At 37.6% G+C, this 230,686-nt stretch carries 194 protein-coding genes, 1 tRNA gene and 1 pseudogene (1 of these 196 cut by a window edge); 111 read left to right on the forward strand and 85 right to left on the reverse strand.

From position 1 onward, the window contains the following. Positions 1-214: 214 nt before the first annotated feature. From fmt to Q0983_RS07820, 3 genes are read right to left on the reverse strand one after another with little or no spacing between them, the layout of a single operon-like run. Positions 215-1,162 carry a methionyl-tRNA formyltransferase gene (gene fmt / locus Q0983_RS07810; protein ID WP_299551007.1) on the reverse strand — a complete coding sequence of 316 codons (948 nt, stop codon included), beginning with the start codon at positions 1,160-1,162 and terminating at the stop codon, positions 215-217. Next, positions 1,159-3,057 carry a RecQ family ATP-dependent DNA helicase gene (locus Q0983_RS07815; protein ID WP_299551008.1) on the reverse strand — a complete coding sequence of 633 codons (1,899 nt, stop codon included), beginning with the start codon at positions 3,055-3,057 and terminating at the stop codon, positions 1,159-1,161. The genes fmt and Q0983_RS07815 overlap by 4 nt, the downstream gene beginning before the upstream one ends. Before the next feature lie 8 nt (positions 3,058-3,065). Continuing rightward, the gene (locus Q0983_RS07820) at positions 3,066-3,599 is read right to left on the reverse strand and encodes an ATP-binding protein (RefSeq protein WP_299551011.1); all 534 of its coding nucleotides are present in this window, start codon (positions 3,597-3,599) and stop codon (positions 3,066-3,068) included. A gap of 214 nt (positions 3,600-3,813) precedes the next feature. On the opposite strand from Q0983_RS07820, the gene Q0983_RS07825 reads away from it, so the two are divergent. The 4 genes from Q0983_RS07825 to Q0983_RS07840 all read left to right on the forward strand — a co-directional run bounded on the left by Q0983_RS07825 (position 3,814) and on the right by Q0983_RS07840 (position 7,154). Then, positions 3,814-4,107, forward strand: a complete 294-nt coding sequence (locus Q0983_RS07825) for a DUF493 family protein (RefSeq protein ID WP_299551014.1) — start codon at positions 3,814-3,816, stop codon at positions 4,105-4,107. A gap of 69 nt (positions 4,108-4,176) precedes the next feature. After that, positions 4,177-4,809, forward strand: coding sequence for a DUF4290 domain-containing protein (locus tag Q0983_RS07830; protein ID WP_299551017.1), 633 nt, complete (start codon positions 4,177-4,179; stop codon positions 4,807-4,809). Positions 4,810-4,817: 8 nt separating this feature from the next. Beyond that, on the forward strand, positions 4,818-6,131 hold the full coding sequence (murA, locus tag Q0983_RS07835; protein ID WP_299551020.1) for a UDP-N-acetylglucosamine 1-carboxyvinyltransferase: 1,314 nt from the start codon (positions 4,818-4,820) through the stop codon (positions 6,129-6,131). Positions 6,132-6,257: 126 nt separating this feature from the next. Next, a complete protein-coding gene (locus tag Q0983_RS07840) occupies positions 6,258-7,154 on the forward strand; it encodes a hypothetical protein (protein ID WP_299551023.1) in 897 nt (298 codons plus the stop codon). A gap of 58 nt (positions 7,155-7,212) precedes the next feature. Here Q0983_RS07840 and Q0983_RS07845 read toward each other — a convergent pair whose 3' ends face one another. Both Q0983_RS07845 and Q0983_RS07850 read right to left on the reverse strand, forming a co-directional pair. After that, entirely contained in the window at positions 7,213-8,880 is a 1,668-nt protein-coding gene (locus Q0983_RS07845; RefSeq protein ID WP_299551026.1) for a formate--tetrahydrofolate ligase, read from the reverse strand. Between the two features lie 79 nt (positions 8,881-8,959). After that, positions 8,960-9,553, reverse strand: coding sequence for a TetR/AcrR family transcriptional regulator (locus Q0983_RS07850; protein WP_299551029.1), 594 nt, complete (start codon positions 9,551-9,553; stop codon positions 8,960-8,962). A 72-nt stretch (positions 9,554-9,625) separates the two neighbouring features. Here Q0983_RS07850 and Q0983_RS07855 point away from each other — a divergent pair, with 72 nt between their 5' ends. Continuing rightward, positions 9,626-10,060 carry a cupin domain-containing protein gene (locus tag Q0983_RS07855; RefSeq protein WP_299551031.1) on the forward strand — a complete coding sequence of 145 codons (435 nt, stop codon included), beginning with the start codon at positions 9,626-9,628 and terminating at the stop codon, positions 10,058-10,060. A gap of 24 nt (positions 10,061-10,084) precedes the next feature. On the opposite strand, the gene Q0983_RS07860 is transcribed toward Q0983_RS07855, so the two are convergent. From Q0983_RS07860 to Q0983_RS07870, 3 genes are all read right to left on the reverse strand, one after another. After that, on the reverse strand, positions 10,085-10,432 hold the full coding sequence (locus tag Q0983_RS07860) for a VOC family protein (RefSeq protein WP_299551032.1): 348 nt from the start codon (positions 10,430-10,432) through the stop codon (positions 10,085-10,087). A 13-nt stretch (positions 10,433-10,445) separates the two neighbouring features. Beyond that, a complete protein-coding gene (locus Q0983_RS07865) occupies positions 10,446-11,027 on the reverse strand; it encodes a TIGR00730 family Rossman fold protein (protein ID WP_299551033.1) in 582 nt (193 codons plus the stop codon). Between the two features lie 211 nt (positions 11,028-11,238). Continuing rightward, complete coding sequence (locus Q0983_RS07870; RefSeq protein ID WP_299551034.1) at positions 11,239-12,507, reverse strand: carboxypeptidase-like regulatory domain-containing protein; 1,269 nt, start codon at positions 12,505-12,507, stop codon at positions 11,239-11,241. 223 nt (positions 12,508-12,730) lie between these two features. Here Q0983_RS07870 and bshC point away from each other — a divergent pair, with 223 nt between their 5' ends. Together bshC and Q0983_RS07880 are read left to right on the forward strand one after the other, a co-directional pair. Further along, positions 12,731-14,341 carry a bacillithiol biosynthesis cysteine-adding enzyme BshC gene (bshC, locus tag Q0983_RS07875; protein WP_299551035.1) on the forward strand — a complete coding sequence of 537 codons (1,611 nt, stop codon included), beginning with the start codon at positions 12,731-12,733 and terminating at the stop codon, positions 14,339-14,341. 3 nt (positions 14,342-14,344) lie between these two features. Further along, the gene (locus Q0983_RS07880) at positions 14,345-15,715 is read left to right on the forward strand and encodes an aminotransferase class V-fold PLP-dependent enzyme (RefSeq protein ID WP_299551036.1); all 1,371 of its coding nucleotides are present in this window, start codon (positions 14,345-14,347) and stop codon (positions 15,713-15,715) included. Between the two features lie 170 nt (positions 15,716-15,885). Here the strand turns inward: Q0983_RS07880 and Q0983_RS07885 are convergent, their stop codons facing one another. Both Q0983_RS07885 and Q0983_RS07890 read right to left on the reverse strand, forming a co-directional pair. Beyond that, on the reverse strand, positions 15,886-18,123 hold the full coding sequence (locus Q0983_RS07885) for a hypothetical protein (protein WP_299551037.1): 2,238 nt from the start codon (positions 18,121-18,123) through the stop codon (positions 15,886-15,888). Between the two features lie 224 nt (positions 18,124-18,347). Continuing rightward, entirely contained in the window at positions 18,348-20,201 is a 1,854-nt protein-coding gene (locus Q0983_RS07890; protein WP_299551038.1) for a tetratricopeptide repeat protein, read from the reverse strand. Between the two features lie 171 nt (positions 20,202-20,372). Here Q0983_RS07890 and guaA point away from each other — a divergent pair, with 171 nt between their 5' ends. The 4 genes from guaA to Q0983_RS07910 all read left to right on the forward strand — a co-directional run bounded on the left by guaA (position 20,373) and on the right by Q0983_RS07910 (position 25,007). Next, a complete protein-coding gene (gene guaA, locus Q0983_RS07895) occupies positions 20,373-21,908 on the forward strand; it encodes a glutamine-hydrolyzing GMP synthase (RefSeq protein WP_299551039.1) in 1,536 nt (511 codons plus the stop codon). A 286-nt stretch (positions 21,909-22,194) separates the two neighbouring features. Then, positions 22,195-24,111, forward strand: coding sequence for a LysM peptidoglycan-binding domain-containing protein (locus Q0983_RS07900; RefSeq protein ID WP_299551040.1), 1,917 nt, complete (start codon positions 22,195-22,197; stop codon positions 24,109-24,111). A gap of 129 nt (positions 24,112-24,240) precedes the next feature. Next, positions 24,241-24,774, forward strand: coding sequence for a DUF922 domain-containing protein (locus Q0983_RS07905; RefSeq protein ID WP_299551041.1), 534 nt, complete (start codon positions 24,241-24,243; stop codon positions 24,772-24,774). Then, complete coding sequence (locus Q0983_RS07910; RefSeq protein WP_299551042.1) at positions 24,774-25,007, forward strand: DUF3820 family protein; 234 nt, start codon at positions 24,774-24,776, stop codon at positions 25,005-25,007. The genes Q0983_RS07905 and Q0983_RS07910 overlap by 1 nt, the downstream gene beginning before the upstream one ends. Before the next feature lie 44 nt (positions 25,008-25,051). Here Q0983_RS07910 and Q0983_RS07915 read toward each other — a convergent pair whose 3' ends face one another. From Q0983_RS07915 to Q0983_RS07990, 16 genes are all read right to left on the reverse strand, one after another. After that, positions 25,052-25,444: a hypothetical protein gene (locus Q0983_RS07915; protein WP_299551043.1), complete on the reverse strand. Its 393-nt coding sequence runs from the start codon at positions 25,442-25,444 to the stop codon at positions 25,052-25,054. A gap of 107 nt (positions 25,445-25,551) precedes the next feature. Then, positions 25,552-25,782 (reverse strand): hypothetical protein, encoded by a 231-nt coding sequence (locus Q0983_RS07920; protein ID WP_299551044.1) that lies wholly within the window; start codon positions 25,780-25,782, stop codon positions 25,552-25,554. A 160-nt stretch (positions 25,783-25,942) separates the two neighbouring features. Then, on the reverse strand, positions 25,943-27,247 hold the full coding sequence (locus Q0983_RS07925) for a deoxyribodipyrimidine photo-lyase (protein ID WP_299551045.1): 1,305 nt from the start codon (positions 27,245-27,247) through the stop codon (positions 25,943-25,945). Positions 27,248-27,259: 12 nt separating this feature from the next. Next, on the reverse strand, positions 27,260-27,724 hold the full coding sequence (locus Q0983_RS07930) for an SRPBCC family protein (RefSeq protein ID WP_299551046.1): 465 nt from the start codon (positions 27,722-27,724) through the stop codon (positions 27,260-27,262). 2 nt (positions 27,725-27,726) lie between these two features. Further along, on the reverse strand, positions 27,727-28,188 hold the full coding sequence (locus tag Q0983_RS07935) for a TspO/MBR family protein (protein WP_299551047.1): 462 nt from the start codon (positions 28,186-28,188) through the stop codon (positions 27,727-27,729). Next, a complete protein-coding gene (locus tag Q0983_RS07940) occupies positions 28,175-28,351 on the reverse strand; it encodes a Lacal_2735 family protein (protein WP_299551049.1) in 177 nt (58 codons plus the stop codon). Before Q0983_RS07940 ends, Q0983_RS07935 begins: the two co-directional genes overlap by 14 nt. Positions 28,352-28,356: 5 nt before the next feature. After that, the gene (locus tag Q0983_RS07945; RefSeq protein WP_299551051.1) at positions 28,357-28,893 is read right to left on the reverse strand and encodes a glutathione peroxidase; all 537 of its coding nucleotides are present in this window, start codon (positions 28,891-28,893) and stop codon (positions 28,357-28,359) included. A gap of 3 nt (positions 28,894-28,896) precedes the next feature. Continuing rightward, a complete protein-coding gene (locus tag Q0983_RS07950; protein ID WP_299551053.1) occupies positions 28,897-29,580 on the reverse strand; it encodes an SDR family oxidoreductase in 684 nt (227 codons plus the stop codon). A gap of 49 nt (positions 29,581-29,629) precedes the next feature. Next, positions 29,630-29,854, reverse strand: coding sequence for a hypothetical protein (locus tag Q0983_RS07955; RefSeq protein ID WP_299551055.1), 225 nt, complete (start codon positions 29,852-29,854; stop codon positions 29,630-29,632). 4 nt (positions 29,855-29,858) lie between these two features. Then, positions 29,859-30,548, reverse strand: coding sequence for a GTP cyclohydrolase I FolE (gene folE / locus Q0983_RS07960; protein ID WP_299551057.1), 690 nt, complete (start codon positions 30,546-30,548; stop codon positions 29,859-29,861). Between the two features lie 42 nt (positions 30,549-30,590). Then, positions 30,591-31,022: a hypothetical protein gene (locus Q0983_RS07965; RefSeq protein WP_299551059.1), complete on the reverse strand. Its 432-nt coding sequence runs from the start codon at positions 31,020-31,022 to the stop codon at positions 30,591-30,593. 168 nt (positions 31,023-31,190) lie between these two features. After that, positions 31,191-32,660 (reverse strand): SDR family oxidoreductase, encoded by a 1,470-nt coding sequence (locus Q0983_RS07970; RefSeq protein WP_299551061.1) that lies wholly within the window; start codon positions 32,658-32,660, stop codon positions 31,191-31,193. Further along, on the reverse strand, positions 32,660-33,289 hold the full coding sequence (locus Q0983_RS07975; protein ID WP_299551063.1) for a flavin reductase family protein: 630 nt from the start codon (positions 33,287-33,289) through the stop codon (positions 32,660-32,662). Before Q0983_RS07975 ends, Q0983_RS07970 begins: the two co-directional genes overlap by 1 nt. Next, positions 33,286-34,599 (reverse strand): AarF/UbiB family protein, encoded by a 1,314-nt coding sequence (locus Q0983_RS07980; RefSeq protein ID WP_299551064.1) that lies wholly within the window; start codon positions 34,597-34,599, stop codon positions 33,286-33,288. Before Q0983_RS07980 ends, Q0983_RS07975 begins: the two co-directional genes overlap by 4 nt. Before the next feature lie 3 nt (positions 34,600-34,602). Beyond that, on the reverse strand, positions 34,603-35,259 hold the full coding sequence (locus Q0983_RS07985; protein ID WP_299551066.1) for a TetR family transcriptional regulator C-terminal domain-containing protein: 657 nt from the start codon (positions 35,257-35,259) through the stop codon (positions 34,603-34,605). A gap of 91 nt (positions 35,260-35,350) precedes the next feature. Further along, positions 35,351-36,007 carry an MIP family channel protein gene (locus tag Q0983_RS07990; protein WP_299551068.1) on the reverse strand — a complete coding sequence of 219 codons (657 nt, stop codon included), beginning with the start codon at positions 36,005-36,007 and terminating at the stop codon, positions 35,351-35,353. Positions 36,008-36,129: 122 nt separating this feature from the next. On the opposite strand from Q0983_RS07990, the gene Q0983_RS07995 reads away from it, so the two are divergent. Further along, entirely contained in the window at positions 36,130-36,978 is an 849-nt protein-coding gene (locus Q0983_RS07995) for a DUF2911 domain-containing protein (RefSeq protein WP_299551070.1), read from the forward strand. A 252-nt stretch (positions 36,979-37,230) separates the two neighbouring features. Here Q0983_RS07995 and Q0983_RS08000 read toward each other — a convergent pair whose 3' ends face one another. From Q0983_RS08000 to Q0983_RS08065, 14 genes are all read right to left on the reverse strand, one after another. Then, positions 37,231-37,431, reverse strand: coding sequence for a helix-turn-helix transcriptional regulator (locus Q0983_RS08000; RefSeq protein WP_299551072.1), 201 nt, complete (start codon positions 37,429-37,431; stop codon positions 37,231-37,233). Continuing rightward, positions 37,421-37,891: a hypothetical protein gene (locus Q0983_RS08005; protein WP_299551073.1), complete on the reverse strand. Its 471-nt coding sequence runs from the start codon at positions 37,889-37,891 to the stop codon at positions 37,421-37,423. Before Q0983_RS08005 ends, Q0983_RS08000 begins: the two co-directional genes overlap by 11 nt. 99 nt (positions 37,892-37,990) lie before the next feature. Then, on the reverse strand, positions 37,991-38,965 hold the full coding sequence (locus tag Q0983_RS08010) for a Gfo/Idh/MocA family oxidoreductase (RefSeq protein ID WP_299551076.1): 975 nt from the start codon (positions 38,963-38,965) through the stop codon (positions 37,991-37,993). Continuing rightward, entirely contained in the window at positions 38,955-40,667 is a 1,713-nt protein-coding gene (locus tag Q0983_RS08015) for a sodium:solute symporter (protein ID WP_299551079.1), read from the reverse strand. The genes Q0983_RS08010 and Q0983_RS08015 overlap by 11 nt, the downstream gene beginning before the upstream one ends. Positions 40,668-40,781: 114 nt before the next feature. After that, a complete protein-coding gene (locus Q0983_RS08020) occupies positions 40,782-43,304 on the reverse strand; it encodes a PIG-L family deacetylase (RefSeq protein ID WP_299551082.1) in 2,523 nt (840 codons plus the stop codon). A gap of 90 nt (positions 43,305-43,394) precedes the next feature. Next, on the reverse strand, positions 43,395-43,916 hold the full coding sequence (locus tag Q0983_RS08025) for a mechanosensitive ion channel domain-containing protein (RefSeq protein ID WP_299551085.1): 522 nt from the start codon (positions 43,914-43,916) through the stop codon (positions 43,395-43,397). Positions 43,917-43,967: 51 nt separating this feature from the next. After that, positions 43,968-44,885: a septum formation inhibitor Maf gene (locus Q0983_RS08030; RefSeq protein WP_299551088.1), complete on the reverse strand. Its 918-nt coding sequence runs from the start codon at positions 44,883-44,885 to the stop codon at positions 43,968-43,970. 31 nt (positions 44,886-44,916) lie between these two features. Beyond that, a complete protein-coding gene (locus Q0983_RS08035; RefSeq protein ID WP_299551091.1) occupies positions 44,917-45,510 on the reverse strand; it encodes a Maf-like protein in 594 nt (197 codons plus the stop codon). Further along, complete coding sequence (locus tag Q0983_RS08040) at positions 45,503-46,369, reverse strand: geranylgeranylglycerol-phosphate geranylgeranyltransferase (protein WP_299551093.1); 867 nt, start codon at positions 46,367-46,369, stop codon at positions 45,503-45,505. The genes Q0983_RS08035 and Q0983_RS08040 overlap by 8 nt, the downstream gene beginning before the upstream one ends. Before the next feature lie 173 nt (positions 46,370-46,542). After that, positions 46,543-47,073 (reverse strand): HAD family hydrolase, encoded by a 531-nt coding sequence (locus tag Q0983_RS08045; RefSeq protein ID WP_299551096.1) that lies wholly within the window; start codon positions 47,071-47,073, stop codon positions 46,543-46,545. Next, the gene (locus Q0983_RS08050; RefSeq protein ID WP_299551098.1) at positions 47,063-47,821 is read right to left on the reverse strand and encodes a DUF2520 domain-containing protein; all 759 of its coding nucleotides are present in this window, start codon (positions 47,819-47,821) and stop codon (positions 47,063-47,065) included. The genes Q0983_RS08045 and Q0983_RS08050 overlap by 11 nt, the downstream gene beginning before the upstream one ends. Positions 47,822-48,061: 240 nt before the next feature. After that, on the reverse strand, positions 48,062-48,286 hold the full coding sequence (locus Q0983_RS08055; RefSeq protein ID WP_299551101.1) for a hypothetical protein: 225 nt from the start codon (positions 48,284-48,286) through the stop codon (positions 48,062-48,064). A 9-nt stretch (positions 48,287-48,295) separates the two neighbouring features. Then, positions 48,296-48,595, reverse strand: coding sequence for a helix-turn-helix transcriptional regulator (locus Q0983_RS08060; protein WP_299551103.1), 300 nt, complete (start codon positions 48,593-48,595; stop codon positions 48,296-48,298). A 121-nt stretch (positions 48,596-48,716) separates the two neighbouring features. Beyond that, positions 48,717-49,052 carry a type II toxin-antitoxin system RelE/ParE family toxin gene (locus tag Q0983_RS08065; RefSeq protein ID WP_299551106.1) on the reverse strand — a complete coding sequence of 112 codons (336 nt, stop codon included), beginning with the start codon at positions 49,050-49,052 and terminating at the stop codon, positions 48,717-48,719. A gap of 203 nt (positions 49,053-49,255) precedes the next feature. On the opposite strand from Q0983_RS08065, the gene Q0983_RS08070 reads away from it, so the two are divergent. The 6 genes from Q0983_RS08070 (at position 49,256) to Q0983_RS08095 (ending at position 55,941) form a co-directional block, all read left to right on the forward strand. Next, positions 49,256-49,648: a group III truncated hemoglobin gene (locus Q0983_RS08070; RefSeq protein WP_299551108.1), complete on the forward strand. Its 393-nt coding sequence runs from the start codon at positions 49,256-49,258 to the stop codon at positions 49,646-49,648. Between the two features lie 366 nt (positions 49,649-50,014). After that, the gene (ccsA, locus tag Q0983_RS08075) at positions 50,015-53,218 is read left to right on the forward strand and encodes a cytochrome c biogenesis protein CcsA (protein WP_299551111.1); all 3,204 of its coding nucleotides are present in this window, start codon (positions 50,015-50,017) and stop codon (positions 53,216-53,218) included. Positions 53,219-53,511: 293 nt separating this feature from the next. Next, entirely contained in the window at positions 53,512-54,081 is a 570-nt protein-coding gene (locus Q0983_RS08080) for an RNA polymerase sigma factor (protein ID WP_299551114.1), read from the forward strand. Further along, the gene (locus Q0983_RS08085) at positions 54,081-54,284 is read left to right on the forward strand and encodes a hypothetical protein (RefSeq protein WP_299551116.1); all 204 of its coding nucleotides are present in this window, start codon (positions 54,081-54,083) and stop codon (positions 54,282-54,284) included. Before Q0983_RS08080 ends, Q0983_RS08085 begins: the two co-directional genes overlap by 1 nt. 5 nt (positions 54,285-54,289) lie before the next feature. Further along, positions 54,290-55,123 carry a mechanosensitive ion channel domain-containing protein gene (locus Q0983_RS08090; RefSeq protein ID WP_299551119.1) on the forward strand — a complete coding sequence of 278 codons (834 nt, stop codon included), beginning with the start codon at positions 54,290-54,292 and terminating at the stop codon, positions 55,121-55,123. A gap of 116 nt (positions 55,124-55,239) precedes the next feature. Next, positions 55,240-55,941 carry a hypothetical protein gene (locus Q0983_RS08095; protein WP_299551121.1) on the forward strand — a complete coding sequence of 234 codons (702 nt, stop codon included), beginning with the start codon at positions 55,240-55,242 and terminating at the stop codon, positions 55,939-55,941. On the opposite strand, the gene Q0983_RS08100 is transcribed toward Q0983_RS08095, so the two are convergent. Then, positions 55,938-56,657 (reverse strand): LytTR family DNA-binding domain-containing protein, encoded by a 720-nt coding sequence (locus Q0983_RS08100; protein ID WP_299551124.1) that lies wholly within the window; start codon positions 56,655-56,657, stop codon positions 55,938-55,940. The genes Q0983_RS08095 and Q0983_RS08100 overlap by 4 nt on opposite strands. After that, the gene (locus Q0983_RS08105; protein ID WP_299551127.1) at positions 56,657-57,709 is read right to left on the reverse strand and encodes a histidine kinase; all 1,053 of its coding nucleotides are present in this window, start codon (positions 57,707-57,709) and stop codon (positions 56,657-56,659) included. The genes Q0983_RS08100 and Q0983_RS08105 overlap by 1 nt, the downstream gene beginning before the upstream one ends. A gap of 201 nt (positions 57,710-57,910) precedes the next feature. Here Q0983_RS08105 and Q0983_RS08110 point away from each other — a divergent pair, with 201 nt between their 5' ends. Continuing rightward, positions 57,911-58,306: a MotA/TolQ/ExbB proton channel family protein gene (locus Q0983_RS08110; RefSeq protein ID WP_299551130.1), complete on the forward strand. Its 396-nt coding sequence runs from the start codon at positions 57,911-57,913 to the stop codon at positions 58,304-58,306. A 301-nt stretch (positions 58,307-58,607) separates the two neighbouring features. On the opposite strand, the gene Q0983_RS08115 is transcribed toward Q0983_RS08110, so the two are convergent. Together Q0983_RS08115 and Q0983_RS08120 are read right to left on the reverse strand one after the other, a co-directional pair. Further along, the gene (locus Q0983_RS08115; protein WP_299551133.1) at positions 58,608-59,387 is read right to left on the reverse strand and encodes a S1/P1 nuclease; all 780 of its coding nucleotides are present in this window, start codon (positions 59,385-59,387) and stop codon (positions 58,608-58,610) included. Positions 59,388-59,416: 29 nt separating this feature from the next. After that, complete coding sequence (locus tag Q0983_RS08120; protein ID WP_299551136.1) at positions 59,417-60,772, reverse strand: DEAD/DEAH box helicase; 1,356 nt, start codon at positions 60,770-60,772, stop codon at positions 59,417-59,419. Between the two features lie 169 nt (positions 60,773-60,941). Between Q0983_RS08120 and pabB the strand changes: the two genes are divergently transcribed. The 7 genes from pabB (at position 60,942) to Q0983_RS08155 (ending at position 69,455) form a co-directional block, all read left to right on the forward strand. Continuing rightward, on the forward strand, positions 60,942-62,210 hold the full coding sequence (gene pabB, locus Q0983_RS08125) for an aminodeoxychorismate synthase component I (protein WP_299551139.1): 1,269 nt from the start codon (positions 60,942-60,944) through the stop codon (positions 62,208-62,210). Positions 62,211-62,275: 65 nt separating this feature from the next. Next, on the forward strand, positions 62,276-62,590 hold the full coding sequence (locus Q0983_RS08130; RefSeq protein WP_299551141.1) for a hypothetical protein: 315 nt from the start codon (positions 62,276-62,278) through the stop codon (positions 62,588-62,590). 6 nt (positions 62,591-62,596) lie between these two features. Beyond that, positions 62,597-63,907, forward strand: coding sequence for a tRNA lysidine(34) synthetase TilS (gene tilS / locus Q0983_RS08135; protein WP_299551144.1), 1,311 nt, complete (start codon positions 62,597-62,599; stop codon positions 63,905-63,907). Between the two features lie 69 nt (positions 63,908-63,976). Next, positions 63,977-65,596, forward strand: coding sequence for an adenine deaminase (gene ade, locus Q0983_RS08140; protein ID WP_299551147.1), 1,620 nt, complete (start codon positions 63,977-63,979; stop codon positions 65,594-65,596). A gap of 63 nt (positions 65,597-65,659) precedes the next feature. Further along, positions 65,660-66,619 (forward strand): alpha/beta fold hydrolase, encoded by a 960-nt coding sequence (locus Q0983_RS08145; protein ID WP_299551150.1) that lies wholly within the window; start codon positions 65,660-65,662, stop codon positions 66,617-66,619. A gap of 136 nt (positions 66,620-66,755) precedes the next feature. Beyond that, the gene (locus Q0983_RS08150) at positions 66,756-67,217 is read left to right on the forward strand and encodes a (2Fe-2S)-binding protein (protein WP_299551152.1); all 462 of its coding nucleotides are present in this window, start codon (positions 66,756-66,758) and stop codon (positions 67,215-67,217) included. A gap of 21 nt (positions 67,218-67,238) precedes the next feature. Beyond that, a complete protein-coding gene (locus Q0983_RS08155) occupies positions 67,239-69,455 on the forward strand; it encodes a molybdopterin cofactor-binding domain-containing protein (RefSeq protein WP_299551155.1) in 2,217 nt (738 codons plus the stop codon). A gap of 71 nt (positions 69,456-69,526) precedes the next feature. Here the strand turns inward: Q0983_RS08155 and Q0983_RS08160 are convergent, their stop codons facing one another. Together Q0983_RS08160 and Q0983_RS08165 are read right to left on the reverse strand one after the other, a co-directional pair. Continuing rightward, positions 69,527-70,396, reverse strand: a complete 870-nt coding sequence (locus Q0983_RS08160; RefSeq protein WP_299551158.1) for a hypothetical protein — start codon at positions 70,394-70,396, stop codon at positions 69,527-69,529. A gap of 17 nt (positions 70,397-70,413) precedes the next feature. Further along, a complete protein-coding gene (locus Q0983_RS08165; protein WP_299551160.1) occupies positions 70,414-71,115 on the reverse strand; it encodes a hypothetical protein in 702 nt (233 codons plus the stop codon). Between the two features lie 441 nt (positions 71,116-71,556). Between Q0983_RS08165 and Q0983_RS08170 the strand changes: the two genes are divergently transcribed. From Q0983_RS08170 to Q0983_RS08275, 22 genes are all read left to right on the forward strand, one after another. Continuing rightward, entirely contained in the window at positions 71,557-73,851 is a 2,295-nt protein-coding gene (locus Q0983_RS08170; RefSeq protein WP_299551163.1) for an FdhF/YdeP family oxidoreductase, read from the forward strand. 166 nt (positions 73,852-74,017) lie between these two features. Then, complete coding sequence (gene nirB, locus Q0983_RS08175) at positions 74,018-76,537, forward strand: nitrite reductase large subunit NirB (RefSeq protein ID WP_299551166.1); 2,520 nt, start codon at positions 74,018-74,020, stop codon at positions 76,535-76,537. 114 nt (positions 76,538-76,651) lie between these two features. Continuing rightward, positions 76,652-77,029, forward strand: a complete 378-nt coding sequence (gene nirD, locus Q0983_RS08180) for a nitrite reductase small subunit NirD (RefSeq protein ID WP_299551169.1) — start codon at positions 76,652-76,654, stop codon at positions 77,027-77,029. A gap of 11 nt (positions 77,030-77,040) precedes the next feature. After that, positions 77,041-77,628 carry a DUF4202 domain-containing protein gene (locus Q0983_RS08185; protein ID WP_299551172.1) on the forward strand — a complete coding sequence of 196 codons (588 nt, stop codon included), beginning with the start codon at positions 77,041-77,043 and terminating at the stop codon, positions 77,626-77,628. An 11-nt stretch (positions 77,629-77,639) separates the two neighbouring features. Continuing rightward, a complete protein-coding gene (locus tag Q0983_RS08190) occupies positions 77,640-79,460 on the forward strand; it encodes an ATP-binding protein (RefSeq protein ID WP_299551175.1) in 1,821 nt (606 codons plus the stop codon). A 114-nt stretch (positions 79,461-79,574) separates the two neighbouring features. Beyond that, positions 79,575-79,955 carry a RidA family protein gene (locus tag Q0983_RS08195; RefSeq protein WP_299551178.1) on the forward strand — a complete coding sequence of 127 codons (381 nt, stop codon included), beginning with the start codon at positions 79,575-79,577 and terminating at the stop codon, positions 79,953-79,955. 355 nt (positions 79,956-80,310) lie between these two features. Then, complete coding sequence (locus Q0983_RS08200; protein ID WP_299551181.1) at positions 80,311-80,973, forward strand: response regulator transcription factor; 663 nt, start codon at positions 80,311-80,313, stop codon at positions 80,971-80,973. 175 nt (positions 80,974-81,148) lie between these two features. Next, the gene (locus Q0983_RS08205) at positions 81,149-82,582 is read left to right on the forward strand and encodes an MFS transporter (RefSeq protein ID WP_299551184.1); all 1,434 of its coding nucleotides are present in this window, start codon (positions 81,149-81,151) and stop codon (positions 82,580-82,582) included. A gap of 253 nt (positions 82,583-82,835) precedes the next feature. Continuing rightward, positions 82,836-86,357: a nitrate reductase gene (locus tag Q0983_RS08210; RefSeq protein WP_299551186.1), complete on the forward strand. Its 3,522-nt coding sequence runs from the start codon at positions 82,836-82,838 to the stop codon at positions 86,355-86,357. Continuing rightward, a complete protein-coding gene (locus Q0983_RS08215) occupies positions 86,357-87,793 on the forward strand; it encodes a rubredoxin (RefSeq protein ID WP_299551188.1) in 1,437 nt (478 codons plus the stop codon). The genes Q0983_RS08210 and Q0983_RS08215 overlap by 1 nt, the downstream gene beginning before the upstream one ends. Before the next feature lie 473 nt (positions 87,794-88,266). Then, positions 88,267-88,650, forward strand: coding sequence for a hypothetical protein (locus Q0983_RS08220; RefSeq protein WP_299551190.1), 384 nt, complete (start codon positions 88,267-88,269; stop codon positions 88,648-88,650). A 181-nt stretch (positions 88,651-88,831) separates the two neighbouring features. Continuing rightward, entirely contained in the window at positions 88,832-89,242 is a 411-nt protein-coding gene (locus Q0983_RS08225; protein WP_299551194.1) for a response regulator, read from the forward strand. After that, positions 89,243-89,782 carry a heme NO-binding domain-containing protein gene (locus Q0983_RS08230; protein ID WP_299551196.1) on the forward strand — a complete coding sequence of 180 codons (540 nt, stop codon included), beginning with the start codon at positions 89,243-89,245 and terminating at the stop codon, positions 89,780-89,782. Next, positions 89,782-91,875, forward strand: coding sequence for a PAS domain S-box protein (locus tag Q0983_RS08235; RefSeq protein WP_299551199.1), 2,094 nt, complete (start codon positions 89,782-89,784; stop codon positions 91,873-91,875). The genes Q0983_RS08230 and Q0983_RS08235 overlap by 1 nt, the downstream gene beginning before the upstream one ends. Before the next feature lie 2 nt (positions 91,876-91,877). Further along, on the forward strand, positions 91,878-92,195 hold the full coding sequence (locus Q0983_RS08240; protein ID WP_299551202.1) for an Hpt domain-containing protein: 318 nt from the start codon (positions 91,878-91,880) through the stop codon (positions 92,193-92,195). A 9-nt stretch (positions 92,196-92,204) separates the two neighbouring features. Continuing rightward, positions 92,205-92,915, forward strand: coding sequence for a LytTR family DNA-binding domain-containing protein (locus tag Q0983_RS08245; protein ID WP_299551205.1), 711 nt, complete (start codon positions 92,205-92,207; stop codon positions 92,913-92,915). An 87-nt stretch (positions 92,916-93,002) separates the two neighbouring features. Continuing rightward, entirely contained in the window at positions 93,003-94,523 is a 1,521-nt protein-coding gene (locus Q0983_RS08250) for a hypothetical protein (RefSeq protein WP_299551208.1), read from the forward strand. An 88-nt stretch (positions 94,524-94,611) separates the two neighbouring features. Continuing rightward, positions 94,612-95,631 (forward strand): hypothetical protein, encoded by a 1,020-nt coding sequence (locus tag Q0983_RS08255; protein ID WP_299551211.1) that lies wholly within the window; start codon positions 94,612-94,614, stop codon positions 95,629-95,631. Positions 95,632-95,824: 193 nt separating this feature from the next. Further along, positions 95,825-97,192 (forward strand): nucleotide sugar dehydrogenase, encoded by a 1,368-nt coding sequence (locus tag Q0983_RS08260; protein WP_299551214.1) that lies wholly within the window; start codon positions 95,825-95,827, stop codon positions 97,190-97,192. Between the two features lie 20 nt (positions 97,193-97,212). Then, positions 97,213-98,583 (forward strand): hypothetical protein, encoded by a 1,371-nt coding sequence (locus Q0983_RS08265; protein ID WP_299551216.1) that lies wholly within the window; start codon positions 97,213-97,215, stop codon positions 98,581-98,583. After that, entirely contained in the window at positions 98,580-99,899 is a 1,320-nt protein-coding gene (locus Q0983_RS08270; protein WP_299551219.1) for a glycosyltransferase, read from the forward strand. Before Q0983_RS08265 ends, Q0983_RS08270 begins: the two co-directional genes overlap by 4 nt. Positions 99,900-100,007: 108 nt before the next feature. Beyond that, positions 100,008-101,993 (forward strand): DUF4114 domain-containing protein, encoded by a 1,986-nt coding sequence (locus Q0983_RS08275; protein WP_299551222.1) that lies wholly within the window; start codon positions 100,008-100,010, stop codon positions 101,991-101,993. 140 nt (positions 101,994-102,133) lie between these two features. Here the strand turns inward: Q0983_RS08275 and moaA are convergent, their stop codons facing one another. The 9 genes from moaA to glp all read right to left on the reverse strand — a co-directional run bounded on the left by moaA (position 102,134) and on the right by glp (position 109,048). After that, entirely contained in the window at positions 102,134-103,141 is a 1,008-nt protein-coding gene (gene moaA / locus Q0983_RS08280) for a GTP 3',8-cyclase MoaA (protein WP_299551225.1), read from the reverse strand. Between the two features lie 112 nt (positions 103,142-103,253). Then, complete coding sequence (moaCB, locus tag Q0983_RS08285) at positions 103,254-104,165, reverse strand: bifunctional molybdenum cofactor biosynthesis protein MoaC/MoaB (protein WP_299551228.1); 912 nt, start codon at positions 104,163-104,165, stop codon at positions 103,254-103,256. A 3-nt stretch (positions 104,166-104,168) separates the two neighbouring features. Next, on the reverse strand, positions 104,169-104,612 hold the full coding sequence (locus tag Q0983_RS08290) for a molybdenum cofactor biosynthesis protein MoaE (protein ID WP_299551231.1): 444 nt from the start codon (positions 104,610-104,612) through the stop codon (positions 104,169-104,171). Positions 104,613-104,628: 16 nt separating this feature from the next. Next, complete coding sequence (moeB, locus tag Q0983_RS08295) at positions 104,629-105,732, reverse strand: molybdopterin-synthase adenylyltransferase MoeB (protein ID WP_299551234.1); 1,104 nt, start codon at positions 105,730-105,732, stop codon at positions 104,629-104,631. Positions 105,733-105,830: 98 nt separating this feature from the next. After that, the gene (locus Q0983_RS08300) at positions 105,831-106,064 is read right to left on the reverse strand and encodes a MoaD/ThiS family protein (protein WP_299551236.1); all 234 of its coding nucleotides are present in this window, start codon (positions 106,062-106,064) and stop codon (positions 105,831-105,833) included. Continuing rightward, complete coding sequence (locus Q0983_RS08305) at positions 106,048-106,632, reverse strand: molybdenum cofactor guanylyltransferase (protein ID WP_299551239.1); 585 nt, start codon at positions 106,630-106,632, stop codon at positions 106,048-106,050. Before Q0983_RS08305 ends, Q0983_RS08300 begins: the two co-directional genes overlap by 17 nt. Before the next feature lie 2 nt (positions 106,633-106,634). Continuing rightward, positions 106,635-107,375 (reverse strand): sulfite exporter TauE/SafE family protein, encoded by a 741-nt coding sequence (locus tag Q0983_RS08310; RefSeq protein ID WP_299551242.1) that lies wholly within the window; start codon positions 107,373-107,375, stop codon positions 106,635-106,637. A gap of 142 nt (positions 107,376-107,517) precedes the next feature. Next, positions 107,518-107,856, reverse strand: a complete 339-nt coding sequence (locus tag Q0983_RS08315; protein WP_299551245.1) for a LysR family transcriptional regulator — start codon at positions 107,854-107,856, stop codon at positions 107,518-107,520. Between the two features lie 13 nt (positions 107,857-107,869). Further along, entirely contained in the window at positions 107,870-109,048 is a 1,179-nt protein-coding gene (gene glp, locus Q0983_RS08320) for a gephyrin-like molybdotransferase Glp (RefSeq protein WP_299551248.1), read from the reverse strand. Between the two features lie 180 nt (positions 109,049-109,228). Here glp and Q0983_RS08325 point away from each other — a divergent pair, with 180 nt between their 5' ends. The 18 genes from Q0983_RS08325 to Q0983_RS08410 all read left to right on the forward strand — a co-directional run bounded on the left by Q0983_RS08325 (position 109,229) and on the right by Q0983_RS08410 (position 130,330). Next, a complete protein-coding gene (locus tag Q0983_RS08325) occupies positions 109,229-109,468 on the forward strand; it encodes a hypothetical protein (RefSeq protein WP_299551250.1) in 240 nt (79 codons plus the stop codon). Positions 109,469-109,470: 2 nt separating this feature from the next. Further along, positions 109,471-111,798 (forward strand): molybdopterin-dependent oxidoreductase, encoded by a 2,328-nt coding sequence (locus Q0983_RS08330; RefSeq protein ID WP_299551253.1) that lies wholly within the window; start codon positions 109,471-109,473, stop codon positions 111,796-111,798. 3 nt (positions 111,799-111,801) lie between these two features. After that, positions 111,802-112,494 carry a multiheme c-type cytochrome gene (locus Q0983_RS08335; protein WP_299551256.1) on the forward strand — a complete coding sequence of 231 codons (693 nt, stop codon included), beginning with the start codon at positions 111,802-111,804 and terminating at the stop codon, positions 112,492-112,494. Next, a complete protein-coding gene (locus Q0983_RS08340; protein ID WP_299551259.1) occupies positions 112,487-113,107 on the forward strand; it encodes a cytochrome c3 family protein in 621 nt (206 codons plus the stop codon). Before Q0983_RS08335 ends, Q0983_RS08340 begins: the two co-directional genes overlap by 8 nt. 1 nt (position 113,108) lies before the next feature. Then, positions 113,109-114,176, forward strand: coding sequence for a 4Fe-4S dicluster domain-containing protein (locus Q0983_RS08345; RefSeq protein WP_299551262.1), 1,068 nt, complete (start codon positions 113,109-113,111; stop codon positions 114,174-114,176). A gap of 249 nt (positions 114,177-114,425) precedes the next feature. After that, complete coding sequence (gene dsrP / locus Q0983_RS08350; protein WP_299551265.1) at positions 114,426-115,643, forward strand: sulfate reduction electron transfer complex DsrMKJOP subunit DsrP; 1,218 nt, start codon at positions 114,426-114,428, stop codon at positions 115,641-115,643. A gap of 123 nt (positions 115,644-115,766) precedes the next feature. Further along, the gene (locus Q0983_RS08355; protein WP_299551268.1) at positions 115,767-116,540 is read left to right on the forward strand and encodes a Crp/Fnr family transcriptional regulator; all 774 of its coding nucleotides are present in this window, start codon (positions 115,767-115,769) and stop codon (positions 116,538-116,540) included. A 298-nt stretch (positions 116,541-116,838) separates the two neighbouring features. Continuing rightward, positions 116,839-117,252: a globin family protein gene (locus Q0983_RS08360; protein ID WP_299551271.1), complete on the forward strand. Its 414-nt coding sequence runs from the start codon at positions 116,839-116,841 to the stop codon at positions 117,250-117,252. 25 nt (positions 117,253-117,277) lie between these two features. Next, positions 117,278-118,093: a DUF3365 domain-containing protein gene (locus tag Q0983_RS08365; protein ID WP_299551274.1), complete on the forward strand. Its 816-nt coding sequence runs from the start codon at positions 117,278-117,280 to the stop codon at positions 118,091-118,093. Positions 118,094-118,191: 98 nt separating this feature from the next. After that, on the forward strand, positions 118,192-118,674 hold the full coding sequence (locus Q0983_RS08370) for a hypothetical protein (protein WP_299551277.1): 483 nt from the start codon (positions 118,192-118,194) through the stop codon (positions 118,672-118,674). 7 nt (positions 118,675-118,681) lie between these two features. Further along, positions 118,682-119,710, forward strand: coding sequence for a ferredoxin--NADP reductase (locus Q0983_RS08375; RefSeq protein WP_299551279.1), 1,029 nt, complete (start codon positions 118,682-118,684; stop codon positions 119,708-119,710). Between the two features lie 15 nt (positions 119,711-119,725). Then, entirely contained in the window at positions 119,726-120,436 is a 711-nt protein-coding gene (locus Q0983_RS08380; RefSeq protein ID WP_299551282.1) for a cytochrome c3 family protein, read from the forward strand. A gap of 246 nt (positions 120,437-120,682) precedes the next feature. Then, positions 120,683-122,077 (forward strand): CmpA/NrtA family ABC transporter substrate-binding protein, encoded by a 1,395-nt coding sequence (locus Q0983_RS08385; protein WP_299551285.1) that lies wholly within the window; start codon positions 120,683-120,685, stop codon positions 122,075-122,077. A gap of 26 nt (positions 122,078-122,103) precedes the next feature. Then, positions 122,104-123,207 (forward strand): ABC transporter permease, encoded by a 1,104-nt coding sequence (locus tag Q0983_RS08390; RefSeq protein ID WP_299551288.1) that lies wholly within the window; start codon positions 122,104-122,106, stop codon positions 123,205-123,207. Between the two features lie 74 nt (positions 123,208-123,281). Next, positions 123,282-124,130, forward strand: coding sequence for an ABC transporter ATP-binding protein (locus tag Q0983_RS08395; protein WP_299551291.1), 849 nt, complete (start codon positions 123,282-123,284; stop codon positions 124,128-124,130). A gap of 11 nt (positions 124,131-124,141) precedes the next feature. Continuing rightward, positions 124,142-124,975: an ABC transporter ATP-binding protein gene (locus tag Q0983_RS08400; protein ID WP_299551294.1), complete on the forward strand. Its 834-nt coding sequence runs from the start codon at positions 124,142-124,144 to the stop codon at positions 124,973-124,975. A 142-nt stretch (positions 124,976-125,117) separates the two neighbouring features. Then, on the forward strand, positions 125,118-126,353 hold the full coding sequence (locus Q0983_RS08405; RefSeq protein WP_299551297.1) for an alginate export family protein: 1,236 nt from the start codon (positions 125,118-125,120) through the stop codon (positions 126,351-126,353). A 143-nt stretch (positions 126,354-126,496) separates the two neighbouring features. Continuing rightward, complete coding sequence (locus Q0983_RS08410) at positions 126,497-130,330, forward strand: M48 family metallopeptidase (RefSeq protein ID WP_299551300.1); 3,834 nt, start codon at positions 126,497-126,499, stop codon at positions 130,328-130,330. 89 nt (positions 130,331-130,419) lie between these two features. On the opposite strand, the gene Q0983_RS08415 is transcribed toward Q0983_RS08410, so the two are convergent. After that, complete coding sequence (locus Q0983_RS08415) at positions 130,420-131,064, reverse strand: response regulator transcription factor (protein WP_299551303.1); 645 nt, start codon at positions 131,062-131,064, stop codon at positions 130,420-130,422. 464 nt (positions 131,065-131,528) lie between these two features. Between Q0983_RS08415 and Q0983_RS08420 the strand changes: the two genes are divergently transcribed. The 24 genes from Q0983_RS08420 (at position 131,529) to Q0983_RS08535 (ending at position 165,318) form a co-directional block, all read left to right on the forward strand. After that, complete coding sequence (locus Q0983_RS08420; RefSeq protein WP_299551305.1) at positions 131,529-132,104, forward strand: DUF4255 domain-containing protein; 576 nt, start codon at positions 131,529-131,531, stop codon at positions 132,102-132,104. A gap of 2 nt (positions 132,105-132,106) precedes the next feature. Further along, positions 132,107-133,099, forward strand: a complete 993-nt coding sequence (locus tag Q0983_RS08425) for a hypothetical protein (RefSeq protein ID WP_299551308.1) — start codon at positions 132,107-132,109, stop codon at positions 133,097-133,099. Positions 133,100-133,121: 22 nt separating this feature from the next. Next, on the forward strand, positions 133,122-135,026 hold the full coding sequence (locus Q0983_RS08430) for a phage tail sheath C-terminal domain-containing protein (RefSeq protein WP_299551311.1): 1,905 nt from the start codon (positions 133,122-133,124) through the stop codon (positions 135,024-135,026). A gap of 34 nt (positions 135,027-135,060) precedes the next feature. After that, on the forward strand, positions 135,061-135,504 hold the full coding sequence (locus Q0983_RS08435) for a phage tail protein (RefSeq protein WP_299551314.1): 444 nt from the start codon (positions 135,061-135,063) through the stop codon (positions 135,502-135,504). Further along, positions 135,504-135,956, forward strand: a complete 453-nt coding sequence (locus tag Q0983_RS08440; protein WP_299551317.1) for a phage tail protein — start codon at positions 135,504-135,506, stop codon at positions 135,954-135,956. Before Q0983_RS08435 ends, Q0983_RS08440 begins: the two co-directional genes overlap by 1 nt. Further along, complete coding sequence (locus tag Q0983_RS08445; protein ID WP_299551320.1) at positions 135,956-136,123, forward strand: DUF5908 family protein; 168 nt, start codon at positions 135,956-135,958, stop codon at positions 136,121-136,123. The genes Q0983_RS08440 and Q0983_RS08445 overlap by 1 nt, the downstream gene beginning before the upstream one ends. A gap of 12 nt (positions 136,124-136,135) precedes the next feature. Next, entirely contained in the window at positions 136,136-136,861 is a 726-nt protein-coding gene (locus Q0983_RS08450; RefSeq protein WP_299551323.1) for a LysM peptidoglycan-binding domain-containing protein, read from the forward strand. After that, positions 136,862-138,607, forward strand: coding sequence for a type VI secretion system tip protein VgrG (gene vgrG, locus Q0983_RS08455; protein WP_299551325.1), 1,746 nt, complete (start codon positions 136,862-136,864; stop codon positions 138,605-138,607). It begins immediately after the preceding gene. 3 nt (positions 138,608-138,610) lie between these two features. Beyond that, positions 138,611-138,898, forward strand: coding sequence for a PAAR domain-containing protein (locus Q0983_RS08460; RefSeq protein ID WP_299551328.1), 288 nt, complete (start codon positions 138,611-138,613; stop codon positions 138,896-138,898). Between the two features lies 1 nt (position 138,899). Beyond that, positions 138,900-139,316 carry a GPW/gp25 family protein gene (locus Q0983_RS08465; RefSeq protein WP_299551331.1) on the forward strand — a complete coding sequence of 139 codons (417 nt, stop codon included), beginning with the start codon at positions 138,900-138,902 and terminating at the stop codon, positions 139,314-139,316. 10 nt (positions 139,317-139,326) lie between these two features. Further along, positions 139,327-142,548 (forward strand): baseplate J/gp47 family protein, encoded by a 3,222-nt coding sequence (locus Q0983_RS08470; RefSeq protein ID WP_299551334.1) that lies wholly within the window; start codon positions 139,327-139,329, stop codon positions 142,546-142,548. Further along, entirely contained in the window at positions 142,536-145,223 is a 2,688-nt protein-coding gene (locus Q0983_RS08475; protein ID WP_299551337.1) for a hypothetical protein, read from the forward strand. The genes Q0983_RS08470 and Q0983_RS08475 overlap by 13 nt, the downstream gene beginning before the upstream one ends. 11 nt (positions 145,224-145,234) lie before the next feature. After that, positions 145,235-150,172 (forward strand): hypothetical protein, encoded by a 4,938-nt coding sequence (locus Q0983_RS08480; RefSeq protein ID WP_299551340.1) that lies wholly within the window; start codon positions 145,235-145,237, stop codon positions 150,170-150,172. After that, positions 150,172-151,854: a contractile injection system tape measure protein gene (locus Q0983_RS08485; protein WP_299551343.1), complete on the forward strand. Its 1,683-nt coding sequence runs from the start codon at positions 150,172-150,174 to the stop codon at positions 151,852-151,854. Before Q0983_RS08480 ends, Q0983_RS08485 begins: the two co-directional genes overlap by 1 nt. Positions 151,855-151,986: 132 nt before the next feature. Continuing rightward, a complete protein-coding gene (locus Q0983_RS08490) occupies positions 151,987-152,487 on the forward strand; it encodes a hypothetical protein (protein WP_299551346.1) in 501 nt (166 codons plus the stop codon). Next, positions 152,484-154,091, forward strand: a complete 1,608-nt coding sequence (locus tag Q0983_RS08495) for a DUF4157 domain-containing protein (RefSeq protein ID WP_299551349.1) — start codon at positions 152,484-152,486, stop codon at positions 154,089-154,091. The genes Q0983_RS08490 and Q0983_RS08495 overlap by 4 nt, the downstream gene beginning before the upstream one ends. Positions 154,092-154,134: 43 nt before the next feature. Next, positions 154,135-154,746, forward strand: coding sequence for a hypothetical protein (locus Q0983_RS08500; protein WP_299551351.1), 612 nt, complete (start codon positions 154,135-154,137; stop codon positions 154,744-154,746). Positions 154,747-154,773: 27 nt separating this feature from the next. After that, the gene (locus Q0983_RS08505; RefSeq protein ID WP_299551354.1) at positions 154,774-158,337 is read left to right on the forward strand and encodes a DUF4157 domain-containing protein; all 3,564 of its coding nucleotides are present in this window, start codon (positions 154,774-154,776) and stop codon (positions 158,335-158,337) included. A gap of 12 nt (positions 158,338-158,349) precedes the next feature. Next, positions 158,350-159,321 (forward strand): tetratricopeptide repeat protein, encoded by a 972-nt coding sequence (locus Q0983_RS08510; RefSeq protein ID WP_299551356.1) that lies wholly within the window; start codon positions 158,350-158,352, stop codon positions 159,319-159,321. A 74-nt stretch (positions 159,322-159,395) separates the two neighbouring features. Further along, positions 159,396-160,220 carry a peptidoglycan-binding domain-containing protein gene (locus Q0983_RS08515; RefSeq protein ID WP_299551359.1) on the forward strand — a complete coding sequence of 275 codons (825 nt, stop codon included), beginning with the start codon at positions 159,396-159,398 and terminating at the stop codon, positions 160,218-160,220. 10 nt (positions 160,221-160,230) lie between these two features. Further along, a complete protein-coding gene (locus tag Q0983_RS08520) occupies positions 160,231-161,580 on the forward strand; it encodes an ATP-binding protein (RefSeq protein ID WP_299551362.1) in 1,350 nt (449 codons plus the stop codon). 183 nt (positions 161,581-161,763) lie between these two features. Further along, positions 161,764-162,435: a carboxypeptidase-like regulatory domain-containing protein gene (locus tag Q0983_RS08525; RefSeq protein ID WP_299551365.1), complete on the forward strand. Its 672-nt coding sequence runs from the start codon at positions 161,764-161,766 to the stop codon at positions 162,433-162,435. Then, positions 162,435-163,457, forward strand: coding sequence for a transglutaminase domain-containing protein (locus Q0983_RS08530; protein WP_299551368.1), 1,023 nt, complete (start codon positions 162,435-162,437; stop codon positions 163,455-163,457). Before Q0983_RS08525 ends, Q0983_RS08530 begins: the two co-directional genes overlap by 1 nt. A gap of 322 nt (positions 163,458-163,779) precedes the next feature. Continuing rightward, entirely contained in the window at positions 163,780-165,318 is a 1,539-nt protein-coding gene (locus Q0983_RS08535; RefSeq protein ID WP_299551371.1) for a YifB family Mg chelatase-like AAA ATPase, read from the forward strand. Positions 165,319-165,529: 211 nt separating this feature from the next. Here the strand turns inward: Q0983_RS08535 and Q0983_RS08540 are convergent, their stop codons facing one another. Next, positions 165,530-166,330, reverse strand: coding sequence for a hypothetical protein (locus Q0983_RS08540; protein ID WP_299551374.1), 801 nt, complete (start codon positions 166,328-166,330; stop codon positions 165,530-165,532). Positions 166,331-166,653: 323 nt separating this feature from the next. On the opposite strand from Q0983_RS08540, the pseudogene Q0983_RS08545 reads away from it, so the two are divergent. Continuing rightward, positions 166,654-167,210: pseudogene (locus Q0983_RS08545) on the forward strand (transposase). Between the two features lie 105 nt (positions 167,211-167,315). Here the strand turns inward: Q0983_RS08545 and Q0983_RS08550 are convergent. Beyond that, positions 167,316-170,576: a glycoside hydrolase family 2 TIM barrel-domain containing protein gene (locus Q0983_RS08550; RefSeq protein WP_299551377.1), complete on the reverse strand. Its 3,261-nt coding sequence runs from the start codon at positions 170,574-170,576 to the stop codon at positions 167,316-167,318. A gap of 191 nt (positions 170,577-170,767) precedes the next feature. Here Q0983_RS08550 and Q0983_RS08555 point away from each other — a divergent pair, with 191 nt between their 5' ends. From Q0983_RS08555 to Q0983_RS08590, 8 genes are all read left to right on the forward strand, one after another. Continuing rightward, a complete protein-coding gene (locus Q0983_RS08555) occupies positions 170,768-171,889 on the forward strand; it encodes a DUF2891 domain-containing protein (protein WP_299551380.1) in 1,122 nt (373 codons plus the stop codon). Between the two features lie 104 nt (positions 171,890-171,993). After that, entirely contained in the window at positions 171,994-175,224 is a 3,231-nt protein-coding gene (locus Q0983_RS08560) for a S41 family peptidase (protein WP_299551383.1), read from the forward strand. A 16-nt stretch (positions 175,225-175,240) separates the two neighbouring features. Next, positions 175,241-176,473 (forward strand): Nramp family divalent metal transporter, encoded by a 1,233-nt coding sequence (locus Q0983_RS08565; protein WP_299551386.1) that lies wholly within the window; start codon positions 175,241-175,243, stop codon positions 176,471-176,473. Beyond that, entirely contained in the window at positions 176,470-177,210 is a 741-nt protein-coding gene (pxpA, locus tag Q0983_RS08570) for a 5-oxoprolinase subunit PxpA (protein ID WP_299551389.1), read from the forward strand. The genes Q0983_RS08565 and pxpA overlap by 4 nt, the downstream gene beginning before the upstream one ends. Positions 177,211-177,216: 6 nt before the next feature. Next, positions 177,217-177,948 (forward strand): 5-oxoprolinase subunit PxpB, encoded by a 732-nt coding sequence (pxpB, locus tag Q0983_RS08575; RefSeq protein ID WP_299551392.1) that lies wholly within the window; start codon positions 177,217-177,219, stop codon positions 177,946-177,948. Next, entirely contained in the window at positions 177,941-178,792 is an 852-nt protein-coding gene (locus tag Q0983_RS08580) for a biotin-dependent carboxyltransferase family protein (protein ID WP_299551395.1), read from the forward strand. The genes pxpB and Q0983_RS08580 overlap by 8 nt, the downstream gene beginning before the upstream one ends. A 60-nt stretch (positions 178,793-178,852) precedes the next feature. Beyond that, positions 178,853-180,277, forward strand: a complete 1,425-nt coding sequence (locus Q0983_RS08585) for an alkaline phosphatase D family protein (RefSeq protein ID WP_299551398.1) — start codon at positions 178,853-178,855, stop codon at positions 180,275-180,277. A 52-nt stretch (positions 180,278-180,329) separates the two neighbouring features. Next, on the forward strand, positions 180,330-181,079 hold the full coding sequence (locus Q0983_RS08590; RefSeq protein WP_299551399.1) for a DUF6503 family protein: 750 nt from the start codon (positions 180,330-180,332) through the stop codon (positions 181,077-181,079). On the opposite strand, the gene deoD is transcribed toward Q0983_RS08590, so the two are convergent. The 6 genes from deoD to clpB all read right to left on the reverse strand — a co-directional run bounded on the left by deoD (position 181,065) and on the right by clpB (position 187,420). Next, positions 181,065-181,763: a purine-nucleoside phosphorylase gene (deoD, locus tag Q0983_RS08595; RefSeq protein WP_299551401.1), complete on the reverse strand. Its 699-nt coding sequence runs from the start codon at positions 181,761-181,763 to the stop codon at positions 181,065-181,067. The genes Q0983_RS08590 and deoD overlap by 15 nt on opposite strands. Positions 181,764-181,768: 5 nt before the next feature. Then, on the reverse strand, positions 181,769-182,440 hold the full coding sequence (gene deoC, locus Q0983_RS08600) for a deoxyribose-phosphate aldolase (protein WP_299551404.1): 672 nt from the start codon (positions 182,438-182,440) through the stop codon (positions 181,769-181,771). Between the two features lie 166 nt (positions 182,441-182,606). Beyond that, positions 182,607-183,254 carry a deoxyribose-phosphate aldolase gene (deoC, locus tag Q0983_RS08605; RefSeq protein WP_299551407.1) on the reverse strand — a complete coding sequence of 216 codons (648 nt, stop codon included), beginning with the start codon at positions 183,252-183,254 and terminating at the stop codon, positions 182,607-182,609. 262 nt (positions 183,255-183,516) lie between these two features. After that, on the reverse strand, positions 183,517-184,011 hold the full coding sequence (locus tag Q0983_RS08610; protein ID WP_299551410.1) for an acyl-CoA thioesterase: 495 nt from the start codon (positions 184,009-184,011) through the stop codon (positions 183,517-183,519). 45 nt (positions 184,012-184,056) lie between these two features. Continuing rightward, positions 184,057-184,653 (reverse strand): TetR/AcrR family transcriptional regulator, encoded by a 597-nt coding sequence (locus tag Q0983_RS08615; protein ID WP_299551413.1) that lies wholly within the window; start codon positions 184,651-184,653, stop codon positions 184,057-184,059. 160 nt (positions 184,654-184,813) lie between these two features. After that, positions 184,814-187,420 (reverse strand): ATP-dependent chaperone ClpB, encoded by a 2,607-nt coding sequence (gene clpB, locus Q0983_RS08620; protein ID WP_299551416.1) that lies wholly within the window; start codon positions 187,418-187,420, stop codon positions 184,814-184,816. Between the two features lie 217 nt (positions 187,421-187,637). Between clpB and ytxJ the strand changes: the two genes are divergently transcribed. The 6 genes from ytxJ to Q0983_RS08650 all read left to right on the forward strand — a co-directional run bounded on the left by ytxJ (position 187,638) and on the right by Q0983_RS08650 (position 193,134). Then, positions 187,638-188,024: a bacillithiol system redox-active protein YtxJ gene (ytxJ, locus tag Q0983_RS08625; protein ID WP_299551579.1), complete on the forward strand. Its 387-nt coding sequence runs from the start codon at positions 187,638-187,640 to the stop codon at positions 188,022-188,024. Between the two features lie 269 nt (positions 188,025-188,293). Then, on the forward strand, positions 188,294-189,841 hold the full coding sequence (locus Q0983_RS08630; protein WP_299551419.1) for a PQQ-dependent sugar dehydrogenase: 1,548 nt from the start codon (positions 188,294-188,296) through the stop codon (positions 189,839-189,841). An 18-nt stretch (positions 189,842-189,859) separates the two neighbouring features. Beyond that, a complete protein-coding gene (locus Q0983_RS08635) occupies positions 189,860-190,255 on the forward strand; it encodes a gamma-glutamylcyclotransferase family protein (RefSeq protein ID WP_299551422.1) in 396 nt (131 codons plus the stop codon). Between the two features lie 92 nt (positions 190,256-190,347). Beyond that, positions 190,348-191,178, forward strand: a complete 831-nt coding sequence (locus tag Q0983_RS08640; RefSeq protein WP_299551425.1) for a glycoside hydrolase family 16 protein — start codon at positions 190,348-190,350, stop codon at positions 191,176-191,178. A 6-nt stretch (positions 191,179-191,184) separates the two neighbouring features. Further along, a complete protein-coding gene (locus Q0983_RS08645) occupies positions 191,185-192,630 on the forward strand; it encodes a transporter substrate-binding domain-containing protein (protein WP_299551428.1) in 1,446 nt (481 codons plus the stop codon). An 18-nt stretch (positions 192,631-192,648) separates the two neighbouring features. After that, entirely contained in the window at positions 192,649-193,134 is a 486-nt protein-coding gene (locus Q0983_RS08650; protein WP_299551431.1) for a nuclear transport factor 2 family protein, read from the forward strand. Positions 193,135-193,167: 33 nt separating this feature from the next. Here Q0983_RS08650 and Q0983_RS08655 read toward each other — a convergent pair whose 3' ends face one another. Both Q0983_RS08655 and fahA read right to left on the reverse strand, forming a co-directional pair. Further along, the gene (locus Q0983_RS08655) at positions 193,168-194,355 is read right to left on the reverse strand and encodes a hypothetical protein (RefSeq protein ID WP_299551434.1); all 1,188 of its coding nucleotides are present in this window, start codon (positions 194,353-194,355) and stop codon (positions 193,168-193,170) included. A 352-nt stretch (positions 194,356-194,707) separates the two neighbouring features. Next, entirely contained in the window at positions 194,708-195,991 is a 1,284-nt protein-coding gene (gene fahA, locus Q0983_RS08660; RefSeq protein WP_299551437.1) for a fumarylacetoacetase, read from the reverse strand. A gap of 214 nt (positions 195,992-196,205) precedes the next feature. Here fahA and glyA point away from each other — a divergent pair, with 214 nt between their 5' ends. Next, entirely contained in the window at positions 196,206-197,480 is a 1,275-nt protein-coding gene (gene glyA, locus Q0983_RS08665; RefSeq protein WP_299551440.1) for a serine hydroxymethyltransferase, read from the forward strand. A gap of 179 nt (positions 197,481-197,659) precedes the next feature. Here glyA and Q0983_RS08670 read toward each other — a convergent pair whose 3' ends face one another. Beyond that, on the reverse strand, positions 197,660-199,225 hold the full coding sequence (locus tag Q0983_RS08670) for a right-handed parallel beta-helix repeat-containing protein (protein WP_299551443.1): 1,566 nt from the start codon (positions 199,223-199,225) through the stop codon (positions 197,660-197,662). Positions 199,226-199,438: 213 nt separating this feature from the next. Here Q0983_RS08670 and Q0983_RS08675 point away from each other — a divergent pair, with 213 nt between their 5' ends. The 3 genes from Q0983_RS08675 (at position 199,439) to Q0983_RS08685 (ending at position 202,040) form a co-directional block, all read left to right on the forward strand. Beyond that, positions 199,439-200,362: a sugar phosphate nucleotidyltransferase gene (locus Q0983_RS08675; protein WP_299551446.1), complete on the forward strand. Its 924-nt coding sequence runs from the start codon at positions 199,439-199,441 to the stop codon at positions 200,360-200,362. Continuing rightward, positions 200,349-201,413: an aminoglycoside phosphotransferase family protein gene (locus tag Q0983_RS08680; protein WP_299551449.1), complete on the forward strand. Its 1,065-nt coding sequence runs from the start codon at positions 200,349-200,351 to the stop codon at positions 201,411-201,413. Before Q0983_RS08675 ends, Q0983_RS08680 begins: the two co-directional genes overlap by 14 nt. Before the next feature lie 96 nt (positions 201,414-201,509). After that, positions 201,510-202,040 carry an Hsp20/alpha crystallin family protein gene (locus Q0983_RS08685; protein ID WP_299551452.1) on the forward strand — a complete coding sequence of 177 codons (531 nt, stop codon included), beginning with the start codon at positions 201,510-201,512 and terminating at the stop codon, positions 202,038-202,040. 108 nt (positions 202,041-202,148) lie between these two features. Here the strand turns inward: Q0983_RS08685 and Q0983_RS08690 are convergent, their stop codons facing one another. The 4 genes from Q0983_RS08690 to Q0983_RS08705 are packed head-to-tail and all read right to left on the reverse strand — an operon-like array spanning position 202,149 to position 206,240. Further along, the gene (locus tag Q0983_RS08690) at positions 202,149-203,168 is read right to left on the reverse strand and encodes a UDP-glucose--hexose-1-phosphate uridylyltransferase (RefSeq protein ID WP_299551455.1); all 1,020 of its coding nucleotides are present in this window, start codon (positions 203,166-203,168) and stop codon (positions 202,149-202,151) included. A gap of 23 nt (positions 203,169-203,191) precedes the next feature. Beyond that, on the reverse strand, positions 203,192-204,340 hold the full coding sequence (gene galK, locus Q0983_RS08695; RefSeq protein WP_299551458.1) for a galactokinase: 1,149 nt from the start codon (positions 204,338-204,340) through the stop codon (positions 203,192-203,194). Positions 204,341-204,352: 12 nt separating this feature from the next. Beyond that, positions 204,353-205,243: an aldose 1-epimerase gene (locus Q0983_RS08700; RefSeq protein WP_299551461.1), complete on the reverse strand. Its 891-nt coding sequence runs from the start codon at positions 205,241-205,243 to the stop codon at positions 204,353-204,355. A 4-nt stretch (positions 205,244-205,247) separates the two neighbouring features. Continuing rightward, positions 205,248-206,240, reverse strand: a complete 993-nt coding sequence (locus Q0983_RS08705; RefSeq protein ID WP_299551464.1) for a GntR family transcriptional regulator — start codon at positions 206,238-206,240, stop codon at positions 205,248-205,250. A gap of 146 nt (positions 206,241-206,386) precedes the next feature. Here Q0983_RS08705 and Q0983_RS08710 point away from each other — a divergent pair, with 146 nt between their 5' ends. Both Q0983_RS08710 and Q0983_RS08715 read left to right on the forward strand, forming a co-directional pair. After that, positions 206,387-208,048, forward strand: coding sequence for a sodium/sugar symporter (locus tag Q0983_RS08710; RefSeq protein ID WP_299551467.1), 1,662 nt, complete (start codon positions 206,387-206,389; stop codon positions 208,046-208,048). A gap of 163 nt (positions 208,049-208,211) precedes the next feature. Then, positions 208,212-208,285 (forward strand) — tRNA-Arg (locus Q0983_RS08715). A gap of 378 nt (positions 208,286-208,663) precedes the next feature. Here Q0983_RS08715 and Q0983_RS08720 read toward each other — a convergent pair. The 14 genes from Q0983_RS08720 to Q0983_RS08785 form a co-directional block, all read right to left on the reverse strand. Then, a complete protein-coding gene (locus Q0983_RS08720) occupies positions 208,664-209,497 on the reverse strand; it encodes a sterol desaturase family protein (RefSeq protein WP_299551469.1) in 834 nt (277 codons plus the stop codon). A 132-nt stretch (positions 209,498-209,629) separates the two neighbouring features. Next, positions 209,630-210,490, reverse strand: coding sequence for an RNA polymerase sigma factor RpoD/SigA (locus Q0983_RS08725; protein WP_299551472.1), 861 nt, complete (start codon positions 210,488-210,490; stop codon positions 209,630-209,632). A gap of 16 nt (positions 210,491-210,506) precedes the next feature. Beyond that, positions 210,507-211,247, reverse strand: coding sequence for an NYN domain-containing protein (locus Q0983_RS08730; RefSeq protein ID WP_299551582.1), 741 nt, complete (start codon positions 211,245-211,247; stop codon positions 210,507-210,509). Between the two features lie 5 nt (positions 211,248-211,252). After that, positions 211,253-211,447, reverse strand: a complete 195-nt coding sequence (gene rpsU / locus Q0983_RS08735; RefSeq protein WP_299551474.1) for a 30S ribosomal protein S21 — start codon at positions 211,445-211,447, stop codon at positions 211,253-211,255. 59 nt (positions 211,448-211,506) lie between these two features. Beyond that, complete coding sequence (locus tag Q0983_RS08740) at positions 211,507-211,701, reverse strand: cold-shock protein (protein WP_299551477.1); 195 nt, start codon at positions 211,699-211,701, stop codon at positions 211,507-211,509. 859 nt (positions 211,702-212,560) lie between these two features. Continuing rightward, a complete protein-coding gene (locus Q0983_RS08745; RefSeq protein ID WP_299551480.1) occupies positions 212,561-216,700 on the reverse strand; it encodes a two-component regulator propeller domain-containing protein in 4,140 nt (1,379 codons plus the stop codon). A gap of 423 nt (positions 216,701-217,123) precedes the next feature. After that, complete coding sequence (locus tag Q0983_RS08750) at positions 217,124-217,360, reverse strand: hypothetical protein (RefSeq protein ID WP_299551482.1); 237 nt, start codon at positions 217,358-217,360, stop codon at positions 217,124-217,126. Positions 217,361-217,570: 210 nt separating this feature from the next. Next, positions 217,571-218,257 (reverse strand): DUF4998 domain-containing protein, encoded by a 687-nt coding sequence (locus Q0983_RS08755; RefSeq protein WP_299551485.1) that lies wholly within the window; start codon positions 218,255-218,257, stop codon positions 217,571-217,573. Between the two features lie 11 nt (positions 218,258-218,268). Continuing rightward, on the reverse strand, positions 218,269-219,549 hold the full coding sequence (locus Q0983_RS08760; protein WP_299551488.1) for a DUF5000 domain-containing lipoprotein: 1,281 nt from the start codon (positions 219,547-219,549) through the stop codon (positions 218,269-218,271). Positions 219,550-219,582: 33 nt separating this feature from the next. Then, positions 219,583-221,595 (reverse strand): RagB/SusD family nutrient uptake outer membrane protein, encoded by a 2,013-nt coding sequence (locus Q0983_RS08765; RefSeq protein ID WP_299551491.1) that lies wholly within the window; start codon positions 221,593-221,595, stop codon positions 219,583-219,585. 9 nt (positions 221,596-221,604) lie between these two features. Next, a complete protein-coding gene (locus tag Q0983_RS08770; RefSeq protein WP_299551494.1) occupies positions 221,605-224,808 on the reverse strand; it encodes a TonB-dependent receptor in 3,204 nt (1,067 codons plus the stop codon). Positions 224,809-225,016: 208 nt separating this feature from the next. After that, complete coding sequence (locus Q0983_RS08775) at positions 225,017-228,157, reverse strand: glycoside hydrolase family 2 TIM barrel-domain containing protein (RefSeq protein ID WP_299551497.1); 3,141 nt, start codon at positions 228,155-228,157, stop codon at positions 225,017-225,019. 50 nt (positions 228,158-228,207) lie between these two features. Beyond that, positions 228,208-230,523 (reverse strand): discoidin domain-containing protein, encoded by a 2,316-nt coding sequence (locus Q0983_RS08780; RefSeq protein ID WP_299551500.1) that lies wholly within the window; start codon positions 230,521-230,523, stop codon positions 228,208-228,210. A gap of 4 nt (positions 230,524-230,527) precedes the next feature. After that, positions 230,528-230,686 carry the 3' end of a glycosyl hydrolase gene (locus tag Q0983_RS08785; RefSeq protein ID WP_299551502.1) on the reverse strand. It continues 2,487 nt past the right edge of the window, so only the last 159 of its 2,646 coding nucleotides appear in the window; its start codon lies off the right edge, out of view — the gene reads right to left on this strand; it ends in the stop codon at positions 230,528-230,530.

Consider the following 230,686-nt stretch of genomic DNA (forward strand, 5'->3'; position numbering starts at 1 on the left):
GCATCGATTAAATCTGTTTTGTTCATAATATAAAGTTTAATTATTAATAAATTGGTTAAACATTTTTGTTAAATCCTCTACAAATTTATACGGATTATCGTACCACACAAGTAATAGCAAGGGAAAAACCTGCATTTGTTAATAACTTTGGGCTTTTGTTAATAAAGGATATGTATTTCATCGATATTTTTCTTATATCAGTGGTAACAAGGGTTTAGAGCATTTTTGCATTTACTTCAAAAGAATAGCCGTTTAGTAAAGCACTTACATCCATGGTGCGTTTTCCTGGAAGCTTAATGTCCTTTATAATGATGTATCCATTTGACACAGCGACCTTTAGTTCGTTTTTAGTTGAAATGACGGCCCCTGTTTCCCGGGAATGTGTATCAATTTCCTTTTCAACAGTGTAAATTTTGATGTCCAGTGTATCTGCTCCATTAATTAAAGTACACCAGGCTGCCGGATACGGACTTAAGCCTCTTATCAAATTGTAAATGTTATCAATAGAGTCGTTCCAGTTGATTTTACAGTTGTCTCTGTTTAATTTATAGGCGGTTTTAATATCTTTTGTGTCAACTTGTGGGGTTGTTTTAACATCACCATGCTCAATGAGCGATACGGTCCGTTGAACCAGTCGACTACCAATATGCATTAACTTATCATGAAGGCTACCGGCATTTTCTTCCGGTTCAATAGCTATTTCCTCCTGAAGGATCATTTCTCCGGTATCAATTTTTTCATCAATAAAAAAAGTAGACACCCCAGTTTTGGTTTCACCATTAATAAGGGCCCAATTAATGGGAGCGGCCCCTCTGTAGTTTGGTAGCAGGGAGGCGTGTAAATTAAAGGTACCGTATTCCGGCATTTGCCAAACCACTTTGGGCAACATTCTAAAAGCTACTACAATTTGTAAGTTGGCCTTAAGGGCTTTCAGTTCTTCTAAAAACGATTCGCTCTTTAAATTGGTAGGTTGTAGTATATTTAAGTTGTTTGCCTTGGCATATTTTTTTACGGCACTTTCATTGAGTTTTCGCCCTCTGCCGGCAGGTTTATCAGGAGCCGTAATAACACCAACAATATCATACCGGTTATCAACCAGAGCTTTTAAAGTGGCTACCGCAAAGTCTGGTGTACCCATAAAAACAATTCTTAAATCTCTCATACTAATTTATACGTGTTTGTAGGTGTCATACTAATAATATTGTGTTCCAATAAAAGCTTTAATACGGTTTTTAAATCGTTTTCAGAGCAATTTAAATTGGAGATGATGGCCCTTGATGACAAGTCGCCCTGTTCCAGGAGCCCAATAATACGGCTTTTTAGTGTAGTGATATCATTCGATTCAATCTTTTTTTTAGCGCCCATACAGACCGAACAAACACCACAAGGCGTTACGTCTTTTTCACCAAAGTAGGAGAGAAGCTGCATGCTTTTACAAACACGGTCATTTTCAATATAATTAAGCATAGCTTTAACCTGTTGCTGTTTCAGTTTGTTTTGCTGTTCTATAGTAGTGGCTATTCTGTTAATGGTTTTTTCATCTTCCCTGGGTTGTATAAATGTTATTTGGGCATCTGTTTTGGCCAGGTTTAAAGTAATGACCTCGTCTTTTTCTAATCTGTGTAACGCATTAATCAAAGTAGATTCCGTTACTGAAGCTCTCGCAGATATTTTAAGGGTATCTATTTTGGTTTCGTAATCAGAAATACCGCCATACATTCTTAACATGGATTTTACAATTAAGTTTAAATCCTGGTGACTGTCCAAATAGTCAAAAATGGCTGAATTGGGCATTATAAACTGCACGGTAGCCTTATTTTTAAACTGTTTTGAAAGATTTATGATGCTGTTCCTGTCTAACAATTGCAGGGCATTATAGCATAACATCGTGTTGAACTTATAAGTTTTGCAAAAAGCGTTAAAGTTGAAATTGTGCGTGGTATATTCGCCTTCACCATAGGAGATCTGAAAATAGTTACACAACTTTCTGTACACCAGTTTAATAAAATCCACAGTTGGCAATACACTTAAAAACTGGTTTTTTACCAGTTGCGCATCACTGTCGTTCTTTAAAATGACCGCAAAAGCTTTTTTTCCATTCCTTCCTGCTCTTCCGGCTTCCTGGAAATAGCTTTCAATACTTTCGGGCAGGTTTATATGGATAACGGTCTTTACATCGGGTTTATCAATACCCATTCCGAAAGCATTGGTAGCCACCATCACTTGCTTTTGATTGTTTAACCAGGCGGTCATATGAGTTTCCTTTTCGGCATTGGAAAGTCCGCCATGGAAATAAGTAGCAGAAATATTTTTCGATTCTAAAAACGAACTGACTTCCAGGGTTGATTTTCTATTTCTAACATAGATGATAGACGATTCGGTATACTTTTTAAGAATGGTCTCCAGCCTGTGATACTTATCATTTTCATGATATACCATATACCCGATATTAGGCCTTAAAAACGATTGTCTGAATATTTTAGGTTGAATAAAATCAAGCTCTTTGACAATGTCTTCCACTACTTCCGTTTTAGCCGAGGCCGTTAAAGCAACCACGTTCGCCGAAGGCTGAAGCTGACGCAAAATCGCGATGTTTTTATACGACGGCCTGAAATCATTACCCCATTGTGAGATACAATGGGCTTCGTCAACTGCGATCAGATTGACATTCATTTGCCTGATGCGGTCCTGAACCAATTCCTGCTGTAAACGCTCAGGTGACAAATACAAAAACTTATAATTTCCGTAAATGCAGTTATCTAAAAGGGTGTCCAGATCACTGTATGAAATACCACTGGTAATGGCTAATGCTTTAATCCCTTTATTATTTAAGGCTTGTACCTGGTCTTTCATTAAAGCAATTAACGGTGAAACCACAATGCAAATACCTTCTTTCACTAAAGCCGGTATTTGAAAGCACAACGATTTGCCACCGCCGGTTGGTAAGAGTACAAAGGTATCTTCACCTTCAATAACAGCATTAATAATGGCTTCCTGGTTGTTTTTAAACGAAGTGAATTTCCAATAGCGTTCTAATATGTTAATGGGATGTTCCATAGCACCTGTTATAACGTATTCAGAATAAAATCAGTACGTGCTTCAACCGTTCCGAAGGGGACATCAATCAACTTATAATTGTAAGATTGGTACAAGTTTATAAGATGTTCGTGTATCTCAAGCGCCTGATCAAAATTCTCGTAACGCTCGTTATCACTGGTATAAATAGCTTTCCAGGGTTTTAAGATAAAAGCCTTATCGTAAACACTGGCTTTACAAACATCAATGAAGTTTTGAGGATATGGGTCACCAATAAAATCCATATAAGCTAATACATCATGGACACCACGGTCTAAAAAAACAAGATCCGATTCAGATTTTGTAGCCTCCATAAACTGTTGGTGCCGTCCGTTTAAGAGACGTTCACTGAACAATAACGGATGGGTTAAAAAAAGCTGGTCTATACCTTCTTTTTGGGCTTCCAAAGTAACCTGTCTTGAAATTTCTTCAAAACACGGAAAGCCCCGTTTAATAAGTTCTTTTATTATAGTAGATTTTCCGGTTCCCGGGCCCCCGGTAATGACAACTTTTTTTGCTCCCAATCGTATAATTTTAAATGTAAAAATCGGAATTTAGAATTGATTAAAAAAATAGAAAGAGAAACCGGCATCATTAAAATTATCATCAAAATTCGGGGAATTGATAATTTTGATTATCAAAGGTTACATGCGTTCTCAATTTTAGAATTAATTTATCCACAGATAATTCTAAAATTTAAACGTATGAAACTGTATATTTGCAGCATATAAAAATGCTATGAGTTCATCATCAAAATCAGAAGAGTTTTACGATAAATTAAGAAACCAACTATATGAAACTACCAGTTGGCCCGCAGAATATCTATATAAGTTTATTGTAAAATCGGAAAGTAAGAAGATAGCCCAATTAGAAGTTATTTTTGATAATATGGGCGCCGTTATTAATACCGTAGAGTCAAAAAACGGCAAATATACCAGTGTATCTGTTAATTTATTGATGAGAGATCCGGATAGCGTTATAGAAAAATATAAAGAAGTAGCAGAAAAAGTTGATGGCGTGATAAGTCTTTAGAATTTTTTTGTATTTTGCACATGCAGAACAGACTACTTGCAAAACATTTAATTCCACATATTTTTTATTTTGATAGATACTTTAGAATATAACACGGAGCGGGAGCATTTAATCATTCCTGAATATGGACGCCATATGCAGAAAATGATCAATCATGTGAAAACCGTTGAAGACAGAGAAGAACGCAATAAATTGGCTAAAGCTATTATTTCGGTGATGGGTAATATGCAACCGCATCTAAGAGATGTACCGGATTTTCAACATAAACTTTGGGACCAGCTTTTTATCATGTCTAATTTTGAATTAGATGTAGATTCGCCTTTCCCGAAACCGACAAAAGAGCTTTTGGCAGAACGTCCCGGTCCCTTAAAATATCCGCAGAATCACCCCAAATATCGTTTTTACGGCAACAATATTAAAACCATGATTGACGTTGCCAATACCTGGGAAGAAGGCGAACTTAAAGAAGCCCTGGTTTACACCATAGCAAACCATATGAAAAAGTGTTTTTTAAATTGGAATAAAGACACGGTTGAAGATATTGTTATTTACGACCATTTATTCGAATTATCCGGTGGAAAGATCAATTTAAGGGATTCTGAAGAAGATTTGTCTGATGCATCAAGTTTAATGCGCAGCAAGAGCAAATTTTCCGGAAAAAAACATCATAAAAAACAAGGCAGACAAAGAAAACGCTACTAAAGTAAAGCATGGGAGTATTTAAAATTGAAGGTGGCCATCAGCTCAAAGGGAGCATACAGCCACAAGGTGCAAAAAACGAAGCGTTACAAATTTTATGTGCTGTTTTACTAACCCCTGAAAAAGTTACCATTAACAATATTCCCGATATTGTTGATGTCAATAAGCTGATCAGTTTATTAAAAAAACTGGGCGTTAAGATTGAAAAACTTTCCAAAGGCTCCTATTCATTCCAGGCGGATGATCTCAATTTAGAATATTTAGAGTCAGACGAATTTAAGGTAGACGGACGTGGTTTACGCGGTTCTATCATGATTGTTGGCCCCTTATTAGCGCGTTTTGGCAGAGGTTACATACCAAAGCCCGGAGGCGATAAAATTGGGCGTCGCAGATTAGACACGCATTTTGAAGGTTTTATTAAGTTAGGGGCTAAGTTTGGCTATAGTAAAGAAGACCAGTTTTATGGTGTTGAAGCCGATAAGCTAAAAGGCACCTACATGCTTCTTGAGGAAGCCTCGGTTACCGGAACGGCTAATATTGTTATGGCTGCTGTTTTAGCCGAAGGGCAAACCACTATTTACAACGCTGCCTGCGAACCGTATTTACAGCAACTTTGCAAAATGCTGAACAGAATGGGCGCAAAGATCAATGGTGTTGGTTCCAATATGCTGATCATTGACGGTGTTGACAGTTTAGGAGGCACTGAGCATACCATGTTACCTGATATGATTGAGATAGGTAGCTGGATTGGTTTGGCGGCCATGACTAAAAGCGAATTAACCATTACCAATGTGTCCTGGGATGATTTAGGTTTGATTCCGAATGTATTTAGAAAACTGGGTATCACGGTTGAAAAACAAGGAGATGATATTCATATTCCTGCACATACCGATGGTTATGAAATACAAAGTTTTATTGATGGCTCCATTTTAACCATTTCAGATGCCCCGTGGCCAGGGTTTACCCCGGATTTACTGAGTATTATTTTGGTTGTTGCTACGCAGGCCAGAGGCAGTGTACTGATACATCAAAAGATGTTTGAAAGCCGTTTGTTCTTTGTGGATAAATTGATTGATATGGGGGCTAAGATCATTTTATGTGATCCACACAGGGCAACCGTTATTGGTCATGATTTTAAATCTACGTTGAAAGCAACCACCATGACCTCACCTGATATTCGTGCCGGTGTGTCTTTACTTATAGCAGCCTTATCCGCTAAAGGAACGTCTACCATTATGAATATTGAACAAATAGACCGCGGTTACGAAAATATTGATATGCGTTTACGTGCCATAGGAGCTAGGATTGAGCGCGTTACTGAGTGATCTTCATTAGTTTTTTTTGATCAACTTCATGAACCATGGTGTCATAACCTGAAGTTTAACAGTAGTTTCATCTGTTTGTTATCAAATAATTAGTTTATTTGTTAGTATAGTAAATAAATCAACGCCATGCGAAAGTCACTGCTGCCAATTGTCATTTTCATTTCAGTATTTGTAGTGTCTTGTAACAATAAAAACAAGGCCAAAGTATCGGAAGAAAAGGCCGAAGTAATCAAACTAAAACCTGCATTAGAGCTGGTTTGGGAAACAGATTCATTACTCACTACTTGCGAAGCTGTTCTATATGACAAATCATCACAAACCATTTATGTCTCCAATATAAATAATAGCCCCTGGGAAAAAGATGGAAACGGTTTTATTTCTACTATAAGCCTAAAAGGAGACATCACAAACCTTAAATGGATAGAGGGGTTGAGCGCTCCTAAAGGCTTGGGAATTAGCAATGGCAAATTATATGTAAACGACATCGATGATCTTGTAGAAATAGACATAGTATCTCAAAAGATCATAAATAAGTATACCGTTGAAAATAATCCTCAGTTAAACGATATTACCGTTGATGCTGATGGTATTGTATATGCCTCAGGGTCTAACTCCAATACTATTTATCAAATTAAAGATGATATATTAAGTGTATTTGCTGCAGATAGTTTGAAGCGTTTAAACGGCTTACTTCACACTAAAGAAGGCATTTATTATTTAGATTCGGGAACACATCAATTCGGGATTTATGATATCGCTTCAAAAACATTTAAAAAGTTAACGGAAGATATTGGCCACGGCGATGGGATCTATCAATTGGAGAATGGCGATTTTATTACGTCAAGCTGGAAAGGCGAACTATTTTATATTCATAGCAGCGATTGGAGTAAAACGCCCTTATTAGATACCAGGGAACAAGCCATAAATGCAGCGGACATCGATTTTATACCGGAAACACAAACACTGCTTGTGCCTACGTTTTTCCATAACAAGGTTATGGCTTATAAGCTGAAGTTTGAATAATACGCTTTTGCCAAGGCAATTGTTGAATGTTTAACAGATAATTCTGGTAAATTTATTGTTAAAACAACCCGGTAATCTCGCCGGCATCATTTATATCAATACCTTCTGATGCCGGATGCGCAGGTAACCCGGGCATTCTCATAATGTCTCCGGTAATCGGTATTAGAAAACCGGCTCCTGCAGCAATTTCTATGGCTCTTACCGTGATAATAAAATCTTTTGGGCGCCCCAATAATTTTGGGTTATCTGACAGGGACTTTTGGGTTTTTGCAATACACACCGGTAAATCTTCTAAACCTAATGCCGCTATTTTGTTGAGGTGTGCTTTGGCTTTCGAAGTATAATCAACATGTTCTGCACCATAAATTTCTGTGGCTATGGTTGCTATTTTACTTTTCACATCCGATTTCCAATCATACAGAGGTTTAAAATCGGAAGCTTGCGAGTTGGCTATAGCTATAACAAGTTCGGCTAATTCAATGGCACCTTCACCACCTTTGGCCCAAACATCGGCTACAGCCACTTTAACCCCCTTAGAGAGAGCAAAATCTTTGATACATTGTATTTCTTCAGCACTATCAGATGTGAACCTGTTAATGGCGACAACAGGCAACACATGAAACTTGGTAATGTTTTCAAGGTGTTTTTCCAGGTTAGGTAATCCCTTGTTTAAGGCATCCAAATCAGGCGTTGTCAGGGATTTCAGATCGGCACCACCGTGGTATTTTAGCGCTCTGATAGTAGTGGTTAAAACTACAACTTTTGGTTTTAGTCCGGCATTCTGGCATTTAATATCGAAGAATTTTTCGGCACCCAAATCAAATCCGAAACCGGCTTCGGTAACGGTGTATTCGGAATGCGACATGCCCATAAGTGTACCTATAACGGAATTAGTCCCCTGGGCAATATTTGCAAACGGTCCTCCATGGATGATTGCCGGATTACCCTCTATGGTTTGGACTAAATTGGGTTTTATGGCCTCTTTTAGTAATGCGGCCATAGCACCCTGAGCTTTCAGGTCTTTGGCGTAAATCGGTTTTTTGTCATAGGTATATCCAACAAAAATATGGCCCAGCCTGTTTTTTAGATCTGTCAGGTTTTCAGCTAAACAGAGAATAGCCATAATTTCTGAAGCAGCGGTGATATCAAAACCGGTCTCTCTTGGGACTCCTGATGTGGTACCTCCCAAACCAACAATAACACGCCTCAGAGCTCTGTCGTTTAGATCTACAACCCGTTTCCAGCTAATGGTTCTAGGGTCTAGGCGTACCGAATTGGTTTTACTCTGAATGTTATTATCTATAATAGCGGCCAGCAGGTTATGGGCCTTTTCAATAGCGGCAAAATCACCCGTGAAATGAAGATTAATATCTTCCATAGGCAATACTTGTGAGTAACCGCCGCCGGTGGCACCACCTTTAATGCCAAATACCGGGCCTAATGAAGGTTCCCTTAAAACAACGGTTGCTTTTTTATTTAACCGGTTTAAGGCTTCGGATAAACCAATAGACATAGTGGTTTTGCCTTCACCGGCAGGAGTTGGCGATATGGCAGAGACTAAAATAAGATTACTTTTTTTAACCGATGTTTTTTTTATGGCTTGTAAAGGTAGTTTAGCCTTATACTTGCCATACATTTCAATTTGATCCGGGTGAATGCCGAAATTTTCAGCAATTTTAGAAATAGGTTTTAATGTAATGGTTTTGGCTATTTGTAAATCGGTCATATGTATGCGTTTTAAATCGATTTAAAAATATGAAATATAACCATGTTTATGCGTTTTAATTTGAAATCGGATTTCTAAGCTAATCTTTACTTAGACCCTTTAACAGTTTTTCCAGACCCCATTGCAGTGTTTCATTGGCCTCTTTATTATCCAAACCACATACGTCCTTGGTCACTATCAAGGCTTCAACGCCCATGAGGGCAGTGGCCACCACTATAAATTTTTTAAGTTCGGATTCAGATAAATTGAGGTTGTTTTTTTCTAAGGCCAGTTCAAGTGTTTTAACACGCCTGGCGCCTCTTTTACCTTCTTCGGTGGTTGAGGTAATAGCATGACTCAGGTATTTTCTAAAGGCTTTTTCATTATCATAGGTCAGCTTATTGAAATAATTCTGAATGCCTTTGATAATAGCCTCAATGTCCTGATGTTTCAGAGGATTAATAATAACATCGGAGCTTTTGGTTTGCCAATCCAAACCGGCCTCAAGGGATAATACGTCTACGCTGGAATAATAACGATATACAGTGGCTCTGGAAATGTCGGCATCTTCGGCAATTTGTTCTAGGGTAAAGTCTTTTCCTTTTTTCAATAGTTTTTTGGCACTGGCCAGTATTTTATTCCGGGTCTTTAGCTTTTGCTTTTTCCTGCCGGTTTCTATATAATCTTTGTTCATGAGACAAATGTCTTATAAAATTTGCAGAATTCAAAATTCATTATTATGTTTGTGAGACAAAAATCTCATAAAATGAAACAATCAACCACCAAATGGGTGTTAGGGCATAAAGTAACACCTTACGACACCACCGGAGATTATGATATTATGTTAGCAGAAACACCACCAAAGGTTCAGGGACCACCACCTCATTTTCACAATTCTTTTGATGAATCCTTTTTAATTTTAGAAGGGGAAATGGAATTTTTTGTAAATGGGAGCATTAAAACCGTTAAAGCGGGAGAGTCTATTGATGTACCAAAGAAGACCTTGCATACCTTTAATAATAAGAGCGATAAACCTTGTAAATGGGTAAATATTCACAGCCCTAAAGGGTTTAGAGACTTTTTTGAAAAAATGGGTGTTTCTGAGACTGAGGAAAACGCTCAAGAACGTTCGGTCACTCCAGAGATCATTCAGGAAGTTATTAAAACAGCAAGTGATTATGATATGCTTATTGAGGTTTAAGGCGTTAATCCCGTTACCTCAGTTTTATTTATCAGACCAAACGGCAAGCTCATTTCCGGCAGGATCCAGGAAATGAAATCTACGTCCGCCCGGAAATGAAAAGATGTCTACAGAAATGGAGCCTCCGGATTCGATAATTTTAGCTTTAATGGCAGTTAAATCCTGGTGGTATAAAACAACCAGGGCACCATTTACAACGGTATCATCCGATTGTTCAAAACCACCTTCAAGGCCACTTTCTGAAAAAGCGGTATATGTAGGCCCGTAATCGGTAAAAGCCCAGTTGAAAGCTTTTCTGTAAAAGGCTTTTACTTTTTCAAGGTCTTTGGCTTTAAACTCTACATAGTTGATATGGTTGTCCGGGATATTCATTTTTAGTACAATTTTATAGTTGTTCTTTTTTGATCCATTTACCTACTGTGGGCGCTTTGTAGTGTTTCATTTTATGGAGTAAGTCATCAATGTTATCACTTACCATTACCATTTGCCTGTTTGTTTCTTTTAATAAGCCTTTGGAAACCATAGTATTAAACAGATGGATTAGCTCATCATAGAAACCGTTAACGTTCAGTATGCCGATGGGTTTATTGTGTAGCCCTAATTGCCCCCAGGTTAACATTTCAAAAAGTTCATCAAGGGTGCCGAATCCGCCTGGTAACGCAATGACACCGTCACACAAATCGTTCATTTTGGTTTTCCGCTCGTGCATGGTATCTACCAAAATTAATTCGGTTAGTCCTTCATGGGCTACTTCTTTCGACTTTAAGAAGTGCGGAAGCACACCAATAACAATACCTTTTTCCTCTAAGGCGGCATCAGCAAGGGTTCGCATGAGCCCGACATTGGCACCACCATAGACTAATGCTATGTTTTCTTTGGCCAGTGCTTGTCCCAGTTGTTTAGCCATAACTTCAAACATGGCATCGGTACCAAAACTTGAACCGCAAAAGACAGCTATTTTATTCATATAGGCTTTTTAAAGTAGGGCTAAAGGTAATTAATTTGAGTGATTTTGTGATAAAGAAATTCGGCCGTAATGAGCCGTACAATTTGTTGTGCTTAGTTATTTCTTACTTTTATAAAACCAGGTAAAAGAGAAGTAGCACTTTATAAGGCTTCCATAAAAAAATCCCGATAAATTATCTATCGGGATTTAGTTTTATATGACTTAAAATTTATTAAGTTTTTTTCAATTGCTTTTTAATTTTGGCAATCGCATTTTCAATAGATTTTTCAGGTTCTATAATGTTGTATTCGCCCCAGAATTCCGGATCTGAAAAACCGGAAGCCTGATCAGTCAAAATCGTTGTCGGGCGTAACATTTGGTTTTTAAGCTTTGCAAATTTCGATTCGTGAATTTCCCAATCGGTCACAGCCATTTCACTGTTCAATGTATAAACACTGTTAAACAGTTTACCTTTCCAATTCACTTTAAAGCTTAACAGGATATTACTGTAGGCATAATGCCATTTACCATTTTGAATGCGGTAATTTACCCTGTAAGTGGCTTTTGTTGGATGTACGTCAACACGTCTGGGTTTTTTACGAACAAACATTTGACTGGACAACTCTTTATTTTCAACATTCAGGCTGTAAACCGCATTAGTCAATGCTAAAGTTTGTGCATCAATATAAAGTTTTCCAAAATATAGCGGATCTTTAATGAATGTGTTTTGTTTAAAGTTTACAACATACACTAACTTTTTGTTTATGTTGGTAGATTCACCAAAGCTAAAATCATAATCATCAATATCTTCTTCGGTAAAGATATATTCCGGGTATTTCACCAAGTCGGTATAAAGGTTACTGAACGGGCCTCCCTGTAGTTTTAAAGCCAAGGTATCTAACCTGGAATAATCCGTGTTTTTTCTGGCTTTTACCAGTTCAATATTGTCTTTTCTGTAATTAGTATAAGGTTGTTTATGAATTTTAACCACCGCTTCCGATAACGACGCGTTTTTACGTCTCTTCTTAATGGTTTCTCTGTAGAAAGCAGTCATTAAGGTATTGTCGTTATTGTACAATCTCCCTTTTTTGCGCAAGGTTTCTAGCACTAATTCCTTAGCGTTTGACGGCCTGGCAATCAGGTTAATGGCATCTAACGTAGTAACGGCAGGAACCAGGGTAATTTTAATCTTTCCTTTTAAGGAAGCAATGGCAACTTCTTTCTTTTCGTAACCCAAATGTGAGACCACAACAAGGCCTTCAACATGTTCGGTAGGGACTTTTAAAAGAAATTCACCATCCATATTAGTAACGGTACTGATGTTGGTACCTTTAATAACCAGATCTGCAAAAACCAGGCGGTTCCTGTTGCTTTCATCTATAACAGTTCCTTTAAGCTCTAAGAAGTTGGATATGTTTTGTGCCGTTAAAAAACCGGTGCCACAAATAACAAAAAGGCAAACCGTCACCAATGTACGGTAAAAAGGGCGTTTATTTTTCATGACGTATTAAGTTTAAATGTTTAAGTGCTAATAAGATACGAAAAAAAGCACTAAAACCCGGAAGGTTTGCGGGGTTTAACATTTATTTAGTAAAACGGTATTTTTCTTATTTACAAACGCTGTAAGTTAGTTTATTGCCTGATTTTTGGACCAAGTCTTAACTTATTTTTTAGAAATTCAAAATGTAATAACAGTATATTTACATTCAAATTTAATAGCACCTATGTCATCAGACACTATTTCATTTAAAAAAACCGGTTATTTTTCATCATTGATCTGTGATTATCTGGAACAAAAACCAGCTCTGAAACCGTTTTACAACAGATTTCCCGCTATAGAAAATTTTCAGACTCAAATAGACGAGAAACGGCATTCTGAACTTGTTTCAGAATCACACAGAAAGGCATTGGTCTCGGTTTTAAAGAAGCAATATGTAAATGTGGCAGCTTCAGAATTAACATTTCAAAATATAGAGGCTTTAAAAGAAGTTAACACCTTCACTATTACTACAGGTCACCAGCTTAATTTGTTCACGGGACCGCTTTATTTTTTATATAAAATAGTTTCCACCATTAACCTTTCAAATGAATTAAAGCAGCAATATCCTGATCATAATTTTGTACCGGTTTATTGGATGGCTACGGAAGACCATGATTTTGATGAAATCAATTATTTTAATTTCAGAGGCAAAAAAGTCCAGTGGAATAGAACAGCTGATGGCGCCGTAGGGGAGTTGTCAATCGAGGGTTTAAAAGATGTTTTTAAAGTGCTTGACGGTGAATTTGGCCTGGACCAAAAAGCAGAAGTATTAAAAGGGTTATTTGAAAATGCTTATTTGGATCATGATAATTTAGCAGATGCTACCCGTTATTTGGCTAATGCCTTATTTAAAGACTATGGTTTGGTGATCATCGATGGGAACCATGCGGATTTAAAGAAATTGTTTGTGCCTTTTATTAAAGAAGAATTGACCAATCAGACGTCTTTTAAAAAGGTGTCTGAGACCAATAAGCAATTAAGCGACTTATCAGATCAACCCTATAAAATACAGGTCAACCCACGTGAGATCAATCTGTTTTATTTAAAAGAGAATTTACGGGAGCGTATTGTACTTGAAGATAGTGTTTATAAGGTTTTAAATACGGATATTTCCTGGAACCGGGATGAGATATTAAAAGAGGTTTCTGAGTTCCCGGAGCGATTTTCACCTAACGTTATTATGCGTCCGTTATACCAGGAAGTCGTTTTGCCGAACCTATGTTATATAGGCGGTGGCGGTGAATTGGCGTATTGGTTTCAGCTAAAAGCGTTTTTTAATGCTGTTAAAGTACCTTTCCCAATATTGCTGCTGAGAAATTCTGTGTTGATCCAAACGGAAAGTCAGGCAAAAAAGCTTCGGAATTTAAATATCTCAAAAGAAACCATCTTTTTAAAGCGGGATGCGTTTATCAATAAAAAGGTTAGGGAAATATCTAATATTAATATTGATTTTTCAGAACAGAAAGCTGTCTTAAAACAACAATTTGAAGACTTATTTTCTTTGGCAGACCAAACCGATAAATCGTTTTTGGGAGCTGTTAAGGCCCAGGAAGTAAAACAACTGAAAGGATTGGACAAATTGGAAAAACGTTTGTTAACGGCACAAAAGAAAGTTCTGTCAGACCAGGTTTCCAGAATGACAGAACTTCAAAATCAATTGTTTCCCAATAGTAGTCTACAAGAGCGCAATACCAATTTCTCTGAGTTCTACCTGGAATATGGCGATCAATTAATACCTAAACTGATCGAAAATTTAAAACCACTTCAGAGTGAGTTTCTAATATTAAATATGTAAGTAATGCATAAGATTGATATTGATTTAGTTGAAATGACTATGGATGTCATGAAATATACCATAGACAGAGTATCCGCAACCAAACGGAAAATCGGGCAACCCCAAAAGGCAGAAGAATTAAAAGCATTAGTTGGAGAAACGATTACCCGGGAGGGGGTAGGTGGTGAGTATGCTTTTAAAATGTGGAAAAAGTATTTATCTAAGGCTACAGTTCCTATAGACCACCCAAGACATCTGGCTTTTGTACCGGCTTCTCCAACCAGGGCTGCCATTATGTTTGATTTAGTAACGTCTGCTTCAAGTATCCATGGCGCTTATTGGATGGAAGGCGCGGGAGGAATCTTTTGTGAAAACGAAGCTATGTCATGGATCGTATCCCTTACAGGCATGCCTGAAGGAGCTTTTGGCGTCTTTACCAGCGGTGGCACAGCAGCGAACCTTTCAGCTATTGTTACGGCCAGGGAATACTGGCGCGAAGACGATACGTTTAAAGGTGAAAAAGGCTTGATCATTACATCCATTGGAGCGCACTCGTCAATTAAAGCTATGGCCAAAGTGGCCGATGTTGATATTCTTTTGGTAGATACCGAAGATGTTATGTCCGGTAACGCCTTGCAAAATTGTATTGATTCCTTAACGGTGCATCAACGCAAACGGTTATTTGCTGTGGTGGCCACCGGAGGTACTACCAATGCAGGTATCATTGACGATTTGGAAAACATAGCGACCGTATGTGAGAAGGAAGCTCTTTGGTTTCACGTGGACGCAGCTTATGGCGGCGGTGCTTTAGTTGCAGATTCTGTAAGGCATCTGTTCAACGGTATTGAAAAAGCCGATAGTGTTACTATAGATCCTCATAAATGGATGTTTTCACCCTATGATTGCGGTGCTGTGGTCTATAAAAATCCGGAATTAGCTAAAAAGGCGCATGCGCAGGAAGGTTCGTATTTAGAGATTTTTAAAGATGAAGGTGCCCACGGTTTCAATCCAACTGATTATCAAATCCAATTAACACGTCGGGTTAGAGGATTGCCCCTGTGGTTTTCATTGGCAACTCACGGAACGGATAAATATAAAGAGGCTATAGAACGCGGTTTGGAGTTGGCACAAATAGCCGGTAAGATGATAGAAGATAGACCACATGTAGAATTGGTCAGGGAGCCAAGCCTGTCATGCGTTTTATACAGGAGAGTAGGATGGGAACCAAATGATTACAGGCAATGGACCTATGAAAATCATAGAAAAGGCTTTGCTTTAATAACGCCTACAAAATGGAAAACAGGTGATTCTTTTGAAACTGTGTCCCGTTTTTGTTTTATCAATCCGGATACCACTGAAAAGGATATAGAAGCTATCCTGGACTCCATGGCATGAGTTTTAACCATAAAAGAGGCTGTCTAAAAAGTACTAAAATTGTCATTCTGAACTAGTTTCAGAATCTCATCTTGATGGTTATCAGTCGCTATGAGAACCTGAAATAAATTCAGGTTGACAACCCCCGCTTTTAGACAGCTTCTTAGCTTTATAACAGTGTTATTATAAGCTTATTTGTTTTTAGCATCGTCAATTAATTTTTTAAGAGCGCCGTCCGGATTGCAGCTTGTTGTTTCAATACGGGCCTGTTTGATCATGTCGTCTCCATTAAAAATATCAAAAGTTTCAACTTCTTTTTCTTCACCATTTAGAATTATGAATGGTGTAAATGCTTTAGTATCGTGATCATAAACAAATCCTGATCCGCTTAAATTGTCTGTAAGTTCTGAAATACAGTCTTGAACTCCGGTTTTTAAATTTTCCAAATCCTCTATAGTCGGTAAATTATCAAGAATAATTTGCGCATCGAACTTAATACCTTCGGCTTCGGCAATATATTGTACATTATCTGCCGCTTCCAATAACTGGGCTACTTGTTCACTGTTTAAGACCGTAGCATTAATAGTTCGGTTTCGGGTGGTGGAATCCGACCAGGCCGCACATTTGCTGAACAGGATATTGGCTTTATTGCCATAGGTAATGGTAACTTTTACGGTTTTATTTATTTTGTCCAAACTGGCAAGATGGCGTAACGCGGCTTCTAGCTCTGCACGGGTCTGTGCGTTATCATTGGAATCGTTTACAGCATTTTTTAGCCGGTTTAAAGCATCTTTATATGGTTTTACCACCGAATTGACCTGGGAGGTTATATTAGTACTGCACAAGGCAGCACCATTGTCACTTACAATAGTATTGGCCTGACTTTCAGCACTGGATATAGCCGAAGACACGGCCTTGTCAATTTCATCCTGAGCCCGGTCAATAATCCCCGGAAGGGCTGTTCTTAATCCTCTTAGGCTCAATTCTAATTCATAACGTTCATTTGCTGCCTCCACGTCAGCGATCGCTTGTTCGGTGGTAGCAATGGCCGCATCAATTTGAGCCGTAACTGTATCCGAAATACCATCGGTGAAATTTCCGGGTGGATAGGCAACCATTTTGGTTTCGTCCGTTGTAAAAGTAGCATGGGCTTCCCAAGTTTCATCGTCAATAGTAACCTGTCCTTCCATAGTAAAAGCTTCTGGTGTTACCCGCATACCACCACCAATGGATTTCGTACCCGTTGGGGTCTCTAAATTAAATGCACCGGATAAGCCAATATCAAAGGTTCCGGTTTGTTCCACAAAACCATAAGCATTCATATGGCCACTTGGGGCCACCGGAATAATGTCCGGCCACCATGTAAGATCCGGCTCCACCAATCCGTTAATAAAAGCTTTTGCTATAACACCATTATTAGTACTGGCTTCGGCTACAATGGCAGCACTCCCCGAGCCTATGGGGAAGCCAAATGATATAAATGAAGCAATATCAAATGAAAAATCCAGTTTGCCATTGATGCCGGCTCGATAATGTGCTCCAAAATTGGATTCCATGGGCTCATCAAAGTTGGCGTTTACGTCGAACCCCCTGTTTTGATAGTACATACCGGAAGCTTCCAATACTTTAAAAAATGACACGGAACCCCCTGTAACCTGATTGGCTTCGAATGAAACTACATGACCTTCAACCGGGTTTGTCGGAATAAAAGTAAAATTGGATTCCCAGGAAGCTCCAAAACTCACACTGCCTAATTTTGAATGGCTTGAGTTGCCGTTGTTACTACTTCCACCGCTATTACCATTTCCGCCATTATTATTACCGCTGCCATCATTTCCACCCAGGGCATCACCCCCAAGAGAAAAGAAAAACATAGGATCGGTATAATCGGCAATAAATGTTATATGGCCACCAACAGGTGCTTTAATTGAAAGGGGTTTATGAGCTTCAGGGTCGTCATTGGCACCCACTTTTAATTCAATATTAACCGAAATGTGGAAAACAAAATAATAGCGATCCTCTACTAACTGTATCTCAAAATCCCTGTTTTCATTTAAAAATTTCCCTAAAAAATAACCGACATCTGCCTGAACGGGATTTTCAAATTCAAAATAATTATTGGTTGGTGGAATATCGGAGGTTCCGGAAACACCAACCAGGGTGCCGTTATCGTCAAATTCAACATCAAGATTAGCATTTTCAAATATAATATCGCCTGAAGTTTCTGTGCCAATGGTGAGGCTTCCGTCTACGATATAACCGTTTTCTGTTTGGGTCACATGACCATTTGGTGTGATATTCAGGTTGGATATTTCACCATTATTGGCCGCCGGAATGTCTACCGGTTCTGTATTAGTTGAACAATTAGGGAGCATTGCAAAAACTAGTAACAATAAAAAGGGAGCACGTAATTTGTCAAGTGTTTTCATGATTTGGCTGTTTTGTGATTAGAACTTGGTTTTGCGAGACCTTGCGCTCTGGTGGTCTGCAGCCCATATTAGCGCAAGACATCACAAAACGGTTTGTCAAATTGATGACAAAACAAACTTACCTTAAGAATTACTGCAGGGAAAATTTAGAGAGGGGACAATAGGTGGACACCTTTAAATAGGCGAAAAGACAAACGGTGGACAGGCTTATAAACCCATAATGTTTAAAGACTTAGCACTAGATCCTGAAGCGAATCTTCAGTAGCGATATCTAACTTTTTTCTGAGACGATAACGTGCTTTTTTAATGCCTTCCGGTGAAATATTGAGAATGTTTGCAATTTCTTTAGAGGATAGGTTCATTTTTAAAAGCGACATTAAACGCAATTCATTAGACGTAACTTCAGGAAACTTTTGTTTGACATTATTATTAAAATCTTTATGGACTTCCTGAAAATATTTGCTGAAATTCTCCCAGTTGTTATCGTCCTTTAGATCAAAATTAATGGTTTGTATCAGTTGCTGATAACCATTTTGATTAGTGTCGGAAGCTTTAAATGCTTTAGCTTTTTGTTTTAAGCCTTCTAAAACCTCATTCTTTTTGGCTAAGTGGAGTGCATGCGTGGTGAGCTCTTTCTTTTTAAAGGCCAGTTCAGATTCCACTTTTTCTTTTTCTAATTTGTTCCGCTTTAATTTTTGTCTAACCGCATAAAACCCAAGGAGTGACAAGAGCAACCCAATCCCTAAAAGCAGGCGCTGTAAATTATTGTTTTTTTCTTTTTGCCTAAGCAGATCTATTTCTTTGTTTTGAAGCTGTATTTCCTGTTCTTTTTTTTCGGTTTCGTATTGTGTTTTTAACTCATCAATTTGCTTAGCTTTCACAGTATTGAAAAGCGAATCATTTAATACCATATGCTTTTTATAGTCTGTAATGGCATTTCTGTAGTCGCCTTTTTCCCGGTAGGCTTCAGCACGTTCTTTGTAGTTATCGGATAAATTATCAAGAGACCCGATAGAGTCTGCTAATTGAATAGCTTGAGTATAGTAGTTTAAGGCCCGGTTATAATCCTTTTTTCCTAAATAGGCGGAAGCAACATCGTTTAAATAAATGATTTGATTATTTACTGAACCGTGTTTAGATGAGATTTTGTTAGAATTGAAAAAATACTCCAAGGCTTTATCATAGTCCTTTTTATCTAAAAAGACAGCGCCTATATTTTCTAAATAAGGTGCAATAAAGTTATCCCATTTTTGCGTTCTGCTTATTTTTAAGCCTTTATTATAATTTAAAAGGGCTTTATCATAGTTTTTTAAGTCGTAATGAGTGTTCCCAAGTTCCATATAAGCTATGGCCAGCCACTTATGATGCTTTAGGTCTTCCAGGATGGATAAACCACCTTCTAAATAAGGAATAGCTTCCTTATTATTATTTCTTAAGGTTTCTGTACGCCCAATACCAATTTTAATTATAGCTTCTTTTAAAGGGTGTTTGGTTTTTAAGGTGTCCAGTACCTTTGAGGCATTTATTAACTGTTCCAAAGCACTTTTGTAATTCCCGTTGTCAAGGTAAATGGTGGATTGCTGTTGGTATGCATCACTTAACATTAAACCATTTTGCAGTGTTTTGGCAATGGCTATTGATTTATTGGAAAGTTCCAAGGCATAGTTAAAATTACCCTCAAGGTTTTCAGTCCGGTTCCAGGCATGTAAAACTTTAAAAAGGGATGTTTGATCCTTTAATTTTTTATAGGCGCTTTCTGATTTTTTAAAGTAATATCTCAAAGAATCCAGGTTGTGATAATTGACATAATAGTGCCCCAGATTTTTATAGGCTTTGGCAAGGCCCTCAGAAAATTTAATAGCCTTCGAAATGGATAATCCCTTATGCAAATATTCTAAAGCCAGTTTCGGATTTGACTGTCTGCTTTGGATAAAAATATGTTCAGCAGTATGTACTTTTTCAATACTTTGAGTTTGCCTTCCGAAAATCAGGAGTAAACTATCCAGGGTTTTGTTTTCCTGACCGGTTACTGCAATAGAGAAAAGGAAATAAAGGAAGGCGAAACTGAATTTTTTCATGGCTGGAATAGGCTGGTGTTATAAAAATAGCATTTATTAGTTGAAAATCAACCTTTTATTAGATTAAATAGGAAATGGTCGTCCATGATACTATTCACAATGTGTTAAAAAGTTAAGGTAAAAATCTTAAAACCAAATGTGTCATTATAAAATCAATTATTACTTTTGCGCATGCAACATGACAAGGTACTCATTTTAGACTTCGGATCGCAATACACACAGCTTATTGCACGTAGAGTCAGGGAGCTCAACATTTATTCCGAAATACATCCATTTAACAAAATTCCGGCAGACGTAGAAGCATATAAAGCGGTGATACTTTCCGGTAGTCCGTTTTCCGTTAGAGGCGAAGAGGCTTTACATCCGGACCTATCCGAAATACGTGGAAAAATTCCACTGTTGGCCGTATGTTACGGAGCCCAGTATTTAGCACATTTTTCCGGAGGTGAAGTGGCCCCTTCCAATACCAGGGAGTATGGGCGTGCAAATTTGTCGTTTATAAAGGGTAATGAACCATTTCTAGCGCATATTCATACCGGTAGCCAGGTTTGGATGAGCCATTCGGATACCATCAAGGAATTACCGACAAACGGCGTGTTGATAGCCAGTACGCATGATGTTGAGAATGCTGCTTACAGGATTGATGGAGAAGAAACCTATGCTATTCAATTTCATCCGGAAGTATATCATTCAACGGACGGTAAGCAATTATTGGAAAACTTTTTGGTAAGTATTGCCGGATTGCACCAGGATTGGACCCCGGATTCTTTTATTGAAGAAACGGTGGAAGCCATTCAGGAAAAAGTTGGTAATGATAAAGTGGTACTGGGCCTATCAGGAGGGGTAGATTCTACGGTTGCGGCCGTATTATTAAACAAAGCCATTGGTAAAAACCTGTACTGTATTTTTGTTAATAACGGACTCCTTCGTAAAAACGAATTTGAAAATGTATTGAAGCAATATGAAGGTATGGGGCTTAATGTTAAAGGTGTTGATGCTTCGGCACGTTTCCTTGAAGCTCTGAAAGGCATTGAGGATCCTGAGAAAAAACGTAAAGCCATCGGTAATGCGTTTATTGAAGTATTTGATGACGAGGCCCATAAAATAGAGGATGTCACATTTTTAGCGCAAGGAACTATTTATCCGGATGTCATTGAAAGTGTGTCTGCTACCGGCGGCCCTTCAGCAACCATTAAAAGCCATCATAATGTGGGCGGATTGCCGGACTTTATGAAGCTTAAAATAGTGGAGCCCTTACGTGCTATTTTTAAAGATGAGGTTAGGCGGGTAGGAGCTTCCTTAGGTATTGATCCGGAACTTCTTGGACGTCACCCGTTCCCTGGCCCCGGATTAGGTATCCGTATCTTGGGTGATATTACAGCCGAAAAAGTGCGTATTCTTCAGGAAGTGGACCACATTTTCATTAACGGTTTAAAAGAATGGGGATTATATAACGATGTCTGGCAAGCTGGTGCCATGTTATTGCCGGTGAACAGTGTAGGCGTTATGGGTGATGAGCGTACCTATGAGAAATGTGTGGCCCTGAGAGCTGTTGAAAGTACGGACGGTATGACGGCAGATTGGGTAAACTTACCATACGAGTTCCTTCAAAGAACATCAAATGATATAATAAATAAAGTAAAAGGCGTTAATAGAGTAGTTTATGACATTAGTTCAAAGCCACCGGCCACTATAGAGTGGGAATAACAGCGTGACTTTATAAAGCCTCATGTGTCATAATATTATATTAAAAATTTGGTGTTCCAATATTTTTAAACTAATTATAATGTTTAAGTCATCTTAATATTACAATGTATCGTATATATTTACGTGAGTTTAAAAATAGGATCAGGTAGTACAGACAGGTTTTTCCTTTTTTGGCATACTATATGATTTAAACAAAAAAGAAAAAGTGTGTTTGTCCTGAGCTTAGCAGAAGGATGGCATCTTTACCTGCTCCTGGCAGGCTTAACGCAATTAATAACAAAGTTATATGACTAAAATTTTTTCCATTTTTTGTTTCCTGTGCCTTTTTAGTTTCAGCGTAGTTCAAGCTCAAAATTACAGCACGCATAAAGTAAAAAAAGGTGAAACTATTGAAGGCATTGCAAAGCGTTATTATGTAACGCCTTTTGATATTTATAGCCTAAATCCGGAAGCAAAAACGGAGTTAAAGCCTAATACTATTTTAATAATTCCAAAGTCTAAAGTTGAAATAAAAACTACCATAGTTAAGGAATTACAGGGTTTTAAAACCCACAAAACAAAACGAAAAGAAACGCTTTATAGTCTGGCTAAAAAATATAATGTAGAAGAAGATGAGATAAAAAAGCATAATAAATTCCTGTATGCCAATCCGCTTCGTAAAGGTGATAAACTTAAGATCCCCATATTTAAAACTACCGAGGTAGTGGAAGAGGTAGAACCCTATAGAACCTATGTGGTTCAACCCAAAGAAGGGAAGTGGCGCATTGCTTATAAATTTGGGATTACCATTGAAGAACTGGAAGCTTTAAATCCGGATATGGGAGAGGTTTTACAGGAAGGACAGGAGATTAAAGTGCCTAATATTGACAATGAAGCTGAAAAAGAAGTTGATGAACAATTTAGCTACTACAAAGTATTACCCAGAGAAGGGTTCTACCGTTTAAAACTGAAACTCGGTATAGAACAAGCCGAACTGGAAGCATTGAATCCCGGTTTAGCTGAAAGTGGCTTGAAATCAGGAATGATCTTGAAGATCCCTTTTAACGAGGCCTTTTCAGGTGAAGAAACGAATAGAATTAGTTTAGTGGACAGTATTTCAGATTATACAACGAAACACTTAGTGGTCATGCTGCCTTTCAGATTGAACAGAGTGGATTTTGATTCCATTGCCGGTACCAAAAGAAGCATCAAAAGAGATCCGTACTTAGATGCATCACTCGATTTTCATTCAGGTGTTTTAATGGCAATAGATTCTCTGAAAACTTTGGGTATTTCATTAAAAGTAGATGTGTACGACACTAAAAACCAGGTGAGTGAAGTAGCCCAAATTATTGATGATAATGATTTTGAAGAAGTAGATGCGGTTATCGGGCCGTTAACATCAAAAACGTTTGAAAAAGCATCTTCCCGATTAAAAGGATTCAATATTCCGGTGGTATCACCTATTGGTACTAATTTAAAATTGTATGATAATGTGTTTCAATCCAGGGCACCGGCAGATTTACTTAAGAATAAAGTGATAAATTATGTAAAGACCGATACCTTGTTGAGCAATATTGTAATTATTGCGGACTCAAAACATACGGCCATTTCAAATAATTTAAAACAGGAATTTATTGCAGCAAAGCAAGTCTATTCCCGGAAGGACAAAGAAGGTGTAGATAAGTATTATGTTGGCAGGCAGGATATAGAAGATGCTTTAAAACCAGGAAACAACATCGTGTTTTTAGAAACTAAGGATGGTGGTTTTGCTTCAAACGTTACCAGTATTTTAGCCTCTTTGATCCAGGAAGAGAATGAAGAAGAAGCCATTGAGCAAAGAGATATTATTTTGGTGACCACCGATTTCAATAAAGCCTTTGAAGGTGAAGAAGTTTCCAATGAGCATTTATCCAAACTGCAGTTTCACTATGCAACCACCTCTAAGAGTTATGATGAAAATGATGTTTTTGCTAAAAAATACGAACGACAATATCATATAACACCAAATAAAAGAGCCGTTAAGGGTTTTGATTTAACTATGGATGTGGTGTTGCGTTTAGTGTCTTCGGAAGATCTGTTTATGTCTGTAACCAAAGCACCAATAACAGAGTATGTAGAAAATAAATTCTCATATAAGAAGAAACTTTTTGGTGGTTATTATAATGACACCGTATACCTGGTAAAGTATCAGGATTTGACAATTGTAGAAGTAAAACAATAAGCGGGGAGGCTTCACGTTTTATATTTTAATTGTATGTCTCCTCGAGCGCAGTCGAGAGGTATATAGTGCTACTTTTGGAATAAGGTCTCGACTGCGCTCGACCTGACATATTTATAATCATTAATTTTTGTGATTAGAATTCTTATTGTTTTTTGCTGCTTTCTTTTAGTCCAGGATGAACCGGTGATGTCCTGGAATGAATCCTATAAGCTGTCATGGGCTGATTTTAAAGATGCCCCCAATCCGCATACCAGTGCGGTGGCCATTACGGCATCCGGTATTACGTTTGGGTTTTCAGTCAGGCAAACAGACTCGCGGGTCGTAGATTTTACTACGGAAGTGCATGCCCATTTTTACCCGGAACAATCCTGGTATAAACCGGAACGAGCTAATAACCATGTTTTAGGGCATGAGCAGTTACATTTTGACATTACCGAGTTGCATGCCCGAAAGTTTCGGTATAGAATTAGTCAGCTTAAAGTATCAAATCGTATTAAGGATGAATTGAGAGCGCTTCAAAAGACTATAAATTTAGAATTAAAGACCCTGCAAGACCGGTATGATGCCGAAACCAATTATTCCCGAAATTTTGAAGCACAGGCCCAATGGGAAGCGTATATTGCAACTGAACTTAAAAAGCTTTCAAAATACAAATCGAATTAATGCTCCCGGATAAAGACTTCCTTATAAAACTGGCACATACCAAAATGCCATATGGTAAATACAAAGACCGTTATTTGATTGATCTCCCCGAATACTACGTGGTTTGGTACCATAAAAAAGGGGTTCCCAAAGGGATCTTAGGAACTATGCTTAAACTGGTGTATGAGCTAAAACTAAATGGCTTGGAAGATTTGATCAGGAATATAAAAAGGCAATATCCAAATGAGGATTAAAGCATGAATTGAGCCCTTAAGAAGCTTCATAATTAAATTAAAGACTATTGATTGCTGGATTCATTTATTTTCTTAATAATTTCTTCTCTGAACTTCAAATTATCTTGGTACTGCTTCTGTTTTAATTTTTCAAGAATAAAAGCGGTAATGGCGCCTCCAAAGATGGCAATACCCAGTTCGGAAAAAACATCCAGAACGACCTCATTAATGAATGAAGCCCAGGTGTTTTCAAAAAAGAACTTAAGTAGTCTACTTGTTACAGTGATCAGTACGCCTATAACAAAGAAAAATTTAATGAACTTGCTGTGAAAATATTCCTTATCAATGATCAAATCAAGTTCTTTCGGATTATTCCTGTAAAAATCAATGATCTCTTCAGTTATTTCCGTTTTTTCACCCCATAATGAGTCGTCTATTATTCTTTTACTAATACTCATTTTTTATTTTTATTGATGCGTACTAAAGATAATGAAATTAGCCACAATCTTAATAAAACGATATGATTTTACAAACGAAGTGGGGTTGTGAAGATTAGATTGAAAGCTTAGCCAATAAGGTCGTCTTGCCTGCCTTTTAAACGTTTTTCAATCTTCTGTTTAATAACGGTTAAACGTTTCATAAGATCCATAAGTTCAGGATCTTTATTTTCTTTGTAAATATTGTTTAGATCTAAAATAAGTGCTTTTACCTCACGAGACGATTCTATACGTTCGCTGGTGGTTTTAAAAGTATGTTTGCGCTTTTCAAACGCTAAGGCTCTATCTATAAGTTCCATATATCAATTTATAATTTATGTCGATTAAAGTATCGAAGCCTGACAATATAATAAAATCTCCGAAACTTATGTTTTTTAATTCAATTTATTATATAAAATTTATGATTTCAAAGAAAAGTGATTCGTCTTTTTTATTAAATCATGACGATCTGAATGGATACTAATTTAAGGCCTCTTTATAGAAATTTAAACAACGCTCTCTGGCAAATTTATGTTCCACAATAGGTTGGGGATAGGTTAGTTCCTGAACATCCGGGACCCATTTCTTAATATAGGTTAAGTTGTTGTCAAACTTTTGAATTTGTGTGGTGGGATTAAATATTCTAAAATAGGGTGCTGCATCTACACCGCAACCGGCCACCCATTGCCAGTTACCAATATTGCTGGCCAACTCATAATCATGCAATTTTTCGGCAAAATAAGCTTCGCCCCATCGCCAGTCTATTAGTAAATGCTTGCAAAGAAAACTACCTACCAACATCCTGACGCGGTTATGCATAAACCCTGTTTCGTTCAATTGGCGCATCCCTGCATCTACCAATGGATATCCCGTTTTGCCATGGCACCAGGCCTTAAAATCGGCTTCATTGTTTCGCCATTGTATGCGATCATATTTAGGCTTGAAACAATTGTTTACAGTATGCGGAAAGTGCCATAGTATTTGCATAAAAAACTCCCGCCAGATCAATTCCTGTAAAAAGACCTCCTGCTTTTCAGCCATAGCTTTTTTAACTATGTTGCGAATACTTACGGTGCCAAAACGTAAATGAGGGCCTAACCTGGATGTAGCCTCTATGGCAGGAAAATTTCTTTTGGCTTCGTATGCTTTAATTAAGGAGGCGCTTAGCTTGTATGGTGCTATACTTTGCCTGGATTTTATAAAACCTATATCTGACAGTTTTATCGTGGGCTGTTTTTCCTGAGCTAGCAGGTTATCAAAATGTAACGACGTATTATAGCCCTTAATGTCATTGGAAGTAAATTGTGCCTTCCAGGTCTTCATATAAGGTGTGTAGACCAAATAGGGGTTGCCATCACTTTTTACAATATCATCCTTTTCAAAAATAACGTGGTCTTTAAAGGTTTTAAATGCTATATGGTGTTCCTGTAAAAAGCCTGCAATGATTTTATCACGGTTGATACTATACGGTTCATAATCATGGTTTGTGAATACGGTATTAATACGATAGGTTTTTACTAAAGCTTTAAAGACACCTAACGGGGTACCCTGGTAAATGGCCATATCACTTTGGTGATCGTTTTGTAAACTACCACGCATATTTTGTAGCGTCTCATAAATAAAAGTGACCCGTGCGTCATCTTTGGGGAGTTTATCTAAGATGTCGGAATCAAAAATAAAAACAGGTAATATGGGAAGGTCACTTTTTAAGGCTTCAAAAAAGCCCCTGTTATCATCCAGTCTTAAGTCTCTTCTAAACCAAAATATATTTATGGTTGGCTTCATCAGGTTTGTATTTTACTTGTAGATACCAAAAATCGCTTCCAGTTTTTGTGTCCTGTAACTAAAGATCTCTTCCAGCTTGGGTTTTACTAAAACAGGGTGTATCAATCTGCCTAAAAAACCTAAAGGTAATTTATAATCTACAATGTCCTCCATTTCTATACCACCTTCAATTTCTTTTATAAAATGTTTGTGGTGCCAAAGTGCATAAGGGCCAAAGCGTTGTTCATCCACAAAATAGTGTTTATCTGTAACATGGGTGATTTCAGTCACCCACTTGGTTTTAATACCCAAAACCGGTGTCACGATATATTGGATGATTTGTCCGGCATACATGGGTTTATCAGCACCGGAAAGTATATGAAACCCCATATACTCCGGAGTAATAGTTTTTAAATTTTCCGGATTCGATAAAAAGTTCCAGGCCGCTTCTAAAGTAATAGGCAATTTCTGTTTTCTATGTAAAGTATATATTTTCATATTTAATTGTAATAATAAATATAGCCGTTTAACGAGGAAGCAATTAGCAGCCAAATAAAATAAGGCAAAATTAACAGGGTAAGCGGGCCTAATTTTTTCATAAACGAAAACATAAAAATGCCTATCAGAATCGTTAGCAATAGTATGACAACAAACCCTAAACCAATAAGGTGTTTATTAAAGAACACATAGTTCCAGCTAATATTCAGAAAAAACTGGATGGAGAAAAGGGTTATGATCTTGGAGTTGGGTAGTAGCTTGAATAAGTAGGCCATATAAATTGAAAAGCAAACCATTATGGTAAACCAGGCCATTCCAAACACCCACCCGGGTGGTGTCCAGGGAGCTTTATTAAGCCCTATGTACCAGTCTTTTTGCGGGCCATCCGCCATAAGCCAGTTCCCTATTGCCAAAGCTCCAAAGTTTATTATTAAAAATAGAATGCTATTACTAAGTAATTTCATGCTGCATAGTTTTTAACCGTTTTGCAATGTCTTCGGCTTCGGCATATTTTCTATCACTGGCGGCTCTGTTAACAGATGATAATTGATGCCATTCCTGCATTAGCTTCTTAAATTTTGCCTCAAGTTTTTCTTTTTTCGATTTTCTTTTAAATAATCTGAACATAGCATTTATTTTAAATAGTTTGTGATTTTAGAACTTAACGGATCTGTGGAAGAAAAAAAGTAGTCTATCAGATTACCGTTGGTATCTACCAGATATTTTTGAAAATTCCATTTTACGGAGGAATTTTTTGTGCCGTTTTTGCTTTTTTGAGTAAGCCAGGAATATAGTGGATGCTGATGCCTGCCTTTAACATCTGTTTTCTCAGTGATCAGAAAGGTAACGCCATAATTTGTTTTACAGAAAGACGATATCGCCGGGGCATCGCCAGGTTCCTGACCACCAAATTGGTTGCATGGCACTCCGATTATTTGAAGCTTGTCCTGATATTGCTCATGCAACTGCTGAAGTTTCCCGTATTGTGGTGTGAATCCGCATTTCGAAGCCACATTTACGAATAACAGGTATTTCCCTTTAAATTGGGACATAGGGATTGGTTTTCCGTTAAGGGCGTTGATACTAATATCATAAAGACTTTCTGTTTGTAGTTTTGTATCTGCGGTATGGGTACCGAATACATTAAAAAGGGTCTTTAGTATATTCATAGTCTAAATTTTAAAGGTTACAATACCACAATCCAGTTCAAAAATTTGACCAGAAATAGAAGCGGCTTTTTCTGATAATAAAAATAGGGCCATATCGGCAACTTCATTAGGTGCAAGTATTTTTTTTAATGGATGCCTCTGTGTTATGTTGGCAACTTGTGTGTCATTTCTCAACAGTTTAGCTGCCAGGTCAGTATTTGTTACCGTAGGCGCAATAGCATTAATACGAATAGTTGGGGCCAGTTCAGCTCCAAGGGATTTTACCAGGCCCTCAACACCGGATTTAGCAACAGCTATACTGGCGTGAAATGGCATACCTAATTTAGCCGCCACAGTACTAAACAGTACTATGGAAGGCCTGTTTCCCTGCTTTAAAATGGGCAGATATTTTTGAATAACCTTGACGGCACCTAATACATTGATTTCAAAATCGTTTTTGAAGTCATCCATGCTTAACCTGGAAATTGGTTTTAGGTTGATACTGCCCGGGCAATACACTAACCCATCGGCATGATCAATATGGGGTAACGCATCGTCTGTAATATCGCAGCTGTGATGTATTAGATTAGGATGTTGTATATCCGGAGCGCTTCTGCTTATATTTATTATTTTGAGATTAGCTACAGATTGCTCAACAATAGCCTTACCTATGCCTTTACTACCTCCAACAACAATAACGGTATTCATAATCTACAATAAACTTTATAAAATGATAGCATGTCTGACTTAATAAGTGCTATGCCGAGAGCAGCGGACCCTTTAAACGTTTCTCAACTTTTCTTTTTATAACAGTAAGACGTTTCATGATATCCATGATCTTTTGGTCTTTTTTAAGCTTGTATATTTGATTTAAATCTAAAATCAGGGCTTTCGCTTCCCTGGAAATTTTTATACGATCGCTTGTCGTGAGGGATCTCATTTTTCTTTGCTCAAATTCCAGAGCTCTTTCTATTAGGTCCATAATATTAATTATTTATATAGTTTTGCAATTCTGTAATTTTTTCAGGCGTGTTAAATTGCCCGCCATAATATGCCGTAACGGTGGATGAGGTATCATCTTTAATACCTCTTGATGATACACAAAGATGCTTGGCATCTATAATAACCGCTATGTCTTCGGTATTTAAAACCGTTTTTAATTCTTCAGCTATTTGGTTTGTTAATCGCTCCTGAACCTGGGGACGCTTTGCATAGTATTGTACAATTCTGTTTAGTTTTGACAGTCCAATGACGCTACCGGACGATATGTAAGCTACGTGGGCTTTTCCTATAATGGGTACAAAATGGTGCTCACAATTAGAATAAAACGTAATGTTCTTTTCAACAAGCATTTGATTGTACCGGTATTTATTATTGAACAATGCCACCTTTGGTTTGTTTTCAGGGTTTAAACCGGAAAAGATCTCATCTATGTACATTTTGGCCACACGTTCAGGTGTGCCTTTTAAGGAGTCATCGCTGAGATCTAATCCCATGACATGCATGATTTCTTCAAATAGGATGGCAATTCGTGCTTTCTTTTCCGTATCACTGATCTCAAAGGCATCAGACCGCAATGGTGTTTCGAGACCGGTATAGAGATGGTCATCTCCAATAGCATCAATTGTAAATCCGTTTAATGGATGCCCGTTGGTTTTTAATTTATCTAATTGCATAGTATCTTTTTTATGTGCTGTATTAATTTTGATCAGGAGCTACTATCGTATGTTGTAAAAGTCATAGCGTTCTTCGTACCTGATCTTTTCTTCTAACATTTTATCAAAAAAACGTTTATTCGCTCTGAACATGTTATTGTTTTTAAAATGAATGAACTTACCCTGGCCATGAATACTGGTGCCCATGGTTTTAAAGACCACAAGCTGGGAGTAGGGTATGGCCCAGGTAAAATTTTGAAACCCTTTGCTTAAGAATAAAAGAATACCTTCCTTTCTTAATTCAATATTGGCGTAGTTAATACCTGAGTTTGTGTTTAAATAAGATCTTAAGTTTGGACTCACGTTATCAATAATCATACGCTTGGAGCCTATGCCCTTCATTCTAAAGGACTCAAAGAAAGAAAATGATGAACCTACCAGATCCCTGATAATTTGTTTGTGCTTTTTGTTTTGATATGTTGTGTTTAAGATCATTTGCTTTTGTACTTACCCAAATATACAAAATGTTTAATATTTATTAAAAAAAGTTAAACAAAAATAATCATAGTACTATTGATAAAACTTATAGTTGGTTTTAAGATGTGTTGAGCGGGTAATAAAATGCTTTGGCCCAGATTTCCTTTTACGCCAAAAAATAGAAATCTATATATGGGATATGTTCTTTGAAGTAAGCGTTGCTTTTTCTGTTTCAACTAAGGCCAGTTGTTTTATCATTCCGGAAAAGATAATCCCGTGAAAGGGGAGCACGCTATACCAATACAGTCTGCCCCAAAGGCCCCGAGGCCTGAAGGTGGCTGTCTGTTTAAGTTTTTTGTCTTCTATTTTAAACTCTAACCAGGCTTCTCCGGGTAAACGCATCTCCGCGTAGAGTAGTAGTTTTTGTTTTGCTTTATCCGCAAAAATGACACGCCAAAAGTCTAGAGCGTCCCCAGCGTCCAGCTCAGTAGGACTTGTACGTCCACGCCTTAATCCTATGCCACCGAACAGTTTATCAATATACCCCCTGATGCGCCATAAGAAGTCACCGTAGTACCAGCCGTTTTTACCACCGATGCTCCATATTTTCTCTATGGTTTGACTGGCATTGGTTATTGGATATTCCCTATGATCTTTAAAGCATCCAAATTTAGGGACATTGATGTATTTATAAAGTTTATTACGCAGCCTGCCACTACTTATTAATGAGTCTTTCCAGCTGGAAACAATGCTGTTTTGCTCAATTTTTTCGAAAGCCAATGCCACTGCTTGTTTATAGGTAATAGGATTAACTTTGAGCAGCTTATTAATTTTACTTGGTTTCCCAATAATCTGGACACCCATACTGTCTACCAGTGAGGTGGCTAATTTGTAAGATGTTGACGTTACAAAGTATAACCAGTAGGAAGACAGTTTTGGAGTCATCACCGGTACGGTGAGAATCCGTCTTTTGAGCCCGCGAACTTCAGCAAACTGCAGTAACATTTCCTTATATGTCATGATTTCCGGCCCGAAAACATCATAGGATTTGTTGTAAAGTTCTTCATGTCCCGCCGCTCTGGTTAAATAGGATAAAACGTCTCGTATGGCCAGGGGTTGTGTTTTGGTATTTAACCATTTAGGAGCCACCATAACAGGGAGTTTTTCAACCAGGTCTCTTATGATCTCGAATGAAGAACTTCCCGAACCTACAATAATTCCTGCTTTAAAAATAGTTAATGCATACTGCTTTGAAGCTAAATGATATTCCACATTTTTTCTGGACTGCAGGTGTTTTGACAATACATTATCATTTGAGATCCCACTTAAGTAAATAACCTGTTTAACATGTGTGGTTTCAATAAATTTTTTGAAGTTCAGGGCACACTTTTCCTCAAGTGATTCAAAGTTTTTGGAGGAATTAGACATGGAGTGTAACAGGTAATAAGCTATATCTATGCCTTTTGGTATATTAACCAGTGTTTCCGGTTTTAGAAAATCGACCTCTATGATATAAGCTTTGTCGTCCTGGGCATAGCTTTGATCAGCTCTAAGCCTGTCTCTAACAGTACAGATAACCGTATGTCCCTGGCTTAATAAAAGAGGGATCAACCGTTTACCGATGTAGCCTGTGGCTCCTGTAACAAGAATAGTCATTAGTTATAGTTTAGGGTTTTAGGTCTTTGATAACCATAGCGCATTTTAGTTTCCGGAATAACATAACCATCTAAGCCGTTTATAGCTGCTATTTCTGCTTTGGACAAGTTAATAAAGCCATCTTCCTCTATTAAATCCTCATTTATATATAAACCGGATATTTTGCCTATGACCAAAATGGTATCGTTTGCTTTTATATGGTATTCTTCTACAAATTGCATTTCCAGTTGAATAGGGGCTCCTTCTACAAAGGGTGCTGCAAAGTGTGATTTATATTCTGCCTGCAATTCGGTTAAATCAAATTCCGATATGGACGCATCATATTTCGCAGATGTATGATGGGCTTCTTCGGCGATACTTCTATGAATATGATTTATGGTATAGATTCCGGTTGCCTTGAGGTTTTGATAAGTGTTTCTAAGTACCGTTGTAGGGCGTAGAAAAAAACCAAGCATGGCAGGGCTGGAGCCTATATGTGTTACTGAACTGAAAACAGCCACATTTTCTACACCATCTTTTGAAATTGAACCTATCAGATTGGCCGATTTATATCCTGAACAACTATTTATTAAGTTGATTTTGTAGATATGATCCAGTTGGTTTATGTTTGACTCGCTGAAATACTTCATGACAATTTTAAATAGTTATTTATTCTGATATTTTGTGCTTTTAAGTCAAACAATAAATTGTAAAGCCCAAAAAAGGTTCTGTTGATGTAAATGAAATGCTTTGAACCTCTGTTGCCATTCATTTTTTTTAGATCTGTACTCTTTGCATACTGTTCGCCTAATGCTGAAATTTTGCCAAAAAAATCAGAATCTGAAAAATCAAAAATGTCTTGATTGAATGGTTGTGTGAAAAGACTTAGCATTTCATGAAACATATTGGTAAAGAAAACAAGCTCTTCTTCAGTATCATCTTCACGTAAAATTTCCAATTCATATAATTTGGTTTTAAAGATTTTTCTGTTGTTGATGTTTCCCTTTTTGGCTAATTCAAAGTAGGGTTTATAAAATTGATCAGGAAGAGATTTTATACACCCAAAGTCTAAGACTATTAATTTTCCTTTTTCAGATATTAAAAAGTTTCCGGGATGTGGATCTGCATGAACCTTTTTTAATGTATGAATTTGGAACATGTAAAAGTCCCAAAGCGCCTGCCCCAGTTTATTTGATTTCTCCTGACTGATATTATGAGCTGTAAATTCTGAAAGATGTTCACCTTGCATGTAATCCATGGTAATAATTCGCTCAGAAGAATAATTTTCATAGTAATTGGGAAATTCCAGATTTGTAATGTGAGAACATGACAAAGCTATTTCTTTACTTTGTTTTAATTCCAAAATATAATTGGTTTCCTCTATTAACTTATCTTCAACTTCCTTAAAGTATTTGTCAGAATCATTCCCTTTTATATTGAACATACTCATAGCTACAGGTTTTACCATAGCTAAATCTGAAGTAATACTTTCTGCAACTCCGGGATATTGAATTTTCACAGCAAGCTTTTTCCCGTTCTTGGTTGCAATATGCACCTGACCGATGCTGGCAGCATTAACAGAAGTTGCATTAAAAGTATCGAATAATTCATTTGGGTGCTTTCCAAAGTATTTTTTAAATGTTTTAATGACTAGAGGCGGTGATAATGGTGGTACAGAAAACTGTGCTAATGAAAATTTTTCAACGTATGCCTGAGGTAGAATGCTTTTTTCCATACTTAGCATTTGAGCTACTTTAAGGGCGCTACCTTTTAATTGCTTTAGGCCGTCATAAATATCAGAAGCGTTATTTTTATTGAGTCTGTCTTTAGCTTCATCTTGATTATTCAATAGCTTATCACCATAATACTTCAGATAGTTTACACCAACTTTTGCTCCGGTTGAAACTAACTTGGTAGCACGTTGAATTTTTGAAGTTGGTATTTTATCGATGGTTTTCATATGCTAATTCATTTGAAACTTTTCTTTGAACAAAAACTTACCCAAGTCTAACACACTCTTTATTGGAGCAATGTCCAGAACATCAAATGTGGTGTTGACAGACTTTTCAATGAAAATATCCGTTTTTTCAAAAGAAGCAGATATGTCCTCCAGCCAGAATTTCACGGTAAGCATAAGCTGTAACCAGGCAGATTCTTTCAGAGCATTTTTTTGAAGCTTTTCAAACCGTTCTTGTTTTATATCTAACATTTGGATACCTAAACCATTTATATAGTTTGTAAAATGCTTTTTTAAACCGGAAAGCGTTTTTAGCCCTTTGAGGTCTGCCTTATTTTTATATAAGGTATACTTCACATAACTTCTGTTTGCTGTTAAATTTTCAAAGAATGTATAATAAAAGCTTAAAAGTTTATTTCTGGCATCAAAAGTTTTATAGTCTTCACTTTTACTAAGAACATTGATAGCATTTGTAAAAAATGTTTCAAAAATCCCTTTTTCAATGGCATGAAAAGAAGCAAAATATTCATAGAATATGGCTTCTTCAAAATTATTCAGCTTAGCAAAGGAAAATACCGTCTTTGGATGATCATTATGCTCCAAGACATAATCCATGTACCAGGTCATTATATCATGCTTTGAAACCGCCTTTCTCTTTTCCATAATTGTATTGTTTATGGTAAAGATATAAAATGTTTAACAAATTTTAAAATAAGTTAAACAAAATAAATGTTAAAAAAACCTACAATGAAGATTAACAGCAGTTATTATCTTTAACAAGTTTACAACTGGAAACAGCCGTAATAGCTCCTAAAATGGGAGCAATAATGTATAACCACAAATATTGAAAGTTACCGGTAAACAGGGCCGGGGCTAATGAACGTGCGGGATTCATAGACGCTTTGGTCATGGGACCGGCAAACATAGCTTCCAAAAGGATAACGCCTCCTACGGCAATGGCTGCCATGGTACCAATTTCTTTACTACCCGTGGATACATTAATTATGGTGACCATTAAGAAGAACGTTAATAGAAATTCCAGAATGGCTGCTTTATAGGCTGGAAACCCATCGGCCGGTGTGGTTTCTCCTAAAAACTGACTTTCGGGGAACAAAAACCACAAAAGAAAGGCGGCTAAAATAGCACCAATGGCTTGTGAGGTAATATATTTCGGGACTTCTTTCCAGGCGAACTTTTTAGCAAAGGCAAAACCAATGGTCACTGCCGGATTAAAATGGGCTCCGGAAATTTCGCCAAAGGCATAGATCATGGCCATAACTATTAAACCCCAGGTGGCAGCAACTCCAACATGGGAAATGGCTCCGTTAGTAACTTCGTTAATGGTCATGGCACCACAGCCACAGAAGATCATGGCAAAGGTTCCTATTATTTCAGCAATGTATTTTTTCACTTGAATTGTTTTCCGTTTTTAGTTAAAGATACCGGGTGTAATTTAAGGTTTTATTAACAATAAGCGGTTTTTTAATCATTAATTTTAGTGTGATATAAACTTAAACTTTAATACAATCAAAAATGAAAAAGCTTTTATTACTTTTTATGGCATTTGCTACGGTAAACATGGTAAATGCTCAAGTTAAAACCCCAGCACCTAGTCCGTTCTCTAAAGTGGAACAAAAAGTAGGACTCACTGATGTAACCTTGGAATACTCCAGACCGGGAGTGAAAGGAAGAACCGTTTTTGGTGATTTAGTACCTTACGGAAAGGTTTGGAGAACAGGAGCTAATGCCAGAACTAAAATTACTTTTAGTACGGATGTTTCTGTTGGTGGACAAGCTTTAAAAGCGGGGTCTTATTCCATATTTACTATCCCAACAGCTGAATCCTGGGAAGTTGTTTTTTATAATGATGGAAAACAGTTTGGAACACCTGCCGAACTGGATGCACAATATGTTGCAGCTAAGGCTACCGGGAAAGCATACCCAATCCCTTTTAGTGTAGAAACATTTACTATTGATTTAAACAACCTTACGAACAGTGGCGCCAGATTGGAGTTTATCTGGGAGAAAACTTTTGTAGGTATTCCTATAGAAGTTCCTACAGACGAAGCTGTTATGGCAAGTATAAAGAATGTCATGAGCGGCCCCGGACCAAACGATTACTTTCAATCTGCCGTGTATTTCTTAACAGAAGGGAAAGACATTAAAAAGGCTCAAAAATGGATTGACAAAGCAGTTGAAATGACCAAAGATAAACCACGTTTTTGGTTCTTGAGACAACAGTCTTTAATTCATGCGGCTGCCGGAGATAAAGCCGGTGCTATTGAGGCGGCTAAAGCATCGTTGGCCGGTGCAGAAAAAGCAGGGAATGCCGATTATGTAAAAATGAACAAGGACTCGCTTAAAGAATGGGGAGCTATTTAATTTAGAATTTTAGATAATTTAGATAAAGAGACTGTCTAAAAAATCACATTTTTGTCAATCTGAACTAGTTTCAGATTCTAAATGTGTGTTGAAAATCAATGTTTTGAGATTCTGAAATAAATTCAGAATGACAGATTTTCATACTTTTTAGACAGTCTCTTTTTCTTGCTCTAAACTTGCCTGTGCTGAATTCTTGTACTGAGCTATGTCTAAGTATATTTCAGTATTTCAGGATCTGAAAATTTACTTCTTTTAGTCTTCGTCTTCCAAGAAGAAAATGTCTTCTAAGGGCTTTTTAAATAAGCGTGCTATTTTGAGCGATAGTACGGTAGACGGTACGTACTTGTTTTTTTCCATAGCATTGATGGTCTGCCTGCTCACACCGATTTTTTCTGCTAAATCGGCTTGTGTCAAATTATGAATGGCCCGTTGTACTTTGATATTATTCTTCATCGCTCTTCAGTTTTTGTTTTAAGAAATTAAACCGGATAATGAAGAACAGAAGTGGCGTAAACATGTTTAAAACCAAAACATGAAAGAAAGCCATATCATAAATAAACAGGATGGTAAGCAACAAAATGATGTAATTAAAAATTATAGCCCAAACCAAAGAGTCTTTACGTAATTTATAAATAAACTCATCTTCAATTTTTTCTTTTGTAAGTGTTATCAATAGGCCACCGATTATTATGGCTAAGGCTGTAATTTCATCTAAAATCTGGTTATTGACAATTCTGAAAAATCCTGTTTCACTGTCAAAGATACCTTCATAAAAAATTGATAACACCTTTACATTTAGAATTGAGGTTTCATAGTCATTAAAGAAAAGAAATAATCCTGCAATAATTCCCGGAATAAAAAGTAGCCACCCCAGGAGTTTATACCTGTGAGGTAATAAATAATTGGTTTTCATAACTGTTCGTTTTAAGATTGATATTTCAAAAGTAAAATAAACTTTACATATAGACAAATAAAATTTACTTAAAGTAAAGAGTTTTGGTCTTTCAGAGAGCTAGTAGTGTAGATTAATTACTTTCCGAACATCATCCAGAAGTTTTATAAGCTGTCGGCTAAACTCAAAAGTCATAATGTTACTTTCGGTTTTTTGGCCCCGGATGAGATCGTTAAAATGAAGGGCTTCATAATTGTATCCAATGGTGTGGTAATTAAAATCAATAACCTTTTCATTGCCATCCATGATTATGGATACGGTTGAAGGCGCATGAAACATGGAATTAATTTTTATGATTCCTTTTTCACAATGAAAAATGGCTTCTGTGGGTGTGTCCTCAGCCAGTGTGCTTTTTAAATTTGCAGTAACATTATCATTATAATGAAATATCATTTGGCAGGAAGCGTCAGCACCGTTGTCAAAATACTCGGCTTCAGCTTCTATTGTATTTGGAAGCCCTAAACTTGATAAAGCCGCAAAAATAGGGTAGATGCCAATGTCTAACAGGCTGCCGCCACCTAAGCTTTTATTAAAGAGCCTGGAATCATTATTGAATGCTCTGTAAAAGCCGAAGTCGGCTTCCAGTTTTAAAACCTTGCCGTAAGCTTCGTTTTTTACCAAATCTAAAGCATATTGATAATGGGGAAGAAAGTAGGTCCAAAGCGCCTCCATAAGCAGCACGTTTTTTTCTTTTGCCATAGAGATCATGTCATTGACTTCTTCCATGCTCATAGCAAAAGGCTTTTCACATAAAACCGCAATACCATGTTCCAAACAAAGCATGGTGTGTTCTTTGTGAAGCGCATGAGGCGTGGCAATATAAACAGCGTCTATGTTTTTATCTTTTACTAAAGCTGTGTAACTGGAATAAGCTTTTGTGGCGTTGTATTGAGATGCAAATTCATCTGCCTTTTCCTGATTTCTTGACGCTACAGCATATAGTTTAGCGTCTTTAATGGTAAGCAGGTCTTTAGCAAATTTATGGGCAATATTGCCTAAGCCTATGATCCCCCAGTTGATTGTTTTATGTTTCAAGTTCTTTTCTATTTATGCTAAACGATTGAAGTAGACAGGCTATAGCTATGACTATAATGCACCCTACAAAATTAAGCCACAGGAACGGAAGGTTTATGATCTCATATTCATTTAAAAAATAAAGAATGATGACTAAAACCTGTGTAATAAGTGCGCCTACAAAAACCGCATTGCTTTTTACAAATTTAAAGAAGAATGCCAAAAGGAAAATTCCCAAAACATTTCCGTAGAAAATAGAACCAATGATATTAACAAGTTGAATTAAGTTTTCGGCAAGATTGGCAACACAAGCTACTCCTATAGCTAAAATACCCCAAATAAATGTAAACCAACGAGAAGCTTTTACTTTGTCTTCTTCTGTTTTTTCACCACTATTTCTAATGTATAAATCTATGGTTGTAGTAGAACCTAAAGCATTTAATTCACTGGCGGTACTGGACATGGCAGCGCTTAAAATAACCGCCAGAAGCAACCCGATGAGGCCTCTGGGAAGGTTGTTTAAAATAAAATGGATAAAAACATAATCTTTATCATTGCTCTCCACTTTTACGTTTTGTGCTTCAGCCGCTTTTTCAATAAGTAATTTGGCTTCGTTTCTAACCTCGTTATTGGCTTCATTGGCAAGCGTGATATAGTGCGCAGCATTTTCATTTTTAGATTCAATAAACGATTTTATGATCTTTTGTTTATCGTTAAATATGTCTTGTTGTTCCTTTTGAAGTTTTTTAAAGTCTTCGGCATATTCAGAATCTAAAACCACTTCAGTCGCTGTTGGATTAAAATTTACAGGTGCTTCATTGAATTGGTAGAATACAAATACCATAACACCAACCAGGAGAATAAAGAATTGCATGGGGACTTTCAGCAAACCGTTAAAGATCAACCCCAATTGCATTTCTTTTATGGATCTGCCTGATAAGTAACGTTGTACCTGACTTTGATCCGTTCCGAAATATGAGAGCATTAAAAAGGTACCTCCAATAATACCACTCCAAAAGGTGTAGCGATTATTAAGGTTGAAAGAGAAATCTAAAATTTCCATTTTACCACTGGCACCGGCAATATGCAACGCCTTACTAAAAGTAATGTCTTGTGGAAGCTTACTGACTATCAAAAAGAAAGCCACCAGCATACCGATAAAGATCACTACCATCTGATGCTTTTGAGTAACGTTTACAGCCCGGGTGCCACCGGAAACCGTATAAATAATTACCAAAAGGCCAATGGCGATATTGAGCGTGAGTAAATCCCAGCCTAAAACTACCGATAGTATAATAGCCGGCGCAAAAATGGTAATGCCGGCTGCTAATCCGCGTTGAATAAGAAACAGAATAGCCGTTAAGGTCCTGGTTTTTAGATCAAACCTGCTTTCCAAAAATTCATAAGCCGTATAGACTTTTAAACGGTGATACAAGGGGATAAATACCATACAGATGACTACCATGGCAATTGGTAATCCGAAATAAAACTGCACAAAGCCCATACCGTCATTAAAGGCTTGCCCCGGTGTAGATAAAAAGGTGATGGCACTGGCCTGGGTTGCCATAACCGATAAACCGATGGTCCACCATTTCGATTTATTGCCGCCTCTTAAATAATCCTTTACATTTTTACTGCCTCTGGTCTGCCATGTTCCGTAAGCAACAATGGCGAATAAAGTAGCACTTAATACGGCCCAATCAATCCAGTTCAATGCTTGCATATTAAAAGACTTTCATGATTAGGTAAAACAGAACGAAATAAATGGCATTGGCTATTAAAACAATGGAGTATAATTTAAGCCAGGGCTGTTTCGGTTGGTTGTCTTTAGCCATGATTAATCGTTTAATTTAGCTTCCAATTTTAAATCTTCCTTGCCTAAAGAAAGCATATTGGCAAATAGGCGATAAGCTCCTGAAACACCTTCGGGGAATTCCCTGAAAAAGCTTAATCCGGTATATATATAATGGCCTTTCCCATGTTTTGCCACCAGTAAGCTGCCATCTTTAGGAGTTTCATTTTTGTCATTCATTGATAGTATAGGCGTGAATTCCGGTCCCCATTGGTTAGGAAAGTACAAGCCGCGTTCCTGTGTCCAGCCTTCAAAATCCTGTTGAGTGATCTTATTAGGAAAATTCAGTACAGGATGTTCCGGATTTAAAAATCGCACTTCGGCATTTTCATCGGTAACGCGTTCTCTTGAAAGTTTGATTTGATAAGGCGCCAGTTGCTCTGCTTTTAATCTGTACGCCGTGTTATATTGTACGATCATATTACCACCATCAGCTACAAAATCAAACAATGTTTGCTGTTTAAAGCTTAGGTCATCAATAGTGTTATAAGCTCTGATGCCTACTACTACAGCATCAAATCTGCTGAGTAATTCGGCAGTAATGTCTTCAGGTTTAATGACCCGCACATTGTATCCGATTTGTTGCAGGCTTTCAGGAACCACATCGCCTGCGCCCTGAATGTAAGCAATATTTTCACCTCGCTTTTTGATATCTAACCTAACCACTTTGCTTTCGCTGGGAAGTAATACGGTTTGAAACGGAATATGATCATATTTAATTTCAACAAGTTCCCTGGTATAATCATGATCTCCAATATGAACAATGGGGCCTATTAAGCCTTCACTTTGATTTTTAGGTGGAATAACAGTAAATACCAAAGTTTGTTCTTCGTCTTTATGTTTGATAGAAACTTTTTGGTTTTTAGGATAGACGTTCCAGTCATCAGGATGGCAAACCTCTACATGGCCTTCCAGGTTATCTTTTCCGGCTTTTACAACAACGGTGATGTCCCGTTGTTTATCATTTTCAAAAATGATTACCTTTTCGGAGATTTTGGCAGAGGCTTCCGGAATGATTTCAAATGGGCGATACAATTCGCCTTTATCCGGTTTTGAATAACGATGGATCACATCTTTTTCAAAATGTATGATGTATCCATCAAGATCAACCACAAAATTAGCCTGTAATGCTCTTTGGGTTTCCGGGGTTCCAATGATCGTTTCATCATCTACCTGGTACATACCCTTGGTCCCTTTTTTGTTAAGCCAATACGGACTTGTGGTTTTCATATCCGTTGGAATGATACTACTAAAGGAAAAGGTGTGCTTTTTATTGCTTTCCAGAGAAAGATCTGTGTTTTGAATCTGATCTAAAGGCGAAATCCTTATATTCTTTAATTTGGCTTTAGCGTTACTTCTTTTGAGCACTTCAATATTGATTTCAATATCGTTTTTAGCTGAAACCGTTGGTATAGAGGCCGAAGCTTCCAAATACAACCCGGCACACATTTCAATGATAGCTTTTAGCTCTTTGGTTTTTTGAGTTTTCCAATGGTCGTCCTCAACATCTTGTAAAAGTTTATAGGCTTCTATTAATTGAGGTACATGCTTTGATGGATTTTTAAAATTGAAATTGTTTTCAACCTCGTATAAAATAGCTCCAATGGCTTTTCCACCCTTAATGCGGCTCCAGGATGTGTCAATACCTGAAAAAATATTATCTCCTTCAGGAACCTCTCCCTTTATAAATTCTATATATTCTTGTTGCGTCCCCCGCTGTGACAATCTTCCAAAACCCTGACATAAATGCTGACTACTTGCTATAGAAGCCAATTCGTTGTTGGATAATCCTTTAAGCGGATAATAAACTCCTATATCAAATTTTATCATATTGCTTTTATCAAGCTTCTCAAAGGCTTCCCTTCCATATCTCCACCAACTTGTATTATAAAACAGACGTTTTGGTTGCCATATACTGGTTTGTTTTAGCTGATCCGGATATACAGATGCATCTGCAACCATATCAAAGGCCTCCAGGCTTAGCATGGCAGATGCAGTATGATGACCATGGGTCCTTCCCGGAGTTCTATGGTCAAAGCGATTGATGATCACATCGGGTTTGAATTTTCGAATAGCCAGTACCACATCGCTTAACACTTGTTCTTTATCCCAAATAGAAAAGGTTTCTTCGGGATGTTTGGAATACCCAAAATCATTAGCTCTGGAGAAGATTTGCTCCCCGCCGTCAACACGTCTGGCAGCTAATAGTTCCTGCGTCCTAATGACACCTAAAAGTTCTCTGATTTCCGGACCGATGAGGTTTTGTCCGCCGTCACCTCTGGTTAATGATAAGTAAGCGGTTCTGGCCTTTACCTGGTTAGACATGTAAGAAATCAACCGTGTGTTTTCATCATCCGGATGTGCCGCTACATACAGCACCGAACCTAAAAAATTCAATTTTTGAATGGACTCATAAATCTGTGAAGATGAAGGTGTTTTAGGCTTTTGTGCGTTTAAAAATGTAAACGATAGGAGTGAAACTATAAATAAAGCAATGGGTCTTTGCATTGTATATTTGTTTTGCTAAAAATCAAATATAGCAAAGTATGGTTGGGAATGGTTGGGTTTTAATGTTTCTTTAACTTAAAACGCATGATTTTAGTCCTCTTCCAGAATGGCATCTTTTTCAATTAAAGTAACCGCTTTTTGTAGTATGAGGTTATTTGGATAGGTCATTAAATCACCACTTTCCAGCCGTAAATGTAATTGAAACGCCCCAATATCTTCTATAATGGCCTCCGTGGGAAGGTCGCTATCGTGAATTTTAATTTTGTCACCTACTTTATAGGGGAAATTAAAAAACATAATAATACCCGAGGTTACATTGCTAAGGATGGACCAAATGGCAAAAAGAGCAATACCCAAAACTGCAAAAACCGAAGAAAAAACAACAGCTAAGTCTTCAAATTTGGCACCAAAAACAAACGCTTCTATTAAAATGGCGATCAAAAAAAGACTCACGGTTACATAACGGGAAATCAGACGGGTGCGTTTTTGGTTGATACCACTTTTTCGCCCTATTTTTTTTATAAGCAGATTGGTAATAAACCCTATTAAAAACAGAAAGGCTATTACAAAAGCCGTGGCAATTAACTCGTCTTTATAAGTTTCGAAAAACATATATATTGTTTTTAAAATACGCTGCAAAGATACGTTAAATACAAAACAATATTAGTTTAATTGAAGCGTGTCTCTAAGGGATTCGTCTTTGTTAGAGTTCTTATTCCAATAAGACGATTTTATGGTTTTTAACTTAGTGGCTTTAGTGGTTAATGTTTTTGCATTTTTTCCAAACCCACTTTGAAACGTTTCTTCCCAACTTAACACCTCATAGGGAAAATTGGGATTGAAACTAATTGTCAAATTTCTGTTCAAGTCCGGATAATTAATGGTGTAGGATCCTGCGGTTAATGCCACATTAGCTTTATAAGGCTTTACAGGAACATGACGCATTCTGGTGTATTCAAATGATGGTATTATTTCTATAGCTCCGGTTGGTAAGGATTTTGGGTCAATACGTAATTGTGTCCACAGTTCATTTTCCAGCACCGTTTTATTTAGTTTGAAGCTTTTATCGGCTTCACCTTCAAAATAGGAGTGCGACATGATCTCGAATGTATCATGGTTGTTCAATTGTGCATACACATGGCCACACCATTCCTGCATGGAGCTGGACACTTTGATAGCATGTTGATTGTTTGAAACCGGATAAAATACACTTTGCATTACCGAATACGGGTAAACCCCGGTATTAAAATTTTTAGTAGCATTCAGTTTAAGTACCGAAACGTTTTTGGGGCTTTGATTGTCAGCTTTTACCTGAACTTCAGGTAAAAAATCTTCCGTTACATAAATTAAAACCGCTTTTCCTTTATGGATTTCCCCATAACGCGCCTGTTCCAATTCATAAGATGAAATCTCAGCTTCACCCGCGTACCAATACGCTTTAAATTCTTGTGAGAGTTGTGTTTCTTCAGCTTTAGTTTGAATAGCCGGATCAAAATTACTTGCCAGGATTTTGCCTTCCTCTTTTTCTTTACAGGAAACCACTAGTAGCAGTAAAACAAAAATTTTTATAAACGAGTTCATTTTAAATGTTTTAGACCTATAAGGTACAAAGTTATTTAGTGTTTGCCATGTCATTTAACGTTTTATAAACAAGATGAACCGGTAAGCCCATAACGTTAAAATAAGAGCCTTCAATTTTTGTAACCCCAATTTCACCAATCCACTCCTGAATACCATAAGCACCGGCCTTGTCGAACGGTTTACAGGTTTTTATATAATACCGGATCTCGTCATCAGTTAAAGCTTTGAAAGTTACTTTGGTTATGTTATGCAAAGTTTTTTCGTAGTTTTTGGAGGTAAAACAAACCGACGTGATGACCTCATGCGTTGCATTGCTTAATGATCTCAAAATTAAGAAGGCATCGTCTTCATTTTTAGGCTTACCCAACGCCGTGTCATTATGCCAAACAATGGTATCGCTGGTGATCAAAATATCGTTGTCCTGTAATTCGTCTTTAAACGGCAACGCTTTAAGCTGGGCCAGGTAATTGCTTATTTCGAAATGAGTCAATCTGGGAGGATAGTCTTCTTTTACCGGTTTTAACCTGATTTCGAAATCCAATCCTAAACTTTTAAAAAATCCTTGTCTTCGGGGAGAACCCGAAGCTAAAATAAGGTGGCGGTTTTTAAGTTTTTCGTTAAGCATATTTGTATAAGAGCAATGAAAGCATTCCTAACAACATCACTAATTTAAGCATGTTGCTCATATGATGAAAGTGTTTTTTTGTTTTGGCACCAAAAGCTTTGATCGATATATAAATAAGCGGTGCCAGCACACCGGCTAAAAAATAAATGACCGCGGTTTGATTTTGATATATTTTATAAACCACATAATATACCACTGCCAGCACAGGAACAAGGGATAGCGCAAATAAAATATTTGATGCACGCACTCTGCCAATGGCAATGGGTAAAGTGTTCATGCCGGCTTTATAATCGCCATCAATGTCCTCAATATCTTTGGCAATTTCTCTTATAAGATTGATCATAAATGCAAAAATGGCATAGTTCAGAATCATTTTAAAGTATACTAACTGAAGTTGCTGGTTTTCAGGCGTTATATTAGGTAACAGTTCAAAAATACCGACAATTAAAACACTAAGGGACACTAAAACTGAAATAACAATATTTCCGATAAGTAATGTTTGTTTCAGGTAACTGGCATACACATAAAGCAAAGCTGAAATAATCACAAATATGGAAAAGAAAGCACTTTTACCAACCAAATACGAGAGATAATAGCCTAAACCAACACCCAAAACATTTAAAACGATAAATAGGGTAAAGGCAGTTTTTTCAGAAATGCTTTTCCCAATAATCACTTTATCGGGTTTGTTTACTAAATCGGTTTCAACATCATAGATATCATTAATAATATTGCCGGCAGCTGCAATACAAATGGTTGCTAAAATTAAAATGGTAATTCCTGATTCACTTAAAGCCGTATGAACTCCAAATGATCCTAAAAAAGCATACTTGATCAATAACTGCACTGAGGCAATCATGAGTAAATTTTTCCAACGAATAAGATTTAAAATGCTCCGCATTTAGTTAAAAGTTATAAGTGAAAAGTTAAAAGTGTTATGGTATTCAAAACAACATTATGTATGTCGCTAATTTTTGTTTTACAATAAGGTAGCCCCGAATTCACAAATGATTGATTTCTGTTAACTATTAACTAGTCATACCTGGCACTAAAATTTCCGTTCCATTTGTCGTGGACTTTAAGCACTTGTTCAATGACGTCGCGTACGGCACCCTTGCCACCATTTTTATGCGAGATGTATTTTGAAATACCCTTTATTTCCTGAACGGCATCCTGCGGGCAACATGGCAGACCCACCAATTTCATAACCGGGTAATCGGGAATATCGTCGCCCATATACAGCACATGTTCTAACTTAACGCCTTTACTGTTCAAATAGTCGTTTAGCTGATCAATTTTATTATGAGCACCAAGAAAAATATCTTTAATACCTAAGCCGGCTAAACGTTTACGAACGCCTTCGTTGGAACCACCGGAAATGATACAAACGTTAAAACCGGCATCAACGGCTGTTTTAAGCGCATAGCCATCTTTAATATTCATGGTTCTCAGCATGTCGCCGTTGGTCATGATGGTAACGCTTCCGTCTGTTAAAACGCCATCAACATCAAAAATAAAAGTGTTGATATGCTCCAGGTATTCTTTATAGCTTTTATCTCCCATGGGTATCCTGAATAGATTTAGTTATTAGTTTGTAGATTTCCTTGTGTTGATCATTTTCTAAAAGCGCCAGATGCTTTTTGATAGTTTTTAGATTATTGCGCTTTGCAGGGCCTGTTTGTGCCATGTAGGGCGACATATCCTGAATTTTTCTTGCGGTTTCCATGATAAGCGGTTTTAGCAAATCGAATTCTGCTGCCTCCGACTCCACAATTTCATGGGCAATACGATACATCTGATTACTAAAATTATTTACAAACACAGCAGCCAGATGCAACACTTTGCGTTGGTTGCTGTTTACTTTTTTAACGGGGCCGCCTAGCCCGGAGGCCAGGGATTTCAATATGTGGTAATCCGGTTTTTCTAAAGTCTCTATGCAAATAGGGATATTGGAAAAATCAAGGTCAGCATCCTTGGTAAACGACTGTACCGGATAAAACACACCCCGTCTGTTTTTCCTGTCCAAATCATGAATGTTAATGCTGCCGGCCGTATGTACCACCAATCTGTTTTCAAATGGTAATGCTTTTGAGATGGCCGCCACGGCCTCATCGCTTACCGATAAAATATAAACATCGGCTTCTTTAAGTTGGGATAAATCATCCGTAATGTCAACCTCGTTTTTATACTTATTTATGGTTTTTATACTTCGGTTATACCACTGATTTACGGTGCTATTTTCGGCATTTTTAAAAGCTTTATATAAATGCGTTCCTATATTGCCTGCCCCAAGAATAATCACTGAAATCATGTTGCTAAAATACTAACAATTGCGAATTATGAATTACGATTTTTCATGTTTTAGTCCAAGTTCCTCAAAATTTTCTTTTAACTCCATTTATTCAATTACTCACTACGGTTGGTGTAAGAATAGTAGTCAACCACTATGGATATTTCAATTATTTCAGGCTGCCGGTAAAATTTGAATTGAGGTAAAGCCTTTAAAAACATTATTATCTCGGCTATTCTTTTTATACCTTGTTAGGGTACGTTATTCACCTCTTTGTTTTTCAATTTCAAGTAATTCAATTGCTTTTGCCAGCTCATTTTGAAGTTCATCATAACCAATTACTCTCCCAATTCCAGAGAGTTCTAAGAAGTGATACCTTAATTGCTGATACAAAGACTCCTTTATTTGGTTTTTAATTTGAATCACTTCTTCCGTTTGATTCATCCCTTCAAGTTGCTTGAAGGTCTTTAATAGTTCTGTATTCATAAGTTTTGTTTATAAAAAAGTCAATCCGATTTTTCTTCCTAATCCTTGCTCAAAAATCCGTATTAATGTAGAAAGTTGGATATTTCCCTTGGCATTTTCAAGCTTGGAAATATAACTTTTTTTTGTTCCAGCTTTTTCGGCCAATTGCTCTTGTGTCAATTTAGCTTCTTTTCGAGCTTCTTTAAGCATTTCACTCACGATAAACATTTGAGAGCTTTCCTCATATTTATTTCGGTTTTTGGTTCCGATTTTTCCATGTTCAAGTTCAATTAACTCTTCAAATGTCTTTATGTTTTTATAATCTTTCATCTGTTTATTTTTATTGTTTTTTATTTGTCATACTTCGACTAAGCTCAGCACAGGAATGTAATTCGCCATTAAACGTTTCAGTGGGTATTACCGTTTAGTTATTTTGGCTCATTTCATAATTCTATTTTTTATTACCGAAATATGCTTTCATTAATCGCTTAGCTTTTTCTAATTCTGTCTTTGGTGTTTTTTGAGTTTTTTTATGGAATCCATTAAAAAGAACCACAAGTTTTCCATCATCAAAACAGCAAAATATCCTATAAATATTGGATTGTACTTCCACTCGTATTTCGTACAGTCCATTTGTTCCTGAAAGATGTTTTAAGAACTTTTCAGGAACTCGGTCAACTTGTTTTATTAATTCAAAAACGTATTGTATTTTTTCTTTAACTTTTTGGTTCTGTTTTTGGTAAAAATCAATAAAGTGGTTTTCGTAAAATATTATTTTTCTGGTCACACTACAAAGTTATCTTAAAAGATAACATTTTCCAAATTTATTATGAAATTTCTTTCACTGCACTCTAAACTACTAAATAAATGCTATTACATTTACTTCTAAATATAGAATACTCAAACATAAACAAGTACTTAGAATTTAACACCTATTTAATTGTTACTTAAATTTATGATTGGAATTAGGGATAGTTTATCTTTGTTTCTATGGGAAAACCAGATATAAAAACCAGGGAGGATGTGTATTTATTGGTATCATCATTCTACAAAAAAATTAGGAAAGATGAAACTTTAGGGCCATTTTTTAATGATGTCATTGAAGATTGGGATGCGCATTTGGAAAATCTGACCACCTTTTGGGAATCCAGCCTGTTTTTACAAACCAGGTATTATGGTGACCCTTTGAAAGCACATATAAAAGTTGATCAGGAAAACAATCACAGTATTACCGAAATGCACTTTGGCATTTGGCTAAACCTGTGGTATCAAACCATTGAAGAACTATTTGAAGGGGATTATGCCGAAAATGCCAAACGGCGCGCCAGAAAAATGGGGACGTTTATCTACTTAAAAATATTTGAAGCAAGACAGGGGCAGTAGGCAGTATTCAGTAGGCAGTTTGCAGTCGCAGTCAACAGTATTCAGTAGGCAGTATACAGTCTCAGTATTCAGCCATAGTTCCTAATAGATGTCATTGCGAAGTGGTGTCTGAGGCACTCGAAGACAAAATGAAGCAATCTCAGTAGCCAGTCTACAGTCTCAGTTAGCAGTACTCAGTTGGCAGTTTACAGTTTTTGGAATTTAGAATTTGATTTTTAAAATTTTATCATACTTCCGTCTTCCGTCTTCCGTCTTCCGTCTTCGGTCTTTGGTCTTCTTCTTCGGTCTTCACACTTTAAACAAACTTTAACACAGAAAAATAAACTTAAATACGTAAATTTGCACGACCTTTAAAAGGCCTACATTATGCAAAAAAAACTCGCTAATATTCTCTTTTCAACACGTCTTACAGGTATTTTATTTTTAGTTTTTGCCGCCGCTATGGCAACCGGAACATTTTTAGATGCCGGACAGGAAACATCACCAACACCTTATACCCGAAATCTAATTTATAACGCCTGGTGGTTTGAGGTTATCATGGGGCTGTTTGTGGTTAATTTTGCTGGCAATATTTTCAGGTACAGTTTGTATAAAAAGGAAAAATGGGCGACGCTACTTTTGCATGTGGCATTCATTTTCATTTTTATCGGAGCGTTTATTACCAGGTATGTGAGTTTTGAAGGGATGATGTCTATCCCGGAAGGTGGTACCGAAAAGGTATTTCTTTCACAAAAAACCTATATCTCGGGTTATATTGACGGCGATTACAGGATTGACGGGGTACAACAACGTTTGCCTCTGGAATATGAAGTAGACTTTTCAAAACGATTGGATAACGATTTTAAAGTTAAAACGAATTACAACAAACAACCTGTTTCCATGGAGCTGGAAAAGTTTATTGTTGGAGCAGAAGAGGATATTATTCCGGATGAAAATGGTGAGGATTATTTAAAACTGGTTGGGACCAGCGGAGGCGGCAGACATAATCACTTTTTAAAAGTAGGGCAGCAAGTAAGTATTCATAATGTCATTTTTACCTTGAATAACCCCGCTAAAGGCGCCGTGAATATTTTTTATCAAGGCGATTCCTTAGCTATAGATTCGCCAATTGGCGGAACCTATATGACCATGGCTACCCAGGAACAGGGCGAGCTGATTAAAGACAGCCTGCAACCTTTAAAGTTACGTTCGCTTTATAGAATAGGTAATATGCAAATAGTAATTCCGGATCCTGTGCTTAAAGGTGTATTTGATATTGTTCAAAAGGAAAAGGTGAATAAAAATGATGAAGACGGCATTGTACTTAAAGTAACCGCCAATGGAGAAACAAAGCGTGTAGCACTCTTTGGAGGACAAGGCATGACCAGACCTCATAAACAAATAAGCATAGGAGGTTTGGATTTTGGTTTTCAATATGGCTCAAAGGTACTGGAGTTGCCTTTTAGTATCAAATTAAATGATTTTCAAGCGGATAAATTCCCCGGATCCAATATTAATTCTGCTTACTCCAGTGAGGTGACGGTTATTGATGAGCAGGAGGGAAGTTTTGATTATAAGATCTACATGAATAACATTTTGAATCATAGAGGATACCGGTTTTTTCAATCCAGTTTCTTTCCGGATGAAACCGGAACCATCTTATCCGTAAATCATGATTATTGGGGCACCTTGTTTACCTACATAGGATACTTTATGCTATACTTCGGCTTATTAGCTATTCTGTTTGCTAAAAACACCAGGTTTTCAGATCTAAGAAAACAATTGAACAGCGTGAAAGAAAAAAAATCAAAGCTCCTTACGGTACTGTTTTTGTCTATAGGGTTATTTGGGTTTTCGCAACAACACTCACAAAATGATGGTCATGATCATGGTGCTCATTCCACCGTACAAACAAAACTGACCAAAGCCCAGATAGATTCCATTTTAGTTGCAAATATGACGCCTAAAGCACATGCTGGAAAGTTTGCCCATGTAGTGATCCAGGATTTGGACGGCCGTATGAAGCCATTGAGTACCTATGCCTCCGAAATGTTACGCAAATTGAGCAAACATGATACTTATGAAGATTTTGATGCCCATCAGGTGTTTCTGTCTATGCAGGAAAGCCCCAGGTTGTGGTATAATGTACCGGTAATATATTTAGCTAAGAAAAAAGCAGATACTATCAGGCACATCATTGGAACCAGTGTTGAAGATAAATACGTGACTTTAGCCGATTTCTTCTCTGAAAGAGGCACTTATAAGCTACAGCCTTATTTAGAAGATGCTTTTAGCACGACCAAACCCAATGGCTACCAAAAGGAAATACAGGAAGCCCACAAACGCGTTAATTTGTTATATAACACCATTGAAGGAATGTCGTTGAAATTATTTCCGGTGCCGGATGATGCCAATAACACCTGGATATCGTCTTACGATTACAGGTTTGGTCAGCATAAAATACAGGATTCGCTTTACGGGAATTTCATAAAGAACGGATTTCAGGCTTATTTGTTTACGCTAAACGAAGCAAAGCAATCCGGTGATTATTCAGAAGCAGAAAAGTTACTGGAAGCATTTAAAAAGACACAACATAAATATGGTTCTGAGGTCATGTTGAGAGATGATAAGATCCATACGGAAGTGTTGTACAATAAGTATGATATCTTTAAGAAACTCTTCAGCTGGTACATGTATGCCAGTAGCATCATGTTTGTACTCCTGATAGTGCAGATTTTCAGGGATAAAAGTAAAGCTATAAGTGTGTCGGTAGCTGTTTTAAAATGGATCATCGTAGGCTTGTTTCTGGTTCACCTGGGTGGCCTGATAGCCCGTTGGTATGTGTCAGGACATGCCCCCTGGAGTGATGCCTATGAATCCATGATCTATGTGGCTTGGGCTACCATGTTGTTTGGTTTGATCTTTGGAAGAAAAAGTGACCTGACCATTGCTGCAACCGCTTTTGTAACGTCTATGTTGCTTATGGTGGCGCATTTCCAATGGATGGATCCGGCCATCGGGAATTTGCAACCGGTTTTAAATAGTTATTGGCTTATGATCCACGTAGCTGTGATCGTAGCCAGTTATGGCCCGTTTACATTAGGAATGGTTCTGGGATTGGTTTCTTTATTCTTAATGGCGGTTACTACTCAAAAGAACAGAATTAAGATGGATCTGAACATCAAAGAACTCACTGTTATAAATGAAATGTCGTTGACTGTTGGCCTGGTCATGTTAACCATTGGTAACTTTTTAGGTGGTATGTGGGCCAATGAAAGCTGGGGACGTTATTGGGGCTGGGACCCCAAAGAGACCTGGGCCCTGATCAGTATCATGATCTATGCCTTTGTGATCCATATGCGGTTAATTCCCGGGCTCCGTGGACGTTGGTTCTTCAATCTGTGTTCTGTGTTAGCCATAGCCTTTATCATCTTCACCTATTTTGGGGTGAATTTCTACTTAGCAGGATTACATTCGTACCAATCCGGACAACAGTTGGATAGTTTTAAGATCATAGCTATAGCCTTAAGCTTTGTGGCCATATTAGGTTTCTTTGGTTACAGAGGTTTTGTGAAATACTATAAGAAATAGATTTCTTAACAATATATCAGGGAGTTTATTCTTTTTAAAAGAAGAAAATTCGTAGGTTTGGATCAACCGGTTTTTAAAGACTAAAAACAAAAGACGAACTCAATTTTTAAGCCCTTTTTATTATAATGTATTGATTTATATCAATCTAAAAGCATTTTGTATTTTTTGATATCTTGAGTTTTTTTAAATTGAATTGAGATTTTGCAGTTTTATGTTGGATTTCAACAGAATGCGTGACTTTTAAAAAAACTAAGTGTCTTAACATATATCAACTAAATAGCTGTTAGCTACATTTGGAAACCCTCAACAACATTAATAAATTATCTGATGAAGATCTGGTAAAAGCAATAGTAAAGACTAATGATACATTGCTTTTTGAAATACTGTATGACAGGTATGCTATGTTGGTGTACAATAAATGTTTTGGGTTTGCCAAAGATGCGGATGAAGCTAAAGATTTAACACAGGATGTTTTTTTAAAACTCTTTGTTAAACTGGGTAGTTTTAAGGGAAAATCAAAGTTTTCAACATGGTTATATGCCTTTACATACAACCATTGTGTAAATTACGTAACCAGAAATACTGCTAAAAAGTTTCAGAAAAAAGCAGTAGATTATAAAGATATTGAAAACCTGTCGGAAGATGAAGACGATAACAGTTTTCTAACAATGAAGGTTGACAAGCTGAAAATAGCTTTAGAGCGTATTTCACCGGATGAAAAAATGATTCTATTGCTAAAATACCAGGACTTACTTTCTATAAGAGACATAGAAAATGTTTTAGGTATTGGAGAAAGTGCCGTTAAAATGCGAATTAAACGCGCCAAGGACAAACTAATAACCGTATACAATAACCTTAAATAATGGATAACCCGTTTAAATACGTAGACAAGCCACTCAAAGAGGTTCCCCAGGAACTTAAGGCTAAGGTTATGAGTGATATTGCCATGGCAAAATTACTTATGGAATTAGCGGCGTTATTTTCTTATAATATTGGCGATATCATAGAATCTGTTATGAAACAGAGAGATCATAAACCTGAAGACAACAACCCTAATAAATCATAGTGATCATGGAAAAAGCAACGGAATGGAAAAACATAGCCATGGAATCTTTAAACACCATGTGGTTAGAAATAACTAAAGTGTTTCCCAGTATTATTGGAGCTTTAATTGTACTGGTAATCGGCTGGCTAATTACTAAGCTATTAGTACGTTTAATTAAAAAAGCATTGAAGCTTGCTAAAGCCAACAAGTTGGATGATAAGCTAAACGACATCGAAATTGTTGAAGGCAAAAAACTGAATTTTGACACCATTAAGATAGTCTCAAATTTTGTGAAATGGGTGCTGTATATCATGATCATCATTATGGTTTCTGATATTCTGAACCTAACCATGATCTCGGAACAAATCAGTAACCTGTTGGGTTATTTGCCGCAATTGTTTTCGGCACTGGTTATTTTTACCATTGGGTTGATTTTAGCGAATGTTATAAAGAAAGGGTTGCGGTCGTTTTTTGAATCCATGGACTTATCAGGAGCCAAGATCATTAGTCAGATTGTATTTTTTATCATTCTGGTCTTTACTTCTATCACAGCGTTAAATCAGGCAGGCGTTGATACAGCAATCATTACGAGCAATATCACCTTGATTTTAGCAGCTTTTTTATTGGCTTTTGCTTTAGCCTTTGGTTTTGGAGCCCAGAAGGTTGTAGGCGATCTGTTAAAAACGTTTTATGCCAGAAAAACTTATGAAATTGGACAGGTCATCGAATTTAACGATATAAAAGGGGAGGTTGAGGCAATTGATAACATGTGTGTTACGTTAAAGACAGAGAATGGTAAATTAGTTGTGCCCATTAAAGATATTGTAGAGAGTCAAGTAAAGGTACAGGATGAACTTTAAGTTAGGGTTAAAATTTGGTTGGTTACGTTCTGTAATTTGAAAGACTCTTGTTTCCCCTTCCATTAATTTGGAGGGGGATTTTTTTTATGATAACTTCGGAACTCTAAACTTTGAATATGAGATGTATTGGTGCAATGATCCTAGTTTTGGGTTTGGGTATTAAAATGTATGCCCAGGCCATTATACCGGATAATTATAAGCTGGTTTATTCCCAGGATTTTGAGCAACCACAGGCTATCAATGATTTTGAAATGACGGACGCCAATGCCTGGAAAATAAGTAGAGGGGACCAGGGAAACTGTTTGGAACTTTTTAAACAAAGTGTATACGAACCCGTTGTACGTTCGCCATTTAATATAGCGCTATTGAAAGACATTATTGTAGGCGATTTTATACTGGAAGTCAGATTAAACCAAAACGGACGGGAATATGGGCATCGCGATCTGTGTTTAATGTTTGGGATCAATACCCCTTCCAATTTTTACTACACCCATATTGCTACAAAATCAGATAAGCATGCCAACAGTATTTTTATTGTCAATGATGAACCAAGGACCAGTATAATATCTAAAAGAACCGATGGCACTAATTGGGGCGCTATAGATTCCTGGCACACGGTAAGAATTGTTAGAAAAGCAGAAGTCGGCATTATAGAAATTTACTTTGATGATATGAGTAAGCCCATTATGAATGCCAATGACACACATTTCAAAACCGGTAGAATAGGTATTGGTTCATTTGATGATACCGGAAAATTTGATGCCATTAAAATCTGGGCACCTGAAGTTTTAAGACCTAAAAAAGGATTCTTTAATTAGAACTTCTCTAAAGTACTTAAGACCTCTTTTTTATAACTTCTGCTTATTGGAAGTGAGGTTTTATTAATTGTTATTTCTTCATTAGTAAAAGACGATATGTTTGCCAGAGAGATGATAAAGGATCTGTGAATGCGGAGAAATTTGTTCTTAGGAAGTTTTGCTTCTACTGCGCTTATGGTTTCCCTGGTGACAATAGTTTCATTATTTAAATGGATTTTTATGTAATCACTATAGCTCTCAATATAGATGATAGCCTCAAAATTAATTTTGATCATACGTCTGTCAGAGCGTACAAACATAAAATCGTTTATGTTAGATTCTTCACTAACGTTTGAGTCATTTTCACCATAAATATCAAAGTAATTATTGACCGCTTTTAGCAACCTTTCAAACGATATTGGTTTTAAAAGGTAATCAACTGCCTGCAGTTCAAACCCTTCAACAGCATAATCTCTATAAGCTGTGGTGAAGATTATTTTCACATCCTTGCTAATAGCTTTAGCAAACGAAATTCCGGATATTTCAGGCATATTAATATCTAAAAAGATCAGGTCTACCTCATGATTTCTTAAATAATTAAAGGCTTCAATGGCATTGTTGCAGCTATTGACACATTTAATATTCGGAATTTTTGATAAGTGGGAAGCGATAATTTCCTGGGCAATGACCTCGTCATCAATAATTAAGCATGATATGTCTTTGTTTTGCTTCAACATTAAATGGTATTTAAACCTAGATTTACTTTAAAGATACCATTTTCGTGGTGTATTTTCAGGTCGTATTTATCTTTATATAACAGATCCAGGCGCTTTTTAATATTGGTTAAACCAATACCTTTTTTCGGTGTTTCATCTTCAGAACAGGTATTTTCAATATAAAAATGAATGTAGCCGTCTTTACAAGTGAGGCTGGAAACTATATTCAGAACCCCTTTTTTTATGGCACCATGTTTGAAACTGTTTTCAATGAACGGCAGTAATAACATAGGCGCTATTTTAATATTTTCTGAAATATTTTTGGTCGTAAAATCAATATTCAAAGTCTTATTAAAACGCATCTTTTCCAACTCTATATAGTCTTTAATATGATTAATATCTTCGGATAATAACACAAAAGGTTTGTCTACCTTGTAAAGTAAATAATCCAGTAAATTAGAAAGTTTTAAGATCATTTCCGGGGTTTCATTGGCCTTTTTTAATGCAAAACCATACATAGTATTAAGTGTGTTAAACAAGAAATGCGGATGAATTTGCATTTTTAAATAATGCAGCTCTTGCTCTTTTAATTTCAATTGAGTCTCTAAAATTTTGGTTTCCAGCTTTCCGGTTTGCCTGGTGTGTGTTATGTTAAGTCTCAGAAGTTTATAGCCGCTTATAATTATTACAACTAAATAAACTGCCGTAGCCACAAATAGAATGTTTTTGGTTACCGGGTTCATCTCATTATATTCAAATTTGGCTATGTAAATAAGGCTAAAAAAGATGGAAACCATTATTAAATACCCCGAAATAATGAACGTATAAATACTGTATAATATAAACTGAAAATACTTTTTTTTGATGAGATAATCAGGGATTAATTTGTAAATAGAAACATAAGTAGTTGCTATGGTAATGGGCATTAGGAAGAGGCAAAAGGACAGCGTATCATCAAAATTTTTACTACCGCCTCTAAAGAAGTAAATGAAAAATAGTAGTACCGCACACCAGAATACAAGATGAAGCAATATTTTGCCAATAACCTTAAAAATTAGCTTTCTCTTTAGCATGGATACTATTTTTGAACAACAATAATATGTATATTTTCTGTGACGATTGCTCTTCGTGAGACGAATAACAGATTTAATAAGGGATTCTGCATGTTGTTAAAACAATCATTAATCTTGTCATCCGTCGCAATTTATTAAATTTAAGCATTTAACATTTTAGGTTTGTGACATGTTTAATCAAAACCGTTAACTATGCACACAATGATTTTACCATTAATTCAAAGTTTAGGCACCGAACTATCAAGACGATTTAATGAGGGAGGGCCATTTTTCATGTCGCTTATTTTAATTTGTTTTTTACTGTCCCTCTTCTTTTTAATCTGGGGGTTTTTAAACCTTAGAAAGGATGCTTTAAAGTCTAAGAAAATGCTATCGCTAACTGCAGATAGTAGTCTCTTGGGGTTGGTTCTGGGATTTTTAGGGTCGGTGATCGGCTTAATAACGGCGTTTGACTCAGTTGAGGCCATGGGGAATCCGGACCCTGCAATTTTTGCAGGTGGACTTAAAGTTTCTTTGTTAACCGCAACGTTTGGGTTATTTACTTTTGTAATTTCCAGGATAGGAATTCTGGTTTTAAGAGGGCTTCACAAAGCTTAACCACACACATTTTAGTGAAAATCCCTTTTCAAACCAATGAAAAGGGATTTTTAATTTTTGCTAATTATATGTGGATTCCTGCTTTCGCAGGAATGACAGTTTTGATTGTATATCGGACTTACTACTTGAAATTATCTAGCTAGTCATTGTTTTTCCTTTAATTCTTTTTCAGCAAGAATTGCCCATTTTGTCATTCCTGCGAAAGCAGGAATCCACAAATTAAGAACATGCTAGTTTCATGGTATCGAGGTATAATCAACAGGAATGAGGGAGTAAAATTATCTACATTTTATTCCCAGGTCTAAAACAAATCATTCAAAACTTTAGCCAGTCTAATACCGGCAATCTGAAGTTGTGATCTTACGGTTCCAAAATATTTATAAGAATACCGATATCTTAAATTATCACCTGGCTTAGTCGAACCATAAACTTCTTTGGTCAATTCATGGGTTTCATTGACCCAATCAATGACGGTCCCTTTTTGGATTGATTTAACCTGCTCCCTGGATAAAAAGCTGGCATTGTCAGCTAATTCGGAATAGCTCATCCCGTAATGTTCAATCATTTCGGTGTCCCACACTCTATGCAGGTTGGTGTCATTATAGAACCACTGAACTTTAAAATCATTGCCGCCTTTATCTTCAGCTAAACCAATGTGCATGGGCTGATGTAAATCGCCAATTAAATGAATCAACATTCTTAAATAGAAAGCTTTATCGTCATCCGAAGCCGTTTTACTTTTTATAATAGTTATGCATTGCTCAATACCACTTACCAAATCACCATCCGGATGCCTTTTTGAGGGGTCGTACATAGCATCCAACGGCATATTGATAAAATGCCAGGTATAAAATTTGTTATAGCGTTTGTCCGATTTAATTTCATCGGCAAATGTTGAGGCCAATGCTAAAGACTCCCTTCCAAGTAACTTTTTAATGGCACGCTTGGTTTTTGGTTTTAAATATGTATTGGCAATTTCTCCAACAACACGATGTCCCGTGGAACCCCAGTCAGGTTCAGCGGACACTTTAAAAGTGAATAAAACACATATGATCAGAGTTGTGAAAAATTTTGTTTTCATTATTTGTATGGCTATGTCGATTTTAAAATTTATTTCCTCCTGCTCCTTTTATTATAATTCTTATCGCCCCTGGTTTTAGGCTTTTTGTATTTTTTAGCCATATCTCTACGATAAGAACCACCTTGATTTACTTTTTTGTTTTTTTCCTTCTTTTCATGAAACGCCTGACCGGGAGCATCTTCGTCTTGTCTTCTTTTTAACGGATTGTGACGTTCTTTGATTTGCGGACGTTCCTCTTCAATCAGTTCCGTTGAAATCTCTACGCTGTCCGGTAATTCCAATAAAGGAACTTTCATATCCATTAAACCTTCAATACGTTCTATAGCATCCTGTTCTTTCTCAGTAGAAAACACCAGAGATTCCCCTTTTCGCTCTGCGCGACCTGTTCTACCTATACGATGCATGTAATTCTCCGGATAGTCAGGTGTATCAAAATTAATAACGTGTGATACATTGTCAATATCCAACCCACGTGCCATCACATCGGTGGCAATTAAAATACGGTGTTCCCCGGCACTAAAAGCTTCAATACTACGCAAACGGTAATTTTGCGTTTTGTTGGAGTGGATCACACAAACATCATCCCTAAAAATAGCATCAAGTTTATCAAATAAGCGGTCTGCCATGCGTTTAAATGCTACAAAAATCAGAACCCTGTTAAAGGCCTCTGTATCACCTAATAAATGTTCCAGCAGATTGACTTTGGTATGGAAATTAGGAACATTATAACGATGTTGAGAGATGTTATCAAGCGGTGTTCCGGATACGGCAATAGAAACACGTATCGGATTCCTGAAGAAATCATTAATCAAAGTATCAACTTCCTGGGTCATTGTGGCAGAAAACATAATGTTTTGCCTGCGTTCAGGCAGTAGGTCGAAAATATTAATTAGTTGATGTCTGAAACCTAAATCCAGCATAACATCCACTTCATCGATCACCAATTTCTGAATGGATTTTAACTGTAATACCCTGCTTAAAGCTAAATCATACAGGCGTCCCGGAGTTGCCACCAAAATATCCAGACCTTCAGCTACCGCTTGCTTTTGCGTGTTGATATTAGTACCACCATAAACACCTAAAACACGGTTGTTAATGTATTTAGATAGCTTTTCAATCTCCTCAACTACCTGTACCACCAATTCACGAGTAGGAACCAAAACCAGAACCCTCGGGTTTTCCTGCTTGGAAAACTTCAGGTTTTTAAGGATAGGCAACATGTAAGCAAAGGTTTTACCGGTTCCGGTTTGGGCAATCCCAACTACATCTCTACCGGAAGCAACCACATTAAAAGCTTGTTCCTGAATGGGGGTAGGCTTTTCAAACCCCAGATCATCAAGGGCATTGAAAAGCGGGGTATTTAAATTTAGATTTCTAAAAGTCACGTAACTGGTTTATGAGGTGCAAAGATAAATTAATATGCATAGTCTTCCTCTCAAGGCAGAAATCTTTTTATCGGAACCACAAGAGTGCCATTTGAATTTTATTTTGAACATTAAATTTCGGTAATTTGCAATCCTCTTGAGAACAATAACTACATACCAACCAAAAAACATGGATGCCTTTAAGAGTCAATTACTCCTATGGGTACAACAGTTTGATGAGGTGATTTGGCTGGAGTCTAACAATTACCAGCAACGCTATTCTAATTACGATGCTGTTTTGGCGGTTGAAGCTTTTACCAGCATTCAAACGGATTATCATCAGGCTTTTGAGATGTTGAAGGAGTACCAATCTGCTACTAAAGATTGGATTTTTGGCTATTTGACGTACGACTTAAAAAATGATGTTGAAGCCTTAAGTTCTGAAAATTTTGATGGATTACGATTTCCCGACCTATATTTTTTCCAGCCTAAAAAGCTCTTTTTGTTCAAAGGGAATACGGTTGAAATTCAATATTTAAAAGCTGTTGATGATGAATTAGAAGCTGATCTGGAATCCATTGAAGGAATGAATGAATCCAAATCGCATTCCAGGCACAAGTCCTCACAAGATGTGAAAATAAAACTTCGTATCCACAAAGACGAATATTTTGAAAAGGTGACCACCATGTTGAACCATATTCACCGTGGTGATATTTACGAAGCTAATTTTTGCCAGGAATTTTATGCCAGGGATACTGAAATCAGTCCGTTAGAAACGTATTTAAGGCTCAATGAAATATCAAAACCGCCATTCGCATCTTTTTTAAAGTGTTATGATAAATATGTTATAAGTGCTTCCCCGGAACGCTATTTGAAAAAAGATGAAAACTCGGTTATTTCACAACCTATAAAAGGTACTGCAAAACGAGCCGAAGATGTTGAAGAAGACAAAAAGTTAAAAGCGAATTTACTGTATGATGAAAAGGAGCGAAGTGAGAATATCATGATTGTGGATCTGGTTAGAAACGACCTGTCCAGAACGGCTAAAAAAGGTACTGTACGGGTTGAAGAGCTCTGTAAAGTGTATAGTTTTAAGCAGGTGCATCAAATGATATCAACGGTTAAATCAGAAGTTGAATCAAGTACTCATCCGGTAGATGTGATTAAAAGCACGTTCCCCATGGGAAGCATGACCGGGGCTCCAAAAATATCGGCGATGCAAATTATTGAAAAATTAGAAGAAACTAAACGCGGCGCCTACTCCGGAGCTATCGGGTATTTTACCCCGGATAATAATTTCGACTTTAATGTTGTGATTCGAAGTATTTTGTATAATGCCTCAAGACAGTATGTGTCGTATTCCGTAGGGAGTGCTATTACCGCTAAAAGTAATCCCTTAAAGGAATACGAGGAATGCCTGGTAAAAGCCAAGGCCATGCGTGAGGTTTTGGAAAATTAAAGTTTTCTTTTCAAAATTTAATTTTTCAAGTTCCAAGTTGGTATCTTAGCTCAAAATGATTACAGATGACATCAGAAGAGTTTGTAAAGAATGTTTTCAAGAGCAAAGAGGATTTGTTAAAAAGCTATTTTGACTCCTCTGAAGATAGCTATGTTAGTAGTTTAATTGATTCTTTAGATTTGAATGAAGGGCAAAACAAAATACTCAAAGAAATAATTGATGGTGTTTTAACGGATGCACTTTATGGGCTTTTATTAGGAATTGATGGAAGTGCTTCCATAGGTAATATCCAAGAGTCATTTAAACTATTTGATGAAAAAAATAACGAACTGACGGGAGGTGAAATTGAAGGTTATGCCTGGGAATATTTTCACAATTAATCGGTTATGCTTTCCAGATTTGAAGAACATATCAATGACAATCTATCTTTCCTAAAGGAAAGCAAACTCCTTATAGCTATTTCGGGAGGGGTTGACAGTGTGGTATTGGTCCATTTATGCCATCAACTCCATTTAAATATTGCCCTGGCGCATTGCAACTTCAATCTCCGTGGAAAAGAAAGCGATGGCGATGAAGCATTTGTTATACAACTGGCAGATGATTTAGATATAGAAGCTTTTTCCGAAAGCTTTGATACGCAGGGTTATGCTAATGAGAACCGGATTTCCATTCAAATGGCGGCGCGTGAGATGCGCTATTTTTGGTTTGATGAATTAGCCCAACAACTGGAATTTGATTATATATTAACGGCACATCATGCCGATGACAATCTGGAAACATTTTTGATCAATTTTTCCAGAGGGACCGGTTTGGATGGCTTAACGGGTATCCCTGAGATCAACAATAAATTTGTGCGTCCGCTTTTGCCTTTCTCCAGGGAAAACGTCGTGGATTATGCCAAAGCCAATAAATTGGAATGGCGGGTAGATAGCAGCAATGCCTCCACGAAGTATTTGAGGAATAAACTAAGGCATGAGGTCATTCCTATTTTAAAAGAGGTTAATCCAAGTTTGCTTCAAAGCTATCAGAGCACTATTAACAATCTTAGTGATGCCACCGATATAATAGAAGATCATTTGGAGCTGTTCTTTCAAGAGGCTGTGATTAGTATGGAGGATAACAAAATGACCTTTAAAGTGTCTGAATTCAAAAAACAAAATAACCCGAGAGCTTATTTGTTTGAAACTTTTAAAGATTATGGATTTACAGAATGGAACGATGCCTTAAATTTATTGGATGCGCAATCCGGTAAGTATATTTTATCCAATACGCATCGATTGATCAAACATCAGGATAATTTGCTTTTAAGTGAGATCGTTCCGGGAGAATTAATCGAAATTACTATTTCAGATACGCATCAGGAAATAGAAACGCCTTTTGGAGTCCTTTGCTTTTCAGAAGTGGATGCAATATCCCAAAATAGTACCACCTCAATTTATGTAGATAAAGCACTTCTAAAGTTTCCGTTATTAATAAGGCAATGGAAAGTAGGCGATGTGTTTTTTCCGTTTGGAATGAAAGGGAGAAAAAAAGTGAGCAAGTACTTTAAAGATGAAAAGCTTTCATTGCTGGATAAAGAAAGTACGTTGCTATTGTGTTCTGAAAATAATATTGTTTGGGTCATTAACAGGAGAGCCGATAACCGGTTTAGAGTTACAGAAGACACCAAAGAAATTTTAAAAATAGAGTTAAAATGACCTGTCATTCTGAACGGAGTGAAGAATCTCTTCTTATAAAGCGTGTAAACATCTGAAAACGTATTAAACTTGAAACTACAAGGCAACATAGTAGACATAAAAAACAAGCGCATTTTTAAAGGTGAATTAACCGTTGAAAATGGACGTGTTGTTACCATTGAAGCCAAAGATCATACTATAGAAAGCTATATCCTTCCAGGATTTATTGACGCCCATATCCATATTGAAAGTTCTATGCTGGTGCCCAGTGAGTTTGCAAAAATTGCAGTCGCACATGGAACGGTGGCCACCGTATCCGATCCCCATGAGATAGCTAATGTATGTGGGTTGGAAGGCGTGGAATTTATGATCGAAAACGGAAAACAAGTCCCGTTAAAATTCAATTTTGGGGCACCGTCTTGTGTGCCGGCAACGACGTTTGAATCTGCCGGGGCAACGATCGATTCTGAGGATATTAAACAGCTTTTACAAAACCTTGATATCAAATACCTTACGGAAATGATGAATTATCCGGGCGTTATTTTTGATGATGAAGAGGTTTTAAAAAAATTGGCCTGGGCGAAACATTTTGGTAAACCTATTGATGGGCATGCGCCCGGGTTAATGGGAGCTGATCTGTCCAAATATATTTCAGCAGGAATTTCTACCGATCATGAGTGTTTTACTTATGAAGAAGCTTTGGAAAAACTTCAAAAAGGAATGAAAGTGCTTATCCGGGAGGGGAGTGCGGCAAAGAATTTTGAAGCTTTAATTGATTTGTTGCCTGAGCATTATGAAAATATGATGTTCTGTAGTGATGATAAACATCCGGACGATTTAATGCTTGGACACATAAATGACCTTTGTGCCCGGGCCGTGGCAAAAGGTATTGATGTTTTTAAGGTGTTGCAGGCAGCCTGTATAAATGCTGTGGAGCATTATAACCTGGATGTGGGGTTGTTGCAAGTGGGTGATTTGGCGGATTGTATTGTTGTGGAAGACCTAAAAGATTTCAAAGTACTCCAGACTTATATAAATGGAGAATTGGTGTTTGACAAAGGGGCCTCTTTGGTGAAAACGGTTGGCTTTAAAACCATCAATAATTTTAATTGCAATAAAAAGGAAGTCACTGATTTTAGGGTGGTATCATCTTCAAAACAAATACGGGTTATTGAAGCTTTGGAAGGCCAATTGGTTACAAATGAACTGATTCTTAACTCTAAAATCGAAGACGGCAATCTTGAATCTGATGTGGCGAATGATATACTTAAAATGACTGTAGTAAACCGCTATCAAAATCAAGACCCAGCCTTGGCCTTTATAAAGAATTTCGGTTTGAAAGAAGGTGCCATAGCTTCTTCAGTAGGGCACGATTCGCATAATATCATTGCTGTTGGTGTTTCGGATGAAGCTATCTGTAAAGCGGTTAATTTAGTCATTGAAAATAAAGGAGGCGTGTGTGCGGTTTCAAATTCAGAGGAAAACATTTTACCGCTTCCCATTGCAGGTATTATAAGTGATAAAAGTGGGGAAGTCGTTGCAAAAGCGTACCAGGAATTGGATGCTATGGCAAAGCAATTAGGCAGTAAATTACATGCCCCGTATATGACTCTGTCTTTTATGGCTTTACTGGTAATTCCGTCTTTAAAACTAAGTGATAAAGGGTTGTTTAACGGAACGGACTTTAAGTTCACCTCTTTAGAAGTTTAATTTATAAACTGATTACTGCCACTGAATACTGCTACTGAATACTGCAAACTGAATACTGAATACATGCCTATATTAGAATCTACTTATAAAGCACCGGTGTTGTTTAGAAATGGTTTTGTGTCAACCGTTTATTCGGGTTTATTCCGACACATAAATGGTGTTATTCAAAAACGGGAACGCATGACCTTATCAGATGGCGATTTCCTGGATCTGGATTGGAGTTTTTCCGAAGAAAAATCTAATAAACTCATCATATTATTACATGGTTTGGAAGGTGATGCACAGCGGCCCTACATGTTGGGAGCTGCTAAATTTTTCAATAACAATAATGTGGATGCGGTTAGCGTGAATTTTAGGGGGTGTAGCGGTGAAGATAATTTACTTTACAGAAGTTACCATTCCGGTGCGACGGAAGATCTGGCGGATATCATTCAACATATTATTTCAACCAAAAACTATGCTGAAATCTATTTAAAGGGTATTAGTTTGGGGGCTAATCTGATACTGAAATACTTAGGAGAACGGGATGAACTTCCGGAACAGATAAAGGCAGCGATCGCTATTTCTGTTCCGTGTGATTTATATGGTTCCTGTATTGAACTCCACAAACTGAAGAACAAACCCTATGCTATAAGGTTTTTAAATCATTTAAAAGGCAGATTGAAGATTAAACTGGAGAAGTTTCCGGGGGCTATTCCGGAGAAAGCTTTCAACAACATTAGAACCTTAAAGGATTTTGATGATGTCTATACCTCAAAGGCTCATGGCTTTAACGACGCATTAGATTATTACGAGAAATGTAGCAGTTTGCAATTTATCCCCAACATAAAAACCCCAACACTTATTATTAATGCCCTGAATGATTCGTTTTTATCCCCGGGTTGTTGTCCGGTTAAAGAAGCAAAAATAAATCCGTTTATTCATTTGGAAATGCCTGATCACGGAGGTCATGTGGCTTTTATAGATAAAAAGAATATCTATTACAACGAGCGCAGAGCTTTGGAATTTGTGCGTTCGGTTTGAAAGCATGAAGGGTTATATTATAAGGTAAAATTAGTCTAGTTAAAGTTAATATTGATTTAGTTAACCCATTGTTAAATTTATAAGTTCGGTACTTTATTAAATACCTTTTTAGTAATTTAATACCAAAATAGAAATTATGCCAACTTTCAACTTAAAAATCAACAATCAAACTCATACCGTAGAGGCCGATATGGATACGCCATTGTTATGGGTTTTACGAGATCAATTAGACCTACCCGGAACAAAATATTCCTGTGGGATTGGACAATGCGGCGCTTGTAATATACATGTAGATGGCAATGTTATGAGAAGCTGTTTATTACAGGTGTCTCAGGCCGAAGGCATGAATATCACTACTATTGAAGGCCTTTCTAAACATGGTGATCATCCGGTTCAGGAAGCCTGGAAAGCTATTGATGTACCGCAGTGCGGCTATTGTCAGGCAGGACAAATTATGACTGCCGCTGCCTTTCTGGAAAAAAATCCAAATCCAACAGAAGTTGAGATAAGAAATGCTATGAATGGAAACATATGCAGATGCGCCTCATACAATAGTATTGAAGAAGCTGTTAAAGTGGCGGCTGAAAAAATGAGTTAATCAACCTAAAAACAGAGAACAATGTCAACTTCAAAACAAATAGCATTCAGTAGAAGATCATTTTTAAAAACCTCGGCGTTGGCCAGTGGTGGTATGTTAATAGGTTTTAACTTATTTAATGCCTGTAAGCAGGATGTAAAAATGCCCATAGATCTAAGTCAGTTGAATTACAACGACTTTAACGCGTTCATTAAGATTTCCGAGGAAGGAAAGGTAACTATTTTTGCACCTAACCCTGAAATAGGCCAGGGGGTAAAAACATCTATGCCTATGCTTATTGCTGAAGAATTAGATGTGCTTTGGGACGACGTTTATGTGGTTCAGGCTCCTTTGGATACTGAAAATTATACCCGCCAGTTGGCAGGCGGAAGCCAGTCTTTAAGACAAGGATGGGAACCATTAAGACAAACAGGTGCCACTGCGAAGCAAATGTTGGTAAATGCCGCTGCCGCCAGATGGGGTATTGAAGCTTCGGAATGTACCGCCAAACAAGGTGTTATTACCAACCCTAACGGGGAAACATTGGGTTATGGTGATGTGGTTTTAGAAGCCGCCCAGTTAGAAGTTCCAGAGGAAGTAACTTTAAAAGACCCCAAAGATTTTACCATCATAGGCCAAAAAACAGCAAATGTTGATATTGATAAAATAGTTACCGGCAAGCCGTTATTCGGATTAGATTACAAAGAGGAAGGTATGGTGTATGCTTGCGTATTGCGTCCACCGGCTTTTGGACAGGTATTGGATACCTATGATGAAACGGCTGCAAAAGCCATACCGGGTGTTATAGATGTCATTACCATTGGAGAAAAAACCCGGGCCCACTTAGAAGGAGATAACAGGAGTTGGACTGCCCAAATAAGCCCAAGTGATAAAATTGTGGTTATTGCTAAAACCACCTGGGATGCCATTAAAGGGAAAAAAGCTATTAAAGCTGTCTGGAAGCAAGACTCTGAAGCTGAAACCACAGAGTTCCATGATGAGCAGCTAATGCAAATACTGGACGGCAAAAAATTCAGGACCAGAAGAAAAGACGGCGATGTAAAGAAGGCTTTTGCTCAGGCCGATAAGGTGCTAGAGCGAACCTATGAGTCACCGTTCTTACCTCATAATACTATGGAGCCTATGAACTTTTTCGCAAATGTAACTCCTGAAAAAGTGCATTTGGTAGGGCCGGTTCAAACACCTGAAGATGCGGCGAAAACAGTGTCCGATATGTTAGGTCGTGATTTAAAGGATATTCATGTGGAAATGACCAGGATGGGTGGTGGATTTGGAAGACGCCTTTATGGTGATTTTGTTTATGAGGCAGCCGAAATTTCCAATAAAATAAAGAAACCCGTTAAGATGGTGTCCACAAGGGAAGATGATATGGCAACCGGTGTATACCGTCCGGCTATTAAATATAGAATAGCGGCTTCAATAAAAGATGGTAAAATTACGGGCTATCATTTAAAAGAAGCTGCTATTAATGGTAATATGTACGGTTTAATACCAAATTTCTTTCCGGCAGGAGCCATTGCCAATTACCAGGTTGATACGGCTAACTATAAAAGTAACATAACGACCGGAGCCTGGAGAGCACCTTATACCAACTTTTTAGCCAGTGCAGAACAAAGCTTTTTTGATGAATTGGCAGAGGAATTAGGAGTAGACCGCGTTCAGTTACATATGGATTTGTTGGAGAATGTAAAGAACAATCCGGAGCCAAAAATAGAATATAGCCCGGAGCGTTTGCAGGGCGTGCTAAAATTAGCAGTTGAAAAATCAAATTGGGGCAAAACGTCTGGTGAGATTTACCAGGGATTAGCGGTTTATTACTGTCATAATACCCATGTAGCTGAGGTAGCCGATGTTGTTATGACCAATGGAGTGCCGGTGGTTAAAAAGGTGACATGCGCGGTAGATTGCGGTATTGTAGTGAATCCACTTGGCGCTATGAACCAGGTAAAAGGTGGTATCATTGACGGTATCGGGCATACCATGTATGGGGAATTGACCTTTAATAATGGGGAACCCCAATCCAATAACTTTAATACCTATCAGCTTATCAGGATGGGGCAAACGCCTAAGGTAGATGTACATTTTGTTAAAAATGATATAGCACCAACCGGTTTGGGTGAACCTACCTTACCACCCGTTGGAGGGGCAGTTGCCAATGCTATTTATAAAGCTACCGGGCAACGTCTTACAAAACAGCCTTATATGAATAATTTACAGGCTGAAAAAGTGATTGGATAATATGTTTTAAAATATTTGGAAAAATAAAGCGAGTGAAACACTTGCTTTATTTTTTTGATCATAGGCTATGTTTATATGCCGTCACCAAGAAAAGCTTTAAATTTAGAAGGATTGCCATCTTCATCGCCGGTAAGTAAATAGTAAACCATGCCGGCATCGGATATATCCGCTCTAAACTCTTTATGTTTTTTCATGCATTTCCATATCCAGGCTAAATCAGGGTTTTTATGGTTTTTTAGCCAGTCCCAAACACTCCAGTCGTGTAAAGAGCTCCAGCCTTCATTGGGATTGTTTTTATTGTTTTGATCCTTAATTCTTTTGAATTTTAAACGGTTGCTGCTAAGTTCAATAACCTGGTCTATATTGTGGTGATCAGGTCTTCTTAAATGATTGTCGTTATAATAGCTGTGCGAAATAATGTAAACATGTGAAAGTGATTCAGCATGTCCTTCATCCATCACTAATTTGACAGCCTGGTAAAGAAATTCCGAAGGCCCCATATTAATAAAATAGAGCGGGTCTGCTTTAGTTGATTTTATTAATTCGTTCTTAAGATGTTCAATAGCCTCTTTTTTATGAGTTCCCACGTCAAAGAAAAGTTTTTTATTAAAATGCCATCTTTCAATGGAGCCATCAACGCCTTCCTTCATATAATTCCTAACAGTAGTGTGCGGAGGAGACGGCATAAAATTATTATAGGAATAATGAACCAATTTAGATTGAAGCTTCAATTTGGCCAACATAGCCAGGGTAGCGGGTGTGGCACCCCAATCATCGGGATCAGCATAGTTGTATTTTCCTGTATATTCCAGGTCCGGTTGTGCATTGCCATCCGCACTGCAGGCTATTCTGTTATTATTATACCCTAAGGCTTGCCCTTTTACAATATTGGGTAAAATGATCGCAATAATCATGAAAATTTTGAATAGGTGATTCTTCATTTGAAACGTTTTTAGGTTTATTCACATTTGATGGTTTCCGAAAGGGTTTTAGATCTTGTTTCCGCGTCGCCATCCGGCATACCCGTAGATAAGACCAGTTTATCCAGTTGGAAAAATTCAGATCTGGCACAAATCTTTAAAATGTATTCTCCGGCTGCCGGAAATCGCACCCGCATCCAGGAACTATACTTGGGATTATGCATATCCAGGGCGCCGCCATAAGTGAATTCGCCTTTACCTCTGCTTACAAATTTCTCGTAGTGCTCCAATGTAACATCTTCGCCATTATGTCTGGCTAAACCAATATTCCCCGGGAAATAGATCCAAACATCGTTTGATTTATCTCCTTCTGCTTCGTCTGGCTGTCTCATATACCACCTGACCAGATAGGTAGCGGCGGCATCCACTTTAAATTTTACTGAAATTTCGTTATCTAAATTTTGACTTTGATAACTATTGCTTCCGTAGTACTCAATATATTTTCCACCGGTAGCTTTGTCATCCTCTACAATGCGCCATTTGCCTTTTAGTTCAAAACTTTCGCCTTCAATTATAAGTAAGCCGTCTTTGTTTACAATATAGCACTTTTCTTCAGGTGGCGGATCATTTGTTTCTTCTTCAATAATTGGGGATTCCTGATTTGGCTCAGGTTCAGGATCGCTACTGCTACATGACATGGCTAAAGATAGCACTATAAAGGCCAAAAAAATAGTTTTCATAAGGATTTAGTTTAGTGAAAAGTTCATCATTGCTTTGAAATGAACTTAAGCGTCTAATATAGTCTTTGTTGTTTGCTGTTACGGTTGATCCCAAATTTAACTGAATCGGCTATAAAGGTTATTTTAATAGGCTATATAATTATTATACAAAATGGTATGCCATGCATGAAAAGGTAATTTGTTCTGTGAAAAAAGACATTTGTTTTTTCTTTGCTTCTGATGTTCCCGAAGAATTAAATGAACAAGCTATATGTTGGAAAAGGAGGAGAGCCAGTTAAAGTTTATAAAATGTTTTATAAACAAATTATACACGGGCTTTAAATTAATTTTGACTAAGTTTATTGACGATTTAGAGTATTGATTGGTTAAAATTAGATATGTGTTCAGATTTAAATTAGGGTAATTTTGTCCACTTTGAGTCTAAATTAAGGTATTAAGGGTATGAGCAAAACTCCACAAGACAAGGCGGCCACGCCTGAGAAATTTTTAGGCCTGAAAGTTACCAAACCACCAACAAATAGTGTTGGTTTGGGTGCTTTAAAGTCGGCTATAGGTATGGTTTCCAGGTATATGAAACCGGTAGATGCGTTTAAAATTTCAACCAAAATAAATCAAAAAGGCGGTTTTGACTGTCCCGGTTGTGCCTGGCCGGATCCGGATGATGATCGTTCTATTCTTGGGGAATACTGCGAAAATGGTATGAAAGCCATGGCTGAAGAAGCCCAAAAAAATACCATTGGCGCAGATTTTTTTGCAAAACACTCGGTGGATGCCCTGGCGGAGTTATCCGATTTTGAAATTGGTAAATCGGGTCGATTGGCGGAACCCATGTATTTACCGGAAGGCGCTACGCATTATCAACCCATTTCCTGGGAAGACGCTTTTAATAAAGTGGGAGCCCATTTAAATGCTCTGGACGATCCGGATGAAGCGGTGTTTTACACCTCCGGTAGAACCACTAATGAAGCAGCCTTTTTGTACCAACTATTTGTCAGGGAGTATGGAACGGCTAATTTACCGGATTGTTCCAATATGTGCCATGAAGCCAGTGGCAAGGCCTTATCCGAAACTTTAGGGATTGGAAAGGGCTCGGTAACCTTAGATGATCTGTATAAAGCCGAAGTGGTGATGGTTGTTGGGCAAAACCCCGGGACCAATCACCCAAGGATGTTGGTGGCATTGGAAAAATGTAAAAAGAATGGCGGTAAGATCATTGCCATCAATCCACTGCAGGAGGTGGGTTTTATGAAGTTTACCAATCCTCAAAATCCGCTTAAAATGTTAACGGGCGGAACGGAGTTAACTGATGTTTTTGTTCCTGTGACCATAAACGGGGATGTAGCGTTCTTTAAGGCTATTCTACTCAAATTATTAGAAAAAGAAGAACAAACAGGACAAGTTTTTGACAAGCAGTTTATAAACGAACTCACCGCAGGTTACGACGCATTTATTGAAGACCTGAAGCGATTTGATTTTGATGAATGCCTGAAACTCTCCGGCGTTTCAAAAGAAACCTTTGATGCGGTATTCGATATAATACTGAACAATGATAAAATCATTATTTGTTGGGCCATGGGCCTGACCCAACACGAAAATGCGGTTGATAATATTAGGGAACTGGTAAATCTTTTATTGCTTAAAGGAAGTATTGGAAAAGAAGGTGCAGGAACCTGTCCGGTTCGTGGGCATTCCAACGTACAAGGTGATAGGACTGTTGGTATTTGGGAAGCGGCCCCTCAGGCATTTTTAGATAAGATTGAAGCTAAGTACGGTTTCAAGCCGACTGCAAAACATGGCTACTCGGTAATTGAAGCTATTGAAGGGATGTACAACAGCGAAGCTAAAGTATTCTTTGGTTTAGGAGGTAATTTTATTTCTGCGGTACCGGATACTAATTATTCTGCTCAGGCCCTTGCAAACTGTAACCTGACGGTACACGTAAGTACCAAATTAAATCGTTCGCATTTGGTTACGGGCAAGGAAGCCCTTATTTTACCTTGCTTGGGAAGAGCGGAAAAGGACTATCAAAAAACAGGTATACAAATACAAAGTGTAGAAAATTCTATGGGGGTAGTCTCCTCTACAAAAGGCATACTGGAACCTTGTTCAGATAAGATTATTAGTGAGGTAGCCGTTGTTTGTGGGATCGCTCATGCTACATTGAAAGGCCGTTCTAAAATCGATTGGCTGGCTTATAAAGATGATTACAGCCTGGTTAGGGATGATATTGAAGAGGTAGTAGACGGGTTTGACGATTTCAACACCCGATTAAAGAAACCATCAGGGTTTTACTTGCCTAACGGCGCCAGGATAAGACAGTTTAAAACCAAAACCGGAAAAGCTAACTTCACTATAAATAAATTACCCGAGTGGAAACTAAAGGAAGATGAATTGATTATGATGACTATTAGGAGTCACGACCAGTTCAATACCACTATTTATGGCTTAAACGATCGTTATCGCGGTATTTTTAACGAGCGCAGAATCATTATGATGAACCGAGAGGACATGAAAGCCCGAGGATTAGAGCAGTTACAGGTTGTGAATTTAAGATCGGAATTTAAGGGAGTGGTCAGAACCGCTAATAAATTCATAGTCATAGGTTATGATATTCCAAGGCGTTGTTGTGCTACTTATTTCCCGGAAACTAATGTGTTAGTGCCTTTAGATAGTTTTGCACATACAGCCAAAACCCCAGCTTCTAAGAGTGTAATAATTACCGTGACACCGGAATAACAACATTAGTAAAACGTAATTCTAATACCTGATTTTTGTTTTATAAATAATTATCTACCTATCAATTTGTGAAATCTTCAATAATTCAGGTTTAAGGGTATTTCGTATTGAAATCGAATAAATAATTAAGTATAATTACTTAGTTTTGTATTCAAAATACGTAGATATGAAGAAAATCATTGTTGTAGGTAATGGTATGGTAGGTTACAAATTCTGTGAAAAGTTTGTAGCTCTTGAGAATTCTAAAGACTTTGAGATCACCATTTTTGGAGAAGAGCCCAGGCCTGCTTATGACAGGGTTCATTTAAGTGAGTTCTTTGAAAACCAGGATGCCAAAGCTTTGGAAATGGCTTCAAGAGCATGGTACGAAGAAAACGGCATAGAATTGATTACCAACGAGCGTATTACGGATATACATCGTTCTTCAAAAAAGATTACTACAACAAAAGACGTCCATTATAAATATGATTACTTAGTATTGGCCACAGGGTCTGTTCCCTTTGTGCCCAATATTAAAGGTATTGAGAAAAAAGGGGTTTTTGTTTACAGGACCATAGAGGATTTGGAAGGCATGTTGGCTTATGCCGATGAGATCCAAAAAGGCAGAACAGAAACTGTTAAAGCGGCAGTACTTGGAGGCGGACTTTTGGGCTTAGAAGCAGCAAAAGCTGTTATGGATATGGGCTTAGAGCCTCATGTAGTTGAGTTTGCACCAAAATTAATGCCCAGGCAATTAGACAGACGATCCAGTAAAGTATTGCAGGAGAAGTTGGAGTCTATGGGGATCAACATCCACCTGTCTAAGGCAACCAATAAGATCTTAGGAGAAGACGCTATCACCGGAATGGAGTTTGGCGAGTATGATAAGATTGATGTGGAAATGTTGGTGGTTTCTGCAGGTATCAGACCGCGTGACGAGTTAGGAAAAACTTGCAACCTTAAAATGGGAACGCGTGGTGGTATTGTGGTAAACAATAAAATGCAAACCTCGGACCCTGAAATCTATGCTATTGGAGAGGTAGCATTGTACAACAATATGATCTATGGTTTAGTGGCCCCGGGGTATGATATGGCCGAAGTTGCTGTAAACCAGATATTAGGGAATGCCGATGTTATTATGGCGGAAGATATTGATATGTCAACCAAGCTTAAACTGATCGGTGTTGATGTTGCCAGTTACGGGGAGCCATTTATGCCGGTTGAAAAAGGCTATTCCATAGTTTTTGAAAATAAAACCAAGAATTTATACAAACGTATTAATGTGAGTCATGATGGAAAGCAGTTGCTGGGAGGTATCCTGGTAGGCGATGCATCTGATTATAATATGTTACACCAAATATATTTGAATGGTTTGCCAATTCCTGAAGATGCCGAAGAGTTGATTGTTGGTGCCAGAGGTGATGGTGAAGGCGGATTTGGAAGCGTTATGGATATCCCGGATGCAGCTCAGGTGTGTTCTTGTGAAAGCGTAACCAAAGGTGATATTTGCTGCTCCATAACGGAAGGCGATTGTGAAAATTTAGGTGATGTGATCGCTAAAACCAAAGCAACTACCGGATGTGGTGGTTGTAAGCCCATGGTGGTCGATTTGGTGAACGAATCTTTAAAATCACTGGGGAAAGAAGTCAAGGAAACCATTTGCGAGCACTTTAGTTTTAACCGCCAGGAGCTTTATGACCTTATAAAAATAAATAAGGTAAAGGATTATGAAGAAGCGTTAAATGTATTTGGAGAAGGCCATGGTTGTGAAATATGTAAGCCGGCTTTAGCGTCTATTTTTGCCACGATCACAATGGAAACTGCTAATAAGCAAAACACCATTCAGGATACAAATGACAGGTTTTTGGCAAACATCCAACGTAACGGAACTTACTCGGTAGTACCAAGGGTTGCTGGTGGTGAAATCACTCCGGACCAGTTAATCGTCATTGGAGAAGTTGCTAAGAAATATGATCTGTATACCAAGATCACCGGCGGACAGCGTATTGATCTATTTGGTGCACAAATCCATGAGTTACCAATGATCTGGAAAGAATTGATTGATGCCGGATTTGAGAGCGGGCACGCTTATGGTAAATCGTTACGAACGGTTAAAAGTTGTGTAGGATCAACCTGGTGTAGATACGGTATGCATGAAAGTGTATCATTTGCCATTGAGATAGAAAACAGGTATAAAGGATTGCGTTCACCGCATAAATTAAAAGGTGGTGTGTCCGGATGTATTCGTGAATGTGCCGAAGCCAGGGGGAAAGATTTCGGATTGATTGCCGTTGAAGGCGGCTGGAACCTTTATGTGTGTGGTAACGGTGGCGCTACACCTAAGCATGCTATCTTATTAGCAGAACAGTTAGATGACGAAACGGCTATTAAATACCTGGATAGATTTTTAATGTACTATATCCGTACTGCAGGGCCATTGGTAAGAACGGCCCCCTGGTTAGATAAACTGGAAGGTGGTATTGATTACCTGAAGCAAGTGGTGATTGAAGATTCTTTAGGAATTGCCGAAGAGTTGGAAATTGAAATGCAAGGCCTGATCAATAAGTATGAGTGCGAGTGGAAACAGGCTATAGAAAATCCTGAAATGATGAAGCGTTTCAAACATTTTGTAAACTCTGATGATACAGATGATAACCTGGTGTTTGTACCAATGCGTGAACAAAAAATGCCAAAGGCCTGGGTGTAGATTAGGTTGATTTGTTTATTCGTGGAGTTGTTTATACGTTAAAGATACAGATTCAACTCAAGAGTAAACAGTCAACTAAACAACTTAACAAATAAACAGATAAACACAACGAAAATGCAAGATATACTAAGTCAGTACCAAACGGTTTCAGAGTCAGAGGTAACAACGTGGTTTGAAGTAGGGGCGGTGGCCGATTTTCCTGAAAATAGCGGTGCCTGTGTGAAATACAAAGCCAAACAAATTGCGGTGTATAACTATACCAGAACAGGAAAGTGGTACGCGTGCCAGAACATGTGTCCGCATAAAATGGAGAATGTATTGGCTTTAGGGATGATAGGAGATAAAGACGGAATCCCTAAAGTGGCTTGCCCTATGCATAAAAAGAACTTTTCTTTAGAGGACGGTTCCAATCTTGGAGGCGAAGATTTAAAAATTGCCACCTATCCTGTTAAAATTGAGAATGGAAATGTGTATATTGGCTTTTCAGACTAATATACATTAAAATGAAGCCAACCCGATTTGAAACTACAATAGCTTTAATAGATAAAAAAAACGCTCAGGATATTAATTCATATGAGGTTAGTGGTATGGAATACCCTAAAGAATTGCTGTATTCGCAACGTATGACGCGAAAGTTATTGCAATTTGAACCCAATGCATCCAAAGCGCTACAGATAGCAGCGCGTGCACAACACATTTGCAGGTGGCAAATTCCCAGAGATGATTATCCTATGGATCGTGTGGGCTATTTAAAATGGCGTGAAACACTTAAGAAAATGCATGCCGAAATCACCGCTGATATTTTAAAGCAGGTAGGGTATGACGATCAATATGTAGACCGGGTATCACAACTCATCACGAAAAAGCTGATTAAAAAGAATGAAGAATCACAGACCCTGGAAGACACGGTTTGTTTGGTTTTTCTGGACTATTACTTTGAAGAATTTGCAGCAAAGCATCCGGACGAAAAGGTTGTTGATATTCTTCAAAAGACCTGGAAAAAAATGTCAGACAAAGGGCATGAGGCCGCTTTACAACTAAACTACTCCGATAAAAATCTTTCTTTAATAAAGCAGGCTATTCAGGGCTAACGATTGATACAATGGCAGGCAAGCGTAATTCATTAGATCAAAGTACTTTTGAACGATTACGTCGTTTATACATTATCGCACTTAGTGCTATTGCATTGTCCGTTATTGTTAGCCAGATCCTCATTAGAAAACACTTAAAAGACCAGGAAAGTGACTCCGGGGTTATTAACGTAGCCGGTAGGCAACGTATGTTAAGTCAGAAGCTTACCAAAGAAATTTTATCGCTTTCTACCGAGGATAATTACAGTGAGCGTATTGTGATAAAAGATAATTTGAAGCATACGTTATCGGTTTGGGTACAATCGCATAATGCCTTGCAAAAAGGAAATGATAGCCTGGGGTTGCCGGGGAGCAATAGTAAGATTGTTTCCGGGATGTTCGATGCTATGAACCCTGCTTTTAATACTATAAAAAGTGCTTCGGAAACTATTATTGAGCAGATTGAGCATTCACCCGATGTGCCGACGGAAATTTTTGCAAAGGAAATTGAAAAAGTAAAGCTAAACGAAGGCGGGTTCCTGCAAAAGATGGATGGTATTGTAAATCAATACGATTTGGAAGCCGAAGAAAAAGTGGCCTGGTTACGCAAGCTGGAAATGTTCTTAATGGCGTTTACCTTATTGCTTTTACTGGCTGAGTTTTTATTTATTTTTTGGCCGACGGCCAAAACCGTTAAAAACAGCTTGTCCGAGTTAATCTCTGCTGAAAAGAAGGCTAAAGAAATGGCCTATAATGCTGATGTTCTGAGTGAGGCTAAAGAAAAGTCTATCAAAGAGTTACGGGCTTTAAGTCATGCAATGGATGAAACCTTATTGTTTGCGAGAATTTCTCCGGACGGCACGGTATTGCACATGGGTAAAAAGTTTTCAAAGCTTTTTAAATTAAGTAAGTTTAATAAAGCAGCTAATTTTGCCAAGGTGCTGTCGGTTAATGAAAATGAACAGGAAGTTATAGACGACCTGATTTCTAAATATAAGAAAACCGGTTGGCAAGGTGAGGTTAAAGCCTCAACAAAGACCAATGAAGATGTTTGGCTTGAGATGGCTATTATTCCTTTTAATCCTGTTAATGAACGTTCCGAGTTGTTAATAATAGCTTCGGATATAACCAGGAGAAAAGAAGGCCAGCTTGAAATAGAACGATTGACCAAGGAGAGTTTTGAGGAGAAGATGAATCAGCAGAAAATCGTCTCCAGTAAGATCATTGAAAACCAGGAAAAAGAGCAGAATCGGATCGCTAAGGATGTGCATGACGGTATTGGGCAAATGCTTACCGGGTTAAAATACAATTTGGAAAGTATTGATATTTCGGATATAGATAAGACGGCTTCGAAAATTGAACATCTAAAAGAATTGACCGCTAACATCATTAAAGGGGTCCGTACGGCAACGTTCAATTTGACACCACCGGAATTGGCAGATCACGGCATTGTGCCGGCACTGACTAAGTTAACACAGGAATTAGCAAAACTGACCGGAAAACAGATTATTCTTTATAACAAAACGGATTTTGGCGGGCGGTTGGATTCCCTAACCGAGATCAATATTTATCGTATAACGCAGGAAGCTATCAATAATGCCATTAAATATGCGGATTCAACGCATATTTTGGTGTCTTTGTCAAGTAGTAAGAACATATTGAGTATTGTTATAGATGATAACGGGAAAGGTTTTGATCCGGGTAAGGTAAAGAAGGTGAAAAAGGGTGATGGTGGTATGGGAATGACCTTTATGAAGGAGCGTATCAAGTATATCGACGGACGTTTATTTTTGCATTCCGAACCGGGAAAAGGAACACGTGTAACACTTAATATCCCGTTGAAAGAAGCTTAATTATTTTAAATTTAAACCTTTTATTGTCATTCTTGTGAAGGCTGGAATCCACTTTGAATTATATTAGTGAATTCCGCATCAAGTTTGGAATGACGAAGAAATTTTACCTAAATCATGACAAAAAAACTAATAAGTTCAGGTTCCACCTTTGAAGAGCAAATAGGTTATTCCAGGGCCGTAATACAGGACAATTGGGTGTTTGTATCGGGAACTACAGGGTACGATTATAAAACCATGACCATTAGTGATGACATAGCAGCGCAAACCGAACAATGCCTGATTAATATTAAAGATACCTTAGAAAAAGCCGGATCCGGTTTGTCAGATATAGTTAGAGTAACCTATATATTACCTGATGCGAAGGATTTTGAGCTTTGCTGGCCGGTACTTAAGAAGTACTTCGGGAATGTAAAACCTGCAGCAACCATGATTTCTGCAGGTTTGGCAAATGACAAAATGAAGATTGAAATTGAGGTCACTGCATTAAAATCTTAAATAAGTAATGAGACATCACATACAGCATTTTGCTCAGAGTTACTAACGCTCATGATGTGATTTCTCTCCCGATAGTTATCGGGATCGAAATGACTTGTGAATTTAAATTGCATGCCGTAAGTCATGTCGAATGTATATGAGACATCACATAATATGTTTTGTTTAGAATACCTGATACTTATGAAGACATTTCTCCTAGAGTCAGAATAACTTGGCCAATAAATTGAATACCGTAAATCATGTCAATCCCAATAAGTATCGGGAGGGATCATTTAAGGTATTTAACACTAAATGGCATTTATGTACGTAAAAATACTTAATTTTATTATTTTTGTAAGTAATAATGAATTGACTTATGGATGTAATTAAAGTTGTACTGGCAGATGATCATGCATTGGTAAGAGATGGTATAAAAGCACTTTTAGAAGACCAAAATGGCATAGAAGTCATTGATGAAGCTTCCGATGGAAAAGAAGCTTTGGAAGTCATAAGCAGAAACAAACCACATGTATTAATTGTTGATATCAGAATGCCGGAAATGAATGGTATTGAAGTGGTTAGAGAAATGACTGCCAATTACAAAGATATCAGGACATTGGTATTGTCTATGCATGATTCCGAAGAATACGTAGTGCAATCCATTCAGGCCGGGGCCGATGGTTATTTATTAAAAGGTGCCAGTAAAGAAGAATTTTTAAAAGCCTTAAATAAAGTAGCATCAGGGGGCAAATATTTCACGGGTGATGTGTCTGCCATCATTATGAACAACTTTGTAAACGGAACTTCTGTGCCATCTGCGCCAAAACAGGAACCTGCAGTATTACCATTTAAGCTCACCAAGCGTGAAAAGCAAATACTTAGTTTGGTATTGGAGCTTAAAAACAACAAAGATATAGCTGAAGAATTGCAAATAAGTAAGCGAACTGCAGAAGTGCACCGTTTTAATTTAATGAAAAAATTAAAGGTTACCAATTTAAAGGAACTAACAGAGAAGGCTAAGGAATACCAATTGATTTAGGGCTTAGACAGTTTGATTTTCTTTTATTAATTAAACATTTTGATCTGCTTTTTTAGTAAATCCTCAAAATCCCCTTCGCTAAATTATCAATCTCATATTTATTTTTAAATTACGTATTTTTTCTAAGTATTATTACGTAAAAATACTTAGATTTGTGTCGTAAAAATACGTAGTCATGATAAATCTTCAAGCCCAAAAAGCAACTAAATTATCGCTTTTTAACCTTAAACACGTTTCAATACGTACATTTTGGATCACTGCCATATCATTCTTCATGTGTTTCTTTGCATGGTTTGGTATTGTGCCTTTTATGCCTGATGTTGTAAAAGACTTAGGGTTGACACCTGACCAAAAATGGAATTCCATTATTTTGGCTGTAACCGGTACGGTTTTCGCACGTTTACTGATAGGTAAATTATGTGATAAGTACGGACCAAGAATGTGTTACACTTTTTTACTGATGTTGGGAGCCATCCCGGTAATACTTTGCGGATTGGTTCAAACACCAACACAATTCTTAGTTTGTAGACTATTCATTGGGTTTATCGGCGCATCCTTTGTGATTACTCAGGTACATACGTCGTTAATGTTTGCTTCAAATGTGGTTGGAACAGCAAACGCTACATCAGCCGGTTGGGGTAATTTAGGAGGTGGAGCCAATCGCCTGGGAATGCCTATTATAGCTGCTGCAGTAGTAAGCTTTGGAGTTGCCGAGGCTGAGGCCTGGAGATATTCTATGATAATAGCAGGTGTGGTTTGTTTCTTAATGGGGCTTGTATATTACTTCTTTACCCAGGATACACCACAAGGGAACTTTAAGGAATTAAGAGAACAGGGAGTTGAGATTGAAAAGAAAAAAGATGAGGTAGGCTTTTTAGCGGTACTTAAAGATTATAGAATCTGGATCTTATTCATAGTATACGCTGCCAGTTTCGGTATTGAGCTAACAGTCTATGGAACTATGGATGACTACTTGCAGAATACGTTCCAGTTAGAGCGTTTAACGGCAGGTAATATTGTATTGTCCTTTGCCTTAATGAACATATTTGCCAGAACCCTTGGAGGATTCTTTGGTGACAGGTTTGGTAAACTAAAAGGGTTGAGAGGTCGCGTATTATTCTTGTCATTCATTTTATGCGTACAGGGTATTATGTTGGTTACATTCTCAACAACAACCAGCATTGTTATAGGGTTTGTGTTCTTAATCCTATTTAGTTTAAGTGTTCAAATGGCCGAAGGGGCAACGTTCTCGGTGGTGCCGTTTATAAATAAAAAAGCAATCGGTTCTGTTTCGGGAATAGTAGGTGCCGGTGGAAATGTAGGCGCCTTTTTAGCCGCTCTTTTCTTAAAATCTAAATCGGCCTTAGCTGAAAAAACAGCTATAGCTGCCAATGCAGGCCTGGGGGAAGAAGCCGTAAAAGCAGCCCAGTCGGCAGCCTCTTCGGCAGCAGTATCACAAGGCTATTTTATTATAGGTTTGGTAGTTGTGGTTACGGGTGTTGTGGCCTTAGGAATTAAGTTCTCACAAGCTGATGAAAAAGCTCATGCACCGGAACCAATTATTGAAGGTGAGGTAGGAGAACTGCAACCTGTAAAAGTTAAAAGTTAATGAAAGAGTTTCCCTGAACTCCTATTCAGGGTTTTCTTTGAGAGTGTGTTATTCCCGCAATATAGCTGAGTTTGTTTTGGTTAAGCGGGAATAACATTAAAGAATTTAACCGAAATTAAATTCTTTATTTCCATAGCCGATTTTTATCAATTTAATGATTTAAAAAGGCTTTTTTAAGGGTTTACTAATAATGATATGCAACCCTTGTTTTGTATAAAAATATTGGTTTAATTCGTTAAAAACACTGCTGTATATGATTAAAAATGAAGTAAAAACAACATGTTCTTATTGTGGTGTAGGATGTGGGATCATCGTTAAAAAAGACAATACCAATAAGGTTATTGTTGAAGGTGATAAAGACCACCCTGTAAATAAGGGAATGCTATGCTCTAAAGGCAGAAACCTGCATTATGTTGTAAATGATACTTCAGATAGGATATTATATCCTGAAATGCGTTGGAGCCGATCCCATCCCCGTGAACGTGTTAGTTGGGATGATGCTTTAGACCGGGCAGCAAATGTTTTCAAATCCATTATAAAAAAACACGGTCCGGATAGTGTTGGATTTTATGTTTCGGGTCAAAGTTTGACCGAAGAATACTATATAGCCAACAAACTTACTAAGGGGTTTTTAGGAACTAACAATATTGATACCAACTCGCGTTTATGTATGAGTTCTGCGGTAGTTGGGTATAAAAAAACTTTTGGAGAAGACAGCGTTCCGATTGCTTATGCCGATATTGAATTAGCCGATACCTTTTTAATTACGGGAGCTAACCCTGCATGGTGCCATCCTATTTTATTCCAAAGGTTGGAAAAGCACAAAGAGGAAAATCCCGATGTTAAAATTATTGTAGTAGATCCAAGGAAAACCGATACCGCCAGTTTTGCCGATCTACATTTGCAAATTCTTCCGGGAACCGATGTGATTCTTTACAATGCCATAGGGCGTCGTTTATATGAACGTGGCCTTATAGATGAAGATTTTATAGACAACTATACAGAAGGGTTCGGTGCTTACAAGGAACAAATATTTAAAACCAGGTTGAGTGTTGCTTCCAAATTATGCGGTGTAGACGAAAAAGACATTAAGAAAGCTGCAGATATTATCGGGCTTTCAAAAGGGTTTATCAGTATGTGGGCTATGGGGCTTAACCAAAGTGTGGTTGGTGTTAATAAGAACGTAGCCCTTTTAAACCTTTCGTTAATAACCGGGCAGGTTGGAAAGCCGGGATCCGGACCATTTTCACTTACCGGACAACCCAATGCCATGGGAGGCCGCGAAGTAGGTGGTATGGCAAATCTTCTAGCAGTTCATAAAGATTTAATGAATGAAGAGCACAGGCGTGAAGTGGCACAGTTCTGGGGTGTGGAAAAGATAAATCCAAAACCGGGATTAACGGCTACGGAGATGTTTGATGCTTTAGAATCTGGAAAGCTAAAGGCGGTTTGGATAGCGTGTACTAACCCGTTAGTGAGTTTGCCTAATACCAATCGGATTGAAAAAGCCATGAGAAGTGCTAAATTTGTAGTAGTCCAGGATATTTCGCATCGTTCCGATACTGTAGCTTTTGCTGATTTAGTATTGCCGGCTGCAGGTTGGTTGGAGAAGGAGGGAACCATGACCAATTCAGAGCGTCGTATTTCATATCTGCCTAAGGAAATTGACCCACCTGGAGAAGCAAGGCCAGATGTGGAGATTTTCTGTGATTTTGCGCAACGCATGGGCTTCAGAGGATTCAATTATGGTTCTGCGGAAGAGATTTATGATGAATATTGCGCCATGACCAAAGGCACTAATATAGATGTGTCTTACCTTAATTACGACCGATTAAAAAGTGAAGGGACGTTCCAGTGGCCGGTTAACGAATACCGACATGAAGGAACCCCGCGCTTGTTTCAGGATAAAGTATTTTATACACCCTCAAAAAAGGCTATTTTCAATGTAGCCACTACTTTAGAGAATACTTCGGTATTGCCTAACCCGGATTATCCGCTTGTATTGACTACAGGACGTATACGGGACCAGTGGCATACCATGACAAAAACCGGAAAGGTATCAAGATTAAAAACGCATTACCCAAAACCGGTTCTGGAAATAAACCCTGTTGATGCCTATCTGAATAAAATTAAAGATGGTGATATTACCGATGTAATCGGGGAGAACGGTAAAGTAAGAGTACGTGCCAAAGTAACTGAGGACATTAAAAAAGGCGTGGTGTTTTTACCCATGCATTGGGGTAAACAATTGCAAAATGATCTAAACCGTGCCAACAATCTGACCAACACACATGTAGACCCGGTGTCTAAAGAACCGGATTTTAAATTTACCAGAGTAGCGGTTTCCAAATACGAAAAGCCCAAAGAGAAAATCCTCATCGCCGGAGCCGGAGCGGCATCATTCCGGTTTATTCAGGATTACAGGGAGCACAATCAAAAGGATGAAATCCATGTGTTTTCTAAAGAGCCTAATTTGTTCTACAACAGGGTGTTATTGCCTGAGTATGTAACCGAAGAATTAAGCTGGGAACAACTGCTCAAGATTAAACGGCTGGAGTTGGATAAGTTAAATATTCACTTGCACCCGGAAACCCTGATCACAAGTGTGGATTCTGAGGAAAAAGTAGTGACCGATAGCAAAGGGGAAACCCATGCGTTTGACAGATTGATCCTGGCAACTGGAAGCCGTGCGTTTATCCCTAGGGATGTTCAGATAGATCTACCGGGGCGTTTCACCATGCGTAATAAAAGTGATGCCGATGAATTCAAGGGGTATCTGGATGCTACCGGATTACCACCGGAAGAACAACATGTGGTTATTGTTGGTGGAGGACTTTTAGGATTGGAGTTGGCGGCAGCTTTAAAACATAAAAATGTAAAGGTTACCATAGTACAACGCGCTTCACGTTTGATGGAGCGTCAGCTGGATAAGGTATCCAGTAAATTATTGGCATTGGATGTTCAGGAGCGTGGCATTCAAATCTATTTTGATAATGAAGTAAGTACTGTATTTGACGATGAAGAAACAGGCGAACTAAACATCAGTTTAAAGAGTGGAAAACTCATTACAGCCAATGCTATTGTATATGCCATTGGAACCATTCCAAATATTGAAATAGCTAAAGAAAATGGTATTAAATGTGGTAGGGGCGTTGTTGTTAATCAACATTTGCAATCCTCCAACCCGGATATTTTTGCCATTGGTGAAATTGCGGAGTTCAATAACCAGTTATTCGGAATTACATCTGCTGCCGAAGAACAAGCTACTATATTGGCTAACTTTATTGCAGGCGATATCAGCAGTACCTATAACGGTTCGGTTTTAATGAATATCCTAAAGTTCAATGATTTGAACTTATGTAGCATAGGCGATATAAATGTACCTGAAAATGATCTCAGCTATGAGGAAGTGATATTTACGGATATTTCAAAGCGTTATTATAAGAAGTGTATAGTTAAAGACGATTTGCTGGTTGGTGCCGTATTGATGGGTGACAAGAATGAATTTGCCGAGTTTAAAACCCTGATAGAAAGCAAAATTGAAATGTCGGAGAAACGAAATACCTTGCTTAGAGGCGCTTCAAATGATAAACCCGTTATTGGAAAACTCATTTGTTCCTGTAGTCAGGTAGGCGATGGTAATGTAGAGGAAGCCATTGCAAAGGGCTGTACGGATTTTACCGAGTTATGCAAGCAAACAGGCGCAGGTTTGGGTTGTGGTAGTTGTAAAACCGAAGTTAGGGACATACTTAATAAATCAAAAGTATTAGCATAATGGAAGAGCGGTACAGGTTAATGATAAACGGAGGGGTTTTGTCTCCGGGAGAACTAAAATATATTTGTGAAGCTGCCGAAGGTTTAGGTTTGGATGCTATTTCTTTTGGATCTAGACAGGATATTATTTTTCCGGAAAAAATTGATGAAGCTAAATTTGATCAGTTTGATAAAATTAAGTTCGTAAAACCTAAAAGAGATAAAGTAGAGAATATAGCGTCTTCGTATGTGTCTGCAGAAATTCTCTCCAGTACGTCCTGGCTTACCAGTGATAAGTATTTATATATTTTAGAGCAGTTTAAATACAAGCCTAAATTACGGATCAATGTCACGGATCCAAAGCAAAGATTAGTACCGCTTTTTACAGGAAATGTAAACTTCATAGCTTCTGAGCATGAAGATTATTGGTATATGTATGTCAGGCTTCCCGGTTGGAAAAAAACGCTTATGTATCCGGCGTTGATCTATAGCTGGGATATGGATAAGATTGAAAGAGCTATTGAAAGTATTCTAATTGAAGAACCTGAAACCATAGAAACTGTTTTTGAGTTAGTTAGTGATGCCGTAGATACCAATAACAGGACTGTAGATACTCCTTTGGATGTCCGGTTTTACCCATTCCCTTATTATGAAGGCATGAACCGTATTGGAACGGACCGATACTGGCTTGGGTTATATTGGAGGAACAACAGATATGATTTGGCATTTTTAAAAGCGATGTGTGATTTGTGTTCTGAAAATAAAATTGGTAAAATATCAATCACACCATGGAAATCATTTATTGTAAAGGGTATTCCTGAAAAGACCAGGTTGCAATGGGAAAAGCTTTTAGGTAAGTTTGGTATCAATGTGAGGCACTCCATGTTAGAGATGAATTGGCATGTGCCGGTAAATGACAAAGAAGCTTTAAATCTGAAAAAGTACCTGGTTACTAATTTTGATCAAAATGATATTAGTACCTATGGTTTAACTTTTGGAATTACCAGTTATGATAGCGACACTTATAATTTTACTTCCATTGTTGTTGAAAAAAACAGGCAACCTGATAATATTGGAGACTTCAAAATAAGGGACACCTATAATTTGTTGTATGCTAAAAATTTCGATCCAAATACCAGAGAATATATTATGCACGTACAGGACGTGGATAAAGTGGAACTTCCCGGGTTATTAATGGAATTAAGTAAATTATATTTTGAGCAATTAGGTAATGAAAGGGAGGAAGAGGAAGACCATGCGGTACAAAAAGAGGTTATTGAAGAAAGTGTTTATCAATGTTCCGATTGTTTGACTGTTTATAGCGAAGTGTATGGTGACATTACCCAGGATATAGAACCTAACACACCGTTTGAAGCCTTACCGGACAGCTATGAATGTTCACTTTGTGAAGCTCCTAAAAGTAGTTTCGAGAAAAAGGTTTTGGTTAAACAAGCTTAGCCGGATTACAATTTTAACAAACTAAGCCGGGTGCCGGGAGATGATTTGAATAATTCCGACCGGATTTTGTATTCCCTACTCTGAAATACTTCATTATAATTAAGTCCTAATGAAAAAGTACGCCGGTTTGCCACCCTTTTATAAACTTAGTTGGTTGGTCAATCATTAATGAAAACCATATTTCGGTTTTACGATACCTGCGGATGGAGCATCTGTTAAATTAGGATCAAAAAGTCAGGTAAATATGACCTAAATACCTGGCTTAAATCTCAATACTTTATTCGGTTTTTAATAACAGTATTATCGTGTGCGAGCACAGAATCATACAATCGTAAAACTTTTAAAATTAATAGGGTAGAGATTGGTTATTTTAAAATTTTATTATACATTTAAGTGACCCGCTTCTAGATAGAAAACCATTTTCTATACTATTTTTTCTCTGTTATTAATAAACTAAACTACTTACTCACATTATGATACCCGCTACCAATACGCCCCTTAACAGAAGACGTAAAAGTATAATTAGCAATGCTTCTAAAGACCGTTTACAACAAAAACCTGCAAAGAATACTTTTAAACTTAATGAGACTGAATTAGGGTTTCATTACGAGATTAAAATTCCGGGTTATATCAAAGATGATTTCAGGTTTTATATTAGCGGAAATAATCTGGTAATAACCACGGATAAAAGTAAAACCACACCGGCCACTGAAGGGACTCATAAAAAACATAACTATTGTTATCCTTCTGCATTGTTTAAAATGAATATAGCGCTTCCAAAGAAGCCTATTAAAAAGAAGATTACGGTGGAGTACAGAAACGAAATTCTGTATTTTAGTTTATTTAAGCTAGATTAATCTAAAGCAGAAATAGCTATAATCTTATAATTTATTTCCGATAGTTGTTAAGGATAATGGATTAAAACCATTCGTCGACACTTAATGTCGATTCACCTACACTTAAATTCTTATTAACGAAAGTAATTTTATTAAGTGCGCGCTCTTTTTTAACTTCATCATTTAAAGCAGGAGCGGCATTATGAATACTTTAAACATATTACTTATTGAGGATGATATGATTGAAGTTATGAAATTGAACAGAACCATTTCAAAACTTCAGCTCAATCATAAGATAATTGAGGCCAACAACGGAGAAGAAGCCTTAAAGATTTTGAGAAAAAAAGAAAAACTTCCTGATATAATTTTATTAGATTTAAACATGCCAAAGATTAATGGCATTGAATTCCTGAATATGCTTAAAAAAGATGATACGCTAAGATATATCCCAACCATTGTTTTAACAACCTCCAATAATCAAAAAGATTTATTGGAATGTTATAAGATTGGGATTGCGGGATATGTTTTAAAGCCGTTAAAGTATGAGACGTATGTTTCAAAAATTGAAAAGCTTCTGGCGTATTGGAGTATTAACGAATTAAAACAAATTTAAATGAAAGGTATTGTTTTTACAGAGTTTTTAGATTTAGTGGAAGATAAATTCGGGCTTGAAATGGTTGACAAAATTATTAGTAGTTCGGATTTAGAATCGGGAGGTGTTTACACATCTGTAGGGACCTACAAATTTTCGGAAATGCTTCAATTACTGCAACACCTAAGTGCCAATACCGGCATAGCTATAGACGATTTGCTATTGGTTTATGCAGAGCATTTTTTTGGCGTTCTGGAAGAGAGTTACCCAGGACTTTTAGCCACTTACTCAGATCCCATAGACCTGCTTTCCTCAATAGAAAACCATATTCATATAGAAGTTCAAAAAATATATCCTGATGCTGAATTACCTACGTTTGAAGTGATTGAAAAAACCAATGATTCGCTGATTATGATTTATAAATCAAGCAGAGCCATGCATCATTTTGGATTGGGTTTAATGAACAAAACCTTTGAGCATTTTAACGCTACCGCCACAATAGTTTTAGAAAAACTAAAGGAAGACGGTACAGAGGTAAAGTTTATAATCAATAAAAATTGATGAGTCAGGATAAAATTGATATGTTGCAGCGTGCTTTGGCACGGGAAAAGGCAGCAAGGAAACAAGCAGAAAAAATCCTTGAAAATAAATCTGCCGAATTATATGATGCCAAGCAAAAGCTTGAAAAATCGTATTTCGAATTAGAATCCCTGTTAAATAGAAAAGACTCTGAACTTCAAGGGGTTTTTGAAAACATTGTGGATGCTTACGTTATTATTGATTTATGGGGCAATATTCTTAAAATGAATGATGCTGCGGTCAATTTATTGGGTTTTGATAATCCAAAAGAGGACTACAATTTAATGGATATGGCAAGACCAAATGACATTGAATTGGTTACCGAATCTTTTAAAACATTACTAAAAGAAGGGTCTATTACAGATTTTTACATCAACATTATTACCAAAAAAAAAGAAGAAAAGCTGGTGCATATTAACGCAAGTATCATTTATGATAAAGGGGCTCCGGTTGCGGCACAGGGAATTGTTAGAGATGTAACTGAGGCCAAGCGAAATGCCGAATTGATAGAAGAGCAAAAAAAGGAGCTGGATGTTATTGTACAGAATTCTTCTTTAGGTATTGTGTTAACAGAATCCGGAAATATTGTAAGAACAAATGAAGCATTTCAGAAGTTATTGGGGTATTCCGAATCTGAGCTATCAAAATTAACCATTAAAGACATTTCATTAAAGGAGGATTTCCCATTATCAAGGGACTTTTTGATGAAGATGGATTCTGGTAAGATTGACAACTTTGTAGTTCAAAAGCGCTATAAGAAGAAAGACGGTTCTGTGGTATGGGCAAAAACCAATGTGAATGCCGTAAGGAGTAGTACAGGAGATATTAAGTACCAGGTAGCATTAGTAGAAGATATTACCTCCGATAGAGAAAGGTCGTTAATTATAGATATGATTAATGATCTGGCCAAAGCTATTCTTGGTAAAATGGATATTTATGAAATTGCCTGGGAGATTACTCATAATATTGCGGAGTATTTAAATACAGACGATTGTGTTATTTATTTAGTAGATCAGGACCAGGGTACTTTAGAGCAAATTGCGGCTTATGGAGAAAAAGTAACTGCAAATCATCAGATCATTAATAAAATAAAACTTCCAATTGGAAAAGGTATTGTGGGTACTGTAGCCAAAACCGGAAAGGCAGAACTCATTAAAAATACAGAGGAAGACAAAAGGTATATAGTGGATGAGAAACGACGTTTTTCTGAAATAACAGTGCCAATTATTAGTGACGGTCAGGTTATAGGTATTATAGACTCAGAACATATTGATAAAAACTATTATACTCTAAAACAGCTACATACGCTGGAGAATATAGCAAATTTGGTAGCTATGCAGTTAAAGAGTGCTATTAATTTAAGAGAGCGTCAAAAAGTGGAGTCCAAAAATAAAGACCTTTTAAATGAATTAGCCAAGAGTAATGATGAGCTTCAGGAATATGCCCATATGGTATCACATGATTTAAAATCGCCTCTGCGTAGTATTGATGCCCTGGTAAACTGGATAAAAGAAGATAATGAGGATAAGCTGGATGCCGTGAGCCTTAAAAATTTTGAACTCATTGAAACGACGTTGGAAAAAATGGAGCAATTAATTGCTGATGTTTTGATGTACTCCAGTGTTGGAGCTCAAGCTTTAGAGGAGGAATTGGTTGATTTAAATGATATAGTGAAGGAACTTGAGAAGATATTATTTATACCTAAACATATCTCAATTAAGGTATTAAATCCCTTGCCAAAAGTCAACGGAGACATAACCAAATTAAAACAATTGTTTCAGAATTTAATTAGCAATGCTATTAAGTTTAATGACAAACCTAAGGGGTTAGTGGAAATTGATTTTCAGGAACAAAAGACACATTACCAATTCTCTGTTAAAGATAATGGTATGGGTATAGAAGAAGAATATCACAGCAAAATTTTTGAAATTTTTCATGTACTTAACAAACGTGAGGATTCAACAGGAATAGGGCTGTCTATAGTAAAAAAGATCGTAAAACTACATATGGGGGATATTTGGATTGATTCAGAGTTAGGCAAAGGCACCACATTTTATTTTACACTGAAAAAATAATTATGGAACAACCCAATTTATCTTATATCGACGAACTTTCAGGAGGCGATGAAGCCTTTAAAAAAAAGCTCATTGCCATAATTAAAAAAGAATTTCCGGAGGAAAAGGAGCAATACTTTAAAAACTTTGGGGCACAAAATTTTAAAGCTACGGCAGAAAATGTCCACAAACTTAAACATAAAATTAGTATTTTAGGGCTTGAAAAAAGTTATAAGATAGCTGAAAATTTTGAGGCAGGTTTAAAGGAAAATAGTACTGTTGGCCACGAAGCATTTCATGAAACCCTTCAAACAATTTCAGATTATTTAACAACTTTGTAACCCCGTTTTATGAACTGTATTATTATTGATGATGAGGCTACAGCCCGTACCATTATAGAACAATTGTGTTCTAATATTCCAGATATTAATGTATTAGAAGCGTTTCCAAATGCTATTCAGGCCATTAAATACCTGAATCAGTATGAGGTTGATTTGATTTTTTTGGATATCCATATGCCTGATTTTACGGGCTTTGATTTCATTCAAACGCTGAAGAACCCGCCTAAAATTATTTTAACCACCTCTGATGCTAAATTTGCCATTGAGGCTTTTGAATATGACTGCATTGTGGATTATTTGGTAAAACCTATTGCATTACCGCGGTTTGAAAAGGCTATACAAAAGGCGGCATCATTAAAGGCAGTGCCAGATTTAACCCCGGTATCCGAAACTGTGGAAAGCACAAATAACAATGATCTGTATGTTAATATTGACAGGCGATTGGTGAAGATCAATATGCCTGATATCTACGTGATAGAAGCAAAAGGTGATTATATAAATATTAAAACCGAAACAACCAACCATGTGGTTCATTCCACATTGAAGAAAATTGAAGATAAACTTCCAAAAACCACCTTCTTAAAGGTGCATCGTTCATATATTATAAACACGACTAAAATAGTTGATATTGAGGACAATAGTGTGCTGATAAAGCAGGATATTATTCCTGTAAGCAGAGCGAACAGGAGCGAATTAATGAAACGCCTGAATTTGCTTTAACGACACATATAAACCATTCACCTTTAGTAAGCCCCCTGTTTAACGATTACTTCGTTCTAAAGTATATATAGGAAGTACTTTAGAGGCGTGAAACAGATTATTATATATTGCATTTGTACTTTTTATATTGGTATAGGTCAGGCACAAATATTGGGTGATTTGCTTGAGAAAGCCGATAGCTTATACGAAGCTGCCCATGTGGATCTGGAGTTTCCAAAAGACACTAACGCTCATTTTCCATTCAGTACATCTATTCCAAAAAAATATGATGCCAACTACTATCAGATGCAATTAAAAGAACTGGAAGCTACACAATTTAAACAAGACATAGGGTTAGCGTTTAAAGCCAGTACAAATTACAATTTCAGAGATGCGTTTGACGAGGAACAAAACAATTTTAACAGGTTTAGGTTTAGAGCAGAACTGGAGTGGCATATTCTTAAAAATGGTTTCATACACAACAGAACTAAAGGACAGCAAAAATATAATGAAGCAGAAAACTTAAAATTACAAAACCGGGATGCCACAAAACAACTGTGGAGGCGCCAGTTTAGAATAGATTACAGTTATATAGCCAATAATGAAACAATAGAATTGTTGACCCGTTTTCTGAATTTTGAAAATGCCTATTTCGATTTTTTAAACAAACTATACACCGAAAAGTATATAAAAAGAGAACAACTGATTAGAGTAGGCAATCAAATTCATATCCTGAAAAGTCAATTGGAACTTGTAAAACAAGAAAACCATATCATAAAAGACAGTATTTCAGAAAACGCATTATTAAAACACAAACTCTCCATTTTTTCTATAAAAGCTGATAGTATTTCTTTATCGTCTGAACAATACAATAATTCATTTTTACAGGAAAACATGCAGCTTCAGCATCGGGCTATTAATGATCTGAGCCTGTCGGTCTATGTCAATCAAAACATTAATTACGCCTCAACCCAGAGCCAATATTTTCCCGCTGTAGGCATTCGGTTTAAAGCACCGATACGATTTAACAAGAGACAAGATATTATAAAAACCAAACTGCAATTATTGGCAGCAGAAGAAAAAAATAAAAATGTTGGTCAGTACAACACAATAATTACCCATATCAATGCATATAATGAGAAATTAAAAGATCTTCAAAATCAATACAAAAGTTGGAATATTTTAGAAGAGCGGATTAGAATTTTAAACCTTCTCAAAGCTGAATTGAACACTTATAAAACGGGACTTTTAATTTTAGAATTAACCGAAGAGAAATTTAAGGTTTTAGAGAACATCATTCAGATTAAAAGACAACTGTATACCAGTTTTTCTCATCTTTACCAGTTATGCCCCCAGGATAATTTACAGGATATGTTGTTGCCTTATACTTTTGAAAAAGAAGTAGAAAGGGAAGCTATTCTTTTTACAAGAAGCGCCCATTATACACTCGATTTTCAATTTGAATTTATTAGAACCAAAGCGCAATTTTCAATTTTGGTTCCAACAGAGGATACAGGCATTCAAAAGTATTTAAAAGACAAAGGGGTTGCATATTCTATGACAACCGAAAAAGAGATCCAAACGGTATCGCAGTTGATATCCAACGAACTTCAAAAATTGAACATATGAAATGAGCCATATCAATTCAGTTGATACCAACTAATGACTTCCATGGCAAATTACATCAGACCTATAAAAAACAATAAAACTTGAACAGATGAAAAAATTTGAGTACAAAAAAGGAAAAGCCATCATCAGAACCTTAAAAGAACCAAAGATCAAAAAAAAGAAATTTAATATAGATCGTCTCATCTATTTTTTAATTCTTATCGGTTTGTTTTTCTGGCTGGTAAGTTTTGCCTATAAGAAAACTACCTGGATTCATGGTAATGGGCAAATGCTCATGGAAAAAGTGGATGTGAATTTCACGAATGACATCAGGGTAAAAGACATATTTATTAACGAAGGCCAAATGGTAAATGTTGGAGATACATTATTCAATTATTTCCAGGACGACTTTGACAGTGATGCGTCTTTAGTACTAAGAGGTCTTGACAGAACTGAAAAACGAGATCATGATCTGCAGGAGCTATCAAAAGAAATACAGTTAAAGTATATTGAATTAAACCATTTAAAAGAACAATTGGCACTCTTGATATCACGGGAAAAACAAGCTGTAAAATTGGTATTACTGGATGTTTATATAAAGGTGCAACTGGATGATATTATAAACAAAAAGCTGCAGTTACAGTCTAAAATAAAGCTTTTACAAAGTGAAATAAACTTACTGGGGTTGCAGAAGAAGTATTTGATTAAAAGTCCCGGAGGCTTCATGGGGACAGGTTCAAACTATGGTAACGCCTATATATCACCAATAAAAGGTGTTATAGGGCAAATATTAAAGAATAGTGAGGAGGCCTGTTATAAGACAGAAAACGTCATGACCATACATAATGAAGAAAATGTATTTATTAAGGCCTATTTCAATTTGAAAGACATAGCAGAAGTAAAAGAAGGCAGTATGGTATATGTTGAGTTTCCCGATAACAGCAGTTCAAAAGGCATTATAAACAAGTTATACATAGCTACTTATGAAGCACCTTCGGAGTTTCAGAAGAAATACGAGCCTACAGAACGTAATATTCTGGCAGAAATAATCCCTATGAATAAAGAAGAAATCCCTGAATGGGGGAAATACTATAAACTCAACCTAAAGGTAAAAGTTAGTAAATACTGATACCGAATACTTCTGCCTGTACATGCCTTAAGCTTCTGTCTTAAGGCATTTTTTTATCAAAAACCATTTAACTACACAAAAATACCATTCGTCTTTACAAGCGGGCGCATCCAACTAATAATAATAAATAGACAGCAATAGCTCCCTAATTTTGAGGTGTAAATAAATATTAAATAATTTAAAATCATAAACTATGAGTTCTATTCCAAAAATTAAAAACGATCATGCGCCGGTAATTAATTTTCCAAAACTGGCATACAAGAAGAATCAATTATTTAATGACCTAAAAAACAAAAAGGAAAATATGGCCGTTGTTGGCCTGGGTTATGTAGGACTACCTTTAGCAGTACACATGGCTTCAAAATTTAAAGTAATTGGTTATGATGTTAATGCAGACAAGGTAATGCAATTAATGCAACATAAAGACCCTTGCGAAGAATTGCACAGCAGCGAATTTAAGAACAAGGATATTGCATTTACGGTAAACGAAAAGATACTAAAGGATGCTAAGTTTTACATTGTTGCGGTTCCTACTCCAATTAATGAGCTTAAAAAACCGAATCTTACTCCGCTAAAATCAGCCACAGCTACCATAGCAAAATATTTGAAAAAAGGAGATTGTGTGGTGTTTGAATCTACCGTTTTTCCGGGTTGTACCGAAGAAGTTTGCGTGCCCATCTTAGAGCGTATTTCCAGGTTAAAATTCAATAAAGATTTTACTGTTGGATATTCACCGGAAAGAATCAACCCGGGAGATACAAAGCACACGTTTACCAAAATTAAAAAAATTGTTTCAGGAAGTACTGATGAAAGCTTAGAGCTTATTGCAAATGTTTATGAAGCCGTTGTTGAAGCAGGCGTTCATAAAGCACCGGAAATTAAAGTAGCAGAATCTGCTAAAGTAGTTGAGAACATTCAAAGAGATGTAAATATAGGCTTAATGAATGAACTTTCTCAGATTTTCGGAACCTTAAATATTAACACCAAGGATGTGCTTGAGGCCGCCGGGACAAAATGGAACTTTCATAATTATTATCCTGGTCTGGTAGGTGGTCATTGCATAGGTGTGGATCCCTATTACTTAATAGAAAAAGCTAAAGAAAACAAATATACTCCCATGCTTTTAGAGCAGGTAAGAGAAGTCAATGAAGGTATGATTGGGTATATCGCTTTGCAGTTAGAAAGACAATTTTTTAACAAACGATTCTTAAGTAAAGAAGTGTCCGTTTTGGTTAAAGGTATAACGTTTAAGGAAAATGTAAATGATATTAGAAACTCGAAAACGGCAGAGCTTTGTTTGGAATTGCAAAAAAGGGGTTACAGGGTTGTCGTACAGGATTATATGGCTAATCCTGAAGAGGTGAAAAGAAGGTATGGCTTGGAAATTGTAGAAAATACGTCTGAAGAATTTGATGCCATTATTCTGGCAGTAGATCATGAAGATTACAGACATTTAGCCCATTACGATTACTTGAAAAATGGTACGAAAGACACTATTATATACGATATAAAGGGTGATAAAAAAGACCGTTTTCCTAAGGAAGTCTATATGTCTTTATAATTCAAAATTCAGCTTAAGTCATGAATTTAGTTAAGTATAGTAATAACTCCCGAAGCGTTGATATAGAAGGATATTCATTGCTCATTGTGGCTCACACAAATGAGCTGAAAAATGAGCAATTAGAATATCTGAGCGGATTTATTATTGATACCGATAATACTAAATTTGCTCAAGACATTATTTTTCAAATACGAAATAATGATAATCCGGAAATTGCGTTATTGCCAATCTTTATAAGTTCTGTTCATAAACTTCCAAAGCACCTGGAAATTCATACAGATGGCCCCATTTCAATGGATCTGATCGATTCTTATCCGCAGCGTATTGCAGCTATTTTAAAAAGGGTAAATAAGCTCCAGGTACCAAAAGGAATGATGCATCAGGAGTTTTTAAATTACAAGGTACTGGCTTATTGCTATACCAGGAATAAGGTCTTGTCTCCCATAGCATCAAGATATAGCTTAATAGGCTATATATTTCCCCTAGTGTCTTTACTCTTTAAGGAGCATGAGGCCATCCCATTACTTAAAACCCTTGAAGACCTGACACAACAAAAATTGCTCTCATTTTCATTGCAAGACTATATCCATTTATGTAAAAGCTGTTCAGGGAACTATGTAAACTTTAGAGAATGCTGTCCTAAATGTGATTCAATTGATATAAAAGCACATGACATGGTACATCATTTTGTTTGCGCGCATGTAGCTCCTGAAAAAGATTTTAAAGTTGAAGACGGATTAGAATGCCCTAAATGCGATAAACAATTAAGGCATATCGGGATTGATTACGACAAGCCTTCCACTATTTATTCATGTAATACTTGTAATCATGAGTTTCAAAATAGCGGTATGAAGGCCTTGTGCATAGATTGTTCCACAGAACATGAATTAGATGAACTATTAGAAAAATCTGTAGGCAATTACAGTTTAACCCAAAAAGGAGAAAATAATGTTTTAGGTTTAATGAAGTCTAAGCGTAAACCCCGGGAATCCATTGGAAATCTGAGCATTCCTGTTTTTAAAATCTTATTAAACCAGGAAATCCAAAGAGTCAAAGCATCTCAGTGTCATAGTCATTTCGTTTCAATAAGCATTATTAATAAGCAATTACAATTATTAAATACTGAGGTTAAAAATGAATTGGCTAAGGAGATTAACCATATTATACAATCCTATCTAAAAGAAGCTGATATTTTGGTTTCAAAGAATTATGATTGCCATTATCTACTCTTACCGGAAACCAAAGAAGATCAGCTGGAACGCATAGAACATATACAATACAACCTCAATAAATTATTGAGTGATAATTTGCAACAAAGTACCAATGAAGTAGCCATTCAATATGAAAGGATCTCCCCGGAAAAAACGGCACACAATTATATAACCTCATGATATTAAGCATTGACAATTTAGTACCGGAATATGTAAATTACTGGTTTGTTGTGGGGCTCGACAAATTTATCAGAGTTTTCTGGTATTTCGTGATCTTTGAGTTTACCCGTTACATTATTATAGACTATGTCATTGCACTTATTTTTAAGCTTACCCAAAAAAGCAGGAACAAAAAATTGGAGGAAGCTAAAAGAAAATTATTCACAGAGAATCCATTCGTATCAGTAATTATCCCTGGAAAAAACGAAGGGAAACATCTCTATAAACTCACAAGATCTTTAGCCGAACAGACCTTCAAAAATTTTGAACTCATTATTGTTGATGATGGTTCTGATGACGATACACCCATTATTGGCAAAAACCTGGAGCGGTTGGGCCTGATAGATATGTTTATAAGGAATGAGATGCGCGGTGGAAAAGCATCGGCTGCTAATTTGGCTTTAAGATATAGCAAGGGAAAATACATTGTACACCTGGATGCCGATTGCTCTTTTGACTGCGATGCCATTGAACAGGTTTTAATTCCGTTTTATTTAGACGATAAAATTGGTGCAGTTGGAGGCAATGTAAAGGTGCGAAACTATAGGGAAAGCCTTTGTGCAAAACTACAGGCTATCGAATATTTAAAAACAGTTTCCGTTGGTAGGATCGTGACTTCCTACCTAGGTATTTATAAAATTATTTCCGGTGCTTTCGGTGCTTTTAGAAAAGACGTTATAGATAGTATTGGCGGTTGGGACATTGGTCCCGGCTTAGACGGGGATATCACGGTGAAAATCAGGAAATCCGGGTACAAAATTTACTTTCAACCCAAAGCCATTTGCTTAACTAATGCCCCTTCAAAGTTTAAGGTCTTGACCAAACAGCGCTTGCGTTGGGATAAGTCTATAATACGCTTTAGAGTGAGAAAACATAAAGATGTGTATTTCCCAACAGCCAACTTTAACTGGTTAAACTTTTTTTCCCTAACGGAAAATGTTTTTTATAATGTGGTGTTAGACATTTTGTGGTGGATCTATATCATAGATATCATTGTAAATTATACAAGTCAGTTACAGTTTGTAATCCCTATGAACTTCACCTTGTACTTTGTAATGTCCTATGTGCAAATGTTGAGCATCTATGTGTTTTCAGAAAGGCGAAGAGAGGAACTGTATCTGTGGCCATATGTCTCCCTAATGTCTATTTACACCGGAACTTATTTAAGAATAGTACGAACAGCTGCCTATTATAAAGAGTTTTTCTTTAAGCGTTCATTCGAAGATCCCTGGAATCCATACAAATCATCCATACAAGCTAAAAGAGCTGGCTTGTAAATAACTGCCATTCACCGACACATAAGGGCTAATTCAACGAAAAAGGAACTTTTCAGCCCATATTCAACATAGTTTTACCAAAGAAATAATTCATAAACCCGAAAAATCATGATACATTCAAAACTATTTAAAAACCAACTAGCAAACTACTTTAAATCGGCCGGAATAATATGCATGGCTATCATATCAGGTTGTAGTTCTACTGAAACTTTTAAAGAGGAGGTCATTATAGAAGAGCAGCCTTATGAAGTGAATAATAATGCTGTAACATTATCTGAAAGGATAACTTATGTTAAAAGAACAGCAACTATCACACCTTTGATCAATGATGACAATGCCACTAGTAAAAGTAAATCCACTACCAGTAAAAACGGATCACAAGAACAATACTATTGGGAGCATGTCGCAGAAGTTGATCCCTTGGTATTAAACGGGCAGATCTTAAGTGCCACCCATTTTAGTTTATCCGATAACAGGGCCTACGTAAGTTATCATAAACAAGGCAATACCCATTTGGGAGCTGTTGAAATTATAGACCTGTCCAACCCAAATTTTCCATCCATTATAAGTCAAGCAACATTTTTAAATTCTGATATCAACGCGGTAGCCTCCGGATTTACTGAAGGGTCTTCGTTGCTTAAAGTTTGGCTGGCCATGTCAGATGCAATTCACGGAGCACAGCTGTATGAGTTAGAAACAGATGGCAGTCTATTTACCGAAAATTTTACCCGTGTCAATCTATCAAATATCATTGATGAATCAGGTGTTTCAGCATCCGCAAACGGAATTTCAGCTACTGATGATTATCTCTATGTAACTTCCGGAAAAACTTATGGAGGAACAGTACAGCTGAACAAAAATAATTTAGCACCTATTGCTTCAGAGAGTTATAGCAATGCCAAGTATATTGCCGTAAATGGTACCACAAGTAATTCTAAGGTGGTTAGTTTAGTTACAGGAGATAATGCTCAAGTTAAAGTTGATAATGTAAAAGAAGGCCTAAGCTCCAATACGTACGATATTGGTTCAATTTTGCATCAAAACGTACAGGAAACCTATCGCGGAAAGTCCACCATGGAGTTTTCACCTGTAAACACTAATAACATTTATATTGCCAAAGGCGAAGACGGTATTGCTTTGGTAGATGTTACTTCAGGACAAATTGTAAATGAATCCAAAGGTACCATGCTGGTTGTTGGTAACACCAATGGTGTAAGTACAGATGAAGATTATATATATGCTGCCAATGGATCTGATGGTATTTCAATTTCGCCACACCCAACATCGAATGGTGAAGCTATTGTACCGGTATTTCATTGGGATATGGCAGAAGAAGGTGCATCTGCAAATTATATCATGGCCGATGGAGAGTGGGTTTTTATAGCTAAAGGTGGCGGCGGATTTAAAATTTTGAGAAAACGTGTAAAAGACGAATACAAAACTATAACTACCTATAGTAATAATGGCAAACCGAATGGTTTAGAAGAAGATAAAGTAGTGTGTAGTACATTATTACCAAATATTTACAATACGGTGCTGCCGGAAAGACAAAATGCCATGATGGCACATCCGGAATATTTTGAAAATCCGGTGAAAAATATAGTTATTAAAGAAGAAACAGAATTATACCTAACCTTTATCGATGAAGGCGCCGGTTATAAAAATGTATTAGGGTATTATACCTACCAGGAAGGTAATAAGCCTTCAAATACCGACTTGTTAGATAAAATTGTGATTTTCCCAAATGCTTCTGCACAGGGGTCCGGGGGAGGACTAATACGTGGAAACACCATGCGCCTGCTGGGATCATTTGAGCCGGGAACTGTTGTTAGCTTCTTCTTAATTGCTAATGGATGGCGAAACGGACGTATTACCGACGGATATTATTCACAACATACAGATATTGATTATAATTTAAGTGGAAGACAACAGAGTATTATCTTTTTTGATGCCACCTGTAATTCAACAGTAATTGCCTTTGAAGATATTTCCGTTCCTAATGGAGATAATGATTTTAATGATGCTATTTTTGAAATTACAGCTTCAAATCCTGATGCTTTGGAAACAGCAACATTTAACCAAATAGGGAATTAAAATTATCATGTCATTATAAAATAGATCAAAAAAACGATTAATAGCGCTAATGTATAATAACTGATTGTTGAAGAAATTGATTTAGGTTTAACATTGTTTTGTGACTAAGGGTAGTGCTAATAGCGCTGCCTTTTTTCATTTTAGCCACCAATAGTGATCATACTACGGTTCCTACCGTGTAGATCCGGTTTCTGGAGTTTTTCTAAGGTGTCCATACCACCACGCATTTTAAATTTGGCCTGAACCGCTTTTTTAATAGTAGGTTCAATGGATTTACCTTGTCGAAGCTTAGATAACAGATCAGATTCCGTGGATGAAAACAAGCAGTTTTTTAACTGCCCGTTGGCGGTTAAACGCAATCTGTTACAGGAATCACAAAACGGATTGGTAACCGAGCTTATAATGGCAAAGCTGCCCTGATAGCCTTTTATGCTGTAGTTTTTGGCTGTATCGTTGGGAGCATCCTGTAAGCGTATGACATCGGTTTCAGAAAACACACCATTGACTTGTTTCATGACTTCTTTATAAGATACCATTTTACTCAAATCCCATTTGTTACCATCAAAAGGCATGAACTCTATAAAGCGTATAGAAACAGGTAGGTCTTTAGTGAATTTAATAAAATCAATGATCTCATCATCATTAAAGTCTTTCATCAAAACAGCATTTACCTTAACCTGAAAGCCTTCTTTAACCAAAAGTAAAATGTTGTTGTAAACCTTGTCAAACTGATTTCTGCGGGTGATATGAGTGAACTTTTCCTTATTGAGGGAATCTAAACTCACATTGACCTTTTTAATGCCATTGGCTTTTAAAACATCAATAAACTTGTCTATAATAACCGCATTTGAAGTGATGGACAATTCTACGGGAAGCGCCGCCAGTTTTTCTAAGATCACAGGAATATCTTTCCTTACAAAAGGCTCACCGCCGGTTAATCTTATTTTTGTCACACCATGCTTTACGAAGGTTTTGGCAATATCAAATACTTCTTCGTAGGTCATTAGATGACTTTTGGGAGACAATTGAACGCCCTCTTCCGGCATACAATAGGTGCAGCGTAAATTACACCGCTCCGTTAATGAAATACGTAAATAGGTATGGTCTCTACCGAATGTATCCTGTAATATGTTCTGTTCTTTCTTCATTTTCTGTTTAACAAACCTACAAGTTGGTAAAACCTTGCAGGTTGAAATTATGTTTTCTAATTACCTCCCTTTTGGGGAGGTCAGAATTGCGAAAAGCAATTCTGGGTGGGGCTTAGTCGTGCCTGGCGCCTTTTAAAATTCTAAAAATGTGTAGTACCGATGGAAAAATAGCATCCATGGATTCTTTGGCTCCGTTAGTTGATCCCGGTAGCGCTAATACCAAAGTATTTCCAATAGTCCCTGCGATACTTCGGGATAACATAGCGTAGGGTGTGCGCCCTTGCCCGTAACTACGAATGGCTTCCTCTATTCCCGGAATATGTCTGTCTAATAAGGGGGTTAGAGCTTCCGGAGTTACATCTCTTCCTGAAAGTCCCGTACCTCCGGTATAAATGACCATATCAATACCTTGTTCCTGGTACAACTTAACTTTTTCCTGAATGACTTCTTTTTCATCCGGAATGATAACGTATTCGGTGATAGAAACATCACAAGTTTTAAGTTTTTCAATAATGGCTTTTCCCGCTTTATCTTCTTTATGTCCGGCAGAAATAGTGTCGGAACAAACAACAACTGCTGCAGTCAGGTCCTTTCTAAACCGATCTTTAAAATCGGATTTACCACCTTTTTTATTAAGTAATTTAATAGTATGAATTTCAATGCCCTTATCTATTGGTTTTAACATGTCGTACATGTTCAACGCAACCACGCTAGCGCCATGCATGGCCTCTACTTCAACACCGGTTTTATAGATGGTTTTTACGGTGAATAGCACGGTGATTTCTAATCCGTTGATTTCGTAGTCCACTCCGGTATATTCAATAGGTAAAGGGTGGCAATCCGGTAAAATATCAGGCGTACGTTTTACACCCAATAGGCCTGCAGCCTTACTCATAGCAAAAACATTGCCTTTTGGAACCGTATCATTTTTAATAGCTTCAATGGTTTCCGGTTTACTGACCGAAACCACAGCTTGTGCCACAGCGGTTCTTAATGTTGTGCTTTTATGCGTAATATCTACCATGGTTTAACTATTTACTTTCCACTGGTGGGAGCTATCCTCAAAAATCTCTTTTCCAAAAACAGGAACATTTGCCTTAATGGCCTCAACAATGTATTGCAGAGCTTCAAAAACCACTTTGCGGTGCGGCGAGGATACAAAAACAAACAGGCATATTTCTCCTGCTTTTACAGTTCCTAAACTATGATAAATGTGCATACAGGTAAGGTCGAATTTTTCAAAAGCAGCCTCTCTGATGTCATGAAATTTTTGATTAGCCATAGCTTCATAGGCGGTATACTCAATAGCCGAAACGGTTTTTCCATCAATCTCATCGGCTCTTACCTGACCCAGGAAAATATTATGGGCACCGATATTTGTTTTAGTTTGATGTTTGTAAATAGAATGACCTATAAAGTCGGAGGAAATGGCACCTTCTTTAAATACGTTTTTTGGTTTTTTATCTTTCATAATCTGTTTTTTCATTTCAGCGAAAGCGGAAATCTTGTATTTGTTCTTTATATTGTTCTAAATAGTTTTTTATTTCCATAGCACCCTCTTGTATACTGTAACAGTTTGTGATGCCTTCTTCTTTTAAAAAGTCCACCGCTTTTTTACTTCGCACTCCGGACTGGCAGAAAAAATACTTTTCTTTGTTGTTATTTAAAAGTGCCAGGTTATTTTGTAATGAACTTAACGGCATAGACGCTACAGGTAATTCATCAACTTTAGGTTGTTCATGTATCTCCCTTACATCTATAATTTGAATGTGCTCTTTATTAATTATTTTTTGAATTGAAACCAGTTCATCGGTTTCACAATTAATGTTTAATACTCTTCCCTTAAAATTGGCTTGAGTGTTTAATACTTCATTTATTACAGTATCATTTCTGTTGATTTTTAAGGTGGACGTTTGATTTGTCAGTGAATTATAACAAAGCAATTTACCTGACAATACAGTACCAATGCCCAAAATAAGTTTAATGACTTCATTAGCTTGCATACTACCAATGATGCCCGGAAGCACTCCTAAAACACCGATTTCAGAACAATTGGGGACAGCATCTTTTTGTGGTGGATTAGGGAAGAGGCACCTGTAACTTGGTCCGTTTTGGTAATTGAATACCGATACCTGGCCTTCAAATTTGTATATAGCTCCAAAAACCAAAGGTTTATTGGTGATGATACAAGCGTCGTTCACAAGGTAACGGGTTTCAAAATTATCAGAGCCATCGACTATAATATCATATTGATTAAATAATTCAAGGGCGTTTTGATAGGTGAGAGCTTCGGGATATGCGTTTATTTTGATGTCACCGTTTAAATCTTCCAATCGTTTTTTTGCAGCTGTCGCTTTATTCGCTCCTAATGATGAATCGCCAAATAACACCTGACGTTGTAGATTGGATAGCTCAACGGTATCAAAATCGATAATACCAATGGTGCCAATGCCAGCGGCGGTTAGATATTGCAAAACCGGGCAACCCAAACCACCGGCACCAACAACCAGTACCCTGGCTTTTGAAAGTTTATCTTGACCTTCCGGACCAATTTCCGATAAAATGATATGTCTGTTGTATCTGTTTGTCATTTCTTTATTGTTCCTGCAAGGTTTAGCAAACCTTGTAGGTCTTTATCATACCTACAAGGTCTCAAAGACCTTGCAGTATTAGACCTTGCAGGGTTGGTTTATCCTCCGGCAAAAGGCGGTAATAATGCTATTTCCAATCCTGTTAATGCTGTTTCTAACGAAACCAACTCCTGGTTTTGCGCTATTTGAAAATCTTCGTTCTTTAATTGGTCATACCGCGTGTTGAGAACTTCCAATAAATCGGAAACTTGCCCTCCAATGACTTCCACAGTTTCTTCGTCTTTATTAGTGACTTCAGCTATTTGTCCAAAATATTTAACCGTTATATACATTTTCAATAGTTTTTAATTCTTCTTGTGTATTTACATTCAGAGTTGTGTCCTGTTCATCCACATGCAATACTACGTTTTTCGTTTTCAAAGTATTTATAACCCTTCTCAAACGTCGTTCATCATTTTGCAATGCATCCAAAAACACCTTAGCGCATTGTTTTTTGTAAAGTGCTATCAAAGGCATGGTTTTACCACTGCTTTCAATTTGAATGATGTCCGAATCCCTATCAGTAGTATCAATCAGCTTTTCTAAAACCGCTGTTTTTATTAACGGAATATCGCAACTGAGAATCAGGTTGTATTCAGTTCCCGAAGCTTCTAATCCCGAGTAAATACCGGCCACCGGTCCAGCATTTTTGATGGCATCTTCTATTCTTTTATAACCAAAGACATCATAGTCCGGATTATCGGAAACAATAATGATATCGTTGACCAAGGGCTTAAGAGCTTTTATGCTATACTCGACAAAACTTGTATTGTTCAGTTGTATAAAGCCTTTGTCAGAGCCCATTCTGGAGCTCTTACCTCCAGCCAAAATAATACCTGTTATGTTATTTTTATCAGTCATTTTTAAGTGAACATCAATTTAGCACAAGCAATTATCAGTACGAATGCCAGCATGTACCTCAAATTTTTGTTGTTTATTTTTTTACTTCCATAGTAACCACCTAAGACACCTCCAATGAGAGCAATAGCTACCAGAACAAAAGATCCCATTTCTAAGGTCACACCGCTACTTAATTGTCCTATCAAACCAGACGCAGAATTCACCCAAATAAATAGAGCTGAAACGGCCGCCGCTTCTTTCATTTTCCCCCAATGCAGCAATAGAATCACCGGACTTAGAATGATACCGCCACCAATGCCTATCAACCCTGAGAAGAATCCGATAATACCACCAACTACAAGGCCTTGCCATAGTTTGATTTGTTTAATACTATTACTTTCCTTTCCAAAAACGTTCAACATTTTAAGAATGGCAAATATTAAAAGGACTGCCAGAATTTTTTTATAGAGTGAGGCATCCACTTCAATGCTTCCCCCTAAAAAGGCCAGAGGAATGGAAGCCATAGCAAATGAAAGGAATAGTTTTTTATTAAAATACCCTTCTTTATAATAATAGTAAAACGAAATACCGGCTACAAACAAATTCAGCAGTAAGGCAGTAGGCTTCATGGTTTCCGGCGCAAATGAAAACAATGCCATTAATGCTAAATACCCACTGGCACCGCCATGTCCCACACTAGCATATAAAAAGGATACCACTGGGAGTATCAGTAAAAAGATGTATATGTTTTCGGTTTGTAACATGATAGTTTTAAGTGCTCTGAAGTGCCTAAAGTATTTAAAGTTATAAGTTTGTCCTTATGTTAGGTCGAGCGCAGTCGAGACCTATTTTATTTGTTCTACAATGAATGAAACCTCTCGACTGCGCTCGAGGGGACATTTTAATTTATAGTGCTTCAATTTTTTCAAGTTGTTGATCTAAAAACGCCCAACAGTTTTTATTGATCTCATCAAAGGCGTTAATTAAAGACTTACCATAATCAGTTAATTCAGCACCGCCGCCGCCTTTACCGCCAATACTGTTAATGGTTACAGGTTTTTTAGCCGACCTGTTTACGGAGTCTAACAATTGCCACGCTTTTTTGTATGAGATATTAAGTGATTTAGCGGCTTTTGATAAAGAGCCGGTTTCCTGTATGGCTTTCAATAAATGCACCCGACCTTCACCCAACAAGACATTGTTGTCAGATTCAATCCAAATTCGGCTTTTAATCTTATAACTCATTCCTTTAATTTTTTTAAACCGGTAATAAAATAGTTTCTAATGCATCACCTGTATTAATTTCTGATACGTCGGCCGGAACAAACACTAAGGCATTAGAAAGTGCAAAGGTCTGCAGCATAGAAGAGTTTTGCCCTTCCAAAAGTGCTACTTCACCATTATTATATATAGCCTTTAGAAACTGGGGGCGGTCTCCTCTTTTTATAAATTTTGAAACTGATTTAGCTTGAACCCTTGGTAATTCCGTATCAGTTCTATCCATCATGTTTTGCAAGGCAATGTAAACGTAAACGTAAAAACAGGACAGCGCCGCTGCCGGATTACCTGGCAATGCAAAAATGCAGGTACCTTCTTTTTTTCCAAAGAATAACGGCTTTCCCGGTTTTTGCTTCACCTTATAAAATTGTTCCGCTACGCCCAGCTCAATCAAAGCTTTACCAACATAATCATAATCGCCCACCGAAATCCCTCCGGTTATAAGCACTAAATCATTGGTTTCAATGACACTCTTAAGTAAATCAACCGTTTTGCCATAATTATCTTCAACCTTGTGCAGTGAAACATCATAAAACTTCAAGCTATACAACACGCTTTGTAGCATTTTGGAATTACTTTCGTAAATCTGGCCGTGCTTCAATTCCTGGCCGGGTTCAATAAGTTCATTACCGGTAGTTACAATAGCGATAGTGGGTTTTTTAAAAACGGAAACTTCGGTAATCCCTAAAGACGTTAAATAGCCAATTCCTGCCGGTGTTAATTTGGTACCTTTTTTTAAGGCGATATCTCCAGCGTTTACCTGCTCTCCCTTTGGACGAATGTTAAGCGTTTCTGCTATTTGATGTTCAATGTCAATGGTGCTATCATTGACGCTGACTTTTTCCTGCATCATAATGGCATTGGCAGAATCAGGAACTGCAGCACCGGTAAAAATTCTAACGGCCTCTCCGGGTTTTAGAACAGGCTGATGGCCATCTCCGGCTTTAACTTCATCAATCAATTGATAGGTTAAACTATCATGTAAATAGAGTGCATACCCATCCATAGCCGATTGCCTGAAAGGAGGCATATTAATAGGCGAAGTCACATCTTTTGACAACATATAGCCGTTAGCTTTTTCAACAGCTTTGATGGTTTCTTTTAATAAAGGTGTCACACTTTTTTTTACTGATACTATAGCTTCTTCTATTGAGATCATTGGGTTTTTCGTTATATCCGTGCAAATATAACGATTATAATTTTACAAAAAGTATGACATGTGTCATAATTTAAAAATGAAGTTATTTAGAACAATTGTAAATAACAAAAACCTGATTTTTGTCAGGTTTTTTCCTGTGATAAAACAAGACTTTTATGTCCGAAAAGAAAAACACTAGAAATGCCGATAAAAAGTTACCTGGCCCATCCGCATGATGGTAAAAAAGAAGAGCTTATAAATGCCATGTCGCAGCTCTCTAATTGCGAAGTGATACCTGCCGAAAATAAAGATCTACTCATTGTAGTAACCGACACCGATAATAAAATAGAAGACGAACAATTAAAAGAAAAGATAGAGGCTATTGACAGCTTAAAACTGCTGGCCATGGTTTCAGGATTTGACACACCTAAAAGTAAATAAGTATGTATACCTCGCTAACTAATAGACGTAGTTTTATAAAGAAAATGGCAGTATTGTCGGCAATGACAGCTGCAGCCAGTATGTTTCCGGGCATTTTATTTGCCGAAGAACAGGAAAAGAACTTGCCAAAAGGCGGTAATTTGGATTGGAAAAAAGCGCCTTGTAGATTCTGCGGCGTGGGTTGTGGTGTTTTGGTAGGTGTTGAAAACGGAAAAGCCGTTGCTGTTAAGGGTGATCCGAAATCACCGGTAAACAAAGGGCTTTGTTGTGTGAAAGGCTACCATGCGGTCATGGCACTTTACGGTAAGGACCGATTGACCAAACCATTGATAAAAAAGAATGGAAGATACGTTCAAACCTCTATGGATGAGGCCCTTGATTTAATAGCTTCCAAAATGAAGGAAACCATTAAAGATCATGGTAAAGATGCTGTGTCTATCTATGGTTCAGGTCAGTGGACTATTCCTGATGGTTATGCAGCTTCTAAATTATTTAAGGGCTGTATTGGCACCAATAATGTGGAAGCCAACGCCCGATTATGTATGGCGAGTGCGGTAACCGGGTTTTTAACATCTTTCGGAATGGATGAACCTATGGGTTGCTACGAAGATATTGACCATGCCGATGTGTTTGTGCTTTGGGGAAATAATATGGCCGAAATGCACCCGGTGCTTTTCTCAAGATTATTGGACCAAAGATTAAAACGTGGTGTAAAGATTATTGATTTTGCTACCAGAACCACACGTACCAGTATGGCGGCGGACAAGTCTATTATCTTCAAACCTCAAACGGATTTGGCAGTTGCAAATGCCATTTGTTACGAGATCATCAAGAATGGTTGGGTTAATAAGTCCTTTGTTGAAAAACACTGTAACTTCAGTAAAGGGTTGACCAATATGGGCTATGGTCTAGAGGATAAATATAAGTTTACAGATAAGCCTGAGAAGATTGATTTTGAAGCCTATAAAACATTCCTTGAAGATTATACCCCCGAAAAGGTAGAACAAATATCCGGAGTTTCTGCCAAGGATATCAAATACATGGCAGCCTACTACGGTGATCCTAATAAAAAGGTGATGTCATTATGGTGTATGGGTATGAACCAGCACTCTCGCGGCACCTGGATAAATAACCTGGTTTATAACATTCACTTACTAACAGGTAAAATTTCAACTCCTGGGAATAGTCCGTTTTCTTTAACCGGACAACCCAGCGCCTGTGGTACGGTAAGAGAGGTTGGTACGCTAACACATAAGCTGCCACATGGTGTAGTAATGAAAAAGGAACACCGCGAGTTTGCGGCAAAAATATGGGATGTACCTGTTGAGAACATTCCGTCTAAACCAACATATCATACCGTAGAGATGTTTAGAGCTCTTGATAGAGGCGATATCCGGTTTATGTGGATTCAGGTGACTAACCCGATGGTGACCATGCCAAAACTGAAACGGTACAGAGATGGTGCTAAGAAAGAAGGACGCTTTATTGTAGTGTCTGATGTGTATCCAACACCAACAACCGATATTGCCGATGTGATTTTACCATCGGCCATGTGGATTGAACGCGAAGGACTCTTTGGAAATTCAGAGCGAAGAACCCAGCACTTTGAGAAAATGGTAGAGGCGCCCGGAGAATCTATGAGTGACACCTGGCAGCTTATTGAAGTAGCTAAGCGTATGGGTTTTGAAAAGCAATTCTACTACAAGAAAGAAACCCATATCGAGGAAATTTATAATGAATACCGTAAGCACCACGATAATAAAAAGCATAACATGGCACCGTTAGAGGTGTTGAAATCGGAACCGGGAGTTTTATGGCCTTATGTAGATGGTAAATCTACCCAATGGCGTTTTAATGCCAAATACGATCCTGCCTGCAGCAATGGAGAAGCGTTCCATTTCTATGGGAAACCGGACGGTAAGGCAGTGATTTGGCAACGTCCTTACGAACCGGCAGCCGAAGAACCCGATGAAGCATATCCATATTGGCTAAATACGGGTCGCGTGGTAGAACATTGGCATACCGGATCTATGACCAGACGTATTCCGGTATTACATAAAGCTATGCCTCATGCCTATGTGGAATTGAATCCGGGCGATGCCGAACGTCTGCAAATTAAAACTGGAGATAAGGTTAAGTTAACAACAAGAAGGGGCGAGATCGTTTTACCGGCATCAGTAAATCAACGGGGTGTACCGGCACCAATGCAAGTGTTTGTACCATTCTTTGATGAAAATTTACTGATCAATGATATTACTTTAGATTCTTTCTGTCCGATATCTAAAGAACCCGATTATAAAAAATGTGCCGTTAACGTTGAAAAAGTGTAACACATGAGGAAACGATTAGGTATCATATCATTATTTGTCATCCTGTTCATGGCTTTTATTTGGGTTTGGAATTTTAGTTATCAAACAGGACGTGAAGAAGCGTACGTTCCTATTGATAATAACAATCCCGTTCCGGTGATCCCTTCTGAAACAGGAGTATTTGAACGTTCGGAATATGCATTGGAGTATGCTAATATGCCCGTAGACGAGGCGCATCAGCGTTCATTAAAGGATTATTATAAAAACCGAGCATTTCACGGGGCACCGCCAAGCATTCCCCATGAGGTTGAAGACGACCGAAATATGGGAGATAATAGCTGCTTAAAATGCCATCAAAATGGAGGCTATGTTGATAAATTCAAAGCATACACACCGGTGGTACCACATCCTGAAATGGTTAACTGCAGACAGTGCCATTTGCCACAACAGACGCAGACCCTGTTTAAGGGCACTAATTTCCATAAAGTAGAGGCTCCGGAGGTTGGAACTAATAATGCCTTGGTGGGAAGCCCGCCAATCATACCGCATCAAATACAGATGCATGAGAATTGTTTGTCTTGCCATGCGGGACCAGGTGCACCAAAAGAGATTCGTGTCACACATCCTGAGCGTATCAATTGCAGGCAATGTCACGTACCTAATAATAAAGAAATGACTGATATAGGGATTTTTAAAAGAGCAACTAGTAATGAGTAAGCATATTATACATAGAATCGTTTGTGTGTCGTTCTTAACACTTGTGTTATGCTCTTGTAAACATGGTGAAGGCGAATATCACGGTATTACAGACAAGATTGCGGCAGAAAGTAAAAATTATCATGGAACCTTATCCTCTGAAGTTCATTTAGAAGGTATTGAGACCATTGAGATTACCGAAGGAGGTCATACGTTTTTGATCCCTGAAAGAAAAGGTCAGATAAAATCATATGCCTGTACCGAATGCCATTCTAAACCCCTGGCTCAATTACAAAGTAAAGATGGTAAAAAAGCGCATTGGGATATTAAACTGGTTCATGCCAATGAAAACACCATGAACTGTACTACCTGCCATGATGGTAGTGGCATGGACGATTTAATTAGCTTAACAGGCAACAGTATCGATTTTAATAACAGCTATAATTTGTGTAACCAGTGTCACACCAAGCAGTTTGAAGACTGGACAGGTGGCGCACATGGTAAACGTATAGGCGGTTGGGCACCACCACGGGCTTCCATGACTTGTGTGAATTGTCATAATCCGCATGAACCTCATTTTGAGACCAGATGGCCGGCACGTTTTAATACACAAAAAATAAAAGAAAGAGAATAGTATGCGAAGCGATAACAAAAAATGGTTTCCCTTAAATATTGGTCGTAAAAACCAGGAGGCTTCCAACGGATGTAGTTGTGGTAAACCATCCGGAAGTTGTGGTGGACACACCCAGGAGGTTAAAAAAGATGGTTTTGAACAGGTGTTCGATGTAAAAATGGATCGTCGCTCCGCTTTTAAACAACTGGCGGCAAGTTTAGCCATTGGAGCCGGAGCCGTAAGTACGTCCTGTAGTATGTTTTCGGGCGAAGACAGTAAAGAAAAAGCGCAGATTGATTGGGAAGAGCAGTTCAAAGGGAACTACAAATTGATGACGGATGAAGAGAAGCAGGCGACTGTAGACAGGTTAGTGCGTTCGTATCAGCTTCGGACAGGAAAAACCATTAATATGTCGGCCAAAAATGCAGAAGAAGATGTGCTGTTTGGTTATGCATTTAATATTTCAAAGTGCCAGGGCTATATGGATTGTGTAAGTGCCTGTGTTGAAGAAAATAACCAGGATAGAAACTCTCAGATGCAATACATTCGCATTCATGAAATGAAGGACGGAAAGGGCTTCAATTTTAATGAAGCAGATGATAATTATTATCACGAAGTTCCGGCAGAAGGTCATTTCTATATGGGAACGCAGTGTTTCCATTGCGATAATCCACCCTGTGTTAATGTGTGTCCGGTACAAGCCACCTGGAGAGAAGATGATGGTTTGGTAGTGGTAGATTACGATTGGTGCGTGGGCTGTAGATACTGTATGGCGGCATGTCCTTATGACGGACGTCGTTTTAACTGGAGTAAGCCTGAAGTGCCCGAGGAGGAGATCAATAAAAATCAGCACTATTTGGGGAACCGCCTTCGTAAAAAAGGTGTTATGGAAAAATGTACCTTCTGTGTACAGCGTTCCAGAGCCGGTAAAAACCCAGCCTGTGTGGAGGCTTGTCCAACGGGAGCAAGAATATTTGGGAACTTGTTGGATCCCAACAGTACTATCAGATGGGTATTGGAGAATAAAAAAGTATTCAGATTAAAAGAAGACCTGGGAACAGAACCTAAGTTCTGGTATTTTATGGACTAATGTTGGTTAGCGTTAGGGATTGCAACGGCATCCTTTTTTAACCAAACCAAATGCGTTGTCATTGCGAGGAAGAATGACGAAGTAATCGCTTCCTCTTGAGGAGATTGCCACAGTAAATTGGAAATTTACTTCACAATGATGTTAAAAAAGATATAGTGGAAAGCCCGACCGGAGGGACTCCTGCAAGGTTTTCAAAACCTTGTAGGTATGGAACGAAGGTAACGCCCAAAGAAAAGAAATAACATATAAATGAGACGATTAAAAGTTTTTAAAAGTTTAGTTAGAGATAGTTTAGATACTATAACACACGGTTCTAAAAAGTACCATTTATGGATGGCCGCCTTAACCTTTATCATGTTAGTGGGTATGTACTGCTATTCCATCCAATTAGATCAGGGATTGAGCGTTACAGGAATGACCGATAGGGTCAGCTGGGGTTTATACATATCAAATTTTACATTTTTAGTGGGCGTTGCCGCAGCCGCTGTTATGTTGGTCATGCCAACCTATGTATTGAAGGATATTGATTTTAAACAGGCTGTTTTAATTGGTGAAGGTTTAGCTGTAGCAGCATTAATTATGTGTTTAGCCTTTGTGATTGCCGATATGGGAGGGCCTTCTGTGTTATGGCATATGATACCGGGAATAGGTGTTTTTAACTTTCCAAACTCTATGTTGACATGGGATGTGTTGGTACTTAACGGTTACCTGTTTTTAAACCTGACTATTCCTTTTTATATTTTGTTCAGACACTACCAGGGGAAAAAATCCAAGCGAAGTGTTTATGTTCCCGGAGCATTTATATCGGTATTTTGGGCAGTGGCCATTCACCTGGTAACGGCATTTCTTTATCAGGGATTACAGGCCAGACCGTTTTGGAATAATGCTTTACTGGGTCCAAGGTTCTTAGCTTCGGCATTTGCCGCAGGGCCTGCATTGATCATTTTGGTATTGGCTATTATAAGAACCTATACATCGTTTAAGGTTGAAGATAAGACCATTAAAAAAATAGCCATGGTGGTTACCGTAGCTGCTCAGATCAACCTGATCATGTTAATTTCCGAATTGTTTAAAGAGTTTTATGCACCGACACATCACAGTGAAAGTGCTTACTATCTATTCTTCGGATTGCATGGGAAAGATGCCTTGTTGCCCTGGATATGGACTGCAATTTCATTAAATGTCCTCGCAACCATATTACTTACGTTCCACAAGCTAAGAAATAATTTTAAAGTATTGTTCTTTGCCTGTTTAATCTTATTTATAGGCATTTGGATCGAAAAAGGCTTCGGTCTTATTGTTCCCGGCTTTATTCCAGGGCCTTACGGTAAAATAGCCGAATATACGCCTACCGGTATTGAAATAGGCGTTACATTAGGTATTTGGGCATTAGGCGCGTTTGTATTCACCATTTTAGCTAAAACGGCCATCGGTATTGAAATAGGAAAACTTCGTTATAAGAAATAGATCGCAGTTACACATTTCATAATTTTAGGGTGTCAATTTTTTGAGTATCCAAAAAAAGAACAGGCATTTTTATCAGGCTCCTAAAAATATGCACGCATAGCAAAAAACTAAGTATTATTACGTATGTTTGTAATAATCAAATGGTTTATGCTTACAGTTGCTCCATATACAAAGTCTAAAAGAACGTCTTCGGGTAAGATCTCTTGCGGAGCCTGTGAAAATACTAAATGCTTAGTCAAAAAGAACCTTAAAGTCTTTGAAACCTCCGGATTTTTAGAACAAAAAAATGAGATCTTCTGTAAAAAGGGGCAGCAGTTCATTATTGAAGGAGCGCCTGTTAATGGGCTGTTCTTTACCCTTCAGGGTAAGGTTAAAGTGTTTAGGACCGGCATAAACGGTAAAGAACAAATCGTAAGGTTTGCAAAAGATGGTGAAATCATTGGACACCGTGGATTTGGTACCGAAGAGTATTATTCCATAGGGGCTATTGCATTGGAAGATACCGTTTTATGCTATTTCTCTAAGGATGCCCTGCAAAAAGCATTACGCGAAAACCCTGAGTTCACCTATGATATGATGCTTTTTTATGCCAATGAGCTTAATAGAAGTGAATCCAAAGTAAAATCCTTATCTCAAATGACCGTTCGGGAACGCGTGGTGGATACCTTATTATATATCAACCGAAAGTTTGGTGACCTAAATGGTTTTTTAAACTTACCACTCAGTAGAAAGGAATATGCTGATTATGCCGGAACTTCTGAAGAACAGGTCATTCGTGTTTTTTCAGCTTTGAAAAAAGAAGGCTTAATTGTTGCCAGTGGTAAAAAGATCGGTATTACCGATATAGCACTACTTAAAAAAGAAATCAGCGAGCATAACTTCTTTTTAGATTCTTAGTTTTCTCGCAAAGACAGGAAAACGCTAAGTTTTAAATTCTTAAAAATCAAATTCCAAATTCCAACTACAGACTGTGTGCTGCCTACTGAGCACTGAATACTGCAACTGCCAACTGAATATGGTGTAAAACCAGTTTTTAAACTGTGTTATCCCAAAAGAAAAGATGTTGTAAAAAGGTGTTTTCTTCTGCTGATATCCATATTTAATTCCATAGAGACCTTTTAGTTTTGCTTTATAAATAAGTATTAATACTTATAACATGTTGTAAGTATTTTAGAACCTTAAAAAAGCAGAAAAAATGGAAGAAAAAACAATCTCCTTAGTACAGGATTCATTTGAAAAAGTAAAACCAATTGCAGCAACCGCGGCAGAAATATTTTATTCAAAATTGTTTGAATTGGACCCACACCTAAAACCGCTTTTTCCAAGTAGTGAAGAGGCTATGAAAGTGCAGGGCAACAAATTAATGTCAATGTTGGCGGCAGCGGTAGCCGGATTAAGTAATCTGGAAGCTTTGGTTCCTATATTACAGGATTTGGGTAAGCGTCATGTTGAATATAAAGTAGAGCCATTTCATTACACTACAGTAGGAGAAGCTTTGTTGGGGACACTTGAAACCGGATTGGGGGATGACTTTACTCCGGAAGTGAAAGAAGCATGGGCCAGTGTCTACGGCACTATGTCGGATGTTATGATAGAAGCGGCTTATTAATAATTGATAACTAAAATTCAGAGGTATGAGATATATAAATAAAATACAACTAGTAGTACTGTTTAGCCTTGTTTTGTTAAATGCCTGTGGCGGTGTTCCGGAGGAAAAAACAGAAACTGCGGGCACAGAAAATGCGTTTTCGGTTGAAAAAGTATTAGAAATGGTAGCCAAAGAGAATGATGTAACCAGAACACTTTATACCAAGGCTATAGTTGGGAAAGGAAAAGCACAGGGAATGAAGTTTGATGAAGATTGGCGAAAGGATGACGTAGAAGCAGGCCCGTTACCGGCTTTGTTTTTAAGAGGTATAGCAACCAGTATAAGAAAAAGCCCCGTACCATTAGGATTATATTTAGGGTCTGATTTTCCGGTAAACGCAGCAAATAAGTTTGAAGGGAAGCAGGCCGATCTATTTGAACAAATTAAAAAAGATCAAAAACCCCAGTTTTTTTATGAAGAAGAACAAAAGCTGTATACGGCCATGTTTGCCGATCTGGCCAGTGCAGGCGCTTGTGTAACCTGCCATAATGAGCATCCTCAAACAGCAAAGTCCGATTGGAAATTGGGAGATGTTATGGGAGCAACTACCTGGCAGTACCCCAAAGATTCACTAAGCTACAAAGAAACAGTAGCTGTTTTAAATTCATATGCCAAAGGTACAGTAGATATTTATTTGGAATACTTAGATGAAATTGAAGCTTTTAAGGAAAGTGAAAAACCGGAAATAGGCGACAAATGGCCTGCAGAAGGTAATTACCTGCCAACACCCGAAGTCTTCTTAGATAGTGTTAAAAAGCTTTCGTCTTATGAAACCATGAAGCACCTGGTAGCTGTCAAGTAGTACTTTGTTTCAGTGTTAAAATTGCAATCCCTTCTCATTTTGTTTTGTTGACAATGAAATGGGGAGATTGCAATTGCTTTCAATAAAAATACCTCTATATGGTTATAAAAAATAACAAATCTACCTTAATAGGACTGGTGTTCCTTATAGCTTATTTTTTCCAATACTTTTTAAAATTAGAATGGAACTGGTTATTTCAATGGCAGCAGGAAGAACTATTTAAAAGGTGGTCTGGCCTGGCTTTAATGATGCTTATAACATGTCAATGGATGCTGACACTTTCCAGGGTGATTAAAAAATTCAGGAAACACGCCATGGCCATGCAGGCTATCCATAAATGGTTGGGAGCTGTAAGCCCATTGTTCTTTTATATACATAGCATGGGATTAGGTTACGGGTACTTATTATTGTTAAGCTATATCTTTTTCTCAAATGCGTTGCTGGGGTATTTCAATTTAGATGTTATCAGGAATAATAGTGATATCCTGTTCAAGGGTTGGATGATTGTGCATGTAGCCTTGTCGATAATAGTTACCATTCTTATGGTATTTCACATCACTATGGTGTTTTATTACAAATAGAAAAATTATGAAGCTACTGGTAAAAGATATTATAAAGGAAACTGACGATGCTGTTAGTGTTTGTTTTAAAAACGGAAATTTTTTTAAAAAGTTGAAATATAAACCGGGTCAATTTTTAACCATTCATGTACCTGTTGAAAATAAAGTTCATAAAAGAGCCTATTCATTTAGTAGTAATCCTTATACGGACAAAGATTTAAAAATTACTATAAAACGGGTTGAAAAGGGATTGGTTTCCAATTATGTGCATGATCACCTGAATATTGGAGATACATTAAAAGTGGATGCCCCTGCCGGGACGTTTTGTATTAATCCTGATGGTAAATCAAAGAACCAATATGTTTTGTTTGCAGGGGGAAGCGGCATAACACCTATGTTCTCCATCGTGAAATCGGTTTTAACCGAAGAGAAAGACTCCAAAGTACTTTTGATTTATGCCAATCAAAACACGGAGTCTATCATCTTTCATGATGAAATAAAAGCGTTAGAAGAAAAATACCCGGAAAATTTTTCAGTAGAGCATATTATTTCGGTTTGTAACGGTTGCCATAATAATTATCATGTTGGATTAGCGACGCATGAACTTATTGATAAAATATTTTTAAAGCATGATTTAACTTATGACGATCATGTATATATGATATGCGGCCCTTTTGGATACATGGAGAAGATCAAAGAGGTTTTAAAAGATAATGGTATTACCAGGAATAAAATTAAACTGGAAGTTTTCAAAGCACCGGAAGTCAAGGTAACAGGTAAAGATTTGCTAAGTGATGTTACCTTAAAGTTTGAGGGTGAAGCACATGCTTTAAAGGTTAGGGGAGACCGATCAATTTTGCAGCAAGCCATGTCTGACAATATTGTTATTCCCTATTCTTGTAGAGCCGGTATGTGTGCAACATGTAAAGCCACATGTGTAGAAGGCGAAGTAAAAATGACTGATGGTCATTTGCTTCCTGATAGTGATGTGGAAAATGGTACTATTCTTACGTGTATTACCTATCCGGTAAGTGAAAAAGTAGTCATAGAAATATAATTAAACCGAAATCATATGTTTAAGGTAAGTCCGTTACGAAAAAGACAATTTTTAGGAGGTATCATAGGTTTGGTACTTGGCATTGCCATATTTTATATCCTTACGCTTGAAAGTACCGAGCAATATATTTCTATCGGACCAATGAATACAGGACACCAGGATCTAAATTGTTTTGCTTGTCATGCCGATGCCAAAGGGAATTTATTTCAGCAATTGCAATCGAACATGTCACATGCCGTAGGAGCACGGAAAGAAGGGGTGGATTTTGGGACACAGGATGTAACAGTAGATAATTGTTTGCAATGTCATGACAGGCCAAATGACAGGCATCCGACATACAGGTTTTCAGAGCCCAGGTTTAAAGATGCTATTAAAAATATAGATGCTACCACCTGTATCACCTGTCATACGGAACATGAAGAAGAACGTGTTTCTGTAGCTACAGTTAATTACTGTATGAATTGTCACCAGGACCTGGAAGTTGAAAATGATCCATTGGATATTTCTCATAAAGATTTAATAGTGGAAGAAGCATGGACCACCTGTATTCAATGTCATGATTTTCATGGAAATCACAGGTATGAAGTACCTGAGAAGTTGGGGGATACTATTCCCATGAAAATAATTCGGCATTATTTTGACGGTGGTGAGGACCCTTATGGAACGGACAAAAAGTATATAGCGCTTTCTCAAAAGGCGTGGCTGGAGCAGTTAAAAAATGACTAAAAGCATTATTAATAGTTAATAATACGTAATATTAAGTATGTCGGTTATAATAAATACTTATAAAGATATCTGATGCAAGTTGCTTGTTTTCAGCTTTTTATTGGTTAAACCTGCCTTTTGGCAGGTTTTTTTGTGGCGTAAAAAGTGGTTTTGCTATGGTGTTCATCATGAAATAGAAGTAACACTACTTATATATTTGTCATGAAATTAAGTATAAATACTTAGAAATTAATTAAAACAATAAATATGAAAGCACTAATTAAAAAAACGATCTGGATTTTACCTGTAGCGGTTTTACTTTTTTCTTGTGGTAACAAAAAGAAAGATGATACGCTAGCTGAAAAAGTTTCAACTGAAACTTCAAAAACAAAACAATTGGAAATTGAGAAACCACAGTTAACATTTGGTTTTATCAAATTAACAGATATGGCTCCTTTAGCCATTGCAAAAGAAAAAGGATTCTTTGAAGATGAAGGTTTATTTGTTTCTGTAGAGGCACAATCAAACTGGAAAAATGTATTAGACCGTGTTATTGATGGTCAGTTGGACGGGTCTCACATGTTATCAGGTCAGCCCATTGCGGCCGGAGCAGGTTTTGGACGTCAGGCAGAGTTGGTAACACCATTTTCAATGGATTTGAATGGTAATGGTATTACCGTATCTAATGATGTTTGGTCTAAAATGAAGCCAAATGTGCCAAAAGGTGCTGATGGTAAGCCAATACACCCTATTAAGGCAGATGCGCTTAAGCCGGTAATTGATGAATACAAAAACAATGGTAAAGCCTTTAAAATGGGCATGGTATTCCCGGTATCAACGCATAACTATGAGATTCGTTATTGGTTGGCAGCAGCAGGTATTCACCCTGGAATGTACACCGCTGATAACGTACAAGGTCAAATTGACGCTGAGGTTTTATTATCTGTAACACCTCCGCCACAAATGCCGGCTACGCTTGAGGCGGGAACCATTTACGGTTACTGTGTGGGTGAGCCATGGAATCAGCAAGCCGTATTTAAAGGTATTGGTGTACCTGTAACAACAAACTACGACATCTGGAAAAACAATCCTGAGAAAGTATTTGTAATGACTAAAAAGTTTGTTGAAGAAAACCCTAATACAGCTATCGCCGTTACTAAAGCACTGATCAGAGCCGGTAAATGGTTAGATGAACCGGGAAACAGAGCAGAAGCTGTTAAGATCTTATCAATGCCTCAGTATGTTGGTGCTGATGAAGTGGTATTGGCCAACTCCATGACAGGAACCTTCGAGTTTGAAAAAGGTGATAAGCGTGAGATGCCGGACTTTAACGTATTCTACAAGTACAATGCAACATATCCGTTCTATTCTGATGGTATTTGGTTCTTAACACAAATGAGACGATGGGGACAGATCCCGGAGTCTAAACCGGCTGCATGGTATGCTGAAACTATCAAAGATATTTACAGACCAGACATTTGGAAAAAAGCGGCTGCATTATTAGTTGAAGAAGGCAATATTCCTGCAAGTGATATTCCTGAAACTGACGGATACAAACCGGCTACATCAGATTTTATAGATGGCACTACATACGATGCCAAAGATCCTATAGGATACATCAACAGCTTTAAAATAGGAAACAAAGACGAAGCTGTACAATAAAAAATAATCAATAAAAGCAAATAGTCATGAAGCAAAGCATAACATTAAATAAAGTAAGCAAGTTTGTGGGGTTAGGTTTTATATCCACATTAAAGTCACTATTTACGGGAAAACTTGATAAGGAGGATTTTAAAGACTTCTTACGTAAAACTGTGGTGCCTCTTACTTCAATTGTTCTGTTTATCGGATTATGGCACGTAGGAGCCAAAACACTTTATAATATTGAAGCAGACTATAAGATCAATAAGGCAATGGAAGAGCAGGGACAGGCGGCTGCCGATGAAATGGCAGCCTGTATAGCCTCAGGCGACATTAGTTGTCAGCCTAATACCTTACCGTCACCGGCGCAGGTTTGGGATTCTTATAAAACCTTATTGGCAGACCACAAAGCCATTAGTGCGGATAAGGCCGCCTTTAAGGAAAAAACAGCAGCTTTAAATGCCAAGCGTATAGCCGAAGGAAAAGCGCCCATTACGTATACCGGAAGGCCATCGTTTGTGGACCAGATCATCACCAGTTTAAAAACCGTATTTGCCGGATTTTTGTTAGCCCTCTTTATAGCGGTTCCAATCGGCATTGTCATAGGGTTGAGTAAAACCTTAAGAAGTTCATTCAACTGGTTAATACAGATCTTTAAACCGGTATCTCCGGTGGTGTGGTTGCTGTTAGTATTCATGATTGTAAAAACCATGACCAAAGACTCCAATTCAGATAGTGCTTTTATCATCTCTTTCATTAGTGTTGGTTTGTGCGCTATGTGGGCTACCCTGGTAAATACAGCCATGGGGGTTTCTACCGTTGACAAAGATTATATAAATGTTGCCAAAGTCTTAAAATTAGGGCCTATTCAAAAAGTGTTCAAAGTAATATTACCGTCTTCGCTACCACTTATTTTCACAGGACTACGTATTACCTTATCGGTAGCGTGGATGGTACTTATTGCTATTGAATTGTTAGCACAAAATCCTGGATTAGGGTTATTTGTTTGGGAAGAGTTCCAAAACGGCGCGAACGACTCCAATTCTAAGATCATTGTAGCCATGTTTGTTATTGGAATTATCGGGTTTCTGTTAGACAGGATCATGTTAACCATTCAAAATATGGTATCGTTCAATAAGAATGCACAATAACAAAATGTTGAATTGTTAAATCGTTAAACAGTTAATTAAACGAATCAACAGATCAACAGATAAACTTTTAGAAAATGGCATATTTAGAATTAAATAGTATTTATAAAACCTACGGTCAGGGCGATCATGCCACCGAGGTACTTTCAAATATCAACCTGTCTATTGAAGAAGGGGAGTTTGTTGCCATAGTAGGTTTTACGGGAAGTGGCAAAACAACACTGGTAAACTTAATTAACGGTTTACTTGAACCTACAAGTGGAGAAGTGTTGTTTAAAGGTGAACCGGTAAGAGGAACCAGTCACGAGCGCGGGGTAATTTTTCAGAATTATTCCTTGTTACCATGGTTAAGTGTAGGGCAGAATGTATATATGGCTGTTAAAGAAGCCTTTCCAAAGGAAAAGAAGGCGGTTCTTAACGACATGGTAGCCAGTTATGTTGATATGGTAGGATTAACACCGGCAATCAATAAGCGTCCAAAGGAATTATCAGGAGGGATGCGTCAGCGTGTAGCAGTGGCCAGAGCATTAGCCATGAAACCGGAAATGATCATTATGGATGAACCTTTAGGCGCATTGGATGCTTTAACACGTGGGAACCTTCAGGATGAAATATTGAACATCTGGGGAAAAGATAAGCGCACCGCTTTATTAATTACCAATGATGTAGACGAAGGTATTTATATGGCAGACAGGATCATTCCGTTACGTCCGGGACCAAGGGCTACTTTAGGGCCCGAGTTTAAAATAGACATTGAGCGCCCCAGGGATAAGACCGAATTAAACGATAATCCTAATTATAAAAAGACCAGGAATGCCATTATAGAATATTTAATGGATATAGGGAATCAGCGTAAATCGGTGGCCAGGGAAGCATTCGTATTACCGGATTTAGCACCCAAAAGTTTTGTAGGCAGTAGATTTTAAAAACAAAGGTTATGAGTACAGATACATTAGATTATAAAGTAGTTGGGGATAGAACAGATAACGGTCTTTTTCCGCCTTCCAGAGTTATGTTGGATTTAAAGAACCTTAAGAAAGTATACCCAACGCCCAAAGGTGATTATGTGGTACTGGAAGATCTAAATCTTCAGATAATGAAAGAAGAGTTTGTAACCATTATTGGGCACTCTGGTTGCGGTAAAACAACCATGTTATCTATGATAGCAGGACTTAACAATATTACAGACGGTTATATTTCGGTTTTGGGAAAACATGTAAAGGGCCCGGGGCCGGACCGCGGTGTTATTTTTCAGGCACCAAGTTTAATGCCCTGGATGACATCACTTCAAAATGTGTTATTAGGCGTCAACCAGGTATTTCCACATGCTACCAGAGCACAACGTAATGATATTGCCAAATATTACCTTCAAAAAGTAGGTTTGGAGGATGCCTTTCATAAAAAAGCATCCGAGTTATCACAGGGGATGCAACAGCGTGTCGGCATTGCACGAGCCTTCGCTATTAAACCTAAGGTGTTACTACTGGATGAACCTTTCGGCATGTTGGATTCATTGACCCGGGGTGAACTTCAGGACATCCTTATCGAGATATGGAATAAGGAAAAGATCACAGCAGTTATGATCACGCACGATGTGGATGAAGCGATCTTTTTAGCAGACCGTGTCGTGATGATGACCAGTGGACCCAGTGCTAAAATCGGTGACGTTTTAGAGGTTGATTTTGAAAGGCCAAGAACGCGTAAAACCGTTTTAGAACATGAAGATTATTACAAATACAGAAAACATTTAATAGATTTTTTAGAACACTGAGAATTAAAGGAAAAAAAGCAGTTAGAAACATGAGTTTTGTCATAAATAAGATATTCTTGTCTTTTTATATTTGCCGACGAACATGTTACTGTTAACCATAAATTAAAAACTAATTCAAACACAATATTTAAAATTAGAAAGTATGAGAAAACAATATGTATTAATAACAATTTTAGCTTTAGTGGCTCAATTTGCACAAGCACAGTTTACCTTAGATGGCGAGTTTAGACCGCGCTCCGAATACTTCGGAAATGGAGGTAATTTTACCGGAGGGACTTTTCCCGCTCAAACGGCTACAGATGCAGATGAAGGTTTTATAAGAACGTCTGTAAGAGCAGCCATAAAAGCCAAGTATGTAGCAGAAACTTACACCGTATTTACAAGTTTCCAGGAGGTATTTGTTTTTGGTGACAGACCTCAGATTGCTACCGCCGGTAATGGTAATTTTAGAGTTCAGGAAGCTTGGGCAGATCTTAAATTAGGAGCATCTTCAACTTTAAAATTAGGTCGCCAGCCATTATCTTATGATGATCAAAGAATTCTGGGCGGACTAGGATGGGCACAACAAGCCAGAACACACGATGCGGCCGTTTACAAATACAAAAAAAATAAGTTTAGTTTAGATATAGGTGGTGCTTTAAACACTACAGTAGACGAAGTATATAATACTTCAGCCTTATTCTCTTATAGAGATATGGTATTTGTGAGAGCGAACAGTAAAGGTGAAAAATTTAATATTTCATTTTTAGGTTTAGTAAATACGTTTCAAGACTCAAATGTAGATGGCTCCAATAAATCCAGCTTACTTACAGCTGGTTTGCACGCAGGTTACAAAGCAGGTGCTTTGGGGTTAAGCTCTAATCTTTTCATTCAAGAAGGTGAAAGAATTGGTGGGGCAGATGTAAAAGGTGCCTTGTTATATAGCTTGGATGCCACTTTTAAAGCGTCAGATAAAATCACTATTTTGGCAGGATATGAGTCAATTTCCGGTAGAAAAGATGATTCAGCAGCGTTCTTCCCATTATATGGAACTAATCATAAATTTAACGGTTTAATTGATAGATTTTATGTTGGTAACCATGGCAATGCAGGTGGTTTAAACGATCTTAATTTTGGTGCTAAATTTGGCTTGGGTAAAGGCAGTGCATTAACAGCTAAATTCCACACATTTAAAGAGGAATCTTTGGATAAAGATAATTTAGGTAGCGAAATTGATTTGGTATTAGCTAAAAAATTCAAAGAATTTACATTGGTAGGAGGTTATTCTCATTTCTTTGAGCCAAGCGAGGTTGCAGATTTGCCCGGAGTAAAAGATACTCAAAACTGGGCCTGGGCCATGTTAGTAATTCAGCCTAAATTTTTAAACACGGCAAAATAATATTGAACATATAATCTGATTTTCAGATTTATTATGACTATTTCAAAGAAAATCCCGCCTTAGAGCGGGATTTTTTATGTTGAATAATATGAGGTACGGTGAAAGAATTTTAGTATATTTAAAGCCTAACCAATTTCCAACTTATGACTAGTTTTTATACTAAGATTTCTGCAAAAATTCCTGAAAATTTTACTAAGCCAACTAATTCCTTTAAAAAGCACGTATGGTTATCCGTCTTCGGGTTGTTGACATTTATAGCAATTTATTTGCTATTAACCATTTGGTTTGGGCGCTTAGCCTATAACCTTTTTCTTGATGCTTTAAATTTTGATGGTCATTTTTTAAACTACATTGTTGCCATAGGTTTTGGGTTTTTATCCTTATTCATGGCGAAATCGCTTTTCTTTTTAAATAAAAAAGAAGAAAACCCGATTCATAAATATATTAATGAGAAAGATGAGCCAATCTTATTTGACTATTTGTATAAGCTGGCAGATGAAGCCGGAGCTCCCAGACCCCATAAGGTTTTTTTTACAGATAGGGTAAACGCCAGTGTTTCTTACGACATATCTTTAATTAATTTACTTATACCATCGAAAAAGAATTTAGAAATAGGTCTGGGATTAGTAAATGTGCTTAGTTTAGGAGAGTTTAAAGCTGTTTTGGCTCATGAGTTCGGTCATTTTGCCCAACGTTCCATGTTGTTAGGACGTTATGTTTATGTGGCTCAACAGGTCGCAGCCAGGATTGTTGGTAAACGGGATATTTTCGATTCCTTTTTAGCTGGTTTGTCAAGGTTTGACTTAAGAGTTGCCTGGATAGGATGGATTTTATCAATTTTGGTCTGGGCTATTAGATCTCTTATTGAAACTTGTTTTAGTATCGTAGTTGTCGCTGAAAGAGCTTTGTCCAGGGAAATGGAATTTCAGGCAGATTTAGTTGCAGTATCCTTGACAGGAAGTGATGCTTTAATACATGCTTTGTATAAATTACAAATTGCAGACGAAGCATACGCTAACACTTTAGACTGCGTAAATGAGGAACTGTCAGATAAACGAGCTGTAAAGGATATGTATGAGTTGCAGACCAACTACATACAGCAAATGGCCAATATTCTTGACGATTCTAGCTATGGACAATCTCCGAAAATCCCATTGGAATCAAGAGAAAATAATAGGATTTTTACTTCCAAAAAGTACAACCCACCCCAAATGTGGTCTACACACCCGGCGGATGTAGATAGAGAAAATAATGCTAAGAAGATTTATATCTATGAGCCTATTGACGAAAGGTCTTCATGGAGCCTTTTTTCTGACCCAAAGGCTTATAGAGAAGACATGACTGAGCGTTTGATTAAAACCGCAAAAGTTGAAACTGAGCCTATAAATACTGAGGATGCCATAGCAAACCAAAACAAAGAACACTTTAATTGGACTTTCTTAGACCCTAAATACCATTCTAACTTTTTAAGCAGGTATACATATTTAAACTATAATTCTTTTGAAGAAGCACTTAATGCTAATCTTAAAGGAATGACACTGGAAGATGGTTTCAAAAAGATATATCCCAAAGAAATAGCGGAAAAAATTAAGAACCTAAGGGAGGTTGAAGAAGAGATTGCTGCACTTTTAATCAGTGAAAGTGAATCGTTAACTCTTGAGAAAAGGAGGGTCTGGCATAGAGGAAACCAAATTAAGCGTAAGGATATCCCCGAAGTTATAAAAGGTCTAAGGGAAGAGGTGAAAACTGTTAAAGCCGAATTAGGTGAGCATGATGCATTATGTAGGACACTTCATTATAGGGCGGCGGAAAAAATTAATGGAGGATGGGATGCGTATTTAAAAAAACTGAATAGCCTGGTGCATTACAGTGAACATTCTATTTCAAATCTAAATGATGTTGTAAAGAAGTTTAATAATGTTTTAGGTATTGCTCTGGCTGATGGTAATGTGTCTTCTTCTGAACTGGTTAGCATTTTAAGTGTATCAGATGATTATTTTTATACTCTAAAGCGGATTTATGCTGATTCTGAAAAAATGAATTTAGATTCAAGGCTGCTGGCTAATATGAAGGTTGAAAGTTATCAAAGTATGTTCGAAGAGTTTAAATTAACAGCACCCGTAAAAGAAAATATAAACGATTGGATTAATGTTATTGGAGGATGGACATCAGTGGCTTTAAGAGCTTTGCAAAAACTGAGAAATGAATCTTTAGAATTATTGTTAGATACAGAAGCATCTATCAAAAAAGCCCTTTTAAATGACGAAAGCTTAAGTGGTGTTGGGATGATAAATGGTATACCTGAAAAATACAAGACCTTAACACCTGGGAGTGAACGACATATTCAAAGAAAATTAAAATTTTGGGATCGTTTTGCAGTGGGTGATGGCATAGTACCATCAATTGCAAAGTTTGGTATTGCAGGTAGTATTTTATTCGCAGCGTTATTCTTTGCTAATTATACTCAAAAATTACCATTTCATATATATAACGGACTCCAAACAGATGTGAGTATTGAAATTGATGGAACCACAATTAGTCTAAAACCAAATGCCACGGAGGCCATTCAATTGCATTATGGAAAAACATATCAAATAGAAACAAAAACTTATGAAGGAGAATCAATAGAACAGGAAGTATTTAAATTTCCGGAGCGAACAGCCATGATTTATAATGCTGCTAATGGCGGAGTTTTTATTGAACACCCAGTTTTTTATGGCTATGGAAACAGAACGCCCAAAGGGCTTAATGATAGAACGTTACTGGGAGCAAGGAAATTTTTTCCAGTAAAGGCCGATTATATTTTAGAAGAACCACCCACTCAAATTTCTTTGCCCAGAGGGAGTATGGGAGAAAGAAAAGAAGCGGTTAGAGGGTTTAGTGCAGAATCTGCAGATAATCTAATTACCATTGTTGAAGATCAAGAAGATTTTGAGAATATTGTTAAATCACATAGTATGTGGGATGATTCGGAAAGCAAGTATTTAGCAGATTGGATGTACTACTTAAAGGATATTGAAGATGGACTTAGTACTATAGAAGCTCGCTTGGATAGAAACCCTGATGAGGTTGTGAGTTTGAGATTGCTTCAGGATGTGGCAGATTCGACAAATTATGGGATCATCTGCGAAAAGCATACCAAACGATCACTTAATGATCCGGAAAACCCCGATTATTACTATTTAGCTGCCAGATGTATTGAAGATGAAAACTTAAAAGATAATAGGTTTATTGAAGGTTATAAAAAATGGAAGGATCATACCTGGTTAGCTTTTGCTTCAGGTTTTGTTTATTCAGAACGAAACGATTACGAGCAAGCCTATAATGCTTTTTCAAAAGCCGCTGAAAATCCAAATTTAGAAAGTATGGTTGGAGTTGAAGTTGAGCGTATACGAAGATTGTTGAACCTTCAAAAAGGAAACGATTTTAAAACAGTTATTAATTCGGAAGATGTTATTTTTTATAATGCTATTGAGAGCGGTAATATTGAAGGAGGCAAAGATAATCCGGATTACATCTATTATTTAATACATAAAGGAAGTTTAGAGGAAGCATATAGGTTATCAGATAGTTTTGAAAGTATAAAACCTTATACGGATTATTTAATTGTTGCGTCAAGTGGTGTAACAAACGACATAAAAGATGTTATTCTTAATCAAGAGGTGAACTCAGGTCTTAATTTAAATACAGTGTGGGGGGTTGTTGGATTAGCCATTAAAGAAAATATTGATTATAAGCAGTATTTAGATATTTTCGAGCCTTTAGACTTAAAGGGTGATTTTATTGAGAAATTAATCGGATTAATTCAATCACGAAATTATACTGGAGTAGAACAACATATTAGTGAATTACGGTTAAGATGGCAATTACAATCCTATGTAATGGCAAGTGTCATGTTAGACGGTAACATACCTAACAAATGGAAACAAAAAATTAATGCGGGTTTATTTGCAAGTGAAAGACCCTTTTTAAATTAAGTATTATTTACTAGAATACAATTTAAAATATAATTTAGTTATATAGTTTTGCTTGTTAGAAAAGGCTAAGTGTTTACTGGATTTGAACTTTAAGGCGTATATAACTTATGCTTTATAGCGTACATCACCAGTCCGATCTTGTTCTTAACCTGAAGCTTTTTAAAAAGGGCATCCCGATAACCATCAATGGTCTTAGGGCTTCGGTACATGCTTTTGGCAATTTCCTTATAGGTCATTTCCGAACAGACATAACGAATGAACTGTAGTTCCTGCTGTTTTAAATTTACTTTCTTCGATTCCGACTCACCCATTAAAAATTTTATCAGAACATCCGATACGTTTTTAGTATGGTGGTAGCCTTGCGTAATGACATCTACCAGGGCAATTTCCAATTCACTCTTTTCAATACTCTTAAACAGGTAGCCTTTGGCGCCTGCTCTGAGCATATTAATAATGGAATGCTCATCCTCGTCAGCTGTAAGTGCCAAAATATTAATTCGGGGATAGATCTCTGAAACCAGTTGCGTGGTTTGTATACCATTCAATTCCGGCATACAGATATCCATTAGTACAATATCCGGAAGCACTGAATTTTGTTTCAGTTTGTCAAGTAATTCCTGACCATTATTGCAGATATAGAGTGTTTCGAATTCTTCGAACGAATCTACCAGATGGGCTATAGCTTGCGATAAAAGTACATGACCGTCTACAATAACGACAGAATACGTTTTCATTTGTATAAAATTAGTTAAAGCCTTAACTAGTTTTATAGGGAAATATGATATAGGTGAGAGAGTTATAAATATAGGAATTTTTTTTGAACAATCCGGTATCGAAATATTATTAATTGATGAATTTAAATCGGAAAAACACCCTTTTTTTATTTGTTCTTTTTCTTACAAAAACAAGTGTTGTAAAAAAGATGTCAATCCCTGGTTTTGTAAGTCATATCCTAAAAACTTAACGGGACAAAGCGGTTTTACCCTGTGTGAAATTTAGTCTGTTGAGGTTGGTATCCGAATCTATAGTACAGGATTTCCCTTGTTTAATATTCATTTATTGCCCCGTAAAATAAGGTTGTTTTTCTCATTGAAAATCAGGTTTTTATGTTTGTGAGTCTCTGGTGATTGATGCTACTTTTAGAGGTGTAGTTTTTTTAATACGGTGCTAATTAGGGTATCATAACAGTCACATTATCATGATTTATGAAGTGCTACAGGTCTTAACCGAAGAGGTCAATAATTATATTGAAGGAGCTCCGGTGGCTCTTGATAATATAGCCTCCATAGAAACCGACACCAGTGATACGTCTGCTTCCATAGATATTGTATTGACTTTGCTAAACCTACAGGAGGAGTCTACTTTAAAAAATATATCAAATTATTATGTCACCGATACCAAGGTGACCTATAAGAATCCACCAGTTAATATTAATCTTTTTATACTTTTTAGTGCTAATAACAGTACATATTCCGAATCCTTAAAGAGTCTGTCCAGGATTATTGAATTCTTTCAGGGCAAGCATGTGTTCACACAGGACAATACGGACTTCGACAGGGATGTTGCCGGCATGGAAAAGCTTAAGAATTTCAAATTTATTGTAGACCTCTATACACCCTCTTTTGAAGAGCTCAATTATATATGGGGAACTCTGGGAGGAAAGCAATACCCGTCAGTCTTGTATAAGGTCACACTCGTCCAGATAGAACGAGATATAGTACAGTCTGAAGGCGTGGTTATAACACAGATTAATCCTATTTTAAACAGAAACTGACCATGATATTTAAAAGTATTTTCAATATCAGGTTGTACCATGGCTACTTTTTAAATGATGGGGAAAGTAACTTCTCCGGTATGTCTGACCTTAACAAAAACAGGATTTTAAAGAACTACAAGGTCTCCGAGTTCTTAGAGGTCCGTCCCACAGACGCTACAAAGAAGGCATTGAAGAATCACCGCATATTGTTTAAGCCCCATACCAGTGGTTTCAGGTTACTTGTAAGTGTGATCGAGCATACGGATACTAAATCCAGCCCACTCATTCCATTTGAAGATGATCTTAATTTTACATTCGGTATTTACGCTAATGACCCCTATTTTGACAATTACTCACAGGTTGTAAACAGGATTGACAGGCGCCTGTATCTATTTTCAAACAGGATTCCCGCAACCGAGGATGCCGGTTTTGCCAATATTTTTACAGATGATGGTACCGTGGATACAAGCTTTTTACTTAAGGAGACCAGCACAAGGAATTTGATGGCAGCCATTGCCTTCGAAAACGAAGCATTAACTGAAAATACCGATACATTTTCCATTACCAATAGCTTCAGGGATATTGAAGCCAAAGTGAACCTCACAGATGCAGAAAAGAAGCCCCTTAAGAATGAGATCCTCAATGAAGCCTTATTAGCGGAAAAAAGAAATGGGCTTCTTGGGTTTATTCGTCTTTTTGTAAAAGGAGATGCTAATAAAAACTTACTCAAGTTTGAGACTGTGGCCACTCAGGTAGAACAATATGTTTTAGAGACTACGCCGCTATTTACTTTAAGTTTTAAGAACAGGAAGACATTTTGGAGATATATCAAACCTTCCGATAACATCATATTAACCACAGATGCCACAAAGCCTTTAACAAAGAACGGTTTTGTAAAAATAGAACCCTCAGATTTTAATCCTGCACCTACAGAAGATCATCACTATCCTAATCCGAGACCCGATATCATCCGGAAAGAGGGTAATAAATACTATTCAGAAATATTCATTTAAAAAAAGTTAAACAGTTAAAATTATGGCAACAACGTACCAAACACCCGGAGTTTACATAGAGGAAATTGTAAAGTTTCCCCCGTCGGTGGCTCAAGTAGAAACGGCTATTCCTGCCTTTATCGGCTATACGGAAAAAGCAACGAAAAAAGAAGATGGCGATTTAAATAATGTTCCTAAGCGCATTACTTCCATGCTGGAGTATGAAACCTATTTTGGGAATGCCCTGAAAGAAACGGACATCGCCGTTACAGTGGTAGATAGTGACGTGATAACCGTTACCGCACCACCTGAGGATAAAAGATCACCTTTTTTAATGTATTACTCCATGCAGATGTATTTTGCCAATGGTGGAGGCCCCTGTTACATTGTTTCAGTTGGTCAATATGGAGGGACGGTTGCTCCGGCAACATTAGTGAACCTTAATAATCTAAAGGCTGGCCTGGCTGCCATTAGAAAGGAAGATGAGCCAACGTTACTTCTTTTTCCGGATGCCACTTCATTATTGAGTGATGGTGATTTTTATGCCATTTATGGTGATGCTTTAACGCAATGTAATGAGTTACAGGATCGTTTTACAATAATTGATACCTATTCTGATGCGGAATATGAAGATGACACGTCCAATGACGTGGACCCGATAGCTGCCCTTAGAACTAAAATAAGCCTGGAAAAAGACTATCTGAAGTATGGTGCCGTTTATTATCCTTTTTTGGAAACCATTTTAGACTATGTCTATGATGACGCCCAGATAGATGTTACCCAGCAATCAACAAATCCCGATGATATTAAGCAAAAAGCACAGGATATTGCTGACGGCATTGATACCGGTGAATTTGACAGTGCTAAATTTGACACTTTGGAGGCTGAAATAACAGCCGTTTCAGGAGCCGATGCAGCCGAGACAAATACCCTGGCAGTGGCATTCGTTCCTGCAGTAAAAAGTAAGATCGATACTTTTAAAACCTTGGTGAAGGGTGTGGTTACCGATTTGGAATCGGTTGTTGCCCTGGGCAAGCTGCATAATGCAGATGCTGAAGCAAACCTTTTGGATACCTGGGCTACAGACGAGATGGAACAGGCCCACCTGGATTTGAGTAAGGCCATAGACAGGTTGAACCTGGATGATACGAAAACAAAGATTCTCAATGAGATCACTACCACAAAAGCTGCTATCGATGCTATTAAAACAAAGTTGGATACGTTGAAAGCTTCCGGAGAATTATTTAACCTTATTGGGGCTTTGCCGGGAGCCGGAGCGACTTCAACCACGGTTAAATTAGACACCCTGGAATCAGGTAATAACCAATTGTTCAATAGAATAAAAGCAGAAATAGGATTACTGCCGGTAAAATTACCACCAAGCACAACCATGGCAGGTGTATATGCCAGGGTTGATAGTGATCGTGGCGTATGGAAAGCCCCGGCAAATGTGGGATTAAGTTATGTAACCAAACCCTCTGTGGTGGTTTCCCATGAAGACCAAAAGGATTATAATGTAGATAAAGTAGCCGGTAAATCTGTAAACGCTATCAGGACCTTTACCGGTAAAGGTGTACTTGTCTGGGGGGCCAGAACTCTGGCCGGAAATGATCTGGAATGGCGTTATGTATCTGTACGACGCTTTTTTAATATGGCCGAAGAGTCCATTAAAAAAGCAACCGAACAATTCGTTTTTGAACCGAATGACAGGAATACCTGGGTTCGCGTTAAGGCCATGATCAACAATTTCCTCACTTTACAATGGCGCGCAGGAGCCCTGGCGGGTCCAACCCCAGAAAAAGCCTTCTACGTGAGTGTAGGCCTGGGAGAAACCATGACGGCACTTGACATTCTGGAAGGAAATATGATCATTGAAATTGGGCTGGCTGTAGTAAGACCGGCGGAATTTATTGTATTAAAATTCTCTCATAAAATGCAAGAAGTATAACTAAACGATTCAGTAATTAAAAATCACAAAAATCATGGCAACAGCATATGCATTACCAAAATTCCATTTTAAGGTCACTTTTGGAGATACCGAATTTAATTGCACCGAAGTTTCCGGACTCGATTTCGAAAGAGAGATCATAGAGTACCGGGGCGGTGCCGATAACGAATATCATAAAACAAAACAGCCTGGTTTGGCCAAGTATAGTAATATTACGATAAAGCGCGGAACCTTTGCTGATAAGAGCAAAGAGTTTTATAGCCAATGGGTTAAAACCGTTTATTTTCAGGAAGGTGAAGAAGAATTCCGTGGCGATTTAACCATTAGTATGCTCGACGAAAAACACGAGGCTGTAGTTAGTTGGAAGGCAGAACGGGCTTATATAACCAAGATACAGTCCACAGATCTGAAGGCTGATGGGAACGAGATCGCCATTGAAACTGCAGAATTTGTTCACGAAAAACTGTCCTTATTATAATGGCATCCTATTATCCACCTGTAGGCTTTCACTTTAGGGTTGAATTTCCTTCGAATATCGAAGGAGCGGATACAACCAATGATTTTCAATTTCAATCGGTTTCCGGTCTTTCAGTAGATATGGAAACCGAAGAGATTGCCGAAGGTGGAGAGAACCGGTTTAAACATCGCATTCCGGTAAGAACCAAATATCCTAATCTGGTTTTAAAAAGAGGCATGATGGTTAATTCCGGTCTGATAGAATGGTGTAGAAAAGCACTGGAAAATTTCGAGATCGTTCCTGTTGATATCATTGTCAAGTTACTCAATGAAAAGCACGAACCCTTGCAAAGTTGGAATGTGATTCATGCCTACCCGGTAAAATGGGATGTTGGAGACTTTAATGCCGAAGAGAACAAACTCGTCATTGAAACACTTGAATTATCGTATAACTATTTCAAAATTTTAAGCTAATGCCCATAGAGATCAAGGAATTGCACATAAAGATCAATGTTGATGAAGGGGCTAATCGTGGCAACAATGCCTCCGAAGGCGGAGCATCGGCTACTTCAAAAGCCGATATTATTGCTACCTGCATTGAAGAGGTTATGTACATTTTGGAAAAACAGAAACAACGCTAGTAATGTATCATTATGAGTGAAGGGAAATTACAAAAGCTGGTTATCCGCTGTTTTAAGGATGAAAAATTTAAGGAGGAGATCACCGATCTGAAATATACGGCGCTGCTAAACCCTGAAAAATACTCACAAACCTTTAAAACAGAGTACAAAAAAGAGCAGGCCTCCGGTAATAGTGCCACGGATCCGAAGTTTACACGATCGCTGCCTACCGATCTGGATTTTGAATTCCTCTTTGATAGAACCGGGGTTATTGTGCACTATGGCGATGACCCTGAAGCCAGTGACGATGACATTGTGTATAAAGACCAGGGCAATGGTATCATTGATGATATTGAGAATTTCAAGAAAGCGGTTTTCGATTATAATGGCGATAAGCATAAACCCAATTATTTATTGGTATGCTGGGGAAATTTGGCGTTTAAAGGGATTTTAACCGAACTAAATATCGAATACAAGCTTTTCAAGCCGGATGGAACACCCATCAGAGCTATAGCCAAAGTAAAGTTCATTTCCCATAAGGAGGCGGAAAGGAGAGCTGCGGAAGAAAACAATCAATCGCCTGATCTCACACATTATCGCAAGGTTAAAGAAGGGGATACCCTCGCACTGATGACACATAGGATCTACGGTGATTCCAAGTATTACCTGGAGGTAGCCAGAGCTAATAATATTATCAATTTCAGAAAGTTGACACCGGGACAGGAATTAATCTTTCCGCCGTTAAAAAAGACATCTTAAATGAACAATAGCGATATCATACAAACCTCAAAAAGTGCTGATCTCATTACCCATAAGATACTGATCGAAGGGGATGAGCTTTCAAACATCTATCAGGTTAAGAGTATTGTTGTTAACAGAGAAGTAAACAGGATACCCTCGGCACAGATCGTGTTGATCGATGGCGAAGCTGCGGTGCGCGATTTTAAATTGAGCAATGAAGCTTTTCTGATTCCGGGCAAAGAAGTTGAAATAACCGCTGGATACCATTCTGATGAAGAAACCATTTTTAAAGGCATTGTTATCAGGCATAATTTAAGGATCCGGGAAAACAGCTCCCAGCTTATTATTGAATGCAAGGATGAAGCCGTAAAGATGACCATTGGCAGGAAGAGCAAATACTTTTACGATAGTAAAGACAGTGACATCTTCGAGCAGTTAATAGGGGATTATGGCCTTTCGAAGGAAGTAGAGGCCACAACACATACGCATCAGGAGCTTGTACAATACAATGCTTCCGATTGGGATTTTATGATCTCCAGGGCCCAGGCCAACGGCAAACTGTGTTTTATAGACGACGGAAAAGTAACCGTTGCCAAGCCTAATGTAGAGCAACCTGAGATTGAGACTGTGACTTTTGGTGCCACCCTTCTGGATTTTGACGCCGAGATCGATGCACGTCATCAGGTCCAAAAGGTGTCTTCCTATGGATGGAATCACGCAGACCAGGAATTGCTGGAAATTGAAGGGACTGATCCGGGCGTGTCACTAAACGGGAATTTGTCGAATGCCGATCTGAATGCTGTGATCGGGTTGGAGAATTTGGAATTACGACATGGCGGTGCTATAACCGATGCGGAATTACAGGAATGGGCTAACGGTAAGTGGTTGTTTCAACAATTGGCAAAAGTACGTGGCAGGGTACGGTTTCAGGGTATTCCTGCTGTAAAACCTAATACCATTTTAAAGTTGGAAGGAGTAGGTGACCGCTTTAACGGTAAAGCCTACGTTACCGCCATACAACATACGATTACAGAAGGAAACTGGACCGTAAATGCACAGTTTGGATTAAACCCCGAATGGTTTTCCGAAACCTTCGATATTAGTGCCCAGCCTGCTTCGGGCCTGTTACCGGCTATTAACGGTTTACAGGTAGGGATCGTTTCACAACTCCAGGATGATCCCGATGGAGAAGACCGTATTTTAGTACAGATCCCCATAATTGATAACGAGGAGCAGGGTATCTGGTGCCGGGTAGCGTCTCTGGATGCAGGAGATAGCCGGGGCGCCTTTTTTCGTCCTGAAATTGAAGATGAGGTTATTGTAGGTTTTATAAATGAAGACCCCAACGAAGCTGTGGTCCTGGGCATGTTGCACAGTAGTGCAAAACCGGCCCCCATTACAGCCGCCGATGACAATCATGAAAAGGGCTTTGTGACCAGAAGCGAAATGAAGATCCTGTTTGATGACGATAAAAAGACACTGAATATATCGACCCCTGTGGGGAAGAAAATTTCACTCGATGAAGATGCCGGAACCATTGTTATAGAAGATGATCATTCCAATAAGATCACTCTGGACAGTAATGGCATCCTTATGGAAAGCCAGGGGAATATAGATTTAAAGGCATCAGGAGATGTCAATATAGAAGGAACAAATGTTAATCTTAAAGCCAGTGCCTCATTTAAAGCGGAGGGATCGGCAGGCGCCGAAGTTTCAACATCAGCTACTGCCATTTTAAAGGGATCGCTGGTACAAATAAATTAAAGTATGGGAGCACCTGCAGCGCGAATATCCGATATGCATGTTTGTCCAATGGTAACCGTTTTGGTTCCCCATGTAGGCGGTCCTATTTCTTTGGGAGAAGCTACGGTATTAATAGGTAATATGCCGGCAGCCAGGGTAGGTGATATGGCGGTATGTGTCGGCCCCCCGGATTCTATCGTGGCGGGATCAGGAACTGTATTTATAGGAGGCATGCCTGCCGCAAGAATGGGAGATTCAACAGCTCACGGCGGAACCATTGTTTCAGGATTACCAACCGTATTAATAGGATAGCATGGAATACAAACAATCATTTTTAGGTACCGGATGGGGCTTTCCCCCGGAATTTGACAGATCACAAAAGGCTTTGAAAACGATCTCGGATGAAGTCGATATCAAGAGCAGTCTTCATATCCTGCTAAGTACCAGGCTGGGGGAGCGCGTGATGCTGCCCGATTATGGCTGTAACCTGGATGAGCTTATGTTTGAAAATTTAAATCGCACCTTGATCACCTATGTTGTTGAGCTTATAAAAACGGCCATTCTGTATCATGAGCCCAGGATCGATGTTATAAAGATTGATATTTCCGAAACAGACCCGCTTGAAGGGATGTTGCACATAGCCATCGAATACCTTATAAGGGCTACAAACTCAAGACATAATGTGGTGTTCCCATTCTATAAAGAGGAAGGCACAAACATTATAGTGTAAACAAATATGTATGAGCAACTGCAATGACATAGATACTATTTTAAGGCGAAACGGAACCGACCAGCCGCAGCGCTTTTTGGCCGATCTGGATCCGCAGAATCTGGAACTTCATGATTTTGATATAGAAGATTGGATATTATTTACTTACAATTTCGCCCAACATGTCAATTATTTTGATGTTACTGACGATGCAGCAGCTTTTGATAACTGGCAGGATCTTTTCAATTATTTTGAGCTTTCCGGCAGTAGTATCCCGCTCAGGAACAGTTACAAGTATAAAAAGATCAAAGCATCCATTAAGCAGACTATTGCCCAATATAAGACAGATGGTAATCTCACACCACATTTAACGCTTTTTATTTGTTTTTTACACCTGTTGGAAGCATCCAAAAAACGCTTTAACAGCCTGACTAAAAGACATCTGGACTTCTATTATAATGAAGTATTAAAGGTTAAAAGGAATGATCCAGCACCGGATCAGGTGCACGTTATTTTCGAGTTAGCTAAAAAAAGCCTTGAGCAGCAAATTGTAGCTGATACCGCCTTAAACGGAAACAAGGATAAGCAGGGCAACCAGATGATCTACAAGACCGGCGAAGAACTTATTGTCAACAAAACCAGTGTAGCCGCCTTAAAGAGTGTTTATAATGATATTGATTTAAAGGAATTAAAGGTGAGTCAGGTGGCCAATACACTTGATGGTTTTGAAGAGCCCTTACCAGAAGAGAACCCCTATTGGTGGCCGTTTGCGTATACTTCAAAAGAACAGGGTTTTACAGCTTTGCCAGATGCCATGCTGGGGTTTGCCCTGGCTTCACCCATGTTCAATTTAAAGGAGGGACTAAGAACAGTACAGATAACTATTGATTTCAAGTCGGATGCATCTTCAGATCTAAGCAAATTCCCGGCCCCTAAAATAATAGAGATCATATCCCTTTACGGCAGTGGTTCCGAAGGTTGGATAGAGCTGCCGCCACTTGCCGAAAGTATCACGGTGACCCACAAGGATAATTCCGAAGCAACCTATCAAACGTCAAGCGATAAAAAAGACACTTTAAGCCTTGCTTTTCAACTCGATAAGGATATTGAGGGGCTTTCACATTACAACCCTGAAATTCTGGGGGACAGCTATAATACGGGATTTCCTGTCGTACGTTTTGTTATGGATACAAAACATGAAGCAGCTTATGACTTTTACAGAGCCCTGGTAAACAGGATTGTTACGAATATTTCAATAACCGTGGATGTCATGGATGCCAAATTATTGAGTATTGAAAACGATTTTGGGGTATTAAATCCGGGCAAACCTTTTTACCCTTTTACTACCCAACCTATAAAAGGGTCTAACTTTTTTATAGATCATGCAGAACCGTTCTCAAAAGCATGGGATAGTTTAAATATCAACCTCCTTTGGAAAAACACACCTGATATTGGATTTGATGAATGGTATGGTGCTTACACCAATCCGCCTGATGATGCATCCTATTTTAAGGTCACCACCTGGCTAATGCATAAAGGGGTATGGCAGGAGGATCATGATGCCCAGGAGCTTTTTGCTGTTCTGAAAGACCCTGATACAGGAGACCCGGCAGGGTATGAATGTAATATTAAAATTGATAATAGTGGTGATACTTATAACGGTGCTGATACCGCCGGGCCCGTAAAGCTATCACTGCTCAATTCTTTTTTCCATGAGCAATTCTCAAGTACGTATGCCAGGGCCCTGATCAGCCTTGCAAATGATATAACTTCAGACGATAAAGATATCCCCAATGAACCCTATACACCGCTGGTTGAAAGTATATCATTGGATTATACCGCACAGGAATCTAGGACCGTTGTATCACAAACCTTACCTATAGATGAAACCACGCCCCTGGAACCTGAAAATAGTCTTAGTGCTTATAATAAAAACAGGTTGCAATTATTTCATATACAGGACTTTGGGATGGATGAAGTGCATAATCACTTAAATGTGGTGAAACAGGAGAAAGGCATAAAAGACCGGTATGATACAAACACTGTTAATACCCATATATTTCCTAAGTTCTGTGAAGGCGGCTCCCTCTTTATCGGTTTAAAAGATGCCAGGCCGCTGCAATCCGTTTCATTGCTTGTACAGGTATTGGAGGGGAGTGAAAATCCGTTGGTAGAGACTTTTAAGGATAATGAAGCTATAGACTGGGCTGTGTTATGTGATAACAAATGGAAGAGCCTGAAAGATGATATTTTGACCAATACCACTCACAATTTTTTAGTTTCGGGAATTGTTAAATTTAATATCCCCAGGGAAGCCACGGACACCAATACACGATTCCCAAAAGGTTATATATGGATACGGGCCAGAATGCATAAGGACTATGATGCTGTTTGTAAGGTAATCAATATCCATGCACAGGCTGTTCAGGCAGCGTTTGAAAACAATGGTAACGAATTGTCCCAATTGGAAAACGGATTGGTATCCGGGACTATCAAAAAGCTTATAACACGTATTCCGCAGATAAAATCGGTATCCCAACCCTATAACTCCTTTGATGGCGTCCCCAAAGAATCTGATGCTGCTTTTTACAGGCGGATCAGTGAGCGATTAAGACATAAGAACAGGGCGATAAGCCTTTGGGACTATGAGCATTTGATCCTTCAGAAATTTCCCGATATCTATAAGGCCAAATGTTTAAATCACACCTACGATCATCACTTTCTTTCTGCCGGGCATGTAACAGTTGTTGTCATTCCCGATACGGTAAACAAAAATGTCTTCGATATCTATCAACCTAGAGTAAGCCAGGGATTGATAAGTAAAGTAAAAGCCTATATCAACAGTTTAAACACCATGCATGTTACAGCAGATATTGTTAACCCCGATTATGAAGAAGTGAAGGTCATACTGGAGGTGCAGTTTCATGAAGGCTATGATGCCAGTTTTTATTCGAAACAAATGGATCAGGATATTATAAAATTCCTGTCCCCATGGGCTTTTGACGACGCTAAAAAAATTGCCTTTGGTGTAGAACTGCATAAAAGTGTTCTGATAGACTATCTTGAAAAACTCGAGTATGTGGATTACCTGCAAAATGTAAGGCTGGAAAAGGATGGTCAACCTGTAAATAACAGTGTGGCACCATCAAGCCCCAGGGCTATTTTGGTTTCGGCAAAGACGCATACTATTAGTACTGACTTAGAAAATTGCAAAGGGGAAAAACCTAAAACGCTTGAAGAATGTCCGTCATAAATAAACATATAAGTATACCAAAACATGTGGCTTCAGGAAATGATCTGGATTACTATTATTTACGAGAAGCCGGCATCAGGTACATTGAGCAGTTGGGTAACCGACTATGGACAGATTACAATTCACATGATCCCGGGATAACCATCCTGGAAATGCTCTGTTATGCTATTACCGATCTTGGTATGCGTATGGATATGCCTGTTAATGATCTGCTTGCTTCCGATGACCCGGGTAAGAGCCTTAACAGCCAGTTTTACAAGGCCTCCGAAATATTTCCCTCTAAGCCTGTTACTCCTTTGGATTACAGAAAGCTCTTTATCGACATAGACGGCGTTAAGAATTGCTGGCTTACAAAGTTTGAGAAAACCGTTTATGTGGATTGTAAAAATGATAAACTATCCTATAATGAGGCAGATTTTAGTGCTACACATGCGGCATTCAAAAAAGAATTTATTCTCAACGGTTTGTACAACATATTGGTCGATTTTGATGAACTGGATGCAGGTCAGACAAAAGACGAGATCTTTTCCAAAATAAGGGAAGCCTATCACGCTAACCGGAACCTTTGTGAAGACCTTATAGAGATTGATGAAGTAACCGAACAAAAAGTGGCGGTTTGCGCCAGTATAGAGGTGGAACCCGAAGCCGACGAAGAAATGGTGCACGCTAAGGTTTTGAATGCTATTGAAGACTATTTCTCACCCGCATTGCGGTTCTATTCCATTACCGAAATGCTGGATAAACAATATACACCGGATCAGATATTTGACGGGCCGCTTTTGGAGCATGGATTTATAGATACGGAAGCACTTAAAAACGCTGAATTAAGAACAGAAGTCCGTTTATCCGATATCATGAAAATAATCATGAATATTGAAGGCGTGAAGCTGATAAAAGACATTTCAATAGGGCATTGTGATGCTTCGAAGGATCTGAAAAATGACTGGGTAATATGCATTGATAAACACAAAAAACCGGCCCTTTGTAATACCAGGACCTTTAGTTATCATAAAGGCGTTTTGCCCTTAAATATTAATCATGATCAGGTAGCCAAATACCAAAAAGAACTCAAAGCTGAAGAGGAGGATCTACAGAGTAATGCAAAAAATGACAAAGTTCTGGAGTTCCCCAATGGACGTCATCGGGCTCCGGATACCTACACCACCATAATGAATGATTTTCCGGATACTTATGGTATAGGGCAGGAGGGCTTAACTGCCAGGGCAACCACCCAAAGAAAATCCCAGGCAAAGCAATTGAAAGCTTACCTCCTGTTTTTCGATAAGATCCTGGCCAGTTACTTTAAACACCTTGCAAAAGTAAAAGACTTACTGTCTATAAATGGAACAGAAACCAAAACCTTTTTTACACAGGCGATAAAGGATGTACGCGGTTTTGAAGATTTAGTAAAGAACTATGATAGCGACGATGACGATAATCTTACCGAATTATTATTCGAACAATTGGATAATAGCATAGAGCGCAGAAATGACATGCTGGATCACTTGTTGGCACGTTTTGCCGAAAAGTTCGGAGAATATGCCTTCCTGATGAAGATCTTATATGGTAAGGTGGCTGACGATATCGTTTTATCTAACAAGGAGTCTTTTCTGGGCGATTATATTGCCATAAGTTCCCAGCGGGGCTGTGCCTTTAATTATTATAAACAAACACCCGAAAAGCTTTGGGATACCAACAATATTTCAGGGGTACAAAAGCGTATATCCCGGCTGATGGGCTTAAAAGATTACAACCGGCGACATCTTTCTTCGTCTTACGTTGAGATCTATAAACCCACTCCTGCCGAAGAAAAATACAGATGGCGGATAAAAGATGACCATGGAAATATTATCCTGTCTGCTACCACACATTATCCTGCTCCGGAAGTAGCTTCACGCGAACTGTACTTTTCCGTATTGCAAATTATACAAACCAGTGAAAAAGCTATTGAAGATGCCTTCGAAGTAGGGGTGTCCGAGGGGACTGTTATCGAAAATTTAAGGATCCAACAATTACCTACCGGCGAATATTTCTTTGATGTCATTGACCCTCAAAAGGATCCTGGGCATGTGGATTATATCGTGGCCAAGCAGTTTAGTTATTACGGTACCCCTGAGGCATTGGAGGATGCGATACTAAGCATTATTGAATTTATGAAATACCGGTTCACCGAGGAAGGGATCTTTCTGGTGGAACACATTTTATTACGGCCCGATGTGAACCAGAGCGCATCAGGTGTCTTTATGCCAATTTGTACCAATGATTGCAAGGACGATTGTTTCATTGATCCCTATTCATATAGGGTAAGTATAGTCCTGCCGGGATACACCTTTAGGTTTTCAAATCCGGATTTCAGGAATTATATGGAGACTATCATTAAAGAAGAATTACCAGCTCATGTATTACCCAGGATTTGCTGGGTAGGACACAGAAAAGGGGAGGTGGACGATGATAAAAATGACCTGTTATGCTTTGAAGATGCCTATAAGGCATACCTGCTTGAAAAAACAAAACTGGAACAGGAACAACCGGAAAACCAGATAAAAACACTCCTGACCGCTTTGTCAAAATTAAACAGCGTCTATCCAACCGGACGATTACTGGATTGTGCTGATGAAAGCGATGATCTGAGAGGACGAATCATATTAGGAAGAACCAATTTAGGAACACTTTAAAACATAATGCCATGAGTACTAAGCTACATACTATAACGACGCAGTATAGAAAATTCAATACAAATCAGGTATTAACAGAAAGCCAACTCAATGAGTTTTTAGATTATTTTGAAGACCAGGACCATTTATCCCGAATTGGTCTTAGCGGTGTTGGTCTGGTATGTGGCTTTAAGGTCACGTACAACGCATTGCTTAAAACAATAAAGATCACTCAGGGCTATGGTGTAACAACAGATGGCGATCTGTTGACACTGCTAAATCCTTCAGGAACCGATGCTGGCGAGCGTAGCAGTATTTTAAAATCGATCGACCTGTTGTATAAAACCTATACGCATTTTAAGGTCTACCAAAGTGATAAGGTCAAGTATAAGCCCTTCTTTTATTCCGGCGATAACCAAATAGAACTTTGGGAATTACAGACCGAAGCTGAAATTGCCGAAGGTGATACCTCCTATAGTAAACTGGAACTCCTGGATAACCTTGAGGATAAGGTGGTACTTTTATATTTGGAGAACTATTCGAAGGAAGGCGATCTGTGTACCGAGATTACCTGTGACAACCAGGGAATCGATCAGGTAGCCCGGCTTAAGGTATTGCTTGTATCAACGTTGAATGCCCGATATATTGCAGGCCTGGACCCTATATACAACGCACACGACTGGTACGATTCGTATCTTCAATTACCTGTAGTTAGTGCCAGGCGGGTGATATTGAACTGCGAAAATACCAAAACCTTTAAATCACTAAAACAAAATTACTTCAATGCCATAAAATCTAACCTGACATTGCCCGATCTTAAACTGGGCTACGATGTGATCTTTTCGAAATTCAACAGGCCCGGCATATCATCTAAGATAACGGCTATTTTCAATATGAATTCCAATAGCGTGCCACTGGATTTTCAATACCGCTATGATGTGTTAAAGGATCTTATTGATACCTACAACGATATTAAAGACCTGTTGCTTCATATTAATGTCCATTGTTGTCCCGATATCGGGTCATTCCCAAAACACCTTATGCTTGGGAAACTTGAAGAAACGGAAGATTATTTGTCCTTACGGCATCGGTTTTATAAATCACCGATCATTGGACATGAAGACCATAATTACAAATGTGTCTTAAGTCTTTTGAACAGGGCCGAGGCACTGGTGAATAATTATTTGAATAAGAACAAATCCCAGATCATCAAGATCACACCCTCCCAGGCATTTGGAGACCTGGAACATAAGGCCATACCCTTTTATTACAATGTAAATGATACACTCATAGACTCCTGGAGTTATAACCGGTATACCAACTTCAGTCAAAAGCATAATTTGAGCTATCACACTACAAACCTGGCACCGGTTGCTCCTGTGCAGCGACCGCTGGAGTATAATATGGATAATAATAATTTCTATCGGATAGAAGGCCACCAGGGAAAACCATACCGGGAAGCCCTGGAGGACGTATTGAAGCTTAAAAAACAATACGGGCTGAACTTCGATGTGAAAGTATTGTCCGTAAACCCCGTAGAAGAGGAAATCGACCTGAACGATTATAAGTGTGAATTTGAGGACCTGAGTGTGTTATTAAAGGCCTGGACCGTAGAACAGGAATGTATACTGGCAAGCATCACCAAGTTCTTTGCGGGGCTTAGCACTAAAGAGGTTGGGAAGCATGTCAAGGAAGCCGAGTATGTGGGACGAATGCATCACTTTTTTCCAATAACCGAAGCGGAGCCTAAAGAGGAAAAGACACTTGATAAATCTTCTAAAACGAAGTATCGTTATCGCAGGAATGTAGTTAAGGACAATGTTGGGGAGGAAGATCATACTATTGGGAAATATATGAAGCTCGCCTTTGAAAAGAATAAAGGCGGTTCTGCAAATGATATTAAGCATACAGCCAAAATTCTGATAGACCAGGATGTTAATACATCAGCCTGGGCTGAGCATGGCAATACAAAGAATTTCCTGTACAACACTGTGGAGTTGATTGGCCTGACCGCTGTTTTGACCGAGAAGGCGCCGCAAAGTTTATTCGATTTGGATGCCTTAAGGCTTTCGGAGTATGAATTGTCATTGAAAGACGTATGTGCCCTGGTTAAAAAGTTACAGGCTACTTACCAAAGCATTGCCATGGAAGATGACTTGAAACAAGTGCTGGGTATGCTCATCAACCAGCTATCCGTGGTTTGTTGTTCCGAAAAGAAATTAAAAATCTTATTTGAAGAAATAAAAATAAGAAAGCAAAGGATATTGTTAAAAATTCAGTTGTGCCCTTATGTAAAATACCATCCGGGATTGGAACATCTGGCGGGTGTTATGATTGGGGGCACCTTTATCATGGTGTACCTGGCCGAAGCTGAATCCGTTAAAGATATCTTTGAAAAGGTAAGCCTGGATCTCGAATTTTTAACGCAGCCTGCTCAGGCAACCAATCATTTGAAATTAGATAGTGGCCATATCAGGGTCTTTAATGATGAACGGATCAGTGTTGATTTTGCCTTTGCATCCGGGTTTAAAGCGATCTCCAAAAGATATCGGAACAGATTGGTTCAAATTGGCGAAACCCTTGAAGAAACGGTTCAGAATTTAGCCGAATTCCTTAATTATACCTGGCGGGTTGCGGGAGCTTCCAAATATTGTCTGGCAGAGGCTAAAGGTAATTTTTTGCGTATAAGCCTAAGTAATAAATCCATAAAAAGGGATGAGAACTACGTTTATTTCAAAAACCCTAAGCTCGTTGGGACCGATGATAAGATATTTTTTGAGACCAATCGTATTGTTAGTAGTAATGTTACTAAGAAAAATACGGTCATTGCCGATTTTGCCTTACCTTATATGTGCTGTTCAGACTGTGCCCCGGTTAACTTTATCATTCCAAAAGAACCGGTATTTTTAAGCCTGCCCGAACCACACATTTGTCTTCATGAGACTACCGTGCCGATTCTGTTTGTGGTCTCTCCGAAAAATGCCATTGTTAAAGCCCTGGTAGATGACGGCCTTAATGGTGGTGTTACCACCAATGAACATGGGCAATTTGTTTTTGATGCCCGTTTGGTAAGCCCTGAATTATATGGTACGCTTATTAGGTTTACAGTTAATGACGAAGAAACCGATTGTAAGATTACGGTTTACGACAGCCCCGACCTGTTGGTATCAACAGACATACAATACAACCAGGGTAAAACCAGAGCCACAGTACGATTCAGAGTCCTGGGTGACATTCCGGACGATATTGTATTCAGTTGGGATCTTGGTAATGGCACCACGCTTGACGAAAAACCGGATGCCAATGGCGTATTCACTTATATCTATAACCTGCCGGTCAACGATAGTAATATTGTTAAGCCTGTATTGACCATCAGCAATGGTTTCTGTGATGACATTATAACCATTGAGGAAATTGAATTCGAAAAGCCTGTTGATGTCAACTTAAGGATCAGGGAACATACCTGTATTGACACAACAAGCACAGTAGATGTTATTATTCCGTTTACGAATTTAAGTCCGGTTGATGGCACCATAAAAATAGTGAATGCACCTGTTGCCGGTATGAGTATTGTAAACAATGAACTCGTTATCAAGCCTGGTACATTTGTAAACTTTAATACAGCCGTTTCGTTTACCGTAAACGATCTGCCAACCACGGCGGCTATTACTGTTTCTCCTGTACTGGAAATTGAAATTATAGAAGATAAAGGATCGTTCTTCTGGAAGGATGATCAATTATTCCACAGTTATTTCTTTGGATCTAAAATACCGGCAAATCCTAATGCCACCAATTTAGACTTTGAATGGATCATTAATGAGGTTGTTGTTGGTACCGATAAGAACCTACAGACCAACCTGTTAATTAAGGAAGGGGAGAATCCGTTTGTAGTGACGCTTAACGTCACAGACCCTAAGGGCTGTACGGCTACAGAGACCGTTGTGGTCACCATTAAACACCCTATTTTCTCACTTGGTTTACCATTTAACAGGTTAAACTATTGTACCGATGATAACGGTTCTTACAAAATTTCTGTGAAGCCGGTAATTAGGGGTACTATTGTTACAGGCCCGGGATTGAAGTTTGATGCCCAGGGCAATGCCCTATTGGTTCCTTCGGCTATCGGACCGGCATTTGGTAATACGCCCTCCTATAGTGTAGCAGGAAAAGAACTGCTTAAGATCGTGCTGCATCAACCAGCCAAGGCCCGATTTACCCCCATTCAGCAGGGCAATAAGATCATCCTTAGAAATGACTCTACAGGAAATATTAAATCGTCTAAATGGTTCTTTAACAATAAGACCAAGCTGCTTAATGGTAAAAAGAATTTCACCATTGACCTGCAACCAAACGGTCCTGTTGAATGGGTATTTAAACTAGAGGTCACAAACGATCGTTGTGGTACCAGTAGTACGAACAACATTCCATTTGTTGCTATTGTTTCCAATGACGTTTGTATGGAAGAGACTACTGTGAGAATTAAGAAGGATCAGGGAGGATTAGACCCTAATACGGATCTCCCCGGTAATTTAAGAACTACCGTTTTAGCTGCTACGATAAGACTATATAAACAAGTATTATCCAACCCTGGACCATTCCTGGAAGGTGAAAACAATGAAAAGCTATTGGAGTTATTCCAAACATTGACCAATAGAACATTTAATGCGATAGCCACAAATCAGGATGGTTTTGTTATAAACGAACTGTCCAAGCTTTATAGCGCTCAGATAAAACTGTTCTATAATATCATTCATTGTCAGCCGCATGCCGTCTTGACTGCCGATAAAACTAAAATAACACCTGTCAGTGCATTATTTGCCATACAGTTTAAGCGATTGAGAGAGGCCGGCAAAAAATTCGATCCTAATAATGATCTCAAAAAGTATCTCAATGCCTACATAGCGGATGCCAGAATCATTAAGTACGTTGCTACTGCTATTAAAAATCAATTAATCCCGCAAATACCTTAATGTATAGTGACGATACACATATCATCAACAAGGTTTTTCTTGACGTAAACACCGGGAATAAGAAGGTGGCGTATGAGATCAAGGATAATATCAGTGCGTTTTTGAGTAAGAACCTGTTTCCTTATCTCGAGAATTATTTTGATTCCTTGGAAGGCAAATTAGCATCCGGAATCCTTCAAATACCCAGCCTTTCGGTGGAGATCAATGTATCCGGTCAAAACAGTATTTCCCAGATGGGAGCTGTTGTTGGGGAGCAATTTGTAGAGGATTTTCAGAAAGTGCTTAATAGCTCTAAAAGTCATGGTCAGGACGTCCTTTATCTGAATAGGGAAGCACGTGATTTAAGATCGTTACTGGTCTTTCTGGAGAAAGGCATAAACCCATGGTGGCAGACTTCCGGTGATGTCATGGTATTTGATACCCCGGAGCTTAAAGCTGTCGTCAAGGTTGGAAATTTCGGATTTGAGTTCAGGCAATTAATTAATAGACCTGCTGTACGGGAAAGGCTCATAAACCAGTTTTCGGATGACCAGATTTACCTGATGTTGCATCATGGTTTCAATGATGTTCCGGAAACTGAATCGCTTCTAATTTTAAGTTCGGAACTGCCGGTTAAAATGAAACCCCTGAACCCATATTACAGGAAACAGGTTTGGAAAATGATCATCGATTTTCTTATAAGAAATGACATCTCAAAACTAAGGGCTGAGACTGGAAGGCTTATATATTTGGTGAAAGACCACAAGGATACAAGCTTGTATGAATCTCTTAAAGAGATCACCTTGTTAATGATTAAGAGCCTAAAAGGCCAGGGCACTCAGGATATGCATGCTATTTTTAATGTATCATCCGCCGGCAGCGAAAGACAAACCCCGGATCCTGATACTGATAATGGTTCGGATACGATAAACCCTGTTGATAGTTCTAATAATAGAGAAGGAACAAATAGGTTGCAAGAAGCTCATGCCTGCGACCCGGATAAGGTTGATAGCTTAGAGTTGATAGTGCCTCTCGGTATTTCCGGAGATAAGGATGCAGACCTGTTACTGCCGGGTGAAACCTCTGGTTCTGATTTAGATACGGTGAAGGCTTTTGGCATTAATGACCCAAAAGCATTGCCACAAGACCAGACAGCGGATTCTGATGATTTTGTATTGGAACTGGATAATTATTGGGAAACGGAAAAGGACAAAGACTATTATTTTGCTAATGCGGGACTTATCCTGTTGCATCCTTTTTTAAAGCATTTTTTCGATAATTGTGGGCTTTTGGATGACAATGACGGTATTAATAATAAGGAATTAGCCAGCCATTTGCTGCATTATGTTGCGACGAAACAGGAATGCCAACTTGAAAGCCAAATGGTCTTTGAGAAATTTGTTTGTGGTATCCCAATACATCAGTCAATTCGCAGGGATATCCGATTCAGTAAAAAACAAAAGGCAGAGACCGAAGCACTTTTGGAAGCTGTAATTACTAGCTGGGGTGCCTTGAAAAACACATCTCCGGATTTGTTACGTCGTGAATTTTTACAACGCCCCGGTAAGCTCATCTTAAAAGGAGCCAATCCCAAACTTATCATAGAGCGCAAAGTACAGGACATACTATTGGACAGATTACCATGGAATATTAGCCTTGTTAAGCTACCATGGATAGACAAATTAATATTTACAGATTGGTAACTCAAATTTTAGATTATGAAATGAGCCATAATAACTTAATGGTAATACCCACCAAAATGCGTTGCATTGAGCTTGTCGAAATCTTTAATGGCGAATTACATCTGACATATGAAAACAATAAAATTTAAACAGATGAAAAGAATTTATTTGGCCATACCCGTTGCACTTGCGCTTGCTATGGCATATTATGAAAAGCTGGGAGTGATCACACTCAAGGAAATGGACGAGATAGACCTAAGCACCTTAATGTTTGTATTTCCGGTTATACTGGCATTGGTTGAGCGTTTTAACGAATTGATCGTTGTCAAAAAAAAGAATGACCCTAACCTGACAGCGGATTCACTTAATGAGATCGTTAAATCGAATTTTAACGGGGCGGTAATGGCCTCCTTTTCAATCGGTATTTTATTAGCCATTGCCGGTTTCAGGATCCTGGAATATTTTATTGACCCACCCGCATCATATGCCTATGAATTTGGAGGGTTCTTATTCCGGTTTTTGGATTGTGTCCTTACGGCTGCAGTAATAGCAGGTGGTGCCGATGGATGGCATCAGATCGTTGCGCTCATAACCGATAAGACAAAGAATCAACGTAAAGAGGCCAAGGCCGAACTAGAGGGAAAAACATCATGAGAAGGCGCTACAGAAAACCGAAACCATTGCCTCCCGCTACGGGCGATCCCTTTTTCAAACCTTTGGTACAACAAAAACTAAAGGTAGGGCAACCGGGAGATAAATATGAGCGGGAAGCCGATGTCATGGCCGATCAGGTTGTAAATCGAACAGGAGAACAGGGAACTATTCAGAAAATGGAAGGTACGGAAGACGAACTACAACAAAAACCATTGGCAGCCTCAGTAACACCATTGATACAGCGTATGGAAACTACTGAAGAAGAAAATGTCCAGGCGAAATGTGATGATTGTGAAAAGGAAGAAACGGTTCAGAAAATGGCTGAGGAAGAAGAACCTGTTCAGAAAATGGAAGAAGAGGAGGATGCGGTGCAAATGATGGAGGAAGAGGAGGCCGTACAGGCAAGGTCCAATAACCCTAATCCTTCGCCTTCCATAGAACCCGGTTTAAGGCGCAGTAAAGGCCGTGGTTCCAAATTGTCGGGTGACGCCAAATCCCAAATGGAACAGGGCTTTGGTGCTGATTTTAGTCATATTAATATCCATACCGATAGTGAAGCGGTTCAAATGAGTCAGGAGCTTGGGGCTCAGGCATTTACTTATGGCAATGATGTGTATTTTAATACCGGAAAATACGATCCTAACTCTAAAGAAGGCAAGCATTTACTGGCACATGAGTTAACCCATACTATACAGCAGGAAGGAAGCATCAGAAAAAAAGAGGATCCCTCTGAAGCCTTGCCAGTACAACAAAACCCATTGGTTGGTCTAAAACGGGGGGATGGCCTTGTATTCGGGACCTGGCATTTAAGGCCACGGGTTAAGATTTTACAGCAAAAGCTTAATGAGAAAATGGGGTCAAGGTTGAAAATTGATGGTATGTTTGGACCCAATACCGGTGAAATTTTGAGAGGCTACAAAGCCATTGAGGGCTCTGAAATGACGAGTAACCTCTTTGCTACAGCTCAATCCCATGATGGTGATGAGGTGCAACAGGCTGGGTTTGAAAAGACTGGTGACGGACTTGAGGTGGTCGACCGGAAAACGGCAGATTCTTTGATGGGGGCCAGATCACAAAGAGAAGTACCCCTTCTGGATGATGATACCATGTTCGTGCTTAGCCCGCCACCCGTGGTGTGTCAGGGAGACTCGTTAGTTTGCTGGGCAGCTGCTGGAGCATCCTGGCTTAATGCTACAAAAATTTTGCCTGGCGCAACCAGGGATTCCCTCATCATAAGGTTTGGACATTGTATTTGCGATGATGGCAGCCTGCCTGAAAAATTTGTTTCCGAAGTATATGGCGAATTAGGCATAGGCTTGTTTGATGTTGCCAATTTTGATTATGAATTCTTAAAAAGTAACCTCAAAAGTCATGGACATATCATACTGATAATTGGTGGTAATATTGGTCATGCTGTTGTAGCCTATGGGGTTGGTGTGAGCGATACGGGTACGCCTGATAGAGATTTCTATAGCATTTTTGACCCTATCGACTGTAAGTATCACAACCACCGCTTTGGAGACCAGGACGTCGTACAGATTGGGAAAAGAGCACAGCTTGGTCCTCGCGCCGTCTGTGCGGATGTAGATGTGGAGTGTGGATGACATTAAAGTGCCATAAAAAGAAAAACAACTAAAAATTAAACCCATGAAAGCATTATTTGAAAACCTCTTTTTGTACGAAATCATACTGCTCTTTTTAGGAGTAATATTTTTCCTGTTGTTATGTGCCATGTTGTATCGTAATTACACCAGCGATAAACCCTTTACAGGGCTTTTGAAATTTTTCCTGCTTCCAATCATTATGATAGCCTATCCCAGTATTAAGTCGGTCCAGATTGGTGACTGGAAGCTTGAAATGGAACGGGCTAAGGTAGCCGTGTCTTCCAATCCTGAGGATAATCTGGCTATAAAACAATTGACCGAGATAACAGAGAAACTTCAAAAACGAGCTAAAACGCCTGAGGATATATTGTCTATAGGGCAGGCGAAATTCTTATTGGGAGATAGTAAGGAGGCCATAAAATTTGCTGATGAGGCTATTACTGTATCTCTCGAAAACGCTGATAATCCTAAAGACAAAGTCATTAAAGAAAGTGCTACACAATTAAAACAACTTGCAAATTTTCAGCAAGAGGTTAAAAATGGACGGGATACACATTTGCTACAGGAAGGGGTAGCCGAAATGGAGGTAATTGATCCCAATAGTCGTTTGTATATCGAGAACAAATTTAAGATTAATGAAGGGCTGGGGTATTGAAATAGAGAAGTAATAGAGTTATAATTAATGTTTGCGGCTAAGCACATAAAAAAATCATCAGGACATTCGTCAACACAACATACGAACAAGACTGGTACGCCTTTTATTCAACCTAAACTGAATTTTGGCCAGGCCGGAGATCAATACGAGCTTGAAGCCGATAAGGTGGCCGATCAGATTGTGGCCGGAAAGGAAGCATTGAGCCCTTCATTTTTTAGTCCTGTTGCAAACATTCAGAAGATGACCGAGGAAGACATCCAGCAAAAAGAGGAGGAGCAGCTCCAGCAAAAAGAAGATGAGAATTTTCTTCAAAAACAATCTGTCGGGTCAGGTGATCCGGGAGATACGACCTCATTGGAAACCGGTCTGAATAATTCAAAAGGTTCCGGCAGCCGGCTGTCCGATGGTACCCGTAGTGAGATGGAGTCCGGTTTTGGTGCCAATTTCAGTGATGTAAGGGTACATACCGATTCTAATGCCGTTCAAATGAGCAAGAGTATAGGCGCTCAGGCGTTTACCCATGGTAATGATATTTATTTCAATGAGGGAAAATATAACCCTGGTAGTGATTCCGGAAAACATTTATTGGCACATGAACTCACGCATACCGTACAACAGGGAGCGTCATCGGTGCAACCGAAAATGATTCAAAAGGATGATGACGATAACCCGCCGGAAATACCACAAACCGGAAGTAATTATGATTTTACCTCCAGCCCTCCTAAAATTTATATAGATAATTTACCAATCCCGGCTTTTAAAAGCGCTTTTATGTCCGCCTCCGGGAACTTTAGAGCAAGGGAGTTTAGCGGCTCAGGACGTTCAGGGGACAATGATGCTAACCAGGCAGGTGTTTGGAATACTATTAGTAGTGAAGGGGCCCATGGAAAACTATTAACTGGTGGTATCCAGGATGATCATTTATATGGTATTTCAACCCGGGTCAGCTCAGGAGGGAGAAATAAAAGTTTTGAAAGAAATGGTGATGCCGGACTTCTTGCAGAAAACTTAAAAGTTCCTTTCTGGGATGATGAATCCGGGGTAAAGGAATATTATCAGATTGATCATATGCAGGAACTTCAACTCAAAGGCTGGCCCAGAGTAAGAACGGCAGGGCTTATTGATAATCTTCACTTACTTTCGAATGAAGCGAACAGAACTTCCGGAACCACAATTTTAGATAGTGTAAATACATCTATAAAAGACCTTGTTAGGACAGATCAACCTCTTAAAGATGCAGTTGCTGCTCAGGGTATCAATGTAAATAGGATTAACAATACCCTGGCAAATACAATTAAGTCCCGTTTTGATATTCATTACAGGAGTTTTACTACGACTTCAGACCCTCCTAATTTAAAGACCTGGAATAAGGGGCAGGTTCAGTCCGGAGACCATATTGATAAACTATTATCCAGACAAAAAGGTCGGGGAGCGATTAATTTTTATGATTTCCAGGATCCTAATCCTTCTCCGTCTTTGCCATTCGATCCACATCCTTCAAATTTAAACCTTGAAGGCCGGATGGGATCAAGTTCAAGCTATGTCCTTTATTGGGGAGATAATTTGGGGAATAGGACCAAATTGGCCTGGAATGACCCTAACACTATAACACAACAGGCTTCAACAAATTTATTTAACCCCAGACTAACCATGCATGGCAAATTTTTCAATGTAGAGACCATGCAATTTGATCCGGCAGTTAACGAGGGAAGAAAGGGGCATCTAAGGGGCAAACCATTTAAGTTCAGAACTAGGGATGGTAGTAGACAATTATTAATGTTGCCTGAATATTTCAACTGGCCAATTTATAAAATGCCCGGAACCACATACGCTGGCTTCTTGAAGTCGAGTGATCTTAAAGACTTTCTTAATAATACTCAAGCAGAGTTTGAATTATTAAGCCCATTCAGTATTGACAGTATTCTTTTTACTGAGTCTGGTCTTAGAGCACGGGGTACACTGTTACCTTCGGTACCTTTTATCTCCAGGGCAAATATTGAGATTGTCATTACGGAAGATGATGTCATACTACAGAAAGTATTTTCAAGTGGAGATTTGGACATGCCAGCCCCATTTAATATTTCAGATGTAAGCCTAACATTAGGTTATGGCCTCCGTAGAGGTTTCTTAATTGGTGGTCGGGTTAACTTTGGGATCGATAATGTAGGGGATGGTTATATTGGAGCAATAGCTTCTACTCGTGGTGGTTTTGAACTGGAGGGCGCTTTTAATTTTGATTCCGAACTCTTTGATCCGGCCCAAATAAATGTAGAATATAAAGATAATATATGGACCATTGGAGGGGAGATCGGTATCCCTGAAGGCAAGATAAGAGGTGTTAAAAATGCTACTATTACAGCGTCTTACAGTGAGAACAATTTTACGGCAACAGGAACTGCCGAACTTGACATACCGGGTATAGAGCGTGGTACCATGACCGTTAATTATGGAGATCAGGGCTTCTCCATTAGTGGGGACTTTGATCTGAGCTCTGATATACCGGGAATCCGTAGTGGAAACGTGGCTGCGACCATATCCAGACAAAATGGAGAAGAAGGTTACAACGTCATGGTTTCCGGAACCGCGCAGCCGGATATTCCGGGAATTGACACCTCTCTGACAGTTACTTATGATAACGGAGCCTTGACTATTGAAGGCACCGCAGCCTATGCCCGAGGTATGTTGTCCGGTACTGTCCGTATAGGGGCCACAAATCGTGCTATTGGTGATGATGGCCAGCCTAATGGAGATCCCGATGATACCATGCGTGTGTATGGCGGTGGTAGTTTAACGTTACGTCTAACACCCTGGCTGGAGGCTACGGCAGGCGTGAATTTCCTTCCTAATGGCGAAATTGAGGTTACCGGGCGTATTGGATTACCAAGTACCGTTGATGTATTCGACAGGCGATCCTTCGATAGGAACCTGTTCAATATTCCGGCTATTGAAATACCCATATTTGCCATTCCATTAGGTCCTAGAAGTATTGGACTGGTTGCCAGAATTACTGGCGGACTGGACTTTTCAGCCGGTTTTGGTCCGGGGCAATTAAGAGACCTTTATGCACAGGTAACCTATAACCCGGACAGGGAAGATGAAACCACCATTTCCGGGCATGGCGAATTTGTTATTCCGGCCGATGCCGGCCTTACTTTAAGAGGTGATCTAGGGTTGGGCGTAAGTGTTGGTTTTGCCAGCCTAACGGGAGGCATCGAGTTGGCAGGTACTTTAGGATTGGAAGGAGAAGCTGCAGCGGAAGTAGATGTTAACTGGAGCCCGCAAACAGGTCTGGCTTTAGATGCCGAAGGCAGAATTACGGTGAACCCGAAATTCCAGTTTGATATCAATGCGTTTGCAAGAGCCAGCCTGGATCTTTGGTTGATCTCCCTTTCTGAAACATGGCGCTATAATCTGGCATCCTTCTCATGGGGGCCTGATATCCAATTTGGAATTGTATTCCCTATTCATTACCGCGAAGGACTACCATTTGATATATCGTTTGATGATTTACAGGTTATTTATCCCGATATCGATGTGGTGAATATGGCTAAAGGGCTGGCCCGTGATATAAAAGATAATATTTTCGATTAAATACAAGAGACCATGATGACACAAGAAGAACAATTGAATAACGAAGGTGTGAAGCATTTCTTAAATGGTGAATTTAAAGATGCAAAGGTCAAGTACGACCAGGCTTTGGAAGTGAAGCCTGACTATGCTACCGCTTTGAACAACCTGGGCATGCTTTGGCTACAGGAAAAGGAGTTTGAAAAAGCCGCTACCTGTTTTGAGAAAGCTAATAACACATCGGAAAATGCCACTTACATACTTAACCTGGGGCATGCCTATGCTAACCGGAATATGATAAAACAGGCAGAAGATTGCTATCGTAAAAGTATTGAACTTGATCCCAATAAACTGATAGCCTGGAAAAGCCTGGCCGCTTTATACCAGGCACAAAAACGGTTTGTCGATTCAGCTACTATATGGAACACCATCATTGAAAATTACAGCCGTGATCCCGAATATAAGATTCAATTAGCCAAAGACCTCATAAACCTCAAAGAGTTTAATAATGCATTGGCAGTACTTCATGATGCCGCTAACTATGACAAGAATATAGAGGTTACCTGCTACTACATAGCATTAGTTCATTTTAATAACAGGAATTTCGGATTGGCCCTGGATGCCATAAATAAAAGTATGGTGGTTCGGCCCGATGAGAATAGGTTCAGACTGTTGGCCGCTTCTATTTACCTGGGGCTTGGCCAATTAGATAGAGCAATGATGCAATGGGATCATATATTGCATATGGAAGCCGATAATCATAAAGTCAGAACTGACAAAGCGGTCGCTTTGTTATCTCATAATTATAAAGACAAAGCCCTTAAGGAACTGGATTATGTCCTTTTAAGGGATAAGGATAATATTAAAGCCAGATTCTACAAGGCATTAACGCTCATTGAAATGAAAGCTAGAATGGATGAAGCGAGAAAGATTCTTGAGCTTTTGGCAGGCGGGGAGCATGCTTTTACAGCCAGGGTTGAACAATTGTTACAAACACTAAGATCATAGAAACAGAAGCCTGTCTCCCGGAGCTAAGTAGAACGTTATAACAATCATTTACACTAATACAAACAAAATAAATCATGATAAAAAAAGCCTATAAAAAAGAGCTTGTTATAAAAACAACGCAACGGAAGAACGGAACAACTAATAACAGGAAAGACGTCCGTAAGATCCAGTCATGGCTATCGCTTTATGCCATTCAAAACCCGCATAGTGGAACAGCTACTGCCATAGATGGCGACTTTGGGCCCGCCACAGATGGGGCGGTTAAGAACTTTCAAATGGCACGTAACGTTGCGGTAAACGGTATTGTGGACCATGGGTTATTTTCGTTACTGTCCGGGAATATGTTAGATGCTTTTGAAACGCCCTTACAGGAAACAACCCTTAGGGACCTTGTTATTGAGGCTGCAGAAAATCATTTAAAGAATTTTGCATTTGAATTACAAATTAACGGGGCTTCCAATAGCGGCCCCTGGGTGCGTGCTTACATGGACGGTCATGACGGCTCGCCATGGTACTGGTGCATGGGGTTTGTACAGACCATTATAGACCAGGCAGCAAGTAGTGTGGGGAAAAGTTTTAAAAAACTGATGCCTTTAACTTATAGTTGTGATACAGTGGGTACGGTTGGGGTTCAAAAAAACTTACTGACCAGGTATCGGGTCATCAGGCAGCACCCTGAAATTATAGAGCCCGGAGATATATTCCTTATTCAGAAATCCCTTAACGACTGGATACATACCGGTATAATAACAGCCATAGATGGGGATGTGATTGAAACCATTGAAGGTAACACCAATCAGGCCGGTTCCCGAAACGGTATAGCGGTTATGAAAAGGAACAGGAACTTTAGAAAATCGAAAATCGATGTGTTTTCAATCGCACCACTTGTTAATGCATAAAACCTGAACCATGATAAATAATGTCAGCAAACCACAGGAGGATAGTTATATCCGGTGTTTTTCCTTTCTAAGAGAGCGTATAAAACATCGCCTTAGAACCGAATACAATTTGGCAAAGGATCCGGTTCCCGAGTTGGATACACTTAACTTAACTGATGACAGCCATTTGTCTGCTTTTATAAAACGGGAACACTTATCTGATGAGGACACCATATTGTTGCTTTTAGCACTTGTAACGCATTTGGCTCCCGGTTTTTTATCGGATATCATATCGGATGTCTTTCCCAATGGCGGTGAATTTCCGGAATTTGGAGGGGTTAAGGGAAAGCAGCACCGTGGTATTTTGCCTACGGGAGAAACTGCCTTATTTGTGCTTTTCGGAAGTCATTACCAACAACGGCTTCGGGGTATGAACCTGATTTATGGCGACTCGATCTTGTTTCGTAAAAATATGCTATGCCTGGGGGCGGTACCCAAAGGAGAGCCCCCGATGAGTGGAAAACTGTTAATAGATGAAGAGTACCTGGCCCGACTTACTACAGGCAAGGTGCTAAAGCCCAAACTGAGTGAAGATTTTCCAGCGAGCATTATTGAGACCGGATTGGAATGGTCTGATCTGATACTCAATCCGAAAACGCTTGCCGAGATCAAGGAAATAGAGGTCTGGTTACAGTATAATCAAATACTCATGAGGGACTGGGGCATGAAAGCAAAGATCAAACCGGGATTCAGAGTCATGTTCCATGGCCTTCCGGGAACTGGAAAAACGCTTACGGCCAGCCTTTTGGGAAAATATACAGGCCGCGATGTATATCGGGTAGACCTGTCAATGGTGGTTTCCAAATATATAGGTGAAACCGAGAAAAGCCTGTCTCGTCTTTTCGACAAGGCTGCTGATAAGGATTGGATCCTGTTTTTTGATGAGGCCGATTCTGTTTTCGGGAAGCGCACCAATGTCCGGGATGCCCATGATAAATATGCCAATCAGGAGGTATCCTATCTGTTACAACGTATTGAAGCCCATTCCGGGTTGGTGATCCTGGCTTCCAATTTTAAGAGCAATATTGATACGGCCTTCACCAGGCGCTTCCAGTCCCTGGTTGAATTTGATATGCCTTCCTACAACGAACGGTTACAGCTTTGGAAAAATAACTTACCTGAAGTGATTGCCCTGGATAGTGATGTCAATTTGGAAGACATTGCCCGGAAGTATGCCGTTAGCGGAGCCAGTATTGTTAATATCATTCATTATACCTGTCTTAAGACCCTGGCATCCAATCAATCCCTGATAAAACGTGCTGATCTGATGGAGGGCATCAAGAAGGAGTATCAGAAAGAGGGCAAGACCTTAAATGTATAATAATGTATAATGCATAATGTATAATGTGAATAAAATCATTCTGAAAATCCTGTCTTTTGGCGGGATTTTTTATGTTTAATGAGAAAAAGTTTTACTTACTCATTATAACATACCATTCACTCAATGGTGGTTTTGTTGCTTATTATTTGTGCATAGTTTCGGGGAAACAAATAAATCAAGACCATGAAACAGCAACTTATTTTAAACATTAACATGCCATGTTCGGAAAAATTCAATAAATTTGATAAAACTAAACAAGGTGGATTCTGTAACACTTATAAAAAAGAAGTTATAGATTTTAGGAACATGACCGCTACTGAGCTTATTAAGTTCTTTGAAGATAACCGATCAACTACTTGTGGAATTTTTAAAACATCTCAAATGAAAACGTATTCTCAACCTTCGATACCCCGGAAAAAAAGGCATTCTAATTATTTAACAGTGTTAGGGTTTGTAGTCCTTTCTTTGTTTGCATTTCAAAATATGGAGGCACAACAAACCAATACACCCACAGAAGTTAAGACCAGTGAACAAGTAGGTTTGCTAACCGGTACGGTTCTGGATCATGATAACCTGCCGTTACCAAATATGAGTATTGTACTTAAAGGTACTAAAGTAGGGACCACAACTAATTTTGAGGGTGAATATACCTTTCCTCAAAAACTAAAAGAAGGCGATATTCTGATATTCAGTTCTCTGGGTTATTCGCCAAAGCGTATTAAAATTGGTAAGGACCAAACCGTTCTTAACGTGGTTATGGAAGCCGAACTGGTGGAGTTAATGGGAGCGGTAGATACAAACAAAGCTTATAAATCCAAACGAACCCTTTGGCAGAAAATAAAGGCCATTTTTTAATGAACAGACTGCTACTGCTGTTAACTTTTTTATGGAGTTTTAAGCCATTTGCACAGACATCGGATTTTAAGTCTATTGATTTTGAAAAAGCTGATAGTATTGCCAAACAGTTAAAAGGGGCCTCTTTAAATGATATGCCAATTCTGGTGCATAGGCTCACTTCAAACCTCAGTACGGATGTAGAGAAATTCAGGGCCGTTTATACCTGGGTGTGCCTCAATATTGAAAACGATTATGGGAATCATTTACAAAATTTAAAAAAGCGCAGAAAGTTCCAAAACGATAGCACTGCTCTGGCTAATTGGAATACTGAATTTAAGAAAAGGGCGCTTAAAAAACTTATTAAACATAAGAAGACCATTTGTACAGGTTACGCCTATTTGCTTCAGGAATTAGCGTCTTTTGCCGGTCTAAATTGTAAAATGGTTCATGGTTACGGCAGAACGGTAAGTGCTAATGTGGGCGAACTAAGTATACCCAACCACTCCTGGAATGTGATCCGATTAAACGGGAAATGGTATTTATCGGATCCTACCTGGTCCAGTGGATTTTTTCATTTTGATGATGGCAGGTTTGTAGCACAGTATAACGACGGTTATTTTCTGGCAGACCCCGAACTGTTTGTAAAAAGCCATTATCCTTTAGATACCAGGTGGATCTTAATGGAAACGGATGCCCCAACTATTGATGATTTTTTAACGGGGCCTTTGGTGTATGGCAATACCTTTAAATATAGTATTATGCCTTTGCAGCCGGTTAGCATGAAAGCTGAAATACCTGTAAACAAAGAGGTTGCGTTTAAGTTTAGAGTGCCGAAAGATCATGAAAAAAGCAAGTTTCGTTTGGTTATGAACAGAGGTTCCAGTGATATCATAATAAAACCAGAGTCATACAATGAGCAAACCGAAATTTTAGAATTTAGATACGTTTTTAAAAGAGGTTTGTATGATGTTCATTTAAAGGTGAATGATGATGTGGTTACCACGTATACCGTAAAAGGTGTAAAAAAACAAGTAAAATAAGTTAATACCGTTAGCTCTATTTATCTCAAACTATTCAGTTTAATAGGCATGCACACCCTCCTTAACGAAAGCTTCGCTCTCTAACTTCAATCAAAGGTGTACTTTGATTTCGTTAATTTCAAGGGAGGAATCTCACATGGCAAAATTGTCCCCTAGAGGATTATCGAAATGAAAATATATTTTCATTGAAGATACCGAGCGTAGCTCTATAGGGGTGTTTATAATATGCAAACAGATAAATTTCCTATAATGTCATGTCTTAATTACTAATTCTTTCAAAAGTTAAAATACTTTTCTTACATTTAAACTGAAAACAAGTTTTATGTTAAAGAAAGTATTTGGGAGTGCCGTTTTTGGGGTTGAGGCTACCACCATTACCGTAGAAGTAAATATTGATACCGGAATAGGGTATCACCTGGTAGGGCTACCTGATAACGCTATAAAAGAAAGTAACTATCGCATTGCGGCGGCCCTTCAGAATAACGGTTATAAAATTCCCGGGAAGAAGATTATTATCAATATGTCTCCCGCAGATTTACGTAAGGAAGGTAGTGCCTACGATCTTACACTGGCTATAGGTATTTTGACAGCTTCCAAACAAATTCAGGCCGAAAATTTAGAGCGCTATTTAATTATGGGTGAACTGTCCCTTGACGGCAGTTTACAACCCATAAAAGGGGCCTTGCCCATTGCTATTAAGGCCAGAGAGGAAGGGTTTAAAGGGTTTATTTTGCCAAGCCAGAATGCTAAAGAAGCTGCCATTGTAAACGATCTGGAAGTTTATGGTGTTGATAATATCAAACAGGTCATCCATTATTTTGATAAGGGCGAAGCCTTAGAACAAACCATCGTAGACACTCGAGAGGAGTTTTATAAGAACCTGGAATTTCCGGATCATGATTTCGCTGATGTTAAAGGGCAGGAAGGCATTAAGCGTTGTATGGAAATAGCAGCAGCCGGAGGCCATAATATTATTTTAATTGGGCCACCAGGAGCTGGAAAGACTATGTTGGCTAAACGTTTACCGAGTATCTTGCCACCAATGACTTTACAGGAGGCTTTGGAAACCACTAAAATACATTCAGTGGTTGGCAGGGTCAAAGAACATACCGGACTCATGGCACAACGGCCGTTTCGGAGTCCGCATCATACCATTTCAGATGTGGCTTTAGTTGGAGGCGGAGCCTATCCGCAACCGGGAGAAATATCCTTATCACATAACGGCGTACTCTTTTTAGATGAGTTACCAGAGTTTAAACGTGGTGTTTTAGAGGTCATGCGCCAACCGCTGGAGGATAGAGAAGTGACAATTTCAAGAGCCAAGTTTACTGTAACCTATCCATCGTCTTTTATGTTAGTGGCCAGTATGAATCCCAGTCCGGGAGGTTATTTTAATGATCCGGATGCCCCTGTAACCTCCAGTCCGGCAGAGATGCAACGCTATTTAAGCAAGATATCAGGGCCGTTACTGGATAGGATCGACATTCATATAGAAGTCACACCGGTCCCTTTTGAAAAACTGTCAGAAGATAGAAAAGGGGAGTCGTCCATAGAAATTCGAAAACGAGTTACGGCTGCCAGGGATATCCAAAGCAAGCGCTTTGAAACTAATGAGAGCGTTCATTACAATGCCCAAATGAGCACCAAACAAATCAGGCAATATTGTGTGTTGGATGAAGGCTCCAAACAACTCCTTAAAACCGCTATGGAACGTTTGAACTTGTCTGCCAGGGCCTATGACCGTATTTTAAAAGTCGCCAGAACCATTGCTGATTTGGAAGGTTCAGAAAACGTAAACGGCTCCCATATAAGTGAAGCCATTCAATACAGGAGTTTGGATAGAGAAGGGTGGTTGGGGTAATCAATTCCTGCGAAAGCTGGAATCTCTATTTGCTTCGTAGTATAGAGGTTTGTATGGATGGTTAAAAATTGAAGCTACCAGTTGCAAACTGGCTGCAGCGTTAAAAAATTAGAATAGGGATAAATTAAAAGAAATAGTGGTCGAGGTTTGTTTTATCTTTAGACAAGATTTAAAAGTTATTTTGGACGCTAGGACTTTGTGAGATTGTCAATTAAAAAGGAGCTTCATTATAGGAATTAATAAATTCTTGGTTTAAATAGTTTTTCCAAAAGTGGTCACCTTTTTTTGTAAAAGCGTGACCACGACGTGCTAGGGTTTTATATATTATATCTTCCATTTCATATTTTTCGATTACATAATCAGGTAAATTAGATTTAGGTATTTCTGTCTGAAATAAAACTTTTACACCAATCATTTTAAAAAAATCAAATAATTTTGAATTAGAGAAAAATTTATAGGCATTATCTAATTCTTCTATTTCATCTGGGCCAAAAGACTTTGCTTTTAAATTATTGTAGTCATTTTTTAGCTTAGAAATTTCTTCATTTTTTGTATTTACCTTAGTTAGTAAATCATCATTATCGAGCTGTAGACTATTAATTTTGTCATTAAGCTCTGAAGTTTCTTTAAAATCAGCTTTTATATTTTCAAGTTTTAAACTTTCTCTAGTAGTAGCCTGTTTATTTCTAATAGTTAATAATTCTTCATCAAGTTTATTAGATAATCTTCCTGATTTAGCCTTAATATACAATTCTTCTAACCCCCACATCATATAGGGTAATATAACTATATATAAAATGGCAAATACAAACGGAAAACCTAAATTATCCCATATATTGATATACTTACATTCTATCGTACTTATTCTGTCTGACATTATATCATCTGAAAAAATTAAATATAGTATGGGTTTCCAGTTGAATACTAGCCATGCAAAAATAAATGAACCTAAAAAGGGATTCTTTATTCTTTCTTTGCTTACTTCTAATAATGAATTTAAAAATTCTTTCATTTTAATAATATTAATATTACAAATTTAAATGCAAATTCAATAAAATATAGGAAAGTTGGAAAGAGTTATTAACCAAATAATCATTTGTTTAACACAAAAGTGTACATGCTATAAACAGAAGTGTTTATTATGGCACAAATGTGTTTTATCTCCACACAAAAGTGTCATAAAAAATTAGCTCAAATTTTGCTACAAATTTTTTTCTCTTGCTAGCGCTCGTTTGTAACGAGTGCTAACTATGAATCTTATAAAAGAAAAGCCATGTTATTTTAAGCCATAGCTTACTTCAACTCTGTTCAGTACAAGTTTTGTATTTTAGAACAATGAGTAGAAAATATAAGTTTCATAACAAAAGTGGCTTATACTTTGTAAGTTTTGCAGTAGTAAACTGGATAGACGTTTTTACAAGACAAGTATATTTTAATGTATTGGTAAACAGTGTAAATTATTGTAGAACTGAAAAGGTATGGAGCTATATGCATATTGTTTTATGCCTAGTCATGTACATTTTATCTTTAGGTCTAGTAATGAGCAACCAATGGAACTATTACGGGATTTTAAGAAGTATACAGCTAAAAAAGTTATAGAAGCTATTAAAAATAATCCGCAAGAAAGTAGAAAAGAGTGGTTATTATGGGTGTTTCAACAAGCAGGTAAAAAGCAAGGAAATATTTCAAAATATCAGTTTTGGCAACATCATAATAAACCTATTGAACTTTGGAGTGAAAAAGTTATAAAACAAAAAATTAATTATATCCACAATAATCCTGTTGAAAGTGGTTTTGTAACTAAACCTATCGACTGGAAATACTCAAGTGCCAGAAATTTTCAAGAAGATAATACCATTTTAGAAATAGATGATACAGGTTTTTTAGGGTGATCAAACAGCACTCGTTACAAACGAGCGCTAGCCAATCTATAATTTAAATAAAAGGGTGGTTTTCACTGAAAACCACCCTCATAAAACAACGTATTAAATATTTTTTTAAAACTTAATCTTCTCAGGTTTTACCTTAGCACTAAACGGCACCAAATAGAACGAATAATTGTAAGTTCCCGGTGTATTTCTATACTCCTCATGTGCCTGAGCCCGTTTAGACCAGGTGTTATCACCACCAACCCCTTGCTGAGATAAATCTACATTAACCGTATAAATAGCACGCTCCACGAGCTCGTTCATGAAATTAGCTTCCTGTAAATTGGCAATACTATATTCTAACACGCTAAAACTTAAGGGTTGGTCTCCTTTTACCAAAATACCTTCGTTAGCAGCGTTGGTTAACTTAAACCAATTAGTTTCAGTATGGTTGCCATACGCTTCAGGATATACATATTTATAATTGATATTTTCAGGTTTACCGGAATAAATACCTACATGAGCCCCATAGTTTCTATCGTTATAATTTGCTTGAGGCCCTCTACCTAAATAAGTTAGATTTCCATAGGTTTTGGCAATGTCGAATTGCATACCTATACGAGGTGCATTAGGAGCCCCCTTATCAATAGAAACATAGTATGATACTTTTACTTCACCACTTCCAAGAACCGTATAAGTTAATTTAACAGCAGTTTTAGGGTTTTCAATGTTGCCTTTTACACTAATAACCGCTTTGCCTTTTTCATCAGATTTAACCGAGATATCATCTACCTTAAAACGGTCTCCGGCATGCATCCAATCCAGTTCCGATTCTAATTTCATCGCCTTTCTATACGCCTCATCGTTTTCGGTTTCCGCTCTCCAGAAGTTTAACTTTAAAGGGGCGTTCAACATGGTAACACCTTTAGCTTTATACTTTGAAATATAACCGGAAGCCCTGTCTATCTCTAACGAGACAGATTTGTTACTTATAGTTACGGCATTATCACTTTCGTTAACCACAAGAGCGCTGTTGCTTTTTAATAAAGCAGGTTCCGGCACATCATAGTCCAGTTTAAACTGTTCTTCAAAAACAACGTAACCGGCATGGGCCCATAAGGTGTTTTTATTTAATTTTCCCGTAATGTTTAAATGATAAACACTTCCGGCTTTCAGTTTAGGTTTCTTAAATTCAATGTTTAAAGCATCCGTTTCAAAAGGTTTTGTGCTTAAGGAGCCTAAATCACCTTTTTGAACCACTTTTCCGTTTTCCGTGATAGTCCATGATATATTATATTGGGATAAATCAATCGCATGATGACGGTTTAAAATCTCAAAGTTTCCGTTTAAAATGTCTTTGGGAGCGATTACAACCGGCTGATTCACTTTTTTACATTCATAAGTCTCCGGTTTAGGGGTTCTATCGGAAGCAATGACGCCGTTTATACAGAAGCTGCCGTCATTAGGTGTATCACCATAAGCACCTCCATAAGCATAATATGCTTTACCGTTTTCATCTTTTCTTAAAATACCCTGATCAATCCAGTCCCAGATATAACCGCCTAAAGCGCGGTCGTTACTATGGATAACATCCCAGTATGTTTTCATGTTTCCTACCGAATTCCCCATAGCGTGTGCATACTCACACATAAGTACAGGGATATTTTCAAATGCTGCGGTATCATCAATCAAGTCCTGCAATTCCTGGGGCTGTGGATACATTCTACTGATCATGTCTACCCAGGGAGCATCAGCCGGATTGCCTTTGCTATGTTGAAAGAAATTCTTTTTATAATCCGGGTGAGAAGGAATGCCCTGGGCACCTTCATAATGAATATAGCGTGTTGGGTCAAATTCTTTGATCCAACCGGCCATAGCCGCATGATTTGGCCCGGTACCGGATTCGTTTCCTAAACTCCACATCACTATACTTGGGTGGTTTTTATCACGCTCCACCATTCTAACCGCGCGCTCTAAATACGCATTACTCCACTCAGGTACATTTGATAATTTCCCACGTACGCCGTGTGTTTCCAAATTGGCTTCATCCATAACGTATAAACCATATTTGTCACATAAGTCATAGAAATACGGATCATTAGGGTAGTGGGAGGTTCTAACAGCATTAAAGTTGAATTGTTTTATAAGTTTGACATCTTCTTCCATATCTTCTCTGGTAACGGTTTTACCATGGATATGGTCATGGTCATGACGATTCACTCCGATCATTTTAACCGGGTTGCCGTTTACAAGAAAACGACCGCGCTCATCAATCTTAACTTCCCTAAAACCAACTTTTGTGCTGGTGTGTTGAACGGCATTTCCTTTGTCGTCTTTCACTGTAAATAACAGCGTATATAAATAGGGATCGTCTGCCGACCATTTTTTAGGTGCTTTCACTTCAGTTTCAATTAGTCCGAAATACACATTGTCGCGTTGCGGATAAAACTCACCAAAAATCTTTCCGAATTTAGTGGTAACCGTTTCACCAACCGCATGGCCATCGGCATCAATTAATTCAGTAATCAGTTCCCAGTTATCAACTGTAGTTTTAAGGTTAGTATTTCCAAAGGTTCCTACCTTAGCAACATATTTGTCCTTTATATTGGCAATAAGTTCCGGCCTGATTTGTAATAAGGCATGTTCGTAATTGTCGTCCAAATCGGTTCTGACCGTAAAATCAGATAATCTCACTTTTGGAGCCGCCCGTAAATACACTTCGCGCTCAATACCGCTCATACGCCAATGGTCCTGGGCTTCTAAATAACTACCGTCGCACCATCTGTAAACCTTGACGGCTACTTTATTCTCCCCTTGTTTGAGGTGTTTGGTAATATCAAATTCCGAAGGTAAACGCGTGTCTTCACTATACCCAACAAACTTTCCGTTCACCCAAACATAAAAGGCCGATGACACCCCGCCAAAATGCAGCGTGATGTCTTTGTCACTCCAACTTTCGTCTATATTAAAAGTCTTTATATAATGACCTACCGGGTTGTCATGATGGTTGATATAAGGAAAATCATTAAAGAACGGATAGGTAGAGTTGGTATAAATAGGAATCCCATAACCGCGCATTTCCCAGTTAGAAGGCACTTCAATGTCATCCCATTTAGAGGCATCAAAAGTGTCTTTTTGAAAATCGTCTGAAGCTTCGGAAGGTTTTGCTACCCACTTGAATTTCCAATCGCCATTCAAGGATTTGTAAAGTGAGGATTGTTCTCTGTTTCCAGTAACAGCCTGTGCTTTACTGTCAAAATTGTAAAACGTGGCCTTGGCCGGTAACCGGTTTATTTGATTTACACTGGGGTTTTCCCAATCATTTTGTTGTGCAAACAGTGCTAATAAAAAGAATAATGATAAGATGGTGAGGGTAATTTTACGTGTCATTTTAGTAGTGAATATCTATAGTGATTATTGTTTAGTTGTAGCTCAACACAAATATATTTATTAATATTATGGAGAAATAATTTATGTATGCCACATATCGTCAAAAATGGGTAAGTATTGTTCAAAAACAACTTTTCTAGGGGTTTTGACTTTTTAGGACGTCATAAACAAGTAAAATAAATTGTAAAAGCATGAATAAAATTATCGTTCCTTTTCTGATCTTATTTCTTATAAGTTGTAATACTTCAAAAAAAGAAGAAAATAAAACAGAGGTGCAACCTGCGGTGGAGACAATCATGGCACCCGTTCCAAAACTGGATCTGGAACAGGCCAATAAACTGGCGGAATTGCCACTACATTGTATGAACATTGAATATCCTAACAGGTTGTCACAAACTTTAGGAGGCGATAAGGACCTGTTACCACCAAGAACATTGCATCCGGCGTTTTACGGATGTTTCGATTGGCATTCGGCGGTTCACGGGCATTGGAGTTTAGTAAGTTTATTGAAACAGTTCCCTGACCTGGATAAAACAGAAGAAATAAAAGAACGTTTGCTTAAGAATATATCGAAAGAAAATATTGAAGCTGAGGTCACCTATTTTCATGGCAAGCATAACAAATCTTATGAACGGACTTATGGCTGGACCTGGCTTTTAAAACTGGCTGAAGAGTTGCATACCTGGGATGACGACACCGCCAGGGTTTTAGAAAGTAATTTACAACCATTGACGGATTTAATTGCTGAAAAGTATATCGAATATTTGCCGAAACTTAATTACGCTCTTAGGGTAGGTACGCATACCAATACGGCTTTTGGGTTATCGTTTGCTTATGATTATGCTGAAACTACCGGTCATGAAGCCCTTAAGAAAGCCATTAAGGATAGGGCGTTATATTTCTTTTTGAATGATGAAAATTGCCCGATGTCCTGGGAGCCCAGCGGGAGTGATTTTTTGTCACCATGCCTGGAAGAAGCAGCCTTAATGAAACGTTTGTTGTCGCAAGCAGAATTTAAAACCTGGTTAGAGGCGTTTCTACCCCAATTAAAAGACAAGAATTACAGTTTGGAGCCGGGTATTGTTTCCGATAGAACGGATGGGCATTTGGTACATTTAGATGGCGTAAACTTTTCCAGGGCCTGGAATTTATATGAAATTACCAAAGGCATGCCAGAATATAAGCATTTACAGAACGTAGCCAACCAACATATTAATTATTCGTTGCCAAGCATTTTTGATGATGATTATATGGGTGGACATTGGCTGGGTAGTTTTGCTATTTACGCGTTAAATATGGTTGGTCATGATTAGCACTTTTTTAATTATTTTATTGTGTTAAATTATAATTAATTATTAGTCTTTTGCATTTAATTAATCTTAATTTTAGGCTTTTAAATAATAAATCAACCATGAATATGAAATTTCATTTAAGATTACTAAGTGCATGTGCTTTATTGTTTGCTGTAAAAGCCGTGGCTCAAGCCCCTATAATTAATATGCCTTCCATTAGTCCTGACGGACAAACCATAGCATTTAATTTTCAAGGTGATATTTGGACGTCTGATATTAACGGAAATAATGCCAGGCGTTTAACGGTGCATGAAGCCTATGATACCAAACCCATTTGGAGTGCTGACGGGAAAACCATTGCTTTTCAAAGTGATCGATATAGCAATAATGACATTTATATAATACCGGCTTCGGGAGGGGCCTCAAAACGGTTAACACATCATTCTGCAACTGATGTTATTACAGATTATACCAAAGATGGTCATATTATATTTTCAACCAGAAGGAATTTTATCCAGGTAGAACGTTCAGGGGAAACACATATCATTAATGAAAAAGGCGGAACACCTTACAGGTATATGAGTGCCACAGGCTTTGATGCTAAACTATCACCGGATGGAAAGCACATTGTTTTTACACGAGGCACTTGTCGTTTAGAACGTGAAGCCTATCACGGGCCCGCCAACAGGGATATTTGGTTATATACTATTGAAAACGATCAGTATACACAGCTTACTACCTATCAGGGAAATGATTTTTATCCACATTGGGGAGGTAACAATATCATTTATTTTCAGTCTTCCAGAAGTGGAAAATATAATGTGCATAAACTTGAGATCAATGATTCGGGAGTAAAGACAGGAAGTGTATCTCAGATAAGTAATTTTAAAGATATGGGTCTGTTTTCGTTTCATTTGAGTAAAAACGGAAAAGATCTGATTATGACAAAGGGCGACCAGGTCTTTACATTGAATACGGCCACAAATGCCCAAAAAGAAATTAAAATTAATATCGCTTCAGATTACAGGTTTGATCCTGTTTCCCATAAAACCTATTCAAGTGATGTTAGTAATGTAGCCATATCTCCTAATGGAAAGTACAGCGCCCTTGAGATCAGAGGAGAGATTTTCTTAAGAGCCACCGATAAAGATAAAAAGCGCACGGTTAATGTGTCCGGATCACCATACAGGGATAGAGGCGCCACCTGGTTAAACGACAGTACGCTTGTTTTTATTTCTGACAGGGATGGGCAAAAGGACATTTATTTAGTGACATCAAATGATGAAAATCAATCGGATCTCTTCAAAACCTTAAAACACAAAGTTGAACGGATAACAAAAACAACCGAAGAGGAAAGCAATTTAACTTTATCACCCGATGGGAAGCAGATAGCTTTTAACAGAGGCAGAGGGAAGCTCATAGTTGCCGGTATAAGCAGTAAAGGGAAATTGTCTGATGAAACGGTTTTATTAGATGGTTGGGCAACGCCAGGTGAAGTTGCGTGGTCACCGGATTCTAAATGGTTGGCATATAGTGTAACCAATCTGGATTTTAACAGAGAAATATTTATTCACAAAGTGGATAATTCAAGAAAACCGGTCAACATTTCCATGCATCCTAAACAAGACAGAAATCCCGTTTGGAGCCCGGATGGAAAAAAACTGATGTTTTCATCAAACCGTAATAACAGTGATTATGATGTTTGGTTTACCTGGTTAACTAAAGCCGATTGGGAAAAAACTACCCAGGATTGGGAAGAAGAAGATACCGATGATAAAAAAGACTCTAAAGACAAAAATGGTTCCGATAAAAAGGATAAAGAGGCTAAAAAGGATAAAGTAAAACCTGTGGTCATTGACTTTCAGGATATTCATGAACGCCAGGTGCAGGTTACGTCATTTGTTGGCGGTGAGTTTGGCAGGTTGTTTTCAAAGGATAGCAAAACCATCTATTATACTACGGGAAATGGCAGCAGAGGTAATGCCGAAGTGGAATCTGATCTCTTTAAAATCAAATGGAACGGAAAAGATAAAAAAGCCATTACAACCAAAAATAGCAGGCCATCCAATTTTGCAACCGATAAAAAGCTGACAAAGATCTATTATACCAAACGCGGTAGTTTGTCAAGTATCAATATGTCTAATGATAAGTCTGAAAGCCTTCCGTTTTCAGCTAAGCTGGATATAGATTATGACAGTGAATCCAAACAAATATTTAATGAAGCCTGGAAGGCGATAAACGATGGGTTTTATGACCCGAATTTCCATGGTCAAAACTGGAACAGTTTAAGAAAACAATATGAGCCTTTAGCATTGGGTGCTTCTACAAGAACTGATTTTCAAACTATGTTTAACAGGATGTTGGGGCAAATCAATGCCAGTCATATGGGGCTCTATAATGTAGAGACCAGAGACAATACGCAGCGCGAGTCGACAGGTTTATTGGGCGTTGAGGTAACTCCTAATTCTAACGGAAGTCTTAAGGTGGTATCTATTGTTCCGGATATGCCCGGAGACAGAAGTTCCAGTAAGCTTTTTGTAGGAGATGTGATTACCGCTGTTAATGGAACAAAGCTTACTAAGAATTTAAATGCATATAGTTTGTTGCAAGGGACTTCCAATGAAAAAATATACCTTGGCGTTGAAAGAAACGGGGTATCCAAAGAAATTGTGATCAGGCCCAAGAGCAGCAACCGGACAGAAAACTATAAGGCCTGGGTCAGGCAACGCAAACAATTAACCGATAAGTATTCTAACGGAAGATTAGGCTATATCCATATCCAGGGCATGAACTGGACCAGTTTTGAGCGTTTTGAACGTGAATTAATGGCTGCGGGCCATGGCAAGGAAGGTATTGTGATCGATGTTCGCTTTAATGGTGGCGGATGGACTACCGATTACCTGATGGCTGTATTAAATGTCAGGCAACATGCCTATACCGTACCGCGCGGTGCCGCAAAAAACCTGGAGGCTGAACACAAAAAATTTATCAATCATTATCCGTTTAGTGAGCGATTACCATTGGCGTCCTGGACCAAACCTTCCGTAGCCCTGTGTAATCAAAGCAGTTACTCCAATGCCGAAATATTTTCGCATGCTTATAAGTCTTTAGATTTAGGGACTTTAGTTGGGGTACCGACATTTGGAGCCGTTATATCAACCGGAGGTACAGGTTTGATCGATGGTTCTTATGTGAGGATGCCGTTCAGAGGGTGGTATGTTAAAGAAACGCAGTCTAACATGGAGTTAGGGCCGGCCGTACCGGATATTGTAGTTTATAACAATCCTGATGATAAAGCTAAAAATAAGGACACACAATTAAAGAAAGCGGTTGATGAACTGTTAAGTCAACTATAACAATGAATTTATTTTTTTGAAAAATCTTTTAAAGAATATAGGGCCCGGGCCATTAGTAGCGGCGGCTTTTATTGGCCCGGGAACCGTAACTATGTGTACGGTAGCCGGTGTTGGTTTTGGTTATGCATTGCTTTGGGCTATGGTGCTTTCTATCGTGGCCACTGTGGTGTTGCAGGAAATGGCTGCCAGGTTAGGTATCATTACACAAAAAGGCTTGTCTGAAATAATCAGGGCAGAAATTAATAATCCGTTTCTGAGGTCACTCACCGTTATTTTAATATTGTCCGCTATTGTCATTGGTAATGCTGCCTATGAAGCTGGAAACATATCAGGCGGTGTCCTGGGGCTGGAAACCTTAGTAGGCGATCCTAAAATAGAATTATCGGGATTTTCAATAAATACCCTTAGTATTTTAATTGGTATTATAGCATTTGCATTACTTTATATTGGGAATTATAAAGTTATAGAACGTGCTTTGATCTCATTGGTCATTTTAATGAGTTTAGCGTTTTTAACAACGGCCATTTTAACCCAACCCAATCTGTTAGCCATTTTTAAAGGACTTTTTATACCGCGGTTTCCTGATGATAGCCTGCTTATAGTTATTGGTTTGATAGGTACCACGGTAGTGCCTTATAATTTATTTTTACACGCTTCTTTGGTAAAAGAAAAATGGCAGGATAAAAGCGATTTGGCTTTTGCCAGAAAAGATACTGTAATAGCTGTGGTTTTAGGAGGTTTGGTATCTATGTGTATCATTATTTCGGCGGGATCTATTCAAAGCCAGGAGGTAACCAATGCTTCCGACCTTGCAAAAGGATTAGAGCCGTTATTCGGAAGTTTTGCAAAATACTTTTTGGCCATAGGGCTATTTGCAGCCGGCATTACCAGTGCTATTACAGCCCCTTTGGCGGCCGCTTATGTGGCCAGTGGTTGTCTGGGCTGGACATCCAATTTAAAATCGAAACAATTTCGGGGTGTCTGGATATTTATTTTAGTGCTCGGGGTGATTATATCGTCACTGAACCTCAAACCTATTGATATTATTAAATTTGCTCAGGTCGCCAACGGCATCTTGCTGCCGGTCATTGCTATAGTTTTGATCTGGATTATGAATAAATCGTCTGTATTAGGGATTTATAAGAATAATATCAGGCAAAATATTTTAGGATTTCTTATCTTGGGGATAACCGTTTTACTTTCTGTGGCGGCACTTAATAAAGTATTCGGTTTAAATATTTTCCAGTGAATCATTATGTTATTGATATTAATGCCGATGTGGGCGAAGGTATTGGCAATGAAGCTGAATTGATGCCTTATATATCGTCGTGCAACATTGCCTGCGGCGGCCATGCCGGAGACAAGGATACCATGCACGATATTGTGCAATTGGCAAAACAACACAAAATAAAGATTGGAGCACACCCGTCTTTTCCGGATAAGGAGAACTTTGGACGCACTAAAGTTGATATGTCTTGTGCCGCGCTGTTTACTTCCTTAAAACATCAGATAACCGATCTGCTAAATGTATTGTATCATGAGAATGCTACATTGCATCATATAAAACCTCACGGAGCCCTTTATAATCTGGCTGCCGTGGACGAGAAAGTAGCTAATGTCATCATAGAAGTGGTCCAAAGTATGCATCGCCCGGTTCAGTTATATGTGCCTTATGGATCGGTTATTGCCAAATTAGCTCAGGGCCATGGTATCGCCATTACCTATGAAGCTTTTGCCGATAGAAATTATAATAACGATCTAACCCTGGTTTCCAGGCAAAATCATAATGCCCTGATAAGCGATGAAAATCTTATGTTGGATCATGTTTTAAACATGGTTAAACATAAAAAAGTAACCTCCATCAAAGGTAAGGACATTCGAATAGAAGCTCATACATTTTGTGTGCATGGTGATACGCCTAATGCCATTAACTTAGTTAAAAAGCTACATGAAAAATTATCAGAGCATGAGGTTGAAATTAAGTGATTTTTAATGGATTATCAGTTAACATTCAAACCTTACGGAGCACGCGCTATTTTAATAGAATGGCCACCTGTCATTGATGAAGGTGTCCTTTATGATGTTCTTGGTTTTAAAGAAAAAATTCGAAAAGAATCTATTAAAGGGTTACTTGATGTAAATCATGCATATAATTCATTATTAGTTGTTTATAATGATTTTTTATTGAATTTTAAAGATGAGATAGAGGTATTAAAGACCGTATATGAAAAAGGTCAGGATATTCTCAAATCAACCTATCGATTGTGGAGGATCCCGGTGTGTTATGATACCCGTTTTGGTATTGATCTGGAAGCATTGTCCGTTTCTAAAAGTCTATCGATCGATACCATTATAAAGCTGCATTCACAACCCATTTACACAGTTTATTTTATTGGCTTTTTACCAGGCTTTTTGTACCTGGGTGGTTTGGATGAAGTATTGCATACACCAAGAAAAGCAACACCGCGATTAAAAATTGAAAAAGGTGCTGTAGCTATAGGAGGGAATCAAACAGGGGTGTATCCCGATGAAAGTCCGGGCGGTTGGAATATCATTGGAAATTCGCCCATTGACTTTTTCGACATTAAAGAGGAAACCCCTTGTTTTGCTGCTCCGGGAGATCAAATTCAATTTCACCCTGTGTCTTTAAAAGAATACCAGGATATTAAAACCCTGGTTGAAGCCGGTGTATATCAAATAGAAAGTGAGGTGATTGATGATTAAGGTCTTAAGCGCGGGGATTTTTTCAACCATACAGGATTTTGGCAGAGTTGGGTTTCAAAAATATGGTGTACCGTATTCGGGGGTTATGGACCAAAAAGCAGCGTCCTTTGCCAATGCCATTTTAGGAAATAAAAAGGATTTACCGGTTCTTGAAATCACCATGCAAGGGCCGAAATTACAGTTTGATCGTGATACGTCTATTTGTATATCCGGGGCAGACCTATCTGCAAAGTTGAATAGCCATCCTGTTTTAAACAATAAACCGGTATCCATTAAAGAAGGCGATATGTTGTCCTTTGGTAAATTAACTAAAGGATTCAGGGCATATTTAGCAGTTTCTGGAGGTTTTAAAACCGAACAAGTGATGCAGAGTTTTAGTATGTATCAAGGTATAACCGCTAAGTCTAAACTGGAAAAGCACGATGTTTTAGAGATTGAGTCTCAGAATGAATTCAGGGAAAACAAGCATGCAATCATCAAAGTGAATGACGGTTATTTTAATTCAAAAACCATTGAAGTATTCAAAGGGCCCGAGTTTGATGCCCTTTCAGACCATCAAAAAGAGTATCTCTTAAATCAGGAATTCACCATTTCAAAGGATAATAACAGAATGGCCTATCAGTTAAATGAAATGTTGGAAAACAATTTAGAGCCTGTTATTACCTCTCTGGTATTACCGGGAACCGTGCAATTAACACCATCGGGAAAGCTCATTGTTCTAATGCGGGATTGTCAAACCACCGGGGGATATCCAAGAGTATTGCAGCTGAGGGAATCAGCTATAAATGTCTTAGCTCAAAAATTTACGGGACAAATGGTTTCTTTTGGTTTAGATATGTACTAAGTAATTTTTTTTCTCATAAAAGAGCAGTAATATTACTGTAAATTATATTTAGTACTACAAATGGATCTGAAAAAAATAGTATTCCTGACAAGCATTTTCTTAGTTCTTTTTACATATACAGCCAATGCTCAAACTGAAAAGGACAGTGTGTACTTCACCACGGGTTTTAAAATTGGCGAAGTATCCCAATCTTCCGTTATTATCTGGACGCGCCTTTGTAAATCGGCTAAACCGGTTCCTGTGTGGCATGAACGACAGGACAAAACATTCAGGTTTCCAAAAAAGTTTGACAATAATATGCCGGTAAAAGACATGGACGGTGCTGTGGAAGGTGCTTTTGGCCAGGTAAAGATTGAATTATTCTCTGCAAATGATACCATTGTTGTGGATTGGGCCTACGTGTCAGCCTTACAAGATTATACACTTAAAAAAAAGATAGAAGGTTTAAATCCCAATACCCATTATACAGTAAGATTAAGGGGTAGAAAAGGAGAAGACCTCCCGGAAACTAAAGCTTTTGGTGAATTTTTTACTGCACCGAATAAAGATGAGGTGGTACCGGTATTGTTCACATCATCTACCTGTCAGCTTTTCTGGAGTCACGATGACCCCGAAAGAGGGTTTAAGATTTATGACGAGATGAAAAAACTAAAACCCAGATTCCATTCGCAGACAGGCGATTATGTGTACTATGACAAACCGGGGCCCTTTGTTAAAACCATAGAAATGGCCAGGCATAAATGGCATGCTATGAATTCATGGCCTTCATTGAAGGAGTTTTATAGGCACACACCGCTCTATATTGAAAAAGATGATCATGATCTGTTGCGAGATGATGCCTATCCCGGAAGCAAACCGTTAGGTGAATTAACTTTTGAGGATGGACTTGCATTATGGTATGAGCAAACACCTATAGGAGAGAAGCCTTATAGAACCGCCAGATGGGGGAAGGATTTACAGGTTTGGTTTGTTGAGGTGCGCGAATTCAGGTCGGATAACCGAATTGAAGACAGTAAAGACAAAACCATTTGGGGTAAGGAACAAATAGCATGGTTTAAAGAAACTCTTGAAGCCTCCGATGCAACTTTTAAGGTATTGGTGAGTCCAACGCCTGTTGTTGGTCCCGACAGGCCTAAAGGAAAAAACGATAACCATTCAAACAAAGCTTTTCAAACAGAAGGTGCATGGTTAAGAGCCTACTTGGCAAAACATGAGGTTTTCGTGGTTAATGGAGACAGGCATTGGCAATATGCTTCTGTTGATCCGGTCACAGGGCTTAGAGAATTTAGCCAGGGAGCCGTAAGCGATTATCATGCCGGTGGCTGGAGCCAGGATAACGTAAAACCGGAGCATAAGTTTTTGAGGGTTAAAGGCGGATTTCTAGCCACTAAAGTGTACAGAGAAAAAGGCATCCCTATCATTGAGTTTCTTCATTATGATGTAGATGGTAATGTTGTGAATAAAGAAACGTTCAGAAATAAGTAAAAAGAAGTTAAGTATGTTTGTTTTTTACGACAGATAATGAAAATTTTCGTTTATGATAAAAAACGCTGTATTCTCTGTTTTGTTTGTTAGTTGTCTTTTGAGTTGTAAACAGGAGCCTTTAAGTGCTAATGCCATTATTGATAGATCCATTGAAGTTTCCGGTGGAGCGCATGTTAAGAACGCTACAATCAGTTTTGATTTCAGGGATATACATTACACTGCGATTAGGAATGATGGGATTTTTAAATTAGGAAGGACATTTGTTAAAGGACAGGATACCATCATGGATTGGTTAAGTAATGACGCCTTTAAAAGGACTATAAATAACCAACCGCTAAAAGTTCCGGATAGCATGGTTCCAAGATACTCGGCATCAGTAAACTCCGTGCATTATTTTTCGGTATTACCTTTTGGATTAAATGATGGAGCCGTAAATAAAGATTACCTTGGGGATGTTAAAGTTAAAGAGAAGACTTACCATAAAATTAAAGTGACCTTTAATGAAGCAGGCGGCGGAGAAGACTTTGAAGATGTATTTATTTATTATGTTGACACTAAAACTTTTAAGGTTGACTATTTATCTTATTCTTATGAAGAGGATCACGGTATTGGGTTACGTTTCAGAGAAGCTTATAATGAGCGATTTATTAAGGGAGTCAGGTTCGTGGATTACAATAATTATAGACCCAAAAAAGAAAAAGAACCTTTAGATAACCTGGAAGTTTTATTTGAAAATGATGGATTGGAGTTGCTTTCAAAAATTGAATTAAAGAACATTAAAGTAGATTTAAGCCAACTCTAAAGCTATTTCAACCATATCTTTAAACGTAGTTTCACGGTCTTTACTGGATAAACGCTCACCGGTCACTAAGGAATCCGAGATGGTCAGAATCGTTAAGGCGTTTACATTATGCTTAGCCGCTACGGTATATAGGCCGGCAGTCTCCATTTCCACACATAACACGCCGAATTTCGACCATTTTTTATACGATTCAAAATCGTCAGCATAAAACTCATCTGAGGTAAAAACATTGCCTGCTTTAATAGCAATATTTTTACTTTTTGCAGCTTCTACAGCTTTTTGAAATAGTCCGAAATTGGCCGTAGGTGCATAGTCTGCTCCGCCAAAGCGTAACTCATTGACACCGGAGTTTGAAGAGGCTGCCATGGCCAAAACTATATCTCTGATTTCAACATGTTTTTGATAAGAACCGGCACTGCCCACCCTGATGAGGTTCTTAACCCCGTATTCCGTAATTAGCTCATGGGCATAAATTGAAATAGACGGCACCCCCATACCCGTTCCCATCACGGATATTTTTTTACCATGAAAAGTTCCGGTATATCCTAACATGCCTCTGACTTCATTGAAGCAAACCGGATTTTCAAAAAAAGTTTCGGCAATCCATTTGGCACGCAACGGATCTCCCGGAAGTAATATGGTTTCGGCTATATCGCCTTTTTTGGCTTCAATATGTACGCTCATTCGATTTAATAATTTGAATTAGACGAAGACGAAGACCCTTCAACAATAGCTATTCCCGATGATGTCCCTATTCTGTCAACACCTAAATTAATATATTCCAAAGCGGTCTTAGCATCTTTAATACCGCCGGAAGCTTTTATTTTAATGCACTTTTTACAGACACTGGCCATGAGTTTTACATCGTGTATCGTAGCGCCTCCGGTTCCAAATCCCGTAGCCGTTTTAATAAAATCCGCACCACTTTGAATAGCTAGTTCACTGGCTTTAATGATCTCAATTTCTTCAAGATAACAGGTTTCCAAAATAACTTTAAGCGTATGATTTGGCATGCAGGATTTAACAGATTCGATATCTTTCCAAACGGCATCAAAATCTTTGCTTTTTAAAAGGCCCACGTTAATGACCATATCAATTTCATCGGCACCGTCATTTATGGCTGCTTTTGCTTCGGCTACTTTAGCTTCGGTTGACATGGCTCCGAGAGGAAAACCAATGACACAGCATACTTTTACATCGGTATTTTCCAGTTGTTCCTTAGCCAAAGCAACATAACAACCATTAACGCATACCGAAAAAAAACGATACTGTTTGGCTTCATCACAAAGTTTAATAATATCGTCTTTAGTAGCTGTAGCCTTTAAAAGCGTGTGGTCTATATATCTGTTTAAGAGTTTCAAAATCAGGCTAAAGTTAAAGTTATTTTTGGATGCAATCAAACCTTTGATCTCAATATGCTAAGATGAGGCTTTTATCCTGCTGTAAACAATGATTAAAATCAGTTTTGATAAATAAAAAAAAGGCTACATAGTGTTATATAGCCTTTATATCTGATCTATTAAAGTTTTACACGGTGATTTCATTGGTCTTAAACTCTAAAGTAACACCAATTCTTTTAACTCCGGCATCAAGATACTTGCTGGCGGTTTCTTCATCATTTATACCGTCAAATGCACAAATCTTGATAGAACTTCTCAACGTCTTTTTAATGATCTTTACCGCTGTTAAAGTAGCGCCGCCTTTTGAAAAACCGGTAGATGTTTTTACATAGTCCACCCTGGCATCCATGCAGATCTGACAGGCTTTTAGTATTTCATTTTTATTTAATTCGGAAACTTCCAGGATAACTTTAAGAGGGATGCTCCCTATGGCTAATTTTACATCACTGATATCCTTTAAGACCGAAACATAATTTCGGCTTTTCAGTAGCCCTAAGTTTAGCACCATATCAATTTCATGGGCACCGTTTTTAACAGCTGTTTCAGCTTCGTGTATTTTAGAGGCGGTGGCTGTTGCTCCAAAAGGAAAACCAACCACAGAGCAGATCTTTACATGGCTGTCTTTTAATAGTTCTGAGCTCAGGGCCACGTAAGAACTGTTTACACAAACCGAATGAACTTGCCGTTCTTTTGCGTGAAGACACAGGTCTATAATATCACGTTCAGTAGTGTTAGGGTTTAACTGCGTAAATTCAATGTGCTGGAAAATATTCATTCTTATAAGTAGGTTTTTAAATCTATTGTATCCTGTAAAAGATAGAATAGGAGCTATTAATCATTAGGGATAAATGTAGCGTTTGGGGCTTTACATTTAGGCCCAAGTTATAAATTATTATCGTTAAAAATAGGTTTGAGGTCAGATTTTCGACGAACTACAATCTTTATTTTTTTAACTCATTTATTTTCAAATTATTGCATTTTAACTAAGTTTTATGATTTTAAACGGGTTTTTGGGTGTTTTAGTCGTGAAAACTCATTTAAGACGTTTTTGATAAATGCGGTCGTAATTGGCGCAATCGGTCTTCAAAAGAACGAGCCTCTATAGGATTAATAATGGCCTTAAAAAGCCCCATTAAATCTTCGGTATGAAATGCTCTTTTTTGCTTTAAAAGATTGAAATGTACAAAGCCGGACCAAATAATGGCTTTCAGATGACTTTTGTCTTCATTGTACATACGCATTTCTACTTTTAATTCACTGTTGGTATAATGGATCAATTGGGATTCAATGATCACCGTTTCCATCAACAAGGCCGGTTTTAGGTAGGCTATTTGGTTACTGCTGGAAACCCAGGATTTACCTAGTTTATGAGCCATTTTGTATACATCTATATCATAGTTTTTTATCAGTTCATCTTCACGGTGATTCATAAAATAGTTGATGTAGCTCCCATTGTTTAAATGATTAAACGGGTCGCAATCCTGAAACCTGATCTTGGTTTTGCTTTCTAGTACTTTTGGAAGTTGTTTCATGCTTTATATATTTTATACCGATTGGTATATTTTTGATTAAAAAAATTATTTTTTAAGCTCGCTATGTATTAATTGATCGATCTGATTCATGGTGTCTTTTATATAAAATTCGTCATCCATAATATAGGTCATAAAAATAGCCCCTTGTATCATGGTATCTATGCGTTTGGCATATTGCATAGCGTTAATTTCAGTTGAGATCTCACCGGCTTCAATACCATCTTCTATAATGCTACACAATTGATCCTGGATACGCTGGATCAAGTCCCTTACTCGTTTTAGCAATGCCGAATTACTGTAATTGGCATCTACGCCTATATTAATAATCGGACAACCTCCAATGGGCTTGGTTAAAGGGTAATATCCGCGATAAAAGTCGGTTATTAAAAAAAGCTTTTGCAACGGGGAATCACTTAAATTCAAGTGTTTTGAAAGCGGCTTCATTATGGCTTTAACCATATATTTGAAAGATGCATAAGCTAGGTCTTCTTTGTTTTTAAAATTGCCATAAATAGCGCCCTTTGTTAAACCGGTAGCTTTGGTTATATCACTTAGGCTGGTGGCAGCATAACCGTTTTTGTTAAAAATAGGGGCTACCGTTTCTATGATATATTGCGTTGTAAGTGCAGCTTTTGTTGTCATTATGATGCAAATATATAAAAAATATACCAAACGGTATATTTTTTATATGAAAAAAAAGCAACGATCCTCTAATTAAAGATTCACGTTGCTTTTTCAACTAACCAACCAACTATATAGACTGTTGTAAACAAGTTTTGTTACAACAATTTATAAAGTATTTTTAAAATTCTTCGGTAACCAGATCGCCTTGATTTCTGAAAACCAATTTATCATCAAAAGAATCCAGTAAAATAATGCTATCGGTAGTTACCTTACCCGCCAGTATTTCTTTACTTAGAGCATTTAATACTTCCTTTTGAATCACCCGTTTTACAGGCCTGGCACCGTATTCCGGATTAAATCCTTTGTCCGCTAAATATTCAATCGCTTCCTGTGTAGCATCAAACGTAATACCTTGCTGTGCTATCATTTTTGTAACACCTTTCAGTTGTAAGCCCACAATATCAATAATGTTTGCTTTAGATAAAGGCGTGAACATGATGGTATCATCAATTCTATTTAAAAATTCCGGCCGGACACTCTGTTTCAGCAATCCGAGAATTTCAACTTTAGCCGATTCCATCGCAGTTTCCATGTCTTTTACGGCTTCAAATTTTTCCTGAATAATATGACTACCTAAATTAGATGTCATAATGATGATAGTATTTTTAAAATCCGCCACACGTCCTTTGTTATCTGTTAACCTGCCTTCATCTAAAACCTGAAGCAGGATATTAAAAGTATCCGGATGCGCTTTTTCTATTTCATCCAACAGTACCACTGAATAGGGTTTACGTCTTACCGCTTCTGTTAATTGTCCGCCTTCATCATAGCCAACGTATCCCGGAGGTGCTCCCACCAATCGGCTTACGGCATGGCGCTCCTGATATTCGCTCATATCTATACGGGTCATGGCGTTTTCATCATCAAACAGGTATTCTGCTAAAGCCTTGGCCAATTCGGTTTTACCTACACCGGTAGTTCCTAAGAACAGGAAGGTACCAATAGGCTTTTGCGGATTTTGTAAACCGGCTCTGCTACGTCTCACGGCATCGCTTACGGCAATAATGGCTTCTTCCTGACCCACCACACGTTTGTGTAATTCGTCTTCCAGTCTAAGAAGTTTTTCGCGTTCGCTTTGCACCATTTTGGTGACCGGAATACCGGTCCATTTGGCCACTACTTCGGCAATATCATCATAGGTAACCTCTTCTTTTATCAGTGCATTTTCTTGCTGACCGGCAAGAATGGCCTGTTGCGCTTCAAGTGTTTCCTGAGCCTCTTTGATTTTCCCGTAACGTAACTCAGCTACTTTGCCATAGTCACCATCACGTTCCGCGCGTTCCGCTTCCAGTTTGTAGTTTTCAATATCCTGTTTAATGTTTTGAATAGTGTCAACTACTTCTTTTTCACTTTTCCACTTGGCATTGATCTCATTCCTGGCCTCTTTTAAATTGGCCAGATCGGCTCTTAGTGATTTTAACTTGTTCTCATCTTTTTCACGCTTAATAGCTTCAATTTCAATCTCTAATTGCATGATCTTTCTATCCAGAACGTCTAACTCTTCGGGTTTGGAATTGATCTCCATTCTAAGTTTGGAAGCGGCTTCGTCCATTAAATCGATAGCCTTATCCGGCAAAAAACGATTCGTTATATAGCGGGTAGATAGCTCTACGGCTCCGATGATAGCTTCATCTTTTATACGTACTTTATGATGGGTCTCGTATTTTTCTTTAATACCCCGCAGGATAGAAATAGCACTCTCCGTATCCGGTTCGTCCACCATGACCTTTTGAAAACGACGTTCTAAGGCTTTATCCTTTTCAAAATATTTTTGATATTCATCAAGTGTAGTGGCTCCAATAGCTCTTAATTCGCCTCTGGCCAAAGCCGGTTTCAATATATTGGCAGCATCCATGGCACCTTGTCCGCCACCGGCTCCTACAAGTGTGTGGATTTCATCAATAAACAGGACAATGTCCCCATCACTGGTTGTTACCTCTTTGATAACCGCTTTTAGACGTTCCTCAAATTCCCCTTTGTACTTGGCACCGGCAATTAAGGCCCCCATATCTAGAGCAAAGATTTGCTTGTCTCTAAGATTTTCAGGGATGTCCCCATCAATAATTCTATGAGCCAAACCTTCGGCAATAGCTGTTTTACCGGTTCCGGGCTCACCAACCAGTATCGGGTTATTCTTAGTTCTACGGGATAAGATCTGAAGTATTCTTCGAATCTCTTCATCACGGCCAATAACTGGGTCCAGTTTGCCGTCCTTCGCTAATTGATTCAGGTTTTTGGCATATTTACTAAGTGCATTATAAGTATCTTCCTGGCTTTGAGAGGTGACCCTGTCTCCTTTGCGCAATTCCTCTATACTGGCAGTTAACCCTTTTTCAGTAACCCCCTGGTCCTTCAGCATTTGGGCTATTTTGCTTTTCGATTTAAAAACAGCAATGATGAGGTGCTCTACAGATACGTAGTCATCTTTCATTTTTTTAGCAATGATTGCTGCTTCATTTAATGCTTTACCCGCTTCCCTGGACAACATTAATTCACTGCCGGAAACTTTTGAAAAACTTTCCAGTTGTTTACCTAAAGCTTGCTGAAGTATGGAAACATTTACATTAAGTTTCTTTAAAATAAAGGGCAATACATTTTCATCAACTTCAAAAATGCCTTTGAAAATATGTTCGTTCTCTATTTGTTGATGGCCATAACCTTGCGCTATTTGTTGCGCCTGTTGTATGGCCTCCTGTGATTTTATAGTATAATTATTAAAGTTCATAGCGTTAAATTTGTTTTCTTTACAACCACACTTGGTCAATAATCTTACCAATGGTTATAGTCGGACAAAATGTCGTCTAAACCTTGTGTTTGTATGACTTTTCGTCAGTTTGTAAGATTTTAAAAAGTTAACGACTTATATGCTAAAAATGTGGATTCCTGCCAAAGTCTATCTTGAGCGAAGCCGAAAGGCAGGAATGACAAAATTGTTATTGAATATGGGGTTATTAAACAGATTATTCGGAAGTAATGAACCAAAAGAAGAAAAAGTGCTTCCCTGGATTCCTTTAAAGGAATTATCACAATTAGACTTTATAGAAAAAAAATCAGAACATAGGACACAAGTCATTTTTAAACATTCTACCCGTTGCGGTATTAGCGGAATGGTCATCAATCAATTTATTGATGCCTATAATTTTACTGAAAAAGATCTGGATTTATACTTATTAGATATTTTAAGTCATAGGGAAGTATCCAATGAAGTAGGTTATAAGTTCCAGGTTATGCATGAATCCCCGCAGCTCCTAGTCATTAAAAATGGGGAAGTAGTGGCGCATGCTTCACATGGACAGATCACTGCCATAGATTTGGAAAGGTTTGTCTAGTTCGATTACTTCACGTTATTGATAAACCTTAATAATTAACGCGGTATTTTGGGTGGCGTTAAAGGGTTTCAGTATATTTTTGTCTTAAATTTTGGTTAAGTGCAATAGAAATGAAGGAAAAGTAGTCTTTCCGTACTATATTTGCTAATTTGGTCAGATACAAAGATTATATGAAACTTAAGGTATTTAAGCTACTTCTTTTTTCTTCATTCGTGCTGATTTGTTGTATTTGTGCATTCTTTTTTGGCTTTCTTGTGTCTGAGGATAATATGAGAGGTCATTCGAAGATCAGAAGTTTGCTAAAAGGTTCTGAGATAGATGATGATATAGTAATGACATCCATATTTACCGAATTAGAAGCTGTATCGGTTTCAATTCCAATAAATAGAGCCGGAGAAGGAGGCGCCATGACTTCTTTTAAAAATGAGCTGGTTGTGATCACACATGAAGGCCGCATTTTTTTGGTAAATGAATCAGGCTTTAAAGAAACAGCAATTTTAGCTCCCGATAATGGCTTTGGGGCTTATAAAAAAGCCGCTTTATCTGATAAGTTTAAGGATCTAACTCATGTCTTTACCTGGTTTAGGTATAATGATATTCTTTATTATTTTGAGAATGATCATGATTATCTAGTCTTATCCTATACGGAGTGGCTCGCTGATGACGAATGTTATGGAACTGCCATTGCCAGGCTTAAATTACCAGCAAACACGAATTCTTTACTGGACGTTAAAATAGAACCAACTGATTGGGACATTGTATACCGAACACAACCTTGTTTGAATCTTAAATCGGAATACAGGGCTATGGAAGGCCATATGGCAGGCGGAAGAATGGCACTCTATTCAGGCCATAAGATAGTACTTGGGAATGGCGATTATCATTGGGATGGGGTGTATGCCCCGGAGTCTTATGCTCAGGTAAAAGATAATGATTATGGCAAAGTTTTAGAAATCGATTTAGATTCAGGAACCTCTAAACATTTGTCATTAGGAAATCGAAATATGCAAGGTGTTATGGTAGATGATTTAGGTCAAATTTGGGTGGCCGAACACGGTGTGCGGGGAGGAGATGAGCTTAACTTAATTGAAAACAACCAGAACTATGGATGGCCTAATGAGACTTTGGGTACAACTTATGACAACCAGCCCTGGCCAATGAGTAGTAGCTATGGCAGGCATGAGGAATATGTGGCTCCTGCGTATGCCTGGATTCCTTCGATAGCGGTTTCAGGCATAACTCAAATCAATGATTTTCATCCTGCCTGGGACGGTGATTTGTTAGTGTCTACACTCAGGACCCAAAAAATATTTCGAATCCGTATCAAAGGTAAAAGAGTTTTGTTTGCTGAGCCAATCGATGTAGGTGAAAGGGTGCGATATGTTCATCAACACAATGATGGTAAAATCGTGTTATGGACAGATAGTAAAAAAGTACAATTTATCGCTCCTGCAGACAACCAAAATATTAAGGATGTGTTAGAAGATTTTTGTACGGAACAAAAATTGGATAATAGTCAGAAGCATAAGTTTTTGTCTTCTGTAAACAGATGTATGGAGTGTCATGAATTCAACAATTATAATCACGAAAAAGCCCCGGGTTTGGAAGGTATTTATAATAGGGGCATTGCTACCACAGGATATAAAAATTATTCACAGGGCCTGCATTCTAAAGGGGGTAAATGGACCCGGGAGAACTTAAAAGCCTATTTGAAAGACCCGCAAGCTTTTGCTCCGGGAACTTCTATGCCAGATCAGGGGCTGGAAGATTCAGAAGCACTGAAAAGCCTAATAGACTTTCTGGAAAAGTTAAAATAATCTACATTTATTCTACAATTGAGCTCTAACTATCTTTTCGTTTACGGTACACTGCAGAAAGAATCGGATAATGAAATGTCCGGGTTTTTAACGCAATATGCAAAAAACATTGAGGAAGGGTATTTTTTAGGTCGGCTTTATCAAATTTCATGGTTTCCGGGAGCCGTTTTTACCGGTGTTGCTTCAGAAAAAGTATTTGGTACCGTCTTTCAGGTGCAGCATATGAGTTTAGTGCTAAAGACGCTGGATGCCTATGAAGGTTTTGATGAAAAACGTTTGGAGTCTAGTCTATTTGTGAGACAATTGATAACGGTTTATTTGGAAAATAACCGCCCATTAAAAGCCTGGGTGTATCTATATAACCAAACTGTGAAAGGTAAAAGGCGTATTGATTCCGGATATTTTATAGAGTAGTTCAGGTTAAAGCTAAATACTTACTTAGATATTCTTCGCTATATATTTATTGATTATTTAGTCGTATATTTCAAATATTATTAATTGTAAATATGCGTTTTTCAAAATATATCCTCTTACTGGTTGCTTCCGTTTTTCTTTCTCAATGTGCTAAATCTAAAAAAAATCCTGAGAAAAAGTTTAATACATTAGTTTGGTCAGATGAATTTGATGGCTCAGGTATTATCGATACCACTAAATGGTTTCATCAGACCCAATTACCTGCTGGAGGCGATTGGTACGGCGGCTTAATAAATCATTATACCGATAGAATAGAAAACACCTTTCTAAAGGACGGGTTTTTAAATATTGTAGCCAGAAAGGAGGTTTTTAGTGATCAGGGCGAAATTAAAGAATATACATCGGCCCGACTAAACTCTAAATTTGCATTTACTTACGGAAGGGTAGAAGTACGGGCAAAGCTGCCTATGGGTGTAGGTACATGGCCTGCTATATGGATGCTTAACAAGAATATAGACGAACCCGGAGCTTATTGGGAAAAGCAAGGGTACGGCACTACTTATTGGCCGGTTTGCGGTGAAATTGATATCCTGGAACATTGGGGAAAAAGACAAAATTATGTTCAAAGTGCCGTCCATACAGCATCTAGTGCCGGAGATGATGTGATTAATTTAGGAGGCAAGGTTTTAGATAATGTCTCAAAACAATTTCATACCTATAGCCTGGAATGGGACGAAGACAAAATGGTATTTAGCGTTGATGGCCTGGTTCACTATACATATAATCCTGAGGTGAAAAATTCTGATACCTGGCCATTTACTTCGGACCAATATTTATTGCTCAACATTGCAATTGAACCTGATATAGAGGCTTCTTTTAAAGAAAGCGCTATGATTGTAGATTATGTTAGAGTTTATCAGTAGGGTTTAATGAAAACAGGGGCTGTTTCCAATACATATTCAAAGCTGTTTTACATAGTTTTAATTCTTTTTTTTGCATGTGAAAAGGAATTGGAGCAAAGTGAGGAAGTAGTTCTTTTTGAAGAAACGCGGGATTTAAATCAGATCAAGGCTTCCGGAACATTAAAAGCACTTACCGTTTATAGCGGCACCACGTATTACTTATACAAAGGACGTCCGATGGGTTATGAATTTGAGTTACTTGAAAGATTTGCCAGGTATCTGGAGGTTGATTTAAAAATGATCGTTGTCAATAACCTAGATGAACTCTTTGAAAAATTGAATAGTGGTGAAGGCGATATTATAGCACATGGGTTAACTGTTACATCCAATAGAAAAGAAGCCGTTTCTTTCACGGATCATTTGTATTTAACCAAACAAGTTTTAGTACAAAAAAAGCCTGATAACTGGAGAAGCTTAAGTTGGGGTAAACTAAAAAAGTCACTTGTTCACGATCCAATTGATTTATTGGGAGATACCATTTCAGTCCGGAATATGACTTCTTATAAAGAACGGGTAAATAATTTATCCGAAGAATTGGGAGGCACCATACATATTGACGTCCTGCCCGGAGAGTTATCTACGGACGAGATCATAGAAAAAGTTGTGAATGGTGACATTAAATACACTATTGCAGATAATAATATTGCAAATATCATGTCTACATATTATCCGGTTTTAGATGTAAAAGTTCCCGTAAGCTTTTCTCAGCGAATTGCCTGGGCTACCAGACATGATTCCGAAGATCTATTAAATGCCGTAAACGATTGGTTAAATCAAATAAAAAGAAAGGCAGATTTTAACGTTATCTATAACAAGTATTTTAAGAATAAAAAATATTTCAGAAGGCGTGTAAAAAGCAATTTCTATAGTTTAAACAAGCAGCAAATCAGCCCTTATGACGATTTGATCAAGACATATTCAAAATCTATAAATTGGGATTGGCGGCTTGTAGCATCCCAGGTTTATCAGGAATCCAAATTTGATCCCAGGGTAAGTTCCTGGGCCAAAGCTTCGGGATTAATGCAATTAATGCCCAATACTGCCAAAGAACTTGGGGTAACCAATAGATCAGACCCCGAACAAAGTATACGGGGAGGAACAAAATACTTAAAGCAAATATGGAAGAATTTTGAGTCTGTTACTGATTCTATTCAACGCATTAAATTTACTATGGCCTCTTATAACTGTGGGCAGTACCATGTTTTTGATGCTCAAAAATTAGCAGCTATTGAGGGACTGGACAAAAATGTATGGGATGATAATGTGGAAAACATCATATTAAAATTAAGTCAACCGGAATATTATAACCACCCCGGCGTTAAGTACGGGTATGTGAGAGGTCTGGAACCTTATAATTATGTGAAGCAAATTTTTGAAAGATATCAACACTATATTCAATTTGTCAGCGAATAGTTTTAAAAAACATTTAAAATGAAGCGGTTTATAATTAGTAAAGTTTGTATTTGTATGCTTTTTATTTCGGCAAACGGATGTCTTGACAGTGTTTCGAATAAAGAGGCGCGGTTGATGAAAGAAAAAATGGCCCTGGTATTTAGGGTATCAGAATTCAATGAGGCTTTTAAGCATTGTGATATTGCAACATTAGAATCCATGTTGACAGAGCATTATAAACATACCAATGGCACGTCAAAACCGATAAATAAATCGGATTGGCTGGGTTATTTAGAGCACAGGAAAGAAAGTATTGATAAAGGAGAACTGGTTGTTACTTCTTATGAGATGAAAGAACCTAGCTATGAATTATTTGGCGATACCGCTATATTAACGGCAAGAATCGTTGTTTCTTCAGTCCTTAACGGTGAAACTCAAAATAATGAATACAGAGTCACTAACATTTGGGTGAAGGAAGACGGCTTATGGAAACGTGCCGGTTTTCACGACGGAAAAATTAAGTAAACAAAAAAAACGCCCAACCGGGCGTTTTCAATTTTACATTCCCGCTATAGAAGTAGAATAGGAATTAATAATCTGTTTTAACTGCATCTTTAAATCCTCACCCGTATCATAGATCATTTGTTCTTCAGTCGGAAAAGGAACAGATCGACGTTCTAAAAAAGGTATTAAATCGCTTTCCAACGCTCTTCTATCACCTCTGTAAGTAGCATAAATATGTTCAAATATAAATTCGCTACTTAAAGGAAACGCATCAATTAATTGATTGTTTCTTAAATCAATATATTCTACATTTCCAGTTATTTGAGAAGCTTTAAATTGTGTGAATTCATAATAGGCACAGCGTACTGTTTTCATTTTGTCAACTTGAATGGCATTTCCCAAACTGTCCTTTACTACTTTTCCATTTTCAACTAAATCTTTTTTACCATCCACAATTTGTTTTTCCTTAATGATTTGACGTTCCTTAATTTGCTCTGGAGAAATATTAATGCCTCTAAAGTTAACTTTCATGTTGAAATCATAATTCAAGTTCTCCTCGGCAATACTATGAAATTGCAGCCAAAAGCTGTTTATGCCATAACTACTAAAGTTTAGTAGGTCGTTTTCTAAACGTGTTGGTATAATTTTGCCAGAATCGTTAATCATATCTACAAGTACGAAATCGGTACCTTTTTGATGAGCAACGGCCATTAGAGTTCTGGTGTCCCTATAATTAGGGTTTATGTTTTCAATTTCTTGCAGCTGATTGTAGGCCGTCCTAATATCCAATTTATTGGTTGAGTTCAAAAGGGCTTGGGCATTCTTATACAATTGTAAGGATGCTCCATTTTTATAGTGGATCAACTCATCTGAATAATCATTAAAATTGAAGTTGATATTCCTTCCTTTGATTTGTAAAGGTAATAAGGGCTTAATGGCTTCCTGACGATTATCTAAACTAACATATCCATTGAAAATTCTTAAATAATTTTCAGGATTGTTATCCTTTTTTAGCAGGTTGATATCATTTAGGTCTCTATCTACAGCTTTGTAATAAGCCTCTTCCAGTAGCATGATAATATCGGCTTTCCCTTTTCGGTCTTTATTAATACTTAATTTCCCAATAGCATCATTAATGGCGCGATCGTAATTGCCATAGCTTATGGTTTTTTCCATTTGTCTTCTCGTACTGCAAGACAACAGAAACACAAAAAGTAATGAAGTAAGTAGTATTTTTTTCATGGGTAAATGTTTTGGTTTATAAAGGGCACTAATTCAATAGTGGTGCCAAAATAATCAAAACTTAGATAAAATACCAATAAATCCGATGAAATGAAAAAATAAAATGCTATTTGAAAGTTTTATATTACTTTTTGGTGTAGATTGGAAGTAACCCCTTCCAAGAAGGAGCAAGGAAAGGACTAATTAATAAACTCCTCCATAGAGCTACGCTCGATATCTTAAGTGAAACTTAAGGGGTAATGACACCCCTATGATCCCCTCAAAGGAATATTGGAGTGGTCACAGCTTTGCAATTTTGCGTCTTTGCTCCTTGGCGAGAAAGAAAAAAACCTCGAAGGAGAAATTTTAATACTTATTTCTTTGAAAAAACAGGAAGCAACTTCGTTTTTACTTCACCAAAACCAATGCGGGTACCGTCGTTTTCACAATAGCCTCTCATGATAACCGTATCGTGGTCGTTAATGAATTTACGTTCAGAACCGTCTTTCATTTTGATTGGCTTTTCACCTTTCCAGGTCAATTCCAGCATAGAGCCGTAACTGTCTTCGGTAGGGCCTGAAATAGTACCGCTTCCCATCATATCACCGGAATTAACCGGACAACCGTTAACCGTATGATGTGCTAATTGTTGCGACATATTCCAGTACATGTGTTTGAAATTGGATTTGCTAACCACCGTTTCTTTGGCACCTTTGGGTTGAATAGCGACTTCCAAATTGATGTCAAAGCTCTTTTTGCCTTTATATTGAAGGTATTCCAACTGAGGTTTAACAGGTTTTGGACCTTCAACGCGATAAGGTTCTAAAGCATCGAGGGTCACGATCCATGGTGAAATGGAAGACGCAAAATTCTTAGATAAAAACGGGCCTAAAGGCACGTATTCCCATTTCTGAATATCGCGGGCACTCCAGTCGTTAAATAATACCAGGCCAAAGATGTACTCTTCAGCTTCATCGACCGGGATCGGCTCTCCCAAATCGTTCGCATCCGTGGTAATAAATGCCATTTCCAATTCAAAATCTACCAGTTTACTTGGTCCGTAAACAGGATCCGCTGCTCCGTTGGGAAGGGTTTGTCCTTGCGGCCTGTGCACCGGAATTCCCGATGGAATAATGGACGAACTTCTACCGTGATACCCCACCGGAATATGTAACCAGTTTGGTAACAAGGCATTGTCCGGATCCCTGAACATGGTCCCTACATTGGTAGCGTGTTCAATACTGGAGTAAAAATCGGTATAGTCACCGATCTGCACCGGTAATTGCATTTCAATCTCATCTAAACGGAACAACACAATTTCCTTGTGCTTTACATTGTTTTTTAAAGCATCGTTCTCAGCATCAAATATCTCTGCTATGCGGTTCCTAACGGCACGCCATGTCTTTCTGCCGTCAGCAATAAAATCGTTTAAGGTGTCCTGTAGAAAAATATCATCGGTCAATGCAATCCCATCAAAATAGCCTAGTTGATGTAATGCTCCCAGGTCAACGGCCGTATCGCCAATACGCGTCCCAATGGTAATGATATCATCACGCGTCAGGAAGACGCCAAACGGAATGTTCTGAATGGGGAAATCTGAATTTTTATCTACGTGTAACCACGATTTTCTATCTGGATTGTTAGCTGATAACGGCATAACGTTTTTCTTGTTTTATGATTATAGAATTCTTTTCAAACGTACACATTTTTTTTGATTTTCATATAAAAAATGCTCTAAAACCAATAAAATTTAAAAATTGATAAAATGGTTAATAAAATGGTTTAAAACTTACGCTTAATTATATGTTTTTTGATGCTAAAAACTATTCTATTTCCTATTTTTGCCGGATAATTAACCATAATTTAATCTTATGCAACGCGACGAACAAATTTTTGAACTTATTGAAGCTGAAAAAGAGCGTCAATTACACGGTATAGAACTTATCGCATCAGAGAATTTTGTAAGCGACCAGGTGATGGAAGCTGCAGGTTCTGTATTAACCAATAAATATGCGGAAGGCTATCCCGGAAAACGTTATTATGGCGGGTGCGAAGTGGTTGATGAGATTGAGCAAATTGCCATCGACAGAGCCAAAGAATTGTTCGGAGCAGCATACGTAAACGTACAACCACACTCAGGAAGTCAGGCTAATACGGCCGTTTTTGCAGCCTGCTTAAAGCCGGGTGATAAGATCCTGGGATTCGACCTGTCTCATGGTGGCCATTTAACACACGGATCGCCGGTAAACTTCTCGGGTAAATTATACAATCCGGTATTTTACGGGGTAGAAGAGGAAACAGGCGTATTAAATTATGATAAAATTCAGGAGATTGCTACAGCGGAGGAGCCAAAATTAATCATTGCAGGCGCTTCTGCTTATTCCCGGGATATCGATTTTAAACGTTTCAGAGAGATCGCTGATAGCGTAGGCGCAATTTTAATGGCGGATATCTCACATCCTGCCGGATTGATTGCCAAAGGTATTTTAAACGATCCGCTTCCGCATTGTCATATCGTAACCACTACGACGCATAAGACCTTAAGAGGGCCAAGAGGTGGTCTGATCATGATGGGGCAGGATTTTGACAATCCATTCGGTTTAAAACTGAAAAGTGGTAAGCTTCGTAAAATGTCCGGCTTATTAAATTCTGCGGTATTCCCCGGAAATCAAGGGGGGCCTTTAGAGCATATTATTGCTGCCAAAGCTATTGCTTTTGGTGAGGCTTTAACAGATGCGTTTTTACAGTACCAGTTACAGGTTAAAAAGAATGCTGCTGCCTTGGCACAGGCTTTGGTGGATAAAAATTATAACATTATTTCCGGTGGTACGGATAACCACTGCATGCTCATAGATTTACGCAACAAGAACGTATCCGGTAAAGAGGCGGAAGAAGCCCTTGTAAAAGCCGATATCACGGTTAACAAGAACATGGTACCGTTTGATGATAAATCACCGTTTGTGACCTCCGGTATTCGTTTAGGGGTGGCTGCCGTAACCACTCGCGGATTAAAAGAGGCAGATGTGGTTGCTATTGCTGATTTAATAGATGAAGTGGTAACAAACCATGAAGACGAAGGGCTTATTCAGGGTGTTCGGGACAAAGTAAATGCTATGATGGCAGACAAGCCTTTGTTTGTAGCCTAATGTCATTCTGAACGAGTGTAACGAAGTGAAGAATCTCTTCTTTAGAAGATTCATAAAACCAAGCCTGAAACTAATTTTCAGGCTTTTTCGTTTTGGGTATATCCTAATTTTATCACCCCTGTCTTTCTGCTGTATTTCAATATAAACTTAGGCAGGAATCCATAGTAATAAGAGAGCGCCTAATCCTCCTCAGGAAACACAATATGCTGATAAGCTCCCAGGTCAGGAGCCGTAGTTCTGTTAACGTTTAAAATATCCGTAGGTACCTGGGCGGCAAAGGTTGCTAAGCCTTTATTTATAGTGGCTGAGGCCTCACCAATAATAAGCATATTCAGATCCGGATCTTTAAAGTCCGGCTCCTCATTAAAGATATTGCCTTCGTAGTGGTTGGTATCGTTTAAGTCGTAATTCGGACCGGTAAAATTGTTGCTATTGTCCTGGAACCTGATCAGGCAGTTGGTAAACTTAAAATTAAAGGCAACGGTTTCCTCTTCAACTTCATCCAGCAAAATTTCTGGATTATCATTTCCGTAAATGATACAATTGTTAAAGTTGGCTTCGGTTAGATCGGTTATAATGGCGTTATTGTCTTCATCCAACACAAAGTTATTAAGTAATACCGACGGAAATTGCCTGAAGCCGTTCCTCCAGTAATTGGCAATGGTACAATGTGTAAAATTGTATTTACCACCCAAAGTACCGGCAAATGATGATAATCCCGAATTGTTTATCACTACATTGTCGCCTTTAATAGAGGTGTTTCTGCCTAAAATCCCAAAGTTGCTGGAGTTATAAACTTGTGAATTGGTTATGGTGAGTTTGTCAGAAGCACCATCCGGATTGCCATCGCATAGAATACCTACCAGGGCATTCTTTATGGTAGCGTAATTAATGGTGTTATCCACACTACCGTCTAAAAACCAAATAGTACCCCATTGTCCGGGCCTTTCAGAGAAATTAGGCTCTAAACGATCACCTTCAAATATAACTTCATTTTCCAGGACTTCCTGATCGGTGCTTAAACCACCATTTACGTGCAGTGAGGCGCCATCATTAATGATAAGCCCCGAATTCTCATGAAAATGCAATCGTGCGCCGGCTTCAATGGTTAAGGTTTCTCCGTTGGGGACAGCGGCAAATCCATAAATAACATAAGGCTTTTCGTTGGTCAATGTTAATTCCGATGGTAACAATTCCCTGCCTTGTAACTCGGTTTCAACCTGCTCGCCACCAATATCTAAAGTGAGTGTTTCAACCACTTTGGTGGTGTTATCCCTGTTCGGATAAATAAAAACAGCATCTTTAACTAAAGTCACCAATTCTACTTTTTGCAGATTAGCTCCGGCGTCAAATTCTATCTGATCGGTATATAAATATTCGCCATTCGGGTTCGGGAAATTATTGATATCAATTGTAGATTCCACAAAAATATAAAGGCTGTCTTTGGCCAATAGCTCCACATTTTCAAACACCTTACCTGCCATGCCATCCACACTTAAACGGTAGTTTGATGCTTCACCCAAAGCCAATCGTAACGACGGAATTGAAATATCATTATCACTTTTATTATAGACCTTTAGGCTATAGGTACTGGAACCGATATTGGTAAAAACCGTGTCTAAGTACACGGTATCTTTTGAGAACTCCAGGTTTCCGGTACTTGGCGAAAATTCAAAATCTTTACGGCAAGAGCTCCAAAGGGTTAAAAACAGAATGGTTAAGATAAAGAAAAGGTAGCGGCTCATTCAATTATTGTTTGTGCTAAAATATAACTTTTGAAATTATGAATTATTATCTCCCGGATACTATTTATTACTTAAATGCTTTAGGGTATCTAACGTTTTAAAAGTTTTAAAGGTATGGTACTATTTCTAAACCGGGAATTAATGGAAAAATAAGTGTATTTTTAATAGCACTGAGAGCACTGGTTGTTTATAAACACAAATACGAATGAACACATGGGCGCAAATACCCCAACCTTAGTTATAATGGCCGCAGGTATGGGCTCACGTTACGGAGGCCTTAAACAAATGGATACCTTTACACCTGAAGGCGATACCATCATCGATTTCTCAATTTATGATGCGTTAAGGGCCGGTTTTGGAAAAATAGTCTTTATTATCAGAAGGCATTTTGCAAAGGCATTTAAAGACACTATTAGTGATAAAGTGGGCGGGAGGATAGCCGTTGAATTTGTTTATCAGGATGTTGCAGACGTTCCGCAAACATATATTAATACGGAAAGGATAAAGCCCTGGGGCACAGGACATGCCCTTTTAATGGCTAAACATGTTGTTAAAGAGAACTTCGCTATTATTAATGCCGATGACTTTTACGGCAGGGAAGCCTTTAAAATTATGGCAAAGGTATTATCTGAAAATGATGAAAATTCTTTTAGTTTTTATTCCATGTCGTATTACCTGAAAAATACCATTTCGGATTATGGAGCTGTTTCAAGAGGTGAATGTACCATTGATGATCATGATTTTTTGCTTAAGGTTAAGGAACGTCCAAACATCGAATACGTGAATGGTAAATTACTAAGTAAAGAAGAAGATGGAAGGCTTATCCCCATTAGCGGAAATACCGTTGTATCCATGAACTTTTGGGGATTTACACCCAGGTGTTTTGAACTTGCAGAACAGGCATTTGTAACCTTTTTGGAGGCAAAAAAAGATGATTTAAAAGCCGAGTTTTATATTCCGTCTTTAGTGAATAAGATTATTAACTCTAAAATGGCGAAAGTAAAAGTGCTTAAATCCGGTGCCAGGTGGTTTGGCGTTACCTATAAGGAAGATAAGGCGAAAGTTGAAAAAGCTATTAAAACATTAAGAAAACAGGGTGTTTACCCCATTAACCTTTGGTCTGATGATGTTGCATAAGTTAAAACATATATTTGATCAATTTGACCATCATGCTGTTTTTGAAACCTCTGAAGAACTGGCATCAGGTCATATTAATGATACGTTTTTAATAAAGACCAGGGAAAAACCATTTTTTGTACTGCAACGCATTAATCACGACGTTTTTAAAGATGTACCGGGGTTAATGCAAAATAAAGTAAGTATAAGTCAGCATATCCGAAAGAAATTATCCGATAGGGCGTACAGGCTTGTTTTAACGTTTGTTAAAAGCAAACAGGGAAACTCCTTTTATTTTAAAGAACACAAGGACTTTTGGTGCCTGTCCTATTTTATTGAGAATTGTATAACTCATGACATTGTACAAACCAGCGAGGTGGCTTATGAAGGTGGGCAATTGGTAGGTGAGTTTCTAAGACTAACCGATGATTTTGATAGTTCCAAATTAGTTGAGGTCATTTCAAAGTTTCATGATATGTCCTACAGGTTTTCACAATTTGAAGCAGCACTTAAGGGCGCTTCAGAAGAACGTCTGGATAATGCTGAAAGGCAGATAAAAACAATTCAAAGTCTAAAGGCTGAAATGCATATTCTGCAAAATTTAAAAGAAGCGGGTAAAATTAAAATACGCGTCACGCATAACGATACCAAAATATCGAACATACTCTTTACAAAAGAGAATAAGGGCTTGTGTGTCATTGACACAGATACCGTAATGCCCGGTATTGTACATTATGATTTTGGTGATGCCATTAGAACCATTTGTAATACGGCGGCTGAAGACGAAACCAATTTAGACCTGGTAAGGTTTAATATAGATTTTTACAAAGCTTATGCAGAAGGGTTTTTAAAAGAAATGAGGCCTAGTTTGTCGCCTTTAGAATTAAAATACCTGCCTCTGGGAGCTAAAACCATGATATTTATAATGGCCTTACGTTTTTTGACGGATTATTTAAATAACGATGTATATTATAAGACCGCATATGCCGAGCATAACCTGGACAGATCTAAAAACCAATTAAAATTAATTGAGAGTTTTGATAACATGGGGGAATCACTTAATCTGGCCTAAAATCTCTTTTGAAACATGACAAAAATCATTGGATATTTCTATGTAATTAGATACATTTTTTAGATGAAATTTTGTTTAACCCAAAAAGATTATATCATGACTTCATTGACCAAACGCAAAAGAAGACATCGCGCTTTAACTCCGTGGAGTAACCGCTTGTTCACCCCCTGGAGACATGACCTTTTATCACCTTTGAGTGATCGTTTATTTGCACCAAACTTCAATGATTTTAATACCTTAATGAGGTTTGATGATGCCTTTGAAACAGACTTCTTTAATGAAACCAGTTTAATGCCTGCTATGAATGTGATTGAACATGAAAACGATTTTGAAGTTGAATTTGCCGTTCCGGGATTTAAAAAAGACGATTTTGAGGTTTCTATTGAGGAAGACATTCTTCACGTAAGTGCCCGAAAGGAATTGGAAGAAACCAAAGAAGAGGACAACTATTCCAGAAAAGAATTCAGTTATAAATCGTTCAGACGTTCCTGCGCTTTACCTGAGTCGGTTGATCTTGATCAGGAGATCAAAGCGTCTTATAAGGATGGTATTTTAAAAATTAAACTTCTAAAAACCGAACCCGGTATTGAAGAAGCACCTGCGAAAAAGGTAATTGATATTGAGTAGAAGCATTAGTTATTTCTACTTTGGTTTTATGCCGACTCTAACATAAACCGAAAAAAAAGCCCTTGCTATCATACAAGGGCTTTTTAAGTTGCTATTAATACTTAGAGATTAGACTAAATCTCTGATCATTTGAGCTGCTTTTTCAGCTGTAATATCACGTTGTGGCGATCCGAACATCTCGTAACCCACCATAAACTTTTTGACGGTGGCACTTCTTAATAATGGTGGATAAAAACTCATGTGCCAGTGCCAATGGCCGTTATCTTCACCATTGGTTGGTGCCTGGTGAATACCACTGGAATAAGGGAATGAGGTATTGAATATCTTATCATAAGCTTTGGTTAGTACCGAAATGGCTTCGGCATAAAGGAAAGCTTCCTCATCATTCAATTCTAAAATATTAGATTGATGTGCTTTGGGAACTATCATGGCTTCAAACGGCCATATCGCCCAAAACGGAATTAAAACCACAAAGGCATCATTTTCAAAAATGATACGCTCGCTTTTTTCTAATTCCTGAGCCAGATAATCACCTAATAAGCTACTGCCATTCTTTTTAAAATAGTTTAGCTGTTGGGTGTTCTTTTTATCAACCTCATTTGGTAGCGTGGATTGGCTCCAAATTTGTCCGTGTGGATGTGGATTACTACATCCCATAACGGCTCCTTTGTTTTCAAAGATCTGTACATAGTTGATCAAATCGTTATCACCCAGTTCTTTATATTCTTTTTGCCAGGCAAAAACTACTTTTTGAATCTCTTCGGGTGTCATATCTGCCAAACTTTTGGAGTGGTCCGGGCTAAAGCAAATCACTTTACAGATTCCTTTTTCACTTTTAGCAATTAATAAACCATCGTTAACCTCAAAGTCAGGGGAATCACTTTGAAGTGCAGCAAAGTCGTTAGTGAAAATGAAAACATCTTCATATTCCGGGTTTACTTCACCATTAACTCTTGTGTTGCCAGGGCATAAATAGCAGTTTTCATCATAAGTTGGACGGTTCTCATTAGAAACCGCTTCATTTTGTCCTTGCCATGGCCTTTTTGCTCTGTGAGGCGATACTAAAACCCATTCACCCGTTAAAATATTAAGGCGTTTATGCGAATAATCTTGTAAATCAGTATTCATTTTATAGTTGTTGTTAATGTTGATTATTTTACTACGTGTGTACCATCAGACAGTTCTACGGAATAGACTGAGCAATCTTTACCAAATTTTTCTCTGTAAGGACCGGATACCAAAGCTTCAAAGTCTTCAGCTTTACCTTTTTCAATTAAGTTGATGGTGCAGCCACCAAAACCACCACCCATCATTCTGGCTCCGATAACGTAACCGCTTTCTTTTGCCTTCCCGACAAGGAAATCAAGTTCTTCACAACTTACCTTGTATTGTTTGGAAAGTCCTTCGTGTGAGCCGTATATTAAATTGCCGAGTGTTTGCAAATCATCTTCTTCCATAGCTTTGGAAGCTTGTCTGGCCCTGTTGTTTTCCTGGATAACGTATAATGCTTTCTGATAATTTTCCGGAGTAACCTCATCTTTAATGGTTTTCAGGTCATCTTCAGTAGCGTCACGTAACGCCTTTACATGTAACAGTTTAGAAATATGCTCACAAGCTGAACGACGGTCGTTATAGGCACTATCGGATAAACTGTGCTTTACATTGGTGTTTATTAAGAGTAATTGGTGATTCTCAAAATCAATCTTAAAAGGTTTGGCCTTAATAGTTCTGCAGTCCAATAGTAGTGCATGGTCTTTAATCCCGAACATACTGGCGTATTGGTCCATAATGCCACAGTTTACACCAACATAGTTATGCTCTGCTTTTTGGGAGATAAATATCATGTCTTCCTTTGTAAAACCTAGATCAAACAATTCATTTAGTCCGTAAACCACACTGTTTTCCAGTGCGGCAGACGAAGACATACCGGCACCTCCGGGAATATCGCCCTTAAAAACAATATTAAAGTTGCCAACGACCTTATTTCTGTTTTGAATTTCGGCAATCACCCCAAATACATAATTTTCCCAACTACCTTCCTTTAAAGGTTTGAGTTTATCCAGTTCAAATTCAACTTTGCTATCCATATCTAAAGCATAGGCGGTTGACACCCCGGAATCACTTTTTTGAATGGCCGCTGCGATGCCTTTATTAACGGCGGCAGGGAATACAAACCCATCGTTGTAATCGGTATGTTCCCCAATGATATTAATTCTCCCCGGAGAAAAGATCAAAATGGGTTCCTTATTAAATTCTTTGACGAAAACGTCTTTGACATCATTAATTAATCGTGCACTCATTTTATATTTTGTTTAGTTGTTTTTAATATGTAAACTCCAGGTAATACCATACGTATCGTTTGCATTTAAAACCTGTAAGCCTATGTTGTTATTAAAGCTGTCTGATACCCCTGTTGTAGGCTCAATAGCAATGGTATTGTCTTTTGGTGGGGTATAAACCTGCAAAAAGTTATTGTCACCGGTAGCGTTAAATTTTAAATCGTATTTAGGAGTTCTAAAAACGACTTCATCAGAATTTAAAATCCAACAGTCATCTAATTGCTGTCCCCTAATTTTAATGGCTTCAGTCGTATCCGTCTCTGAGATACCTGTAGTGATATTTCGGTCTCCTAACACTACTTTTTGAGTGCTATCCAGTTGCAGCATACTGTCATACAGATGATCACTTAAAAAATACGGATGCCATCCCAGAGTGAATGGAAACGCTTTGGAGTCGGTATTTTTAACAGTCACTTTTAACTCAAAATCTTCTTTACTGAAACTATACTCTAACCGGATAGCGTAGGTGTATGGAAATCCTATGGATTCGTTAGTTTCGTTATATTCCAGGGTGACGGAAGCTGAACCTGCATCTGCTTTACTGTTAATCACCTCAAAAGTTTTATTATAAACCAACCCGTGTAAGGCATTGTTTTCTTCTTTTTGATTGGCTTCGAACTGAAATTCCTTGCCATTAAAAGCATATTTACCATCCTTAATTCTATTCGCAAACGGAAATAAAATGGAAGACGCATAAGTGTCAGCATAGCTTAAGGGCGATAAATCTTTAATGATCTCATGTCCGTTAAGGGTTAGTTCTTGTAAACTGGCACCGTCATCCAGGTAAATTTTAGCAAAAACGTTGTTTTCTGCGTTAGTTATTTCTAAATAGCTTAATGTTTTGTGGTGGTTTATGTGATACATTTAGTTATAAAGAGTTTCTTAGTATTAAGTTATTAGGATTTTCAATTTGTGTTTGCTCTTTGTTTAAGATCATTTCCGCCAGACGTTTCCCCATGGCATTAAAATCGGTTGAAATGGTAGTGATGCCCCCTTCAACAATTTCTTTGAGTAAAGTGTCATTGTATGATATCACACCAATATCTTTGGCCAGTGTCAACTGAGATTCTTTCATTTTTTTGATGACTCTCAGTAAATTTTTATCATCTGGGATAATGTACAGGTCGCCTGTTTCGGGTGTTTTATCTTTTAATGAACTAACAATCGAGTAATTCAACCCGTTCTTTTCGCAAAATTTAGAAAAGCCGTCTAACATCCCTAGCGGTTGTTTGCTTTCGGAATTAACCAAAATTAAATTTTGATACTTTTTTATAAGCGGTTTTACACTATTTAAATTATTAAAAAGTGCTTTTTCAAAATTTTGATAGATCCCGGGATATTCCGATAAATCATCGTGGATCTGGTCTAAAATATAAACTTTGTCACCCGGAAGGATTTGAATATCATCATTGGTATTTCCCAAATTAGCCGGCATAATAACATAGTAATTATAATCACCGGCATTGTCCTGAACGAGCTTACTGAAAATAGTTCTGTTGAAATGGTGAAAATAAATATCAACCTGAATATCACTTCCCAGGTGTTCCAAAAACGAATTGTACAGATCCTCTTTAAAAGAATTCAACTCATCAAACAGTAAAAATATCTTTTGGGTAACGCTTACATTTTCGCTGGATACATAATACCCTTTACCAACAACAGATTGAATGATGCCCCTGTTCTTTAGTTCGTTAAAGGCCATTAATACAGTATCTCTGGAAAGGTTGTGGTCATTTTTTATCTGATTGATCGATGGGATCTGATCGCCTTTTTGAAGCACGCCGGAAACTATCATTTCTTCAATAGAATGAATTATTTGCTTATACTTCGGGATACCTATTTTGCTTTTGACCTTTATCATAATTTATGACTACAAATATAAAAAAAATTATTAAAAAACCTACTAGACCCTACTAGTTTGGTTTTTTTATTTAAAATTGTCATTTTTTTAAAATTTAATTTCTATATTTGGAACTTATTAATACTAACTGAACTAAATATTTTACTATGACAGCAGGATTTGATACATGGGACTATGTAGTCTTCGTTGCTTACGCCATTTTGATATTAGGTGTAGGATTGTGGGTGTCCAGAGACAAGGAAGGACACCAAAAAAATGCTGAAGATTATTTCTTAGCGAGTAAGTCGTTACCGTGGTGGGCCATTGGAGCCTCATTAATTGCGGCTAACATTTCAGCAGAGCAATTTATTGGAATGTCCGGCTCCGGATTTGCATTGGGACTAGCTATTGCATCCTATGAATGGATGGCGGCATTGACATTAATCATCGTAGGGAAGTACTTTTTACCAATCTTTATTGAAAAAGGACTTTATACGATACCGGAATTTGTTGAAAAACGATTCTCTACCAACTTAAAAACCATTCTGGCTGTTTTCTGGTTAGGACTTTATGTATTTGTTAACCTGACCTCTGTATTGTATTTAGGAGGGCTGGCTATTGAAACCATTATGGGCGTGGATATGATGTACGCCATTGTTGGTCTGGCATTATTTGCGGCTGCCTATTCATTATACGGTGGTTTATCGGCTGTAGCATGGACCGATGTAATTCAGGTAGTGTTCCTGGTCTTAGGTGGTTTAGTGACCACGTATTTAGCATTAAATACGGTTTCCGGAGGTGAAGGTATTATGGCCGGATTCCATAAAGTATGGGACGCTGCTCCTGAGAAATTCCATATGGTATTGGAAGAATTCAATAGCGATGGCAGTACCAATAACAATTATCTTGATTTACCCGGTATTTGGGTATTAATAGGGGGGTTATGGGTAGCTAACTTATACTATTGGGGATTCAACCAGTATATCATCCAAAGGACATTGGCTGCTAAATCGTTAAAAGAATCTCAAAAAGGGATCTTATTGGCAGCATTCTTAAAATTACTTATTCCTTTAATTGTGGTTGTTCCCGGAATTGCTGCTTACGTTATGGTTAATGATCCTGAGATCATGGCCGGATTAGGAGAAGTAGGGCAGTTAAATAAACCGTCTTTAGAGCAAGCAGATAAAGCGTATCCCTGGTTATTACAGTTTTTGCCAACAGGACTTAAAGGCGTGGCATTTGCCGCATTAGCAGCAGCTATCGTATCGTCTTTGGCATCTATGTTGAATTCTACATCAACGATATTCACCATGGATATTTACAAGCAATACTTTAATAAAGATGCCGGTGATAAAAAGACCGTAAACGTAGGACGAATTACTGCCGCTATAGCTTTGGTAATAGCTGTATTGGTTGCACCACTATTAGACGGGTTAGATCAGGCGTTCCAGTACATCCAGGAATACACAGGATTAGTAAGTCCGGGTATTTTAGCAGTATTCTTATTGGGACTTTTCTGGAAGAAAACAACAAACAAAGCTGCTATTTGGGGTGCTATTTTATCGATCCCGGTGGCATTGGCATTAAAGGTTTTACCGTTGAATGTTGAAGCTTTCGATTGGTTAGCACCATGGATGCATCAGATGGGTATCGCCACATTATTGTCTATGGCTATTATTGTAGTCTTGAGTAATGCAGAGGCTAAAGGAGCCGATGATCCGAAAGGTATTCCACTGACTAAAGAATTATTCAAAACAACGCCATTGTTTAACGTTGGTTCGTTTGTTGTAATGATCATTTTAGCTGTGTTATACGCTATTTTCTGGTAAGATAATTTATTTAGATATATTTAAAACGCCTTACTTTTTAGTACGGCGTTTTATTTTTTTATAATGATAGCTCCATGATAACTCCATAATAAATCTCTGTAAAAAATATGACCATTTATTTTGGTTAGATATAGGTTTAATTTTATATTTGCACCGCTTTAATGGTCGCGTAGCTCAGCTGGATAGAGCATCTGCCTTCTAAGCAGACGGTCACAGGTTCGAATCCTGTCGCGATCACGGATAAATAGTTCAATAAGAAAAAACGCCAAGTTTACTTGAGCGTTTTTTTGTTTGTACTATTTTCAGCACGGAGTGCTAAGGATATTTAATCCTGTCGCGATCACAAGAGAAGCCTGACACTTTGTGTTGGGCTTTTTTTGTGGAACAGCTCAAGTAACATTTAATGTATGGAACACGAAAAAGAACAATAAAGTACGGCTTTAGGGCTTTACGTTTGTACGGTAAAGCACTAAGGGATCATTGAAAATAATCCTGTCGCGATCACTAGGCTTGAAACCCAGCCAATAGAGGGGGTGAATTTATACTCTTGTTTGCTTTGACATATTAGACATCACCTTTTTATGTCAAAATGTATGATTTTTATTGTTGTTTGTTTTAGTGTACATTGCCTGCAAATGGATGTTCTGAATCCTTCGTTTTCTTTTTTTTAATTTGCTCACGTTCCCAAACAGTTGGACTACCAAATAATATCTTCCAAATCATAGCGGGACGTTTCCAAATATCCATGAATAAATCGCCCCATGCGTGGAATACTAAGTATATTGGATTAAACGAATTAACAGGTTTGGTTATACCATAAACAGCCTGCTCATTTTCCTCTTTAAAAGTACCGAAGATACGATCCCAAATAATTAGAGTAGAACCATAGTTTTTATCAATGTAATTGGCATTTACGGAATGGTGTACACGATGGTGAGAGGGTGTTACAAAAATATATTCAATAGGTTTTGGTAACTTACGTATCAACTCGGTATGTATCCAAAATTGATATAATATTTCGAGTTGATGTACGATAATAAAAACTGTTGGATCAAAACTTAGCATAAATACGGGTATAAAAAATACTAGTTTTAAGTTTTGTACCCAAGACAACCTAAATGAGGTAGACAAATTAAAGAAAGAAGAACTGTGATGCACAATATGTGTGGACCACCAAAAACGCTGTTCATGAGAAATTTTATGAGACCAATATCTAACAAAATCTAGTGAAAGAAAACATAGCAAATATGACCACCATGTATGAGGAATACTCCATGGAGTAAGATTGTAACAAACCACAACAATATAAAAAGTTCCAACTTTTGTAAATGCATTGACAAATAAATTACCAAAGCCTATTGCAGAAGATGCCAAGAAATCCTTTCCATGATATAATTTCTTTTGTTGTTTAATTGAAAGGTAGTATTCAAGAGCCACTAATGCAAACATAATGGGTGCTGCAATCCAAATAATAGTGTTGAAATCTAGTTGGAGAAGTGTTTCTAATGAAAGCTCTTTTTTTTTGATAAAGTATATTGGTTTTTTAAATAAACTTATTATTAAATTGACATATGATTTGTGTTATAAATACTTTAATAATAGATTAGATCCTTTAGATTTTTTTAGCTTATTGATAGCTTGTTCTTTAATTTGTCTAACGCGTTCTCTGGTAATTTCGAGCGTTTTGCCTATGTCACTTAATGTCATTGGCGAAACACCTCCAATACCGTAATGAAGCTTGATTATTTCTGACTCTCGTTCAGAAAGTGAATTTATAACAGTTCCTAAATCTGTTTGCAATGAGTTGATTAATAAGGTTTTATCCGGTGTATCAAACTCATTGGTTTTAACACGATTGTGTAAATTCAAATCGGTATCTTCGGAAAGTGGTGCATCCATAGAGACAGAATACTTGGCATTTTTTAAACAAAGCTCTATTTCTAAAACAGAAACTTCAATAATATCAGCAATTTCATCTGCAGATGGAGCCCGGTTGTGTTTTTGTTCAAAAAAAGATGTAGATTCTTTTATTTTATTTATAACACCTATCTTATTCAATGGTAACCTAACTATTCTAGAATTTTGGGCTAAAGCCTGTATTATGCTTTGTCTAATCCACCATACGGCGTAGGAAATAAATTTAAACCCTCGTGTTTCGTCAAACCTTCTGGCGGCTGTAAGTAAACCTAAATTACCTTCATTTATTAAATCGGATAATGCTAATCCTTGGTTTTGATATTGTTTTGCCACCGAGACAACAAATCTTAGATTGGCCTTAGTAAGTTCATTTAGAGCCTCTTGATTTCCACTTCTTATCAAAGCGGCTAATTCTACTTCTCGTTCAGCATTTATTAAACTAAATTTACTAATCTCAGCTAAATATTTAGCTATTGATTCGGTACTTCTAAGTGTAATTTGCTTACTTATATAAAGAGATTTCATATAATACGTTTAGCGTTTATGCAATTATTCTAACATAAATAAGCTTTTGATTAGTTTTTGGATGTTTTCTTGGTTCTATTTCGAATTTACTTATGGAGTTAATTAATGGAGTTAATTTTTGAAAGCCATAATTTCTAGGGTCAAAATTGGGCTGTTTTTTTTGAAGTAAAGTCCCTACCTCGCCTAAAAACGCCCAACCTTCATCATCTTCCACATCAGAAATTGTTGTTCTAATTAAATTTACAACTGTTGGTGTGATTTTATCAACTTTAGGTTTGGGTACTTTGGTTTTTGACGTATTATTAATTCCTTGCTCAGTTTCCTTTTTTAGTATTTCCAAATAAATGAATTTATCACAGGCAACAATAAAGGGGTTAGGTGTTTTCTTTTCACCAATACCATATACAGTCATTCCTGCCTCTCTTAGTCTTATAGCCAGTTTTGTGAAGTCGCTGTCACTCGAAACTAAGCAAAAACCATTCACTTTTTTGGAATATAAAATATCCATAGCATCAATAATCATAGCAGAATCTGTAGCATTCTTACCTATGGTGTAACTGTATTGCTGAATAGGAGTTATGGCGTTTTCAAGTAGAACTTTTTTCCATTTAGTCAAACTGGGTTTTGTCCAATCCCCATAGATTCTTTTTAAAGTTGGATTACCATATTTAGCGATTTCTTCGAGCAATTCCTTGACATACTTGGAAGGAACATTATCGCCATCAATTAAAACTGCTAAATGCTGATTGCTATCCATCATATTCAAATTTCTTGTGAACGCCGATAATCTTCTTTGTATTTCGCTTTTGCGATTTCTTCTCTTCTTTTGGTAGACTTTTTTGTAAAAGTTTTTTTACTCTTTAATTGCTGTAATTGCTTAGTATTCCTAAACTTTCGTTTGTATCGTTTTAAGGCTCGATCAATTTTTTCATCCGACTTTATCTTTATAATAAGCATAGTTCTTTTGTCTTTTTAAAAAGGTTCATTGACTAAAATGTAACTGCCTCTGTGTAAAATTAGTTGACGAGTTCAACGTTAACAGCGTTCAAACCCTTTTTACCGTGTTCAACTTCGAATTTAACTTTGTCATTTTCGTTAATTCGATCGATTAATCCTGATTCGTGTACAAAAATATCTTCTCCATTGTCTGTAGACGTGATAAACCCGAACCCTTTAGTTCTGTTAAAGAACTTTACTTTTCCTTCTTTCATAATTTTAAAATTTGATTTGTATTATTATTATCTATACGAGTCAAAAAATAAGAGTGATTAAGTGTGAATGATCAACCTAATATTGAAACCTCTTAGTAACTGTATAATATTGGCTAGCAATAAAAATTAAAATAGAAAGGAGTTAAATGGAAGTATAAAAATCTTTGCTAAAGAAACAGTTTCGCTAATCACTACAAAGAACAACATTTAAACTGGAATAATCTAATTCCTATCATTATAATTAAAGAATTTTTCAAATTTGTATTTGCCGAAAATCAGAAACATATCTAAATCGGTTAACAAATCGGTCAGCAGTTGCAAGAATAAACATTAAAAGTGTAGTAAATATATGGGATGAGAGAGAGATTAGTTCTAATCCTGTCGCGATCACAAGAGAAGCCTGACACTTTGTGTTGGGCTTTTTTTGTGGCATAAGCCCAATATCCTTTGAGGTTTGTGGCACAAAAAAAGTACAATAAAGCACAGCTTTCAGGCTTTATGCTCGTACTGTAAAGTACCGAAGGATCATTGAAAATAATCCTGCCGCGATCACTAAGTAAAATTCAATTTAATTCATTACCCCACAGTTTATAGGAAGTACGGGGTTTTTGTTTTCGGTTCGTTTCGAAACAATTCGTTTAATGTCACTTTTTTGTTCACTATTGCTTTACCTAATTTACTTTATAGTTCAATAAACTAATATATAAGGGATTACATTTTAAGTTCAAACCCCGTCTCGATTAACCTTTTAACTAAAATCTTAACATAATAAATACCAACCAAGCTCTTTTTAATATCAGCGCTAATATCAAATCCAGTCTACAAGCATTTTATTGATAACAATTGTTTTACTATTCGATTATTCGCTTCTTTCAATTAGCTCTTTAAGTTTTAGGGAATTTTCATCAATAGCCCTACTAAACTGTTGGGCATAATCACTTGGGCTAACACCAAATTCTTTTGAGAAAACCTTGCTAAAGTGCTTTTGGTTTTTAAAACCGCACATATAAGCGACCTCAGAAACGTACAAACTCGTTTCTTCAAGCAATTGAGCTGCACGTTTTAATCTTATTTTTTTTATAAAGTTAGATGGAGAATCATTTATAATAGTTTTCAACTTCCTATAAAGATTTGCTCTACTTGTTCCTACTTCCGAAGCTAAAAATTCAACGGTTAACAAGTCATCATCAATTGAGTTTTCAATAATCCTTATTAATTTTCTAATAAACTTTTCATCATGAGATTCAATGTCTAAATTTGACGGTTCTGCAGAAATGACTTTAGAGAACTTTTCCTGCATATGTCTACGGGATAAAAGCATATTTTTTACCTTCCATTTAATATATTCTAGACTAAATGGTTTTTCAATATAGTCATCCGCTCCCAATGCTAAACATTCAATTTTAACTTCTAACAAGTCCTTTGCTGTTAACATAATAATTGGGATATGACAAATTTTTGGATTTTTCTTTATGTCTTTAAGCATAGTAATTCCATCTTGAATGGGCATTAAAATATCACTGATTATTAACTGAGGCTCTTCTTTAACAATTACCTCATAACCTTCTTTACCATTTGACGCTTCAAGAATATTAAAATCAGTTTTCAAATAGTCTTTAACCATTGCTCTGATTTCACGTTTATCTTCTATTAAAAGTACTTTTGGTTTATTCCCATCTAATGGACCTTCCTCAAAGGACTCCATAATTGCGGTTTGCTGTCTGATTAATGGTCTAATCGTATTCTTTGGTTTTTCTTTTCTGAACTCATTTTTTTTATAATGTTCTTTTTCTATGGGAATATAAAATGTAAAAGTAGTATATACATTCTCTTCACTATCAACTTTTATTGCACCATTGTGACATTCGATTAGCTTTTGTACCAATTCCATACCAATACCTGTTCCGGGGATTTGGTGGGTAGGGACCTTATTTGCTTGATAAAACCTATCAAAAATAAAGTTTAAATCTTCTTTTGGAATTCCAACACCAGTATCTTTAATACTACATTTAATATGCTTTCCTTCTTTTTTAAGTTCTATTTCTTGATTTGAAATATTGTCTGAGTGTACTTTTTCTATTATTATTTCAATTGTGCCCTTTTCGGGTGTATATTTAAAGGCATTTGATAGTAAGTTGTAGAGTATTTTATCTAAAATCTCAATATCATAATATGCTTTTAAATGATCTTGTTTACTTCGAAAGTAAAAATTGATATCATAAATATCAGCAAAATCATCAAAGGCATTTTTAATGTTTTTAAAATCCTCAATAATGTCATTTTTGGAGACTTTAATTCTAAATTCACCTGCTTCAAACTTTCTTATATCCATTATTTGGTTAATAAGTCTTCCCATTTTATTAACGTTTGCCCTAATTCTAGATACTGTTGAAGGGCTAATATTATATTGCCTTTCGGTTTGAACTTTTTCTATGACACCAGAGATAAGACTTAAGGGAGTTCTTAACTCGTGCGAGATATCTGTGAAAAATATCATTTTCATTCTATTGTGTTGGTTGTCTTTTTGATGGCTTATTGTTTCCTTAATAATATTTTGTTTTAAATCATACCATTTTTTTATAAGATAGTAGGCTATATATAATGAAATTAAGGCCAAGAGGGTATAGATTAATATGGCTACATTGCTTAACCAAAAAGGCGGTTTAACAGTAAACATAAATACGGCCGGGTTTTCATTCCAAGTGCCATTACTATTTGAACTTTTTACTTTGAAAACATAGTCTTTAGGGGTTAAATCGTTAAAAATGGCGGTCTTGTTAGAATTGTTTGTATAAACCCAAAAATCATTTAAGCCTTCTAATTTATATGCATATTTATTTCTATATGGTGCAGTGAAATCTGAAGACGAGAAATTTATCATAACATTGTTTTTATCATATGTTAGCACAGTTTTTTTATCATCTCGAATGTTATAATTTGTAATTCTATTACTTTTTATTTTAGCGTTTTTTTCAACACCTATTGTTGAAAATTTGGTAATGAAAGTGTTAGGTTTTTTTTCGTTAAGTCTGAATTCTTCAGTATTGACAATATAAAACCCTCCTTTACAACCAAAATAAATATAAGCTTTATCTCTACTGGCGGCAGAAGAATTAAATACGAAAGAGACTTCCTCAATGTCATCTCTATAGCCTAAGGACAAGAATTTATCCGCTTCTTTATCGTATCTGGCAATGCCACTTCCCGTACTAAACCAAAGAGTTCCTTTACTATCTTGTTGAACTGCAGTTACAGTTAATGAGTTTAAGCCATCATTTCTATTGTAAGGAAAAAAGGTATCACTTGAATAATTATACCTCATAATACCACCTCCCCTTGTAGTTATCCAAAAGTTGTCCTTTGTGTCGTAAAAGCTTAAAATTGCATTTGAAGTTATTCCTAAACTGCTATCAGGAAGATACTCCTTTATTTCTTCTTTTTCAGTATTAATACGGAATAAGCCTGTTCCTCTGGTTCCGATCCATATGTTGCCAAACTTGTCCTGCCTAAGTGCGAATACATTTTTACCTTTAAATTGCTTTATAAATGATTTTTTAAAGTTTGAAAGGCCTTCTTTCGAATTTAAGATATCCACGCCTCCCTGACCCCATAAACCAACCAAAATTTCACCATTATTTAATGGAAGGACCGTTTCAATTCTTTTCTTATACGATTTAATCAGGCTTGTTTCAATACTCCTTGTTGTAGACTGTATTTGTTTCGTATAAAAAACATTTCTTCTGTTAAACAGAATCCATTGTTTTCCGTCATAAGTAGGAACAATACCTCTTATATTATTAATGTTTGTTTTAATGGCTTGATAGGATTCTTCCTCTACATTGCACTTAAATAGTTGCCCTCCAATAGGTAGCCAAAGATTATCTTGCTTATCGGTAAATAAGGTTTGCGCAAATACATTTTCTAAATTCTGGTTTTGAATGGGCTTTACATATTTGAAAAGCTTGGAACGCTTTACAACTTTATTTACTCCATTTAAACTCCCCACCCATAAGTTGTTAAAATCATCATAGCAAAGAGAGGTAATATGATTGGCGTTCAAAGTGTTTGAGGCATCTTCATCTGAAAAAAAACCAGTATACTTTTTGTCCTCGCCATTTACATTAATTTTGAACAAACCTAAGTTAGTTCCAACCCATAAGTCATCAGAATTGGAATCCTTTACAGCATCAGTAATATTTCTTGGGCGAGGTGTATTATGATTTAAGAAATCACTAAACTTGTTCAATACCCTTAATGAAGCATCTGAATAATTGTACTCCAAAATATAAATACCATCTCTGCAAACAGCTAATAAAGTATTCTCTTTATATGGTTTTAATTGTAATACCTGTAAATTAAAGCCCGAAGATTGAACCAGTTTATCCTCAGTATGCAAAAAAATACCTTTAGAAGTTGCGATCCAGATTCTTTGAAACTTATCTTCTATTAAGGCATTAATTCTTCCAGATGTAGTTTGGCCAAATTTTTCAAAAAAATTATTTCCAATATTGGCTTTTGTTTTGTCTTTGTTGGTTGTTACATTAAACAACCCATGATTCAACTTTTCAACCCAAATGTTTCCATTTGAGGTAACTTGGAGGGGAAGAAAAGTATAAGACTTTTTAAAACCTAAGAATTGATCTTTTTTGCGGTTATACATAACCAAGTAGCTACTGGTTCCCAACCAAAGATCACGGTTATGATCCTCTAATATATTCTTGTTAATTGTATTATTTGGTAAGGAGTACTCATTAAAAACATCATACAAGAAAGCCTTTATTTCGCTCCCATTATATTGATATAAACCATCATTCGTGCCAATCCATAAAAGCCCGTAACTATCTTTAAAAATAGTTCTAACATTATAATTAAATGATATGCCGTCAACTTCTAACTTTTTAAAATAATAATCATTTTGTCCATAAACATGGAACATCTGATTTAATAATAAAACTATTAAAATAGAATATTTTATGTGTAATAGTTTTTTAGTTTTCAATTTTGACAGGCTTTTTTTGATGACACTTCTATTCAAATATACCACTTTATTGCAATTTTTAATAAAACGAATATGTACATATAATCCTTTGAAAAATGAGATTTTTCAGGGTTACTAGCCAACAATTTTTGATAAAGAGGGAGTCATTATTTAGCTGGACTTCAAAATAGAAATATTCTTTTTGTGGTGTTATTTGATACGCTTGACGAGCCATTCTAATCCAGCAAGTATTACCACATACTGCCATTTGCACAATATTGATATTCACAAAATCACGTTTCATTATATTCAATGGTAGATTGTTGGTTTTGTTAATTGTTTTATAAAATAAATTTGGTTGTAACGCTTGGTAAAACAGGTAACTCCTTTTCTGTAACCCTTAAATCAATTTCTATTTCAATAGACCTTTTAAGAAGTAATCATTTAAATAAGATTTATTTTATGGTTTACTTCAACTAATTGGCAAGTCGCCACTTGAATAGTACTTTCAAATAATTTAACATTTTTATTTTTTACAATTAAAAAATCTGTGGGAACGTAAATGCTTATGTCGACCAAAGCTGTATAACCTGTTCTTCCTGAAACTATGTTCTCCAGATCAATAGCAGGTATAGTTATGAAATGAAAAACTGCCAATGTAATTGTTGCAATGCACGTCATCTGAATAAGTTCATTCTCTAGATTTAAAATTTGCATGTTTTTTTAACATTTCATTCTAAAAATAGAAGTAATGAGTGAATAAGCAATAATGGAGAATATTTTATCATTTTCTAAAACATTTTTTACGTAAAAAAAGAACCTGCTTTTGGAGGCTCTTTTTTATTAAGACGCTATCATCAGTTTTATAATACGGAAAATTAGTATTAATTTTTATTGGATATGATATTCGACATAGCCTGTGTAAAAAGTGTCTATAGCATTACCATCTGGTAAATATTCCGACCTGTATGATATGTTTTTTGTAATATCAATATCGGTCAATGCAATTGTAATACTGTCTAAATTATCTTCCGTCAGGCTTACTGTTTGCAGTTCTCCAGCAAGGTTGTAGTAAGTAAAACTATTAGTAATATAATCATCAAATATGGCAGTGCTCATATTAAATGTAATATCATTTGCTGTTTGTACATGTGATAAGATTCTTCTATTGTTTAAGGAAGTTATGAAATTAGAACCTAAAGATCTTCCAGTTTGCGCAACTGGAACAGATCTGTTTCCCTTGGAATCCATAGAAAATACTTCGAAAATATAACTTCCCTCTTCTAAATTTGGGATTATAATGGATACTTCATCTCTAACAATAGGAGTAATATTAATGTCAATGTCTATAGAATCTGCTCTATTATTCCAATAAACACGTCCTTTTTTTATACTTAAATCTGAATATTGATACCATTGTACTTTGACTCTATTATTTCCTTTAAACACTACTAAGGAATCCGGTTTTTCTGTATAAATGGTTTCTCCTCGGTCTAAGTATTTTTGGTGCAGTTCATTGGTGTCCGTGCAGTTAACAAATAGTAATAGTACTGTGGGTAATATAAATATGTATTTCATGTTTTTTTGATTTAGTCAGTAGGTGCTCCAAATAAGGTCATTTCGGCCCAAGCCGAGTACAAAGTGTTATCCCAAACTTCTTTCGATCTCCATCTTACCCACCTCACGGGAGGTGTATTTGGGGGGAAATTAAATTCAAATCCTAGTTCGCCAAATTCATTATCACCAGCAGCTACTTGTGTGCCCGGTAAGCCTGATGGTTTAGTAGTTTCGAATGTTCCTAGAAGTGTCCATCCATCCATACCTTCTTCTCTCCAATTATTTGTTACATTAGGATCATCCCCATCCGGCCAAACGTAAGCTCCATTAAATTCTCTGTCTATAAGGGATTGGTCATTTGTACCCCATACTTCCAAAACTTTTATTCCACCCTGTTTGTAACTCCAGTTATCTATTGGTGTATAAATAAAGCGGCTTAATAAATTAGTTTCTCCTAAATCGTAAGTTAAATGGTGTGGTAGGTATAATTTATAAGATGAAGATGCATTTTGTTGCGATACATATCCTGTATTGAATCTTTGAAAAGTAATACCGTCAAAGCCTTTTTCATAACTTACTCCTGAATTTCTTGTGGAAAAGGGAACATCTGTATCTAAATTCGCTACCTTCCAATCTGATTTATCAAGTTCTATTTCAAATAAGGGCGTATATAGTCCTACAAGAGTGTCACTAACATTTCCATATTCATCTCTTACAAAAACGCCCAATTCGGTTTCAATTGGCTCTAACCCTCTTGAATTGGCGTTAAAGGTTGTAAAATCATCGTAAATTACTTCATAAGGTATAAAATCACCAAATTCATCATATTTTAAAACGGTAAAACCCATAAATTTATTCAATTCATTCTCCCATTCTAAGAATATACCCGCAAAATCTGCTCTAACTCGAAGCGATTCAAAGACATTTATATAAGGAGGCGTTAATGGCATGATTTCCGTTTCAACGGGGGTAGATTTATTGCCATTATAATCAACCGCATATAGAGTTACTTTTTGCGGGTTCGTATTAGGGAAACCATCAACTGTTATACTTTGAGTAAATTTTGATGATTTAGCAACTCTACTTAATTGGTCATTTACTTTATACACCGCCTCAACATGGGAAAAATCGGTGTTTGTTGGAGGAGTATAAGAAATATTCGCTCCACCAGGAATGCTTTTTGATGTAACATTTGATATGGGTTCAGGAGGGTAACTTTCGGTAGGGGTTTGCCCTATAGGTTCTTCTTCACCACAACCAATTACGACAATAGAAATTAGTAAAGGATAAATTAAAGTTAAATAAGTTTTCATAATCTATTTATTTAATTTTTATAATATTTAAAATTACCATCCAACATTTTGAATAAGGTTTGGGTTTGTTAAAATTTCATTAGTTCGTATCGGCCATAAATACTCTTTAAATGAAAAAGAACGTACCAATCCAGTTACTGGAATGTAATAATCTTCAGGAGTTTCCGCCTCAATGTTCCAACCTTTGTAGGGTTGATTATAATATTGTTCTGCCAGTTTCCAACGCCTTAAATCCCAGAACCGCTGTCCTTCAAATGCTAATTCAATCATACGTTCTTGTTGAATAATATCTCTTAACCCAACTTTGTTTGAAGGTTTATCGGGTTGACTAGAAAAATTAGCCCATGAAGCGGCAACACCATCTAATCCGGCTCTTTCTCTTACTATGTCAATATTTATTTGAGCCGCAGTTATGTCTCCGACTTCATTTAAACATTCTGCATATAATAAATACAAATCGGCTAAACGTATCTCAGGAAATGGGTAATCTCTTACAGATGTTCCATTGCCATCATGCCTAATAGTATTGTTGAAGTTAGTTACTTTTTTTGCATAATAACCTGTACTTGAGCGTCTTCCTGCTCCTTGGTTAGTTCCAGAGTATTCTGAAGCTCCTCTGCCTTCCAGATAATGGTCTTCGTAACCTGCATTAGTTGAACCATTATATACCGCTGGGTTTCCATACCAAATTCCTCTATCAAAGCCTAAACTACCATAAAAGCGAACTTCTCTATCAAAATGTAAGTTAATAGTGGTTTCGCCATTTTTGACATAATACTGATTATCAGGAACTCCATTGCCATTGGTGTCAGTATCGGTTGCAGTTGTATAGTTACGTAATTGATATCTGTTTTCATAATCCCAAGTTGTATCTTCATCAATAGGCACACCATTTTTAGTATAGAACATTTCAGCTATACGCAATGGCGGTGAAAAGTTGCATCCCACATTTATGTTATTTGAAAACCTAGTATGGGTTCTAGCTTGTGCTTGGTTTTGTAAACCGCCGCCTGCGCGACCTTCTGTTGAAACAAAAAGTTTCTCTTCGGTCCATCGTTCGGATAAGGATTGTTGAATGGTTAGAACATTAATAATTTCTTCTGGTACATCTGCAACTGATTGACCTGATGGTAATGCTATTTCATTTGGGTCAAACCTGAATAATGTTGCTCCAGATGCTTCAGCTGTATCTATAGCTTGCTTACAAGCTTCTGCTGCTACTTGCCATTTTGTTTCATCGAAAGTTTGAGGAAACAGTGATATACCTCTTTTATCAACTAGCGAAGAGTAATCACCATTACCGTTAAACAATGGACTTGCTGCATAAGTAAGTACTCTGGCTCTCATGGCATATGCTGCAGGTTTTGTTGCGCGTCCTAATTCTAATTCTCTGTCGGTAATTATATTTGGTAAATCATCTGCTGCTTCTCTAAATAAATCAGCAATGAAAGTCACACATTCATCAACTGTAGATCTAAATTGTTGAAATTCATTGGTTGGCGCATCAATACTTATATTTTCGTCCACCAATATTATTGGGCCGTACATTCTAAATAAATAAAAATGGTAGTAAGCTTTTAAAAATTTGGCTTCAGCTTTCCAACGGAGTCTTTCACTTAGCTCTATAGAGATAACATTGTCTATGTTTTCTATAAAAATATTACAATCTCTAATGCCATTATACATGTTTTTACCTCCACCATTACCTGTCCAATAATCGGCAAGAGGGGTGTCCACATTTTGTTCCCCGAGAGCAATGTTCCATAAGTTAATGTTTGTTAAGTTACTTATGGCAGCTAAATTTGTGGGATCTATTAACACTTCGTCACCACCATAAAACGTTGGATTATTAGATTGGTTACCTAAGTTTGGCATCCAACTGTAACAGGTATAAAGATAGCTTTTTGCCGAGTTTTGATCATCAAAAGCATCTTCTATAGTTGCAATATCATCTGGAACGACATCTAAAAAATCACTACATGATGTCGCTAAAATAATTGCCAAAATAATTAAAAACGATTTATTAATATTTATTTTAGTTTTCATAGTTTTCATTTAAAAGTTTATTCTAGCACCTAGGTTAATTACTCTTTGGTTTGGATAATTAAAAGCATTACCTCCTAATTCAGGATCCCACAAATCAAATTTGCTCCATGTGTATAAATTGTTTCCAGAAGCATATAGTCTTGCTCTAGATACATTAAACTTTCTTGTGAAAGCCTTAGGTATTGTATACCCAATTTCTAAAGAACGTAGCCTTAAAAGTGCTCCGTCTCTTAGAAACCAAGTACTCCTAACTCTATTATTTTGTACTGGTTCTGATGTTAATTTTGGCCAAAGGGCATACAAATCCCTATTTTCTCTAGACCAGTGATTATCTGCGTAAACCTTTAATAAGTTGTTTGTTGCTAGGCGTTGATTTGCACCTGAGCCAGTTGTATATTGGTTGAAAGGAGAAGTTTCTGCTGCATTAATAAAAAAAGAAGTTAAGCCTATACCATTGAAAAACATATTTAAGTCCCAATTTTTATATCCTATTGAAAACCCAAAACCATAATTAATTTCAGGAGATGTAGGATTTCCAATAGGTACTTCATCAGCCTCATTTATCTTACCATCACCATTGATATCTTTATATTTGATATCTCCTTCTCCATATTGTATATTTGGTGTTCTACCAAATTGTTGTGGCGAATTAGCCGCATCTTCGGCATCTATAAATAATCGTTCTGCGACATATCCATAGGATTGGCGAATTGGATTACCTACTCGCGATCTCCATGGAGTAGCAGAATAATCAGGTTCGTCAAATTTTAGAAACTCACTTGTAGCATATGTAAAATTAGCATTAGCTTGAATGTATAAATCTTTATTAATTTGGTTTTTGTAATTGAACCTACCTTCAAATCCATGGCTTCGGGCCTCACCAGAATTTGCAAAAATTTGAGCTGTTAAACCTAAGGATGCCGGTATTTCGTTTCTGGGTAAGAAAATATCATGGCGTCTATCTGAGAAGTAATGAAACTCCATATCAAACATATTATTAAAAAGACCAATTTGCAGCCCTAAATCAAATTTTTCAGCCGTTTCCCAAGTAATATCGGCATTGGCATATCTTTGTACATCGACGCCATTTAGGGTTACATAAGTTTCTTCACCAAAGCTGGCATTTCTACTGTTATCGTTTAAGTTGATTTCTGAGAGATAAAAGAAGCGATCACTTGAATTACCAATATTGTCATTACCTACTAAGCCATAGGTGGCTGTAATTCTAAATTTGTTTACCACATCTCTATAGGGTTCCCAGAAATTTTCCTTGGATACCGTCCACCCAGCACCTACTGAAGGAAAAAATCCAAAACGATTTTCTTTAGAGAAACGTTCAGAACCATTATATCCAAAGTTAAACTCGGCAAAGTATTTAGAATCATATCCATAAGTAAATCGACCTGCATAACCAATATTCCTAGATGGTAAAGAGGCTTGTAAATTGGAACCAGAATCATTTGTGTTTTCAGTAGAAGTTGTAATTAAAGTAGCTGAAACATTATGAGTTTCATTAAAGGTTTTGTCATACATAGCTGCAAATTCCATATATAATCTAGAGCTAACGGTGGAATTATCTGCGGCTTCAAAACCAATAGCATCTTCGGGGTTGTCATCTTCGTTTAACCAATTAAGAATATAGGTGTCATTAAATTTGTCATAACTTTGAACTTCATAATAAAAAGGATCGTAGCCTCTTCTTATTTCAAAATATGAGTTTCTGTCGTACCCTCCTTTAAATCGGACTTTTAAATCTGCAGTAATCTTTTGATCTAAATTAATTTGTAAACTCATTTTAGATCTGGTATACTCTCTGTATCCACTAACAGCATCTGCGTAAGGATTAATATAATTTAAATTGCCACCATCATCATTACCAAATAATACTTGAGTGGCAAATTGGTTTGCTTCATCAGGTTCAAAAAAAGCAGGAAATTGGACAGGGCTTGTTCTGCGAATTTTATCAAATAGACTAGAGGCACCATCTCTAGGACCCTGATAATCATCGTAGGCTACATAAACTTGAACCTTGCCATTTGTGGTTGGTGTAATTTTTATATTGTTATTAGAGCGTACCTGAATTCTGTTTAGCGATATACCACTGTTAACACCTCTAGAATCGTCTGAGTTTAATATACCATTATCATGTGAATAAGTTGTGGATAGATAATATCTTGCAACCTTGCCTCCTCCGGAAACATTAAGGTTTAAACGTTTGTTAACTGCTGTTTCCTTGAATAATAAACCCAACCAATCAGTTGCTGGAAACACATAGGGGTTTACTTTATTTCTAACACCATCTATTTGATTTTGGGTAAAAGGCAGGACCCCACCTTCGTTTACTCTCGCTTCATTGAATAAATTCATATAGGTGATGGGGTCGGCATATTCAATATCTCTTGTGTTTGAAGAAAATGAAGTTTCGTATTTTAGAGATAATTTTACTTTACCTTCTTCACCTTCTTTGGTATTAACCAAAATAACACCATTTGCACCTCTAGATCCATATAATGCGGCAGCAGTTGCATCTTTCATTACAGAGAAACTATCAATGTCTTCTACTTCAATTCTTGCTAGGTCATTGGTTGTTGACTCAATGCCATCTATTAATATCAGTGGAGAAGTGGCAAAACCAAACGTTGAAACACCTCTTATAAAGAATTCGGCATTATCGGCACCTGGTTCGCCGGATCTTTGGAAGGCAATAACACCGGGAATCTTTCCGGAAAATGATGTGGTTAAATTGCTTGCTGGAATTTTTAATTCTTCTGGTTTAACCGTTGTAATGGCGGCAACAACACTTTCTTTTTTTTGTGTTCCAAACGCAACTACTGTTACTTCATCTAGTTGTGATGTGTCGGTTTCCAAAGCAATATTTAACTTGGTTTTATTTGTTATTGTAATTTCTTTTGTTTTATACCCCACATAAGAAAATACTAGTATGTCACCAATTTGTACTTTGATAAGAAAATTACCATCAAAATCCGTAATGGTTCCACCTTGTTTTCCTTTAACTTTAACGTTAACATCAGGAATTGGCAATCCGTCAGCCGATGCTATGACAGTACCTTCTATGATATTATCTTGAAGAGGTATAGAAACAAAACTTTTAGTACTTATATCTGTTTTGTTGGCATAACCCATAAGTGAAATGGATATAAAAAAACAAATTAAGAACCGGTTTGTAATTAATTTAGTTGGATAGTTTTTCATTATTTAGCTGAAATTTTTGGAATAAATTTTTAATTAATGGTCATTTTTAGTTTAATTAATGCTGGCCTTAATAGTTAAATTAAAGTTAAAGTGACAAGGTTGTGAAAATCTAATTTTAGAGAAACCTGAAACGTCTCAAAATGGTTTCTATATGATTCAAACAGTAATGATTGTACAGCAGTATTATTAAAACACGGGGTAGTTTTAATTATTTAAGAGGTTTAATGATGTAGCTATAAGTTAAATCCCTGGGTTGTATTTGATATTTTTTATGCGCCATTCTTCCCCAACTATTATCACCTCCAATACCCATTTGTTTGTAATCGATATTGATGTTTACCAAATCTCGTTTTTTAATATCCGTGGTATGGCGTTGTGCTTTTTTATCACCGGCGTCAAAATCATTGTTATATTGATGATGTGCACTGAATGAGATTAAATCTGTAGCGATGACTTTAATTCCTTTTCCGCTCTGGTTGGTAAATGTTACCCATCGTGTATCTGTTTTATAGCCGTTTTCCTGAGGACGAATATATGGGAAGTATAAATCTTCAATGGAAGCTTCATATAAACCAACCAACGCAGATGTATTTCTGTCTTGATAGTTTTCGTGTGGCCCCTTACCAAACCATTTTACATTATTAAACTCGTTTTTAATTACAAAGTTATTACCAAACCTTGGCAGCACAGGTAGTTTTGAATCTATATTGGTAATACTTGTCTTAACTAACAACTCGCCTACAGGGTTTACTGTATATTCTACAACTAAACTACCGTTTACAGCTTTTAAATTATACTTAGCCGTAATAACTGTATTGTTTGCATTGTCTTTGCTTTCATCTAAAGAAATTAAAGTTTGGTTTTCTGAAGCGTCTTTCCAAACACCTAATTTTTTAGGCATGTTATAACCAAAATCATTGTCGGTTGTTGCTCTCCAGAAGTTTGCTTGAATGCCTTCTAACAAAATGTTACCATTTCCGTAATCTAAAGTTGTTAACTCTCCATTAGCTTTACTAAATTCTATATTAAATCCATTGCCAAAAACTTTTAAAGTACTTTCATCTGAACTTGTTTTTACATTACCACTAGTTGATAATGCTACTTTTGTATTTGGGTTAGCAAGCTCTAATTGCTCATAAGCCACAACATGACCATCAGGCATTAAATCAGTAGCTGTTTTTGATGACGCGTAAATATTAACATGATATTCTGCCATCGCACCCTCTAACTTTGGCAAATCTAATTTTATGGTTTTAGAAGTGTAAGGAGCCACATCTAGTGTTGGTATGTCTCCTTTAGCAACTTCTTCACCGTTCTTTAATAATTTCCATGAAAAATCATACTGACTAAGGTTAGTGAAATCATAGATATTTTTAACTTCTATTTCTCCAGCTTTTAAATTTGAAGCTTTGAATTTGATATATTGGTATACCTTTTTCACTTCATATAGTGCAGGGTGCGCTGTTCTATCTGGGTTTACAATACCGTTCAAACAAAAGTTTTGATCGTTTTGCAAATCATAGCCACCTAAATCGCCACCATAGGCCCAAAACTCTTCACCGGCTTCATTTTTAGTTAAAAGCCCTTGGTCAACCCAATCCCATATAAAACCACCTTGCATGATGTCATATGTTTCAATAACATCCCAATAATCTTGTAAATTACCAACACTATTACCCATAGCATGTGCATATTCACACTGAATAAGTGGCCGTGTTGGGTTATTCTCAGCATACTTAATCATTCTTTCAATAGGCCAGTACATAGGCGCTTGAATATCGGTGTTTTCATAAGCTGTTGCTCCTTCATATTGTGTTGGCCTAGTACTATCTTGCTCTTTTAACCATGCATAAGTAGCAAAAAAGTTATCACCATTACCAGCTTCGTTACCTAAAGACCAGGTTACAATACATGGGAAGTTTTTATCCCGTTCAAACATACGGATAGTTCTGTCTAGATGCATAGCTTTCCATTGCGGCTGGTAAGCTGGATGGGTTGCTTGTTTCTTTAAGTTGTTATCCAAGCCCTGGTTTGTTGCTCCCATACCATGTGTCTCGATATTAGCTTCATCGATGACGTAAAAACCATATTTATCGCATAATCTATAAAAATGTGGGTTTTTAGGGTAGTGGCTACAACGAATAGCGTTTAGGTTATTTTGTTTCATAACCTCTAAATCTTTCATGGTTAAAGCTTCTGATACTACATGCCCTTCTGTATCACTATGGTCATGTAAGTTAACACCCTTTAGTAAAACGGGTTTACCATTTACTAAAAACTGATTGTTTTTAATTGCAATATTTCTAAAACCAACTTTTATTGCGGTTGATTCGTTATTTGCTGAAATTAATAAGGTATAAAGGTTTGGAGTTTCAGCATTCCATGTTTTTACATTTGGAATAACTTTATTAAAGTCAACGCTATTTCTACCAGGTTTTAGGGCAACATTTTTTGTTTCAGCATAAACTTCAGTGGAACCGTCAAGTAACTTTACTGATACCTCTTTTTGAGTTTCATCGGCTGTATTGTTATCGACTTCTAATGAGACATTAAAAACACCATCTTTAAAGTTGTTTTCCAAATCTGATGTTACCCTAAAATCTCTAACCGTAATTTTGTTCGAAGCATAAACGTAAACATCATGTTCTATTCCGGATAACCTCCAAAAATCTTGATCTTCCATATAACTGGCATCAGACCAACGCATCACTAGTACTGCTAAATTGTTTTTCCCTTTTTTAATAAATCTGGTAATATTAAATTCTGCTGGAGTTTTACTGCCTTCGCTGTAACCTACAATTTCACCATTTAACCAAACGTACATAGCGCCGCTTACACCGGCAAAGTGCAGATAAATGTCTTTGCCTTTCCAATCCTCAGGAATTTCAAAGTCCTTTTTATAGCTTCCATTGTTATTTAAGTTATGTGGAATAAAAGGAGGGTTGGCGGGAAACATATATTTTATGTTTGTGTAAACGGGAATGCCATGCCCCTTTAGTTCCCAGTTAGATGGTACCGATATGGTATCCCAAGCACTAATATCAAATTCTGTTTTGTAAAAATCTTTTGGCCTTGATGCTACGCTGTCTGCATAATAAAATTTCCAAGTACCATTTAAGGATTGGTATAAATCTGAATTTTTCCAACTTTCATTTTCAATGGCAGAAATGGCATCTTTATACTTATAAAAAGACGCGGTAGGTGCTTCTCTGTTTATTTGAAATATTTCAGGGTTTTCCCATTCAGGATTTTCCCAGGTTTCAGCCACATAAATTGGTTTTTCTTGTTGTTTTTGGCTACATGCACTTAATGTTACCAAAACTATAAGTATTTTTAAATACGTTTTCATTGTTAATGTATACAGTTTAAGTTTAATTGTCTGTTTTATTAAATTAGGAGTTAGTTTTTAATAAACTTTTCTGTTTTGTAGTCTTTTATAGATAGAAAATATAGGGCAGGTTTCAAAGATGAAATATCTATATAGTCCTTGGCCCGTAGCTTTTTTATAACTATACCTCTAATATCTGTTATAGTTGCCGTTACTTCTTGCGAAATATTTTTTAAATGAAGTATGTCATTTGTTGGGTTAGGGAAAACACCAAATTTTTTCAAACCAGCGTCTTTTACACTAGCTGTGTTAGCCAATTCTCCAAATACTTGAATTTCATACAATTGGATATTAAAGTCTTTGGGTGCGTCTTCGACAGTTAATCTAACCTTATTGGTTGTTACCGCCGGAAAATCCTTTAAGTATATTGGGTTTTGATTATTAATTTGATCTATTGCATCAAATGCATTATTCCAATCTGTAGTTGATTCATCCCATATTTGAAATTTGAAATTATAAATAGGATTTTTATAACCGCTATAGCCCGTATATAATCCCAATGCTTTAACATCGTAATCCGCTTCTAAATCAATTTCAATCCATTGAGGATTTGAACTAGTAAAAGTGGCATTATCTGCGCTTACCCATCTACTTGAGTTTCCAATTAAAGTACCATCTACGGCATTAGATGGCGCAAAAGAATTTTTTTGGGAACTAGCGGTAACAGGTTTGTTAAGGGCTATGTTTTCTGAAAGAGGAGGCCTTACATAAAAAGATTGTTCCACAGGTAATGCTTCTCCATATATGTTGTCTCCGGCTTGAGTAGCTCGAATTCGAACAATACCAATACCATTTAAAGACAGTGTGCTACCGGTTATTGTAGCTGGACCATCTAAAATTTGATATGTAACAGGCAGTCCTGATGATGCGGTCGCATTTAAATTAAAATCTGGTGAGCTATCAACCATATCGCTTATAGCATTGAATGTTATGCTTTGTGGCTGTAGAAATGTTGAAGATGTACCTTCTAAAGTTACCACTGCCGTAGTAACACTATAAGGCGTGGTATTAATAAAATATGAAGCCAATGGAGTGGATAATGTTTCATTTTTAACCTCCTGAAAATCTAAAAATTCATCGGTTTTGATTATTTGAATTGATTTTATCCCGTCTGTTTTGAAATCTAATTCAACCTGTTTATTCGAATCATACATATTGAGTATATGAACATAAACAACATCTTCTCCCTCTTTTCTAAAAGATACTGTTTTAAAATAATTGGTATTAATATTGGTTAAATCTCTATTAACACGTTTTGAGCCCAAAGCGTGTGTCGCCGATAAATGCTTAAAACCATAATAAATATTTGTTGGTCCTGGCGTTTTACCCCATGGTGTACCAAGCAATCCGGCATTGTGATCGTAACGCTGGGTATTGGTTAAAAAAGCGAAAAATTTATTACCACCACCATTAAAAAAGTCTATCATGTGTTTAGCGATAGAAGCATTGGTTACAAAATTAGGTGCATATTCTCTATCAGGAAATTGTTCACCAATAACATCAACACCATTTGCTTCATCAACTTGAATTCTACCAGTTTGCTCACTTTGATAAAATGGTTTTCCTTCTGATATATCAAAAGTCGCTTGATAATTAGATTCTTTACTTTTATTATAACCATGAGTACTCACAATATCCACATTCGCCCAGGCATTAGGTCTACTTGCTTTCCAGCCATTAATGAATGTTGGAGGTGATGCTGCACTCCACGTTGCTGGTCCCATTATCAAGGGCATAGGGACATTATTTGTATTATGGCTTCCGTCATTGATCAAAGCCTTAAACTTAGTGGCCGCCTGATCATATAATTCAGTTACTTTGCCATCACCATAACCACGTTCGTTAACAAGTTCTAAAACATCCACTGAATGCCCTCTTACATGATAAGCTTCACAAACTTTAAAATAATAGTCTGCTATTAAATCAAAAATGTTTGGAATACTAGGGTCGTATTCGCCTTTAGACACTTCTAATACGTCAGGTAAATTATTCACACAAATAACAACTTCCACATTGGGGTTATAAATCTTTGCATTGGTAATTGCAGTAGCAATTTTATCATACCCTGCAGAATTATCGGCTGGATATTTGCCATCATAGTTTTTTATTGATGTGAGTTTTAAATCCTCATATAGCATTCTTGATGCTTCCAAACGATTTGCTTGAGTCATACTTAAATAATGGCCTATGTAAAGCCCACAAGACCCACCTGTTCCTGTAAATTCTTGTTCATAAGAATCTGCATCCACACTAATTTTCATTTGGGCCGATAAGCTAATCACCGTAAGAAAAAGTGTTACAGCAGCTATAAAATTATTTTTTTTCATTTTTCTATTTTTTTAAAAACTTAAGTGATAGTTTTTTATTCAACCTTAAAAAGTATAGCCCTGATTCTAAATCGCTAACATCAATACTTCTGTTGGTTAATGTTGCATTGAATTTAACACCCAAAACATTATAAATTTCGGCTGAAGTAACATGCTCGGATCC

This window comes from Seonamhaeicola sp., assembly GCF_028281565.1.
Lineage (GTDB): Bacteria > Bacteroidota > Bacteroidia > Flavobacteriales > Flavobacteriaceae > Seonamhaeicola.

Bases quoted from the DNA above. Each gene is read 5' to 3' on its own strand.
- fmt (WP_299551007.1), bottom strand. From the start codon at position 1,162: ATGAGAGATTTAAGAATTGTTTTTATGGGTACACCAGACTTTGCGGTA.
- Q0983_RS07815 (WP_299551008.1), bottom strand. From the start codon at position 3,057: ATGGAACATCCCATTAACATATTAGAACGCTATTGGAAATTCACTTCG.
- Q0983_RS07825 (WP_299551014.1), top strand. From the start codon at position 3,814: ATGAGTTCATCATCAAAATCAGAAGAGTTTTACGATAAATTAAGAAAC.
- murA (WP_299551020.1), top strand. From the start codon at position 4,818: ATGGGAGTATTTAAAATTGAAGGTGGCCATCAGCTCAAAGGGAGCATA.
- Q0983_RS07840 (WP_299551023.1), top strand. From the start codon at position 6,258: ATGCGAAAGTCACTGCTGCCAATTGTCATTTTCATTTCAGTATTTGTA.
- Q0983_RS07845 (WP_299551026.1), bottom strand. From the start codon at position 8,880: ATGACCGATTTACAAATAGCCAAAACCATTACATTAAAACCTATTTCT.
- Q0983_RS07850 (WP_299551029.1), bottom strand. From the start codon at position 9,553: ATGAACAAAGATTATATAGAAACCGGCAGGAAAAAGCAAAAGCTAAAG.
- Q0983_RS07855 (WP_299551031.1), top strand. From the start codon at position 9,626: ATGAAACAATCAACCACCAAATGGGTGTTAGGGCATAAAGTAACACCT.
- Q0983_RS07860 (WP_299551032.1), bottom strand. From the start codon at position 10,432: ATGAATATCCCGGACAACCATATCAACTATGTAGAGTTTAAAGCCAAA.
- Q0983_RS07865 (WP_299551033.1), bottom strand. From the start codon at position 11,027: ATGAATAAAATAGCTGTCTTTTGCGGTTCAAGTTTTGGTACCGATGCC.
- Q0983_RS07870 (WP_299551034.1), bottom strand. From the start codon at position 12,507: ATGAAAAATAAACGCCCTTTTTACCGTACATTGGTGACGGTTTGCCTT.
- bshC (WP_299551035.1), top strand. From the start codon at position 12,731: ATGTCATCAGACACTATTTCATTTAAAAAAACCGGTTATTTTTCATCA.
- Q0983_RS07880 (WP_299551036.1), top strand. From the start codon at position 14,345: ATGCATAAGATTGATATTGATTTAGTTGAAATGACTATGGATGTCATG.
- Q0983_RS07885 (WP_299551037.1), bottom strand. From the start codon at position 18,123: ATGAAAACACTTGACAAATTACGTGCTCCCTTTTTATTGTTACTAGTT.
- Q0983_RS07890 (WP_299551038.1), bottom strand. From the start codon at position 20,201: ATGAAAAAATTCAGTTTCGCCTTCCTTTATTTCCTTTTCTCTATTGCA.
- guaA (WP_299551039.1), top strand. From the start codon at position 20,373: ATGCAACATGACAAGGTACTCATTTTAGACTTCGGATCGCAATACACA.
- Q0983_RS07900 (WP_299551040.1), top strand. From the start codon at position 22,195: ATGACTAAAATTTTTTCCATTTTTTGTTTCCTGTGCCTTTTTAGTTTC.
- Q0983_RS07910 (WP_299551042.1), top strand. From the start codon at position 24,774: ATGCTCCCGGATAAAGACTTCCTTATAAAACTGGCACATACCAAAATG.
- Q0983_RS07915 (WP_299551043.1), bottom strand. From the start codon at position 25,444: ATGAGTATTAGTAAAAGAATAATAGACGACTCATTATGGGGTGAAAAA.
- Q0983_RS07920 (WP_299551044.1), bottom strand. From the start codon at position 25,782: ATGGAACTTATAGATAGAGCCTTAGCGTTTGAAAAGCGCAAACATACT.
- Q0983_RS07925 (WP_299551045.1), bottom strand. From the start codon at position 27,247: ATGAAGCCAACCATAAATATATTTTGGTTTAGAAGAGACTTAAGACTG.
- Q0983_RS07930 (WP_299551046.1), bottom strand. From the start codon at position 27,724: ATGAAAATATATACTTTACATAGAAAACAGAAATTGCCTATTACTTTA.
- Q0983_RS07935 (WP_299551047.1), bottom strand. From the start codon at position 28,188: ATGAAATTACTTAGTAATAGCATTCTATTTTTAATAATAAACTTTGGA.
- Q0983_RS07940 (WP_299551049.1), bottom strand. From the start codon at position 28,351: ATGTTCAGATTATTTAAAAGAAAATCGAAAAAAGAAAAACTTGAGGCA.
- Q0983_RS07945 (WP_299551051.1), bottom strand. From the start codon at position 28,893: ATGAATATACTAAAGACCCTTTTTAATGTATTCGGTACCCATACCGCA.
- Q0983_RS07950 (WP_299551053.1), bottom strand. From the start codon at position 29,580: ATGAATACCGTTATTGTTGTTGGAGGTAGTAAAGGCATAGGTAAGGCT.
- Q0983_RS07955 (WP_299551055.1), bottom strand. From the start codon at position 29,854: ATGGACCTAATAGAAAGAGCTCTGGAATTTGAGCAAAGAAAAATGAGA.
- folE (WP_299551057.1), bottom strand. From the start codon at position 30,548: ATGCAATTAGATAAATTAAAAACCAACGGGCATCCATTAAACGGATTT.
- Q0983_RS07965 (WP_299551059.1), bottom strand. From the start codon at position 31,022: ATGATCTTAAACACAACATATCAAAACAAAAAGCACAAACAAATTATC.
- Q0983_RS07970 (WP_299551061.1), bottom strand. From the start codon at position 32,660: ATGACTATTCTTGTTACAGGAGCCACAGGCTACATCGGTAAACGGTTG.
- Q0983_RS07975 (WP_299551063.1), bottom strand. From the start codon at position 33,289: ATGAAGTATTTCAGCGAGTCAAACATAAACCAACTGGATCATATCTAC.
- Q0983_RS07980 (WP_299551064.1), bottom strand. From the start codon at position 34,599: ATGAAAACCATCGATAAAATACCAACTTCAAAAATTCAACGTGCTACC.
- Q0983_RS07985 (WP_299551066.1), bottom strand. From the start codon at position 35,259: ATGGAAAAGAGAAAGGCGGTTTCAAAGCATGATATAATGACCTGGTAC.
- Q0983_RS07995 (WP_299551070.1), top strand. From the start codon at position 36,130: ATGAAAAAGCTTTTATTACTTTTTATGGCATTTGCTACGGTAAACATG.
- Q0983_RS08000 (WP_299551072.1), bottom strand. From the start codon at position 37,431: ATGAAGAATAATATCAAAGTACAACGGGCCATTCATAATTTGACACAA.
- Q0983_RS08005 (WP_299551073.1), bottom strand. From the start codon at position 37,891: ATGAAAACCAATTATTTATTACCTCACAGGTATAAACTCCTGGGGTGG.
- Q0983_RS08015 (WP_299551079.1), bottom strand. From the start codon at position 40,667: ATGCAAGCATTGAACTGGATTGATTGGGCCGTATTAAGTGCTACTTTA.
- Q0983_RS08020 (WP_299551082.1), bottom strand. From the start codon at position 43,304: ATGCAAAGACCCATTGCTTTATTTATAGTTTCACTCCTATCGTTTACA.
- Q0983_RS08025 (WP_299551085.1), bottom strand. From the start codon at position 43,916: ATGTTTTTCGAAACTTATAAAGACGAGTTAATTGCCACGGCTTTTGTA.
- Q0983_RS08030 (WP_299551088.1), bottom strand. From the start codon at position 44,885: ATGAACTCGTTTATAAAAATTTTTGTTTTACTGCTACTAGTGGTTTCC.
- Q0983_RS08035 (WP_299551091.1), bottom strand. From the start codon at position 45,510: ATGCTTAACGAAAAACTTAAAAACCGCCACCTTATTTTAGCTTCGGGT.
- Q0983_RS08040 (WP_299551093.1), bottom strand. From the start codon at position 46,369: ATGATTGCCTCAGTGCAGTTATTGATCAAGTATGCTTTTTTAGGATCA.
- Q0983_RS08045 (WP_299551096.1), bottom strand. From the start codon at position 47,073: ATGGGAGATAAAAGCTATAAAGAATACCTGGAGCATATCAACACTTTT.
- Q0983_RS08050 (WP_299551098.1), bottom strand. From the start codon at position 47,821: ATGATTTCAGTGATTATTCTTGGGGCAGGCAATATAGGAACGCATTTA.
- Q0983_RS08055 (WP_299551101.1), bottom strand. From the start codon at position 48,286: ATGAATACAGAACTATTAAAGACCTTCAAGCAACTTGAAGGGATGAAT.
- Q0983_RS08060 (WP_299551103.1), bottom strand. From the start codon at position 48,595: ATGAAAGATTATAAAAACATAAAGACATTTGAAGAGTTAATTGAACTT.
- Q0983_RS08070 (WP_299551108.1), top strand. From the start codon at position 49,256: ATGGGAAAACCAGATATAAAAACCAGGGAGGATGTGTATTTATTGGTA.
- ccsA (WP_299551111.1), top strand. From the start codon at position 50,015: ATGCAAAAAAAACTCGCTAATATTCTCTTTTCAACACGTCTTACAGGT.
- Q0983_RS08085 (WP_299551116.1), top strand. From the start codon at position 54,081: ATGGATAACCCGTTTAAATACGTAGACAAGCCACTCAAAGAGGTTCCC.
- Q0983_RS08090 (WP_299551119.1), top strand. From the start codon at position 54,290: ATGGAAAAAGCAACGGAATGGAAAAACATAGCCATGGAATCTTTAAAC.
- Q0983_RS08095 (WP_299551121.1), top strand. From the start codon at position 55,240: ATGAGATGTATTGGTGCAATGATCCTAGTTTTGGGTTTGGGTATTAAA.
- Q0983_RS08100 (WP_299551124.1), bottom strand. From the start codon at position 56,657: ATGTTGAAGCAAAACAAAGACATATCATGCTTAATTATTGATGACGAG.
- Q0983_RS08105 (WP_299551127.1), bottom strand. From the start codon at position 57,709: ATGCTAAAGAGAAAGCTAATTTTTAAGGTTATTGGCAAAATATTGCTT.
- Q0983_RS08110 (WP_299551130.1), top strand. From the start codon at position 57,911: ATGATTTTACCATTAATTCAAAGTTTAGGCACCGAACTATCAAGACGA.
- Q0983_RS08115 (WP_299551133.1), bottom strand. From the start codon at position 59,387: ATGAAAACAAAATTTTTCACAACTCTGATCATATGTGTTTTATTCACT.
- pabB (WP_299551139.1), top strand. From the start codon at position 60,942: ATGGATGCCTTTAAGAGTCAATTACTCCTATGGGTACAACAGTTTGAT.
- Q0983_RS08130 (WP_299551141.1), top strand. From the start codon at position 62,276: ATGACATCAGAAGAGTTTGTAAAGAATGTTTTCAAGAGCAAAGAGGAT.
- tilS (WP_299551144.1), top strand. From the start codon at position 62,597: ATGCTTTCCAGATTTGAAGAACATATCAATGACAATCTATCTTTCCTA.
- Q0983_RS08145 (WP_299551150.1), top strand. From the start codon at position 65,660: ATGCCTATATTAGAATCTACTTATAAAGCACCGGTGTTGTTTAGAAAT.
- Q0983_RS08150 (WP_299551152.1), top strand. From the start codon at position 66,756: ATGCCAACTTTCAACTTAAAAATCAACAATCAAACTCATACCGTAGAG.
- Q0983_RS08155 (WP_299551155.1), top strand. From the start codon at position 67,239: ATGTCAACTTCAAAACAAATAGCATTCAGTAGAAGATCATTTTTAAAA.
- Q0983_RS08160 (WP_299551158.1), bottom strand. From the start codon at position 70,396: ATGAAGAATCACCTATTCAAAATTTTCATGATTATTGCGATCATTTTA.
- Q0983_RS08165 (WP_299551160.1), bottom strand. From the start codon at position 71,115: ATGAAAACTATTTTTTTGGCCTTTATAGTGCTATCTTTAGCCATGTCA.
- Q0983_RS08170 (WP_299551163.1), top strand. From the start codon at position 71,557: ATGAGCAAAACTCCACAAGACAAGGCGGCCACGCCTGAGAAATTTTTA.
- nirB (WP_299551166.1), top strand. From the start codon at position 74,018: ATGAAGAAAATCATTGTTGTAGGTAATGGTATGGTAGGTTACAAATTC.
- nirD (WP_299551169.1), top strand. From the start codon at position 76,652: ATGCAAGATATACTAAGTCAGTACCAAACGGTTTCAGAGTCAGAGGTA.
- Q0983_RS08185 (WP_299551172.1), top strand. From the start codon at position 77,041: ATGAAGCCAACCCGATTTGAAACTACAATAGCTTTAATAGATAAAAAA.
- Q0983_RS08190 (WP_299551175.1), top strand. From the start codon at position 77,640: ATGGCAGGCAAGCGTAATTCATTAGATCAAAGTACTTTTGAACGATTA.
- Q0983_RS08195 (WP_299551178.1), top strand. From the start codon at position 79,575: ATGACAAAAAAACTAATAAGTTCAGGTTCCACCTTTGAAGAGCAAATA.
- Q0983_RS08200 (WP_299551181.1), top strand. From the start codon at position 80,311: ATGGATGTAATTAAAGTTGTACTGGCAGATGATCATGCATTGGTAAGA.
- Q0983_RS08205 (WP_299551184.1), top strand. From the start codon at position 81,149: ATGATAAATCTTCAAGCCCAAAAAGCAACTAAATTATCGCTTTTTAAC.
- Q0983_RS08210 (WP_299551186.1), top strand. From the start codon at position 82,836: ATGATTAAAAATGAAGTAAAAACAACATGTTCTTATTGTGGTGTAGGA.
- Q0983_RS08215 (WP_299551188.1), top strand. From the start codon at position 86,357: ATGGAAGAGCGGTACAGGTTAATGATAAACGGAGGGGTTTTGTCTCCG.
- Q0983_RS08220 (WP_299551190.1), top strand. From the start codon at position 88,267: ATGATACCCGCTACCAATACGCCCCTTAACAGAAGACGTAAAAGTATA.
- Q0983_RS08225 (WP_299551194.1), top strand. From the start codon at position 88,832: ATGAATACTTTAAACATATTACTTATTGAGGATGATATGATTGAAGTT.
- Q0983_RS08230 (WP_299551196.1), top strand. From the start codon at position 89,243: ATGAAAGGTATTGTTTTTACAGAGTTTTTAGATTTAGTGGAAGATAAA.
- Q0983_RS08235 (WP_299551199.1), top strand. From the start codon at position 89,782: ATGAGTCAGGATAAAATTGATATGTTGCAGCGTGCTTTGGCACGGGAA.
- Q0983_RS08240 (WP_299551202.1), top strand. From the start codon at position 91,878: ATGGAACAACCCAATTTATCTTATATCGACGAACTTTCAGGAGGCGAT.
- Q0983_RS08245 (WP_299551205.1), top strand. From the start codon at position 92,205: ATGAACTGTATTATTATTGATGATGAGGCTACAGCCCGTACCATTATA.
- Q0983_RS08255 (WP_299551211.1), top strand. From the start codon at position 94,612: ATGAAAAAATTTGAGTACAAAAAAGGAAAAGCCATCATCAGAACCTTA.
- Q0983_RS08260 (WP_299551214.1), top strand. From the start codon at position 95,825: ATGAGTTCTATTCCAAAAATTAAAAACGATCATGCGCCGGTAATTAAT.
- Q0983_RS08265 (WP_299551216.1), top strand. From the start codon at position 97,213: ATGAATTTAGTTAAGTATAGTAATAACTCCCGAAGCGTTGATATAGAA.
- Q0983_RS08270 (WP_299551219.1), top strand. From the start codon at position 98,580: ATGATATTAAGCATTGACAATTTAGTACCGGAATATGTAAATTACTGG.
- Q0983_RS08275 (WP_299551222.1), top strand. From the start codon at position 100,008: ATGATACATTCAAAACTATTTAAAAACCAACTAGCAAACTACTTTAAA.
- moaA (WP_299551225.1), bottom strand. From the start codon at position 103,141: ATGAAGAAAGAACAGAACATATTACAGGATACATTCGGTAGAGACCAT.
- moaCB (WP_299551228.1), bottom strand. From the start codon at position 104,165: ATGGTAGATATTACGCATAAAAGCACAACATTAAGAACCGCTGTGGCA.
- Q0983_RS08290 (WP_299551231.1), bottom strand. From the start codon at position 104,612: ATGAAAGATAAAAAACCAAAAAACGTATTTAAAGAAGGTGCCATTTCC.
- moeB (WP_299551234.1), bottom strand. From the start codon at position 105,732: ATGACAAACAGATACAACAGACATATCATTTTATCGGAAATTGGTCCG.
- Q0983_RS08300 (WP_299551236.1), bottom strand. From the start codon at position 106,064: ATGTATATAACGGTTAAATATTTTGGACAAATAGCTGAAGTCACTAAT.
- Q0983_RS08305 (WP_299551239.1), bottom strand. From the start codon at position 106,632: ATGACTGATAAAAATAACATAACAGGTATTATTTTGGCTGGAGGTAAG.
- Q0983_RS08310 (WP_299551242.1), bottom strand. From the start codon at position 107,375: ATGTTACAAACCGAAAACATATACATCTTTTTACTGATACTCCCAGTG.
- Q0983_RS08315 (WP_299551245.1), bottom strand. From the start codon at position 107,856: ATGAGTTATAAGATTAAAAGCCGAATTTGGATTGAATCTGACAACAAT.
- glp (WP_299551248.1), bottom strand. From the start codon at position 109,048: ATGATCTCAATAGAAGAAGCTATAGTATCAGTAAAAAAAAGTGTGACA.
- Q0983_RS08325 (WP_299551250.1), top strand. From the start codon at position 109,229: ATGCCGATAAAAAGTTACCTGGCCCATCCGCATGATGGTAAAAAAGAA.
- Q0983_RS08330 (WP_299551253.1), top strand. From the start codon at position 109,471: ATGTATACCTCGCTAACTAATAGACGTAGTTTTATAAAGAAAATGGCA.
- Q0983_RS08335 (WP_299551256.1), top strand. From the start codon at position 111,802: ATGAGGAAACGATTAGGTATCATATCATTATTTGTCATCCTGTTCATG.
- Q0983_RS08340 (WP_299551259.1), top strand. From the start codon at position 112,487: ATGAGTAAGCATATTATACATAGAATCGTTTGTGTGTCGTTCTTAACA.
- Q0983_RS08345 (WP_299551262.1), top strand. From the start codon at position 113,109: ATGCGAAGCGATAACAAAAAATGGTTTCCCTTAAATATTGGTCGTAAA.
- dsrP (WP_299551265.1), top strand. From the start codon at position 114,426: ATGAGACGATTAAAAGTTTTTAAAAGTTTAGTTAGAGATAGTTTAGAT.
- Q0983_RS08355 (WP_299551268.1), top strand. From the start codon at position 115,767: ATGTTTGTAATAATCAAATGGTTTATGCTTACAGTTGCTCCATATACA.
- Q0983_RS08360 (WP_299551271.1), top strand. From the start codon at position 116,839: ATGGAAGAAAAAACAATCTCCTTAGTACAGGATTCATTTGAAAAAGTA.
- Q0983_RS08365 (WP_299551274.1), top strand. From the start codon at position 117,278: ATGAGATATATAAATAAAATACAACTAGTAGTACTGTTTAGCCTTGTT.
- Q0983_RS08370 (WP_299551277.1), top strand. From the start codon at position 118,192: ATGGTTATAAAAAATAACAAATCTACCTTAATAGGACTGGTGTTCCTT.
- Q0983_RS08375 (WP_299551279.1), top strand. From the start codon at position 118,682: ATGAAGCTACTGGTAAAAGATATTATAAAGGAAACTGACGATGCTGTT.
- Q0983_RS08380 (WP_299551282.1), top strand. From the start codon at position 119,726: ATGTTTAAGGTAAGTCCGTTACGAAAAAGACAATTTTTAGGAGGTATC.
- Q0983_RS08385 (WP_299551285.1), top strand. From the start codon at position 120,683: ATGAAAGCACTAATTAAAAAAACGATCTGGATTTTACCTGTAGCGGTT.
- Q0983_RS08390 (WP_299551288.1), top strand. From the start codon at position 122,104: ATGAAGCAAAGCATAACATTAAATAAAGTAAGCAAGTTTGTGGGGTTA.
- Q0983_RS08395 (WP_299551291.1), top strand. From the start codon at position 123,282: ATGGCATATTTAGAATTAAATAGTATTTATAAAACCTACGGTCAGGGC.
- Q0983_RS08400 (WP_299551294.1), top strand. From the start codon at position 124,142: ATGAGTACAGATACATTAGATTATAAAGTAGTTGGGGATAGAACAGAT.
- Q0983_RS08405 (WP_299551297.1), top strand. From the start codon at position 125,118: ATGAGAAAACAATATGTATTAATAACAATTTTAGCTTTAGTGGCTCAA.
- Q0983_RS08410 (WP_299551300.1), top strand. From the start codon at position 126,497: ATGACTAGTTTTTATACTAAGATTTCTGCAAAAATTCCTGAAAATTTT.
- Q0983_RS08415 (WP_299551303.1), bottom strand. From the start codon at position 131,064: ATGAAAACGTATTCTGTCGTTATTGTAGACGGTCATGTACTTTTATCG.
- Q0983_RS08420 (WP_299551305.1), top strand. From the start codon at position 131,529: ATGATTTATGAAGTGCTACAGGTCTTAACCGAAGAGGTCAATAATTAT.
- Q0983_RS08425 (WP_299551308.1), top strand. From the start codon at position 132,107: ATGATATTTAAAAGTATTTTCAATATCAGGTTGTACCATGGCTACTTT.
- Q0983_RS08430 (WP_299551311.1), top strand. From the start codon at position 133,122: ATGGCAACAACGTACCAAACACCCGGAGTTTACATAGAGGAAATTGTA.
- Q0983_RS08435 (WP_299551314.1), top strand. From the start codon at position 135,061: ATGGCAACAGCATATGCATTACCAAAATTCCATTTTAAGGTCACTTTT.
- Q0983_RS08440 (WP_299551317.1), top strand. From the start codon at position 135,504: ATGGCATCCTATTATCCACCTGTAGGCTTTCACTTTAGGGTTGAATTT.
- Q0983_RS08445 (WP_299551320.1), top strand. From the start codon at position 135,956: ATGCCCATAGAGATCAAGGAATTGCACATAAAGATCAATGTTGATGAA.
- Q0983_RS08450 (WP_299551323.1), top strand. From the start codon at position 136,136: ATGAGTGAAGGGAAATTACAAAAGCTGGTTATCCGCTGTTTTAAGGAT.
- vgrG (WP_299551325.1), top strand. From the start codon at position 136,862: ATGAACAATAGCGATATCATACAAACCTCAAAAAGTGCTGATCTCATT.
- Q0983_RS08460 (WP_299551328.1), top strand. From the start codon at position 138,611: ATGGGAGCACCTGCAGCGCGAATATCCGATATGCATGTTTGTCCAATG.
- Q0983_RS08465 (WP_299551331.1), top strand. From the start codon at position 138,900: ATGGAATACAAACAATCATTTTTAGGTACCGGATGGGGCTTTCCCCCG.
- Q0983_RS08470 (WP_299551334.1), top strand. From the start codon at position 139,327: ATGAGCAACTGCAATGACATAGATACTATTTTAAGGCGAAACGGAACC.
- Q0983_RS08475 (WP_299551337.1), top strand. From the start codon at position 142,536: ATGTCCGTCATAAATAAACATATAAGTATACCAAAACATGTGGCTTCA.
- Q0983_RS08480 (WP_299551340.1), top strand. From the start codon at position 145,235: ATGAGTACTAAGCTACATACTATAACGACGCAGTATAGAAAATTCAAT.
- Q0983_RS08485 (WP_299551343.1), top strand. From the start codon at position 150,172: ATGTATAGTGACGATACACATATCATCAACAAGGTTTTTCTTGACGTA.
- Q0983_RS08490 (WP_299551346.1), top strand. From the start codon at position 151,987: ATGAAAAGAATTTATTTGGCCATACCCGTTGCACTTGCGCTTGCTATG.
- Q0983_RS08495 (WP_299551349.1), top strand. From the start codon at position 152,484: ATGAGAAGGCGCTACAGAAAACCGAAACCATTGCCTCCCGCTACGGGC.
- Q0983_RS08500 (WP_299551351.1), top strand. From the start codon at position 154,135: ATGAAAGCATTATTTGAAAACCTCTTTTTGTACGAAATCATACTGCTC.
- Q0983_RS08505 (WP_299551354.1), top strand. From the start codon at position 154,774: ATGTTTGCGGCTAAGCACATAAAAAAATCATCAGGACATTCGTCAACA.
- Q0983_RS08510 (WP_299551356.1), top strand. From the start codon at position 158,350: ATGATGACACAAGAAGAACAATTGAATAACGAAGGTGTGAAGCATTTC.
- Q0983_RS08515 (WP_299551359.1), top strand. From the start codon at position 159,396: ATGATAAAAAAAGCCTATAAAAAAGAGCTTGTTATAAAAACAACGCAA.
- Q0983_RS08520 (WP_299551362.1), top strand. From the start codon at position 160,231: ATGATAAATAATGTCAGCAAACCACAGGAGGATAGTTATATCCGGTGT.
- Q0983_RS08525 (WP_299551365.1), top strand. From the start codon at position 161,764: ATGAAACAGCAACTTATTTTAAACATTAACATGCCATGTTCGGAAAAA.
- Q0983_RS08530 (WP_299551368.1), top strand. From the start codon at position 162,435: ATGAACAGACTGCTACTGCTGTTAACTTTTTTATGGAGTTTTAAGCCA.
- Q0983_RS08535 (WP_299551371.1), top strand. From the start codon at position 163,780: ATGTTAAAGAAAGTATTTGGGAGTGCCGTTTTTGGGGTTGAGGCTACC.
- Q0983_RS08540 (WP_299551374.1), bottom strand. From the start codon at position 166,330: ATGAAAGAATTTTTAAATTCATTATTAGAAGTAAGCAAAGAAAGAATA.
- Q0983_RS08550 (WP_299551377.1), bottom strand. From the start codon at position 170,576: ATGACACGTAAAATTACCCTCACCATCTTATCATTATTCTTTTTATTA.
- Q0983_RS08555 (WP_299551380.1), top strand. From the start codon at position 170,768: ATGAATAAAATTATCGTTCCTTTTCTGATCTTATTTCTTATAAGTTGT.
- Q0983_RS08560 (WP_299551383.1), top strand. From the start codon at position 171,994: ATGAAATTTCATTTAAGATTACTAAGTGCATGTGCTTTATTGTTTGCT.
- pxpB (WP_299551392.1), top strand. From the start codon at position 177,217: ATGGATTATCAGTTAACATTCAAACCTTACGGAGCACGCGCTATTTTA.
- Q0983_RS08580 (WP_299551395.1), top strand. From the start codon at position 177,941: ATGATTAAGGTCTTAAGCGCGGGGATTTTTTCAACCATACAGGATTTT.
- Q0983_RS08585 (WP_299551398.1), top strand. From the start codon at position 178,853: ATGGATCTGAAAAAAATAGTATTCCTGACAAGCATTTTCTTAGTTCTT.
- Q0983_RS08590 (WP_299551399.1), top strand. From the start codon at position 180,330: ATGATAAAAAACGCTGTATTCTCTGTTTTGTTTGTTAGTTGTCTTTTG.
- deoD (WP_299551401.1), bottom strand. From the start codon at position 181,763: ATGAGCGTACATATTGAAGCCAAAAAAGGCGATATAGCCGAAACCATA.
- deoC (WP_299551407.1), bottom strand. From the start codon at position 183,254: ATGAATATTTTCCAGCACATTGAATTTACGCAGTTAAACCCTAACACT.
- Q0983_RS08610 (WP_299551410.1), bottom strand. From the start codon at position 184,011: ATGAAACAACTTCCAAAAGTACTAGAAAGCAAAACCAAGATCAGGTTT.
- Q0983_RS08615 (WP_299551413.1), bottom strand. From the start codon at position 184,653: ATGACAACAAAAGCTGCACTTACAACGCAATATATCATAGAAACGGTA.
- clpB (WP_299551416.1), bottom strand. From the start codon at position 187,420: ATGAACTTTAATAATTATACTATAAAATCACAGGAGGCCATACAACAG.
- ytxJ (WP_299551579.1), top strand. From the start codon at position 187,638: ATGGGGTTATTAAACAGATTATTCGGAAGTAATGAACCAAAAGAAGAA.
- Q0983_RS08630 (WP_299551419.1), top strand. From the start codon at position 188,294: ATGAGAGGTCATTCGAAGATCAGAAGTTTGCTAAAAGGTTCTGAGATA.
- Q0983_RS08640 (WP_299551425.1), top strand. From the start codon at position 190,348: ATGCGTTTTTCAAAATATATCCTCTTACTGGTTGCTTCCGTTTTTCTT.
- Q0983_RS08645 (WP_299551428.1), top strand. From the start codon at position 191,185: ATGAAAACAGGGGCTGTTTCCAATACATATTCAAAGCTGTTTTACATA.
- Q0983_RS08650 (WP_299551431.1), top strand. From the start codon at position 192,649: ATGAAGCGGTTTATAATTAGTAAAGTTTGTATTTGTATGCTTTTTATT.
- Q0983_RS08655 (WP_299551434.1), bottom strand. From the start codon at position 194,355: ATGAAAAAAATACTACTTACTTCATTACTTTTTGTGTTTCTGTTGTCT.
- fahA (WP_299551437.1), bottom strand. From the start codon at position 195,991: ATGCCGTTATCAGCTAACAATCCAGATAGAAAATCGTGGTTACACGTA.
- glyA (WP_299551440.1), top strand. From the start codon at position 196,206: ATGCAACGCGACGAACAAATTTTTGAACTTATTGAAGCTGAAAAAGAG.
- Q0983_RS08670 (WP_299551443.1), bottom strand. From the start codon at position 199,225: ATGAGCCGCTACCTTTTCTTTATCTTAACCATTCTGTTTTTAACCCTT.
- Q0983_RS08675 (WP_299551446.1), top strand. From the start codon at position 199,439: ATGGGCGCAAATACCCCAACCTTAGTTATAATGGCCGCAGGTATGGGC.
- Q0983_RS08680 (WP_299551449.1), top strand. From the start codon at position 200,349: ATGATGTTGCATAAGTTAAAACATATATTTGATCAATTTGACCATCAT.
- Q0983_RS08685 (WP_299551452.1), top strand. From the start codon at position 201,510: ATGACTTCATTGACCAAACGCAAAAGAAGACATCGCGCTTTAACTCCG.
- Q0983_RS08690 (WP_299551455.1), bottom strand. From the start codon at position 203,168: ATGAATACTGATTTACAAGATTATTCGCATAAACGCCTTAATATTTTA.
- galK (WP_299551458.1), bottom strand. From the start codon at position 204,340: ATGAGTGCACGATTAATTAATGATGTCAAAGACGTTTTCGTCAAAGAA.
- Q0983_RS08700 (WP_299551461.1), bottom strand. From the start codon at position 205,243: ATGTATCACATAAACCACCACAAAACATTAAGCTATTTAGAAATAACT.
- Q0983_RS08705 (WP_299551464.1), bottom strand. From the start codon at position 206,240: ATGATAAAGGTCAAAAGCAAAATAGGTATCCCGAAGTATAAGCAAATA.
- Q0983_RS08710 (WP_299551467.1), top strand. From the start codon at position 206,387: ATGACAGCAGGATTTGATACATGGGACTATGTAGTCTTCGTTGCTTAC.
- Q0983_RS08720 (WP_299551469.1), bottom strand. From the start codon at position 209,497: ATGTTTGCATTAGTGGCTCTTGAATACTACCTTTCAATTAAACAACAA.
- Q0983_RS08725 (WP_299551472.1), bottom strand. From the start codon at position 210,490: ATGAAATCTCTTTATATAAGTAAGCAAATTACACTTAGAAGTACCGAA.
- Q0983_RS08730 (WP_299551582.1), bottom strand. From the start codon at position 211,247: ATGGATAGCAATCAGCATTTAGCAGTTTTAATTGATGGCGATAATGTT.
- rpsU (WP_299551474.1), bottom strand. From the start codon at position 211,447: ATGCTTATTATAAAGATAAAGTCGGATGAAAAAATTGATCGAGCCTTA.
- Q0983_RS08740 (WP_299551477.1), bottom strand. From the start codon at position 211,701: ATGAAAGAAGGAAAAGTAAAGTTCTTTAACAGAACTAAAGGGTTCGGG.
- Q0983_RS08750 (WP_299551482.1), bottom strand. From the start codon at position 217,360: ATGACGTGCATTGCAACAATTACATTGGCAGTTTTTCATTTCATAACT.
- Q0983_RS08755 (WP_299551485.1), bottom strand. From the start codon at position 218,257: ATGAAATACATATTTATATTACCCACAGTACTATTACTATTTGTTAAC.
- Q0983_RS08760 (WP_299551488.1), bottom strand. From the start codon at position 219,549: ATGAAAACTTATTTAACTTTAATTTATCCTTTACTAATTTCTATTGTC.
- Q0983_RS08765 (WP_299551491.1), bottom strand. From the start codon at position 221,595: ATGAAAACTAAAATAAATATTAATAAATCGTTTTTAATTATTTTGGCA.
- Q0983_RS08770 (WP_299551494.1), bottom strand. From the start codon at position 224,808: ATGAAAAACTATCCAACTAAATTAATTACAAACCGGTTCTTAATTTGT.
- Q0983_RS08775 (WP_299551497.1), bottom strand. From the start codon at position 228,157: ATGAAAACGTATTTAAAAATACTTATAGTTTTGGTAACATTAAGTGCA.
- Q0983_RS08780 (WP_299551500.1), bottom strand. From the start codon at position 230,523: ATGAAAAAAAATAATTTTATAGCTGCTGTAACACTTTTTCTTACGGTG.